This is a genomic window from Proteus faecis, assembly GCF_030286765.1.
Lineage (GTDB): Bacteria > Pseudomonadota > Gammaproteobacteria > Enterobacterales > Enterobacteriaceae > Proteus > Proteus faecis.
Map to the genome: position 1 here is coordinate 403,698 of NZ_JASVWV010000001.1, position 230,686 is coordinate 634,383.

Sequence of the window (230,686 nt, forward strand, 5' to 3'; positions counted from 1 at the left end):
AATTACAACCAATAGCGTCATTATTTTATTTTCAGCAAATAAATTACACGCTAACAATAAAGCAAATAATAACTATTATCAATGCGATTGATAATATAATTAGATTTTTTTGTGTCTTTTTTATAACTGACGGGTTAAAAAATAAAAAAACGCCCGTTTTATAGTGATAATCATCACAAAACAGGCGTTTTAATAACTTGATTTATAGATTATTTTTTATTCGAAATATGTGTTGGAAATTCCATTTCATTATAACGAATAAAGCGGGTTTTCTTCACGATCTTATAAGTAAACCAAATCAATAAAAATAATGGGATACCAATATAAGTTGCAATTACACCATACCAATCAATCGTGTCTTCTAAGAAAGCTTGGTAATTTTGGCCTAATGTAATAATTAAACACAATATAAAGGCAAAAATAGGACCAATTGGGAAGAAACCGGAACGATAAGGTAAGTCATTTAAATCACGACCTTGCGCAACATAACCTTTACGGAATCGATAGTGACTAATCGCAATACCTAACCATGCAATAAAACCAGTCATACCCGAAGTATTTAATAACCACAAATAGACAGTTTGGTTTCCGTACATTGAGCTTAAAAAGCATAGACCAGCCACAACGGTTGTCGCATAAAGTGCATTGCGTGGCACACCGTTTTTAGATAATTTACCAAAACATTTTGGTGCTTTGCCTTCTCTTGCTAATGTAAACAACATGCGCGTTGATGCATACATACCTGAGTTACCAGCAGAAAGTACCGCTGTTAAGATAACCGCATTCATGATGGCAGCCGCGGACAATAATCCCGCATTTTTAAAGACTAGCGTAAATGGACTAACACTAATATCACCAACCTCATTACGTAGTAAGCTAGGATCAGTGTAAGGGATAATTAAGCTAATAATTAAAATTGCAAAGATATAAAATAATAAGATACGCCAGAATACTTTACGCACAGCTTTTGGAATATTTTTAGCCGGATCTTTAGATTCACCCGCTGCAATACCAATTAATTCTGTACCTTGAAATGAGAAACCAACAATCATGGCAACACCAATCATTGCGGCAAATCCCCCCGCAAAAGGTGCGTCGCCAATTTCCCAATTATGCCAACCTGCGTTTTCGGCACCTTTCATAATGCCAGTGATCATCGCAATACCCACAATAATAAAAATAATTACTGTGGAAACTTTGATTAATGAGAACCAATATTCTGCCTCACCAAAGCCTTTTACCGAGATATAGTTGAGTAAGAAAATAACGCCTAGAAATAAAGCACTCCAGATCCAACCATCAACATCAGGGAACCAATAAAGCATCACTAATTGTGCAGCAACAAGGTCAACAGCAATAGTAACTGCCCAGTTATACCAATAGTTCCAGCCTAATGCGAAACCAAAGCCTTCTTCTACATACTTCGAACCGTATGTTGAGAATGAGCCGGAAACTGGCATAAAGGCGGCTAGTTCTCCAAGGCTTGTCATTAGAAAATAGACCATTAATCCAATTAAAGCATAAGAGAGTAATGCTCCACCCGGCCCAGCTTGAGCAACAGTTGCACCTGATGCAACAAAAAGCCCTGTACCAATCGAACCACCAATAGCGATCATCGCTAAATGTCGCGCTTTTAACTCTCTGCGCAAAGTGCGTACTGCGCCCGAACCAGCAGTACTATTTTGTTGTTCTGACATAACATTCCACTTTTATATTCACTTTTCTAACGAGGATTGTAGCAAATCTGTCGTTCGTGAATAGCAAGGATCTAGGATTATAAGATACCTTCATGATCGGGCGTCAATTATTAGCAATTTATGAAAAATTGCCGATTAAGTGTTCAGCATTACAGTACGTCAGCAGTTTTTTCAGTGCATCAGAGACATGTTTTTGACGATGATATACAAGATATAAAGTTCGTTGTAAGGTCAGCCCTTCTACTTTTATCTCTTTTAATGAGCCGTTATTAATCTGCTCTTCAATAACTCGACGAGATAAACAGCTGATCCCCATTTCATACATCACAGCGTGTTTAATTGCTTCTGAGTTACCTAATTCCATTTCAATGCGATAACCCGGTAAAGAAGCAAATAGAAGATGGTTAAGTACATCTCGAGTTCCCGAACCATTTTCTCGTAAAATCCAAGGCGCTGACTGTAAATCAGTTAAAGTCACATTTGGGATTTTAGCTAACGGATGTTCAGGCGAGCAAAAAATAACCATTTCATCTAAAAGCCATTTCTGGCTAATCAATTCAGAACTTTGGCAAGCGCCTTCAATTAATCCTAGATCAACACGGAATTCGCTCACTAATTTAACGACTTCCTCTGTATTTCCAATGCTCATTTCTAGTGGAATATCAGGATAATTATGATGATAATTCCCCAACATTTGAGGTAAAATATAATTACCTATCGTTGTACTTGCAGCGATGCGTAAAGCACCATTTCCCGCTTGGAATAACTGCTCCACTTCCGTTGCTCGTTCAAGCAAAGATAATGCTCTGGGGTAAAGTAATCTCCCATGTTCATTTGTAACGAGCCGTTTTCCCACTCTATCAAAAAGCTGTACACCTAGTTGGCTTTCGAGATCAGTTAAAGATGCACTGACAGCAGATTGAGATAAAGCAAGCTGTTGTGATGCTTGCGTTGTAGAACCACTCTTGAGAACTTCAGTAAAGACTTCCAGCTGCCGCAACGTAATTCGCATATCCATTCCACCCTTGAGCCGTCATTGTAATAACATACTATCCACAAACCAGTAACATACCAAGTACATTTAAGAAAATACACCTATATTAATATTACTGGTTATTATTATAAAAATAATGAGTTTAATAAATAAGATTGCTTGTTATATGCTTATGCAAAATTCATATAAACAAGGTTTTTCTATGTCAGAGCAAAGTCAAACTATTACATTGGCGAAAAAATGTGTTACTCCAGTTTATCGCTGGCTTCCTGGTTTATTACTAACTGGCGTATTAACTGCGCTTGCTATTTATATTGGTGATATCCCTTGGTTTTCTAGCATGGGTTTAGGCGCATTAACACTGGCAATCTTATTCGGTATTATTGTGGGTAATACTTTTTATCCTGTTGCAAAGCCTTATAGTGATGAAGGTGTAAAATTCGCTAAACACTATTTATTACGAGCAGGTATTATTCTATACGGTTTTAGGCTGACATTTCAGCAAATTGCAGATGTAGGCGCAACAGGTTTAATTATAGATGCGATTATGCTGGCATCGACTTTTCTTATTGCAATGTGGATTGGTCGAAAATATTTCGGCCTAGATGAACAAACGGTGATTTTAATTGGCGCAGGTAGCAGTATCTGTGGTGCTGCAGCTGTTATGGCAACAGAGCCTGTAGTTAAAGCACAAGCAAGCCAAGTCGCTGTTGCTGTTTCTACTGTTGTGATTTTCGGCACGATTGGTATTTTTCTTTATCCTTGGTTCTATCACTTAAATGCATTTGCAGGCTGGCTACCATTTACAGAAGAAACCTTTGGTATTTTCTCTGGTTCAACAATTCACGAAGTGGCTCAAGTTGTCGCAGTAGGACACTCTATTAGCCCTGATGCTGAAAATGCAGCGGTTATTAGTAAAATGATCCGTGTAATGATGCTAGCACCATTCTTAATTATTCTTTCAACTTATTTAAGTAAGAAGAAAAGTAAGGCAAACAATGGCGCACAAGCTACTGAGAAAAACCCAATTACTATTCCTTGGTTTGCCGTATTCTTTATTTTAATGGCGGGATTTAACTCTTTGAATTTAATTCCAGCGCCTATTGTTAGTTACATTGTGACTATCGATACTATTCTATTAGCAATGGCCATGGTGGCACTAGGTTTAACAACGCATATTAGTGCTATCCGACAAGCTGGCGTCAAACCGTTATTGTTAGCATTATTATTATTTTTCTGGTTAACCCTAGGTGGGGCGATGATTAATATCTTTATTCAAACTGTGCTGATGTCTTAGTCGGAATATCGATTAAAAATAATCCCCTTTTAAATTTCGCCTTGAGAAGTATTTTTAGATTGCGCAACTATTTTTAGTTGCGCTTTTTTGCTTTTATTATCTCAATATGATGTTATACGCGGTATATTTGTTATCATGGTGTAAAATAAATCTAAGGAGAGAAATAATGAAATTTGTTGGCGCACATGTCAGTGCTGCTGGTGGCGTCGATCAGGCGGTATTACGCGCACATGAAATAAAAGCTACTGCATTTGCCCTTTTTACTAAGAATCAGCGTCAGTGGAAAGCCGCGCCATTATCCACAGAAGTCATTGATAAATTTAAAAAGAACTGCGAGCTTTATAATTATACCCCTTCTCAAATTTTACCTCATGACAGTTATCTCATTAACTTAGGCCATCCTGAAGAAGATGCTCTCGAAAAATCGAGAGACGCATTTCTAGATGAAATGCAACGTTGTGAACAACTGGGTATCGAATTACTGAATTTTCATCCAGGAAGTCATTTAAATAAGATTGATGTTGATAAGTGTCTACAAAAAATTGCCCAATCAATTAACATCACTTTAGAAAAAACTAAAAATGTCACTGCTGTGATTGAAAATACTGCTGGGCAAGGAACAAATTTAGGCTATCGCTTTGAACATCTAGCCGCCATTATTGATGGCGTAGAAGATAAATCTCGTGTAGGCGTTTGTATTGATACTTGCCACACTTTCGCCGCTGGTTATGATCTAAGAACGATTGAAGATTGCGAAAAAACATTCGCTGAATTTGAAAAGGTTGTCGGCTTTCAATATCTAAAAGCGATGCACCTTAATGATGCAAAAAGTGAATTAGCCAGTCGTGTAGACCGCCACCATAGTTTAGGTGAAGGTAATATAGGTAAAGTGCCTTTTAGTTATATTATGCAAGATAAACGTTTTGATGGTATTCCGCTGATTTTAGAAACTATTAATCCTGATATTTGGCCTGAAGAAATTGCTTGGTTGAAATCACAACAACCCTAACCACAATACTAACAGTAATGAGATTTGCGGTTTATACGATTTTCGTTTTATAACAATAAACCGCAAATTAGTTTATTTTATAGGCGTTAACTCAATCTTAGTCATCATTTCAGCAAGTTGGCTTCTGTCTTTTATTCCTACATCAGGCTGACTGACTGATAACGCAGAAATAGCGGTTGCAAGGCGCAATGTATGCTCACTCGTTTGGCTCATTAATAAACCATATACTAATCCTGCCACCATTGAATCTCCCGCACCAACGGTACTGATCACATTACAATGTGGTGGTTTTGCAAGCCATGCACCAGATGCATTTACCCATAAAGCCCCTCGTTCACCTAATGAAATAACGACATGTGCAATACCTTTATCTCTCAGTTGATGAGCAACATTAATAATATCTGCCATTTCAGTTAATGAATGTCCAACCCACACTTCCAATTCACGATGATTAGGTTTTATCAACCAAGGTGCTGCTTTTAACCCTGCGACTAAAGCATCACGACTGCTGTCAAAAATAATACATGGACATAATCTTCTTAACTTAATCATCCATTGGGTAAAGGCGTCAGGATCAACACCATTAGGTAAACTCCCACTAACGACCACCATATCGAAATGAACAAGCCAACTAAGCGAATCTGTTGCAAAACGTTGCCAATCTTGTGGTGATACTATAAATCCTGAAAAATTAAAGTCGGTGACTTGCCCTTTTTCCTCGGTTAACTTCACATTAATGCGTGTTCGTCCTGATACTAAATAAAAACGGTTAGCCATACCATTTTCACTAAAGAAGTGCTGAAACTCTTCTTGATTTTCACGTCCCATAAACCCACTAACAGTAATATCAATACCTAAATCACGTAAAACTTTCGCGACATTATTACCTTTACCAGCAGGATTAAGTCCAGCAGTTCGGACTAAATTAACACTACCTACATCAATAGTTGGACAAGCACCAACAAGATCATAAGCAGGATTTAAGGTGATCGTAGCGACACGGCGCCTCATGCCCTCACTCCCCAATCATTTTTTATGATGAATATTTTGAATGATATATATAACATCAATTAACCTTTCATTCAGTGAAATTGAGCTCGTTTTCCTTGCACTCTATCCATCCTAAATGGAGAATATCACCGATAAAAAACGACTTATTTTTATACATTAACTATATAAAAAAGAAAAAAGGAGTCTCAAATGTCAGTCGTAGTCGGTGTTGGCGTAATTATCACTAATGAAAATGGTGAAGTATTATTAGGAAAACGTTGTGGAAAACATGCCCCTTATTGGTCAATTTTTGGTGGACATGTTGATGAAGGTGAAACTTTTGAGCAATGCGCTATTCGAGAGATAGAAGAAGAAATTGGTATTGCGATCGCTGATCCACAAGTGATTGGTATTAGCAATAATCTAGAAACTTACCAGTTAGAAGGTAAACACACGGTCTCTATTTGTATGATCGCACAACACCAAGGTGACGAGCCTAAATTGATGGAGCCAGATAAATGTTCTGAACTTCGCTGGTGTTCTCCAGATAATTTACCTGAGCCACACTTCGAAGCCAGTCGCAATTCCATTGCATTATGGAAAAATAAGCAGTTTTATCAAGGCTAAGTAAAAGCGCTCTATTACTTTCATTATTCTGGATCTTTTTTGTTCAGAATAATGTTCGAATGATTTATTTCTACTCAAATTTTCACTTATTTATAGCGATATTTCTTTATCGTTTCTAATTATCCTCACACTAATCTATTGATTTATATAACCACCTTTTCCTACTGTATTATTTTTACTCAGTTTTTTCTTTTATAAAGCACGATAACCTCTATTTACACTTTTATAGCAAACGTGTATTCTTTACACCATCAAGCTAGTACATTGAGTCAATTTTATAAGGACATCCTATGTCAGAAGTCACATCAATAACAAAGCGCCCATCCATACTTGGTGGTGCAATGATCATTGCTGGCACCGCAGTGGGCGCTGGTATGTTTTCCATTCCTATTGTGACTTCCGGTGTCTGGTTTACCGGCTCTATTTTTCTTCTAATCTACACTTGGTTTTGTTTATTTATGTCTGGGTTAATGATTTTAGAAGTAAACCTTCATTACCCTTTAGGCTCAAGCTTTCATACCATTACTAAAGACTTATTAGGAAAAGGCTGGAGTACTATTAATGGGCTATCTATTGCGTTTGTTCTTTATATTTTAACTTACGCTTATATTTCTGCTGGTAGTTCCATTATCGTGCAAAACTTTGCAGAAGTGATCAGCCTCCCCCAAGCCATAGCAGGTTTAGTCTTTGCATTAATTGTTGCGTTCTTTGTTTGGTTATCAACACGTGCAGTAGATAGATTAAGCACCATTTTAATTGGCGGCATGGTAATTGCCTTTATATTAGCCATTGGTGGCCTATTTACAGAAGTAAAAATGCCTGTGCTATTTAACACCAATGAAAGCAATGCAAGCTACTTGCCCTATGCTTTAGCCGCATTACCTTATTTGCTAACCTCATTTGGTTATCACGGCAATATTCCGGGCTTAGTGACGTATTATCGTAAAGATGGCAAAGCTGTTATGAAAAGCTTGCTTATAGGTACATTAATTTCGCTGGCAATTTATATTTTATGGCAGTTTGTTGTACAGGGTAATATTCCTCGCGAAGGTTTCAAGCAAGTGATTGCTGATGGTGGAAATATTGGTAACTTATTAGCACAAATGCGCTCAACAACCGCCAATGCCACGGTATCAATGTTATTAGACTTGTTCTCTTATATGGCATTAGCAAGTTCATTCTTAGGCGTGTCATTAGGATTATTCGATTACTTAGCAGACTTCTTTAAGTTTTCAAATACAGGAAGTGGTCGATTTAAGTCTGCTTTAGTCACCTTTATACCACCAACTATTTTGGCAATTATTTTTCCTGATGGTTTCTTATATGCCATTGGTTTTGCAGGACTAGCAGCAACCATTTGGGCTGCAATTATTCCAGCATTAATGGCAAAAGCGAGTCGTGAGCGTAATCAAAGTCAAAGCTTTAAAGCGCCTGGTGGTATGTTTATGATTGGTTTTGTCATTTTATTTGGTGTTATCAATGCTGGGGCACATATTTTAGCGAACTTTAATCTTCTACCCATCTATCGTTAGTTTCTTTTCTAAAAGCCGGCCCATATTTGAGCTGGCTTTTTTTATCAAATCTTACAAAAAAATGTGCGAATAACTTGCCAAGTTTCTGCACTGCGAGTAATTTTGTCGCCATTATCGTCAATGTTATTTAATGGAAGGTTTTATATGGCAAAAGCCAATGAAATTAAACGTGGTATGGCTGTTAGTTATAACAACAAGTTATTACTGGTAAAAGATATCGATATCCAAGCACCAAGTGCTCGAGGTGCAAGTACACTGTACAAAATGCGTTTTACTGATATCCGTACAGGCCAGAAGGTAGAAGAGCGTTTTAAAGGCGATGATATGATTGATACCATCAGTTTAACACATCGCCCTGTTAGCTTTTCTTACATTGATGGTGATGAATATATCTTTATGGACAATGAAGATTACACACCGTATACCTTCAAAAAAGATCAAATCGAAGATGAATTACTATTTATTCCTGAGGAAGGCTTGGCGGGAATGCAAGTATTAACAATGGATGGTCAAGTTTTAGCATTAGAACTGCCACAAACTGTTGATATGGAAATTGTTGAAACTGTTCCAGGTATTAAAGGTGCTTCTGCAAGTGCTCGTACTAAACCTGCAACCTTGCCAACAGGATTAGTTATTCAGGTTCCAGAATACCTTTCTACTGGCGATAAAGTTCGTATTCATATTGCTGAACGTCGCTATATGGGCCGAGCTGACTAATCAACAGTCAAAAAGCCTACTTATTAGCGTATAACAGCTAATATTGCTTTAAATAGGTCAGATAATCGAAATAACGTCAATGTGACAAACGATTATTTGACTTGTTTATCTTTTACTTGCTACCTCTGTCTACTCACAGACGCCTTAAAAATATTGAACGTCAATAACACCATTCTTTTGGGTATTATCCATCCAACGGATCTCAGCTTTGCCCATATCTTGAGGCAAAATAATAGTTTGTTGGGATTTTTCAAAAGACGCAGGAACAATAGATTGAGTAGATGTAAACACTTTGTTGTGTTTGTAACATTGGTATTCAGCTTTATCAAATGTGAAATTCATCTCACATGCAGGATCCACAATGACACCCCGTAGATAAATCTGCCCTGTTGTTTGCATGGGATCAGATGCCCAAGCTAATGATATCGAACTGGAAACGAGAAGACTGCATACTACGGTCAGATATTTTCTCATAACGACCTCACTTCTTGTTTGCGCTAGCAGGTATGAGGATCACACCTACTCGACATATTTTTATCATAGCAATAAAATATGACATTTATATAGACATAGAAAGAATATTTGATGTCTATCAAATATAAGTGTTCGATATTTATAAATAAGAAATCAACGTTGATTAAACTTAAGTCAAATATTGTTAACTTTAATAACAGTTCTATAAAAGTATTAAAATTTTATTTAATTAATAAAATTATTGTTATTATTAGAACTATGGAAGATTAATTATAAACAATGTTCATTACGGCTAAGTTATCATTAATCCATTTAATATCCATAGAACCTTTGTTGTTAATCAATTTAGAGTTAAAACTCTTATTCCTTTCTAACTGATATTGAGATTCTTGCATTTCACTTCCATTCCAACAGCTTGTTTTAAAAGTGTTTTTATCTGTATCAATTAGACAATTGCCCTCAACAATTGCACCAACAAAAGTTATCGTTCCAGAACCAATGACTTTATTCTCCTTAGCAAAAGTAGATGTACTTAATAATAAAGTCAGACACGTAGCTGCTATATAAATTTTATTCAAAATTAATCTCCTATGATTATTGGGGTGTGTGAATTCAACAAACCAATATGTTATTAAAGTCATAACTAATATCGGCTCGTTACTTTATTTATTTAACTTTTATCTTTAATTTAAGAATAGAAAAACATTATATAATACTCAAATTGCGAGTATCAAAAAAAAATATTCTAAATTTAAGTTAAGTGGGCATGAAAAAACCTAACAGAAATGAAACCAAAGTGTAACAATTGCATGAACAGCTAATTGCAAAGATCTATTTTTTTATTTTGGTTATAGTCCTATAATCAAAGTTAGACTAATTGTGATCTAGATCACTAAATATACGCGAATTTATTATTTTATTACTATGAAACTTTCTCATTTTCACCAAAAAGCACTGGCTATCTTTCTACTTAATCTTGCAGGCTTAATTATTTTTTTCTCTTGGTATCTTCCAGCACAACATGGAATTTGGCTATCAATTGATACCCATATTTTTTATTTTTTTAATCAGTACATTTTACCTGATACTTTTTTTGCTTCTTTTGTGGCTTATACCAATAATAGAAAGTTTGATTTGGTTATTTTGCTGGTGATGGGTGCACTTTATTACAATACGTTCCGTAAAAAAGATCATATGGGTAAACGCCATCTTATAATTGTGGGATTACTGATGGTAATAAGTGCTGTACTCATTAATCAAATCGGACAAAATCTTCCAATTGAAAGGCCAAGTCCAACACTTCATTTTCAAGATGTGAATAGAGTGAGCGTGGTGACAAACATTCCTACAAAAGATGCCTCAGGTGATAGCTTTCCTGGCGATCATGGTTTAATGCTACTTATCTTCTGTAGCTTTATCTTACGTTACCTCTCGTTTCGTTCTTTCGTATGTGCGTTACTTATTACTGTCATATTTTCATTACCAAGAGTTATGGCTGGCGCGCACTGGGCATCAGATATATTAGTCGGTTCTATTTCTTTAACTTTAATCACAACAAGTTGGTTATTAATTACACCATTATCAGATATTATTGTCAGACAATTAGAAAAATATCTTCCTTTTAAAAAATAAAAGAGAAAAGAGAAAACACATCTCATTTATTAAAAGAGAATAAATGTAATATTGCACTTATTCTCTTGGTCATTTTTTTGACAATTAAATGATATTATTATGACAAAATGATATCTATTTTAAGTATTAGCACTTTATTATCTAATGTTTTGTAAATTAAGCCTCTTTCCTCTCGCCATTTAGTCCCTCTTTCTGTACACTTTTCTAGTTTCCTCATTATTTATTGTTTAATGTGGATATTTACGTGCTTTAGAGCACGTTTTTCGCGAAATAAGGTTGCCAGAGTTAAATTACACTATATTCTCTGGTTATTTGGTGAATATTCATGTGCACTTCTGCACGTAAGGATGTAAGGGAAATCTGTCACAATGAGAACAAAACCGTATATGAGAATGCTTAAGCTCATACCGGCGTTCATTGTTGTAGCTACACTATCGGCATGTAGCTCACAGAACGCAAATTCACGCTTAGCGAATTCAAGCACTGCCCCACTAAATACATCATCAAGCACATCTATTTCCCAAGCATCACAAGATGAATTTGAATCATTGGTGAAGAATCTCGATATAAAATCCAAGATACTTGACCAATATGCAGACTGGAAAGGCGTCGCTTACCGTTTAGGCGGAGATACTAAAAGAGGCATCGATTGTTCTGCCTTTGTACAAAGAACTTTTCTTGACCAATTTGGTGTAGAACTCCCTCGCTCAACCTCAGACCAACAGTTCTCTGGTACTCAGGTTAATAAATCAAAATTACAAGCTGGCGATCTCGTTCTATTCAAAACAGGCCGTACTATGCGCCATGTTGGAATTTATATTGGTAATGATAAATTTGTACATGCATCCACCAGTAACGGTGTAACAGTGTCAGAAATGTCTAATACATACTGGAATAAACGTTTTTATGCAGCAAGACGTGTTATTGATAAAAATGATACGGCGCTTGCTGAAAACACCCTTTCGCAAAATGCATTAAGATAATTAATTCCCTTATATCTTATTACAATAAAAAAGCCTCATTTCATAGGAAATGAGGCTTTTTTATATTATTGATTATGCATAAACCGCAAATTAACTACATTAGTTTTATAACATTAATAGATGTTATAAATAAGAATATGCTGTTGGGAATGGCTCAGCAATAGCGACTCCTGCGTTTTTTAAGCAACATAATGCAGCACATTCATCGTCGCTATGAAGGAAAAGGCAAGGAGCACCATCCCACTCAATCACAACACTATCAATATGGAGATTACTCAGATACTGACGCAAATTCTGTATTGCTTCATCCAGTGTCATACCATCATGACTTAATAATTTTAAGCCAATTAGCGTATTTTGCTTTCCAGCATCATTTTCAGGCAGTATTTCTACTCTTGTACCTGCAAAACCTGCTAGCCACCGATAACTCAGCGGCAGCTTATGAACTACCGAAAGTTGTACATTATCCACAAATCAATCCTGTTTCATCAACACGTTAATTTAATACATCATCAATACGAGTTTGAACTGACTTGCTCACACGCATATTAGAACTTTGTTAATTATATAACATGAATATTACAGTTATTTTACAAAGAAGCAAAGAGACATATCAAACCATTCATTTAGCTTAGTGTGTTTGCAGATATTCATGTCTGCAATACTCAATCTCTTCAATTATTCTTTCATTTATTTAACATTTTATCAACTATATAAAATAATTGTATAAAATATTACGTATTCAAGTAAAACAATCCATCAATTTTTATCACGATGCTTCATATCAACAAAACAACAACAGATGATTATTAAAATAAATTTTACTTAATTTAACAAAAAAACAACATCGAATATTGATTCAAATCAAAAAACTGCACTAATTTGAAACGATTCATGAAATACAGTAGAGGGAAATGAGGTGTTTTTAGAAGAAATAGAAGAAAAAAAAGAGAAGCACGCTATAAATTTCTGTTATTTATAGCGTGATGTTCTTATTTATAACGACGAGCAAGCAAAATAAAGCCCATAGCAAACAGTACACAGAATGCCATAGAACTTACCATTGGCCATTCTGATTTAGCTGGTAGCATAGCAATAGCCGTTCCAACTAAAGCGCCCACACCAAAACGTACAGTTCCTGCAAGAGAAGAAACTGTCCCGGCCATATGGGGATAATCATCAAGGATCACAGCCATCGCATTCGATGTGATCATCGCAATACCTCCCACATACATTGCTACGCCCACAACAAGGAAATAAAAATGTAAATTAAGAGCAACCACCAGCAATAAAAAAAGCCCCATAAAACATTGAATCGTTAATCCTAGGCGTAACATATTCAATGCACCAAATCGACGAACATATCGTCCATTAATGCTTGTCATCAAAATTAAGAAGATGATATTAAAACCAAAATATAATCCAAATTGATCAAATGGAATACCATGTAATTCAATATAGACAAAAGGACCTGCACTAAGGAACGAAAACATGCCAGCAAAAGAGAAACCTGAAGCCAATATATAACAAAGGACACGGCGTGTTCTAAACAAGCTAATAAATTGGCTAAATGTCACTCTTAGGCTAAAGCGTTGGCGACGCTCTTTGGGTAATGTTTCTGGAATATAAAAAGCAATTAATACAGATGCGATCACAGCAGCTATTGCGATACTCCAGAAAATAGCATGCCATGAAAACCAATTCATCACCCAAGCGCCTAATAGTGGTGCTAATAACGGCGCGATGGTCATAACAAGCGCAACAAAAGACATACTTCGAGAGAAGTCATCCCTAGAGAACATATCTCTCATCAATGCATTAATCACAACACTTGCCGCAGCAGCTGCAAAGCCATGTAAAAAGCGCATGCCAATTAACATATCTATTGATTCAGATAATGCACATGCACTAGAGGCAAAAGCAAAAACAATTACGCCGCCCAAAATGACAGGCTTACGCCCCAAGCTATCAGCCATAGGACCATAGACTAATTGCCCAATAGCAAAGCCAAAAATATAGATACTTAATGTCATTTGCACTTTGCCACTAGGCACACCAAAATCTTGTGCAATAGTGGGTAAACTTGGCAAATACATATCTATAGCCAATGGCATAAGCATAGAAATCAGTCCCAGTATTAAAATGAGACTAAGGTACGACGAACGTTGCTGTTGCACGAAGATAAACTCCCAAAAACGACAGGATAAATAATAATTATTGAGGTAGATGAATACTGTTGATCTCTTCTTCTGTTAACGGACGATATTCACCCTCAGCTAAAGTCTCATCTAATGTGATATCTCCAATGCGCTCACGATGTAATGCACTTACATGATTCCCCACGGCTGCAAACATACGTTTTACTTGGTGGTATTTGCCTTCACTTATTGTGAGCTTAACTTCTGTTGGTGTAATAATTTCTAACGAGGCTGGTTTTGTTAAATCTTTTTCACCGTTGAGTTGAACACCTTTTTGAAATTGTTCAGCGACACCCTCTCCAATCGGTTCTTCTAACGTCACCAGATAGGTTTTCTCACAATGATGTTTTGGCGCCGTAATACGATGTGACCATTGACCATTATCCGTTAATAAAACAAGCCCTGTTGTATCAATATCTAAACGCCCAGCAGCATGTAATTTATGTGCCAACGGTTCATCAATAAAATAGAGAATTGTTGGATTAACAGGATCATCTGTTGAACATACATAGCCAATCGGCTTATTCAACATAAAGTAACGAGGCCCTAAAATTTGAGTTAAAACATTACCGTCGTAAGCTACTTCTTGCTCTGGTGCAATCTTAGTTGAACCGCTTTTCACCATTTCGCCATCAATTGTTACAAGCCCTGCTCTTAATTCACGAAGAACCAAACTACGGCTAATACCCAATTGCTGGGATAAAAATTTATCTAATCGCATGAATTTCTCTGAAAAATGGAAGAATACCATCTGATATGAGGTATCTATTAAAAATGAATATAAACAATAAAACAACTAATTAATTTGTAAATAAACTATCACGCTATATACCCTTTCCCTTTATTCGCGCTACCCATAAAAAAATGTTACGCTGACGCCCCGTTTGATTTCTTATATAGCGCTATGGCTTTTACTCTCAGACCTTATCAACTCGACGCTGTTAATGCGACAATCGCTTATTTTCGCCAATACAATACACCTGCGGTAATTGTCTTACCTACTGGTGCAGGAAAAAGTTTAGTCATTGCAGAACTCGCTAAAAGAGCGCGCGGACGTGTATTGGTGCTAGCACACGTAAAAGAATTAGTAGAACAGAACCATAGCAAATATGAGGCTTATGGTCTATCTGCAGATATTTTTGCTGCGGGCTTACAACAAAAAGAGAGTAGCGGAAAAGTTGTTTTTGGTAGTGTACAATCTGTTGCCCGTAATTTATCACAATTTAGTGATACTTTTTCCCTTCTTATTATTGATGAATGCCACCGTATTAGTTTGTCTGAAGATAGCCAATATCAGCAAGTCATTAAACAATTGCAATCCATTAATCCACAATTACGGATCTTAGGATTAACTGCAACACCTTATCGTTTACCTACAGGGTGGATTTATCAATATCATTATCACGGTATGATCAGAGGCAATGAAGAGTGCTTTTTCCGTGATTGTATCTATGAATTACCTTTGCGTTATATGATAAGCAATCATTTTTTAGTTCCACCAACTCGCCTAGATATGCCTATATTGCAATATGACTTTAGTCAAGTAAGAACAAGTCAAAATGGAATATTTAATGAAGAAGATCTAAACCGTGAAATAAAGAGACAAAAACGTATTACGCCTCATATTGTTACTCAAATTATTGAATATGCAAAAAGTTGCCGAGGTGTAATGATATTTGCAGCGACGGTTGAACATGCAAAAGAAATCCTTTCTCTTTTACCACAAGATGAAGCGGCATTAGTCAGTGCGGATACACCATCTTATGAACGTGATAATCTTATTTCCCGTTTTAAACAGCAGCAATTACGTTATATGGTTAATGTGGCCGTACTCACAACTGGCTTTGATGCACCACATGTTGATTTAATCGCAATCTTACGCCCCACTGAGTCTGTGAGTTTATACCAGCAAATTGTAGGACGAGGATTAAGATTATTTGCAGGTAAAACAGAATGCCTGATTTTAGATTATGCAGGTAATCCTCATGATCTCTATCTACCCGAAGTCGGTACTAAAAAACCCAATCCAAATAGTAAGCCTGTGCAAGTTTTTTGCCCTCTTTGCCAATTTGCTAATACCTTCTGGGGCATCATAGATGCTGATGGAGATATCATTGAACACTATGGTCGACGTTGCCAAGGTTGGGAGCTCAATGAGCAAGGGCAAAAGCAGCAATGTGAATTTCGTTTCCGATTTAAATTATGCCCTCACTGTAATGAAGAAAATGATATTGCAGCACGCCGCTGTGTTCATTGTGATGAGATCTTAGTTGATCCTGATGATATGCTCAAAGCAGCATTAAAACTCAAAGGGGCTTTAGTCCTGCGTTGTGGTGGGATGCAATTTAAATCAGGAAATGATGCTAAAGGTGAATGGTTAGAAATAAATTATTACGATGAAGAAGGCACTTCTGTCTCTGAACGTTTTCGACTAACCACACCAGCCCAAAGAAAAGTATTTGAATTAAAATTCTTACGTGAACATCAACGAGCACCAGGCGTTCCTTTCATTTGGCATAATGCCAACGACATTATTAAGCAATTTGATTTATTGCGTCATCCTGATTTTATTGTGGCTCATAAAGGTAAAAAAGAGAGCTTTTGGAAGATAAGAAATAAGATTTTTGACTATACAGGTCGCTACAGAAAAGCAGATACCTTGTATTAATCTGGATTTATATTTGCTGTTAGGGGACTTTTTCGTTAAAATGCGCCCCGCTTTATCTATTTTTAGATAAACCAAATCTCGAGCTTGTTGCTGGGTCGCCTGTAACAAGTATGTATTTTCTTTCTTTTTTATAAGAGAAAAAAGATGTTAACTATCAAAGCAACTGTACGTAAAGAGCAGGGTAAGGGTGCGAGCCGCCGCCTGCGTGTGGCTAACCGTTTTCCTGCTATCGTTTATGGCGGAAATGAAGAGCCAATCGCTATCGATTTAGATCACAACGAAGTTATCAACCAAGAACACAAATCAGAATTCTATTCAGATTTCGTAAACCTGGTTATCGATGGCAAAGAAACTAAAGTTAAAGTTAAAGCAGTGCAACGTCACGAGTATAAGCCAAAAATTACTCATATCGACTTCCTGCGCGCTTAATAAGCCACCCTTCGAGCTTTATTTTTCGGGACGCCGAGCATGTAACGCCACTTAATGTGGCGTTATTTGTTTCTACTACTTAATTATTTTTCTGATGCTCTACGTTGTAACTGATCACGTAAATTAGGTGGTGTACCTTTAATGGTGAGTGTATCTGTTGCTGGATCCCAGAATATTCTCTCCCCTAATAATTTCGCATCAAAATTCACGGTTAATCCACCACCACTTCCTGAATACTTCATCAATTGACGTAACGTACTGCGATCTGCTGGAAATGTTTCAGCTAACTCATAGCCTTTTTCTTCAGTAAATTGAGCAAAGTTTTGATCGCCCAAAGACGGTAATTCTTCAGCAAGCTCTGTTAAGGCAATTTCTTCGCCCGATTGCAATTGCTCGTTACAGTAGCTATATACTTGCTCACGACAAGTTTGACGCTCTTGCTTGCCCATTTCTGAAGCTTCACAAAAATCGTCAACCGCTTGTAATAATCCTTTATTTTGAACTTTAGCGTTTAAGCCTTCTTGAGCACCTAAAAAATCCATAAAGAAGTCAGATACTTTGCGTCCAACACGACCTTTTAAAAACGTTAAATAACGTAAAGAGTCGGGTGCCGTTTCCCACTCAGTTAAATCGATACGAGCGATAATGTCTGCATGAGGAATATCTAAATAGCGTGTTGATGACACATCAAGGCTGTCATTTACCCACATACTGTTACAACTACTAAGTACGGCAATTAAAAGGTAATCCACCGCTAAATAACGATAGTGACAAAATAGAACAGTGCCACCTTCTGCAAAAGGGTATTTTGCTAATTCATCTTTTAGTCTCACGGTTGCCGCTCGTGAAAAACCTAAAAAGTTCTCTTCGCCTTTACGTTGTAAGCGCAACGCTTCTGCTAATTCGCTTTCTTCATTAAACAGACCATAAGCTTTACTTTTTGCACTGTAGACACGATGCAACTCTTCAATCATCTCCTGAACAACGGGTTCAATTTCTAAGAGTGAATCACGTAGCACAACTTCTAATGTCTGCTCATCTCGCTTAATAAGTTGATGCAAAACTAATTGGTTAATATCTAGACTCATGGTCGTCCTCTTCTATTGCGGCTCTTTCTCGTGCGCGTATTCAAACACTCCCTACTTTCAGTATCAAGGGAAAATTAATTAATTTAATAGCGGAAAAAGGCCTAGTAATACGGTAATATATAGCGTTTTATTCATATAGTAGGAATTCAGATTTTATGCCACAAAAATCCCGTTATAGTGATGAACAAGTTGAGCAATTACTTGCAGAACTTGTCAGCGTTCTTGAAAAACATCATACTCCTACAGATCTTTCTTTGATGGTGTTGGGGAACATGGTGACAAACTTAATTAATACAAGTATTGCCCCTGCTCAACGAATGCTGATTGCTGATTCTTTTGTTCACGCATTGCGTGCTTCGATTGATGAAGGCAATATTCACTAATAAACATAGAAAAATTATTTATAGACATGGTAACGAAACCTCAGTCCTATCGTGAAAAAGTATCCCAAATGATCAGTTGGGGTCACTGGTTTGCGCTATTTAATATTATTCTAAGCTTACTGCTTGGGAGCCGTTACCTGTTTATTTCTGACTGGCCCGCAACTTTTGCTGGTCGTTTTTACGCTATTGTGAGTTGGATGGGACATTTTAGTTTTATTGTCTTTGCTATCTACATACTCATCCTTTTTCCACTCACTTTTGTCGCTGTTTCCCAACGGCTACTTAGAGTTATTTCCTGTGCCCTTGCCAGTGCAGGATTAACTATCCTTATTTTTGATATCGCCGTTTACCAGCAATTTCAACTCCATTTGACCCAACTTGTTTGGGATCTCGTGATTAATCCAGATGAAGGTGAAATGGCGCGTGAATGGCAACTTATCTTTATTGGCATTCCCATCATCTTTCTTATTGAAATGCTTTTTGCAACATGGAGTTGGCAAAAGTTACGTAGCTTAAATCGCCAACGTTGGGGTAAACCATTAGCGGGTGTCTTTATTACTTGCTTTATATTGTCTCACTCTATGTCAATTTGGGCTGATGCTAACTTCTATCGCCCTATCACCATGCAACGTGCCAATTTACCATTATCGTATCCAATGACGGCGCGAAAATTTCTTGAACGTCATGGTTTTATTAATCAATCAGAATATGAGCAACGTGTTATCAGTGAAGGTAATCCAGCAGCGCAAAGCATCACCTATCCTCTAGCTCCATTAATCTATGCCAAAGATACCTATTCTTATAACTTGTTAATAGTTGTCATTGATGGTTTAGGTAACGAAGAAGTGCCTGAGTTACCGAGCTTGCAACAATTTGCACAAAATAACCTTTATTTTTCAAAACATTACTCATCAGGTATAAATAATGACACTGCATTATTTGGCCTATTTTATGGTATTTCACCTTCTTATTTAGACAGTGTGTTAAGTAGCAGAAAAAACTCTGCACTTTTCGATGCGTTAAGTTATCGAAACTATCAATTAGCAATGTTTTCAACTAATGGTTTCCAAACACCATTGTTTAAACAAGCTGTGCTATCAGATTTCTCTCTCCCAACATCACGCAGTGGTGATAACAATGCCACAATTGATAGTTGGAGTAATTGGTTGGTCAAGAACAGCCAAACTACCCCTTGGTTCTCTTTCTTACAAATTAATGGTCACACCAATAATACGTATCAACGAGCCACATTAAATAATCAACTAGAAACAATATTTAAGACATTACAAGAAACCAAAGCGCTAGATAATACTGTAGTTGTTGTCACTTCTAGCTATCATCAAGATAACAACAAAAAACAAATTAATCAGTGGCTGTTAGATAAGACCACCTTTAATTTAGGCCAATCACAAGTGCCATTGATAATACATTGGCCAAATATGACACCACAGGTTATTGATCGAATGACAAGCCATCAAGATGTTATGACGACCTTGATGCAACATGTTTTGCATGTCATTAGTCCAGCAGATAACTATTCACAAGGAGAAGATTTATTTGCAAGTACTCGTAATCATCCATGGATTTTTACAGGTGATGACGAGGCATTTGTCGTCTTTTTACAAGACAATACCTTGTTAATAGATAAACATGGTCGGTATGCTTTATTTGATAAATCAGGGCAAGAGATCAGCGCTGCAAAACCTGATTTAAAATTACTACTGCAAGTTCTAGCTGAGCAGAAACGTTTTATAGAACGCTAGCACTACTGAATAACGTATAAAATTACATCACTTAATTAGCAAAGGGTTGCTTTAGCAGTCAAAAACAGTAATATACATGACACAAACGGCATGTAGCGCAGCCTGGTAGCGCACTGTCATGGGGTGTCAGGGGTCGTAGGTTCAAATCCTATCATGCCGACCAAAATTCCTTAGAAAAACCAACCACTTACGGTTGGTTTTTTTATGTCTGAAATTTGCTACTGGTAAAACTCTGGTAAAACTCTGGTAAAACGACGACAAATCATCTCTCAAAATCACCCTTTCTTTAGCTCATAAAACTGCCCTTTTCTTCTTGCTATTCTATTCATTACCTTATATAAATTACTGTATAAAAACACAGTAAAGTAGGTAATACCATGATTAAACTTGAAATCAATAATGCGGAATATATTGCTCAGTTAGAAGAGGCTCGTTTATCTGCAGATAACCCGTATGGCTATCTGTTTATGGATATTATCTTTTCTGATCCAAAGTTTGATGAAAATACGTTTGAAATGAAAAATGTAAGACGGGAACCGATGAGAACGTATATGACAGAGGATGTGGCGAGGGATTTGTTTGAGAAGTTGAAAGTGTATATCAACCATAAAAAACAATAATAATAAATATATATGCTATTATGATTACTCTTTATTTATTGATTAATACAAAATCATTTTTAGGGTTAAATCCACACTATGGATGACTATGGAACATTAGAACACTTAAAACATTATTTAATTAAAGAAGTTATTGGTTCAACAAATAAACCTTTTTCTTGGTTTCGAGTAATTCGCCGAGTCTGGCTATATCCAGAAAGACGGTTTAATTTTTGGTGGAGATTATCAAATTATTTTTATTATAACAATAAACATAATTTAGCTAATTTCATACATAGAAAAATTAGATTTAAATATGGGTGTGATATATCACCCAGTGCAAAAATAGAAAAAGGACTAACTATTGGACATTATGTTGGCGTTGTAATTACAGGTAGAGCTATCATTGGTGAAAATTTTAATATCCGTCAAAATACAACAATTGGTATTAAATCAGTAGGTAATGATGGATATATCTATATAGGTAATAATGTAACAATTGGTGCTAACTCATGTATCATTGGTAATGAGTTACATATTGGTGACAATGTTATGATTGGGGCAATGAGCTTTATTGATAAAGACATACCTTCTGATAGAGTCGTATTTACCCCAAAAGAAAAGAACACAATAATAGAGTCTCATATTAAAAATAATTTCATTATATAAATAATAGTCGCCTATCTAAATATAGGCGACATAGAAATTAATCAGCCAACCAAATCTCGGAAAAATTAGAGTAATTAGCACCACTTGCACTAATTTTCCTACCTCCACCTGTTGTCTGCATTTTTATAAATCCAGATCCTCCATGCGACACGTTGATCATAATATTATCGGCAGGAGGAAATGTGGCGATACACCATCCATCAGTGCTATTGTTATTTTTTAAATAAACTGTCTTTCCCCTCACGTCTTCTGTAACTGATACTGTTTTATTTCCATCAATCCCCCCCCCAACTTTTCGCCAACTTTTTCCTGTACCTTTCTTTTCATATCGAACATCACTTTCTGCTTTAGTATAACTACTCCCAGCAGTGACATAATTTCCTTTTGGCTGATATTTATTATCAGATTCTGATTTTGAATAACTGTAACCAGAAGCTTGATAACTGCCTTTTAGTTGGTATTTACCGTCAGACTCTGCCTTTGTATACGAAGCACCTACTAATGCATAATTACCCGCAGGTTGGTAACTACCTTTTGATTGATATCGTCCATCACTTTCCGCTTTTGTGTAGCTACTTCCCGCTGGCGCATAACTGCCTTTAGCTTGATATCGGCCATCCGACTCGGTCTTCGTATATGAAGCACCCGCTAACGCATAATTACCTTTAGGTTGATAATTCCCCTTAGGTTGAAAAGCATCAGTAGAAGCTTTCTGGCTCATCACATGAACCTTTGATGTTCCCGTACCTTGAGCTACATTACTCTTATCAAACTTATTATTAAGCCCACTATTTAACGCTGAATTTGTCGCGTAATCGCCTGACGGTTGGTAACTTCCTTTCGCTTGATATCGGCCATCCGTCTCTGCTTTTGTGTAACTATCCCCTTTATTAGCGTAGTTCCCTGCTGGCGCATAATTACCCTTTAGCTGATATTTGGTGTCAGCTTCTGCCTTTGAGTAGCTATAACCAGAGGCTTGATAGTTACCTAGTGGTTGAAAGCGTTGATCTGATTCTGTTTTAGAATAAGCGCCTACATCACTCGCAGTGGCATCGGCTTTCAACTCTGCCCATGCATTACCGGCAACCGGCTCAATATTGTTATTCTCAACTTTAGACTGCCAGACTTTATTTTTATGGTACACAATAGTGCGTATCGCATACGGCTTACCAACTTCATCCCATTTTGGAAAACCAAAAGATTGTATTTCGCCAATCGCTTCCGTGATATCGTGAAATATCCCGTTCATTTTTTCACGTTCAATATCTTTCGCAGCAGGATCGGTGACTTGGTCACGTTCATAGTCGTAACCATAGCCTTGTGTATAAGACACAGAACCGTCTGGTTGGATTTCTACGGGTATAGAAGCCTTATCCCCTTGTGTTGCAAAGGGGGTTTTAAAAATAGTTGTCATAGGAATTATGCTCCGAAGTTACTGCCTAAGAAGTTTTTACGATGCAGACCAACGCCAAAGGCTTTTTTAGTCACAATGCGATATTTGACGCCAACGCCAGAAGGACGTGGCATTAAGTCGAAATTTTCGAGAAGAACACGTAGGCGTTCGTCAGGGTTGAAGTTAAAGACGTAATACATGTAAGTCATGTCCAGCGGATCAAGGACAAAGACTTTGCTGTCATCACGCCAAAAGAAACGTTTTAAAAACTCGTTAATATTGGTGACCGTGGGGCTTTGTGTCAGATTAAAATAGCGCATTCGTACTAACATGCGTTTTTGATCAACGGTCAGTGACAAGGTGTAATCTGCATTACGTCGGAAGTTAGATTTAAAATTGGCTTTCCTTTTGCCAAAACCAAACCCAACTTTATTTTTGTCGCTTGGTGGAATATCAATACCTAACGGTACATCCAGAATACGTGACCAGATTGAAAGCCCAAAGTCATTTGCCGTATCGATATTAAACACATCTCGGTACCAATTTTGCCAAAATGACACCATCGACTTTTCAAAATGAGAGGCCTTAAAACTAGCGAGCTTTTTTAAATTCTCTGCATCTTCATACTGCCAGAGGATCGCTTTTAATAGGTCGGAATGAAACTCAAATTGTTGAACGTTCATACAATCACCACTTGCACAGCACCCCGTTGCAAGCGTGCGATTTGATTAATGGCAATCGGAATTAATGCGACATTCCACACTTTCCCATCTAGCGACAATTCAACTTTAGTCACGAACAGACGAGGCTCAACGGTATTCACTGCAGAGGCTATCTCAAAAGGTGATACTTCACGCCCAACAATCAAACCGTTATCGCCGTCCAGCTCTCCGCGCGTCCATTGTTCAATAGCACTGGGGATGATAGTTTGCGCATCAACGGCTGATTTTTTAACTGTCACTCGACAAAAAACGGTGATCTCTTTAGGGCGTGAAAATTTCACTTGGTACTCTTGCCCACTCACCGGCTCAACAACACCAATTTCTATCTCTCCATTAAAAGCCGATCCAATAGTTTTTGTTCTCAGCAATGATTTAGCAATTTCGTTACTGTCGCCCCCTTCAACACAAACGTAAATGCTGTGAGGCAACAGAGAAATTTCATCAATAGTGAGCACCGAATCGGTGTAGTTCTCGCGAAAAGAAAGCGAGTTAACGCCCTCTAATTCATACAGTGAAGAGGTGATCGCTTCTGCGACACTGACGGTATTTTTAGCCAGTGTTTGCTTACGTCGTCGTCTTGCTTTGATATCAGATTCAGCATAACGACCAACAACCGCATGAGTGGGGTTATTGACTTTCTCCCAACCTAATACTGAGCTAGCAACAGAATTCAGTTGGCCGGCACCGCATTCAACAGGGCCATATTCAACCGCCCTCATATCCCCTGTTGCTTTGCCGGTATTATCAATAATCAAGGGTGAAACTGTTTCAAACATAGCACCGGCAACACTGGATGCTAATGAGCCCTTGGGAATAATCGTGCTGGGCACGCCACTAAATTCAACGCTGGAAAGATAAGAGTGAGTGGCATTAATGCGTTGGCCCCCCATTAGCGCCCATATTGCATCAAGAAAAACACCACCAGCAATATCGGGATTGATTTGATTTGCTAACTCGGCATTATTCCTCACCATTGCATCACGGTTTTCAACTTCCATCGTCGCCAATGCCCCTTGTGGTGTTTCAGGGGCAAGGTTAATCGATTGACCAAACACCGCACGAAACTCGCTTTCGACTTCATCACGTATTGTGGCCGTGTCGGGAAGAATAACGCCTTTATTATTGATATAACGATAATCAGCCATTCAATGTAAACCCTCCGTATATCGTGCGAATTGTCGCTTGGTACTTCAATTCACCGTTCTCGACTGTGGCGCTAAAATGGGTCACTTCAACCACCTCTTCAATTTCGCTCATACGTTGTCTAAACGCCGTTTCAAACATCGGGATATCAGCTTGGCGACCAAAGGTTGTTGGCCAGAACGGAATACCTTTATCTTTTTTATGTAACATTTCACCACGCACGGCCTTGGCAAAATGCTGACAAAGGTTTTTAACCGCATCGTCTTTTTCGCTGAATTGGAGGTTTCCATCAGGGCCGATAAAGAGATCATTATTTTTATCGATTGAAAATGTTCTCACAGAGGCGCTCCTGTATTTCCATGACCGGTCTCAACACCGCTATGTTGATGCGTAGAGCCAATATCTTTTCCATTGTGTTTCATCGTGCCACCACTAGAGTCACTATTACCATTTACGGACTGATTGCCATTCACAGTGACATTGCCAGTAAATATGGTTTCAGGGGCTTTGACTTCATACTTAGGGGTTTCCAACACAACTTTATCGTTATGCAGAGAGAAACAAACTGAACCATCCATTGATTGAATAACCAAGGCATCAATGTTCTTTCCATCAATCGCCCATCCTTTGATGGTGTCAGGGAAAAACATTGCGTCACTAAATGAATGGAGGCGTGCGGTATTAGGTTGATCCTCCAATCCTCCACGCTGAAATATCAGGCTAATATCTCTGTCATTGGCTTTTATCCAACCAAAATCACCCGGTTTAATCGGTGCGCGAATAAAGAAACCACCTCCGCCAAATCTAAAAACGGGAATGTTGGCCAATGGTGCACGCCCGACCGTTCCCCCTTCCGTTGTTACCATCATCACCAGTGGTTTGATAACAGCACGATTGGTTTTATCGTCATAACTGACCACTGTTGCAGGGAGCATGTCCTCTGTATTCATCATCAAGTTACGAAATGCAGACGAGAGCGCACCAGCCAGCGAACCATCACTGGCAATATCAGTATTGGGTTTATTCATGGTTATGCTCGTTTACAGGTAGCCTGATAAAAGAAAGGATCATCATGTGACGCAACATCAAATTTCAGTTGTTCAATGATATAGTCGCCATTAAGTGCAGAATTAAATTTACTCTCGAGCCGTAGCATCCCTCCTAGTTCTGAGGCACCATCAATCAAATAAGTGACAGATAATCCTTTTTCGGTGGCTTTAGGTATACCCACCATGCCTGATTTCATGCTGAGAATGCGCAAGCGCCCTTTTAAGGCTTGGTTATCATCTTTGACAAACAACGTATCATCATCAATAAAGGCTTTAACGTTTCCCGCTTCCTGCAATCGTTGTACTTGCTGTAACGCTGAACCGCAAAAATACCAATTAGCAATATTTTTATCGGTAGCTTGAAAGTCCAATCTAACCTTGCAATCCTTTGCCACCGATGACGCGATCTCGCTCATTTTCTGCATGGCACCACCACTAGAAGAAACAATATCACCTGAGCTGGCGTTATTGGTTTTAGCCTTAATGGTTAGCGTGACATCAGGAGGCGAGGCAATTTCTGCACTGACAATATCACCGGTAAAGATACGAAATAATCCCGTATTGACACGCCCTACCTCTAGGTAAAGACGACGTGTTTGTTTGCTTTTATGATAAGGGCTGGTTTCAGTGAGAAGATAATCTCGAGTGTGGGCATTTAATCCATCAATGCTAACTGTACATTCATTTTGTAAGGGGTTTGCGTACTTGGTACCGTTAGCTTTAATCCGCAATCCTTCATACCACTGCAATCGTTCTGCAACTTCAATCCCCACCCGTATTCGTCGTAAGTCCATCATCACTCCAAATAATTAATGATTGGGTTCTATCAAATGATTCATACCAGGGCAGATCATCATTTTCTGTTATAAATGCTAAATTCGTGCCATCAGTCAGGTAGCGATAAGGAATGATAGGTGTGTTTGCCACCGCACGCATGCCTACGGCGATAACCTCACTTTCACGTTCAATATCAAGATACATCGCATGGCGACCAGCTTTTATTGTCAGCGTCCAATTAACACCTTCCAAATTGACGGATAAGCGTTGGTTTGGAATTGCTTTTAAGGGTATGACTTTCATTAGAAGCTCCAATCCCCATCTGCGATACGTGTTGCGACCGAACCTTTTTTCTTAGTCTCAGTATCGGCGTCTTTTGTTTGCACATTTCCCCTATTTACCGTTGATGACTGCGTTGGCTTTTGAGTGGCTCGAGGCGGTAAATCTCCGTATTCAGGCTCAACGGTGCGCCACTCAACAAACCGTAGCGACAGTTTTATCGCATCTATCATGTCGGGTATTTCATCATGATTAAGACCCGTTAATAACATTGGTTGATAGGTTTTTACTCGGGTTTGAATACCAACAAGTTTGTGTTCATCAAACGCTTGTTGCATCGATGAGAAGATGTTTTTCATCTCCCCTGTTAATAGCAAATCTATACCAATTTCAACGGGGTTAATAATCACATGATCACTGCGTGTTTCACCGTTTTCAACTTGAAATTGTGTCGCCTTATGTTCATCTCTTACATTGATTTGAATCGGACTCACGCTATCAAATAGAGTAGAAAACGATTCTAAATCAAAGATTTTGACTTCTGTAAGCAATTTAACCTCCCAATCCACTAGAATGTTGTTGATTGACATTAGCTATTTCATCTTGTAGTGCATTGCTAAGTCCACTTGCGACACCTTGTGCATCGGTTGCTTGAGTTTCAACCTTGATTTCTCCAATACTTACGTTACTTTCATTCTTCACATTGGATTGATTACTAATGGCTTGGCTGGTAATAGGGTTCATTGCATTGTTGGCTATCGCATCTAACTGTGCATTGGCTTGAGCAATAGAGTGTCTAACCGGTTGTTGTGTTGTTTGGCTTTCTTCTTGTTGAGGAATGGCATATTCAATCTCGCCATTATCATTGACGTTCCGCTCTACGTTTTGATTGATAGTAATTTCTTCATCGTCACCGAACCCAAAAAACTCTTTAGCAGATTTCCAACCATTTTTAACTGCATCAAGCCCTGTATTTACCCAACCAATGATTTTTTTAACTTGCTCCCACATCCATTCAAACGCGCCCACAACGGCATCCGTCACCGTAGTAAAAACACCCGCAAAGGACTTACCCCACCCTGCAATGACAGAGATACAATTGATGAGAAACTTAATATAAGCCTTTAAGCCTGAAGCCATTAGCTCCCAACCGGCAACAACAATATCCGCCACAACACCGACAATAACCTTTAGATATTCAAAGAGCTTTTTGAATGTTTCCCATAGTGCAAGAATGATGATTTTCAACTGAGGGTATTTTTCAAGAATACGCCCAATCATTGAATCATTTCCGTCAATGAAATTCATAATGTCGTCATAAACAATCGCAAATGCCATCGCTAAAAGCGCAATAATGGCAATAATAGCGATAATAGGCCATGTTGCAGCAAGTGTTGCTGATGCAGCAGCTAACATAGGGGGAACGTAATAAAGTGCTACGGCCAAACCAATAGCTGAGAAAAAACCTATCAATAAATTTTTGTTTTCTTGGCAAAATTTGACAAAGGTTTGCACCCAATAAAGGACTTTAGTTAACGCTGGTAACGCACTATTCATAATACTCATCATGACACTACTGAATACGGTTTTTAATCCGCCAGTCACTTCCTTATATTTTTGGGATTGTAATGCAAGTTCCTTTGTAACAACGCCATTCTCCTTTTGCTTTTTAGTCAACTCCTCGAGTTCTTTTCGTCCTTTAAGAATGGATTCAACAATTTTATTGTCTGTTATTCCCACTTCTTTAATTCGAAATACGGCTTCTTCTTTGCTCATCCCTTGCACAGCATCAGACAAGCGATATATGCCCTCCATTGCGCCAATAGATTCGCCTTTCATATCTTTTAATGAGATATTTAAACTTTTGAAAACATCTGCTTTCCCTGATGAAGTATCTTGTAATGCTTCACCAATACTTTCAGACATATCCATCAATGAGTCACGAGCGCCTTGAGCATCTCCTCCCATTGAGGTTATGACTTTGCCAAAAGCATCAACATCTTCAACAGGAAGTTCTAAGGCTTCCGCGGATTGAGAAAGCGTATTCACTTCTTCTGCTGTTGTTTGAATAAATGACGCAATTCCCCCTACCGTTAAACCAATCCCAACCATCCCTGCCATTCGACCGAGAAAACCAGCTAACGACGAGGTCGCCTTACCATAATTATCGGCAACCTCATCGGCTGACTCAGCTAATTCATTATTTCGCCTCGTCAGTCGTTCCGTTTCTCTAGATGCCGAATTATTCGTGGCAATTTGATCATTGATTGACTGTTCAGCTCTCTGAATATTACGTTCGAGTAATACAATGCCTTCCGATAATTTTTTATTACTTTCTGATGAGAGAGCATTAGACTGTAAAAGTAACTTCGCATACTCAAGATAATCTTTCATTTTCTCTATGTATGCGCTCAACTCAGCTTGAGCAGTATCACTATCAATATTTATCTCAGTCTGTTCGTTGGATACATGACCTAAACTATCAATAATATTTTGAACAATATTATCAATGTGTTCAGAATTACCCTCCGCTTCTTCAGTGATCCGTTTAATTTCTGAAATGATGGCATCAGAGGCATTTGATGCATCACCATTAACATGAATATCAACTGAATTTGACGATAATTCTGTCAATTGTGCGGATAGATTTTGAATAAATTGTGTAAACCCATCCGCACCGATAGTTGCCGATTGTTGCGCTTTTTTCATCTCAGCAATAATGTCATCGGTCGATTTGCTCACCCGATTAAGCGCATCATCGGCTTGGCGGGTATCAAATTCAAATACCTGAACAAATGTATCTAGCAAGGCCATATGATTTATCCTTTCGATGAAGCCAGCGCTTCGTTATAACGATTGGTAATGGCGATCTCCCACAAATCAAACGCCTCTTCTAAATCTATTGACGTTTTAAGTTCGGTGAGCGTGGCGAAACCGGCTGAGATGATGACGGCAAAGAAGCCATCAGCGTTTTTATAATCGACGGGAGTGAACCGGTTATTTTGTTGAGCAGGAATTGGAGGAAACCTTGACTCCCGTCTTTGCCGAAAAAACTGGTGTTATACTTCAACATTTCCAGTTCTAGACGAATAAGGGCTTCACCATCGGGCACATGGTTATCAATTAAAGTGCTGGTCTTTAGATAAATCTCTTGTCCCTCTTTTTCGACAGCAACATACGCCATCATCTTTAACATAGCTTCTTTGCTGACTTCATAGTCGCCAATTTTAGGTGCATTGGATAAAGGGTATTTCGCCAGAATTTCACGTCCAATCGTTGCCGGTAATCGGCTAATAATAAAAGTGTGCTCTTCACGATCAGCATCGGTGATCGTAATTTCTTTCGGTTTAATTAACATGATTAATATCCATAAAAAAAGGCGGAATAACCGCCTAGAATTAACGTGCGCGAGTGCGATCGAAGTCTTGAAATACGAAGGTATACGCTTTGGATTTGTGTCGTCCAGCACTGGCAACAGAGCTACCACGACTACCATTGGTTATTTTTCCGTTACGTGCTGTGGTCGTTGAACCATCACCATACGAAGCAACCATTGTGATAATGTCACCGGCATGTCGTTGTCCACGTCGTGCGGTGTTCGATTCCAGTAAGATAGCGAGATTTTCGTCTTCTTCACTGCCCGCTAAGACGTTAATGGTGACCGTTTGAGGTGTTGGCGTTGACCATGTAACCAAATTACCGTTGATATCCATTCCTGTTTGCGCAATGTCCACTGCAGGCAAATCTAATGGATCGGCATCATCAGCGAAGGTGGTAATTTGAATACCGGCAGGAAAGGTTTTGTGTGCTTGAATAACAATACTCAAGCCGGTTGCTGATACATCATGCATATTGTGTTCCTTACACTAAGTTGTGAGAGCCTTCGACTTTACGAACCCAGTCGCCCTTACCGTAAATCAATACGTATTTCATCACGTACTCGGGTAAATCAGAGGGTCCTGTGTTTTCGACAATCTGAGCGTTGTACCAATAACCTTTGTTTTGTACATCGTGCCATGCTAGGTCATCACCTGAAGCGTCAGTCACCGCGATTTTTTGCACATCAGTTAAGGTTTTACCCGCTAGAATAGTGCCGTTATTAATCGCTTTAGTCACCGCCCCCGCAATCACCATCATTGCTCGTGCTTCGCCGTCTTTATTAGCCGGGACTCCGCGTGTGGCCATAAGTAAACTAAACCACTGTTGCGCAATATAGGCTTTTAGCCATTGCTCGTTGGCATGGACACTCATATCTAATGGGTTGGCAACCCCACCACATAAGAAGCCACGTTGATAGAAACTGATATGTGAACCCGATACGGCCGTTTCTCCGTAATAATTCACCCGTAATTTATCTAAGCGATCGGCATCGATATCGGTCGTAATTTGAGACGGGAATGTGACACCAAATTGACGATACATATAGTTAGTTGTTGCATTGGTTCGGTCATAATCTGTGGCTGACATAATGGCCATAGGTAACGCTTGAACAAAGAAATTATCCGTTGTTTTCAGGTTTAAGCCCGTTGAAGCCGTACCCACCAGCGCTCCGCTAAAATCTTCTGCATTTTGATTGGTCACAGACAGGTGCAATTGATACTTCACGTTTTCGCCTGCCACGTACTGCGCCAACTCTACGGCATGCTCTAATGAGAGTTCCGTTAAAAACGTTGCACTACCAAAAGAGTCAGAAACAGCCTCAGAAGCAATAAAGGCTTGTAACGGAGTTTGTGCAGGATTACCGGCTGATGATGTGCCATGACTGATATTCATCGCATCAGCAAGCACCGATTGGCGTACACTAATATCCGCACGCTCTTGCACACCACCGCTAATGACAAAAGCGCTGTCTAATGAATTAAACGTGACATAGGCGCTAGCAAATTGAGGCTCACTTTCTGCGTTTAATTTCGCCTGCACTGCTGTCGCAACATCCGCGTATGACGTACTTTCAGTGAGATCAATTCCTGTGATTGTTTTGGACACTTTGCCAATAGTGATATTAAGTTCACCGTCATTAATTAATTTTAAATCAGCTAAATCGCCTGTCTTTTCGCCAAACAAGGTAGGCGCTCGACCAACAGGCTCATAAGAGGCAATTTGCAGTTCTTTCGGCTTACTTGCTGGTGCAGGACTGACATAGCTGAAATACTGACGCGCAAAATGTGCCTCGGGGGAGTCAGTACCCAATAAGTCATCCACTTGGCCACTGGCAAATTCAAGCACTTTACCGGCAGGGATTTTAGAGTTAGTTGAAAAAATACGAGCCGTGAGCTTACGCATCGGTACAGCAGACGCGCCAATCACCGCACTCGCGATATCGACATAGCGAGTTTGTTTGATAGACATAACGTTCCTTAAATACGATAGATATCGGGATACAACGCACTCACGGCGTCTGTATCAGGATGAAGTGTGCGATTAAATGTCACATTGAAATCAAATGAGGGGTTTTGTTCGTAGTTGCCCTGGTCATTCAGAAAATAAGGTGTTCGAATACCGCTTGCCCGCTGAACGCCAATGCCTTGTTTGCGGAGAGCTTCAACAAAGGGCAATGAATTGGCGATCATTCTGACAATAGCGGTAATATCCTTAGCTGTATAATTGCCTAATTGCGTCACGAACACTTGAACTTGGTACGTATTTTCGGATAACTGGTTTTCTTGGTGATTGGCTTTATTGCCTTGAATGTTATATTTTCGCCCTTGCCAGCCGAGACCGTTTTCATTGATGGGGAAAAACATCACCATGTTATCTTCACGGCCTTGCTTGGTAGATTGAAAACCGGCTTTAACGGGGATCTCAATGCCGACTGCTTTTAACTGCAATAAGAGCTGTTTTCGAATGACGACATCAACTTCATAATCCGTCATAAGTACCCGCCTCAATACAGATCACCGATTTCCATCCATCTTGTTCGTACCAGTCTGCATCACCCACTACGTCATATTTTCGACCATTGAACACCAGAAAATCAGGGGATGTACCACGTTGAACGGCTTTAATATCATGAGAGGTATATAGGCGTCGGTACACTTGGCTCGTATCTAATCCCATTGATTGAACATCTTGGGTATCGACCGCTTGCCAACTGCCACGAACTTCTACGGGATCATAATAATAATTTTGGTCATTCCCTCGCTCATCGGGTGCCCGTTCTTTAAATCGAAACCAAAGCACCTTTTGCTGTGGAATATAACGTGAAGCAATACGATTTAAGTTACCAAACATTATTTATCCTCCACTGCGAAACTAACCGCTTGAAGCATTTGGCCAGTATCGACTAACGGCTTATCGGTGGCTTTACCTTTGCTATGGCGCCGTGCTCTTGCCTTGACGGTTGACTCCTCCAGTGCCGGTGTTGTGACTGCTTTTATTGCCATTTTCACATCGCCCGCCACCGTCGCACCAATTTGTGCCAGCCCATTATCCAGCGTGATATTGCCCTTAACAGACGCTTTCACTGCTCGAAAAATTAACTGACTATAATCCTGCTTTTTGTCATTCATGGTCGGACGTAAAAATGGGCGAGGAGGAATGCCACCGGCGGGATAGCCCAACTCTTGAATAGAGGCAACATAAGCAATCGGTGTTCCATCGGGATATTTTGCGTGTTCAAAGAAACCAACACTTAATCGCTTTTTAGCCAATTCATCATAAACCGCTTTTAATTGCGCTAATTTAGTCATTAACGTAATCGCCCTCCTCTCGTAAATCGCCCTCCTACCCCCCGAAAAGCTGAACGTTCGCCACCACCACCAAAGTATTGAGGTACGCTACAACGCTTAATTAACGCTAGAAACTGCTGTCCAAAGGTGGTCATTTTAAACCAGTGCGACCAGTCCGAACCGGCAGGCGGTGCCGTAAATGACACGCTTACCTTATCGATAGTCACACTCGTCACCACACCGGTAGGCGACTCATCATCAGCAATCATTTTTCTGAGTGTTAGCATGTGTGCAACAACAAGCATCCACAGCTCGTTAGTGCAAACACCCTTACAGGCAGAGAAATAGTTCAACGCAGATTGAGCAATGATAAATATTTCATCATCACCCACACCGTTAAACTGCGGATAGAGCACACGGAATGACGTTAAAGGAAATGTGCTCGTCTCCATGATCACTTACCTTTTTTGTTGGTTTTAGGAACGTCTAGCTTTTCAGCCTCTAACGATTCAGGCGTGTCAGGGGCTGATTGGTCGCTAGCTTCCATGTCAGTGGCAACTTTTTCGGGATCTTCTTTGCGTTCTTCAACGGTAATATACCCATTGTCACGATGAAGATTGAAAACGTGATTTTCTTTGAGCTGTTTGTATTGCTCGTCAGTAATTTCTGTCACACGGCCACGCGGTGTGTACATGTGTTTAGTCATTACGTTCGCTTGACCGGCAATAAACACTTTCCCGTCTCTCACGGTATAGTTCTGGTCATTTGATAAGGTGCAATATGCGTAAAGAGGCATGGAGTGCTCTCCTATTGTTTAGATATAAAAAAGCCCTCAAATGAGGGCGCAAAAAGAGAAGTGGTAAGATTAAATGCCAGTTAAGCGTGTTACCGCCCACGGACGGGTCACAAATACACCTGCAGTCGCATTGGTCGCATCTTCCATATACCCTTTAATTTGGTTGAGTGAACCTAATAACTGGTATTTCACAGGCACGACTTGCAAGATCACCGCACTGGTTGCCGTTGAGCCATCATCAATACTATCTGCGAACATATAGGCCACATCAGCCCCACCATTTGCGCCCACAAATTCAGGAGAGAAAACCAGACGCATATTGGGATAGTTTTCATTTATCCATTGTTTGACTGTTTCACCACGTGCCACCGGATTAGCCACATTCAGTGCAGAACGAAAGCCCAACGGCAATGTTAAGGTGATTGGCGTGTCATCTTTAATAATACCGCCAGAGCTTGTTTCAATACGCGAGAACATATCGGTAATATCGGCAGTAATATCTGCAAATGTTCCACCTTTCCATTTACCCTTTGCTGTTTCATAGGCAGGTAAGTTAGGCTCATTCATCAAACCAAAGACGCGCGTTTCAGGGCTATTAAATCCGTAGTAACCCACGCGTTCACGCCCTTGCTCTAATGATTCAGTCACTGAATTGCGCTTTTCTTCCATCGCAACAAAGCCTGCTGACGATTGGCGCGCTTCTTCTAATTTACCGACTTGGAAACCTAATTCGAAACGAACAAGACCACGGCGCTCTTGGTCTTGCGCATAAGACGCTAATGGCACATTGGTATGATCACCATAAAGTTCGGCTTTACCGGTTGGTGTCGCCACATTCAGAATGATCTCTTCATCATGCCACTCGCCCGCATTGACGATACCCGTGATTTCATCTAACACACGCACACGCGTTGCGGTACGAATGACACCCGGTAAAACGTGTTGCAACATTTCGCGTTGAATTAAGCCCCCCTGTATTGCACCACCGCTAATCGCTGAGTCCATCGCAGAAAAACCACCAAAGCCGATTTGCGCTAATTCCCCGTATGTCCATTTCTGATCAGGGTTAATATTCAGTTGGCCATGTTTTTTGACATCACGACCAGACATGTGAAACTTAATTTTACTGACTGGCATTATTCACCTTCCTTTGGAGATGCTGGATATGGGATTTCTGTTAAACGAATAATGCCCAAATGAGCACTTTCTGTGGATTCAAGGTGTCGGCTGATGAAACCAATGACACGATCACCGGCACTAATGGTGGCTTTAGAAGATAGCGAGCCGTCAGCTTCATCGAACACAACCGGTGCGTTGATTTTTCCTGCCACTTCTTTTAGCTCAACGAAAACTTCACCCATTGTCAGGAATTCGCCCTGTGTGCCATTACGAGCAAATTGTTCTTCGATACGATAGGCTTTAGGGTTAATCATGATCCCCGCAAATGCACCTTTACCACCGACTTGAACGGATTCCACTGAATCATCTTTGTAGGTATAGGCGCGACCGAAAATATTCAGCTTTTCATCTGATGAACTAAGAATTGCTGAAACAGCGCGAATAGGGCCTGCATGACTAATTTCACCGACAACACCAGAAATTAAGCCATCTGCTACTGATTTAGGAATTGCCATTATTTAGCTCCCCATTTATCCATAATTGTTTTATTGCTCACTGCAGAGTCCATTGTTGAGCTGGGCTTTTGAGAATCAGGTACACGTCCTTGCATCCATGCATCAAGAGCAATCGCTTCGGTTCCCTTACTGCATTGAATACCCAGTTCTTTAACACCGTACTCCGCGACTTGTTGTTGAGTCATAGCAGAGTGGTCAAACACACCAATAAACGGCGTTAATTTATGCGCTAACGCATCACGCGCACCGATTTGTTTGAGTAATTCACCCGTATCCATTGCCGGTTTTGCTTTCTCTAATCGCTTAATTTTACGTTTCAGAGATGCCATTTCATCCATTGCAGTCATGCTACGATTTAGGCGCTTTAAACGACGATTAAGACCATCGGTAGTTGCTTGGTCAAGATGCTCTTTAGCTTCTTCAATCGCTTCGACTGCAGTTTCAATCGCGACCTCGGCTTTTTCTACTGCTTCAGGCTCGCCAGATTCAGCCTCTTCTGTGGCAATTTCAGCTTTTTCCACTGCTTCTTCTGCTTTCTGCTCTTCGTCAGGGTCTGAATCAGTTGAAGACTTATCTTTATCGTCAGGCTCATCATCTGTTGCAGGTTTAGCACTGGTGATTGCTTCTTTGATAATCGCTTTTAACGCTTCCAATTGCTCGGGCGTAAAGGCACCTTCATCAGTGGTTGGTTTGTCTTTATTTTCATCTTCAGGATTCATGCGAATAAGTTCCTTTGTGTCTATGGTAATAACGGAGTGGTCTTGCACAGCAACGTCAGCGCCAGTGCGCCCTTCATCGACTAACGCAAGATGGTTGGCTCTAATATGCCGTTGTATGGCGTCATAACGTTCACCGTTAAATTCGCCTGATGTAAAATCGTAAATACAGCGATAACCCGGAGATAATTCAATTTTTCCCCCCTCAATTTGGTTAAGCGCTGAATTAGACAGGATTTTGATATTGCCTCTGAGGTAGGGGTATTCAAAATAAACCCGCTCCCCAATGACCCCTTGTATCCCCTTTGTCTCTGCGGGTGTGCCGTCTTTCCCTAACATTTCATGCTCATCAACAAAGGGCATTAATTTGAAAGAGTTAATTGTCTCTGTGCTGGCCAGTTCTTCTTGTGGGCGATACACCTTGTAAATCTTTTCAGGTATTGGTGCGCCAATTTCAAACCCTAAATAATCAAAAACCCCAACTTTAGAGATGGGGTTATCTTTTACTTCCAGCCAGCCGTTTAAATCATATTGTCGCTTTGTCATGTCTCCTCACCAAAATCAATAACCGGTGTCCAGAAGCACTTACAATTTGGCAACTGTCCGGGCAGTCCTCGCTCTCCCGTTTTGGGATCAATAATCGGTGGGTTATCTAAATCAAATACTTCACCATCCAATTTAATATGCCATTCACGAGGCTCAGCACTCCCACCAGAATGATGCCAAACCGCCTTACGAATACCGGCAGATTTCATGCGCTCATAATTCACTGCTGTCGTGATTTTGCGTGTTTGATCAACAGCGATAAAATTCGCCCTTTTTTCAGTCACACTGCCTGTATGCCGAATTTCCTCTAATAGTGTCTTTGCGCCCTCACCACCTTGGCTAATAGAGCGTAAAGCAACACTTTCAATACGTTGATGAAATTGCAGTGGAATGGATTTAATTAACGATACGTTTTCAGCCGTAGAGGCAATGATTTTATCTTTCAGGGCTTCGGGCATGTCTGGGGTTTTGATGGTGATCCCCCCAGATAACTGTTTGAAAGAATCATCTAAATTACGCTTTGCACCTATATCGACTTGGGAAACAAATTTATCCGCAATCTCTGTGGATTTTTGTTTAAAAATCTTATCCCATTTATGTTTTAGCCGGTTAAGCCAGATGCGTGTTTGACTGGCAAAGCTGGCATCCATCGTAAAACCTTCAAAGTCGTCATTTAATTCGCTAAACACTTTTTCATAGTCTTTAATCATTGAATTAATGAGGCGTGACATGTCACCTTGATAACGACTAGAGGGCGCTACTGAATACTGCAGGGGCTTCCCTTTCATTACTGCTTGGCGAGAAGTTGCCCATTGCGCTCGCTTCGTTCGTACTCGTATTCGCCTCGACATAATCTGCCTCGTTCACTTCAATACCGTAATAGCTAGATGCTTTATCACTGGCTAATTTCTTGCGGATATCTAGCCCATCAATCGCCCCCGTTGTTGCATAAGCTGAATCGGCTTGTGCTTGCTTAAGTTCAATATCCGCACTCTCAACAGCCGTTGGGCTATCAAGTGGCGCCCATGTGATAGAGATTTCTGTCACAGGTAAACCATCGCTACGCATTAACATGTCGTAATGGCGCTGTAATAGCTCTTCAAGGTCGTTTGATTGGATACTTTCAAGCTCTTCGCGGTAATTAGCTTCTTCGTATTCACCTGTTGAGTTAAAGCCTTTCGGTGTAGTGCCTAGCAGTTTTGTCGCGGGTACATTGGAAGCCGATGCCACCAGCTGATATTGCGTCATAATCGTGGCGTCTAAATCCGCTAATGAGGTATCGAACTGTTGAACTACATCTTCTTTACCTACTGCCTGAACGCCGTAATTATCTCTCATCTCAATGAACTCAAGGATATTTTGACGAATAGTCAGTTCATCCATTCCCTCGACATCTGCCATACCAATAGTCAATAAACGCTTGGTCATTGCCAATTGTGGCGCTTCATTGGCGGTACGTTCTGAAGCATAGACACGCTCATAAATGCGCTCTGGCACTGATACGCCAAAGTAGTTGTAAAGTGGCTTCAAGACATTCGGCACTGGAAACGGCACAAACTTAATAAAGTGAGACTTGTGATACTTACGTCCACCAATCACATAATAGGTTGGCTCGTAGAAAGCCATGCTTGCAGGATCTTGAATATTGGCATCCGTTAAATCAGCCGTTACCCATTGGGGATCAATCTGTTTAATCCCTTTGTACATGCCTTTTGTCACACCATCGATATTAAACGGGTTTTCATACCACTCTTTCGGGTTTGATGTCTCCACAATAAATAACGCTAAACGACCGCCATATACTCGCCCAAAGTGAACCAACTCTTTAAGCTGATGTGTAATACGGTATTTTTTATCGCGTTTGCGGAGCTTTTTACTGATAGCGCGATCATCGTCGTTATCACAATCAATATCATATCCCTGACGTATCGCATCACGAGCTGGCATATTGCAAGCTTTATCCACCAGCCAATGTTTAGCGATAACCGCACACATATTGTTGCCGATAAACATTTGTGAGGCATACCAAGAAGCCTGAGCCTCGGGTACGCCGTAAACTTGCTCGCCTTTAAATGAAGGGACATAGCTATCAATGCTATCCATTGCGACGCCATTAATTATAGGCTGGGGTAAGTCCAATCCTTTAAAGTCATTATTAGGAACCAGTGAAGAATATAAATGCGTTGAGAACGCAGACCGTTTGGTTGCTTTTTTTATTTCAATTTTTTTCTTACTAAATGGCCACATACTAAGTCCTCTTACGAGAGAAGAAACCGCCTTTTTTCTTCTGATATAAATCACGTAATGCTTGCGTCATCGCATCCACTGTGTCGTCATTGCTAGAGAACGGGAATGTAGTGATCTCTTCTACGGTTTCTACAATCCACGGCGCAATGTCTTTGTGGGGGAGCCACACATTTCCAGCCTCCCACTCAGCAGTACACGCATGAGCACGAGCAACCTTGCTACCATCTGGCTCGACGGGAATTAACCCTGAGACGGTTGATTTGAGAGAGTCGATTACAGCAGGGCCATTGGCTTTGTCTTCCACCAGCTTACGTCGTCCTTCAGGGAATTTTTCAGCTAACCATTTCACCGATTTTAAGGTTTCAGTAAAGCTCATGCGTTTTCTAATTTGATACAGTAGATAAGCGTTTGCGTCTTTCTTGCCCCATACCTGCCCCACCACATAGTCAGTACCGTCACTGTCTTTAAAGGTCATATCCCAACTATGGATAACCTTATCGAATTTTTCAGGTAGGTCTTTCGGTAGATAGTACTGAGCAAATTCTTCGTGGAAGATTTGACCATCACCCGGCTTAGGTGATTGTTGGTACATTGCAGACCAGAAGTAATCACCAATGATTGCTTTTGTCTCAAGGAGTTTGTCAATTGGGTGTAACTCTGGTACCAGTGCTTCCCCTCGCTCATTGATTGCAGGGAATGCAAGCACCTTGGTTTCAGGCGCTTTTTCTTTTAATTGGCCAGACAAATCATCAGTTGCCCACCGAGTGGCCATGATAATTTCACCGCTATTTTTTGATAAACGGGTCTTAAAGGTCGAAACGTACCAGTTCCAAATTGATTTTTTAACAGTCTGGCTAAGCGCTTCTTTTGAGTTCTTTATCGGGTCATCAATAATACCGAGGTCAACTTTCTTACCCGTTAATGGGCCACCTACCCCCGCACAAACATAGCCTCCTTTGTGGTTGGCAAGGCCAAACTCATCAGAATTACGTTTAACTGCAATGCCGTTCTCAGGCTTATTACCTAACCAACTTTTAGGAAATAGCACGCGATATTCATCGGACATCATAATGCGCTGAACATCGGTATTCATATCACCGGCTAAATCTGAGGAATAAGACAGTGCACCCACACGCATGTTAGGGTATTTTCCAAAGAAATAAGCAGGAAGATAGCGAGAAACAATATCAGACTTACCGTGTTGTGGCGGTGCCCCTAATATTAATTTAGGGCGCTTACCAGCCATCATATCAATCAAGAACTGGTCGAGCGCATCACATACCGTCTGAGAAAAATGGCTTGTGATGTATTCAGGGTTTATATACTGAATAAATTCATGCAAACTACGGCGTGCTATCTCCCTTTCGATCTCTTCATCAAACAAACTGAAATCGATATCCATAGTCACACCTAAAATGTAATAAATAGCCCTTTCACCTCAAAATAACAGTGAAATGGAAAGTGAGTTTCTGATAACAAATTAGCAACAAATAAAAAGCCTAAATTCAGGAAGAAGATTTAGGCTTTTATCGGTTTGGCTTTCTTTTTTAATTGAGTTAAAAAGCGAAGGGACGCTTAAGCACGATTATGTTAAATAGAACGATAATTGGTACAATTTATACTATTTACAGACCAGGATATAATTGCCCTTCATCAACAAAATAAACCTGCGTTAAATACCATCGCCCATCCTGAAAAATTAAATAATATTCATAAATAGGTGAGTAACCATCAGGTACAATATATTGCGTTGTGACAACAGTGATATTGTTAGTGCTCTTTACTACCGACAATATTTTCTCTTTTTTGGGGTCATGACTTGATTCAGAACCAAATGCAATGGGTTCTCCTACAAAATCAGGTAATGTGTATTTAGTTAATAGCCTACGCCACGCCTTATCTGCTAACTCCGTATACTCATCAGGCTTCGAACCCATAAGGCTAAATGCGTAGTCATTCCATTCCATGTAATCTTGTTGAAATTGTCTAACCAAAATTTCAGGTGACTCATTAGACATGGCAACAGATTGATTCATAAATAATCCACCTAAAAAAAGAACAGTAAATAAATACAATGCATAAAATCGATATTTAGACATATTCCCTATCTGCTCGATGCAATATTTAAATATGTTGTTATATCACACTGACTAAAATCTTACTGCTTTGATTTTACTCTTAATTGCATAAGTTGCTCGAAACTTAGGTGGCTTAAATCAATTCCTGTTGTTTGAATAGGCCCACCATCGGCACCCGTTAATTCCGTCTTGTTCTTCAGCATACCTAAATGCTGTGCAACCATCTTAAGCGCTTCATCTTGATTACGAGTGATAACCTCAACACCAAACTTCCCTTCTTTCACGCCAGCAAATACTCGACGAGCTGGCCCTGTTAAATCACGCGTATCATGAAAGTACGCACGGCCAATACCGGCACCGTTACAACGAGGGCAATCAGGATTTGGATCTAATGTTTCATCGTAACCGTAGCCACCCACATCTTGTGGTGGGGGTTTCTTTGCTACAACTGCTTTTTTAATCGCATCTTCAAACTCTATTGAATCACGCCACTGGTAATTGAAACCAAAGCCCCAGCAATGACGGCAACATAATCGACGATATTCAGTCAGTTCGTTAACGTCTGCCGTTGCGATATCCCACCATATTTTTAATACAGCATCTTGGGTTATCTCTGTTCTGCGTTCCCGTTCGGCTAATGCGTCAGTGATTGCTCGTGAAACCTTAGCATTTCTTAGCATTCGAGTAGCATTGACATAAGCTGTATTTCCTTCGCCTTTATAACCGGCTCGCTTATATGCCCCTGTTCGATTTAAGTCGATGAGGTATTCACTAACAAATTTAATCTGTTGTTCTGTTAGCCCATAATTGCGCAGACTAAACGTGTTTTCATTATCGTGCGTATTACTGACTCCATTGCTCTGCGCATCGGGTATATCACTATTGCGCATTAGCTCTTTTGCGCTTTCTTTTTTCTGCGTAGTGCGCAATTTTTTGTGCGCAGTTTTTTGCGCATTCTGCGCACGGGATATTTTGATATATCGTCGGGCTGTTGCGTAGTTTAATTCCTTTAGTTCGCACCACTCTTTAGGGGATATTCCTGTTATAGCATGTTCGGCGAGGAACTGTTGTTGTAGCATCCCCCAATCCGGTTTTGCCATTGTGTTTATCTCCTTAGCCTATTAAAAAGCCCTCTCGAAAGTAGGCTTTGTGATTGACTCTTATGAATTGTACTCGTCTCTCCGGTTGTCACGCCCTTTCTTCTACCTACAGCTGACGTTGCTGATAATGACCGAAAAATATAACAAAATGGTGGTATTCATTGTTTTTGATTCTCACTATGCGCTCACTGTGAGGTAATGCAGGTCATAGCTAACATAGGAGACAGCGACAATACGACGCATTAAAAAACCGCTATTACAATAAGACTGTTGTTTTCTAAAAACTTACGTTGATTATTAACAGATTGGCTTGCTGGGTATTGGTAATCTATTGTTTTCACATATGCTAGTGAAAGCCCTGTGGGAGCCCAAACTCACAGGGTTATTTTTATCTTGTTTTTTTATTTAAGTAAGAGATAGGTTAATCAGAATTATCAATCTAGTATATATACCTACTTAAGCTATACTAAGTAATCATCACTATACTTTGATTAATATCCTGTTAGTTTGCCCATGCACCCATGCTGGGCTTTTTTAGTTCACACACTCCATTCTAATGTAATCCTGCAATCCTAATATTACTTGCTCTGACTGTGCAATTCGCTCTCTGAGTAACCAATAATTTCGGATAGCGGTGTCAGTAGGTCGGGCGGTGGTTGCATCATCCACGCCGGAGGTGGTAACGCCTTCGGATTTTGGACAGTTGGCTTTGATGTACACCCGCTCAGGATGACGCTCACTAAGATCACGTAACTGGCTAATTTCAGTTTTAGCATTATCGAGTTCCTGCGTATGTTTTACATCGAGATCATGAAGGGATTTTATGCGTGCTTGGTAAGCTTGATTGATACTGACTTGCTCATTGAACGAATTAGTAAGTAATTTGTGATTAGCTTTTAACGTTCCGTAGTCATCTATTACCCACCAGAGCCAAAATGCCAACACCACACAACTACCAGTGAGTAATTTGGTGATATTCATAGACGTTATGCCGGATATGATTTCCACGTTAATTGAAAATGAGGACCATCTTTAAATGAATCCCAATTACCGCCCCACTCAACATCAATGCCAAACTCTTTACCTGCTTGGATCATCGCTTCAGCCACTTTTTTAAAGTATGACCATTCTTGCCAAGGTATTGAGCCATTCACAATAGGGGCACAATCCACGGCATGGCCAGTAAGATGCCGACTATTCATCGTTCGACTTTTACCATTAATAACCAACTGACGTTGACGAGCTTCATTACGCTTTCCTTCAATAACCATAAAATCGACATCGGTTAATTCAAGTGCTCGTCGAGTTACTTTGACTAAATCAGGATGAACACCCTGCATATTCTTTTCACTACGTGTGCTAAATACAAATTTACTCACCGCTAACCTTCCTTAAAAACCGTTTTTCTAGTGTTTTAATTAACTCAGCTCCAGACCAACCGGCTAAACCAGCAATCCCACCAGCGAGTTCTGGAACCCACTCATAATAGCTAGACGCTAAGTACACCATTGCGCCAGCAAAAATAGAGACGATAACTTGAAGGAAAAATACTCCCCAACTTATATGCTCCCCATTCAACGCTTTATATGCACAACTAGCTGCAGTGCCTAACAAAGTCATAACGCTGATAAGTACGCCCACAAGCCAGTTATAGTTATTGGGGTCTTTATATGGCATTTTCTTCATACCTCCCCCTTAGCTTGGGGCTTATTAGTTAATAAAAGTCGGAATTAGTCATAATTACTTTCGTAATCTAAACTGTTCTATTTCCAGTGTGGTTTGTTCAAATCGCTCTTTCTCAAGTTCAACCCCAAGAACTCGACGATTTAACTTTAATGCGGACTTTAGTGTTGCACCTGATCCCATAAAGAAATCAGCAACCAGATCACCTTCGCGACTGCTTGAGCGAATAATGTGTTCCATCATTTCAGCTGGTTTTTCACAAGGATGTTTACCTGCGTAATATTGCACAGGTGGATACGTCCACACATCGGTGTAAGGAACATCAACGGTGACAGAAAAAGGACGACGTAATAATTGATATTGTTCAGCAAGTTCCTGATACTTCCGACTAAGAGATGCTTGAACCTCTATCAAATCAGCATGATCACGATTTAAAGGATTACTACTAAACTTTTCACTTGCTACACGCTGAAACAGCTCTTGTAGTTTTTTGTAATCAGACTCACTAGGTAGTTGCCATTGGCTATAACTAAACCAGTGTGAAGCCATCTGCTTACCTGTTGCCTGCTTTATTTCTTTTGCTGTTATTCCTAATGATTCACGTGCAGATTTAAAATACTCAATTAAAGGCTTAAATACGTTTTCTTTAAGCTCTTTGCATTGCTGAAGATAGACACTGCTTTTACCCTTATATGGGCTTTGATAATGTTCAGCAAATAAAATTCTTTCAGTGCTTGGAAAGAAACTGCGTAAATCGGCTTTACATGCCCTACGCCAAGGCCCTGATGGTTTAGCCCATACAATGTGACTTAGAATATTAAATCTTTCACGGACGAGTAATTCTGTATCCGACGCTAGTTTAGAACCACAAAAAATGTAAAGACTACCGTTAGGCTTTAATACCCGCCAAAATTCTGCGAGCATTTCATCAAGCCAAGATAAATATGATGTTACGTTTTCCCACTGATTATCCCAACTACAAGACTTCACCTGAAAGTAAGGCGGGTCAGTTGCGATTAAATCAATACAATTATCTGGAAGTGTTTTTATATAACTGAGTGAGTCATCATTGACTAAATTCACACTGTTTAAATTCACAGTATTTTTCATAGATCAGGAGAACCTTTTTTGATAAGCTCACCATGCTTTGTGCACATAAGCAGTGGGCTTTAGTTTGTCCGTGATCTACCAGAACGGGTGAATGACTGTAAAGGTGCTACCAACACTTTTACAGTCGCCCATTTTCACAGTATTAGATATTTTGAAATGTATTTCCTTTGATGTTTTCTTTGATTAGTCCCGCCATTGCCAACTGCGTTAATATCAATTGGCAACGTTCCTCAGTTAAATAGGTGCATTCTGCAACTTCATTTACCGTAACCTCCATCGTGTGCGGAACAACTTCAAAAACAAGTCTTGCCTCTTCTGTCATATCACTATGTTTTAACATGATATTTTAATACCTTTGGTCAGTTATTGGTCGTGAACACACATGTAACTCTGAACAAAGGAAACAGCAACTCTTATCTGTTTTAGATACAAAAAAACCCAGCGCTTAGGCTGGGTTAGTTGGTCACTGTATAAAAACGGCAACTTATACTTAAATAGTGGATCATTGGCTCAAAGAAGTCAACACGTTCTTACTATTATTTTTACTTTTCCACTCTTTTTCTCGTTTTTTAAATGCATCTTTTAAATGTGGGTAAATTAAATATTCTGCTGAACTAATTATGTCCTCAATTTCTCTTCTGCATGTAGACATAGAAGGTTTTCTATATTCTACCGTTCTATTGCGTCTAATCATTTGGCGCGGTTTCACGATATGGTGATAATAACGAGCAATAGCGCGATCTGAACTACCAAAGGCATAACGCAGTAATAAGAGCGTAAACGCTATTCTGTCTATGTGATAAATTTTATCGACCACTTTAGCGATCAACATCCCGTCATCGTCATTACACATTTCTCGCTCAGGATAATCACGCCTTTCTACTGTCGCCATAAATTCAGCAATAATACTGCTTTGCCTTTTTTCTATCCTCCCTGAATATACCCATGCTCCAAATTTTGATAACCAAGGCTGGATCCATGCAACCTGATCATCATCAAGTTTTAACCCATCTGATATACTCTTTATACTCGACATGCTCGTAGCTCCATTACTTCTTGCTTAGTCTGTTCTAATAACTCAATCTCGGTACCATGAATTTCTTGCCACGATTTAGGCGAAGCGTGAAAGCCGGTTTCGTAACACGCTCTATGATGTGGAAGACACAGTGGTAAAACATCTGTATGACTGGCTCGCTGTGCCATTCCCTGCCCTGTTCTAACATGATGTATTTCCGCTCTACTTGCCCCAAGCCCCATATTGCGACAACAAATACAACCCAGTTCTGCTACATCTGATAGCCACTGTCTTTCTTCTTTGGTCTTTGATTTGATCATTGGTCTTGCCTCTACGTGAAACTTAATAATTGAGATACTGCATTTTCTACAGCTTTTTGAGTGGGGAATTGCTTACGAAGGATAAAATTCCAAAGCACATCGAGTGTAGCTTTGTAGAGTTCGCTAAATGCTAAGTCGTCCATATTTGCAAAGCTGATTGATTTAGCGACACGACGTAAACTGCCGTCAGGCATTTCAAACGTGTCGTAATAACCGGCTTGCTCTACAACCCAATAGCGAAAAGCATCAAATGATTTTGTTGCTGAGATATTTTGTGCACGATTTTGTGCGACTTCTTCTAGATAGATATCGGATACAGATAAGAGCGCGTCAGCATTATCCGTGTAATATGAAAGGAATGTGATGTAACCACACACAAGCTCTTTTTCTTCAGGTGAAATGGTACCGCCAACTGGTTCCCAATATTCATACCCTAAGTTGAGTAATGCGAAGTATTTACGATGGAATCGAGGGTTACGAGCTTTCTTAAAATTCGCTGAAAGCACATCACCACACTTGATTTTTGAATGCAGAAAATCTCTCGTAACAGGGTTAGCCGGTACAAGAGTATCGTTAGACATTTTGATAAAGCTATGCTGTGCCATACTTGACTCTCAGTTGACACAGCAAATGTTTAGGATTGGGTGTTCAGACCAATGGAATTATTTTATCAGAAATACTTATTTCTTCAAAAGAAGATAATTTTAAATTTAAAAAATTAAATAAATAATTCTTTAAGTTTAGATACATAAGGTGTTATTGCAGATAGAACAGATGCAGAACCACCAGCAATAGTCATTATTTCGACTAGTTTTGTCATAACACCAGTTTGGTCTTTAACACTTTTCATCGACTCAACATGTGGGATTATATCATCAATAATTTGAGTGTCTTTTCCCTGCTTTTTTATCTCTAATAATTCAGAAAGTAGTTTATCTATTAAATCATGAGATTGAACTTGTAAATTTTGATTAAAATTTTCGCTGGCATTAGCAACATTAGCATTACCATAAATATTGGTATTAAATATATGTGCTATTTTTTCCTTTTGTTCATCATTCAAATTAGACAATTTGATATCCTCAATATTTGAAATTTTACTTTCTACTTCTAATGTGAATTGTAATATTCTGGTTTTAATTCCATCAAGAATAGCTGTATATAAATGAGCCGGCGACTCACTCCAAATTCTCATAACATCTTGATGTGTAAAACCTTTAGATATTAAGCTCACAATGTGTGTATCCCATGGCCTTTCCATCATAATAGAGTCATGTGAAGTTAACTCCTCAATAGATGAGACACTATTCGCAACACGCATTACACCATAATTTTTTTGAACGGGCTCTGGAAATTTAGTTATATCTATTGGGTAATTTTTCCACATATTATAACCATCCGTAAAATCCCCTTTAACTACACAATTAAGTATTCTGTATTCAGGGAGTTCGTCTGTATTTTTATATCCATTAAGTTCATCATTAACCCACCTTATAAAATTTTCATTTTTTATTTTATGAGCCAAATATAAACATTTTCTTAATAAATCAGATAGTTGAACTTTTGAATTAATACAATCATTTTGTATTTCAATGAGTATTGACATTTAGAAATCCCCATTTAATTAATTATACTATTTTATCTTCAATTGTAACTCACGTCCTCCATAAGTAACCCAGCATTGTGAATCACCAGACAAACAGCATTGTTGAACAGGTAATTGCTCACCACAACGTTTACACTTTTGCTTAGATAACTTCTCAGCTTGCCTTTTATACTCAGCATCATCTTTACGAATAAGCATTTGTAAGTATTCAACAACGTCATACGGTTCTCGACCAGGCATGCGTAATACACAATTACGCTTTAACATTTCCAATTCTTGATTATCTACAAGTAATTCAATTTTGGTTACACCTAATTCTTTCTGCCGTCTACGTTGTTCTGCTTTACGTTCTGCTACTGTTTTTGCCATTACTTATACCCTCATCACCTCACGCCAATAATTCAACCTATCTCTAAAAAACTCCCGATGTACCTCAGGCAACTTTTCAATTTCCACCAGCACTCGCGTTCTATGTATTTTTTGATTGTTAAGCTGTCTAATTAATCGACTAGCTAATAAATCAAGCTGTTCTAACTCGCGATATTCTTCTGGCCACAAAGCTCGGTTGTGAGGTAAATCATCAGGCAAATAAGAACGTCTAGACATAATTACATCGTCGTTTTTTGTGGTTTAACCTTAGGTTGATAAGGTGCTTTTGTTCTCGCTCTTGCTGATGCATGGAGGCGATCAATATGACACAGTGTATGGTCTAACCCATCGTCGGGTAATATGGGGTGATTATCACGAACAAGAGATTCGTGAGTAAGAGAGTCTTTAATTGTCATGGTCTTGCCTCTAATATTTAACTTAATAGCTTGGTCGAGCCCTAATTAACTTATCTAAAATGCTTCTGTAGCTTGTTGTCCTTTTCGTGCATAGCTTTTTCTATTATCATTTCCTTTAAATGACAACCTTTCTGCCTCCCCCTTACTAATATTTTTAATATAAGAATTCACCAACTGAGCATAAGCGGTACCAGTATTTCCATCACGATTTAATCTGAGAAGAATTTCCATTAGAGATTTATCAGCATTATCGTTATAAACAGCATCACGATATAAACCAATCCATACATCACAATCTTGCTCAATTTGCCCTGTATCACGGCTATCAGCGGGTGTTGGTCGTTTATCTGCCCTATCTTCCAATTTACGGTTAAGTTGGGTTAATAACAGGACAACGCAATCCATTTCTTTTGCTAGATTTTTTAACCCCGTAGTAATATCACCATATGCAATATCACGACGTTCAGCCTGCCCAGCTTTGATAAGAGTCAGGTAATCAATCGCTATTAAGCCTATTTGCCCTTTAGCTCGTTTAACCTTGCGACATTCAGCGATGATATGGTTAAGATCAATACCAGGAGTGCTATCGATATACATATTCGATTCTGCAATCTCTTTTGCTCTGGCTAATGCCCTAGCCATTTCCATATCATCATGTGTACCTGTATAAAAAATATCTGCAGATACATCGCCTTCTTGAGAGATCATTCGTTCAATGATCCCACGGTCTGTCATTTCAAGGCTGAAAAGCAATGTAGGTAACTTGTGGTTTAATGCAAAGTGAGTTGCAACACGATTATAGAATGCGGTTTTACCCATTTTAGGTCTTGCACCAACAACAATTAATGATCCTCTTAATGCCTGTTTGGGAGCCATTAACTCATCCAGTGACTCTATACCCAAAGTAAAACCCACCGCATTTTTAGGATCACTAAAGCGCCTATCAACATCATCAAGCCAATCTCCAACAACATCTAGAGCAGGTCTTAATCCTTTACTCTTTCCTGTTTTAGCGTGTTCGATAATGCTTGATACAACCTGCTGAACATTTGATAGTTTATTGTTGATATCAAGACCATCATTCGCCATTAGCATTTCAACGCAGGTATTCAGGTTGTTGATAGCATAACGCTGTATCGCCTTGTCTCGTACAATCCGAGCGTAGTTCACAATGTTAGCAACTGAGGGTAATCTACAAAGTTCCGCTATGTAGGCAAATCCCCCAACTTTTTCTAAATCACCACTACGAGTTAAAGAATCACTAACTGTAATAACATCTGTTGGGTAGTCAGATTTTATTAACTTCACAATCTCTGTAAAAATTCGACTGTGAGGTCTTGAATAAAATGATCCTGATTTAACTAGTGATATCACATGTTGACGCTTATCTTCGTCAGTGCTGATCATCAAGCCACCTAGTACAGCCTGCTCTGCTTCAAGATTGTATGGAGGGGTGAAATAATCATTTGTCATTAGCACGTTCCTCCTTGACCGCAACATAACAACGTTCCGTAATTAAATAATCTAAATTTTTACGTCGCCATGTACCCCCTCGCCCATTATCTCGATCCTCCATCATCCATCGACAATTACTGGCAATATACGATAAATAATTTTCCCAGCGCTCTTGATTGAATTTAAATTTTATCCAGAAATTTCTTAGCTTCCGTTTACGCTCATCAGTCATCACTTTGATGGCTGGCATATCAGACAAAATATCGTGATATGAATTAATAATATTTTCATAATTCAATTTAATTTTTGATGACGATTTTTTGTCGTCAGGTTCTCCTGACGTACCATCAGTAATATCTGTAGTAATATATGTAGTAATCTCTGTAGGATCGAACTGCGGATTTGTTTCATCGCCACCGTCAGTTTTGTCTTGTCGCGGTCGTTCGTTTTGTTGTTCCGCGAAATCACTATTGTGACTTTCCCCAGTTGCGCTTTGCGCATTTGGGGCATTTTCAATAGGTTGTGACATGACATAATCTAATTTTTCACAGTCAATTAGATAATAAATCTTATGCTCTAAGCGTTTATTAGTCTCAACCAAAATACCTCTGCTAACTAAATGCTTTCTAGCCGTAAGCTGTTCTCGGTAGCTTAAACCCGTCTCAGATTCAATTTCTTCTGATGTTTTATAAACACCTAATTTAGAGTCAGCTTTATCTTGCCAATAAAATATTTGGCTAAAAAATATTACAGCATTTACACTCCCCAAACGTTTTACTAGCCCGGGGAAATAAGCAACAGGACGTCCAAAGTCTAATAACAAATCGGAGGCTCTCACTTCACACCCCCAACGATTTAGCTATATCATGACAAGCATTTTTATACTGATCAGCAGTTAGTTTTTTTAAGCATAACTTTTGTTTCTGCTTCTCATACTGCTCCCAAACTAACAATGCGATAACACGTCTACCCTCAAAAATATCCCTAATTTCTGATATATGGGCAGGTTTATCATTCAGCATAAACCCATTACGGTATGTGATTTTTTCAGTTGATCTAATCATTGGTCTTGCCTCTTGAATTAATGCACGCTGGTCGGGCGTGATATCTCATTTAATGCACGTACTACATTGTTTATTTGGTGTGACATGTCACGACCTTCTAATAAGATTTCAGTCATAGCATCAGCAAAACGCTGAATGGCCACGGTTGCTAAATAGTTTTTTGTATCTCCACGTACTCGAGCTAACCTCGAAGCTGGTAGTGCCATTTCTATCGCTGGCATTAACTCCGCAATCTTTCTTTGAGATGCACGGGAATCACCTCTTAACCAGCGGAATATCTGTTGCCGGTTATTGTTGATTGCTTTCCAATCTGCCTTACCCGTTTGATCCTCAATGGCATATAATCGACCATGTTCTTGATTAATCACTAATCGTAAGTAAGCTCGACTAATCTCAATGGCAACATGTTCTTGCCCTTGTTCTACCGCCCAATCTTCAATTTCAGCTCTGATAATGTTGATATCAAAATTCATTTTTGCGTCTCCTGTCGCTAAAAAATTGATTACGCATAATCAGTTTTTTAATTTGATACCTGTAATACTGATGATGATTTAGGAAGCCCATCAAACTGATTTGGATAAATTTCTGGCGCAACCTCATGAGGTGTTACTTGCCAATTTAAGCATTCACACAGGCTTAAAACCTTTAGAGCAGGAACGCCATTTTTGAACCATAAATGCACTGTTTGAGGCTTCGTATTTAATCGTCGAGCAATCTCTGATTGGCTCGCTAGATTGATAATTTTGTTTTTTATACAAGGTGTCATTGTTTTCTCCTTTTTGAATTACAAGTTAATCTTACAATCAAACACACAATAATATCAAGTTTTTCTTGAAGTGATCCCTACAAGGAAAGCTTGTAATATAATTTTATGAAAAAGAATCCGAATGAAGTATCAGCTACACGTATTAGCCAAATACTAACCGAGCGAAACTGGTCTCAATCAGAATTAGCTCGTAGGCTCGGTGTTAGCCCTCAATCAGTGCAATTTTGGGTGAGCGGTAAAACAGCACCTAGGGGTAATAATTTAACAGCATTGTCTAGTCTCTCAGGATATCCAGAACATTGGTTTTTTATGAGTGATGTTTCAACTGAAGTAATGAATAAGCCAGTTGTCCGTAAGAGTGATTCTTATCTTGTTGAACTACTTGATATAGAAGCAAGCGCAGGCCCTGGCATTATTAATAAAAGTGAATTTATTGAAACAATTAGAGCTATTGAATATACATCTGATGAAGCACTCCGCTTATTTGGCAACAGACCTAGCGCCCATATAAAAATGATCACTGTAGTTGGTGATAGTATGCAAAATACTATTGAACCAGGAGATCAGGTTTTCATAGATGTTCACATAGATTATTTTGATGGTGATGGCATTTACGTTTTCATTTTTGGTCAAACATTGCACATTAAAAGACTTCAAATGATAAAGAATAAATTAACCGTTATCTCTGATAATCCCAATTACAGAGATTGGGATATTGATAAAGAAGATGAAGACCAATTCTTCATTTTTGGTAAAGTCCTCCTCAGTCAATCTAGAACATACAAGCGTTACGCTTAAAATCCTTTCATAAAATTCAAACTAAATTACAGGGGCTTAATAGCTCTTGTAATTTTTTACACACATAATTACAAGAATTATTTGTAAAATAGACTTGCAATGTTCAATTTTAACTTGTAGATTTACTAACAACAAAAACAACACAGCAAGTGTTTAGGTAAGTGTTCAGACCTTCTTATTCAGCACTAGGGAATATTTAAGACCAAAGCTACAAAGACATGACCATGACGGCTCGGAAAGACGAGCAATAAGTTACAGACGTAAAAAAACCCACCGAAGTGGGTTCCTTTACCTCGGGTCGCCGACCAAAGCTAACCGAGAGTTCTACTAGCGCGACCAAACGCTAGAAGAGGCAAGACCAATGATAAATCACTGATCACCGTTATTTTAAAGGAGTTGCTATGAAAGCACAACCTGAAAGCCTAACCGTCACACTCTATATTCACGCTCAAAAACAGTTCGATGGTTCTTATCAATATAACGCCTACGCATTTAAAGCCGATCCTAATGATGGACTAGGTTTCGTTATTGCAGAACACACTGTTGATGTTCCTTTTAAAGAGCCAACTCAAACTGATCTCGTTCACGCTGAAATTGATTTTCTACGCAATGAGCAAGAAAAAATTCTTTCTGATGCCCAAGTGAAATCAAGCCTGTTAGAAGATCAAATCCAAATGCTTCTCTGCTTGGAAGGCAAACCCATTTCGAAAACTGACGAAGAAATCCCTTACTAAGAGGCAAGACCAATGAAAACTTTTATCTGTGTATTTGAGCCTACGACCGAGGCTCGTACAAACAATGGTGCTGTACCGTTGGCCATAGCGTTAAGCACTGCTAATGCAAAACTGGCAACAGCGACTGCAGTAGTGAAATTATCTGAAGCATATCCAGAAGCTATGGATAACTTTAATACTGATGAGCCATTAATTAGCGAACATCTTGACGGTTCTGCATGCCCTACTTTAGATGCTTTCGATGAAAAATTTGCTGTTGAAAATGAGTATGACGGTACTCAATGGAAACCTATCGAATATAGAGAGTTCAAAAAGCTAGCCACAAAACCTCGTATCGCCAGCCTGCTGTTATTTGGAAAGACTCAAATAACAAACAAAGAGTTCTCTTTTACATTGAAATATCTTGCTGGCACAGAAGATCCCAAAATTCGTAATATCGCCACAGGCCTTGCAGAAATAACAAAGTTATCTTTGATGGATGCTGAACAAACGATGGAAATAGCACAGGCTATCTATGAGTTTGCTAATGAAGATGTCACCGTTGAAGAAGCTAAATCACTAGGTGAAAGCTGGCTGACAGAAGAATCAGAGCAACCACAAGAAGAAATATCTTCTATCAAGCGTAACTACACAACTATAGATACTGAAATCGCCTTAGCGCTGTTAGATGATTTTGATCCTAATAATGTTCTTCCCTCTCAAGTAAAGAAAGCCAAAGAGCTGATAGATGATGACGACAAAGCATGGAAACGCTGGTCAATGGATTTACGCACAACAGCTGGCATCTTAGATATACCTCGTGAAAAGATTTTTGCATTAATAGCTGAAAGTAAAAAACAACCTGAGTTATTAGATAATCCTAATGCACGAAAAGAGTTGATTGATCTGCATTTGGGCATTAGCAAATCTAACAACACTAAAAAAGAAGAAATGACTACTAAGTTAACTCAAACAGATAATGCCTCTTTAGTATCCAAAGAAAATGCAGTTGAGAAAGAAACTAAGCCTAAACGTTCGCGTAAAAAGCAAGAAGTAGCGCCTAAAGAAGAAACAGCTCAAGTGATTGAGCAAACTGAAAAACCTAAAGAGCCTGAAACACCATCAGTACCACACGATAATTTTGAGCAACGTGCCAGTGTTATTGATGAAGTTCTTAACGCGAGTGATGCTAATAACCTAAGTATTTGGAAAAGAGTACAACGTACAGACCCTCGCTTTACTAAACCATTAGAAGGTATGGGATTTGTAGGAACTAGCATAAACAGCACTTACATGTTTATGCGCGCGACTGAAATATTCGGCCCTATTGGTGAAGGTTGGGGTTATGAAGTCCTTGAAGAAAAATTTATTGATGGAAAGCCTCTTGTAGAACCTGTTCTCGATGAACGTAATAAACAAGTTGCAACCCGTTTTTTACGTGATGGTGATGGAGCGTTATTCTGCGAACAAAACCACTCAATTAAGATCCGTTTTTGGTACATCATCGAATGTGAAACCCGCGGTGAGTTTGAAAGTTATGGTGCAACACCATACCGCTATCAAACTAACTATGGCATTAAGGTTGACGGTGAAGCTATTAAAAAATCACTAACTGATGCAATCAAAAAAGCCCTATCAATGCTTGGCTTTAGCTCTGATGTCTTTATGGGTATGCATGATAACCCTGAATACTTAGCGAGTAATAAGCTTGAGTTTGAAATCAAAAACGCGAGTGAAAAAGCGGAAGATATCACACGTATTCGCAAAGAATTAGACGAGAAATTTACTAAACATACGGAAGTTATGCGTAGTGCTGTTACTGAGAATGAATTGCGAGGCATTGCATCCACATTAACGCGCGAAATTTCTGCACATATCAAATCAGCTCAAGAGCGTCGTGACAACGATTATGAGAAATATTTGTCCGGCCGTTTACGTCGATTAAACCAAATCGAAAAAGAGTGTTTAGACCAACTGAAACATAAAGAAGAGGCAATCTAATGACCAATACTACTGCTATCGCACTGGCGACCAATTACGAAAAATTACAACAACTCGTTGAAACAGGAGAATTCACTGCTGAAGATATCGCAGATACATTGGCAGGTATCGAGGGCGAGTTAGGTGATAAATTGGATGCAATTATGCACCACGTTCGCAATATCGAAGGTCAAGCTAAAACACTGGATGAAGAATCTAAACGTTTATCTGATCGTAAAAAATCATTCGAAAACCAAGCTAAAAACCTAAAGAAATATGCTCTTAACTGCTTATTGGCTTCAGGATTAGATAAATTAAAAACAACAAAAAATACATTCACTGCTAGAGCTGGTGTTGTTCGAGTCATTATCGACAATGAGGCTTTATTACCGGATGAGTTGGTTGATGTTCAAACCATCACCGCGCCTGATAAAAAAGGCATCAAAGAAGCGCTTGAAAACGGAATTGAAATACCTGGTGCTCACTTAGAAGTTGGTGACCGATCATTAATGGTTCGTTAATTCATAATAGCGCCCTTTATTGGGCGCATTATCAGGAGATAAACGTTATGGCCATGAAGTTAGAAGTTGTTATTACCCATGATGAAGCAACCAATAAATGCAGTATCGAATGGTCTACAGCATCAACAAAAAATGTCACAGAGCAAGAACAGCAAGCACTTTCATCAATGCAAAAAGCGTTATTGCTACAACTGGGGCACCCTATAAATACAGCTATTATTCATTAAGTGACATGTCACAAAGAGGCAAGACCAATGCTAAGACACTCCCAACAAAAAGACCAAGCCGTAAAGATCACATTACCTGATGGCACACATGGCTTTGTTTCAACAGATAGACGTTGCCATGTTTCATACGATTTTCCAGCGCACGTCAAAATTGAACTTCAACCCTCTCCCGCTGAGCAACAGAGGAGTGAACAATAATGTTTGGTTTATTCCTTTTGATATGTAGTTCGGTAAATTGTCAGTTCGAACCCTATGGCTACATTTATCCTGATGAACAAAATTGTTTAATTGATAAAGAGGTACTCGCGACCAAAGGAAAAATTGCAGAGTGCTATCCAGTAGAGGGAATTATTCGAGTAAAAAGTTGATTAAGCATAATCAGTTTTTACTTTTCGTTGTTATTAGCATGGTGGTTTATTCAAGACCAATGGGTAACCACCATGAAATTATTAACACCTTGGCAACCAGGGAACCAATTATTAACAAGTTTTGATATTAAATTAGGTCGGTTAGCGTTCAGTGTAAGAAATAGACCATGCACTGACGCTGAAATCAAACACTCCTGTGATACAGCAGACCGACTTATTTTATTGATGATGAGGCAAGACCAAAATGAACGGAAAACTGATGAAAGCTAGTGCGTGGGCTAAACGAGAATTTGAAGTAGGCTCTATTCCAGATAATAGAACCATAAAAAAATGGGTAGAAACAGGTTTATTAAAAGGCAAAATCGTTGATTGTTCTGTTTGGATATATTCATCCGAACGTTGGGGTATTGAGTCCGTTATTTCTTCATGTGTCGATGAGTTAATAAGGGCTTCGTAATATGGCCAGTAGACCGAGAAGAAAGGAATTTAGGCATCTACCTGACTTTCTTTATTTTGATAAATCAGTTAAACAATATCGCCTTACATTAACTAATGGTTTAAGAAAATGCATTGGTGCAGATAAAGCAAAAGCTATCGCAATAGCCAGAGAATACAACAATATTATGCGACCAGAAAAATGCGTTTCTGTTAACTCATTAATTATTGACTCGGGAGGGCAATATGGAGAGGCCCTCCCTCTCTCAGAACATTTAGATAAGTTATTTTTGCGGATCACTAATGATGAGAAACCATCAGACAGTACACTTAGTAACTGGGTTAATGACTTAGAAAGAATTAAGATCTTTTTTAAAGATATCCCCGCGAATGAAATCTCACTGGAACATGTAAATGGCTATATTAATGAATATCATGCCGATGCTTCTGCTAATGTACAAAATCGTAAGGTAAGCTTTCTAAAGAAAATTTTTAGTTACGCAATGGATGAATCTCTTATGTTTGATAATCCCGCTGAACGTAAGAAAATGAAAAGAGTCGATGGGAAAAAACGTAGAAGATTATCTTATGATGATTTTCTTAAAATTCGAGCATCTGCAGAACCTTGGTTAAGGACAGCAATGGATCTGGCGTTGCAAACGACACAAGCAAGGCTTGAAGTGTCACGCATAAAATACAATATCAAAGCCCCCAAAGAAGGCATCTGTGGGTGTTTATGGTATGAAGAACCCTTAAATGGAATATACGGGATGATTTATATTCACAGACAAAAAGTGCAACATAAAGAGGCATCTCATATTGCGATCCCCATAGGCAAAGCACTTAAGGATATTATCGATAATAGCCGTGACAATGTGGCAAGCCCTTATATTGTGCATAGACTACCTACTCGTATCCCAAATAAGGTGAGTAAAGAAGTTAATCATCCAACACAAGTCGCACCTGATTACCTTAGCCGTGCATTTTCAGCACTACGTGATCGAGTGGGCGTTGCCAGTCATTTACCTTTAGATGAAAGACCAACCTTTCATGAAATAAGAGCATTAGCAGCCTTTATGTTTAAACAACGTGGTTTTGATCCACAAGCTCGAATGGCTCATAGTGATGCAGAGTCAACCAAGATTTATACAGAAAACCATGTACAATGGGTTGAAGTGCCACATTGTGAGATTGCATAAGTCGGATTAGCTCAGATTTGAGCTAATACAGGTATGATATAGAGTTGATTCTAATTTGACAGACTGTTCTGTGCCAATAGCGGGCTTTACTACTACTCAACCTAAAACAATTGTACTCATAAAATAGTAGTAACTCCGAAAATCTTAGGGTCAGCACAAAAAATATGAGAATTGGCTTGATAGGTGGACAGCCCGTTAAAAAATTCTAGTAACCTCATATCATTGTGATGATGCTGTGCTGAGAATTTTATGTTGAACGACTCTACTTTCCCCCTTATTTGTGGCGGAATATTTACAAGGTTCTGCTTTGACAAGTCCACCACATTGAATGAAGCAAACGCACTACGACTCAAATTAAAAAGAAACATATTATGATAGGGATCATTAGTTCCTTGAAGGTAGCCTGTATCTGGCAATGCGACTCTACAGCCCGGAATATCGTCAAAGGTCGCTATTATCAAATAACCCATATTTCCCTTTGACTCAACAATCTTCTCAACAGTCGACTCTAGGATACTTTTTGTTGCTCCAGGTGGAATCATTAACGCCAGAAAAAGAATCTCCAACCACTGGAAATATAGCTCACTCGTCACCCTAAACTCGGTGCAAACCTCGGCCAAGTGAGGTTTTTTTCCTGTACGAATCTCGGAGAAGTGTGCTAGCAAAAGAGGATCAGTTGGATGCATCCCCACCAATCCCTTATACATATTAATTGTTTGAACAATCAAATAAGGGTTTCTAATCCACCCCATGAATTTTGCTTTGAGCACTCGTTCAGTGGCACCCTTCAAAACATCGCTTCCAGAATTTAACTTGGACTCGGAGATAAGGAGATCAGTTGCTGGTCCTAAGTCCATTTCAAATTTATGAAAGAAATCCTCTAAATTCTTTCTTAACTTTGAGCTTTTCACATCGAAACTAAAGAGATCATTAAAAGAAAGGTTCTTCTTTATCTTGACGCCTTCAGTATTTGTCAAGCGAACAACCGTATTTTCTCGATCTGCAATTTCAAATTTGTAGATTCGCTGCTTATCTTTTGGTTTGCTCTCATCAATGCAGTTACTGCGCTGCTCTGTCTGAGATATAAAATGCTGATTCCTCGTTAGATTATCCATAAATTCTCCTTGTTGCGACGATCCATAAGGTGTGTAATTGACATGCTCACAATTGATAATATGCTGTAATGTTAGTAATACCTCCATCAATTTTGAGAACAACTGTGAACTTCCACTTTTCGCTCGTTCAGGATTATAGCCATAATTAAATTTCTACATCGCAGGAGATTTAATTATGGCTAAGCTACAAAATGCAGAGTTACTTTTGTGCTGTATAAACCTTGATGCGTGTATCTACCCGCTTGAAAACGTTAACCCCTTCAGATGATAGTTGCTCATCTTGAGTGAAAACACCAAGAAATCGATATAGTATCCGATTCAGTTCATCACGAGAATGAGCCATTACGATACGATAACACCATGTTTCCCTATAGTTACGTGTTGAATTAAGGCTTTTTTCCGTTATCAGATCACCATCAATTGAAAGTGAGTTGTCCCACTCCCCCGCCTTATATAAACGCGGAAACCAAACCATAACATCTCCGCTCAAACCAATCGCCTTTACAATAGTCTCAGGTACCCGCCAGCTACCTGATTGATGGTGTCCTTTATCTCCATAACCAAAGCACTGCAAAGCATCCCTGTGATATCGGAATGCAGCGTAAGGACCTACTTCAAGAAATCCTGCGTTAATGTGTATTTGAGCGGTATAACGGCTGTTATAGTCCCAAGGACGGAATAAGCCTTGGGCTTCCTGTTGGGCTTTTCTGTCCCTAACAAAAAGGATGAACTCATCAACAAGATGATTAATCTTGTCCAGTGTCGTGTTATTGGCTGGAATTCGTTTTTCAATAAATCCTGTCGCTTCCATGATGTCCAAACAGCGGATTCTGTCAGCCATTTTAGCTTCATCACTATCATGGTGCGCCTCATCTATTTCAAGATACAGCTTCAGCTGCGGAAAAAGCAGGTCTGCAAGATAAATTTTTCCAGAGTGCCCTTCCTTTCGAATACACTGCTGGCAAACGAATTCAAGCTCAGGGTCATTCAATCTGTGAAAAATTCGGTTGATAATGTAGTGTTCCCAGCGCTTGTGAGAGATTTTTGATAGTGCCCGAAGAATATAGTCATCTTTACTCATGTTAATACCATTTAAAAGCAAATAAACAACCAGAAAAAAGACTTAACTTGGACGCCTGTATTCGCAAGTGTAGTATCAAAATAGTAAACATATCATCGCCATAATACTTAGCGCTGTAGTTACATCCGTCTAAATTCTGTCGACCACTTCACCATTGAAGAAGCCTTTACTGGTTAACGCATCACCATCGTGCCAACGTCCGCTCCTCGCTCAAAGCAGACGATCATATTTGGTTATATTCTACCTACGAAACCTGTTAACTCAAATCTGAGATAACATACATAAGTATAGTGGTAAAACTCCCCTTAACTCATTGATTCTTATAATGCATATTATGTATATCTAGCACTGTATGCAATCACATATAAACGCATTATTTATATTTATAATCAAAGTGTTAGATAACTTAAAGTCGGTTTCATGGGGTGTCAGGGGTCGTAGGTTCAAATCCTATCATGCCGACCAAAATTCCTTAGAAAAACCAACCGCTTATGGTTGGTTTTTTTATGTCTGAAATTTGCTACTGGTAAAACTCTGGTAAAACGACGACAAATCATCTCTCAAAATCACCCTTTCTTTAGCTCATAAAACTGCCCTTTTCTTCTTGCTATTCTGTCCTGATCACTCATAAAACGAGTCGAAATATACATCCATAAAGATATCTAAAATGACAAAAACAACTATTTCACTACCAAATGATAATGAAATGAGAAATGTGTTTTTAATAATAAATTAGTAATAAATAAAAAAGTCTAAATTCAATAAAAAGATTTAGACTTTTATCGGTTAAATTAAGTTAATGCTTAAATGAGATTATGTTGAATAAGGGAAACTAAAGTGACAAAAAACTTGCCTCAAACGAATCACCATTTGCTCAGTCAGTAATAAGCCACTTATAGGGAAAAAATAGTAATGATTTAAATTAATCCACATCTTTTCCTTTATATTTTTTATAGAAATCATCACCACAAACGACTTTTATAAAATCGCTACTACCAGTGAAGATAGATAACGGCCTATTTTTATCTATATAAATAAAATTCTTTTTATCTTTATCTTCTGATTTTACCTGACCATCAATGATTCTTTCTGAATCATAATTAACACAATAACCTATTGTGGTATTTTTACTTATATCTTTTACAGTAATAATTTTATTATATATAAACCTATAACCTTGATTTTCTTTAGCTAACTCTTCTTTCGACTCTTCTGTAATAGTAAATGCGGATCCAACATGGTTTATTGCATTGGCATATTCTGATTGCATTTTATTTTGTACAAATTTTTGGTCTGATGAATTGGCATCTTCATATTTAATACCATTTTTTTTCAAATTAGTACCATAATCATTCCATTCATCAACCTCAGCTGAATATGAACTTAGATTAGTGACTATTTTAGTTAATTTTTCAAAAGAATTTTCAGTTCCTGAACTACAGCCAGATAAAACTAAGCTAGCTATACTAATCAAGAATATATTATTTTTCATATTTATATCTCTTAATATTCATCCTGTTTATAAATATAGCCAATATATTGAAAAATTCCACTTATGTTTAAATAAATTCAAATATTATTTTAGTAAAAAATACAACTTTTCTTTGTATTTTTGAATATCATATACTCAAAACCACTTAATAATACAAAACCAAATGCCCCCTTAATAGTTTCAGACTTAGCTCAGTTTCCGAAAGGAAAAACAGAAAACCACGTACAATGGGTTGAAGTATCACATTGTGAAATTGCATAAATCTAATATCGCTTATAGTTATCTTTCATAAAATGATGATGATATGTATTTTCGATATTTGCTAGTGATACAAGAATAAATTGAGTCTCATAAATAAAGATATAATAAGTATATTTTTGAAGTACTTTTATACTATTTCCCAAAGAAGAAAATAGTAAACATTTTACATTTATAGTGCTAGATAAATTTGATAAAGGAGAATGTACAACTCGACGTGATTTATGATTTGGTAATAAGTAGCATGAACGGATATATCTTAGTCCTTTTTTCAATTGCTAGAATTAAATAGAAGTAAAACTCTCTATAGCTCACTAACTCATTAGTTATTATGATCAAAGAATTACAATAATTAGGCTCAGAGTCAGGGATCGTAGGTTCAAACTCTATCATGCTGACCAAAATTCTTTAGAAAAACCAACCTATTAGGGTTAGTTTTTTTATGTCTAAAATTTACAAAGGGTAAAACGGTGACAAATAATCCCTCAAAATCGACATTTCTTTAGTACATCGCATTACCCTTTTTCTATTCATTACCTGATACAAAAGCCATAAAGATAATGGTATAACTAAATTTTTAATAGTGTGGAGTTTGTTACTTTAATTGTTTATTTCACTTTTTCTAATTATTATTAATAATATCAAGTAATATTGGTAATTCAGTATATCCATCTCTATCAAGAAAGTGCCCTGCATTATCTTCAATAAAAATTTTAGTTTGTAGGCTATTAGCTAAATCCTTAGAAGCTTGTGGATCTACAGCTGGATCATTAGATGAAATTACTGATACCCTCTTGTCTGATATCTTAATTAATTTGTTATAATCTAAATCCTCACAAATATGAGAATTTAATTCAAGCAAATTATCCTGCTCACGGTTAAAACCAGCAACTAAAATATACCCACCGATTTTTGTATTTTCAGAGGCTTGCTCAGAAAGAAAGCGTAAAAGAGTAATACAACCTAGACTATGTCCAACAAGGATAGTATCTTCATCGAGTTTAATATTTGCATCAATAAGTCGTTGTTGCCACCTTTTAGGATCAGGTGAATTAGATTCCGGCATATCAGGAACATCAACATGATATCCTAAAGCTTCAAGTTTTTCTTTTAACCATGGAAACCAGTTGTCTTCTGGAGATGCAGTATATCCATGAATAATAAAAAGTCTTTTACCTTTCACGAGTCACCTCTAAATGAAAATAGGTTGTCAATATAAAAAGCACAAATATCCAAAACCATATTTAAAACAAGATATTGCATAAATTGAGCACACTAAGAGATAGAGCACTTACTGATTAAAAATAGTAAGCTTATCTTGAATAAAATGCAATTTTATACTGTTTATTTAAACAAAAAATTTATGATTTATGACTCATTTTTTATTCTAGGATAAATTCTTTCATGAGAAGATATTATTACTTTGAATAAGTTGATCTATATTTTAATTGTATTCAAAATATATGTTATACGGTTATACTAACGCCCCCAAGCACAAGGATTTTTTCTTTCTTTTATATCGCAGTAGCAGGTACTAAACGAGAATTTTATGTACAACTTATCGCATACGTCGATGATTACATTTATTAAATAAAATCGGTAATTTTTATATTCATTTAATACCAAATAACTAAGGTGAACCTATCAAATCTTTATAACAATGTTATCAATATATTGATATTGAAAAGACTCAATAATGATTCTTACTGTGATGTTATTTTTCAGTATCATGACTTTCATAATTTACATAATCATCAACGTATTTTTAAATATGTATCATTTTAAAGGATCACACGTCTCTATTAAAAATGACACCATATAATTTTCTTATTATTTTTATAATTAAAAATTCATTAATTTTTTAAAATAAAAACCTTTTTTAGTTTTGGGGAATTTATTTCCATAATATATTTTCCGCTCATACTCTCGTCCTGCATAATGGTTGTCACCATAAAATTGACCATATAATGCAGTTTTAGGACACACTTCTTCAGAAAAAAATCTATGATTATTATCCACTTCAATTTTCCTTATTTAAATTAAACTTTAGACCTCTTTAAATTAATTATAAATATTTTTTATTTATAATTTCCAGTAGTTATTTAATACCATACTACTTTTATAAAATAGATCCAGTTTCTAGTGGAATTATTATTTAAACTCAAGGAAAATATAATAAATACTAAATAAAAAAATAGTGATCTTACTGTTATTAATAATAAAATCTCGACTTTGATTTCTTTAAAGTAAAACACTTTACTGATTTTTAGTATGAATAAATAGTAACCGCAATCTTCGTAGGGTTGACAAGTCAAATGATAATGATTATCTTTTAACTTGTGAATAGTTAGGTCTTCCACTTAATTTTTTCACAACGACATTGCTCACATTGCTTCTAATCTTTATTGACCAACTCTCCTAGCGTTGGTCTTTTTTTATTTTATGGATCCACAGTCTATAAAAGTGAAAAGCTAAGCTTAGCTGTAACTCAGGTATTATCGAGCTCAAATTACATCAATAGTAGATTGATACCTTATTTACGACAAGCTGGAAAAATGTATCTAAAGAAAAATCTTTATATACATCACAATATCTCTTCTACATTGTGATGTATATAACACAATGAAATTGTTGTAAAAATTCTATTCAACAGATAATTATACTCTTTTTCTTCTATTCAAGCTGATGAGGTAATTTATTAGGATCCTTAATTAAATGTATGGAAAAATTATAGTCAAGCCAAGATAATTTGAGTTTGCATGATTTAATCTTAATATTTAGTAGAATTAAAAGAAAATAAAATCAAATAGTTAAATAAAAAAATTAAACAACGATTTATCTCTTTAGACAATTCACTCTAATTATTTACTTATTTTTATTATTTCTTTTTAAAGTTTGTTACAGATTGATATCTTTTTTTCCCTTACTATTAGTTTCAGTATTTCATCACTGATAGATATTTAAATTTCCCCCGCCTAGTGCGGGGATTTTTTTATCTAACTTATCCTTTTAAGATGCTCAATTAATAAACTCTCACTATTTTCAAACTATCAAAATTACTTTATTTTGGTGATGCTATTTTAACTTGAGTTAACTGTGAAAATATTGACAACATAGATACAAAGAATCTTAGCTAGAATTTCCTCCATTTAATATCAGGTTCTATCTTATCAATCTAAAAACTATCAAATAAAGATGAGTTTTTATTCTTGATAACCATTTCTTTGTCATACTTTGACAAATTTTTTTGAATTCTGAAATTACTCATTTTATAAGTTTTATGTTTTAACGACAAAATGTATCATTAAAAAATTAAGTAATTTAACTAATATCAAGAAAAGTTAACTTATTAACAAAAATAATCAAAAAAGTAATTTTAATTTAATTTTCATGCAATTAGTTAAAATCACATTAGTTTGCATTACTAATGAAGCACTATAAAAACAACAAGATCATTCACAAATCTTTATCTACAAGTCATTAACCATCAAGATTTTTTACAGATTGATATATTTTTTTTCTCTAATATTCCTTCCATCAACTGTTACGAAAAGATATTTATTCATCGTATAGAAAATAAAAAAATCGACCCAATAAGAATATTTAAGGAATATTGAATGAAAAAGAATTTTATTATCGGAATGTGTTTGACACTTTTATTATCACTTCCAGCTATGGCAAATAATAATAAAACAATAGGTTCGGGAACAATTACATTTATAGGTTCAATTGTAGATGGTAATTGTATAACAGACTCTGTAGGAAATACTTTTAAAGCAAATTGCTGGAATGGAACTGAAATGGAAGAAACTTTACATAAAATAGAAGCTAATAAAACATTTAATGCTCAATTGGGTGAGAATAAAGGTTCAATAAATATTAATTGGATCAAAGAAAATGTAGGAATAATGGATATCGTATACTATTAATATAGCAATCCCCCTACCTATATTAATAATAAAAATTAGTCTCTAACAAATAGATAAAATATTTATTGTTAATTAATGAGTATATATTTTCCAATAATTAGAATTTATTACTATATAAATGGTATTTTCTATGATGGTTATAATATATTAGGCAGATATAGTTTAATCTATATCTGCTAACTCTGTTTTAACCTAATTATAAAAACTGGCTTCACCTGCTGGTCGAGTTTTGAATCGACGGTGAGCCCATAAATATTGATCTGGAGCTCGCATAATTTCTGTTTCAATCAACTTATTCATTCTATCTGTATCATTTTGAATATCTTCAGAAGGATAATTAATCAGTTCTTTACCAATAATTAAACTGTATTTTTTGCCTTTCTGATCTTTATTTCTTACCAAAGTAACAGTTAAAGATGGTGCCCCTGATAATTTTGCTAATATAGCAACTCCTTTAGAGGTTGATGTTTTTTCGACAGAGAAAAATGGAGAAAATGTTGTACCTTTTAAACCAAAGTCTTGGTCAGGAGCAAACCAAATCGCTTTCCCTTTTTTTAACTCCATAACCATAAACTTTAAGTTACGTCTATCTATCATACCCTTATCTGACCTGCATCTTGCTTTAGTTTGGATAAACTCCATCGCTTTATTATTATGAGGTCTATACATCGCATTCACAGGGAAACAAAGCCCCATAATGCGCCCTCCCAGCTCTAATGACATAGAGTGTATACCAATTAGTAAAATTCCCGTTTTTTTATCTTTAGCATCAGTAAAATTGGAGAAACCTTGTACTTCAAAAAGATTTTTTAGTCGGCGATCACTCCAAAACCACGCCATACCCGTTTCAAATAATGCGACACCTAGTGACGATAAATTATCCATAACAAGTTTGTTAATTTCATTTTCATTTTTGTCAGGGAAACATAGTTCTAAATTTTTCTTTATTATTGAGACTCTTCTTTTGACAAAAAAACGAGATAACAGTCCGAGATGTTTACCTAAAAAAAGTAACCAAGAATAAGGAAGTTGTACTAATAAAAAAAGAATAAAAACACCAAACCAAGTTAAGAAATATTTTGGATGTAATAAATGCAATGAAAAAATATTTTTAGCGTACACAAGTTTGTCCTCTAGGAACTAAAAGCATTTAAGCCACTCTGAATTAGACAGCAATTGTTTAAAATAAGTCATAAAATATTTATTGAATTTTATCTTAAATTATTTTTATGATTTATCTGATATCTTTTTATTCTAATAAAATTCTTTTCTCTCTTTTGATTGAGAAGACAGCATCTTAATGCCTTTATTTTGCCATTATAAACATTTATTTATCCATTAATTTATTTATCTGTAAATATTATCGAGTATTAAAGTAAATATCCTTCTAAAATTTTAAAAAATTTACATTAAACACTTACATAAATTTAATAAATTTATTTTTTATAGGCTTTACTAAATATATTTAAAATTTAAATAACGCTAGAAATTGGTATAAAAAAACCCCACCGAAGTGAGGTTTTTAAATCTTACTTATATAAATATTACATTAAGCAATATATACAGTAATTACAGATCAACAGATTATAAAGCGATTACGTTCGCTGCTGCTGGGCCTTTAGCGCCATTTTCAATAGAAAATGAAACTTCTTGGCCTTCTTTCAGAGATTTAAAGCTATCGCTTTGAATTGCTGAAAAGTGTACAAATACGTCTTTGCTACCGTCTTTAGGAGTGATAAAGCCAAAACCTTTATCATCGTTAAACCATTTTACTGTACCTGTCATTGTATTAGACATAAGATTTCCTTTAATTAATTATTTTGCCATAAGGCATTGTTTGCGGTTTGATTTCGGATTTTTACTTATGGTCACTATTTGAAGGAATTCGCAACGAAGAGGTATCAGGGATAACGCTAAACGGTGAACTACTTAAAACTGCACTAACATAAATAGGTCTGTACTTCCAAACCAGTGGTGCTATTAAGTCATATAATTCGTTTTATAGCAAATCATTTTCATCTTTATTTAAAAAAAACTTTTTATACGCAAAATTAGAAAATAATTATAAGATAAAAATAGTCATCTATTTCACCTATCTCATTATTTTAATTTAATAATATGAGTAAAAAGTAGATACTGTTATTTTTAAGGTAACCAGTATCTACTCTATCATTAATGTACTACATCACCTTAATTAGCTAGCTCTAATAAAATTTCTTCTGTTTTCGTCCATAACAGTGAGCCCCCCTCTTCTGGCCATAAATGTCGCTCAGCATTAGGAATACGTTGAAATAATAAATCTCCAAAATCCGGAGAATGAACTGTACTCATATCTTTCATTCCATACCATAAGGTTGTTGGTGTCTTTATATCTTCAGGCGAAAAACCCCAAGGTTGCATAGTAATCAGCAAATCTTGAGTGTATCCATCATTGCCTTGTTTAAAGGCTTCTACCATACATTCTTGATAAACTGGAAGAAAATCAATTGATTGATAAATAGCTAAATCAACATCAGCACTGTGCTTTAGAATAAAATCCATTAACCACTTAGCTGTTATATTTTGCTTAATCCAACTAGCTAACACATCGGGTGATTCAACAGCTTGGCGTTGCATATTAACAACATCATCTGTTAGCCTATTTTGTGTATTCGGATAATCAAATTGATCTTGCCCTGCAACAATAAGTAATTTATCAACATGGCAATAAATACAAAGAGCCATAGCAAAAACAGCACCTTGTGAAAACCCCATTACATTAAAGTTTTTGATACGAAGATGATCTAATAAAAATATAATATCTTTAGAGCAAGATTTTAACGATTTTTGAGGATCAAAAGTGGAATCACCTAATCCTGGACGAGTAGGTGTAATCAACCGAATATTAAGCTTATTTAAAAGGTCAATCTCTACCCCTAATAAACCGCTCATACCTGCACCAGTACAAAATAACACTGGCTTACCTTGTTTTGGGCCTGACTCACACCACGTTAAAATTCTATTATCTGGCAACAATAAATTATTTTTTCTTAAGTTTTTAATTTTCATTAAATTTTATTCTTTATTAATTTATGGGTAACATATTATCCTAAATCACACCATCGAAATATGATAATTTTAATCATCATATTTATTTTAAAAAACAACTCAACATTTTTATCTATTTTAGATAAGTAAAAAATATATATTCAACAATCATAAAAAATATTCTGAACGAAGAATAAAGCTATTTTTATAACTAATTTATTTTTGTGACAACCTTATTTATATGACAAAAAATATATTATTATTTTTGTTACACTAATAGTTTTTACTTTCAATTATTGTTATATTTACTTAATCTTTTTCTTATAAAAAAGAGGACAATAAAGTTGCCCTCTTTTTTTATTTATAGCTGCTTTCTACGTTATTTTACTAATTTACAAGTACGCCCTTTATCTTCAGCAACTCGTCCATTAACAGCATCATCTTCTGAAATCGTTGCTAAATTAAATTCACCTTTTCCTTTACCCCAAATTTGGAAATTCTCACCAACATAACGAGCACCACTAGCCGCAATGGCTTCTTTTAAAACAATAATTTCATCACTGTAATACATAACTGCGAGCTGTTCAGTAGGAAAAGAAACTCTGATTTTTTGGCCTTCACAGTTATAAGTATCCGTTTTAGCAGCTAAAGCAGGAGCCGTTATTAATGAAGAAATTAAAGCAATAGCAGAAATAGAAAGTAACTTATTCATTTACATCTCCAAAAATAATCAAACAAGATTTACTAAATAAAAATAGGCTTTATATTTTAAATATAAAATAGGATAGCTCCGCATTTTATAAAAACTAAAAAAACCATGAGCATTTTAATTTAAAATTAATTTTAATAAAAAACCATCAATTATTGATGAGTGCATTAAAATAGAATTTTTTAATTACAATAAATCGCAATACATAACTTTACATTACCACCGACCTATTTTACTTTATTCAATGTAACTATCATTATACGATATGCTATTATTCTAACACCTATAAATATTATTGTAGTTCAATAAATTAAGTCGATCTTATTGAAAAATATCGATAGAAAAAATAATAGGAATATTCATGCTACAAGAGAATGTTGTTAAAGATATCATCGTTTGGATTGAGCAAAATCTCGATTCACGTTTATCGTTAGATATTGTTGCGGAAAAATCAGGCTATACAAAATGGCATTTTCAGCGCTTATTTAAAGCATATACAGGTATATCTTTAGGAAAATACATACTCGCTCGTCGTTTATCTTGTGGCGCCTACGCGTTAAGAGTAACACGTTGTAGTTTATTAGATATATCATTGAAGTATCGTTTTGATTCCCAACAAACATTTTGCCGAGCCTTTAAAAAACAGTTTAATATCACACCTTCGGAATATAGAAAAAAACCAGGATGGGATATTAGTGAACTGATTTTCCCAGCATTAGAAACCGTTGAACTGAGTGCTCAATATGAACTAGTTACATTCCCATCTCAAAAATTAGTTGGTATGTCACATCATTACAATAAACCTATTTCAACATGGGATTCAGACAAGAAAAAATTCAGAAAAGAGTTTTGGCGTAAATTTTTAAAAGATGTACATACAATACCTACAGAGCTATATGCAATGCATCGAGCATCTGCAAGTACATTAGAAGATACTATGTATATTTATAGCACTGCTGTTGATAAAGAAAAGTTAGCAAAAACATCAAATATTTCTGCTATGTCACAACTAGAATTACCAAGTGGCAACTATCTGGCCATTACATTTCATATGAATGAAATCTTAGATTCACTGACTGGTTATGATGACATTATTTATACCGTCTATACAAAAGTACTTCCAAAAATGAATTTATTGCGCAGACCGGGCCCAGACATTGAACGATATACATTAAAAGAGTCAGTAGATTACGATAAACTGCTTGGTCAAAGTGATCATTACGTACAAAAAATTAGCTACTATATTCCTGTTCTTTAATGAGTTTCATCTATAAAAAAGATCCCAATTTAATTGGGATCTTTCTATTAAAATAGATATCTAAAATACGACTCTTCTATCAATCCTTTTTTGATTTATTCGCAAAGAAAATATCGTCTTGAATATCTTTTGTTCTTATTGTGAATAATTCATTCATTAAGTTTTCAGTTAATTTTTCAGCATCAGCCATAACTCGTAGATTAAATTCATTAAGCATTTTATCTGCACCAGCTTTATCTGTTTTCACCATAGTAAGATATTTAGCTTCCATATTTTTTTGCTCTAATGCAGTTTTTGCTTCCCACTCTTGATACGCTTTCTTCACTATTGGTGCGAGTTTTGGATAATCTGTCATTACTAGTGTTTGTAACTTTCTATATTTCCAGTAAATAGAATCACTGTCTGCTTGATTACTTCCTATTCCATAATGTTGCGGATAAGCTTTTAATCCACTGTAATACGGAACAAATGCAGTTAAATCCGCCATTCCTAAACCAACATAGGTCACTTCACCTATTTCTTGAGGAAGCTCAGGGCGAACTTGCATAACATGCGCTTCATAAGTTCTAAATACACTAATTGGACGCCAAGATTCTTGACCATTTAACCCATTAGTATATGGGTCATGCTCTGTTCCTTCAAAATGATTACGCAACATCGCTTTTGCTTCTTCAACAGATACTTTTTTCTCTGGCGTTAATAAAGGTGCGAAATTACGGCCATCATCCACTGCTTGTTTTAATGATGGATTGAATTGTTGCTGGATAACCCATACTCGTGGATCGTTATAAGTACGATCTCGTTCGTCATCTCGTGTATAAGCTTTTGAAAAATTAAATTCCCCCTCTTTTTCAGGATGATAAAGGCCTTTCTCAACAGCAAATTCCACTAGATTTTTAGAGCCTAAAACATCATTGCTGTTAATATCATAGTGTTGTAATCGACCTTGGTTTCCTGTCGCAAAATATTTATCTTTAGGTAATTTTTGTGCAATCCAATGATGCCCTGTTCCAGTTTCTAAATACCAAAGCTCATTTTTATCAACAACAGCAACACCAAATCCTTCGCCAGCACCTTGTTTTTCAATAATGCTCCCTAATAATTCCACAGCTTCACGAGCCGTTTTTGCTCTTGAAAGTAGGACATCAGGAATATCATCTTCAGTTATCCCTGTATCTTCGACATAGGGATCAAAAGAGAGTGCTTTTGGTGAAGCAAAAATAGATTCAGTGCCACTGACCCCCACCCCAAGTTCATTAAATCCTGTTGCACCATGAAGTTGTGTTTTCCAATTCGGCACAGTGGTATAGCGTAATGAATTCTTAGGTAATGGATATGTAAAATTATTAGCACCATTATGTTCCTTGGTACTGTAAATACCCGTTTGATTTGTTTTAGCAGGGTGAATAACAAAATGTTGTGCTTTTAATGCATCGCTATCAGCGCTACGAGCAATAATCAACGAACCATCATTTGTTGCTTCACTTCCTGCTAACAACGTTGTACAGGCTAAAGCTGAAGAAACTAATGCAATATTAACGGATAAGGCAACAATGCCTTTTTTAAATAAAGACATAAAACTCCCCATTTGCTTGTTATTTATAGTTTGTAGATCAATTAAGTATCTTTTTAGAATCGAAATAAAAAACCAGATAGATAAACTGATGCAAAATATTAACAATGAAAAAGAGTGTGTTTCCGTGATTTATATCTCAATGATTATTATATTTTGAAATAAAAACATTAATTATACGCATCATATTAATATCAATGAGTTTTATAGAAAGATACATTTAATATGCAAATAAATACAAATGGAGTTTGTTATTAGCATTACTATTATGTAATTAACAGGGATATTATTTATATAAAACAGCTATCAATATTAAAAACAATAACAATAAATTAAATCCGACAATAAATTATGTTAATTTCTTATCTCAAACTAAAAAGTAGTGCCAATTTTATTTTATAGCCAAACTGATAACCAACTTCTTCAATCTCTCTTTTCATTTCTTTTTGTTAAATATTCTCCTAGAGAGGAAAAGAGTCTAAAAATAACTAGATCAGTAGCAAAATAATAAAAACATAAAAAATATAATTTAGGCATAAAAATAGCCACTAAAGTTGCTTTCTATTTTAGTGGCTATTTTATCAATCGTTATTCATTTATAAAACGCATTAACTGCTGGCGTAATTGCTTATTTTCTTGTTTTAATTGTTCATTTTCATCTAATAAAGTCAGTGCTATGGCGATACCATGCCAATCTAATGCAAGCTCTTTATGAAGTTTTAATGCGCGATGTGTTACCACAACAGCGTTATCATCGAAAAACCACTCCTGAGTTTCAATTTCTAGTGGTTCGATCACCCCAAGAGCTACAAACTCTTTGAGCACGTCGTTTGATATTCCCGTATGATGACAAAACTCAGTAACAGTAAATACTGTTGTTGTTAATTGACCCATTATTTATTCTCCCAGTCTTTACGTGGATTATAATCGGTCTGGCTATCTGCAATTTGTTGCCATAATTCGCGCATCTTTTCATCGGGTTTAGGTGGCATCACAATTTTTAGAATTGCATATAAATCACCGCTGACCTTTTTGCTAATTAACCCTTTCCCCTTAATACGTAACTTTTGTCCTGCTTGACTTCCCGCCGGAATAGTTAACAAGATTTTTTCTTTTATTGTTGGTATAGGAATTTTTGCACCTAATGCTGCTTCCCAAGGAGCGACCGGAACAACTATTTCTAAATCATGACCTTTAATATCAAATAGGGGATGAGGTGCAATACGAATTGTTAACCATAAATCACCATTTTCTCCTCCATTTTCACCAATTGTTCCCTGACCTTTTAAACGAATACGTTGTCCGTCAATCACACCTGCTGGAATTTTAACATTTAAAGTTTTAGGGATCTCTTTTTCCACAATTCCAAAAACATTATAAACAGGTAAGTGATAACTAATTGTACGCTTCTGCTCTTCCTGTGATTCTTCCAAAAAAACAGCTAATTCTATTTCTAAATCATGCCCACGTTGTTTAGAGGCTTGTTGAGTTCGGCGTCCTTCAAATGGAGAATGTTGACCAAAGAATGAAGCGTAAAAATCATCAAAATCTTCTTGGCTAAAGCTTTCTTGAGACTTATTTGAATGTTGTTGTGTAAATTGCCTAAATTTAGGATCGTTACGATGAGCCCAAAGTTCATCATATTCAGCTCTACGTTGTTCATCACCTAATACTTCCCATGCTTGAGCAATTTCTTTAAAACGAGCTTCAGCATTTGGCTCTTTACTTACATCTGGATGATATTTTTTCGCTAAACGGCGATAAGCTGTTTTAATCGTTTTAGTATCATCAGTGGGTTTGACACCCATTATGGCGTAGTAATCCTTTAATTCCATAGTGACATCTCAATTATGTTAAATAATGAATTAAATATTAATACCCTAGACTTAATTAATTATAGAACAAAGAAATTATATTGATGAGTAAAACCCTATAATAACAACAATCGAATGCCTAAATTGAATACGGAATATTGTTTTTCAATAAGTTATCTATCATCCAATATCTCACTTTTCCTGGTGGATTATTTTTTGACCACACCAAATCAATATCTATTTTTTCGGAAACTGATCGTAATTTAAACTAACTAATAACTCATGCCCAAATTGTTCGACAAGCCAAATGGGTGATATGTGAAAACACCTTTTGAACTATCATTAGGTGTTTTTCTGCATTTTTTCCTAAAGTGCCGCTACAACGCTTTCTTACCTTTTAGTCAGAACGTTTCTTGGTATTTTACTTATTATTTATGGTTATTAGCCTTATTTTAACTTTATTAAGCCAAATACTTTGATTGGTCAAAATGTAGATGAATATAAAAAGCCCTTAAAAACAAGGGCTATAATTAGCATTATTATTTATCTGCTTTTGCAGCCCAAAGAAATTTAGCGCTAGGCAAGGTTGTATATTTTTCTATTATCTCTTTATAAGTATTCTCTGGTTTTAATTCTGCAAATTGTTCAGGGTAAATGAAGGTTGCTAAATATTCTAAGCCAACGATATTATATGGATGATTATAGAAATTATGATATATACCATATAATCGCCCATTTTCAACCGCAGCGATTTGATTAAATCCAATTCGACTCTTCAATCGTTTAAAGCCTTCTTGAGTCTCTTTGCTAGATACCCCATAACCAAATGGCGCAGCAATATTATTTTTATTAACCCAGCGAGAGCCCGTTACAATATATACATCAGGTTTAGTGCTAATAACTTGCTCTAAAGAAATTACACCTGAAGCTCCTGGTAAGAAATGGCTACCAATATTGTCACCACCAACAGCTTGAATCAAACCACCCCAACCGGCATTATTATGTGTAAAGCAACACCCATCACCATTTGCTCCAGCCTTTGCCTCTACAAATACACGTGGTTTATTTTTAATTTCTTGAGTTTTATTTTTAATACTATCTAGGTGTTGTTGATAAAAATCTGTATATTCTTTAGCTTCACTTTCTTTATTTAAAATGATACCAAGAAGCTCTACACTTTCTTTCGTGTTTTTGACTGGCTCTAAGAAAGTATCAACATAAATAATAGGAATATTGGCTTCTTTTAAAATACTGACAACACCCGATCCTTCTAATGCGGATTTTGCTCTGAGTTGAGCAATCACAACATCTGGTTGTTGTGCAATAACTTGTTCTGCATTCACTTCACCTTTATCATTAAATCCCATATCAGGGATTGAATTTATATTGGATTTCCATTTCTGTTCTAGCAAAGAAACTGTCTGTGGATCCGATTTTTTTAGATTATTATTCCATGCTACAACTCTTTCAAACGGATTATTTCTATCAAGCAACGCTAGCGTTAAAATATCTCTACCATCTTGTAATACAATGCGTTTTGGTTCATGTTTTAACGTTATTTTTTGCCCATCAGTATCCGTAATTGTAACAGGATATGTTGTAGCCAATGCGCTAAAAGGAAGTAATGCAGAAAGAGATATTGCTAACAGGTGATATTTATTTTTCATAATGTACTCTCCATAATAGAGAGTTAATGCTAACAATTATCATTAACATCATCAATAAAAAATAATCTTTTTATGACCACTAAATAAATTCACTTTAGTAGCGCGATATCTAACAATAAAGAAATATTCGAGTCTGATATGTCAGCTTATTTCACTAGTGCAGTTAACTATCTAACTGAAAAAGCCTTTTATGATGATTCTGATAACAATACAACAATAATCCTAACCATAAACTATCATATGTTCTTGTCACAAGTTTATTTCAAGTTACGATAGCAGCGTTAAACAGATAAAGTAAATTCTTTGTTTAACGCTATATTTTGAAGAAACAACCATTCATTTTAGATAATTTTAATTACTAGAAAAATTACTTATCACTTCATACGTTAATGAATTATCAGAGCTATTTATAATTTTCAATTTAACATTTTCATATGAAATAATATTACTTTGTTTAAGATTAAATTGAATGTTGTTACCAAACCCTTGATTTTCTATGTTTGAGCCTATTTTTCTATAACTAACATCTACAACTTGATCATGTATCCCATTAAAAATTAAAGCCTGCTCAAATGAATTACCATCGGAATTATTCAACTTAAGATATTCAATTTTAGCCTTATCACTACAAACAGCGACATTTAAGTCAGTTACTATACAAATTTCATCAGCCTTAGCTCCTTTTTTTATTAAAATTGAACTCCATGGTTGACCAAGAACCTCAACAACGACAGAACCAGAGTCAATAGTTTGAGTTGGCATATAAAAATCGCCTTTGTCGCTTGAACCAACTTTTTTGAAGACTCCAGGAATAATTTTATAGGCCAGATCTATTTGTATTGGGTTTAGTACCTTAATTGCCTTCAGTTCACTTATATTACCTTCTCTTACTAAACTTTGACCTATGGTCACACTATTAACACTACCTACTTTCGGCTCACTTATTTTATACGAGTCTGGAGTGTAATTATATTCAGTCACAGCACATCCAGATAAAGAAAAAGCACAACCAATTGAAACTAATAATTTTTTCATTTTGATAGAAACTCGTTACAAATATAAATAGGCATTAAAGATTACATTTACATACAGATTCTAGCAAGTAACTATCTACGACTCTGTTAACTGATAACCATTAAACCACTCATAACGACCTGTGAAATTAATTAGTTTTTTTTCTGGCTCAAGCAAATTAATATCAAATACAACTAACTTTAATGGGTACCAGCTAAAGGAAGTTGGTTTCAATAAACGTAAGTAGGCACTGTGATAATGGAATTTAGTTGAACTGCTTGATTTACTTGGGATAAGGAAACTTTAGGAGACACTAGGAGATGTTGAAATGGCGGAGGAGGAGAGAATAAAACAAAGAGATTAACACGTTGATTTAAATACAAATAAATATAAAGATAAATTCTTATACCCCCATAAATACCCCTTTTGGATTTTTAGAGGCTATTTTTTGATAAGATATGAATGCAGGAAAAGAAAGGTGATACTTTTATACCACCTCCCCATTTTTAATTCCATACCCTGCTATACTCTCCAAAAACTAAATGGTTGTATGCATATCCACTACTGACCTAAATTTACATTAGTGATAAACTCACCCATCAATTTTTATTATAGATAATTTAATATGCTCCAGTTATTTGCACGATACTTTTCTGTTGGTGTTATTAACACGCTCTTGCATTGGGTAGTGTTCGGTATTTTGGTTTACTTAGTTACCACAACACAGGCTACTGCAAACCTGATCGCATTCATCATTGCTGTTACCTTCTCATTCTTTGCTAACGCGAAGTTTACATTTAAGAAGAAAGCAACTGGTGGTAGATACATAGCATTCACAGTATTTATGGGTGTGTTAAGTTATCTGACTGGATTTATAGCCGATAAACTCAATGCAATGCCAATAATTACCTTAGTTGCATTTTCAGCAATTAGCCTTGTTCTTGGCTTTTTCTACTCAAAATTATTTGTCTTTAAAGGAATAGAGTAATGAAAATTTCTTTAGTTGTTCCTGTTTTCAATGAAGAAGAAGCGATACCTATTTTTTATAAAACGGTTCGTGAAAATGAAGAACTAAAAAAATATGACGTTGAAATTATTTTTATCAATGACGGTAGTAAAGATTCAACTGAAAATATCATTAATGCTTTGTCGTTAGCTGATGAGCAAGTAGTAGCATTAAGTTTTACTAGAAACTTTGGTAAAGAACCTGCACTTTTTGCTGGATTAGATCATGCCACTGGTGAAGCAATAATCCCAATTGATGTTGACCTTCAAGACCCAATAGAAGTTATTCCACGATTAATAGAAAAATGGAAACAAGGTTCTGATGTTGTTTTAGCGAAAAGAACTGACCGATCTACTGATGGTTGGTTGAAACGTAAAACAGCAGAATGGTTCTATAAACTACACAACAAAATTAGTACGCCAAAGATTGAAGAAAACGTAGGTGACTTCCGCTTAATGTCTCGTGGAACAGTTGAAAATATCAAGCTTCTTCCTGAGCGTAACCTATTTATGAAAGGTGTTCTATCTTGGGTAGGCGGAAAAGTAGATATCGTTGAATATTCTCGTGCTGAGCGTTCCGCTGGTGAATCGAAGTTTAATGGCTGGAAACTTTGGAATCTTGCACTGGAGGGGATCACCAGTTTTTCAACCTTCCCTCTGCGCATGTGGACCTATATTGGCTTGTTTGTTGGCGCCATTTCATTTGTTTATGGTGGGTGGATGATTATAGATAAACTTATTTGGGGAAATCCAGTGCCAGGCTACCCATCTCTGCTGGTTTCTATTTTATTTCTTGGTGGTATTCAGCTTATTGGTATTGGTGTTCTTGGTGAATACATTGGACGTATTTATATGGAAAGTAAAGACAGACCTAGATATTTACTTAAGAAAGGTGAGAAATGAATATGTTAAATAATTATATTATAAAAGAGAAAAAAGCTGTATTTATTTGCCTAACGATTTGTTTATTACTTATAATACCAATTATTCTATCTGGTTCAATTTATATTGATGACAATACAAGAGTAATCCGTCACTTCAACTGGACTGGAGATGGTAGATTTTTAGCAAATTATTTTTTCGAGATACTAAGTCTTGGTAATGGCGTCTTAGACTATTACCCTTGGACAAATATACTATCATCATTAATAATTGGGTTTTCCTCTATAATTATAGCGTATTCTCTAAACATAAAAGGAACAACAAACATAATATTGATTTGTTCTGGAATGATGTCATCACCATTTATACTATCAAATCTATCATATAGATTTGATAGTATAATTATGGCCATTTCTTTTACAGTAGCAATAATACCATTTATATTTTATTCAAATATAAAAAAATTCTTTATTGTTTCATATTGCTGCTTATTGATTTCATCATATTTATATCAACCTTCAGTTTCAGCATTTGTTTGCATGGCTATTGTATATTCAACATATTTAATGAATAGTATTAAGTGCATATTAAAAACCCTTTCTTTATCTGCTATTGTATTTAGTTTGTCTATAATTACATTTTTTATAATAAATAATATAAATGGTGGTGTAGATAGGTCTGAATTATTTTTTCATTCTGATAATCCAATAGGTATACTTGAATATAATTTAAACAGATCAGCTCAATTGATTTTTTGGTCATCCAATGGGATAACCAAAATAATATATCTTATTGCATCGATTGCATTTATATCGTCATGTATAAAAACAGCAATAAAATCGTTATCATTTGTTTTTATATATATTTTTTCTTTATTTTCTATAATTATTTTATCTTTTATTTTAAATTCAGTTCTTTTGAGTCCATGGTTTACCTCAAGAACAATGATTTGTTTTCCATTTGTAGTTACGTATTGTTTTTTATTATTTATTAAAAATTTCAATCTATCAATAAAATTAAAAAACATTTTCTCTACCATAACTGTATTTTGTTCATTGATATTTTGCTCAATTTATGCAAATGCTCTTTCCTCCCAGGATAGCTTAAATAGAGTATATTTTTCGAAAATAATGAGCAAGGTTGATGGTGATATAAAAAAACTAGCAGTATACGGAGAGCAACCACGACCCAGAGAGTTCGTTAGAGCCAATAGTGTTTATCCTCTACTTGACAACATCGTTCCGAACTACATGAAACGTGGCAGCGGATGGGCTCAAGTGTACCTTCACAGAAATTCATCTAGATTTAGAATGATAACTATGCAAGAACAAGAGCAGATTTTTAAGGAGTCTTGTGGAAATGGGGTGTGGAACAATGGTGAACTTTTTGATTATAAAGTATTTAAAAATGTTTTAATTATTTCTTTTTCTGGACAGTTTTGCAAATAATATAACCCGCCCATTTGGGCGGGTATGTTACGCTAAATATCCCATGAATATTGAATTTACTGTTATGCCAGTATTTCCACCATTAGCCAATGTTACCCCTGGTCTAATTGTATTTCCTTGAGATGCAAGTATTCCTCCAAATTGTATCATCCCTGTATTCGAACTATGTCTATTAAACTGACTATTGAAAACCTTACAGTTAGATACCTGTGATTGAGATCCATCTACAAAGTAAAATCTACACCCAGTAAAAGTAATATCTGGTGATGATTCTTTTTCTACGCGAGTTCTAAAATCTCTAATCTCACTATTTTCAATGGTTACAATGCTACCATTGACACTATAGAACAAACTAATACCCTCTGAATCATTAATTTCTATTCTTGGTATAAGTCTATTTTCTTTTGTTTGTTCTGATGTGTCTGGTGATAACCCAATTGACATACGTTCTGTTATTCTAAATCTTGAGCAAATACTTTTTATATTTGAAATAATTATATTTGAGTTTCCATTAATCTTGTTATGTGAGCTACGGCAATATGTAATTTCATAAGGAGGGAATTTTATTGGAATAATTTGGTGTTTCGCTTCTGGAGATCGTAAAAATCTTATATTTTTTATCTTGATATAATCTGGAAATAAAGATCCACTTGATAATCCACCACCAAAATCCAAGACCATAAAATCAAAATAAAAAGAATAGCTTGGTTGTTCAACTGTAATGTCTGATACAGATATATTATAAGCCCATGGCTTTCTATCATAGAACCCAAAATCACCAGAACCAATAAATCTAATGGCAGATATCCTATATGGATGTGTTGAATTACCACCACTAAGATCGATACTTAAATCAAGCCTTATTGCAATATTACTTAACTGTAATACACCATAAAATACCCCACCATAATCACCACGAGCCGTGATTAAACTAAACTCATTCAGTGATACAAAATCCCCCCTACCTGGCACTTTTCCTTTAATAAAGGTTGAGTTTTTTACTGATAACGTACCACCGCCAACACCATACGTTACGCCATAGACGCCAAATGTAACATTATCAATAAATACGTTGTGTAAAAATGAATGAACGTCAAATCTATTGATATGGCTATTCTCCACATCAACACCATTAACAACATTCATACCGATAGCGGGCATTCCACCATCAATACCGAAATCGGTAATTGACATATTCGCGACAAAATCACCCCCTAATAAATAAGATGCAGAATTCCCTTCAAAACCAGAGCCAGACCATTTTGATAAATGTATATCACATACTTTATTTAAATAAACAATTGTCCGAGATTTATTTACTGATGTATTATTTTTAAAATCAAACCCTACCAAATTACATTTATTTCTTTCGATAGAGAATGCTTGCAACTGGGGTGCATTAGATGAATCTATATTTATATCTTTAATCGTAAGGTATTTATTCGGTTGTTTTCTAAATAAAACGCTTCCTAAATCACCTCCTGCGATGGAGATATCTATCGGGTAATTTAATATACCACCTTTAAAAACTTTAAACACCTCTCTTAATTTATAATAAACAGAATCTGTTGGATATCGCTTACCAAAATTTATATTGGTATCAAAACAAATAACACCTTCACTAAATTCATAACTGTTATTTTTTATCGTTGTCCTATCTGCATACAGGGTCCCTGGCTCCCAATCATTGGGAATGGTTTCCAGTGGCGTTAATGGGTCTAAGACACGGAATGCTGGAATAAACTCCCACTCAGGACGTAATTCAGATTGAATAAATAAAACATCAGCACCATTGAAATTCACATCTGTTGAGATGATTATTTCAGCAGTTGAGTCAACACTAAACGATTTAACTCCGTAATAGACTGCTTCCTCACCAGAATAATTACAATATGCATGTAATTTTCTGACGTTATCTGTCATATCTCCATTTTCAGAAATTGAGAAATTTAACGCATAATTTGCAGGGAAATATTCTAGTAGCCCAACGCACAGCCAGCCACTATTAGGTGATGAGTTTGGATCAACCGTAACAGGGTAGCTACCAGTGATATTGATATAGTAAAAGCCATCTGAATAACTCAATGCCTCGTTAGCATTGTTGACTGTTCCGCCATTCTGAAAACTGCCTTTCTTTTTATATCGGGTTAAAATCCCTCCCGCAATAAAGTCTGCGCCTGAAGATCTCTCCAAGTCATTCCGCAAACTGGCGTCACCGACACTCAGCCATTTACCAACACCAACACCATCGGAATTATCAGGGGTTGAATTAACAGGAACAGACTTTGGCAAATCGCCATCCCAGCGGTAATACTCCCCTGTTACTTCATCACGCAAAACTTGATTTGGCAGTGTTATTTCCGCGCCTTTTTGGAATGAGTCTAATGTGATATAGCCGAATTGAGATATTGCTTGTTGAGCAACCCAGCGCAACCCTTCGATTGTAAAATGCTCTTGCCCAAATCTATCGATATATTTGTTTTTCATTGACGTAACGAATTCGTCAATTTTACCTGAGTTAAATTTCAGGTCTTTCGCTGTTTCACTTGGAACTGGATTTTGTGTTGGAATTGTAGACATAATTTTTCCCAATAAAAAAAGCCAGCGCTTATGCTGGCTATGATTGAAATGAATTTAATTAAACGTTGTAATCTTTCTTTGCAGAAAAATACTCACTTGCTGTAATGCTATAAGTTCCATCTGCATTAGGCTTTTTGTCGCTTACAATCCATCTCATTGAGTCCATTTCAACGATATTGGATATAACGTAACGTGACGGAGATTGAACATTCATACCGTCATAGATATTTAGCTGGATATCTGGTATATCAGCGATAAATCCGTAAGCTGTATCGCTTCTTGGTATAGCTTTAAATCTTTCTGTCGTATTACCTAAATGATCAGTAATACAAACAAACATCTCACCATCAAAGGCAACTTTTTCATTTGTTGAAAATTGATTGCCGATCCTCTCAACTATATAACCCGCCTGTTGATTCTTATCGTATGTGTCAGCAACAATAATTAAGTCGCCTGGATAAACATAATCACCATCTGCGAGAGTTTGCACACTGATACTCATGCGCTGATGTATTAACCTATCCATTTCTAATAGTGCCCTATCTGTCGCCTGATACTCATTACGACAACCGTGAATGGTTATTTTGTTAGGATTCTTAGCTGGCTTGTTAACTATTTTGTTATCTTCAATACGATATTTAAGGTAGGTTTTTTTGTTTGTTTTAGGGTTTACGTATTCGATTTCAACACCATCATTACCGCTCGGCATTGTCATATCATAAGAAAGTGAGAACCCGTTTCCTGTCGTGTTTGCTCTATTAAAAGTGCCGGATGGATATTTCTTTTCCTCCTCACGAGTAAAGGTTAGAACTCCGTTATCCCAAAATGAAATAACACGAGCAACGTTGCATATTGTTTCTATACGCTGACCCAGCGATACATCTTCATCATCAAACGTGTAATCAAAATATCCTAAGCGCTTATCTGGAAGTGATTCATAGATTGAATACAAACCATATAAATCTATGGTGCTTTCTGGCTGTCCTGCGGTAACTAACCAAGTGTGAGCGACCGCATCAGCAAATGATCGTGATGGTCTTAATGTATAATCAACGCTACGGCTATTCATGTCGTAACTAATAACATGACGTGTAGCCAGTGCGTTGTATTTACGCTCTCTTGCTCCTGTTGGCGCTTCTGTTGCCCTCACTGTTACCTTAACAAGCGTATCTTCTTCATGTACTTCGTTAATTCTCTCCCTAACAATAAAGACTTCCTCTAGCTTAAGAATGCTATGATCATTACTGTTTTCTAATCGAGTTAATTGAAGTGCATATCTTCCATATCCAGCCAACGGCTTGAACTTTTCCGTCAGATAGTATGTTTTTGTTTTTGGTGCAGATGGGAACCCTCTATTGAATGACTCTCTTGTTCCAGCTACTTCATTGTTATTCTCATCAACCTTCCAAAATTCAATTCTTGCATTAGCACGATCACCATCACCAAGTTGGGCATTTAAATGTACCCATAACTCACCACCATCAAGTGGAGAAAAGAAAGGGCCTACTGTCAGGAATTGGTTGTCATAAAGAACAAACTTTGATGTGTTGACTATTGCATTAGGCGGTAGAGTGGCTAGGTCGCCACCAGTTAAGTTAGTAAAAAAGAATTCGTAGTAATATTTTGGTGAGATAATAGCGCCATCATCACTTTCTTTCGCACCAGATAAATAAGCGTCAACCTTAATATCCTTTGTAACCGAACCCTGCGGAGTATCATAAGTCACATTAACAACAAGGCTTACTGATCGAGGCTTTACGATATCCATAAAATATCGAAAATCATCTTGTTTCTCTATCTTTATGGCAGCTTCACCACCTTTAATTTCACCAGAAATAACATTGTTAGCAGTAGCCTCATATTGTGGAATTTCGTCACTTTCATTCGGCCCCGGTATTTCTTGTCCGTCAACATCAGGGAACTCAAAGCCCTCGAATATCTGCGGGATAATTTCACCTGGTTGGAATATCTGATAACTAGCACCATCAAGAGCGATTAATTCAGACTCTGAATATTTCACATTCTCAATAGTGTAGTAACCGATGCCAAAGTTCATCCACTCGGTAACCATCTTTTTATTGTCGATGTATTCAAACATTGATTGCTGAATGAGATCTGGAAAGGCTCTAACTTGTCCGTGAATTTCAGGTCTAGCCTGATATGTTCTCGCTATATTAGTTTGTCCTGTTAATCGGTTGTTAGGGCTTTCCTTCGCATTTACATCCGCCGCGCTAAATGATGGTGCCTTAGGCGCTAAGAATGAAAATATCTTGGAAACAAACTTAAATACTGGATTAAGAATGTCGCCAATAATTCCTTTCGGTTGGTCGAATATTTGAATGTGATGAAATTCACTAATAATAAAGTCAAGGCGATCATCGTCGTTAAGCTTTACGCCGTTAACATAGATATCAACGTCATGATGAAAGTTTCGCTCTTTTAACCAATCAAAAAAAAGAGAGCCGGCTTTTATCTCGACTCTCTCTTTCGGCACTCCAGCGACACGCTGAATTTCAATTATTGGCATATTTCATAAACTCCAACTTAGTGAACTTTCTCTCAAGAACAATCAACCTATCCATTCTCACAGAACCGTTTTCACCTCGACTATGTAATGCATTACCATCGATAATCAAGCCAATGTGAGCGGGTTTTGAGCCTATATAGCCTATAAATATTCCGTTATTTTCTGGTTGATTTACTTTCTCCCAAAATTCAACTTCATTTTTATAGCAAGTAACAAAATCCGTTTCAGACTCATAGCCTGCGTCATGGTGGATCTCAATACCTAGAACGTGTCGATAATAGAGAACGACGAGCCCCCAACAATCCATAGCGTCAAATGTGCAAGACCGGTTTTTCCATGGTTTACCGATAGTTTTATCGATGAAATCCTGAGTTGTCATACAGCCTCCAAGCCCGGCCATTCTTGCGGTTCATAAATACGTCCGATGTTTTTATTCAATGGATTACTCATAGATAGCGTGATAGTGACACTTTCATGATCCAACGACACATCTTTCACAAATAATTTCCATCGAGTAATTGCTGTGCCTTTGTCTTTCTCATCAAATAAGCGATAAGTAGCCTCTATGGGTTTCATTCTATTGAATGATTTCCATAGTTTAAGTTTCTGTTTAAAGTCTTGTGCGACACGGCTAAATTTAACACTAGCGTCGATGATGGGCGTTCTGCTTTGCTGGCTGTCAGATAGTTCGAAATTACACGGCTGGTATTCAATCCCACCTAGAACCTTTGGGAAAACCTGATAAGACACGAGATAGATATCGCCAAATGACGGATGACTAAATTGCAGTGTCTCATAAAGTATTCTGTTTGGCCTTTGTGCCCGATACTCTCTTAGTGTAGGCATTACAACTCCTTATACTTAGGTAGAGTCTCAGTAACGATAATATCAAGCCAACTTCCAAATGATGGCGGAAACTCAACAATAATATCGTCGAATTCATCATCTGAATTATAAAGTTTCTTGCTAATAACCTGACCAGTCCATGTTACAGAAGATCCATTAATACTAGTTTGCACTGGATAGGAAACAAAATGCAATTCCTGTTCCTGTAACCCACTACCACCAAGATTAATTTTCATCCTGAACCAGCGATTGCAATTATCAAGATAGTTAGGACTTCGCAACCATTGCGCAAACGCACGCTCCTGTTGAAGTGTAAATATCCAATTCACATTCCATACAGTTTTTAAGTCATCAGTTAACTTCTGAAATATACGTGAGCCTACCTGTGGCTGATCTGTCAAGAAACCAGTATCTAACGTCATGCTTTTATCAGCTTTCTGTGCCAGAGGAAGCCAGTCTGGATAATCTATTATCATTTACTTTTACCTTATAGCTGATCTTTTATCAGGTATTAACTTCCTTACATTCATATATTCTTATTATCCTAATAATTTAATTTAAGGATAATTTATGCAAAAGTTTAATCGTGAATTACAGAATCACATTCTTACCGTCTGCATTGCTTCATACCCACATCACACATCATGGAATCAGTATGACCCAGAATCATTTCCAGGATTAATGGATGACCATATACTTGCTGCCAATGTTTATTACCTTTGTGAACGAGGTTTAATTTCCGTCTCTTCGCAGCGCACAGATGATCCATACTCTCTTTTTGAAAATATTAGGGCTACTGCTGACGGTATAGATTTTATGATGGGTGATGAAGGGTTAAAGTCTGTGCTGGACATCAGAACAATTAAAATTCACTCTGATACAATGACTCAACTTATTGACATTATTTCTTCTTCAAATATTCCTGAAGAAGAGAAGCATGGTATTTTATCAAAACTCCAAGAGCTTCCTGCAAGTGCCATAACACATTTGACGAATGAATTAACGGTGAAGGCTGCTCTTGCTCTGCCGGGCGCACTTCAACTAATTCAAAAGTATTTGCAGAATTTTTAGCTGAGGCGGCTTTACTAAATCTCCCCCACCCGACGTGGCGACCAAGATATACCCAAAAATCTTGCTCAGTCTCCACGTCCATGAAAAAACCGTTTTGGTGGAACACCGCGTTTTTTATTTTCATGATATCAACCTCTCGCTCTCGCTGTTGCCGATGTGTTTCTTGTGATGGATTGAAGCATAGGGCCTTTGTTATCCATGTCCATAATGAATGCCTGAATGGTCATAGTGTTTCCATCTTGCGATGTCTGCGCATCAAACTTGTGGCCACCAGATGAATAGTCATTAAAGACAACATTCACATTCATACCACCACTCTGCATATCTTTATTGGAAATAACCTTTCCATTGTCACCGGGGATCATGTATTGACGACCGTTGTTAGCCTTGAATATCTCAGGTTTACCACCTTCACCAACTCGATACATTGAACCAGCGTCAACAGGGCCACCATTTTTACGAGCTCCTGCAATTGCACCAACACCAAGCACAGCGATTGCGGCTAAACCTATTTTCGCAGCTGTCCCCATTGACGCGATTGATGCCATAATTGCCGCAGGTGTCCAAGCGGCCGTTGTTGTGGCAGCTGCTGCCGTACTCACTGCCGTTTGCGTTCCGATAGCCGCCGTTTGCACCGCCGTTGTTGCTGCGATAGCTCCTTGTTGCGCAGCTGCGCCAAACCAAGCGGCTTTAGCTTGTTCAATTCCAGCCTGAACAAAGGTGTTAATTAGGCTATTCAAAACTGTATTACCAATTGATCTTAATGCGTCAGAAGCCTCCATTGAGCCGGTTATTATTCCCGTAAGTGCATTTGATGCGCTACCAGAGAATGCATCTAGTGCAGCTGCGGCAGCTTCGTTTCCTAATGATTGATTTCTCCAAAGCTCATACATAGCATCAGTTCTAGCTTGCTCATATTGAGTGTTGGCGGCATTCATTAACTCCAAACTTTGCTGCTCAGTTAAAACCTTTTGGTTTTCATACTCCTTTATAAGCGCAAGTTTCTGAGCGTGCTCGTTAGCCAATGCTTGAATAGGGTCTGCTTTCCCTTTGAGATCATCTTGAGGATATACAGTTTTGTTCGCATTAGCCTCGGCTATTTTTTTAGAATACTCACCAGCTAATTCAAGTCTTCTTCTATGATAATTCTCTTCGGTAACCAAATTACCTTGAAGTTGCCTTTCAAGCTGCTCAAGAGATAACTTATATTCTTGGTTTGCCTTTGCTTCTGGATTTTGAGAGAAAGCATCTTTCCTATCTTGGATTTTCTGCTTTAAATCAAATTCCTTTCCAGCTAATTCTGTTATTTCTGCAATCTGCGCTTCCGTTGCTTTACTGCCAAGTTTTTGAACGGACTCAAGAATAGCAGCCTCGCGAGCAAGTCCTTTTGTTTCTAATTCAGCAACTTTTGTCGCATTGGCTACATCGGTGATCTTCTGTTTCAGCTTTTCAGCTTCAGTGGATTCTTTTAATGCTGCACTAGCTGCCTCTTTTGCTGTTTTAATTCCTTCTTTTTTGGCTTGTTCGTTTTCATATATCTGAGCTGCCATATCTTGTAATTTCTTTATGGCACCATAATCTGCCGTCCCTGCATCCTCCGCGTCATATAAAGCTTGTAATTTGGCTTTTTCAACACCTTCTTTCTTGGAGAGCTCAAGCCTTCTTTCCATCTGCTTTCTTAGTTTTTCACCATCCTCACCGCCGAAATCAACAACTAATTGTTTGGCATTGAATTCACCTTTTGCGCCAGTGGACTCTCTTATTTGCTGAGTAAATCTACCAAGAGCTGATTTCTCAATATCAAGAGTTGTTGCACTTTTAACACTTAAATCAATGGCTTCTTTTACTTTCTGGTTATATTCATCTTGAGCATCTATGAGGTATTTTGTGGTTAATTCAAGACGCTTTCTATTCGTAGATAAATCGCCCTCAAGCTTTGTAATTTCACGCAAGATCCTTGTGGTGTTTTTATCAATAAGTTCTGGCTGGTCTTTTAATGCAGTTTTTTGTAATTCAAGTTGAGCTCTTAATGCTGATAGCTGTTTTTCCTGCTCTTTCATTTCAAGCGTTAATAACTCTTGCTTGTCTGCAGCATCCTGTGCGTCACGAGCAATTTCTTGATATGACAAACCTTTTAACTTAGCTGTTAACTGATCAATGCTATCTGCAAAATCTCGAGCTTCTTGCTTGGCTTGCTCTGTCTTTTGGTAGAAATAATACATCGCAGCGCCAGCAAGCATCAGCGCCCCCATAGGCCCACCAACCAACCCAAGAGCCTTATTTGCAAGCCCTAGTGATATGGATGCCGCTCTTGCTGCCGCTGCCGCCCTTGTCATCGCGGCGGTTTGTACTTGCGTCGCCTGAGTTAGTGTTATTGTAGCTTTTGAGTATAGTGATTTTGTCGCAATCACTTTCTCTAATGCGTAACCCTCTGCCGCTGTTCCTTTCGCCGCTTGATAACTCATTTTTGCAGAATTTAATGCCGATAATGCCGCCTCTTTATCTGCCCACGCCTTTCGCACTGCCATTGTTGCCGCATATTCACTTGCTCTTGCTGATTGCAGCTCAGCGATCGAAGACTCTCTAGATGCAATTGCCATCTGTATTTTTGATTTAGCAGCCATAGCTAATGCGGCAACATATCTCGAACCAACGACTGCAGCGATTACCGTCAAGACAGAACTAAGCTCATCTAAATTCTTACTAACAGTAATAACCGCATCACTAAACGCACTAATGGTTGATTTTATTGTCGTATTTTCACCAAGAAACTTTGTTAGGTTGTTGCCTGCCTCTTGAAATGCCTGTGACATTGTTCGAGTGGTTTTAGCAAACTCTTTACCGATAGCGTCACCTTGAGAGAGCAACCCTTTCACAACAACATCAGTAGTTAACTTACCTTCTGCTGCCATCTTACGAAGTTGACCTATACCGACACCCATCGAATCAGCAAGAGCTACCATTAAACGGCTGCCTTGCTCTGCTACTGAGTTAAATTCTTCACCACGTAGAACGCCAGAAGCAATACCTTGTGATAGCTGAATAATGGCGTTTTCTGCTTCCTGTGCAGTAGCACCAGAGACGATAAACCCTTGATTAATGATGGATGTTAATTTTGCTAAGTCTTCTGCTGATGTATTGTACTCTCTCGTTCCTCGCTCTAATCGTGCGTAGAGTGTTGCTGTGGCATCGAGGCTAGATCGCGTTGCTTGAGAGATATCAAATACTCGCTGAGTAACATCAACAAGTGATTCGCTAGCACGAACTGAGTTAGATAATTTGTTGTTTAATTCAGTCCATGCTTCGGAGTAACTAGCAACCATTGAAGCTGATAGATAGCCGGCAAGTGATGCAGCAACTTTGGATAAAGATAACATTGAACGTTCAGTGTTATTTACCGATTGAGAGGTTCTGTTAAAGCTACTATCCATACGATTAAGACGTTGCTCTAACTGACGTTGAGATGTTAGCAATTGCTCAACATCCATCTGTACTTGATAAACAATTTCGCCTACTTGTGCCATTTATCGGCTCCTTAAAATAAAAAACCCCGCCTATTGGCAGGGTTAGTGTGCTTGGTATGAGCGATTATCTAAAAATTATCATAAACTGTGTCTAAGACTTCTTTAACCACGCTTATATATGAAATATCTATATCTTCATTGACTTTTCTTCTTTCAGGCCAACTAATATATTGAGTTATTGCTTTATTCCTTAAGCTATGGCTCTCCATTTCTTTCATTATTTTTTTAGTTTCTAAATTATCAAAATAATTAACTTGATTAACTATAATTGATGAGTGTGGCTTTTCACCGTCAATTCTAATATAGCTTTTTTCCCCTGGATATATATCACCAACAATTACTGATGTGTATTTCCCCCCAATTTTCATAATCATGAAATTACCATTAGAAGCTACACAGCTTACATTATCTGTCATAGCATCTTTGCTACAATGACCTACCCATGTTTTATGATCTCCATACCCAATCCCGCCTCCTACTATAAAAGTTCCATCGTCCGAGCTATGTCTAATCGTAACCTTTACTCCATTAACTAAAGCTCTCTCAGACATCTCTATTTTGAAAAAATCTTTATTTCTATAATCTTGTCTAAGTGAGCACTCTGTATAACTATTATCAAACAATAATCCTTTTTTAAATGAAGATGGCGTTACTTTTACATTATCAATTGGTATATCAATGATGCCTGTGGAATTCATATAATAAGAGCAGTTTGCATTTTTAATCTCCTCAACAGTTTCTAATATATGCGCTTGCTTTTTAGGAACAAAATATTTTTTATCTTGCTCGTTAATATTAAATTTATCATCAATGTCATATATGAATTTATCAACCTGCTTATTAGTAGTTGTCGCAGGTTGTGTAGTACATCCTGATAATAAAGTTACCAATAATATCCCACCAATATGATTTAAGTTCACAACACCATCCTCGTTAGTTAATTTGTTATTAGTTTAGCTATTTGTGGTGCACAATGGGAGCAAATTAACTAATGCGCCACCCTTCATTTATCATTTTTTTCTTAATTCTATCGAGTTCATCTAAATCTTTTTTCTTTTTCAGAATAACGGAATACTGCTTATACCCATAATGGGATGGAGCGAAGAACTCACCGTCATTATACATAGCTTGATTACGCTTTAATGCTGATATGGCTAACGGAGACAATGCTATTTGTTGCTTACAATACTCAATGGCCTTATTTAAATTATTCGCTTTATCTCTCATTTTATAATGCTTCTTTATCTTTTCTTGAAGACTAAAATGAAGTTTTAGTATCGCTTCGTCAGGCAATCCTCTTAATCCGTCCAACCATTCATTCTCGGTCATATTATCACCATCAATAAGTTAATTTAATCTTATGTTATATAGATGGTAATGCAAAGAAAAGCAAACTAACTCATTTACGCTTCCTGCTCACCAATCGACGCTTACCACTGATCAACTCATCATTACGCTTATCATCTTGCTTCATGATGTTGTCATATTCTTCTTTTGTGAAGCCTTTCTCGTCAGGATATTTAGCTTTGAGCATCATCTGAAATTCAGTCATTGTTAACTGTTCAGCTTCATCACGATTCATACCAAAATGAGCACGAGCAGAGCTGATGTAGTCAATTGCCATAAACTCATCTGAGAATTCGTTTTTTCCTTCGTTGCGTTGAAGTTTGCGGATCTTCGCTTTACCGATAATTCCGTGAGTAAATAATTCTCGAGCAATAACGATAATGTCAGCGATTGGCATCTTACCGTTTTTATAGACGATGCCGCGTTTACCCGATCTCCATTCACCAATAATTTCTGAACAATCATCATCACAGCACGCCTGCATAACCATCATTGCAATTTGTAGGATATTGCGTCCGTATGTCGGCTTGCTAATCGCTTTTATTAACCACTCGGGAATAACCCTGTAGCTCATTACGGCGCGTGCAATTAAATCCTGAACCTCGGCACCATTTAATTGACCGTATGCACTCACAATCTGTTTAGGCTCACCAATTCTTGTCATATTGATGAACGATGGTCTAAATAAGTAATCCTTTTTATCAGTAGAGATAACCATCTCACCGATTTCTAAAATAGGCGTCATAATCCCTCCTGAATATTATCAAGGGCACTCGAAAGCACCCTTTGTAATATTAATCCGCGGTAACAGTGACCACGCATTTTGCAGTTTTACTACCATCTTCGGATGTGACAGTAACATTCGCAGTACCTTCAGCAACACCGCGCACAGTGACTACATTCACAAGCTGAGTAACTGTTGCAAAGTTAGGCTTATCGCTTACAGCGGTATAGTTTTTGTTAGTCGCATCGGTTGGTGTAAATTTGACAGTAAATGTCTTGGTTTCGCCTACTTTTACAGACAGAGCGGATGGTTCGACTGCGACACTTTCAACAACGATTTCTTCTTGTAACCACTCAACCGTTTCTGCATCAGCAACCTTCAACTCACCAGAGTAAGTGGAGATTTCTTTTGTTGGAAATTCCATTGACCAAGATGTGAAGTTCATGTAACCCTGAACAACATCAGAACCATCTCCCTTCATATCAAGTTGAACCCAATATGAAGGCTGACGCCCAGCTATGATTTCATCAAGAATTTCTTTGCCGACTTCAAATGCTGAGATGGAACCAGTCGCTCCTGATTTTTTCAGTTCACCATCAAAACTAATGGTGAAGTCTGCTCCAGTAACTATTGCCTCCGTTAGATTCTTAGTGTCATCAGCATTAGATGATGCAGTTTCCATGCCGAAATCGAATGACTTGCTTGTTAGTGCGCCCAAGCGTAAGAATTTATCTTGCGCTGGCACTCGGTCAGGACAGCCTTTTGCAATGCGCAGAATACCTGCGTTACCCATTACTGGGCCTTTATCATCAGGGCATTGTGCCATGTTATAACCTCTTTATTTGCAAATAAAAAAGGCCGCATAAGCGACCTGTTGAGATGTGTTTAATTTAAGATGTACAGCGGAAAGAAAGCTTAAGGATAAACCGACCTTCTTCTGTTGGTATGGGCCTTGGTAGGCCACCTAAGTTGTATATTGAATTGAGTTCGCAATCATCGGGGAATTCAGCAATAAAGTTTAGAATTTCATTAGCCCTTATCAAGGCAGGCTCAGGATCATACTGCGCAGATACTAGAACAAGCGTCACGAAATCATCAGCACCCAAATCAGCAAATCGACCACTACCATCATCAGGCTGAATAACAGCATATTGCTGCGTCTTTTCGTCTGGTTGCTCATTCCACGTTAAATATTGAACAATGAAACCATCGAGCAAATTACCTCTGTTTAAGTAGCGTTCAAACTTCTCGTGTATCATATTTGAAGCTCCCGTCTTACCGCGTCATCGATAGCCTTTCGCTCATCCTCAAAGCCACGAGATAAGAACTCTTTACGAGCACTTGAGCGCCTAAAGTTTTGCTTGATTCTTGGATCGTGAACATAAACTGCATAGTTTGCCGTATATCCGACGCGACCGGTTACTCTAGTGCCATTAACAGTGACTTCTCTGAATTGAGAGTTGATAAGTGTTGATGTATCAATAGGTGTGTATATAGCCGCCTGAGCACTACCAATCAATAAAGCTGACTGAATAGCTCTCATCACTTTCTTACCTTGTATGTCACCAACAAGTGCTCTAAGGTTTGCGTTAGCCTGAGAAATACCCCTTACTTTTGCACCCATATCACACCGCCGTTATCAGAGTGTAGTCATCTGCAATATGCTCAAATAAATCCTCATCTCGCCCAATGAATTTGATTTCGTCAGCACCGACAGATAACGGATCGCCTGAGTGCTTACCGATAGCGATAAAGTCACCTTTCTTTGCATCGGCATACTCAGTCCAGAAAACTAACTTGATGGTGATTTCAGAGCCAATATCCAACTTTCCAGATTTAAGCTCACTACCATAACCACAAAGAAAATGAACTGGCTCAGAGAATGTAACTTTGCCGTATTTATCTTTTCCGTTTGGTCGCCATAAAGTAGCCCATGAGGTGTAAGCCCAATTTGCAACTGAACTCATTACGACCCCCTACACATACAACCACCTTTCGCTATCCACAAACCAGCATGAGCAGTTTGAGTTGGATCGGTTGGTATTAAATCATTAGCACAACCGTACTTATCCAAACCACGCAAGAGTGATGCAGCCGATTTCCATCTATCACCAAACGATTGATATCGAAATGAGCGTGATGCGCCGTTAGGTGCTGTTTGTGAGCTGATATACTTATCACCTTGACCAAGCGCCATGAGTGACAGTAGATACATCTGGATTAATAGTGCGGTTGCTGATAGATAGTGTTTATCAAGACACTCTTGGATACTGCCTGCCTGTTCAATAAGTGCGTCGAGAATAAAATCAGGCAATTCTATTCCCTGCCCTATCAGATACTCTTTGGCTTGCTCTTTTGTGATCATGATTACCTCACAAAGCAAAGCCCCCTTTCGAGGGCATAAAAAAACCGCTTTCGCGGCTATTCGTCTTTGTCTTTTTTAGACTTGGCTTTTGGTGTGGCTGGAACCAATTCAGCGGCATCATTAGATAATGCTCTAACATTAGCCTTAAATGCTGGATGAAGATTTTCTAACTCAACCACCTGACCTTTTTCGACACCATGCCAAGGGATAATAGCCTCGTACTTTGTCATTACAGATCCTTAGCTTAGTTTAGCACCGTAAACTACACCAGACTTTCCGTCACCGTCACGAGTAATTTGCAGGCCTGCTGCGCTCATGATTTGGAAGTTATAGTTTTCCTGTGGCATAAAGCGAGGCTTAGGAACAACACCTGTTGCCATACCAACTAACGGCGTCACTACATCTTTACGGCGTTGATAAGCGATAAACTCAGAGCCTTTAAGCGCATAAGTAGGACGAATTTCTTTCACACCAGCATATGGTAGTAACGTATCGATAATACGACCATTTACCACGCTATTACCTGCACCAGCACCAACAGAAACAACCACAGGCTTAATTAAGTTACCCCATGCTTCGTAACTCACCCACATAACATCGTAAGCGTCCACTTTGTTGTTGAATGCAGTCTGACCGAACGCACCACCAAAACCAAAGAACGCTAACAATGCAGGTAAATCAGCAGTAGTTAAATCGATATTAGCACCAGAAGCACCTAAGTCGATTTTCGCTGTGTTGCGGTGATTTTTCAGGCCTTGACCTTTATAACCTTCCACGCTAATTGATGCATCACCATTTAAGAAGTAGTTAACTACTTTCTTATTGAATTGACTCATTTTTGCAGTTTGAGAATCAAGAACAAGGTCAATACCAACTGTACTTAAACCAGCAGCATGACGCCAGTTAACACCAAAACCAGCAGTAAATACTGGGATTGGGTCGCCGTCAGAACCATAGTCAGTGTGATCATGAGAGTATGGCGCTTGACCGTCAATGCTGATTGATACGTCATCAGCAATATCGCCAACCACGTTATACAGTTTCGCTGTTTTGCCAATTGGTAACACTGTTTGCAGGCCCATTAAATCATTGACGATTTCCATGCCTGTTTCTTGGTCACGCAACTGAATAATGTTGTTATCAACTTCTTTCCAAAAGTCCTTAGAGAAACCACCTGACTGGTTTGCTGCTAGAGTCTCACCATCCATAACGCTTTGATATTGGTTAATCATCAAGTTATGTTGTGTGTTATAGATATTACGTGTAGCCCATAAGCTATCCCACTGGCGTTGCAGTCGGCTATTTGTTGCTAAAGTTTCAGCAGTATAAAACATAGTTTTTTCCTTTTAATTACGCAGTAGCCACAGTGCCAACACGAAAGCGAACACGAATGAAATCATCAGCTTTTAGCGTCACTTCATCCTGAGAGTAGCCAATTACTGATTCCGTATCAGCGGATGCAAGAGCGCCTTTACCGCTGGCACCAAGTTTGATCGGAGAGTCTTTTTTATAAGTTCCAGCAGGAACCAATACAGCCAACTCTCGACCTTCTTCTACATATTCACCAACTAGAGAATCACCAACCGGAACACCATCACGAATAGATAGCCCTTGGTGATATGCTGGATTGGCTACATAAATGCGACCGGATAATGCGGTGGCTTGAGCGAACTCATTGTCTGCGTTAATAACAACAAAAGTGCCCGGCAACGTAACTGCCTTTGCTGAGCGAGTTTCTGTGATTGATTTGCCGTCAAGGTTTACACGGCGGTAGCGACTAGTAGCCATTATTTAGCACCTCCAAAGTATGCCACTGGATCTGGTGCGCCAGTTTGCTCTTGTTGAGCGCCTGAGTTGCCAGCCAAACTTGCTGCGTCACCAATTTGTTTATGCATGTCGATCAGCGCCTGACCTTGCAGTGAGTTTGCAACCACTTCACCGTATTTTTCGGCAATTACTTTGCGCATTTCGGTTTCTTCTGCGCGTTGATTTGCGGTTAAAGTTTCTTTTAACTGATCTTGATTGGCTTGTAACGTATCAATTTTTGACGTGATACCTTCCAATGCTTTTGTTACATTCGCAGCAATTTGATTGCCGATTTCTGAATAAAGCTCTGTTTTTTCTTCTTGAGTTAAAGGCATGTCGCCCTCCGTGCTGTTATTGATTGCAGGGCTTGCCTGCGGTTTACTGAAAGCTGATTTAAGTTTGTTTGTTACAACCTTCACCCACGACTCTTGACGCTCAACTTCTTCGCCTTGCGCATCAAAGGTGATGTTGCCATTTTCATTTGTGTAGGAATGTAGTTTTGCATTACCTCCATCGATAACGATTACTGCATGAGTGTCTGTGAAGTCCGATACCCACACGTAACCATCACCAGCAACGAACTGTTTTTTTGCGGCCATTTCAAGGCGATGTGATTTTTCACGATAAGTTTCACCAACTAGAGCGCCACTGTTAGTTTTAACCTCTGTGGCTTGGTCAGCATTAACCATCATTCCGACACCTTGAGCTGGTGTTGCTGCGCCTGACTCATAAAGCAGAATTGCGTCATGATCCATGCTGTGTATCTTTGCAATCCAGTTATAACCCTGCGCTTTCTGTTCTTCGTTTGCTTCGATCTGCTCAAGAAAAACAGCAACGCTCGTATGAATTGGCTCTGAACTTTCACCACTTTCAATCGCTTCGACACGCTGAAGAACTTCTTTACCGCCTTCTGACTCTTTAGCCTTATCTACATCTATCCACTTTTCTAAATAGATGCGATTACCGACCTTGGAAACATTTCTGTTTGCTGCGCCGATATACCCAACATTAAGACCTTCGAAAGAAAGCGCTGATACAAACTGACCATCAAGCGTAGGATGCCCTAATGGCGCAGGAGTGCCTTCTAACTCTCGATAATGAGCGTCAATCTCACTGCCTGGATATAACCCACCATTCATAATGACGTTTGCTGGGAGCGTGTAACTTGGGATAATAATGTGTTCACGACCGTTGTATGTTTCACGCCGAATAGAGGCGCTATTAACTTTTGTCGTGACGTTTACTTGAATTGGCATCAGTTATTCCTCCGCCCATTGATAACCACGTTCTTTCATGGCTTCTTTTTCCTCTAACAGTTTATTGATGAGAGTCTTGTTGTAAGGTTTGCCGTCTTTATCAACAAGAACGGTTACAGTTGAGCATTTACAGTTAATTGAGTTAGCGTCACGAGCCCACCAATCACGTTGTTCATCAGACGTAAACATCTTCCCGTGTCTAGCTGCATGATTAGCCCTTGTTGTTGGGCTTAGTGCGGAGACATGAATTTCACGAGTTTCTAGACCAAGTATTTCCTTAGCTTCGTCAGCTTCATCTAATCGCGCTCTACGCAATGCGCTTGGTATCTCTGTTCTTGCTATCCGATTGGCTCGACGCGTTTCAATACCAGCTTGATTGGTTAGGTTTCTCGCTACTTCACGAGGATTTAAACCCCTCGCGATACCATCTGTAAGAATGCGAGCCATGTCAGCCTTAACCTGACCGGATAGCCCTTTCATCTCCTCGAATACACGAGTACGAACTAGAGCCATTCTTAACTGATATGGTTCACTCATCAGTATCGTTGCAAGACTTTGTTGAGTTACTGCGTAGACAGTTGATTGCTGTGCTAGGTTTGCGTACTGCTGCGCTGTTCCCCTTTCGTATGCTGTACTAACGTACTCAAGGAAAAGGAAGTTACCGAACTCTCCACCACTCAAAAGCACCTCATCAACCATTAACTCACCATCTCTCAACAGTATTGATAGATAGTTAGGGTCTAAATCGAATTGGTATTTTCTATTGACGACTGGCTCAGAGGGGATTCTATTAAGAAGTTGAATGTAGCCTTTTGATATTCTTCTAATGCGTTTCGCAAACTCTCTCATTGCGCCACGTTCTAGTTTATCGACTGATGTTGGATCAGCTTTCGTTCCGGGTCTTATCGCCGTCCTTATCTTCTGTATCTTCATCAGTTTCACCTAATGGCTCTTCGCTGTTATTTTTATGTCCAGCCGCTTCCCTAATTTCTTCGACACTAAATACTGGCTCACCAGTAGCAAGAGAGGCTTGATTAATTCGACTCATCTTCTCAGCGCTATCAAGCTTCTCAATAGCTGATTGCTCGTTTAAATCATCCCAGACAACCGCTTTCTCACCGATAGGCTCTAGTACCTTGATGTTAATTAGGTGGTCGATAAAGTCCTCTATCTCAAATGACAGTTCGCTTTCTCTACGTGATTGACATCGTGCATTGAAATACTTCTGATCTTCGGTGCTAGCTCTTTCGCCCGTTTGCATGCCAACAAGTATTTTTGATGGAATATCCATTGCGGCTGATGCGGTTTGCAAGTTAACCATATAAGTTGGTGTCGGATCAGATACAGCACTAACCAGAGGTGAAACGTTAGCCCCTTGAGTAACAAGAACCGAATCGTTACCGATGTTAATTTCTCTGGCAACTTCGTTATATATTTCCTGCAAGCCAGAGACATCAACGCCGTACATCCGTGCTATTTCATCTAACCTAGACTCTTTGTCGTAGTTGATATTTAGCTGTCTTGCTGCGTTTTTAAGGAATGACTCACCAGAACCACCCTCAACCTTTTCAAGGCTTACAAAGGCGTTATAGGCAGGCTCAAGAAAGCCGATGGCGTCAACTGAATAATCACCTAGAATGAAAACCCTATCCGGATGAATATTGATATTTCTAGTCCCACCATTCGGTAGCGTCTCCGTGTACTGCCACATGCTAGGTTGACCGTAATTAGGAGAATTAATGTCAGTCACCCAATCAGTAGGCTTAATTGCATTCGCCCATGCTGGCGTTGCTTTTTTAAGTAACTTCGACTTCGTTACAGGCTCATGCCACTTTCCACTATCATTGATATGAAGAATTAAACCCGCATAACGGCCAACAAGGCGCTTCTGATCTGCTTCTTTGAATGCTTTCCAAATACGCTTATTCACGTACTTTTTAAATGAAGCTTCCCAAGCGGTTTCTTTCTTGTATTTATCTGCTTTATCACCCTCAATCACTTGAGGTGATGTTTTCCAGCAATTACCTACGAGTTTCGTTACCCCACCAAAAGCAATACCACCACGGCGAAATAGCTTATATAAATCCTCAAAGGTTAAATCTTGTTTAAATCCGTACTCACACCAAGCAGATGAGCGTTTCGCATCAAGCCCCATGGTTGGATTAACCAAAGCCATACGGGCACGAGCTATCGCATTACTCACCATGTGATTGACGGCTAGTTTCATGTTTTCTTGCATTATCGCCTCAGTAATCGTTTTGGAACCAATAGGCCTGCGTTTGATTTTTGTGTGATATAGCCATCCAGACCATATCTAACCGCATCCCAGCAGTGGTTGTTCTTATCCTCAATAACGGGAAGAACCTCACCTGTGATCCGGTCTGTTTTATACGAGTAAAGACGGGCTTCTTTTGCTGTTTCTTTACAGCGAGGATGAATGATTATTTGCTTGAATCCGCGTAGATGTGTAATGCCATCTTCTACGCTACCTTGCCACTTCTTGGCGGCAGATATATTGAAACCTTGACGCTTTAAATAGCTGATTGTTTCGGGTCGTGCGGAGTCTGCTTTAATTGGCCACTTACGAGACTCAGGTATCTTGTCGTAAAACGCTGGCATGTGGTCAAGTTCTACGCCGATGCCGTATGCTTCGTATTCGATGTGCAGACAGTCATCAAGGATAAACTGACGTAGTAATGTATTTGGGTCTTTAGCAAAACCGAAGTCCGCACCGAATAGTAATCTGTCTGCTTTCTGCCATAAATCATCAGGGAACGATTTAACAACATATTTATTTGCTAATACCTGCTTATCGGAGTTTTCAAGATAAGCACCTTCCCAAATCCACGCGTAGGTATTCGGATCTAGACGCGTCTGGTCGTTCAGCCGCTCTTCTTCAAGCACAGACGGGAACCAAGGATTGTCTCCGTGGTTCATCTCAACAATAATTGCGTTGCTCGGAGGGTTCTTTCTAAAACGCTTATCCGTTGCGCTTCCATCTATCTCCGGGTTCCATGTCACCCATACTTCAGATCCCTCTTCGCGAACAGTAGGAATTAACTTTGACCACGCTATTTCAGATACTGATTCAGCTTCATCAATCCAAGCTATCAATATTCTTGCTTTTGATTTAATACTGTCTAAGTTGTGGCGCAATCCGGAGAATACATACCAAACTTTCCGATTCTTAGCTCGAATGAAGTTATCACCAATTTCGTAATAATTATCTAACCACGGCTCTGAACGGATAGCCTGCTTAACTTCTTCCATCGAAGAGTCGGAAAGTGAGTTCATATATTCACGACCACAGAGAATTACACCTTCAACACCAGATTCTGCAAACATTACCCCGCGAACAGCTGTCATCTTAGCGAACGTTCTTGTCTTACCAGAACCTCGACCACCCCACGATCCTCGATATCGGTAATTACTACTGAACACTGGAATTAATTTAGGCGGTATTTCAATCCTTGCTACCGTCATTACCACCTCCGGCAACTAAAACTATTTTAGTTGGTGTCATCGAACCGTCAGATGATTTTAAATCAATATCCTGAGTTACTTTGTCTCCATACTTTTTAGGGCTCATTCTTGCTAAAGCCCACTTTCTGGTATCTATCCTTAACCTTGCCTTAGCAACTGCCGCTGGCTCTTCTTTTACATCATCAGCAATATCAAACAACTCTTCAAACACGGCGTCAGCTCTTGATTCCATTGCTTTCGCGTACTGTTCACGAAAGTCAGGATATTCTCGTAACCAACGCATGACTTTAGTTGTGTTTGGCATTCCTGGTCGCTTGCATACAGTACGCAAACTTTCACCATCGGCAATTAGAGCGCATACATCGTCCGCCACCTCTGGTAAGTAATCAGAAGGGCGACCCATTTTCTTTTCAGTCGCCATTAATCAGCCTCTTTTAGAATAATTAACTGGTTTCGTTTATATATCTCCGGCAATCAATGACACCTTTGAGGATATAAACCCATATAAAACTCTATCAATGCCACTCAAAGAATGACATTTGTAGAATTTTCTAAAATGAATAATCATTTACTGTTCAACCACTGGCACATATTTAATATCACTAATCTCATCAGGTGATATGTATACCCATGATCCATCGAGTGATGCGATACCGATTAACCCATTAGTTACACGAGGCTCTTTAGTAGTCATCATGCCTTCGTAGGTTGTACCGTCTTTCTTCGTTGCTATTACGTGATACTTTTCTGACATAGTTATTCCTTGATGATGAAACTAAACTTCACGTAGCTTATTTCATCTTTGTTCACATAGATCACATCTAATCCGCATTTATCAGTACTTAGTTCAATGAATTTACCTTCATCTTTAATGTCGCATGGCAATGTTGTATATCCATAAATTAACTCACCATTTTTCATTGTTACTATCACTTTAATTCGATCGATAAAAACAGGTTGCTTTTGCATACATATCCCACCCAATAAAAAAGGCCACTAGGGCCTATTCATCGTTAAATGTTAATCAAATCAATTGGCTCAGTTTTGAGCTGTGCAATATTTATTACTTTTCATGATTTAATAACTTGCCACCGCCAACTAAACCTAATGCCATTTGGCTAATGTCACCTATTAACTTTTCAGCACGGTTTAAGATAGCTAAATCATCTTGACGTTTGCGTAATCGGCGACCCGCATCACTTGAATCTTCATCAGAAGCTTTTCTTGCCACAGCTAACATGTGTTGTAATTGCTGGATGGTAAATCCAAATCCTGATTCAGCTTCTAGCTCAGTCATATGATCGAACACTTGTGCTTGAAGCTCGTAGCTGTAACTCATGGCCATCAAACAAGCTTCACGCTTAGGGAATTTACAACACGGGTATGAGCGACCTTTATTGTCGATGTAATCGGCGTAAAATTTCGCTGATTGATTTTCACCCAATACTTTAGGAACTTTCCTTAAAAAGTCCTTATGTTGTAATTTTCTATGCTTCTTGCATGGGAAACTTAACCCTTCTGTCTCAGCCTTTGCCTTTCTATCTGCATTGATGTAATCAACCATTTCTAAGCTAGTCATAGTTGGTTGTTCAGATATAGCATTATTGATGACTGATAATTTTGTCATGATACTGTCCTTACTTAGTAATGAACCCTTGCCACATAGGAAATCAGCCCATCGAAGCAGTATCAGCTATAACTGATCTCCCCAAAGGCTCATTCCTAAATAACGGTTCGATGTTTTTAGATGTGTGTGCATGTGGTGCACAGGGTGAAATGCGATTTATGCAGATACGGGATTATCCCGTATGTAAAACTCGCAACCATCATCACGTATCACTACGTTACTTTGGTCACTTACAGCTCCCCCGTCAGACAGATGAAATCACCCCCTTATATGGCGGAATTGCATCCATTAAAAAGCCCCCTAATTGGAGGCTCGTTGTTTTCGTTTGGTAATCCAGCCAATGCGGAATATCACAAAAGGAATTGTTAAGTTGAACACTGATAACCTTAATCCAACTGTCGGGCTAAAATCAGGGCAGTACGCAAGGTGAAATAATGCATACAACCTAGAATCATTTTTCCTGGTCGTGTACCAAAGCTCTTTATCTATCCCAATGCTCAAATAAAGTCGCTTGATGAAAATACATTTATCCATTCCCAACCTGTCGTTGTTGTTCAATTTCCCGTATTGCTTTCTTGTCTGAATTACATTGCTCAATAACCGATAAAAGGGAGATGTTTAACATTAATGATTCTCCCCATGTCATTTGTTCTGGTATATAGGGTAATAGGCAATCAGCGGTTAGGTGTGCCGGTATCGCTATATGTTCCACTGGCACGTATTCTTTCTGAATAGTCGTGCATCCTGATAAGAGCGTCATTAGGAATAGCAGTATTGGCACAATCATTATTGACAAGAACAGTTTTGATAACCGTTTTAACTTTTTCAGAATCCACGGCTGACCTATTCCGCTCTTCGCTATTAAGTGATGAGACATTATTGATAATCCTGAATGTTCGGTTGGCGTTTTCTGTGATTGAGTTTTGGCGTGAGAGTTGCTCGGTGAGCGATTGGTTTTCTTTGCTCAGTTCACCAACTTTTACAACTAAGTATTGGAGTGAAAAAACACAAATCACAGAGCCAATTAAAAGAACCCATTTACCAATACTCATAACAACAACCAAGCATCTTCAAACACTTTCTGACTGTATGGCTGATATCCAAGCTCAACACCAACAATCGCTGTGGCCAATGCAATAGCAACCGGTTTAGATGAAACATTAATAGGCTCATTTACGCTAACACCAATATCTTTAGCTGCTCGATTGATGTAGCCAACTGTGTTGTTTTCATTTGGTGGCGCATACCGATCGATAATCGACTCGACAGTGTTGAGTTCGTATTTCTTTTGGTATGTCTGCAGTAATTTATAAATTGCACGAATACCGTATTCAGGTGATACAAATTGGCAAAAGTCTTTATCTGTTTGCTGTGCGGATAGTCCTTGCCATTTCGAACCGTGTCTAATGTTGCCCGGATTGTTATTGCGCTCACCGCGTGCTGGTCTAGTCATTTCTTACCCCCTGTAAACTTATCCCAGAAGAAATCCAATGCTAAAGAGCCAGCGGAACCACATAAGCCAGCCGTAAATAACGTGTAATAGAATGAGGCGTTAAGCTCTATTGATATAAGACCGCCCATCATCCCAGCAAAGCCAGATACGAACATTTGCATAATTGCCCCTACCCAGCTCCACCGATAACCGTTACGTTTATTGTCAATAATGTATCTAGCCAATCCGCCGTATAGGGATATAGCGAATATGACACCCCATGCGGTGGCACTGAATTTGTCTTTCTCGTCCATTCGTGTCATACCGCCTCCTTTTTGGAGGAATTAGTTAATAGAACGCCGACTCACAGCTCTTGTGTGAATGTGAGGTGTTGTGATTGATTCTGTGGTCGGCATGTTTAGGAAAGGATAATTCTGGCGAAATTAACTCCGCCCATATGATTTAGTTTTTCATGCATAAGGAGTTTATTGCAGAACATGTGTTGGTATATTTTATTGCCACAATTTTTAAACAACCCGCTATCCTTAGTTAGGTTGAGAAAAACATTAATGTTGCAACCTGTTAGAATTACATCAATATAACCATCACTACGTTTCACATAATCGCTATCTTCCGCAAGTTGAAATAATCTTTTAGCGGACTCATAAACATTCGCTTTTACTTCAGCTCTTTCAATAATCGCTTTTCTACGTTCATCAGCTATATACCGATCATTGGTTGCCTTTAAATCATTAATCGTCATATCAGCCTCCAAACAAGAAATAACACTATGCGTTAAGTTGACTTAACGTATATACGAAAAAAGACCGCCTAAGCGATCTTCTGAATATGAACTATCCGGTAATTCCGGATGGATGAGCTTATAATGATAACTTACAGGTTGCTATTCCCTCGAATTCGGGGGAATTAAATAAAGTGGATGTGGGTGCCAATCTCCACAGTCTCGGTATTCGATGCGCTCTACCGCATTCCCAAGCTTCCTATTTCCGAGCATCAGGCTATTACTGGTGCTAACTGGCTTTAGCATTATCCACTAATCAGATAACAAAAAACCCCGCCGAAGCGAGGTCTTGAATTCTTTTAACGTTAACGAAATGACAATAACCCATCGTTAGAACGATATTTACACAGAAAAGTGCAAAAGTCAATTCATTCGTTAGAAGTATTCGTTTTTAATTTGTTACCTTTTTTAGTATGTAATCTGCGTTACTTTCTCCTTTTTCACACTCAACCGCCAATGACTCATAAAATTTACTAACTGAACGCTTCCATTGATCAATCGTAACCCCTAAATGAGACACAGCCTGAAAAGCCTTTGATGCAGGTATTCGTTCGTAGCCACGACCAGAACAACGCTTACAAGGCATACTGACAGCTTCACCGGTTAACATTAACGTTTCCTTGTCTATTGCCATGCCACGCCCTTTGCAGTCATTACACGCACAAGAAACATAACCTTTACCATTACACTTATCACAAGTGCATAACTCGGTGTCATTAATAATGCGAACTTCTTTACCAAAGACTTTTTTAACCTTAATCGCCTTTACCTTAAAACCTGATCCATTGCACTTTACGCACTCAGTAACACTTGATGCAGATCTGCAATAATCTGCATAAGCGAATTTTGCGAGTATTTGCATTACCTTTCGCTTAACATTCATATCGAGCTTGCGTAAGGCTGGAACCTTGTCGCAATGATTCAATGCATGCCGAGTTAAAAGTTGTATCGCTTTGTCTCTGTCATTTCGGCTTATTCCCATCTTCCCCAAGAATGCTGAATAGCCGAATGACTCTTTACTCTGACACATGCCAAAAGCACCCATAACATCAGTACCGGTTAATCTATCTGGTGATGTTGAGCTAGGCGCATCTGATATTGATGTGGTTTTAGCGAAGTGATATTTAACAGCGCTTTCTAGGTTCATCTCGCCTCCGGTAATACTGTGTGATATCTATCGCAACCGACTGAGTACATAATCCGGTTACCACATCTCTTTGCCTGTACAGTTTCGACAACCTTCATGAATCCGTTATTTAATTGAATAACTGATAAATAGCGCTTTGTTTTATCACCAGTGCGCTCTGTTAATGCCCTAAACCTGCATTCTTCAATAGCTGCGATTAAGTCAGTAAACATTAAGCCACCTCCGAATATTGATCCTTTCGCCTTTTCTCATACCAACGGGCCCTACGAGTGAATATTGATTTCATTCGCTTGAGATATTCGATGTCGAATTTACGGACCGTGTTATCGTGCTCTAAACGAGTTACTCGCTCTTCGCCGATTTTATTGATGAGATTAATGCGATATGGAATGAGATTTCCTGACAGGTCCCTATCGCAGTGAACACAGCCAGCATGAATATTGAGTAAATTAAATCTTAAATGACTTGCTGAACCCCTTGACCTGTAATGACTAGCATCTACGGACCCACCTCTTACCCCATAATTTAAGGCTCTACCACAAGCAATGCAGGGTTGCCCGTAGTCTCGCCAAAAGATGTATTTATTTACTGCCGCTTGGGCCTCTTTGTTCCAGTCTGATTTTGTCTTTAACTTTTCCTTTCTGGCCCGCAATATTTTTCTTTCCTCAGATAAACGTTTTTTACGGTCCTTTTCTTCGGTCCGTTTAATTTCATTTGAGGCGAATTTTATTGCGCAGGATGTGGAACAAACTTTTTGGGTAGATAGGTAGGGAGTGAATTCTTTGTTGCAGACTTTACAGGTTTTGAGCTTCGGCGTTTTTACCTTCGCCACTCTTTTCCTCCTTGATTTTTTCCATCACCTCAAGATGTGGATATTCATTTACGCATTCATCGCAAACATAAATTTCATCATCTGTTAGCTGTCTATTGCATGATTGGCAGTTCATTGAGCACCCCTCTTTACTGATCGCTTAGCTTCTCGTCTAATAGCGACACCTAATCGCTCTAGCCAGTCTCCGTATTTGAGCAAGGCGTCTATTTCATCATCAATGCGAGGGAATCCATCCATTTCAACGTTTAAATCAAAGTTGCCGAAATCATCCATGGATAAATGAATTTTCTGCTCTAAGCATGTATTCCCGTTATTATGAATAACGCTATACGTTTTTGTGAATACAGAGCTGCTCTTTTCAAACTTAACCAGCTCCATATTTGTTGACTTAGTTTTCACACTCTCACCCCACTCAATAATGAATCAAATTTCATCAACATCGGATTACCCATCCCTGAGACGTTGGCCTTATCGACAAACTTTAATCTGCACTTAAAGTCATCATCTTGTTGCTTTGGCTGTTTTGGCTCTTTATCCTCAGATTTTTTAGCCTTAGGAAAAAGCGGCAAATTGGCTCGACGCTCTCTTTCAAATTGCATTCTCAGTCGAGTAATTGCGTCATCTCTAACAGCGTAGTTGCGGATCATTTTGGTACCAGACCCTCTTTCGCTACTAACCTCCCTGATACATTTAAATTCAAGTAGTTTTCTGATAACTGTTCCTGAACGGTGAGGAGTTAAGCCAACTACTGATGAGATAGCTTTATGGTTGAATGATATAAATTCGCGAACTGCTACTATTACATTTGCATAGTTTTTGTATTGTTCGTCAGTCATAATTACTTCCTGTTTAAGTTATGGCGGTTAATATGCTCACGGCGACTTTCTTCGATAAATCGAACCAACTTCTGAGCCTCTTCTAACTTCTCGTCATACTGCTTTAACTTTTCTTCTGGCGTCATTCGTCTTGTTTCCTTTTCAATTTCATGTACTCACTGTTGTCAGGTATCGTCACGAAACAATTTATACCTACCGCCCAGCGTTCAACCTGCTCCATAAAGTGGAACATTTCACCTGTATCAAGTTTTGATGTTTTCCGAAGTGTCCTTACGCGCTCTGTAAGCTGTGTAGTAACGTCAATCATATCGACCACCTCATAACCTAGAAATGTATGCTTAAGCATCTCCTTAACGGTTTCTGGTGTGTAATTGGCGTTGTTCTTGCATAGGTATTTACTTATCTCTGCGCACCATAAATGAAAAGTTGCATTCTGAGATAATGAACGCTTGTTTTTCCAAGGCTTAATAATGATTCGGTGTGGTTGGTTTGTTGCTAGAACTTCTTTGAGGTGTTGCCATGCGGTATTTTTGGTTGATTCGTGGAAGAGAAAATCTGCTTCCAAGTTAACCTCCTGCCTTAATTTCTATTCCACTTCCTTGTATACATACACTGGCTCAGTAGCGTCGCAATCATTTTTATCATCCCAGATGCCAACATTGGAATGACAGCAGGAAGATACATCTGCCTTGGTGTACTCAATAACCTCGCCATTAATCACAACGTTATTTTCATTGACCTCTACTGTTTTGCATTCCCCGCAGCCATTATGGCAATAAAAACACTCGCCATCTTTTAACGGTCTAACTTTGTATGTTGCTATTAATTTACTCACTGTTAGCTCTCCTGTTCCAACCTAATGGCTTCCACTTCTGCAAGCGTCAGACTATCGACTGAATATGGATTGTTGAAATAAACCGTCGCCTCTTTGAATGCCGTAGGAAAACCAGCTACTAGCGTCCCAATAACAACAATCGGGATAAATAAAATAACTAATAACCACTTGTCCATGTAGCACTCTAGCGAGTTCCATTCATCCACTTTTGAATGTTGATAAAATGACAATTTACGAGTTGGAAATAGCTTATTGTGAACTTTGCGTTTTATCTTCATCATTCACCCTCTGGCATTGGTGGGAGTGGCATCCAGTGAGTTACGTTTCCTTGCATATTCCCACGGTAGAAGCCTGTTAATTTAGCCCTATAACCGAACCTAAATTCCCTAATGTAATCAGCAATGAATACCTCGCCATATAGTGAATCAATATCACAACACAAAACCGGTGTTTTATATGGTGGCAATCTCTCGCTCACCTTAACCCAATTAGTTCCCTGCATTAGATGCCTCCCGTTGATATTTTGCATTGTATTCATCAATTTTCTTTTGAAGATACTCTTCACTTCTTCGATACTTAATGAATGCGCATTGGATTTTCATTAACCTGATCATCACATTGCCCCTCGGCATTAACTTTTTCCTGTATTTCAAGTGAGCTCTAAAGAACGGCATTGAATACTCACTATCAATAGGATGTTGTCTATCAGCCAATGCCATTGCTTGTAAGTCATATCGATTGATTAGCTCTCTTAACGTTGTTCCTTTCATCTAAAAATCCTCTTGCGTGTTATCTGAAGCCATGCTTTTGCTTCAAATTGGCGATTATTGATAGTGATTTATTGCGGCTTGTTGGTGTGATCTTGTGTTCGACTTGAAGTGCCGGCGCTGGAATAGTTTCACCTGACTTGATTCTTGCAGTCATGCTCCGTAACTCTTTGGCACAAAGCTTCTTAACATCACTATCAGTTAGGCTTTTACTTCGCATCTCAGAGTAAATTTTGGTAACCATCCAGTAGCAAGCGTTTGAGGGCCATTTCATTTCACGCCAACCACGCATTTTGCAGTATTCTCGATAGAGTTCGTAAAGCTGATCCTCGTCAGGCAAACCAAGAGCCACATAATCCTCTTCCTTGCACCACTTGATAAATTGACCAACAGCAGGCCAGAAAGGGTTATCACTTGCTCTGGCGTGTCGCATGCCATTTTGAAGTTGCTCTCTGGTAGTAATTCCATTTTCTGCAAAGGCGGCGATCCATTGTCGCTTTGCAGTAAGTTCCTCTGACTCGTTTTTGAAAATGGTGTTTACTGAGGCTGGAAATATTTGTTTCAGATTTCGGAATAATACATCGACTAGTTGCTCAGCATGATTATTTACAACTTTTTGCGGGGTGCTACTCTGAGCCATTCTAGCCAATGCACCTGCATCACGATTAGCGATTGCAGTAGCCAGATTAGTCTTCATATAAAATCATTCTCCCATGCTTCACGAGTATTCCAGTTCTGTGCTGGTTCAGGATCAACCTGTCGCTTACCTCGATTGGGTTGTTGGCTCTGTATGGTCAATGTGTCCCATTTCTCACGTAGTTTTGCGGGAGATAACACGTTGCTACACCAGAACGAGTCACGATTAGCCCATTTAAACATTCTGCAAATATCTTGGTGTGTATGTCCGTCTAGTTGTCTCATCAGGCGAACATCGTTAGCCCATGTTGACCAATTAGGTTCTTTAGTCGTAGGACTTACAATCAACACTTTCTCGTAAATCCATTGAGCAGCTTTTAGGTCTTCAGCATTACCCCATTTGTCCCCTTTCTCTGAACTCACAGCTGCATCAGGTTTTACCTTACGAGGCACAGAAGATTTTTTTCTCGGACGATCATTTAATAATTTATTATTAAATATATATTGTTCATGATGTGCGGATTCATGTGCGTTGTTATGTGCGGGTATGCCGTCTAAAGGTGCATGAATTATGGCTTCATCATGTGCGTTATTATGTGCGTACTTATGTGCGGGTACATTGACTAAATTTTGAGTATAATCACTGTAATTTGTGATGGTTATCACCGTGCCTTTATGCTTCTCTCCTTCGATTGAAATCATCCCCTCACGAACAAAAACAGCCAGCATTCGATTAACCGTATCTCTACTGGTTGGCTTGCCGTTCCTGTCGCACAGGTTTAGCCCTAGATTGGCTGGAGTGGTAACCAGTTGACCAGCCTTTAAATGCCATATATGACCTTTGTAGTTGGCTGTGTATGGCTCGCTCTGAGCTTCTAACAATAAGTTTTCCCACAGTGCTCTAAGATAAACATCTTTAGCCCATGACTTATTTTTTATGCTCCTGTACAACGGGATGAAACCTAGTTTCTGGTTTTCCACCCTGTTGCTCCTTTGTTGTCTTGCAACACCAAGATCGTAGAATTTAGCTGTATTCACCACGACCTCCATATCTGTTTGTTAAGTAAACAGAATCCATATATAATTACTCCATTAATTAGCTGTATCAGACAAGAGAAGCCTAAATTTCTCTTGTCGTAATTACTGGTTATTGATACAGTGTATTTGTTAGTCTAAATGGTTAAGTCCATTTGTTAATGCGCCTCGGTTGCTCCAACAATCGGGGCGTTTTCTTTTGTTCTCATCTGTGACAGTTCACCTATTTGTTTCCATAAAAAGCGGTATTCTTCCTCTGATATTTTCCTCTCACCTTCCATCACAAAATCGACTATCCCTGATGCGACTAATGTCTCGCATATCTCAGGATATTTTTCAGTTCTGCGTAGGATAGTTGAGTCATGAACACCTAATGTTTTAGCGACCACTGACTGAGTTTTATTTCTCAATGCCTGTAATGCCGAAGCCATCAAGTGATTTGAAATGAATTTATTAAATTGTTTGCGTGTATTTGTGTATTCCATGGTTTAATTTCCTTATTAAATTACTTCTCGTTAGAGAACAGCAGTAATGATCCGTGGCTCATTCCATATGAGCGGATTGTTTGCTCTGAGAATTTACTCTGAGCGGTCTAGCGATGTTAAAGAGCTGGTGATACTTATTTACCTGATGGGAACGGTTTAACTTCTTCAGCTTCAACTGTTCCATCTTGTTTTCTGATAACGAAAATATTTCGTTTTTTTAAAATTGCTTTACTTATCGCACTTTGCCTAACACCTAACAATTCAGCCGTTTTGTGTTGTCCTAGCTCAGTAGCAAATTTAGTTAATGGGACTCTTTCCATAGTTTCTCCTTTTTTAATTATTATCACCGCAAGTGATAAAATAGTCAACACCTGCGGTGATTGGTAAATATTCCATTTGGTAATAAAATTGCAGTATGAAAAAGAAACCGATCACAGAAGAACAAAAAGCTGATGCTCTTCGCCTGAAAAATATCTTTGAGGCAAAAAAGAAAGAGCTTGGCTTATCACAAGAAACCCTAGGCGATTCAATCGGCATGGGGCAGAGCGCTGTTGCTCAGTTATTGAATGGAGTAAACGCTCTAAACATAGAAAACGCGGCAAAGTTAGCTGAGGCGTTACAAGTTACCGTTGATGAATTTAGCCCATCCCTAGCTAAAGAAATTAGAGGCATGTTTAAGGCTGTCAGCCCATTAAAAACACCAAGCATGGATGAGAAATATCAATACCCTCTATTCACTAAGGTACAAGCTGGCGCTTTCTCAACAGAATTTAACTCATATACTCAGAAAGATGCTGTGTCGTGGATACCTACAGCTAAGAAAGCCAGTGAGCGCGCTTTTTGGTTAGAGGTTGAAGGCCAATCAATGACAGCGCCACCAGGAGGAAAGCCAAGTTTTCCTGAAGGAATGCTTATCTTGGTTGATCCTGATGAAGAGGTTGAGTTCGGAGATTTCTGTGTCGCTCGCTTGCTGAATGATGAGTTCACATTCAAACGATTGATTAGAGAAGGTGGAATATCATATTTAGAGCCGTTAAACCCACGCTATGACCTGATCCCTATTAACGGTAACTGTACAATCATAGGTAAGGTAATCAAGTCACAATGGCCTGACGACACGTTTTAGATTGCTTAAGTAAATAATTAAATTAATAGCCCATACGCTTCAGTCGAAAATGGATGTATACATTAAATCCCAAACAAGATAATGATGAAACCAAGGTAATTGTTGGTAGCAGATATTCGTTAAACATAAGGATCTCCAGATGTCATATAGTGATGTCATGTCAACTATTGCAACAATAATATCATTTATTGCAATTCCTGCAACGTACTATAACGGCATACGTGTTGGGCGTATAAATGATAAAAGAAAAGAATTTAATGCAGTTGCAGACCCTATCTACATAAGGCTCATTAAAGCCAAGAAAGATCTAGATTTAGGGCTATGTGTTCACCGTTCTTTAGTTAATGAAAAAGAAATATTAAATCTTTCTATTCATATGAAAGAAAAGGAAAGAGAAAAGCTGATAGTGGCTTATAAGGAGTTTTGTGATGCTGTATCAATGATTAAGTGGGATAAGTATCACAAACCAACTTTAGAAGACGATGTAAGGCAGAAGATAGTAGAAAGCCTTAAGCCTCTTATAGACTTAACAAAACATAGATAACCCCAGCCCTCCCTGCGAGGGCTTTTTTGTGCCCTCTCCCCTCCAAATAAGTGACCTACATTCCAATCTGAGATTTTTTTGAAAATAAATTATCTGAAAATACAACAAATTAACACCGCCAGTTATATTATTATCACCTGCGGTGTTGACTTATAAATCACCGCTGGTTATATTTATCACATCGAAGGCAAGGAGCCATAGATAAACAGGATGTTCGCTCTTTTACAATTAGGAACGCTCAGAATAAATTTTCAGAGCAACCACTGAGTGGTTTTTGGGGTGCGGTAGCTCGCTGTGAATCGGAAGTGAACTATTCGCGATAGTCATTACGGTTGCAATACGCCGTCAAGTGCCTGTTGAGTGCGCACGATGCAAGCAGACTGACAGCCAAAGCTTAGGGCGCCATGTGTGAAGCATGGAGATAGCAAATAGATTGCCCGCACCACCAAAGATCACTTAGGAGGCAAATATGGCAACAATAACTTTTAAAGAGAATTCAAGAACTCGCAGACGCAGAAAGCAAGGTGAGTTTTTGGCTCGAAAGATAGCTATGAGAAGTCGCTCAGTGGAAGAAATTTGGGATTCAATATTTGGCGTTGAGAAACCAGAACGCCCTGTTCTCTCTCTCAAACCAACAAAGCATTATCCAAGTGGAGATAACTGTTGCTTGCCAAATTCTAGTATTTACTCAGCTAAATATAGAAAATCTGGTACGCTGTTAGAATCTGGTGAAGTAACTGCGAGGGTTTAACATGGCGAAGATAAAGTATCTTCCTCAAACAGGAAAGCTTAACTCTAAAATGCGTAGGTATTTGGCTAGAGGAAAGCTAATTGAGTTAAAAAGAGCTGAGGCGCTTATAGCTAAAGAAACAGATCCCAGCGTTGTTGTTGACCCATATAAACCAATTGAAGTACCTAATGGAACATTAACAGCAACCGATAGAGCCTTAATGAGTGGGGCTTTACCAAGAGACTGCGAGCCAAAAGATAACGCACCTAAAGATGACATTATGAATAGAGTTGTAAATCACGCTCATCAAAGAAACCCAAATAAAAAATGGTGATTTACGCCAATCAATCTAAAGCCTCGCAACCGCGGGGTTTTTTATTACCTAAATTCTAATAGTTAACTAATCCCAGCCCATTCTGTGGGCTGTAGTGAGTTGATTAATAGGAGGTAAATGTGACCGAATATCAAATTGAACGCATGAAACATGAAATAGCCGAGAGAATGGAAGCTCTTGAATTTCTCAGGGATAACATTGGTTGCTTTCCTGAATATATGGATAAAGTGGTAACTGGACGGTTATTTAGGGGTTGGCGATTTGTTAAGGATCTAGATAACAACGAGATTCTTTTTGCTAATTGTCTTCAACCTGCAATTACTAAACGTGAGTTCGATTTGGTAGTCGGTGACGTTTACTAGTTGATTAATAGACAGGAGATAGAGATGGATTACAGTAAATGTAATTTTGTTTCAGCTTTGCAGATTTCGCATAGTTCAAGATACAAGCCACAAATAAGGGTTAATGTGAAAACAGGGAATGTCTCGATAAGCCGACATGTCAACGAAGGGCTTCCGTTTGTTTTGATATGGGTAGATGAGAATAAAAAAGCAATACGCTTAAAAATGTCAGAAACCGAGGGTGTTAGGGTTCATTACGATGTAAAGACCTGCCTTTTCCATCTTACCAATAGAGTTCACGAGTTGATTCTAGATGGATTCGATTCCGCTAAGTCGAAAGTAATAGTCTTAGAAAAAGGTGATGACGGTGCGTGGTATGGCAGGTTCTAGCATCGTGTTTAGTTAATAACGGAGGGAGTATGACAGATAAAACAATGGAATTTAAAGGAACGCCTGCGCCTTGGAAATATACAGTAAGAAACGCCAATGAGATAATGACAACTTTTCACGGCGTGACAATTGGTGATGTTTATTTAGATATCACAACAGCCAATCAGAAGGCAGACGCCCATCTAATCGCAACAGCACCAGAGTTATTAGAACAGTTAATCAGACTTCGAAATAAAATTGCAAGCTATAAACCAGATGATGACGATGATTTAGACATCGTTGACGCTGTAATCGCAAAAGCCCTCGGTCAGCAGTAACCCACCACTTAATCATTCATATCGCTATTAATAGTGAGGAATACACACATAAGGAATATAGAAAATGGCAAATGAATTAGTCGTAATTGAACAAGCTACGGCGCTAGATTTGTTTACGGCACCAGAAAAAGTAAATCAGATGCTGGAGCACATTAAATCTCTTGCAGAAGAAGAGCGTAAAGAACTCGACAGTGATTTCTCAGTAGCTAAAAACCGAAAGGCTTTTGCATCTCTGGCGTACAAAGTTGCTCAAACAAAAACGTATATCGACAAGGAAGGTAAAGCGGTTGTCGATAAGTTAAAAGAGCTACCTAAAAAAGTTGATGCTAGCCGTAAGATATTTCGTGACGAGCTAGATGCATTAAGCACAGATATTCGCAAGCCACTAACAGAGTGGGAAGCACAAGAAAAAGCTCGCGAAGAAGCCGAAGCGATTAAGAAGCAAATCGAAGTTGATCATGAAGAGGCTCTGCAAATGAACGATCTGTTTGATTTACGCAAAGCTGAAGAAGAGCGCAAACGCATTGCTCGTGAAGAAGAAATGAAGCGACAAGCTGCGGAACAGGCAAGACTTGAAGCTGAGCGCAAAGCACAGCAAGAAATTGAAGCAGCAGCTAAACGTGAGCGTGAAGCAAAAGAAGCCGCTGAACGTGCAGAGCGTGAAAAGCAGGAAGCAATTCAACGTGCAGAGCAAGCAGCAAAAGAAGCCAAGGAAAAGGCAGAGCGTGATGCTAAAGAAGCTCAGGAGCGAGCCGAACGCGAGAAACAATTAGCTATCGAAGCTGAGCGCAAGAAAGCACAAGAAGCAGAACAAGCGCGATTAGCAGAAGAAGAACGTAAGCGTCAGGAAGAAGCTAAACGTCAGGCTGATAAGGAGCATCGTCGCAAGTATAACCAAGAAACATTACAAGCCTTAGTAAGTAACGGATTTGATGAAAAATTAGCGACTGAATTTATTAAGTTAGTTGCTAGTAATAAAATCCCCCACATGACAATGAACTACTAATACCCACCGCACCAACACCAGATAACCACCCTATCGCTCACCTAGCGAGGTAACAATGAAAACTAACTATTACAGCGCTATGCGTGATTGCATGGCGGTGCGTATCACTACGCCTTTTTTACAACTCGCACATCAAGCGGCAAGGATAGCCGTCTCAACCAATAACAAGGATGTCTGGCGGCTGGCGAGTCAACTACAGATGAGAGCTTATGGGAGGAAAGTATGTCACTGACTATACGTTACACCTATGCAGATATGACCAGTAGAAACCGAAATAATGGCACGGAAATAGCCTTTCAGAATCTTAACGATGTCCGCATTGAAACAGAATCATTCAGGGAACTTACTCAATATTACCAACCAGAGCCGTCAGAAGTCGTTGATTACATCATTAATCAGTATGACGCAAAGTCACTCGCAGCAGCTATTCATCTCTCAGGACGAGGAGAAGTAGTCGCAAAGATACTCAATGAGTTGTATTTCAGGAGGGTTGCGTGATTACCAACACCTACGGACTCAGAAACGACTGGTACGAACGCCAAATGGAACGAGAAGCGTTTGTTAATTCTCAGGAAGAGAAAATATCAGTTGATGAGGTTATGGATAGCCTGCCAGAAGAACTGTTATGTATGGATTTAGCAAGGAAGTTAAATCCGGTATTTGAAATTAGCCCCCAAGCGCTGGATGCGGTTTTAGACGGAATTAGAACAGCGATACAGATTGGGATAGATAAAGAGGTTTTAGGATGAAACCCGGTATCTATTATGACATTTCAAATGAGGACTATCACCATGGATTAGGGATCAGTAAATCTCAGTTGGACGATATAGCAAGAAGCCCTGCGTTTTATAAATGGAAGAAAAATGCACCATTAGACACGGAAAAGTTGAAGGCTTTAGATATGGGTACCGCCCTTCACTGCTTACTTTTAGAGCCAGATGAATTTTTAAATAGGTTCATCGAGGCTCCTGAATTTAACAGAAGGACGAAGGATGGTAAGCAGGAAGAAAAGGACTTTCTAAAAGAATGTGATGATTCAGGGAAGACCGTAATGGATTACGAACAGCATCGGAAGCTGAAAATAATGCGTGATAGTGTCCTCGCCCACCACGCGGCAAGGTATTTTCTTGAGGCTGACGGTTATAGCGAGGCGTCAATTTACTGGGAAGATGCAGACACGGAAGAATTATGCAGGATTAGACCAGACAAGTTTTTATCAAATCAGCCAGTAATTATCGATGTAAAAAAAGTAGCCGATATGAGTCGATTTGATCGTCACATCGAAGAGTTTCGCTATCACGTTCAGCATGCAATGTATCAGGAAGGTTATTTGCAACATTTTGGGGAGTCACCAATTTTCCTCTTTCTTGCTGTAAGCGAAACAATTGATTGTGGAAGATATCCAGTTCACGTCTTTGAGTTAGATTCAGAGGACGTTGATGTTGGGTTTAGTTTATTCAAACAAAATTTACATACTTTTCATGAGTGCCGTATCAATGATGACTGGGGCGGCATAGAACCTATATCACGCCCTGCGTGGGCTAAACGGAGGGATTAATATGTCTCAAGAAATAACAACTATCAATACAGAACATGAGGCTGACACATCAACCGCAATATTCAGCCCATCAGGATTACAAAAGCTTCAGGCATTTGCAGAGATTATGTCTCAAGGTGTTGCTACTGTTCCGAGACATTTAGCAGGCAAGCCAGCGGATTGTTTAGCTGTGGCGTTGCAGGCGGCTCAATGGCGAATGAATCCATATGCGGTAGCTCAAAAGACCCACTTAGTTAATGGCGTGCTCGGCTACGAGGCTCAGTTAGTCAACGCTGTTGTTACAAGTTCAAAAGCTGTTAATGGTCGATTTCATTACCGATATGGCGGTGATTGGGAGCGAATAACGGGAACAAAAGACAAGTCTGACGAAGCCGGGTTATTTGTTCAGGTTGGGGCCATTCTTCATGGTGAGGATGAAATCACATGGGGTGAGCCGCTTTATATGATTGATATCACCACCAGAAATTCACCGTTATGGAAAACAGCACCAAAGCAGCAGATTGCCTATCTAGCAGTTAAGTATTGGGCTCGCCTTTATTGCCCCGAAGTTATCCTCGGAGTTTACACTCCTGACGAATTTGATTCAGAGCCTAGAACGGCAAGAGATATAACGCCAAAAACAACAAAGCAGTCACTTAATAATTTGATTAACAACAAGCCACAAAATAATGATGAAGCAGAAAAGCCAGTCGATAAACGCACGCCCGATGAGTTGTTATCTGATTTCACTAACGCGGCAAGCAGTGCAAAAACAACTGATGAACTCGATAAGCTTTACAGATATGCAGGTAAATGGCTAGCCAATGAGTCTGATCTGCTCTCAAAGGCGACTGATGTTTATCAAATTCGCAAAGATGAATTAATGGTTGTTATTTAATGGATTTTTAATTTCAAGGATGAAATACACCCTACCCGTTTAACTAAAGGATATAACCATGAAAGCTACGGACAGCTTAATTTAACTCGCAGGGATGCAATGAAGAGGAATGAATGCCAATCCTTGGCAGATGCAAATTTAGATAAAGCTAGCTATAAACATGCCGAAAGGAGCTCTACTTACATAAGCCTGATTGTAAAAACCATTAGGCATTTTTATTTTAAGAGGAAGCTTGTTCTTTGCATGTACATTATAAATTGGCGGGAATTCGGAGTTATCATCCATTTTAAACGTTAAATTAGTATCACTAGATTCTCTAGCTATCAACTGATAATTCCTACCAAACACTTCTATTTCATAATATCGATTACTCATTTTTCTTCTTCCTCGTTAATGGTTAAAAATCGATCATACCACCAACAATTAAATAAATAAACCTTTTAAAACATGGCTTTACAGATTACATGTTTTGCTCACAAACATATCAATAGAGGTAATTATGAAAGACAGTATTAAATTCAACGATGCCATGTTATCGGCTGTCATGGATGGCAGAAAAACACAGACGCGCCGACCAATTGAGCCACAGCCTAAAGTAACCAAAGAAGAGTTACGAAACCTTAGTGCATGGCAAGAAGGTTACACACTATCAGAGCAAGTATGTGCAGCATGGCGACATGGATTTGTTGATGTTGATTGTCCGTATGGTGAAACTGGCGACATCATTAACATTACAGACAAGGACTGTAATATCAAAGGGAGAATTGAAATTACTGATGTTTGGGTTCAGCAGATTCAGGAGATATCACAAGATGATGCACACGCTGAAGGATTTGAGCTTACTGGGTGGCGACCTACTTATAGTGACCCAGACAGTGGCGGCGAGACATTCACACCATACGATAAATTCGCTGATGCATGGATAGATATTTACGGAGAAGATAGTTGGAATAATAACCAATGGGTGTGGGTAATTAAATTTAAAAAGGTGGAGTGAAAATAAAAAAATGAATGATAAATATAAAGCCGAACTAATTAACGGTAAACCAGTTATTTTATTAAATGGAAATATGATTGAGAAAGGATTTACTTCAATTGCAGATGCACAAGCAAATGCTGATAAATTAAATCAAGCATCAATAAAAAATAACCAAGTCGAATAAAATCAAACAACCATGCAAATAATCGGATATGTATTACTCATGCTAATACAGGGTTCTGCTGTGCCTGTAACGGAAGATATATACACGCAATCGGAATGCAATAAACGTGCTGAATATTTAATGTCAGTGAGGAATGTTGAAGTTGTTTGTGGAGAAATATACAGATGAGACAAATTAAAATAAGTTCTGGTTCGTGGCAAAAAAATTTAGAAATGGTTGTCACTGTTATCGATGAAGATAAATTTAAAAAATCATGTGAGCAAATTAATAAATTCTATTCTGGTGATGAATATAGAGCTGATATACACGGTAGCCATGAGAAAGCAGGTTTTGCAATGTTCTGTGCTGAGTGCTTCCAGCAAATAGCATTCAATAACTTTAAGGATGAAGAATGGCTTACCGAGCAATTCGACTGGTCTAAAGATAAAGGAATTGATGGTTATCCTTCGCTGGATGATATGGGGATTCGGATTGATGAAATAGAACCTTGGTTTATTGACTCTGACGATATAGAAATTACAGGATGGTAATCAATGAGTAAATACACCGAACTATCTGACTTCGAGATTAATAAAAAGGTTGCTTACTTAATTGGCGCCACTCCATTTCCATTCGGATCAACAGATTATCGTCGCTCCGCTGTTTCTGGTTGTGAAAGTGCAATAATTATTAGATCACCTCGTAAGGTTGGCTCATTCGACCCCTGCAATAACCCTACTGACGCAATGCCGATTATTATTGAGAATAAGATAGCAATGAACCCTAAAGATAACGTCTGGCAGTGTGGCTCGGGTTGGAATGTAGCTGAAAACAAAAATCCATATCGCGCAGCAATGGAATTATTTCTATTAATCAAGGATGCGGAGAGTAATCGATGAAACAAGTTCAAGCAATGACGACGCTAGTGTTAATTGATGGCGTTACATATCAAATAGCTCTACCTAAGCAATATGTCTCTCTTCAGGCAAAGCAGGCGTTAATGTTTGCTCAGGGTTTCGGTGGTGTAATTATCCCCTGTACGTTTACTCACATAAAGCCAATGGAAGCAGATGGATTGCCTTTTAATATAGGTGATAACAAGGATGAAAGCTGACTACGGAGGTAGCCACACACCAAAGGAATTGCGTGATAGATGGCAAACTCCACTACCTTTATTTACAGCATTGGACGCTGAATTTGGTTTCTATTTAGATGCCGCCGCCGATAAAAATAATGCACTCTGTTCTCATTACCTTACCGAAAAAGACAACTCGTTAAATTGCGACTGGGAAAGTTACGGTGCTATTTGGATTAATCCTCCCTATTCAGATATTCAGCCTTGGATTAACAAGGCCGCCGAACAATGTAAAAATCAATTACAATCCGTCGTAATGTTAATTCCTGCCGATACTTCTGTTGGCTGGTTTAATTCTGCATTAGAAACAGTTGATGAAGTGAGACTAATTACAGGAGGAAGAATATCTTTTATTAATGCAGGAACAAACAAACCCGTCAATGGAAACAATAAAAGGCTCAATGCTTTTAATATGGCGACCATATATCAAACCACGAAAGATAATTAATACTGTCGATAGAGACGAGTTAATTAATATCGGCAATAAAATATTAAATGAATGGAAAATAGCATAGGTGAATTATGGAAATCAGAATTCATGGTGAAGTCACGCCCATAGAAAGGATTGCTATTAATGAGGCATTGGAAGCCCATAAAAAGAAATATAATAGAACTGGAATAATCGTTAGTCACAAAATAAAGATAGGAAAGAATATCTACCCTGTGGAAATAGAGAACTGTCGTAAATCATATATGGTCACCTTGCGAAATAAAAGGCAAAGACTATGAATGCACAGGCAATGGAAAACGCACGAAGGCAAATAGCAAAGGAATGCTTAATCGAACTAAGAAGCCACGGAATACCCAACGACAAACTAACAACTCAGATCCTCGATAAATACACACCGAAGTTTAAGCCTCTAAATCACATGAACTATCAGGACAAGATGGTCCTATCGTATTACCTGCGGAAATTACAAAAGGAAGAGAAAGATGGAATATAAATTATTACGCTTGGATGAAGTTTTAGATAGAACGGGATATAGCAAGTCATGGACTTACAAATTAATAGATAAAGGAGAGTTTCCAAAGCAAGTTAAAATAGGCTCTCGTTCGGTTGCTTTTATTGAAAGTGAAATTAACGAATGGATAGAGCAACGAATTAATAACACTCGTTGCCCTGAAAAAACTATCAATTGAATTTTATTTCTTTTTACTTCTCAGCTCATCTATATAATCAGCATACCACTGCATCATCTCCCTTCGCCCCTCCAAATACAGCGCATGGTTATAAGTACCACGGATAGAGTTTTTATCAACATGAGCAAGTTGTAACTCTATCCACGCTGTATTAAATCCTTTCTCATGCAATATTGTGCTCATGGTGTGTCTAAAGCCGTGACCAGTAGCTCTGCCTCTATAGCCCATTCTACCAATCATTGTATTTATCGCCATTTCTGACAGGTGTTTCTTATGGTTAGTTCGGCTAGGAAAAATATACTGGTAATCGCCACTTATTGGCTGTATTTGACGCAGTAAAGAAATCACCTGATCTGACATTGGTACAACATGAACCCTCCCCGTCTTCATTATTTTTTCTGGTAGTTTCCATGTTCTACTTTCAAAGTCGATAAATGACCATTCTGATTTTCGTAACTCTCCTGGTCTTAAACCGGTAAGCATTAAAATATTTAAAGCAGTTCTAACGATCTGACTTCCTTGATACTTGTCTACCGAAGATAAAAACTCTGGTAATTCATCAGCCAATAAGTACGGATAGTTTTCTCGCTGATGCGGAATAAAAGCACTAGCTAGATCTGGGGCAGGATTATATTCAGCTCGTCCAGTTATGATGGCATATTTCCAAACCTCACCACAACGTTGCCTCACCTTCTTTAATTTCTCGGTAACACCACGTTTCTCCATTATCGAAAGCACTTCAAGCAATTCGAGAGGTTTAATCTCTGCTATTGGGCGATCTCCAATATATGGGAAAACATCATTTTCAAATGCTTCCATCATGTCATCGCGATAACCTTCAGACCATCGGTCTTTTCTTCCCTCATACCACTCTAGAGCAATGCTTTTAAACGTATTGCTTCCCTCGAATTTTGAATCCCTTTTCTTATCCTTCTTTATCTTGTTGGGATCAACACCATCAGATAACTGCCGTTTTGCGTCATCCCTTTTCTTTCTGGCCTCCGCGAGAGTTATAGCTGGGTAGACACCGATAGCTAAAACTTTCTCTTTGCCATCTATGCGGTATTTTAATCTCCAATATTTACTGCCTGATTTTGTAACTAATAGATATAAACCGCCTCCATCAAATAGTTTGTAGTCCTTTTCTTTTGGCTTACTGCTATCAACTTGCTTAACTGTTAGTTTCATATTGGGGGTATTAAATATTAAGGGGGTATAATGTTCCCCCATTTGTACCCCAAAAAAATGGAGCTTTCAAGAGACGTTAAGAGACTTCAGGAGACAGTGATTTAGTACGAAGGTTTGATTTTACTGGAATTGGGAGACTTCAGGAGACGCTAGAAGATGATGAGATGGCGGAGGAGGAGAGATTCGAACTCTCGGATGGTTTCCCATCGGCGGTTTTCAAGACCGCTGCCTTCAGCCGCTCGGCCACCCCTCCGCAATGGGGAGCAATATAAACACCTAAGCTTATGTTGTAAAGCCCTTATTGTACTGTTTGCCGTAAAATTAAACGCATTACAAGTCAATGGCTTAATTTATCAACGATTTATGGGTTCTACTTGGGTATTTTCCTTATTTTTGATAAATTAGCAGTATTATTTTTGATTGGTTGCTACGCACATGTTTGTATTTAACGGAAAAGAAATCGAGACAGATAGTCATGGTTATTTAAAAAATAGCAATGAGTGGAATGAAGATATGGTTCCAATATTAGCTGAATTAGAAGAAATTGAGCTAACAGAACAACATTGGGAAATCATTCGTTTTGTTCGACAGTTTTATTTAGAATTTAATACCTCCCCCGCTATTCGTATGTTAGTAAAAGCGCTTGCACAAAAATATGGCGATGAAAAAGGAAATAGCCGTTATCTTTATCGTTTGTTTCCAAAAGGCCCTGCAAAACAAGCTACAAAACTTGCTGGTTTACCAAAACCCGTTAAATGTATTTAATATTATCTTTAGATAAAAGATAATTAAAACAATATTACTCATAATGGTGGATTGAAAAATCTGCCATTTGTTCATATTCACAAGATGTCGCTGACCAGAATGTAATGTTAGCACTTCTTGGACCACCCGCTTCTAGCCAATCTTCAAATTCTTTTAATGCATTCTCTTCCGCGAAAGCCTTTACTCCCACACTACCGTCATCACGATTCCAAACATATCCCGTAATTGGTTGTTTTTTCATCCACTGATAAGTAAAAAAACGAAAACCAACACCTTGAACACGCCCTTGAATAATATATTCTCTACCTATTTTCATATACCCTTCTAACCACATTCTTCAAATAAAAATTCTGTCTAACTTATTGTCTTTTCTTTATACAATAGATAATCTGATTTTGTGAGGTTTTTATTCATAATGAAAGTTAAGGATTATATTTTTTTAACTCCTTGAAATTTCACTTTGTGCCCTCATATATATAACCAACAAGCAAGGCTATATGGAGGTGATACTATGATGACCGCCAGCAAATTTGGAATAGGACAGCAAGTTAGACATAAATTACTCGGCTACTTAGGCGTTGTTGTCGATGTGGATGCTGAATATTCCCTTGATCAACCTAATGAGGATGATATTGCATCTAATGTGACCTTGCGAGCAGCACCTTGGTACCATGTTGTGATGGAAGATGATGAGGGGCAACCCGTTCATACTTATCTTGCTGAAGCGCAGATAACCTATGAAGTTTCAGATGAACACTTAGATAATGACTCATTGGATGAGTTATCACAGTCAATTCGTAGCCAATTACAGGCTCCACGACTAAGAAATTAACCCAATTAATCTATATAACCAGTAATCTGAATGAAATGATAATCGCCGAATTTGTTTTCGGCGATTTTATTTTAGTGCATTACCAGGGAAGTCCATGCGCTTCAATTTCTTTTTTAGGACAACGATCCATTACCACTCGTAACCCTGAATTTTCAGCTAAATCTTTCGCTTCTTCATTGATAACACCAATCTGCAACCATAATACTTTGGCATTAATTGCAATTGCTTCTTGCGCAATTTCTAGTGCGACGTCAGATTGACGAAAAACATCCACCATATCAACCGTAACAGGAATATCTTTTAATGAGGCATAACATTGCTGCCCCAATAAGGTTTGTCCTAACATGCCTGGATTGACAGGAATAACATCATAGCCTTGTTCTAATAGGAATTTCATGACTTTATAGCTTGGGCGATCTTCTTTATTACTCGCACCAATAAGCGCAATGGTTTTAACGCTTCTTAAAATGTCATAAATGTCTGAATCCACCATTTATCTACTCCGTTCATCATGAAGATTGAAAATATTATGATACATCATAGTATCTTGATCTGTTCATAGCTTATGAGATAAAAAAAAGGTATTTTGAAAACTGAAACAATTACTATATTTATTTTTAAAGGTATCAAATGGAACAAATTGACCGCACGCTCTTAAAAGAAAAAAATATCGCGCTTGTTGCCCATGATCACTGTAAAACCTCATTACTGGAATGGGTTGAAAATAATCGTGAACAACTCTCTCTACACAAGTTATTTGCAACAGGAACAACTGGTAACTTAATTAATCACCATACTGGTCTTAATGTTACCCAAATGCTAAGTGGTCCAATGGGGGGCGACCAACAAATAGGCGCCATGATCGCTGAAAAGAAAATTGATATTATGATTTTCTTTTGGGATCCATTAAATGCAGTTCCACACGACCCTGATGTTAAAGCTCTTCTACGCTTAGCTACGGTCTGGAACATCCCAGTTGCAACGAATCGCGCTACTGCAAACTTTTTGATTTCATCACCTCTCTTTTCACAAGAATCTACAATTAAAATTCCAGATTACGAAGGTTATTTAAAAGAGAGATTAAAATAATCCTAAGGTTTTCGCTGTAGAGGAACACCTTGAGATTTTAGTTCTGAAACAAAACAAGATGGCTGTTGTTTATTAAATAATAGCCATACTTGTTTTTTGGCTCTTGTTAAAGCGACATACATTAAACGTCGTTCTTCTGCATTAGGATAATCTTCAACACTTGGCAGTAATGCCAATTCAATAATCGATTCTCTTGCGGGTGCGGGAAAAGCATCTTTACCTTCTTGTAAACCTAAAATAATAACGTAATCTGCCTGTTGCCCTTTTGAAGCATGAAAAGTCATAAACTGTAGATTTAATTTAGGCCAGCGTGTTTTCGCTTTTTTTAATAATTCTGGTTTTAAATAGTGATAACGAGCGAGTAAAAGAATAGTTTCATTCTCTTCTACATAACCACTCATTTTATTTAGTAAATTTTCAAGTTGATCGTCAGATAACAGTACAACAGACTTTTTATTACCTTTCACTAAACTATTTAAAGGTTTAGATAATTGAGCTGGATTTTGCTGAATAAACGTATTGGCAACATTTCCTATCGTGTCATTAAAACGATAAGTCGTATCTAATGCGCATTCAGCCCCTTCACCAAAAGCGTGATGGAAAGAAGTCGTTAATAATAATTCTGCACCACTAAAACGATAAATGGCTTGCCAATCATCTCCTACTGCAAATAGAGATGTTTGTTTATTTTGCTGTTTTAATGCGGTTAATAATGAAGCTCTTAATGGTGAAATATCTTGAAACTCATCAACAAGAATATGTTTCCATGGGCTAATAAAACGCCCTTTTTCAATAAGGTTAATAGCTTGATGTAATAAGCCTGAAAAATCGATCGCATCTTCTTCTTTTAATGCTGTTTTCCAAGCTTTTAATAATGGCGATAATAATTTTAAATGATTTTTAAAGGATTCGGTATATTCGGGATCTACACTTTCAATCAGAGATTTTTGGCTACCACCTTGCATCCTTAATAGACCAACCCAACGCTCTAATCTTACAGCAACTTGGTTTTCTAATTTTTTATCATGCCAAAACTCACCATCAGGGATATCCCATTCAAACTCTTGGGATAACCACTCTCGCCACCCTTTTGCTTGTGCTTTTTTCTGTTGACACTGATCTCGCCACTCACCTAATAATAAAGCTCTTCTTTTTTCACTATTTATTTCAAGCTCACTAATTTTAGGTTGTTTTTTTGTCGCTTGTTGAATAATGGATAATGCCAGTGCATGAAACGTCTTTGCCATAATATCGTTATTTAAACGACTAGAAAGCCTTTCATTCATTTCTTGTGCAGCTTTACGCCCAAAAGCAAGTAATAAAATTTGCTCGGGTTGCGCTAATTGACGACGTAATAACCATCCCGCTCTGGCAACTAATACCGATGTTTTACCACTTCCTGCACCAGCGAGAACAAGAATGTTTTCTTCTCCATTAATTACGGCACGACACTGTGATTCATTTAATGGCGATGATTCAATCGTATTAAAAAATTCCGCATGCTCATTTAATATTTGAGTTACCCAGACAGAATTTTCTTTATTAATAAGCGCTTCACCTTGCTTTAGCCACTCTAAACATTGCTGATAAAGAGTCTGACAATTGTCAAATTGAATAAGGCGTTCAAGAGGTAGGGGAATAGCAGAAAAACTTTCTTTTATAGATTGTTGAATTTCATTAAGTTTAGACTTTTTTATCCATCTATTTGATTGCGTGATTTCATTAATATTATGGAGTTGCTTCTCAAGCACTTGAGCACTTATTTCGCTCATTTCTTTGCTCCAATTTTGCCATGATTGATAAAGATAACGATAAAACTGTTGAGTTTCTTCCCAGTCTGTTCCATGTAGTCGAACAACTTTATCTTCAGGCAATAAAAATTCTAACTCCCCCCACACAATCCCTTTTTTACAGAAAATATTAATCAATTCGTTAAAAGGAATTAAATACTGATGTTTTTCACCACTGACTTCAATGCCTGCATTTAACAATTTGACTCTATTATAAGGATGTTGTGCTAAACGTTGTCCCATCGGGGTGGATTTCAATTCCATACGTAATTCCTGCAATAAATAACAAATAGTCTGTCGTTAAGCTCTTTTTAATCGGTGATAAACCCTATATTCTAAGAGGTAATTATCTTCATCTTGTTTATTTAAGGGCTTTTTGTGTTCACTTTGCTAAATGGCGCCCGCCGATTTATCTATAATAGCCACTTTTTATATTATATTCGCATAATAATCGCGCTTACAGGAACGACTTTGTTTCCTTGGATTTTAGGGCAAGAGCCTAAATACACAATTCCTCTAACTTTAGGCGTGGTTGCGGCTGCATTAACTGACTTAGATGATAGGCTTGTTGGTCGTTTAAAAAACCTTGTTATCACTTTATGCTGTTTTCTTCTTGCTTCAGCATCTATAGGATTGCTTTATCCCTATCCTATTTTATTCTTTTGTGGTTTAGCTATTTCTACTTGGGGGTTTATTTTATTGGGTGCTCTAGGGCAACGGTACGCAACTATTGCTTTTGGTGCTTTATTAATCGCGATTTATACCATGCTCGGTATGCCTATTTTCCCAGAATGGTATGAACAACCCGTTTTATTGTTATTAGGCGCTATTTGGTATAACTCTTTAACGTTAATTGGTCACTTATTATTCCCAATTCGCCCAGTTCAGGACAATTTAACTCGCTGCTACCAACAACTCGCAACTTATCTTGAAGCTAAAGCGACATTATTTGATCCCGATATCGAAGATGACTATCAACATTCGCTTTATAATTTAGCAATGGCAAATAGCCAATTAATTGACACGATGAACCAAACTAAAGTTACATTATTAAGTCGGTTAAAAGGTGATAGAGGCCAACGTAGTAGTCGTTTCACACTTCATTACTATTTCGTTGCTCAAGATATTCATGAGCGAGCAAGTTCGTCACATGCTCAATACCAGCTATTAAGTAATGAATTACGGCATAGCGATGTGTTATTTCGTTTTCAACGTTTACTTTCGATGCAGGCACGAGCTTGTGAACAAGTTGCACAATCTATTCTTTGGCATAAAAAATATCAGCATAATCCTTCATTAGAACGCGCTATAAATTATCTAGAGAATGCATTAAATCATTTAAAAAATACGACCTCAGAACCACAATTAATAACACCTTTAAATAATTTACTACAAAACCTTCAAGGCATTGATGCACTTTTACGAAGTATCAGTACAGAGCAATACCAAATATCCCATGACCAAAAAGAAGAAACGCAACTTTCTGATGATGGTTTAACTGGATGGCGCGATATTGCACTAAGAATAAAAGAGCACCTCACGCCTAAATCAGCGCTTTTTAGACATGCTGTTAGGATGTCACTGGTGTTATGTATTGGCTATGCCATTATTCAATTTTTCCAATTGGATAGAGGCTATTGGATATTATTGACCAGCCTATTTGTTTGCCAACCCAACTATAATGCTACTCGCCGGCGTCTTACCTTACGTGTGAGTGGTACTATTATTGGTATTTTAATTGGCTTCCCTATTTTATATTTTGTGCCTTCGATTGAAGGACAACTCGTTTTAATTGTAATAACTGGTACGCTCTTTTTCGCATTTAGAACCATACAATACGCACATGCCACACTATTTATTACTTTATTGGTTTTATTAAGTTTCAATTTGCTTGGTGAAGGTTATGATGTTGCCCTTCCTCGTATTATCGATACCTTAATTGGTTGCGCCATAGCATGGTTTGCTGTCAGCTTTATTTGGCCTGACTGGAAATTCCGTCAACTACCTATTGTCATTCAAAAAACAATGACAAATAACTGCTACTATCTTGATGCCATACTTATTCAGTATTACCAAGGAAAAGATAATAGCTTGAGTTATCGAATTGCTCGTCGAAATGCTCATAGTAGTGATGGTGAATTAGCATCCCTGATCTCAAATATGTCATCAGAACCCAAAAGTTATCAATCATCCCAAGAAGTGGCTTTTCAGTTATTGTGTTTAAATCATACCTTACTCAGTTATATTTCTGCACTTGGCGTTCATCGTTCAAAAATAGAAGATGAGAATGTACTCACGTTACTTAATGATACCGTGTGTTATATCGATTCGGCTTTACGTCGTAAAACGCCACAAATCAAAGAATTTAAGCAATCTCATGTAGAATTAATTGAAAGGATCAATCTATTACCTAATGCAGATAATCCTCGCATTCAATTAGTACTCACTCAAATCCGATTACTATTGGATTTACTACCACAAATTATTAGCTGTATCCAAATTATTGAGCAAAGCGAATCAAAAAAACTGCCTCAATCTTAACCTCTTATTGACGTTATTTTCTCTAATTCCCATAAGCATATTAGAGAAAATAACCGTCATATTTTTATCTTATTGGAAAGATAATTCGTTATACCAATCTAATAACTCCATTTTAAGTTGGCTTGGTAATACAGAACGATGGCATCCGATGATAGCTCCGGCCAATGAAAGCAAAAGTTCACTATTTTTCAAATTGTGACTATGCATTAATTTTAAATAACACGCTTTAGCACCGATTAAACGCAACTCTTCAACTTGATTAATGCCAATTTGATTCAATCTTTTTTCTAATATCACACCTAGATTAGGTAAATCTTTTATTCTGCAAGGCTTTTTTCGTTGTCCTAAATATTCTTGAATACTGTAGTGATATGACATATCAATATATTGATCTAGTTTTTGCTGATTCGTCCATAATGAATCCGTTATATGGTAATAACGCAATATAATAGGAATTCCTTTTTTCATATAAGTATAGGAACTCATTTTTGTTGCCTTATAGAGCGTTTCTAAAAAGCCACTCCCCTTTAAATAAAACTCATTATTAGATGTGATAGCAAACATAACATCATCAATCATTAAGCTAACACCACCAAATTGAGACTTTGTTGTTAACTCTCCATATTGTGCAATACGCGATAACAAATGAGCCTTCCTTTGCTCAGGTAAAAATAACATTGAAACTCCAAAACAAACTTTAAGATTTAATTTTATCTTTGAATTCAAAAACATGCATAAGACATTACAAGAAAGACAATAAATAAATTCCTTTTTATTGCCAATAGTTAACAACTTAAAAATAGAAATTTACATGAAATTTGAGAGGAACTTTCAAAAAATGAGCTTGATTTAAGCAAAATATAGATATACTGTATATTCATACAGTACATATGGAACGAGGTATATATGAAACTCTCAACATCATCTCCGACAAGACAGAACGCCATTCTCCAAGAGATCTCAAATGAGGTATTACCTCTATCTATCCCCTCCACAATGGCGACTGACGATAGCAATAATAAACAAGGCATGGTGAGTGAACTTCTCTACCAAAATCCACTCGTCATTAATCACATCCTTTTACCGTTACTGAAACAGTATAGTCATGAATCACGTTGGTTATTGTGGTTAAACCCACAACAAAAGCTAAACCGTACTTGGTTAAAAAATGCAGGCTTACCACTTAACAAAATAATCCAGTTAAATCATGTGAATATGATAACTACGGTTGATTTAATGGAAAAAGCACTGGTGAGTGGTAATTACAGTGTAGTACTCGGCTGGTTACCAGAAATATCGTCAGAAGAGATGAAACGATTAGAATCTGCTGCCAGTAAAGGAAAAACCCTCGGGTTTATTATGCGACAGCAAATTAACACGAATATCCATTTAGAAAGTAGCAATACCTCTAAACGACATTTGAATTCTGTAAAAATTCATTCAATTCACTACCATTAGTGAAATTTAAGAGTTTTCCTAATACTCAAAACACCCTTGTATCATTTAAGATAAGTCAAATGTATTTATAACCTAAATCATATAGTTACAATAAATTTAACAAAAATACAGAATCTTTCCCATTGTGGAATAATGCAGATCTTTTTAAAATTTTAAGTCGAATTTTAAAGGATTACTTGTAACTTTTTAAGTTCATTGTAGACTTTATGTCGTTAAGGTTATGCTTTAAATCCCATTTTTTGGGATCATCATTTGATGAAAGTATTGGATTCCTAACAATAATTTAACCAAGGGCAAATAATAAGGCTTAAAGCCAAATGCCTAACTTGGATGATAACGAGGCGTAAAATGAAAAAGACAGCTATCGCATTAGCAGTGGCAGTGGCAGCTTTCGCAACTGCAGCGCAAGCAGCTCCAAAAGACAATACCTGGTATACTGGTGGTAAATTAGGTTGGTCTCAATACCAAGGTACTAGCAACCAATGGGGTGATGTATCTATCGGTAACGGTAATACTCATAAAGACCAATTAGGTGCTGGTGCATTTGCTGGTTATCAATACAACCAATACTTAGGTTTTGAGCTGGGTTATGACTGGTTAGGTCGTATGACTTACAAAGGTTCATACAACAACGGTGCTTTCAAAGCTCAAGGTATCCAGTTAACTACTAAATTAAGCTATCCAGTAATGGAAGACTTAGACGTTTATACTCGTTTAGGTGGTATGGTATGGCGTGCAGATTCTTCTGCAACTGTTAATGCAACTTCAGCGGATACTCAAAGACGTTTCTCTGAAAATGATACTGGCGTTTCTCCAGTATTCGCATTAGGTACTGAATACGCGATCACTCCAAACATCGCTACTCGTGTTGAATATCAGTGGATCAACAACATCGGTGATAAAGGTACTCTGAATGCTCGTCCAGACAACGGCATGCTGAGTGTTGGTGTTGCTTACCGCTTCAACCAAGAAACTCCAGCTCCAGTTGTAGCTCCAGCGCCAGTTGTAGCTCCAGCGCCAGTTGTTGAGAACAAAACCTTTACTCTGCGTTCAGACGTTCTGTTCAACTTCAACAAATCTACTCTGAAAGCTGAAGGTCAAGAAGCTCTGAATGGTCTGTACGCTGAACTGGCTAACATCGACCCAACTCAAGGCCGTGTAGTCGTTATCGGTTACACTGACCGTATTGGTTCACAAAACTACAACCTGCCTCTGTCAGAAAAACGTGCTCAATCTGTAGTTGATTACCTAGTTTCTAAAGGTATCCCTGCAAACAGCATCTCTGCAGAAGGTCGTGGTAAAGAAAACCCAGTTACTGGCAACACATGTGACAACGTTAAAGCTCGTTCAGCTCTGATCGATTGCTTAGCACCAGACCGTCGTGTTGAGATCGAAATCCAAGGTACAACTGAAGTTGTTGTTCCTGCTAAATAATTCAAATAGTAGAATAATCTACTGTTGATGAATTCAAAACCCTGCCACTGGCAGGGTTTTTCTTTTATGGAGATAAAATTAGGTAAAAATCTAAAGGTAAGAACGTTTTCGAAAAGGTACAAGGTATGAAATATGACAATAAAAACAGAGAACAAAAACCGCTATAACAATAAACGGTCGAAACCAGTAAGAGAAAATTAATTTAACTTATTTTTCTTTATCACGTACTAGTAACTCAATAAGCCCATCTTTTAAACTATGCACTTTTAATGCATATTGCTCTTTTCTCTCAGCGTCTTCAATTAATTGCACTATTGTTTCTGATAATGTTATTCCTCTGCGTTGTGATAATGCAGATAAACGTTGCCAAACTTTAAACGTTAAATCGATTGATTTTTTGCGTGTGTGTTGATGCTCAGCATTAAAATAACGTTTTCTACGAGCTCGAATAGTTTGCTTCATCCGATTAGATAAGTCAGGATTCATATGCAAATCTATCCACTCTAAAACTTTTAATGGTTGCGATTCAAGAAGCAACAATTGCTCAACAACTTCATCCGCAGCACTTTTTTCTATATAACGGGTAATTAATTCACCTTCACGGTGTTTTTTTACTAGATAGGCCCATTTCCAACCACATTCTAGGTTCTCTAATTGTTGATATTTCATACAACCCCCGTGACAACGTAACTATATACTAGCATATCAACAATTTTACAAAAATACTTCCACAGAACCGAAATTTTTTGACTATTTTATAAACGAAGTTATTTTAGATAATCTTTCTTATCAATTAATAACAAGCCTTGATAAGGGATAGTTTTCTGGGCACGTTATGATAGAATCGAGCGTCGCTATCATAAAACCTTAATGGCCAATTTTATTAACTCGTCATTATAAGGTCATAGCGATACATATTCCCTGCCTATGCAGTTGATGACAGTTAAAGAACCGTCTTATTGCAGGATAGATATCAATTTATACGATATCTAATTATCTCTTTTCACTAACCAATAATAAAAACGGTAACCTTGAAAAACAACGAATTAGAATGGCAGGCGTTACGTCCTGATTACGCCTCCTACCAAACTTTCTTTCAAACAGCATCTCAATTACCTGCATCTCTACTTCGTGAGGTTCAACCTCGCCTGTATGAAAGCCTGCAATGGTTAAACAATGCAGATTCAGGACAGTTTATGCTGTTAAAAGCGGATGATTCAACTGCTTACTTTGATATGCTGACAGACACACTAATGCAATCAGGGATCAAAACTGATCCTGTTGTTGGTAGTTATCAAGCAGAAACCAATAAAATCGATTGGCAAGAAAATGTACAAGGTGCATTTTCATCATCAGAATCTATTACTTGCTGCCAATGGATAGAGCCAGAACAACTCTTTGGCTCATTCTATTGCCATAAAGATGAAGTGACCCTCAGCCCCGGCTTATTGCATAAAGTAAATGGTGGCATCTTAGTCCTCTCTATAAAGTCTTTACTTACACAACCACTCATGTGGTTCCGCCTTAAAAAAATGGTTGAAGAACAGCGTTTTGAGTGGCTAGTTTGGAATGACAATCAATCTCTGCCTTTACCTATTGAGAGTATGCCACTCAATCTTCGCGTTATTTTAGTAGGTGATAGACTTAGTCTTGAAGAGCTTGAATTTATGGAGCCGGAGCTAAGTAGTACTGCTTTATATGGTGAATATGAATACGACATGTATTTAGAGAACGAAAAAACTCTTTCTCAATGGTGTGGTTTTGTAAACTCACTGTGCCAAAAATATCACCTACCTTCTTTATCTGCGGATGCTTGGGAAGTTTTGCTAACACAAGCAGCAAGACAACATGAAGATCAACTAATACTGAGCCTAGATTTAGAATGGATCTTACGCCAGCTTCGTTATGCAATGCGTTTTAATCATGATGCTTCTTTAAATGCTGATGCATTAAAAAAAGCAGAAGAAAATCGCCTATGGCGACACAGTTATTTGTTAGAACGCAGTCGTGATGAGATTTTACAAGATCAAGTTATGATACAAACAGAAGGTGAAGCTATTGGTCAAATCAATGGGCTTTCTGTTTTAGATTACCCTGGATATCCTGATTTAATCGGAGAACCGACTCGCATTACCTGCGTTGCACATATAGGTGATGGTGAGTTTACGGATGTTGAGCGAAAAGCCGAGCTTGGTGGCAATCTTCACGCGAAAGGCATGATGATTATGCAAGCTTACTTAAACTCAGAATTGCGTTTAGACCAACCTCAGCCATTTAGCACTTCGATTGTTTTTGAGCAATCATATGGTGAGGTTGATGGTGATAGCGCCTCTTTGGCTGAATTATGTGCTTTTATTAGCACACTGGCACAACAGCCTATTGATCAGCAAATTGCTGTTACAGGCGCCGTCGATCAATTTGGCCAAGTTCAACCGATTGGTGGCGTAAACCAGAAAATTGAAGGCTTCTTTGATATCTGCCAACAAAGAGGATTAACAGGTGCGCAAGGCGTAATTATTCCTCTCGCCAATATTCGTCACCTTGTACTTAACGAGAATGTGCAACAAGCAGTAAAAGAGGAAAAATTTCATATTTGGCCTGTCACACATGTAGCGGAAGCCATAACGTTACTAACTCGTCAGCCATATTATGAAGAGCAATGTGAACCAGAACAATCAGACTCACACTTGTTAGCTGTTATTCATGATCGTATAACACTTGCAAATAATCAAGATAGACCTAAATTACCTTGGTTCTTACGTCTATTCAGATAATTCTGTTTCAAGTGATCGGAGTTGTTCAGCGTACAAGTGTAAGCTATTCTGTTGTCTTACACTTGATAAAGGCTATATAGACAATGGTTGATAAACGCGAATCTTATTCTAAAGAAGACCTCATTGCTTCAGGCCGTGGTGAATTATTTGGCCAAGATGGCCCACCACTGCCATCTGGTAATATGCTAATGATGGATCGCATCATTAAAATGACAGAAGATGGCGGCACCCATAATAAAGGCTTTATCGAAGCAGAATTCGATATCAAGCCAGATTTATGGTTCTTTGATTGCCATTTCGTCAATGATCCTGTTATGCCTGGTTGCTTAGGCCTAGATGCCATGTGGCAACTTGTTGGCTTCTATCTTGGCTGGCTTGGTGGCGAAGGTAAAGGTCGAGCACTTGGTGTTGGTGAAGTAAAATTCACAGGACAAATATTACCGACAGCAAAAAAAGTTACCTATAAAATTGATTTCAAACGTGTTATCAATCGTAAACTGATTATGGGTATTGCTGATGGCGAAGTGTATGTTGATGGTAAGCTGATTTATGAAGCAAAAGACTTAAAAGTTGGCTTATTTAAAGATACAACTGCATTCTAAATCGACAGTAACTCATAAACAAAAGCCTACTCTATACTCTTTTTAAGATTAGGCTTTTTTATTTCTGTTATAAAAATAAAATCTCTTCTCATCTATTTTTCATCCTATCTATCATATTGAAAACTTGCCTTTCCAAAAAAGCATAGTGATAACATTTTGATTACGTGAGTAATTTAATCTTATTCATATCATAACTCCGAATTTCATCTATTCTTTGTTTTTATATCAAAGATAAATTTAACATTTAAAAGTTAAACAAAGACTATAAATTTAGCTTATTGTTATATTTTTAAATAATTTTTGTGCAATAATGAATAATATTACTTATTTTAATAAGCCATTTTTATGCGTCATTATTAGAAAATAGGATGTTATGAATAATATAAAAAAATTAGTAGCAACTGTATTAATGATATTATTCCTTACAGGATGCTCACCTGCCCCTTCCATTGTATTATTTGGTGCATCATTTCCTGATTGGTTATTATGTTCTGCTATTGGCGTTTTAGGAATGATTATCATTCATATCATACTATCCAAAACTAAAGGACACTTCTTTTTGTACCCTGTTATTATTGTATATCCTTGCGTTACAGCATTAATTTCAATGTTAACTTGGTTATTATTTTTTCCTAAGTAAAAAGGACTAGAAATGATATTAGTACGTAAAATATATAGCCTATTACTTCTATTAATCACATTAATTGTATTAGGGATAGTGCTTTGGAATGTTAATAATGCGCCAAGAACAGATGATGCTTATATTTACGCAGATACAATTAATGTAGTACCTGAAATTAACGGTAAAATTATTGAGCTTCCTATCGAAAATAATCAATTAGTCAAAAAAGGAGACTTACTTTATCGAATAGATCCTCAGCTTTATCAAGCTGATTTAAATTATAATTTAGCTAAACAAAAAACGCTTGAAGAACAAATAAAATTAATGCAACGCTCAATCAGTTCTCAAGAAAAAAATGCTGAAGCTATTCATGCACAAGTTGAAAGTGCAAAAGTTCAATTTTTACAATCTCTCGATTCATATAATCGAAAACTCCCTTTGGTTAAAAAAGGCTATGTTTCTAAAGAAGAGATAAATCAAGCATTAACAAAGAAAAATAGTGATGAGGCTATCTATAAAGCTTTACAGTTACAAGCCAAACAAGCGATTCTAGCTATTGATGGTATTGATGCTTTAGAAGCTCAACGCAATGAAGTCATTGCTCAAATTGAAAAAGCGAAGTTTAATTTACAATATACAGAAGTCAGAGCCCCTTTTGATGGCATAGTAACATCACTAAAAACCACTGTAGGACAATATACCTCCCCCTCTCAAGCCATTATGACCTTGATTGATACAAAACAATGGTTTGTCATCGCAAATTTCCGTGAAACAGATTTAAAAGGACTTCATAAAGGCTCTCCAGCACAAGTGTTTGTTATGAGCGATACAAATAAATCTTTTTCTGGTGTTGTTGACTCAATTAGTTATGGTGTCGCACCCACAGATGAAGGAATAATTATTGGCGGTTTACCGTCAGTAAGTCGTTCTATTAATTGGGTTCATGTCTCACAACGGTTTCCTGTAAAAATACGTATTGCTGATCCTGATCCTGATTTATTCCGTATTGGTGCTTCTTCCGTTGTCATTATTCATCGCGATAAATGATAAGTCATTAAGGAAGAACAAAATAATGAAAGAGAACTCAATTTTAGAAAATATTCATAATGCTTTATTACCTTACCCGGGAAGAATGAATCAAACAGTACGCACAGTGATATCATGCGTTTTTGTTGTAATTATTTCACTGTCCCTGCAAATACCATATATTCCTCTTTCTATTATTGTTGTCTTCTTTCTAACTCAAACAAATATTGTTATTACAAAAATAATCGGATTTTTATTTATTATTGCAGGTACATTAGCAATATTGGTATCTCTTTTAATCATTATTATAACCTGGAACTCTCCTTTTCTCAGAATATTACTTTCCTCTCTTGTTTTTCTAATTAGCTTTTTTTTAATGAGAACAACAAAAGTCGGAATTCTCTTTTATATTATCTCAATCGTTGTTATTTATTCACAATCACTTGTTGATATAGCACCTAATGCAGAACTACTTGTTAGATCAATTTTATGGGTTTGGGTTTCTGTTATTTACACTATAGTAGTTACACTGATAGTTAATACACTTTTATTACCAATTGAACCCGAAAAACAACTTACTAACTTTCTAATTTATCAAATTAAAATTATTAATAAGTGTATTAATCCTACAATTTCATCTACTGAAAAAGATCATAATATTGTTCAAGTCGGTATGGATCTACAGGCCATGTATAAATATCTACGCTTTAGTATTATGCGAGATAAAAATAACACACTAGATAAACAATACTATATTGAAAAAATAACTCTTATTTCTGAAATTCGAAATTTATCAGCAAAACTACCTCAAGAATTAGCTAATGAGGAAGATAAAATATTTGCTACACAACTAGCCAATACGCTAGAAAATATAATGTTATCACTAGAAAAAAAATCATTATCTGAACAAGATATAATTGATTATAAAACTACAAATAATGTAATTTTAAATAGGATCTACTCAGCACTAAAAAGGTATTTAGATAGTGAAAAAAATTACCTTAGTAAAGAGGAAGTTGAATCAATTTTAAATAAAGTTGATCAACCTAAAGAACGTTTTTGGATCGAAGATGCCTTTACTAATAGTCGATACATCATTTTTGCATTAAAAACATTACTTTCTGTATTAGTTAGTTATTTTATTTATACATTAACTGATTGGACCGGGATTAGCACCTTTATGTTAAGTTGCTTGATTATTGCTCAACCTGGATTAGGCAATGTTCAACGCAAAGTTATTTTACGTTTATCAGGAGCGGTTATTGGTGCTGCTTTTGCGCTATTTTCAATAATGTTTATCACCAACCAAATAAATTCTATTTTTGGTTTATTATTATTGATAATTCCCGTTTTTTTTCTTGCTGGATGGGTGGCAACGGGCCAAGAAAATATTAGCTATGCAGGTATTCAAATAGCATTTACATTTTCATTAGCTTTATTAGAAACAACAGGCCCTGTTTATGAACTTACAGCTGTTCGTGATCGTATTATTGGTATAATTTTAGGTATTATATTAGGTAGTATAATTCATATATTTATCTCTCCAGAGAGAGAAGGATCGATAATTTTAGGGAAACTTGCCTCTATTATAGAATTAGTCAGAAATGAATGGAACCCAAAAAACAAGCAAGAGATGAAGTTAACACGCGAAGATATTGCAATAAAACTCTTTGAATGTAATGAATTTATTTCACGAGTAAGTATTGAGCCAACATGGGTAAATAATGAAGGATCACACGATAGTTTTAATCAGTATACACAAGAGATTTTCTATTTATTAAAAAATATTATTTATAACTATGAAAAATTACTTTTACAATTTGATGATAGTAAAAAAACAATGGATCATAAAACGATAGAAAGTAACACTGAAATTATTAATCAATATAAAAATAATTTATTCCTCATAACACTTAGATTACAAGGTGCCCGTACTAATCGCCCACACTACCCTGATCTTAATAAAGTTAAAAATAATAACTTAAAAGAATTAATGCAAAACTTTGAGCTAAGCATGAACAGTTTCTTTAATTTAGGTCGTTAATCTGTTTAATTGTAAAATTATAAATGTAAAAGGCTTACAACCTGTGTAAGCCTTTTCCTTTTATATTCAAATTATGCTGTGTTCAATGTGAGCACAGAAATATATAAATAACCCTCATTTTGATTGTCAGCAAAATATTAGTGATAATATTCAATGTAATTATTGTTTATTTCACTACGGCGAATTATTTATTTTACCAGACTTGGGCGATCTTCCATGGCCTGTCGCCAACCTCCAAGCCAATGTGAACGCGCATCAATGGCGAAATAAGGGCAAAGTTCTTTTGAACGGCCTTGCATACCAGCTTGATAACCTTTCGATAATGCTCTTGCTAAACGATCTCGTTTCTGTCTTTTCATATCTAGACAACCCTCACGTTCTAAGTTTAAGCGGAAAGATAATGATTGTTTTTTCAACAACCACTATAAATTGATACGCTTTATTGAGCATTTAAGCAAGTAAAGAAGTTAATACAAATGTCATATTTGTGATGTTGAGCTAACTATAAATTTAATAACCAACATTATTATTTATTTTATTTAATACTTTATTAAAGAGGTTATCTCATTCGTTTATAAGTCGTAGTTGGATGAGGTTTAACTTATTGATATTTATAAACATAAATAAATTAAAATGAATTTGGTTACTTTTATCTTATATAATCAATAAATTAAATAAGATAAATTGATATTTATTTTTAAGTTTATGTCAATATAAGACTTGGTTTATAAGTATTAATTTTTGCTCTATTTCTATTTTTTTCATAGAAAACTCTTTTTAATTACCTTGTTTTATTAAGGAATTAGCCATCATTGAAGGCAAAATAAGCTATTAATACCTCTTACATACTTCTATTAATTCAAACTCTTCAAATACCAACTCCATATCTTCTGAAAAATAACCTTCTCGATTAAAAAACGCTTTATGTCCTTCTTGCCAATATGCCAAGCTTAAATCCCCTTCACCTTCTCTCTTAGCCAGCTCTGCTGTGACTTCATTAAATCGAATTAACTGCAAAGAACGTGTACGAATAACACAAACAGGCTCATTTTTACTGTTGAGAATAATGTTAAAACCACCAATAACTGGAATAACACTGTCACTAAAAAAACCACTTAATGAACTACATGTTGCCGTTTTTTTTCCTTCTACCACCAGCATAGCAAGTTCATCCGCCAACTCAGGGTTATCACCAAATGACCAACTGATTGCAGTGGGATATTTCTTTTTCAGGGTTTCTAACATATTGTTTTCTCTGTTATTATTTCAAATAAACAAAATCCAATATTCAACTTAAATACAATTTAAGAGAATATTGGGTGTGAATAAATATAATACTAAGTCGCTAGTATTGAGCTTGAATTGCTTTCGCTATATCAGATATAACTTGCTCCCATCCCTGCCCTAATGTGCGCACTAAAGCAGGGTAACCATCTTCAGTTTGTGGTAGAACTAAAGAGAATGGCTGATTAATCACTTTATTATTTTCAGTATAAATCCAATCACCTGAAATAATTACCTGTCCATCATAACGGCCTTGAAAATAATTCACTGTGACCGTTAATTTCGCTAAGTTATCTTCAACAGGCTGATTTGCAACAACAGTACCTGGCAGTGCTTTTGTTAAACCAGAAATAAGATTCTGCTGTAATTGCTGATCAAGTGGATTAATCCATAGATGCTGATTAGCCACGGTATAATTAATATCCGTCGTTTGATAAACAATTCCTGCATTTACTAACATATTAGACAAACGGATCGGCTGAACCCAAATTTGAGGCTTCTTGGCTAACTGTGTTACCGAGCTTTGTTCTGACGTGCCCCCTTGATAAACATCAGGTAACTGATAATACGTTTTATCAATCTGACTTGAACATGCTGTTAACATCAATACAAATACCCCAATGATGTATTTCATTATTTTTCAGCCCTCTTTGGTTCTGGATCTTTACCTTCTTTCGCTTCAAAAATCAATGCGTTGCTTTTATTGTTCAATGTTTTCAATAAAGGCTGCATCTCTCTTAGCACTTGATCAAGCTGTTGCATATTATCAATCATTTTTCCATAAGCAGGAGAACCCGGTTGGAAGCCTTGCATACTACGATTGATCTCTTTCAATGATTGCTGAATATCGCTAGGAAGATTTCTAAATTCGTCACTGCCAATCATCGCATTTAACGACTTCAGCGTTTCTTTCGCTTCACTGACCGCTTTTTGGCTTTCAGATAATGTTGCAGTCATTTCTTTAAGCATTGGTTCAACAGGAAGATTGTTGATCTTATCCAGTGAGGTCATCACTTTTTGCTGAATTTGCGCTAAACCAGAGCTAACCGTTGGAATTTGTTGGATACCAGCAACTTCTTGAGGCCCATCCCATTTAGCTTCATCAGGGTAGAAATCAAGATCAATATAAAGTGCCCCTGTTAAAAGGTTACCTGATTTCAATGATGCTCTTAATCCATTCTTAGACGCAAAAGTAATTTCTTTAACGAAGTCGAAACTCTCACCGACATCATTAGCAAAACGTTCTGGTTCAACATGAATAAGAACGGGAATACGAAAATCTTTATCCAATGATTGTTGCATACCCTTAGTGTAATAAGGCACTTGTACAACCGTTCCCATTCGAATTCCGCGGAATTCCACAGGCGCTCCTGCTTGCAATCCTCTTACAGAATCAGAAAAGAACATGATGTAGCTACGATAGTCGGTATATAACGAGTTTTGAATACTCTTTTCATTATCGTAGAGTTTAAATTCTGTTTTAGGTTCAATAGGATCACCTGGAACCCATCCCGCAGGAACATCAAAACTAACCCCCCCACTAAAGAGTGTAGAAAGTGATGCCATTTCAACCCGTACACCCGATGAAGACATATCAAAAGCGATACCTGAATCTTTCCAGAACCGAACATTTGATGTCACCATTTTGTCATAAGGCGCTTTAATAAAGAGTTGATAATGCATATCTCGACTCTCAATGTTGAATTCACTGGTTTCAACAGAGCCGACTTGGTAACCTCTAAATAAAACAGGATCACCCGCATTTAATTGGCCTGCGCCTTCACTTACTAAATTGATACGAATACCTTTTGCATCTGGTGAAGCTAACGGTGGTGAATCAAGAAGATTAAACTCATCTTCTTCTTTACCTTTTAATCCTGGTTGCAGTTCTATGTAAGCCCCAGAAAGCAAGGTGCCTAGTCCCGTTACACCCTCTTTACCAACTTGAGGTCTTACAACCCAAAATGCAGTATCTGCGCGTAATAACTCTTTCATCTCTTTATCAAGGCGAGCCTTAATAATAACGCGACTAAAATTACTATCGAGTGAGACACTTTCAACTAAACCGATATCTACACTGCGGCTTTTAATTTTGGTTTTACCAGCTTCAATGCCATCTGCATTATAGGTAATTAATGTAACTTCTGGACCCTGATGGCTGAAATGATAATAAAGTATCCACGCACCAATCAGTAAGGTGACAAGTGGTATGATCCAAACTGGAGACCAGCTTTTTAGTTTGTTAATTTTTGCTTCAGTTAAAGCAGTTTCATTCTTTTCAGTCACCCTTAGGCTCCTTAATCGTGGGTTTATCATCTTCGGTTGTACACTTATCCCACGTCAACCGAGGATCAAACATCATTGCAGAGAACATAGTTAATACTACAACCAATGCAAATAGCACCACACCAAAATCAGGATAGATGCTCATCAGACGTCCCATTCTGACTAATGAAGCTAAAACAGCAATTACGAATACGTCAATCATCGACCAACGCCCTACATATTCAACAACTTCGTAGAGAAAATGCATTCTAGCAGGATCTCTTTTTCCATTAGATTTATGTGCATCCCAACACAACCAAGCAATTGCTACCATTTTTAAACTTGGTACCATAATACTGGCAATAAATATCACCATCGCAACAGGATAAGAGCCGTCTTCCCAAAGCAAAATGACCCCAGCCATAATTGTGGAGTAGATATCATTACCTAATGATTCAGTCACCATGATAGGCAATAAATTAGCGGGAATATAAAGAATAAGTGACGTAATCAACAAAGAGACCGTCCATTGTAAACTTTTCGGCCTTCTTGCATGTCCTTTTACTTCACAACGACTACATTCATATTGATCTACTGGTAAGATTGCCGTACATGAGCGACATAACCTAACCCCTTGCTTTAATCCTGATTGACCTGATTCAATATTAGGGTAATTTGGGCGAGGTTCTAATTTTTCCCATAAAGTATGTCTATCAAGACACTGGAATGCTCGAATTTGAAATAAGCAATAAAGCACATAAGGTAGAAAACTAAGCCCTAGACCAATATCACCATAGGCCATTAATTTTACAAAACTAACTAAAATTCCCGCCAGAAAAATTTCCGCCATACACCACGATTTTAATTGAAATAAAATACGTGATAACCAAATTTGTAGCTTTCTAGGTAATTGAATTGGCGTACAAAGAAATAAGATTGCCACCATACAAAAAGCTGGCACAATTTGGACAAACAGTAAGAAAAATGCGCCTAATTCGACGTAATTTTCACTAAACATAACCGTTGGGATCTGCATCAATGTGACGTTGTTGGCGATACCAGCCACTTCCATACTGACGAAAGTGAACTGGCTTGCCATTAGCAACATAAATAATGAGCTGATTGCTAATGCAACAGGTTGATAAAAAGGCTGGCGCCAACGTGCAATTAATACAGTATGGCAACGAGGGCATGTTGCTTTTGTTCCTTGTGCTAATTGAGGAACACTGACCACCAGATCGCACTGAGGACATAATATTTGCTCATGTTTATGTTCATGACGATGTTGTTGACCAGAGCACACAGCGACACCTCTTATCAATAAAAAAATATTTAATCCAGAAAGTAAAACGGGGCACGATGCCCCGTTTTCGGTTGGCTATTCGCCATTTTGCATCAATTCTAGCTCTTGCCATCGGTCAAAAGCCGCTTCAAGCTCTTGTTCTTTATCTGCAAGTGCTTTTAAGACTTTTTCTGTCTCTTCATGAGGACGAGTAAAGAAATCCGCCCCACTCACTTCCTCTTGTAATGCACTTAATTGCGTTTCTAAGCTTTCTAATTTAGCAGGCAGTTGTTCAAGCTCTCGCGTCAAATGATAACTTAACTTATTAGAACGCGTGTTCTTTTTAGAGCTATCTTTCACTTTTGCTTCTTTTTCAGCTTTTTCTGGTACGTTGCGTGATTTGCTGGTTTCACTCTTTAATGAAACCGACTGTGCTCGTTGTTGTTGCGCATCGTAATATCCACCAACGTAGCTGTTAATAACACCATCACCTTCAAAAATCCAACACTCAGTAACACTATTATCAACAAACTCACGATCATGGCTAACCAGTAAAACGGTGCCTTGGTAAGCATCAACCAACTCTTCTAGTAATTCCAATGTTTCAACATCGAGATCATTGGTTGGTTCATCGAGAATAAGCAAGTTACTTGGTTTTAAGAATAAACGAGCCAGTAATAGACGGTTTCTTTCTCCGCCTGATAGGGCACGAACTGGCGTCATCGCACGTTTAGGAGGAAATAAAAAGTCTTGCAAATAGCCAAGTACATGGCGAGGACGACCATTTACCATTACCTCTTGCTTACCTTCAGCAAGGTTATCCATCACTGTTTTATCAGGATCAAGTGTTGCACGGTGCTGATCAAAGTAAGCGACTTCAAGCTTAGTCCCACAATGAACTCGTCCACTATCTGCTTTTAAATCGCCTAGCATGAGTTTCAATAAAGTGGTTTTACCGCAACCATTCGGCCCCACCAGCGCAATTTTATCACCTCGCTGTACTTTGGCTGAAAAGTCACGAACTAATTTACGCATTCCAATGCTGTAATTAACATCTTCAAGTTCAAAAACAATTTTACCAGAGCGAGTTGCTTCTTCGACCTGCATACGTGCACTGCCTAATACTTCACGGCGCTCACTACGCTCAACACGTAGTGCTTTTAATGCTCTTACACGACCTTCATTACGAGTACGTCGTGCTTTAATACCTTGGCGTATCCACGCTTCTTCTTGTGCTAATTTGCGATCAAACTCTGCGTTTTGTTGCTCTTCAACACGTAATGCTTCTTCTTTACTTTCAAGATATTTATCGTAATTTCCCGGCCATGAAGACAATTTTCCACGATCAAGATCGATTATACGTGTTGCCATATTACGGATAAATGAACGGTCATGAGAAATAAATACAATACTTCCTTGAAAGTCTTTTAAGAATTTCTCAAGCCAAAGGATCGTTTCAATATCAAGGTGGTTTGTTGGTTCATCTAAAAACAGCACTCTTGGTGCACTAACTAATGCTCGTCCCAATGCTGCTTTTCTTAACCAACCACCAGATAAAGAAGAAAGCTCAGCTTCACCATCTAAACCGAGTTTTTCTAGCACTTCTGCAATTCGGCTATCAAGTAACCATAAGTTACGACTATCAAGTACTTCTTGCAGTTCTGCCATTTTATTGAGATTTTTATCAGAAGGATCTGTCTCAATCAATTTAGAAATATGGTGATAAGCCGTTAGGTATTTAGCATCTTCTTCAACACCTTCTGCAACAAAGTCAAAGATAGTACCTTCAATATCTCTTGGTGGATCTTGCTGTAAGCGAGCAGTCACAAGATCTTGCTCATAAACAACTTGGCCATCATCTAAAGGTTGCTCTTTAGATAACACTCTTAATAGCGTTGATTTACCCGCACCATTGCGCCCAACTAAACAAACGCGTTCATTTTCTTCAATAAATAAATCGGTGCTATCTAATAGAGGAGCATCACTGAAAGATAAATAAGCCCCTGTCAAACTAATTAACGGCATTGTAAATTATTCCTCACCAACATGCGTTAGCAGCCAGCAATTGTGAATTTGGCGGTTACGAGCAAAATCTTGTGATAATGTTTTCTGTGTTATCTCTTTTGCACGCAATCCAATTTTTGCTAACTCTTCATGTTCCATTTTGAATCCACGTTTATTATTTGAGAACATAATAGTTCCACCTTTTCTCAACAAACGTTTCAGATGTTTCATTAGTTCAATGTGATCACGCTGTACATCAAAGGTGTTTTCCATTCGTTTTGAGTTAGAAAACGTAGGTGGATCGATAAAGATCACATCAAATTGTTCGTTACTCTGCATTAACCACTGAATACAATCCGCTTGCATTAAACGATGTTGTCTACCTGATAGGCCATTTGCTTGGAAGTTTTTCTCAGCCCATTCAAGATAAGTGCGTGACATATCCACTGTTGTTGTGCTTTTTGCACCACCAATTCCTGCATGAACAGAAGCCGTACCGGTATAAGCAAAAAGATTTAAGAAGTCTTTTCCATTGCTCATTTCACCCAACATTTTTCGTGCAATACGGTGATCTAAGAACAACCCTGTATCAAGATAATCAGTTAAATTTACCCAGAATTTTGCACCAAACTCGTCAACTAAGAAAAAATCACCTTTTTCAGCCATTTTTTCATACTGCTGTTTGCCTTTTTGACGTTGGCGTGTTTTTAAAATCAGTTGATCAGAACGTAATGCCAGTACTTCCATTGTTGCGCTAATTACATCGAATAAACGCTGACGGGCTTTGTGTTCATTAACAGTTTTCGGTGGCGCATACTCTTGAATAACCACTTTATCGCCATAGCGATCCACAGCAACATTATATTCAGGTAAATCAGCATCGTATAAGCGATAACATTCAATTTGCTGTTGTTTTGCCCATTTCGCGAGTTTTTTCTCATTTTTACGTAAACGGTTTGCAAAATCTTCCGCAAGCCCAGTGTTAATCGTTGATGGTGTATCAGAAAGTAAATAATTCTTTTGTACACAGTCAAGAGGACCATTTTTTGCTTTGAACTCTCTTTCAGCACGCAATTGGATGCAACTTAACAATTCAGGTGATGCACTAAACAGTGACAATCTCCAACCTGGGAAATGTGCTTTTACCGCTCTTCCTAATTGGCTATGTAATGCAATTAATGCTGGCTCACTTTCTAAACGCTCACCATAAGGTGGATTACTGATAATTGTCCCTTTTATTTCTGTTGAGACTGGATTTGTCAGTTTAGCGGCATCGCCATGAGCAAACGTGATCAGTTCGGCAACATCTGCTCTGCGGGCATTAGCTCTCGCCATATCCAATACACGTTTATCAACATCAAAACCATAGAAACGCGCAGTGGTATTCTTTTTACCTTCACGGAAACGAGCAAAAGCTTCATGAGTCACTTCTTTCCATAGCGCTTCATCATGACCTAACCAATGACGGAATCCCCAATGCACACGATTTAATGCGGGAGCACAATCCGTCGCCATCATGGCGGCTTCAATTAATAATGTACCGGAGCCACACATTGGATCGATTAATGGTGTATCGAGTTTCCAGCCTGAACGCATAATAATTGCAGCAGCTAAATTTTCTTTTAAAGGCGCTTGACCCGTTAAGTCACGGTAACCACGTTGATGTAAACCATCACCACTTAAGTCTAAAGATAGAGAGGCTTTTTCTTTATGAAGGTGGATAGTTAAGCGGATATCAGGAGATTGTTTAGCGACATCTGGACGTTGCCCTATTTTACGTTGAAATGAGTCAACAATGGCATCTTTCGCTTTTAATGCACCATATTGGCTGTTACGAATAATGTCATTCGTGCCGTTAAAGTGGATAGCAAAAGTCTGATCAACAGTAAAAATTTCACTCCAATCAATTGCCTGCACACCAAGATATAAGTCTAGATCACTATAAACATTGAATTCATTTAACGGCAACATAATGCGTGACGCTAAACGACTCCAAAGTAAAGACTGATACATGGTTTTATCATCAGCACGAAAATAAACACCGCCTTGAGTTATCTGGCAAGCCTGAGCACCAAGGTGTTCAAGTTCAGATTTTAATAGTTCTTCCAGACCTCGGCCTGTGCTGGCAAACAGAGAACGCATAATATTGTTACCACCTAAAATAAAATTGTTGGGCATTATAGCTAATTGTATTACGTTGTCATAAAGTTACTGGCTATAAAAAAATAATAATGTCTTTTTGGGAGCACTAATGATCAACGTTTCACGCCTTTATATACACCCAGTTAAATCAATGAAGGGAATTCGACTTTCTCATGCATTTGCTCGCGAGAGCGGATTCACGTTTGATCGCGATTTTATGATAACCACCCCTGAAGGGACTTTTATCACGGCACGAAAATTTCCCGCTTTGCTGTGTTTTATTCCCACTGTTATGGCAAATGGTATCTATATTCAAGCACCTGATGGTGAAGGTATTGCTATCACCTATCAAGATTTTGAGACCACATTGCAACCGACAGAAGTTTGGGGCAACCATTTTACCGCGTATGTGGCTCCAGATGAAATAAATCAGTGGTTCAGTCGTTATTTAAAAATGGCCGTTCAACTTCGTTGGACTGGCGAAAAATCGACACGCCGAGTGAAAAAAAGTCCAGAAACCGCTGTTTCTTTCGCTGATGGTTACCCTTACTTATTAATTAATGAAGCCTCATTTCAATACTTACAGCAACGTTGCCCCGCTTCAATTAATATTGAACAATTTCGAGGTAATATCCTCATAACAGGTGCAAAGCCTTTTGAAGAAGATACTTGGCAGACTATTCGGATTGGCTCTGTAGTGATGGATCTGATGAAACCTTGTAGCCGTTGCATCATGACCACAATTAGTATTGATAAAGGTGTTAAACATCCTAACACAGAACCACTCGCAACACTGCAAACATTCCGTAGCGATGAAAAAGGTGATGTCGATTTTGGTCAAAATGTCATCATCCGTCAAACGGGTATTATTCGTGTGGGAGATACTGTTGAAGTATTAGCTTATAAAAAAGCAAAACAATATCTTGTAACAACACCTGTTGAAACACAATCAACACCTATGGTTAAAAATACCCAAGAACAAGCTGTTAGTATCGAGTTTAATGGTGAAGTTTTTGAAGGCAATAATCAAGAAGTGCTATTAGAACAGCTTGAAAATAATGGCTATGCTATCCCTTATAGTTGCCGAGCTGGCCTTTGTGGCTCTTGTGTTATCCAATTAGATGAAGGTGATGTTAATGCATTAAAAGCTGGCGCAATTAAACGCTCAGGTAAAATCTTAGCCTGTAGCTGTGTTCCTAGTGGTAATGTGAAACTTTCGCTTAATAGAAAATAAAAATCAAATTGATATGAACAAATAAATTAAATAAAAAACTCAATATAAACACAGTTATGTATGATATATATCGTTATCGGTAAACATTAAATTGATTAATTGTACCTCACTCATATATAACTGAGTTTATTGAATTCTTAGGCCAAGTAAGCTTCCCCAATATTCATTGCATTGTCAGTCGTTACGATTTGCCAGAAAAGCATTACCTTATTAAGTATAAAGATAATGGAAAGGATTTTATTGGGGATGAGTGAGTTAAACTCATTTCTTGCTAGGACGGGTCAGGCACAATAAAAAAGCCTCTGTTAAGAGACATTTAAAATGAAATAAACAAATATTATATATGCTTACCCATTACCACTCATCATCCCCGCATACGGTAGTTAGCGCTATGTATAAATTTTTATTGCTTTACCTGTGTTACCTTCTCTGAAAGCTCCATCATCTCTTTGCAATGCTTATCTCTTGTTAAAAAGATACAATCTATTTTTGCACATACAGGGCAAATATTACGCTTCATTACCTCGATCGGTTTGACACGTTCACTCATATAAATTCCTTTTTATATTCAATCATACAATGACGATAGTGATCTAATATGACCAACACACCATTATTTGACTATTCTGTTTTTTGATACGAGTGTTATAAACCTCCAGATCCATAGCTCACATTTGACATAAAGAAGATAATTTACCCTTACCTTCTTTTTTATTTTAAATAAAACAGTTTATTTAATAAGAATTGTCTTATTAAGAACCCAAAATAAACTATCAATAAACCCATTTTATTTTTTAGAAGAAGGTTACAGAAAGAGAGTGATGAAGATTTGATTTGAAGTAGTATTGTTTAGAGTAGATTTATTTTTAGGATATTAAAAATAATGAGTGACGATAAAAAGAGTAAATCCTTTTAACTCTTTTTGTTAAATAACTTTCTCGTACAAAAATGATCCTGATTCTGGCTCTTTATGGTAATTGCTTAACCTATCATTCATAATTTTTATTGGGTCACAAAAATTAAGTGTTCTATCAAATAATGTTAACTGAGGTTGAGCTAATAAACATAAACAAGCTTGAGCCCCCACTTCAGTCACTAAAAAAAGAGCGGTTTCGTCTTCTTCTTTTAATGAAACTTCTACCACTTGAGATAAATAAGGGTTGATTTGATTATTGTTAACTTCAAAATACCAACTCTTAGGCATCAGTGGCTTTAAAAAGCGATGGGCTATTAATGCATTTAACGCTAATTCAGCTCTTGACTCTGATGGCATGTCTATTTGTCGAATTTGCTCATCATATCCGTAATAAAGAGCTGCATCATCGACGGTAAAAGATGCTGATTGTCGAGCACTTTCACTCAACATTTTGCTTGGAAAGCGAGAACGAAAAACCATACCATTTGCTAAATCAAGCATTAATTTTTGTTGCTCAACATCAAAATACCAACGCCAGCGATCATCGGGTTTTATTATCACTAATTAATCCCCCTTCGATTCATTTCCTGTTTTATACTCGGATAAACAATCAAAATTAAATGACATAAATAAAATATTTAATATCACCTAACAAAAACAGGATTCATTTTACTATTAATTAAGCACAATCAGTGCAATTTAATAAAAAATAACCAACTAGGGGCAATATAAACGAGTTAGGGACAGAAGAAAAGCCCCTAACTCATTATAAAATGTATTTAGATGTGATTAATTATAGATTTGATAAGAGCAGGACCTTGATAAATGAATCCTGAATAGATTTGGATAAGAGAAGCACCTGCATCCATTTTTTCTCTGGCTGCTGTTAATGAATCAATTCCACCAACACCAATAATAGGCAATGCACCTTTTAATTCTTCATTTAATTGGCGAATTATTTGTGTACTTTTTGATTGTACTGGGCGACCACTTAATCCCCCTGCTTCATTACAATGATTTAATCCACTGACTAATGATTTATCTAATGTAGTATTTGTCGCAATAACACCATCAATATGATGACGGACTAAGCTATCTGCAACTTGGATTAATTCTTCATGGGTTAAATCAGGTGCAATTTTAACAGCAACGGGAACATATTTTTGATATTTACCCTGCAACTCTAATTGTTTATTTTTAATTGCTGATAGCAGATCGTCTAATGCTTCACCATATTGTAGTGTACGCAAACCCGGGGTATTTGGTGATGAGATATTGATTGCGATATAACCCGCATGAGCATAGACTTTTTCCATACAAATCAGATAATCATCTTTACCTTGCTCTACTGGGGTATCTTTATTTTTACCAATATTAATACCCAGTACACCACCATAACGAGATTGTTTTACATTTTCAATTAAGTTATCAACACCAAGATTATTAAAACCCATTCGGTTAATCAAACCTTCGGCTTCCACTAAGCGAAATAAACGAGGTTTATCATTTCCCACTTGAGGACGTGGTGTCACTGTACCAACTTCGATAAAACCAAATCCCATTGCACCCAATGCATCGATACAATCACCGTTTTTATCAAGGCCGGCAGCAAGGCCAAGTGGATTTTTAAACGAGAGCCCCATACAAGAAACGGGTTTGGAAGGAAGTGACTGCTGAATAAGAAATTGAAATGGGGAATGAGATAAACGTTTTAACTGACGGAAGGTAAAATCATGGGCACGTTCAGGATCTAGCCGAAACAATGCCTTCCTTACTAAGGAATAATACATACGATCTCCATTGAGAATATCGGGTATTAGGAATGATATGTCTACGACAATTTAAGCGTCGTGCATCATATAGATAAAAACACGAAAAGTAAACGCTTCAAATTCATAATTTGTCATAAAAAATCCCCAGACTATGCTGGGGATCTAGTTATCTTGCTAATTTTATATTATTTACTCACTCATAAAGTGATATGAAACGTAATATTAATCAGCTAATGCCTTGGTGATTTTCTCATATAAATCACCTGATAAATTCTCAAGTTCTTTCAGCTTTAATAACTCTGCACGCATTTTTTCTTGGCGCGTTGCATCATAACGTTTTAAACGAATAAACGGTTCAATAAGGCGTGATGCAACTTGTGGGTTACGGCTATTTAGATCAGTCAGAATTTCTGTCAATAATAGGTAACCAGAACCATCTTCAGCGTGGAAAGCGACTGGATTATTATTTACAAATGCACCAATTAACGCACGAGTACGATTAGGGTTTGCAAGCGTAAACGAGCGATGAGATAACAGGCTACGTACTTTCTGTAACACCTCTTTTGCTGGGCTCATAGCTTGTAAACTAAACCATTTGTCCATCACTAAACCATCTTGATGCCATTTGTCATCAAACTCTTGTAATAACGTATCTTTACAAGGTAACTGAGCCATTACAGCAACATTAAGTGCAGCGAGCGCATCGGTCATGTTATCACTATTGTGATATTGCACATCAACAAGCTGATTACCTGTTTGCTCATTTTCAACCGCTAAATAAGCTAAACAAACATTCCGTAAATCACGTTTTGCAATATCATTATGATTAACACGATAAGCACCGATATGCATTGAATGATAAACAGCAGAGAATTCATCAGCCATTTCAGTTGCTAGTGTCTTACGAATAAAACCAAGTGCTTTATTGATAGCAATCGGATCAATAATACTAAATAATTCACCCGCTTCGACATCTGTTGGCAATGTCAGAATAAGTGCAGCTAATGCTGGATCGATATCTTTATCAAGTAATACTGCACGGAAAGCATCAACTACCATCTCAGGCAAAATGCATGTTTCACCCTTTTGAACTCGAGCAACATTTTCTTTTATATAGCGACCTAATAATGCTTGAGCTGCATCCCAACGTGAAAATGCATTACGAGCGTATTTCATTAAGAATGAGAGTTGCTCATCCGTAAATGGATAGTCAAGTTTTACAGGCGCAGAGAACTCACGTAATAAAGATGGGATCGGTTGTTCTGGCACATCATCAAAAACAAACTGCTGCTCTTCACGTACCACATTCAATATATTAGAAATAGTTTGGCCCTGTGAACGCAGAGGGATCACATTACCCTTGGTATCGTATAATTCAATATCTAATGGAATATGTAATGGCAGCTTTTCAGTTTGATCGGCTGTCGGTGGCGTCATTTGACTAACAGTTAAAGTGTATTGCTTTTTATTAGCATCATAACTATCACGAACAGTCAGTTGTGGAGTACCTGATTGACTATACCAACGACGGAATAAAGTAAGATCAACATTAGAAGCATCTTCCATTGCTTGAATAAAATCGTCGCAAGTTGCAGCACTACCGTCGTGACGATGAATATACATTTGAATGCCAGCTTGGAATTGCTCTTCACCTAACAAGGTGTGGATCATTCGGATCACTTCAGAACCTTTTTCATATACTGTTAAAGTATAGAAGTTGTTCATTTCGATCACACTATCAGGACGAATTGGATGTGCCATTGGGCTTGCATCTTCTGCAAACTGAGCAGTACGCATCACTCGTACATTATTAATACGATTAACAGAGCGAGAGCCTAAGTCAGAGCTAAATTCTTGATCACGGAAAACCGTTAAACCTTCTTTTAGACTTAACTGGAACCAATCACGGCAAGTAATGCGATTACCTGTCCAGTTATGGAAATATTCATGACCAATAACAGACTCAATACCTAAGTAATCTTTGTCAGTTGCCGTTTCACTTTTCGCTAGCACATATTTAGAGTTAAAGATATTCAGCCCTTTATTCTCCATTGCCCCCATATTAAAGAAATCAACAGCAACTATCATATAGATATCGAGATCGTATTCTAAATTAAAGCGAGATTGATCCCATGCCATCGCATTTTTCAATGATGTCATTGCCCAATCTGCACGATCTAAATTACCTTTATCAACAAAAAGCTCTAAAGCAACTTCACGACCGCTTTTGGTGATAAAAGTATCTCGTAATACATCAAAATCACCTGCGACTAGAGCAAATAAATAGCTTGGTTTTGGATGAGGATCTTCCCATGTTACCCAATGACGACCATCTTCCAATTCACCTTGTGCAATACGGTTACCATTGGACAGTAAATAAGGATACTGTTTTTTGTCTGCCGTGATTGTAGTGGTGTAACGAGCTAATACATCAGGTCTATCTAAATAGTAGGTAATATAGCGGAAACCTTCAGCTTCACACTGTGTACATAATGCATCACCAGAAACATACAACCCTTCTAATGCGGTGTTAGCCGATGGATTAATGTTGTTAACAATTTTTAATGTAAATTGTGCTGGTAGTTGTTCAATGATGAGTTTGCCGTTTTCTTCTTTATAGTGTGTCCAAGCAACATCATTCACTGCAATTGATTTTAATGTTAATTCTTCACCATCTAACACTAATGCGGTTGCATCTGAGTTTAGGCGTTTACATTGGCTTATCGCTGTAACCTGGGTATTTTCTTTATCTAAAATAAAATCAAGATGTAAATCGGTGATTGTGTAGTCAGGGGCACGATAATCTTTGCGAAATTTCGCGATTCTTTGTTGTGTCATAGAAAAAACCTTTTAGTTAACACGACTATTTAACGGTTATATTACCAAAGCTTACCCGTCAAAAATCTGTTTAGCCAGTCGAATATTCAATTGAAAACATTAAAAGTCAACAGAATGTTAATTATTTATTAATTCATGTAATCAATTTATTTGGTAAATGATGCTAATATACTCCCAAATTATGTTTAACGTGGTAAACTCATCTAAGTTTTACAGCTTGTTTTTATGTTGCAGAGAAATATTATTGAATAGTGACGCTTTGTCATCATATTCGGGTATACTCTCCAACCTTAACGATTTAGCAGACATAAAAACGCTCCGTGAGGATGCTTGACGCGCTATGATTTTAGACGCTACACCGATTATTACATCACTGTTGGATACCGATGCATATAAGCTTCACATGCAACAAGCGGTTTACCACCATTATAGTGATATTCCTGTCGTTGCTGAGTTCCGCTGTCGGAGTGATGAACGTCTAGGTGAATATGCAACAACCTTACGCCATCAAGTTAATATGATGGCAGACTTGTCATTAACGAATGAAGAGTTTGACTATCTTCAGAGTCTCCCCTTTTTCAAAAATGACTATCTGCAATGGTTTAAGCGTTTTCGCTTTAAACCAGAACAAGTCCAAATTTCAACAACACCTGAAAACCAGCTGTCAATCAGAATAACAGGCCCTTGGCGCGAAGTTATTCTATGGGAAGTTCCTTTGTTGGCTTTAGTGAGTGAAATTGTACATCGTGCTCGTTCTCCTCAAATCACACCTGATGATGCAGTTAATCAGCTACGTAAATTAATTGATATCTTCTACCGTGATGCGGCTGAGCAACAGATTGACTTAGCTGATTTTAAACTGATGGATTTTGGTACTCGTCGTCGTTTTTCTTATGATGTGCAGTGTGCCATTGTGGATGAGCTGAAAAATCATTTCCCTTATCTTATTGGTACAAGTAACTATCATTTAGCTGAACGTATGCATTTAGCTCCAGTAGGAACACAGGCTCACGAATGGTTTCAGGCTCATCAGCAGATTAGCCCAGAACTGGCAAACAGCCAGCGTGCTGCTTTGCAATCTTGGTTGGACGAATATCCAGATCAACTAGGCATTGCATTAACAGATTGCATTACAATGGACGCGTTTTTGCGTGATTTTGATAAAACCTTTGCAGAGAGTTATCAAGGTTTACGTCACGACTCTGGCGATCCCATTGAATGGGGTGAAAAAGCGATCGCGCATTATGAAAAATTGGGTATTGATCCAATGAGTAAAGTATTAGTCTTTTCTGATAGCCTCGATTTTCAAAAAGCACTTGTACTTTATAAGCATTTCCATAAGCGTATTCGTCTAATCTTTGGTATTGGTACTCGACTCACTTGTAACATTCCTGAAATAACGCCTCTTAATATTGTGATTAAGCTGGTGGAGTGTAATGGTAAGCCAGTAGCTAAATTATCAGATAGCCCAGGTAAAACAATTTGTGACGATAATGACTTTGTTGACAAGCTACGCAAAGCCTTTGATGTTCCTCTTGTTAAACAAGCCTGTTAATTAGCTAAAAATCTTCATTAATAAAAGAAAGGGTAATAATTGCCCTTTCTTTTGCCATAACTTGCCATACCCCCTGCTTTTATCAATATTTCACCTGTTTTTATCAATTTATTTTATACAAAAGCTTTTTTCTTCTTTATTGACTCTTTAAACTAAAATTTCCTACTTGTTTCCTGCGCTATTGCAAGTAACATAGAAAAACTGTCCGACAGGGGCAGAATGAATTAACCTAACAATTATTTTAATTAAACGAAGAGAGATTTATTTATGATCGTTGCGCCTGTAGTCGACGTACTGCAAGGCCGTATCGCGGTTGGCGAAGACGTCACCGTTCGCGGTTGGGTACGTACAAGAAGAGATTCAAAAGCTGGTATCTCATTTCTTACCGTCTATGACGGTTCCTGCTTTAATCCAGTACAGGCCATCATTAATAATAATTTACCGAATTATCAAGATGAAGTGCTGCACTTAACCACAGGCTGTTCTGTGGAAGTCACCGGTAAAATTGTTGAATCTCCGGGCCAGGGACAGAACTTTGAAATTCACGCCACTCAGGTTGTTGTGGTAGGAATGGTCGATGATCCGGAAACTTATCCGATGGCCGCCAAACGTCATAGTATTGAGTACCTACGTGAAGTTGCTCACCTTCGTCCTCGTACTAACTTAATTGGTGCAGTTGCGCGTGTTCGTCACACATTAGCACAAGCACTACATCGTTTCTTCGATGAACAAGGCTTCTTCTGGGTTTCTACGCCACTAATTACCGCGGCTGATACAGAAGGTGCAGGTGAGATGTTCCGTGTCTCTACATTAGATATGAACAATCTACCACGCACAGATAAAGGCGAAGTCGATTTCAGTGAAGACTTTTTTGGCCGTGAAGCGTTTTTAACTGTTTCTGGTCAGCTAAATGGTGAAACTTACGCCTCTGCATTAAGCAAAGTGTATACTTTCGGCCCAACATTCCGAGCTGAAAACTCAAATACCAGTCGTCATCTTGCTGAATTTTGGATGGTAGAGCCTGAAGTGGCATTTGCTGATCTTAACGATATCGCAGCCCTTGCTGAAAAAATGCTGAAATACACCTTTGCAGCCGTATTAGCAGAGCGTAAAGATGATATGGAATTCTTTGCACAACGTGTCGATAAAGACGCTATCACACGCTTAGAGAACTTTATCACCTCTGACTTTGCTCAAATCGATTATACCGATGCGGTCACTGTGCTTGAAAACTGTGGTGAGAAATTTGAAAACCCAGTTTACTGGGGTGTTGACCTCTCTTCTGAGCATGAGCGTTATCTTGCAGAGAAACACTTTAAAGCACCTGTTGTGGTAAAAAACTATCCGAAAGACATCAAAGCATTCTATATGCGCATGAATGAAGATGGCAAAACAGTTGCAGCAATGGACGTGTTAGCACCAGGCATTGGTGAAATTATCGGTGGTTCTCAACGTGAAGAGCGTTTAGATATGTTTGATAAACGTTTAGATGAAATGGGAATGAGCAAAGAAGACTACTGGTGGTATCGCGACCTACGTCGCTATGGCACCGTACCTCACTCAGGATTTGGTTTAGGCTTTGAACGTTTAGTTGCTTATGTGACGGGTGTCTCAAACGTTCGTGAAGTTATTCCATTCCCTCGTACACCACGAAATGCAGATTTCTAATTTAGTGATCAATTAGTATTCAACTAAAAATTTGCATTGCTGTTTTATTGTACTCGTTTTACTTAAATCAAGAAGCCAACCTCAAGGTTGGCTTTTTTTATGCATGGCTATTATTTGATTCAAAAGTTCCCCAAAATACACACTTTGAAATACATAGTTACAATTTGTTACACTTTTTTCGTTTTTGTAGCAAATTGGGGGTAGATAAAATTTTTTACCAATGGAACACTGTCACCCGACACAGACGACACTTAACTCTCATAAATAGTTCCATAAAAATTAAGAAACTATTTCTGGCAGTGGCAAAGGTGTCTGAATAACACCAATGAGGGTAATAATAATGATGAAGCGCAATCTTCTTGCAGTGGTAATCCCAGCTTTAATGTTTGCTGGTGCAGCAAACGCAGCTGAAATGTACAACAAAGACGGCAACAAAGTAGACATCTACGGTAAAGTTGACGTTCGTCATTACTTCGCTGATAAAGATTCAGGCGAAAGCGGTGACGCTTCTCGTGCTCGTATCGGTTTCAAAGGCGAAACTCAAATCAATAAAGATTTAGTTGGTTTTGGTCGTTTTGAATACGAAGTTAAAACTAACAATACTGAAGGCAGCGAAGGTAATGCGAAAACTCGTTTCGCTTACGCTGGTTTTAAATTTGCTGACTACGGTTCAATGGACTACGGTCGTAACTACGGTGTAATTTACGACACCAACGCATGGACAGACGTTCTGCCTTTATGGGGCGGCGACTCAATGTCACAAACTGACGTTTACATGACTGGCCGTACCAGCAACGTTCTAACTTACCGTAACACTGATATGTTCGGTTATGTTGATGGTTTAGGTTTTGCTCTGCAATATCAAGGCAAAAACAACGAAAACACCAATAATGCACGTCAAGGCTCAAAAGCTAATGGCGACGGTTTCGGTTTCTCTACAGCTTATAACTTAGGCTGGGGCGTAACACTGGGTGGTGGTTATTCTAACTCTGCTCGTACTTCTGCTCAACAAGATGGTATTAACGCGACAGCTCGCGGTAGCCGTGCAGAAGCATGGAACTTCGGTGGTAAATTCGAAGCTAACAACGTTTATTTAGCAGCTATGTACGGTGAAACCCGTAACATGACTACTTATACAGACGGTATCGCTAACAAAACTCAAAACATCGAGTTAACAGCACAGTATGACTTTAAAGATTTAGGTCTGAAACCATCTTTAGGTTATGTTCAATCTAAAGGTAAAGATTTAGATGCTAACGGTGCTTCAAGCGTTTCTGATGCTGATTTAGTTAAATATATTTCTGTAGGTTCTTTCTACAAATTTAACAAAAACATGACTGCAGTTGTTGATTACAAAATCAACCTGCTGAAATCTGATAATGCTTTAGGTCTGAACGACGACAACGTAGTTGGTTTAGGTCTGACTTATCAGTTCTAATTACCGCTTAGGTAATTAAACAGTCAAGTTAATTGATTTTAAAAGCAACACTTCGGTGTTGCTTTTTTATTTATACTGCTACTACCAATCTTTTCTCTTGTTATTTATCTCTCTTTTTTCTTCTTATTCTCAATGTTTTCTTTCTCTTTATTTTTACATTTGCAGTAGATTTGTTTATTTATTCACTGAAAAATATCGCATTTTCTTTATTTTTAGCAACTTCAAAAAGTTTATCGCACTAAACAATTATCTCTTTTTAGTGATTATTTTTACATGTTAATGTAATCACAGGATATTCACTTATTTACATCTTGTTTTGCTATTTATTCTCACTTAGTTCACAACTTCTTGTTAATTTCTCTACAAACAGTTGGCAAAAAGGCCTCATGGCGTTACTCTTGATACTCATATTTCGGCTTCGTTTTGAGCTTAGGGAACAATTACACTATGTTTGAGAAAATCATTGCTGCACCAGCCGATCCTATTCTAGGTTTAGCTGATAGTTTCCGTTCTGATCCTCGTGAAAACAAAATTAATTTAGGAATTGGTGTTTACAAGGATGAGACAGGTAAAACACCTGTTTTAACCACAGTTAAGAAAGCAGAAAAATACTTATTAGAAAACGAAACCACCAAAAACTACCTTCCTATTAGCGGTATCCCTGAATTTGGCAATGTGACCCAAGCACTTCTGTTTGGTGAACAACATCCTATTATCGCTGAAAAACGTGCACGCACAGCACAAGCCCCTGGTGGTACAGGTGCTTTGCGTATTGCTGCTGATTTTATTGCTCAGCAAACCACTGCAAAACGCGTCTGGATAAGTAATCCAACTTGGCCTAACCATAATAATATTTTCCAAACTGCAGGTCTTGAGATCTGTAATTATGATTATTATGATGCGGAAAATCACGGGTTAGATTTTGATGGCATGTTAGCAAGTCTTTCAAATGCACAAGCTGGAGATGTGGTGCTATTCCACGGTTGCTGTCATAACCCAAGTGGTATTGATCCAACAGAAGAGCAATGGCGCCAACTAGCCACATTATCAGCAGAAAAAGGCTGGTTGCCTGTTTTTGACTTTGCATACCAAGGTTTTGCTCATGGTCTAGAAGAAGATGCACAAGGCTTACGTCTCTTTGCAGAAAAGAATCCTGAGCTTATTGTTGCGAGTTCATATTCTAAAAACTTCGGTCTTTACAATGAACGTGTAGGTGCATGTACTATCGTCACCAAAGACAGCGATACCGCTGAAAAAGCCTTTAGCCAAGCAAAAGCTATAATCCGTGCAAACTACTCAAACCCACCAGCACATGGCGCTTCAGTAGTAACGACTATTCTTTCTAACCCAGAGTTAAAAGAAGAGTGGATTGAAGAGCTAACAACCATGCGCGAACGTATTCAGCGTATGCGTCAGCTGTTAGTAACTACGCTACAAGAAAAAGGCGCTAAACAAGACTTTAGCTTTATTATCGATCAAAATGGTATGTTCTCATTTAGTGGTTTAAATAAAGAGCAAGTCGAGCGTTTACGTGCTGAATACGGTATTTATATCGTGGGTTCCGGCCGTATTAACGTTGCAGGTTTAACCCTTGAGAATATGGTTCCATTGTGCGAAGCCATTGTTGCAGTACTCTAATTACCTTTTAGAAGGTAATTAAGATAAATGCCACGTTACGAATAACGTGGCATTTTTATAGGTTTAAAAGAAATATAAACCACACTTTTTTATTCATAAAAAAAAGCTCTTTATAATAAAGAGCTTTCATTTATTTATATCAGTGTGTGATCACCAGATTGGCATCTCATCTTGTAAAAAAGGATTATATTGGCGTTCATGCCCTAAATTAGACATCGGCCCGTGTCCCGGAATAAACAGATAATCATCGCCTAAAGGTAAAACTTTATTTTTGATTGAAGCAATAAGATCGCCATAATTTCCACGCGGAAAATCGGTACGACCAATACTTTCTTTGAATAACACATCTCCCATGGAGATAATTTTATTCTGATGGTTCACAAAAATAATATGTCCCGGTGTGTGGCCAGGGCAATGTAATACAGATAACGAAATTGTTTTACCTATCGTGACGATATCACCTTCATTTAACCAACTATCTGGTGTAAATGACTTTCCACAAGGAAAATTAAACATACGGCACTGTTGTTCTAATTCTTCTAATAAGAAATTATCATCTTTATGAGGACCATAAACAGGAACATTGAAGTGCTCAACAATTTGTGAGGTGCCTGCAATATGATCAAAGTGCCCATGTGTTAATAATACTTTGGTCAATGTTAATTGGCGTTCTTCTATTTCTGCAATTAACGTTTCAACATCACCGCCGGGATCAACAATTGCGGCTTCCTTCGTTTCATCACACCAAATAAGGGTGCAATTTTGCATATAGTTTGTCACAGGTACAATGTGATACATCATGAATCACTCCACTCTCTATTTATCTAATTCTCAATAGATTACCATGAGCGAACCGGTCCTGTATCAATATGCACAAAATTACTTCTAGGATAATAACCTACACCACCTGCTTTCATTCTTAATGCAACCTGGCGCACTTTAGAAAGCTCAGTGCCGACTAAACGAAAATCCATTGCTTGCCCACGCGTGTGATAGCTCTTCTTTGCCACTCCACTACTACTATGACGTAGATTATTATTGGTCGCTAAAGAGCGATAACCTGAAATAAGTTCAACAGGCTTATTATTATTAAGCATCACTTGCAATAAGTAGATTTGGTCAAATAGTGCGGGATCAATCGTTTTAATTTTATTTTGACGATAATCTCTAAAAAGATGATTTAATTTGGCAAGCTCATGTTTATTATAGCGTTTTCCATCAAAAAACTCGGCTTTAATAGTTTCACCAGTATTTAAATTATTAAAGCGAAGGATTTTTGGACGAGGTGTTGCTAATGAAGCAAATGCATGAGAAGGCAATAACCCTAACCCCACTGCGGCCATACCAAGCCCCAGCCACTTACGGCGATGTGAATCAATAATATCCATAGTATATGCACTCAACAAATTATTTCAGGAGGAAGAACCTTTATTATGACAATATTTTTCCTGAATTGTTTCTTATGGTTTGTATAGTATTGTAAATAACACTTCGTTTCAATTTATCAACATTTCAAATCTTATTAATTTAGTTATTTATACTAAATACTCTTTTTATCATTATAATTTTATTGGAATTTTTAAAAGTATTTTATAAATTATAATTTTTTCATACTTTTATTATAGAACATAATTTTTACATTTATCTTATTGATTGATATATAAAAAAGGATGGGCAATATATCCATCCTTTATTCAACGTCTATTTATTTATATTACAAATATTTCTTAATACTCTCTAAATACGGCTCTGCATTTGAAATGCTTTTATCATAACCATAAATATCTGCACGATATTGAGGTGCATTTTCCTGAGCGACCCATGCTGTTTGATAATATAAATAAACCGGAATACGTTCAGGAATTGGCGCATATTGTGTTGAACCACGTTTTAATGCTGCATCAATTCTATCCTGTTTCCATCCAGCATCGCCCAATAAAATTGAAGCAAGTTCGGAGGCTTTATTAACACGAATACAGCCAGAACTGATTGCCCTCATATTTTTTGCAAATAGTGAATGATTTGGTGTGTCATGCAGATATATCGCATCTGAATTTGGCATATTAAATTTATAACGACCTAATGAGTTTGTTGGCCCAGGAGCCTGCCAAATTCGGTAAGGAAAGTTATTTGCACTCACATTTTGCCAATCAATATCGTAAGGGTTAATAGGATAAGCATCATTCCCCCACCCTGAATAAATAGTATAGCCCTTACGACTAAAGTAACTAGGGTCTGCTTTACCTCTAGGCACAATGTCTTTACGTGTCATACTTGTTGGTACATTCCAAGGGGGATTAACCACGACATTATTAAGTGCACTACTCATAATCGGTGTTTTTCTATCAGGGCGACCAACAATGACTTTTGAGTCAAGAATAAGCTCGTTATTAGCATAAAAATAGAGCGAGAAATCAGGAATATTAACCCAAATTCCAGTATCACCAATAGCAGGCGTCAGGCGAAGGCGCTGAATATTTAATGCCATAATGCTAGCACGTTGTGCTGGTGTCATATTTAACCATACTCGTGTTTGTCGCCCAATAACACCATCGGGCTCTAACCCATGAGCAGTTTGAAATAATTTAACAGCTGCAACTAAAGACGCATCATAAACGGTTGTCGCAATTTCTTGCTCGTTCGTTGCCAACTCAGGAATTAATTTTAAATTACGTAAAATCTGTCTCAGCGGTACAACTTCTTGTGATGATTGATTTGGCTTTAATGATGTCGTTCCTTTCATTTCTGGCCAAACAACAGAACTATGTAATTGCTTTCGCACTTCCTCTTTCATTAAAGCGTAATAAGGGTGAGATGGTGCATAAGAAATAACAAAGCTACCTAACGTGTTATTTTGAATATTTTGTTGTAGCTCAATTACTGAATTATCGGAGGGAGCGGATAATCCTTGTGTTGCACTGCGATACAGTAAAGATGCGCCGGATTTATTTACTTGCTCAACAAAACTGATATAACCTAAAAAAGCATCTGATAAAATAATATCACGCCCTTCTTTAGTTAATTCAGGTGTTTCTAATTGTGTTAACCATTGTCCAAACTGAGGCTGAATGCCTGAAATAGCCACTTCTGCTATTTGTTGCTGTAATTGCTGTACTATTTTTTCATCTTGCCAAATTAATGCCAGATTATTCGCTTGGTACATTTTCACAAGCTGAGTTAAATATGAAGGTTTGTAACCTATAGGAAGCCATGATTGCAGTTTTGTTCTTACTGCTAACTCAGTCAATTGTGGGGCATTCATAACCACAATTGCAGGTGCTGGCATAGCTTCGTTATTCACAGGAACTAACGCCGTGTTTTCTGTTTCGGGCGCTGATAAAGTCACCGACTCTGTTTCTGTCGCTATTGCATAATGCCCAGAAAGGAGTGTTCCTATAACAACTGAATATGCGATTGCTCTTTTAATTGGTTGATGCGCCATAATTCCTCTACCCTCATTCCTTATTATTATTTTGGTATCCTAGAATATTAGATGAGCTAGGCAAAGAGTTTTATAGGAATAAACTAATATTTTTAACGTTTTGTAAGCCCTTGATAGAAATTTAGTTTTTTTCAATCAAAAAAAGACTATTTAGCTATTTTTATATTCAAATATATTATTTAAATAAAGGTGCAATAAAAGAACAAAAAACAGACAAATTAAAAATAAGCTTTCAAAAAATAATAAAGAGTTGTGAAGAGATAAATAAAATTATTTTAATAAAAGATATTTTAAAATAGAAAAAGGCGCAGTTTCCTACGCCTTACAAATAGAGGTAAACAAAGGGGAAAGATTAAAACTCTGAATTGATAACGACTTCTTCACCAAACTGACCTGCTTTTGGCAGTGGTTGATAAGAAGAGTTAGCAGCACGCAGAATACGGATACCACGGATGTTCAGTTCATCTGCTGCTGCGATATCAGCATCAGCATCACCATAGTAAATTTTCAGTTTGTGATCACGCATCCAGCTTACTTTGTTATTTGCGCCAGGCTGGTCACCCGCAAAAATAACAGGCTGCATTTTATCAGCAGGAATATTTAAGCCTTCTTGTACATATTTGGTCACTGTCTCAGTTTTAGTTTGAGTACGACCAGTAATGAAATAAACAGTATCTCCACGTTTTAAGTGCATCTGAACAAGATCGATACCGACTTGTTTAGGCATACTGAATTTATCCCACTCGTTATTCATTTTTTCCCAGAATTCTGGATTTTTCAGGTAGCTAAAATCGTTTGGAGAGTATTCCAATTTACCACGATAGAAACCTGGGCTTGAGAACAGAACGGTGTCATCAATATCAAAACCAACGGCCATCGGTGCTTGACCTGCAAGGCTTTTTTCAATATCTGCAACAGAAACCCAATGAATTGGTTGTTGTTGAGCGAGTTGTGCGACGGTAACGCCTGGGCTAACAACTTCTGGCATATGAACTTTTGCCATTGCCGCGCCATTTAAACTTAACGCTAAAGCAATTGCACTAAAAGCTAACGTGACTTTACGCATTCTCTTTCCTTTAAATTTTTATAGTAATCACATACGGATGCGATCATAAACATCATGATTACATTTAAATGAGATATGGCGCACGTTATACCATTTAAGATTTCATTTTTTTGTTAATTTACTTTCATTTTTTGATCTGTGTAACACTTTAAAAGAATAAGGCACTATGAGCATAAACCCGTAGTGCCTTATTCTTGCCCTCTTAAGGCTAATAATCGAATAAAATTATTCTGTTATTTCAGCAACATTTGATGATGCAATTTTATCTTTTTCAGCCTGTTGACCAAAACCTTTTAATCCAACCACATGTACATGCTCGGTACCATTGAACACTTTACGCACTAGTTTATAAGTTGTCCCTTTTTCTGGGCTGATATTTTCTGGTGCCGCAATAATTAACTGCATATCAAGACGCTCGCAAAGCTCAAATAACGTCGCAATAGATTTCGCATCCAAACGTGCGGCTTCATCAAGGAAGAGTAAACGACAAGGAGAAATATCTTTTCCTCTTAAGCGTCGTGATTCTTCTTCCCAGCTTTGTACAACCATCACCAGAATTGACATCCCCGTACCAATCGCTTCACCTGTTGATAAAGCACCACTTTCCGCTTTTAACCAACCTTCTGGCCCACGATTAACTTCAACATCCATTTCAAGGTAATTACGGTAATCTAACAGCTCTTCACCCACGGTTTGTGGCATACGTTGACCAATATCCACTTGAGGATTCAAACGCTGATAAAGTTTCGCCATTGCTTCGGAGAAAGTCAGATTTTGGTTTTTAAATAGATCTTGATACTGGCTATCTTCTTCAGATAACACATCCAATAATACTTGATGACTTTCACGAATATTAACGTTGAGTCGGACACCTCGCACCTGTCCAAATGAAACCGCTTGCAAACCTTGGTTTAACATACGAATACGGTTTTGTTCTCGCTGAATAGTTTTACGAATAATATTCGCAACACTTCGTGAACTAATCGCTAATTTTTGCTCACGGCTAGTTAACTCTTCTGTTAAGCGAGCAAGTTCGATTTCCATTTGTTCAATTGCATCAACTGGATCATCGGTTTTAATGATGTCTTGACGAATACGCTCTCTTAAATGCTGGTATACCGCAATAAAGAACTGAACTTTACGATCAGGATATTTCGCATCTTCTGAACGACGTAACGCATCACGTAAATATTCATTATCTGCAACCGCTTGGCGTAAAGCACCTAACGCTTTATCCGACATTGAACGTAGTTCATCAGCAGAAAGGTAAGCAAAATCTCGTCGATGTAAACGACGTTCCATACCATTTTCTTTCACCAATCGCATAACAGCGCACCAACCCGCTTTTGCACTTACAACATGATCACGAATTTGAATGTAGTCACGTTCAAGTTTACGAATTTTCTTGGTTAGGTTATCTCGCTCAGCTTCACTCAGTGCGATATCTCGCTCAAGTTGACTAATACGCGAGCGGTTTTCACTTACCGCTGAATAGCGTTGATCGCGAAGCTCTTTAGCTCTTGCTTCTGCGCCAATATCGATATGGATCCCTGTATCACGCATCTCTTGCTCAAGTTCTCTGAGCAATTCCGATTTCGTGTCGAAGGAACTTTTTAATGAGGCAAGCACTTGATTAAATTGAGCGCATTGTGCTTGTTGCTGACGATAAAGTTCTCTTGCCGTAGCGCGCTCTGTTTCTGCCATCTCTAAGCGGTGACGTAGCTTCTCATTAAGATCACTATTTTCACTGACAATCTCAACGGCATCACTATAACTAAAGTGTGGGCGACGCTGTACCACTTCCACCAGCAAGAAAGCCTGCTGCTGATAACGTTGCTGCTCTGCTTTTGCCTGCTCGTAATCTTGCGCTAATTGTTCATGTGCTTGTGGATCACTTTGCAAGATAGAAGCAATCGGCTCTAATGTTGCTAATGCTTTTTCGTGACGCTGTAAATGACGCATTGATTCTTCAGCGGCATACAGCTCTTCGCGTAACTCTTCAACGCGATCAATCAGAGTTTCATCCATCAAGATATTAACTTGAGGAATAAGTTTATTAAGAAGATTTAGCGATTCTTTAGCTCGTGAATAATGTTGACGCTGTTGCTGAGTACTCTCTTCGTATTGTGCTAATGCTCTTTCTAGCTCGTTACGTCGTTGATTAAGCTGGCGAATATCTTCTTCAGGATCAGCCTCAAAAGCGACAGAAATGTGTTGTCCGACAAACTGACTAAAAGCATGGTGAGCACGTTGGATCTTCTGTACATCAAAAGCTTGTGTTGCATAAAGCTCAGAAAGCTCATCTCGCTGACGCGACAAAATTTCTAATTGATTTTCACGCGCAGCTCGACCAAACAGTGGAATTTCAGGGTAGCGAGAATAACGCCATTGTCTATCTGAACTCTTAATAAGAACAGCTTTATCCATCTCTTGTGCATTAAATACACTGTCATCGAAAGATTGTGGGTCGCCTTCGATAAAATAGAGATCTTCAGGGCAATCTTCTAATGTTTCTAACTGCTCCTGAATTTGAGATAGATCTTGTACAACAATCGCATGACGTGCAGGGCCATATAATGCAGAGAAATAAGGCGCATCGTCTAAGGTAATATCATCATAAATTTCTGATAATAAAACACCATTAAAACGTTCAGCTAACGTAATTAATCGCCCATCTTCAGCACCACTTGGCTGACTTAAACGTTCAATTTGCGCTTCAATCTGTTGTTTACGAGTTGCAGTTTCATCACGTAATACCGTTGCTTCGCGCTCTTTTTCAAGTAACTGTTGCATATATTCTGTTACTTGATGACCCGTATCAAAAGATTGACGAGTCTGCTCACATAATTGTGTTAACGCATCTTGAGCTGCAAGCCATGCTGGCGCTTGTTTTTTCAGCTTTTCAATTTGTTGTTTAAGTTGGTCTAACTCTTGGCGCATCTGCATACGCTGTTCGCCAGATTCATTAACGTAATCGCTAAGTTCTTCAATTTTTGCTTCTAATTCATCTTGAAGAATTAACAAATCATCAGGCTCCATCGACTTACCATGATGTTTATTAAACTCTTCAAGTTGACGTTCAGCAGTATTTCGTTGATGTAAACGCTGTTCTAACTCAGCTAACTGCATACGAATAGGATGAACCCTATCCGCTTGATGTCGATGCGAAGACCATTCACGTAATGCCGTTTTTGCTGCTTCCCATGCATTTTGGCGTTCAACCTCACCGACAATCGAACTTACCAATTTATAAGCTTGATCAAATTGCGTTTTAGCTGCTTCAGAAACATTGAGTTTCTGCTCCATAGAGAGCAAAGAATGAGTAATGGTTTGAATTTTTGCTTGAATACGTTCAGCCCATTGTTCTGCATTAGTTTCATCTAAATCAGCAATACCACATTGTGCTTTTGCTCGCTCTAAAGCCTGCACTGCTTGACGATATTGAATTGCACGTGTTTGTTGTACATCTAAAGCCTGCTGATAATCTGCTAGCTGATTCTTCAGCTCATCAACTTCTTCTTCGGCTGACTCTACGCGAGCTTCAAGCTCTTCTTTCTTAGATGCAGCTTCTTCAACGACTTCACTTTGTTCTTCTAAACGGAAAGTGATCTCTTCGACATCAGCGACATAACGGTCAATTTTTTCTTGTTGACGAACGGCATTTTGTACTAGGTTTAATCGATCACTTGCTGCTTGATAGTCAGCTTCAAGATCAGAAGAAAGCGCTTGTTGTTCTTCTAATTCTTTACCCATTTCAATAAAACGATATGCTTCGTTATTAATGGATTTACGCTGACTCCATAATTCACGACGTACAGTTAAAGCTTCATCAAGATGAACGCGTCTTTCATTAGCATGACGCATATAATCCGCAGCAACATAAGACGTAGCTTCTGTGATCAGGTGTTTAAATAAATCACGATCGGATTGTGTGACGCGAATCGCTTCAAGTGTCATGCGATTTTCACGTAATGCGCCTTCCATATCTTGGAACGCTTTTCTTACACCACTATTTTCAGGTAATAAATAATCACGTAAAGAGCGAGTAATCGCACTTGAGATACCGCCATATAATGAGGCTTCAATTAAACGATAGAATTTTGCGCGATCACTGGCTGAACGTAAACGTTTAGGAATAACACCCAAGTCAAACATTACAGCATGGAAATCAGTGATAGAATTAAATTGTCTAAAAACAACGCCATCAATCGCTTCAACTTTCTCTTTTAACTCATTTAAAGGGAGTACTCGAGCTTGGCGATCTGCAACAGCTTGCGTCAAAATTTCCGTTGGATTTTCCGCCATTGGCAACCCTTGGATCATAAAGGGTTTGATATCAACTTTCTTATCACGCCCTGCAATCTGCTGTAAACGAACACCGACCACAGCACGTAAGTGACGCGAGTTGATCACATCTAATACGGCATAACACACACCAGGACGCAATTTCCCGTACAACCCTTTATCACGAGATCCGCTTGTCGATCCTGCTTCTGTGGTATTACGAAAATGAAGTAAAGTAAGATCAGGGATCATAGCTGTGATAAATGCAGCCATAGTGGTTGATTTACCCGCACCATTACCACCTGATAACGTAGTCACCAACTCATCTAAATCAAAAGTACGAGCAAAGAACCCATTCCAGTTGATAAGTGTTAATGAGCGAAATTTTCCCCGTTCAATCATTTATTTTCTTCCTCCGCATCATCTTCACTGGATTGTAACTGCTCATCTTCATTTTCTTCATCGTTTAGTGCTTCTGAACCGCTTTCAAGCGCCATTGCTTCACCATCACGGATCATTCTCATTTGAGCTTCGATAGGATCATCACCACTGCGTACATCAGCCCCAAAACGGAAAACAGATTCAGTAATTGAAAAACGTTGCATATCATTTAATAAAAATGAAATCATCCCTAAACGACGTAAACGATTTAAAGAAGTCCTCATTTTTTCTTGTAATTTTTGCAAATCAAGATCAGAACCTGTTGAACGTTGATTCACTAAACGTAAAAGTTTGCTTTCATCTGCTAATGTTCTTAATTCATCGAACAGCTCTTGAACGGTGAATATTCCCTGATTCGCTAATCGTTCAGGGCTAAGATAGAGATAACAAAGTATTTTCCCCACCAACATATCCATCTCAGAGAGAACTGAGCGTGGAATAAGCGTGGTTGAACGAGGTCGCAAATAGAAGAAACCTTCCGGCGCTCGAATTAATTCAACGTTATAACGTGCATAAAAGTCTGATAACTCATCTTGAAAGTCCATCAAAAAAGCATGATTATCCAGAGAGTCTATACCGATATGTCGACCTGCACGTAACTGGCTATCCAGTTCAGGAAAAAGTGAGTTCGCTAATGCCTGCGCCAGTTTTGCTGGCATAAATTGTTCAGTATGTATCGATGACATGCGCTTGTACCTTAGCTCCATATTCGTTAATTTCTGACCATTTTGCAGGCAATCCTGCGAGCTCAGCTTTCGCTACACCTAATCGTACGGCTTGATCAATAACAATACGTGCAACATCAAAATGTTTCTGTTGCGGATAACGATTAAGGTATTCTACTAATACTGAGCTGAGATCTAATGCTCGTTGTTCTAATTTGTAAGAAACAAGTTCTTGTTCTACCCATTGTGCTATCTGTTCATTCACTTCACTGAACATTTGATATTCAAGCTCTTCGGGCAACTCACCCGTGACTTCTTCATCACGTAGAACCAGTTCTTCATCACGCATATCAAACAGCCGATCAGCATTAGCGTAAGTTAATGCCCATGGGCTGTCGAAATAGTTTTGTACGGATTGACGTAAGCGGCGAGAAAAAATACGGTTTTTATCCATATCAATCGCGGTACGAATAAATTTATGGACATGTCTATCGTATCCAATCCATAAATCAATAGATTGCTGACCCCAACTAATAATGCGGTCTAACTTACTTTGAAGTTCAAATACTAATGTATCTATTTGCTCAACATGGCCTGTATTCATGTTTGCTTCTTGAATACGTAAAAGATTAGCTTGAAGTTTGTCGCCGGCTGCTTCAAGCGTATCTTGTAACTCTCTTAATGTACCTGATGTTTCAGATAGCAACTGTTCACAACTTGAAATAGCCGCTTGCCAATCTTGGTTTAATAGCGCTGCAATATCTTCTTTTACTGTATTTTGCTGCTCATCCATAATTCGCTGAGATAAATCAATGCTATCGAAAATTTCCGCCACAGAATATTTTAGGGGCGCAAAAACATTACGATGCCAATGATATTCATCACCACCGTCTTCAGCAGAGCTAGCAGCAGAATCAAGCTCACCCGCCACAATAGAAAGTTGCATAGATAAGCGCAATGATGAAAATTCACGTTGGCGAATATAGTAATCACTAATTCCAATGCCCAACGGGGTTAAGCGGTATATTGCATTACCTTCTACCAACTCACTGGTAAAACGGTTAAAAAGTCGCTGCTTTACCATGTCATTAATGGCATTATTCGCGCGAACTTGTATTGATTCTGCGGGTTGTTCGAAACCTTTGCACACTTCTCTAAAGGCATCAATTAACTCCCCTTCACTAATTTCGCCATCAAGGCGCTCGCTGTTTAATACAGCGACGGCCATCAAAAAAGCTAATCTTTCTGGTGGCAGTGAGATTGAAAAATCATTTTTTCTCGCCCAAGACACTAACTCAGGAACGGTCTGGGTAAAATCACTCATAGTACATCCTTAATTTACACGCTTTTGTGCCATGACATGAATGTAACGCCCCAGACTGATATAGGGCTCTTGCCGACAATATCGTTGCTCTAATGCAAGCAACGATGGAAAATCTTTATTTTGTAACTGACGACTTTGCAAATAATCATGGAAAACACGGACACCTGTTTTTCCTAATATTATCATTGAAAATTCATCTAACCATTGATAAACATCTTCAGGTTGCAACGGATTTTGAGGTGATAGCGATTTTTTTCTTCTACGTGGTATTTCAGGATTTGCCAGATGAAAATTTCCTAAAATCGCATTTCTCATGACAATACCATTCGCATTGTAAAACATCAGCGATAAGATACCATTAGGTAGCAACATATCAGTAAGAACATTTACGGCGTCTTTCTGATCCGTGATCCATTCCAATACTGCATGAAATAGAACTAAGTCAACCTTTTCATCTATATGCTCTTTAATCTCTTGAGCTGCACAACAAATAAACCTCATGTTTTCGGCAACACCCTCTTCAATCGCTGCCTCTTGAGCACGATTGAGCATCTCTTGCGATAAATCACATAAGATAATTTGGTGTCCTAATTTAGCAAGCTGACGAGAGAAATATCCTTCACCTCCACCTGCATCTAAAATACGTAAGCTTCGATTAGGTAAGAGAGTCAATAATTGTTGTAAATCTTCCCAAATCACCGCCTGACGTATTTTACCCTTTGTTGTGCCATAGATATTGCGGGAGAATTTATCTGCAATATCGTCAAAATTACGATCTGACATTAAAACGCCTCATGATAACAACTTACTACTTGCGCTCTTTGCGTTCTGATAAATTCAAAAATATGAGACACTGTACATAAATAAAGACGACAATTTTACCAGTGTTCTATGATACTGACTGTTTTCTCTAAAGAAATAAGTCATGAATCAGACTATTCGCAAAGCGAAGTATAAATATAACGCTTATTAATGAAAAAATTAACGTTCAAACGTTTATCGTTTTATAAATAATTAAATGGCTCTTTATTTCTATTGATGAAAACTTAGTGAAACGTTGTTGTGTTAGCTATTTTGACACAACGTCTTGGAATTCCCCTAGTTTTCACTAAGCTTTCGCTATCAATTGCATGTATTTCACTCAATCTAGGATGATTTATGCTGTTTTTGCTCAAAAAATACGTTGCAGGCTTTCTGATGCCCTTGCCTTTGCTCTTATTAATCGCCTTTTTTGCATTAGCACTACTTTGGTTTACTCGTTGGCAAAAAACAGGAAAAAGCCTACTCACTGTAGTGCTTATTCTGTTAACTATTTTAGGCATACAACCTGTTGCCGATACACTATTAATGCCAAGTGAAAAAGAGTATCAAGCTCGCTATGAATTACGAGAAAATTCGCAACAAGATGTGAACTACATTGTTGTTTTAGGTGGTGGATTTACTTATAACCCAGAATGGGCACCTAGCGCTAACCTTCTCAATAATAGCTTATTTCGTGTTACAGAAGGTGTTAGACTTTATTATCGCAATCCTAATGCAACACTAATTTTTACAGGTGGCGCAGGTGTTAATCAGATAAGTAATGCAGAAGTTGCCGCACAAGTGGCTCAATCTTTAGGCGTGCCGGCAAATAAAACTATTGCACTATCAACACCGAAAGATACTGAAGAAGAAGCCTATGAAGTTGATAAGCTAATTGGTAAACAACCTTTTCTCCTTGTGACTTCTGCCAACCATTTAGCGCGTGCAGAACGTTTCTTTTTAGCACGAAATATGAATCCCATCGTTGCACCTGCTAACCAATTGGCTATTACTTCACCATTACATCCTTGGGAAAAATATTTCCCTTCTGCCACTTATTTTCAACACAGTGAACGTGCATGGTATGAATTTTTAGGATCAATTTGGCAATCAGTAAAACCCGCAGGGCGGCCTACAGAAATACCAGAAAATGCTCATTATCCATCAAATAAAATAAATTCAGATAAGTGATCTAATCTCTATACTGAACCTCAATATAGAGGTTCAGTTTTCCCTCAATAACCAATTCATTGAATACTCAATATATTTCTATTATTAACATGCATTATATTCTATAACAAAGTTATAGTTATGTTACGCTTAGGTATATAGGTAGTTTATTAGAAACGATGTTATATATCATAAAATATACTCTCCTAAGTATTACTTGCTAAACAAAGTGTTATTTTGAGTACAGTAAAATAACATCGCCATTTATTTCTTGAATATTCTCAAATATCTTCGATAATTAAAAACACTTGATTTTAATTACTAGGTAATAATACAGATTTTCTTTATTTATATAAAAATAACTCTTTTTTAATTAGTTATAAATATTTGAATAAAGTAAAAATACCTATATTAAGCAATCAGAGGTAATATGTTACTACAAACCATTTTATCAGCACTGGGGCCAATTATATTAGGACTTTTAGTTGGATGGCTCTCAGGTAAATATGGATTTATAAAAAGAGAATATTCACAAGCCTTTGCTGATTTTGTCGTTAAAATAGCACTACCATTCGCACTATTTCTAGCGGCAACACAAGCTTCTCCATCTATTTTCTATAACATAGATTATCTATTAGCCCTCGCATTAGGACTACTTATTTCTTATCTTATAGGTTTTTTAGGAGGCAAACTCTTTTTTAAACATGATAAAAAGAATTCAGCCATGCAAGCATTGTCAGTCTCATTCCCAGATATGGCATATTGTGGACCACCTGTATTACTGGCTACGGTCGGTTCATCAGGTTTAATTGCAATGGTGATCGGTAATTTGATTTACACTATCATTATCCTACCTTTTACCATGATGATTATCAGTGGCACCAAGCAAGGAAAAGGCATCTTTCAATCATTGCTTAATGCCATTTCCCAGCCATTAGTTTTTCTGCCTATTTTTGGCGCTATATTAGCTATTCTCGGCATTAAACTCCCAGAAATTTTGCAAAATTCAGTCAATGAAATAGGGAAAACTTCGGGTGGAGTTGCTTTATTTTTCTTAGGTTTGTTAATTTCAGGTATTAAGCTTAAAGTTAATACTGAAATTATCTTTAATGTGATAATAAAAAATATTGTACAAGGTGCATTAATTTTAGGTATTGGATTTGCCCTTGGGTTGGAAACTGAATTATTAAAAGCGGTATTTTTAATTGGCGTATTACCTACTGCAACAGCGGTGCCAGCTTTAGCCATTTCATATAAAACTTATACGGATATGGCAACAGGAACTGTATTATTAAGTACATTATGTTCATTATTTTCTATTATTGGCGGTATTGCTATTGTAGAAATGATGTGATTTTCTAAGTTCATTTACTTGGAAAAATATTATTTATACTAACAATACGGATAAAAAATAAAACAGCCCCATATTACAGGGCTGTTTTATTTTTATAAGTACTATGACTAAAGTGTATCTAATTTTAATGTTTTGGCTGTTGATTCACGAATATTGCGACACGCATCCGCATCCACTTTGAGATCAATACCATAAGTTGGAATAATCGTTTTAAGACGTTCTTCCCAACCATCATTTTCAAGCTGATCTTTAAAACAAGACTTAATAATATTAATAGCAATAAATGCCGCGGTAGAAGCACCCGGCGATGCTCCTAATAATACCGAAAATGATTTATCTGCGCTGCTAATTAACTCAGTACCAAATTCTAATACACCATGATGCTTAGCTTCAGGTTTAATAATCTGAACACGCTGTCCAGCCACAGCCTCTTGCCAATCTTCATGCTGTGCCTGAGGATAGAACTGTTTGAGCATTTCAAATTGATGTGCCGAAGTTTGTAATACTTGCCCAATTAAATATTCAGTCAATGACCAGTTATCTTTTGCTACATCAAGCATCGGTTCTATATTACTGGGGCGAATTGATTCAAATAAATCTAAATAAGAACCCTGTTTTAAAAACTTACTCGAAAATCCAGCATAAGGGCCAAAGAGCAGAGAGCGTTTACCCGCAATAATACGAGTATCAAGATGTGGCACAGACATCGGTGGTGAACCTACATCTGCTTTCCCATAAACTTTAGCATGATGACGATTACAGATTTTATCTTCATCACAGCGCAACCAAATGCCACTAACCGGGAATCCACCATAACCTTTACCTTCTGGAATACCTGATTTTTGTAACAAATCGATAGCGCGTCCCCCCGCACCAACAAAAACATATCTAGCGGAAATAATGTATTTATCATGAGTGGTTAGATCTCTGACTTCTATATTCCAACCACCCGAATTATTCCTTTTTATATCAATAACATCATGTTTATAGTGCAACTCAAAATTATTTTGTAAGGAAAGTTGCTTAACTAAGAGATGTGTTAATGCGCCATAATCGACATCAGTACCTGTAGTAACGCGAGTCACCGCAAGTTGTTGATTAGGATCACGCCCTTCCATTATTAATGGCGCCCAATTTTCAATTTGTTTTTTATCTTCACTGTATTCCATATTTTCATAACAGTGATTAGCAGACATTTGGCGATAACGTTGATGAAGAAATTTAACATTATCAGCCCCCCACACAAAACTCATATGTGGGCAAGCATGAATAAAATCTCGAGGATCAGTAATTTTGCCTTTTGTGACTAAATAAGACCATAATTGACGAGATAGATCGAATTCTGTATTAACTTCTAATGCTTTACTGATATTCACAGTTCCATCAGAATTTGGAGGCGTATAATTTAATTCACAGTTAGCTGCATGTCCGGTCCCTGCATTGTTCCATGAATTAGAGCTCTCTTGACCACAATCATTTAATCTTTCGAACATAGCGATTTTTAAACTCGGTTCAAGCTCTTTAAGTAATGTACCGAGCGTCGCACTCATGATACCAGCGCCAATTAATGCGATATCAACCTGCTCACTAATAGGTTTATTCATAACAACTCCCAATTAGTTGGTTGTTTTATTAGGTTTAAAACATAATCCTGCGTCTTCTTTATAGACAACATAAGCACGACGCCAAGGCTCATTATCTAAAAGACGCCATTTATGGCCAGTGCCACTATTATCTTGTGCTAATAACACATCACCCGGCCTAATAATGAAAGTTGAACCATCTTTTACTTCAAATTCTAATGTACCAGATAGTGTAATAACATAGCGAGGAACGGGATCCTGATGCCAATCATAAGAACCTCCAGAAGTTGTTTCCCTAAACGATAATTCTGAAACATTGATAGGTAAACTTTCCCGATCGCCTTGTGAGCTATCTTTAAATTCAATGACACCTTCTTCAAATAACGAATTGCCATCTTCTCCAGTCCATAAACGAACACAACGGATCATATTTTCAAACTCCTTTAATAATTTTATACTTAAAATTACTTAAAATTTGATAATTATTTAGTATAGATAATATTCTTACTACTTTCCCCAATTAGCATCAAAATTAAATATTTTTATTATTAAAAAAGTATAGCAGTAATTGAATTATATAATTGATTATTAGATCGAATATTCAATAGGTTGTTCAAAAAAAAATAGTATTATTTACAAAGAATATTCCGATAATTTGTTATATTTCTCAGTCGTTCTTGAATATTTTATTTTTTTATTTAATCTTTTTAACCCGTTACATAAATTGAGATTTTGCTACTCTGATGAAAAATTATTTTTACTGAGGCTCAAATCATCAATATCTTGAAACTGCGAATTAAGGAGTAAAAGAATTAGATATTTGTCGCTAAATGGTGGGATAACATCAATTATTACAATCATAAATCTAATTTAGCAATAATTAACTCAATAATATTAAGTAGTTAATTTAACTTAAAGAAAAAATATAAAAACGGCACTTAATAAAATAAGTGCCGCTAGATATTTTAGATTTTAATATAATAATTAAAATTCTTGGTTCAGTGCACGATAGGCAGCTCTTGCTGCAATTAGATCATCTTGTGTATCTACACCTACTCCGGGGACTTCTAATGCTTTTGCAACATGGATTTTTTCGCCATACCACAGTACACGTAGTTGCTCTAACATTTCAATAGATTCTAATGGGCTTGGTTCCCAAGTAATATATCGACGTATAAAGCCTGCACGATAAGCATAAATACCAATATGGCGTAGATAATGCTCACCAATTTCATCATGTGATAAATTAAAACGGTCTCTTTCCCAAGGAATGGTTGCACGAGAAAAATAAAGTGCGAAACCTTTTGCATCCATCACGACTTTCACCGCATTAGGGTTAAAAGCTTCTTTTGAATCAACAATAGGCACCGCCAATGTTGCCATTCCTGCACCACAACTTGCTAAATTTTCAGCAACTTGGGTAATAATAGCGGGTGGAATAAGAGGCTCATCACCTTGTACGTTAACGATTATCTCATCATCGGAAAATTGATACTTTTCAATGACTTCGGCTAAACGTTCTGTACCTGAATGGTGATCTTCGCGAGTCATACACGCTTCCCCGCCCGCTTTTTCAACTGCTGCAACGACATCTAAATTATCAGTTGCAACAATGACACGGTTTGCACCAGAGCGCATAGCTTGTTCCATTACACGAACAATCATAGGTTTGCCATGAATATCCGCGAGGGGTTTACCCGGTAAACGGGTCGATGCATATCGACCCGGGATAATGACCGTGAACATGAAATTACTTTTCCTCTTCTAGTGACAATTCTCTTGCTTCATTCTCCAGAAGAACGGGGATATTGTCACGAACAGGATAAGCTAAATGATCAATTTTGCAGATAAGCTCTGAATTTTCTTTATCAAAGATAAGTTTGCCGTGGCAAACTGGACAAGCAATAATTTCGAGTAAGCGGTGATCCATTTTGTCCCTCTCAAGGGTTAATCATTTTATAGGGCAAAAGGATATCATAAGGAATGATCAGCGTTAATACTCAAAACCACTCGTTTAGTGATAATTCGAAAATAATTTTAGCTATTAATAAATTTATTATTTTCTCTTTTACTATAAGCAACAAAAAAGCCACATTAATGTGGCTTTTTATCGTTGAGTCTGCAACATCATTAATAAAGAATTACATTCAGCTTTTATTGATAATAATTTAACCTTTTTATTATCTTTATTGCATTCTAATTAACGAAAGCACTCTTTTATATTACTTACTTCAGCACGGTGGTAAACTATTTCCGCTTACCTACCTAAAATAGGCATAAACGATAATTTAATCTCAATGCTAAACTATCGTTTTATCTACATCTTTGACAAGGCTAAGCCTTATTTAAAACCCGATAACATCAGCGGCTTCTAAACCTGCTGCTGTTCTGATAACAGAAAATTCAACGTCTTGGCCTTCTGTTAATGCTTTATTTTTTGTATTGGCAATCGCTTTTTTATTGACATAAACTTCTTGTTCAATATCTCTTGCAACAATAAGACCATAACCTTTGTTATTGTCAAACCATTTTACGCGACCCATTCTTAATTGTAATGTCATGATAGATAAACTCCTTTTGTTCTTTGTATAGTTTTATTTTCCTATACATATGCATCCTACTTTTTATTAAGTCTTCGTATATAAAACCCCAATTAAATTCTGAACACATTAATTTAAGTAGTGCATTTTATTATTCAATATAAATGTTCAAAATCGTGATAGCTAAGCTTAATAAATATCATAAAGCTCAATAAATATTTACAGTATCAATATGACAAAAAAATGACATGTTGATATTTATTGCACACTGATAAAAAGATAACCGAATATAGCGATAATGAATCACCAGCAAAAATGGTTTTCATCGTTCGTTGTGTACAAAAGTCGACATCAAACTATTAACTCTACATCTAAGATCCACAAACTCTCCACACAAGGCTTTTGAGTAGATAGGGTAATGACGAGTTAAATTGAACTACGACAAAAGCGATATGCAACTATAGGTAGGTAATCTTTTATGTAACGCTATCCTGATTTCCACTATAAATATCATTGTTTCAGATCAGATACAAGTTTTTTTCGAGCCGTAAATTAAATTGCTGACTTGTTTTAGCACAGATTGACTATTTAATTCAGCGCTAACCGGTAAATACCACCAATTATCTTGCGCAAAATGCTGACATTTAACAGCATCCTTTTCTGTCATAATAAGGGGTTCTAAATCAGGTGTTAAATCTTGTAATTCTTGGGCACTATAATCACTATGATCACTAAATGATTTTGTTGTGATTAACTCTACTCCTTTTTCATTTAAAGAGTTAAAAAATCGAGGTGGATGACCAATTCCAGCGATAGCAACAGCTTTTTTAATTTGCTGAACGGGTTTCTTTTCTCCCGTTTTAAGATTCACTGCAATATCACCTTCCAGCGTCATGCCTATCTCGTTACCTTGACTTACCCCACCATTAACAATAATTGCATCTACTGACTTTAAGCGTCCTACACGCTCTCGCATAGGGCCTGCTGGTAACCACCAACCATTGCCAAACCGACGCAGACCATCAATGACAACAATTTCATAATCTCGTTGTAATGCATAATGCTGTAAACCATCATCCGTAATGATAACATCAAGCTTATATTGAGCTAATAACGCTTTTACTGCATCTCGTCGATTAGGAGCAACCGCCACGGGAACACCAGTTCGATGATGAATCAATACAGGCTCATCACCTGCCATGGCAGGTGATGTATCCGAGGCCAAAAGTAATGGATAATGGTCTGATTTCCCGCCGTAACCACGAGAGACAACACCTGGTTTAAATCCCCGCTGTATTAATTGCTCAACAAGCCATATCACAACGGGTGTTTTACCATTCCCACCTGCGGTTAAATTACCAACAATCACAACAGGAACGGGAGCTTTCCATGATGCTAACCACCCTTTCTGATATGCAAAACGCCTTAACAGTGTGATCACACCATACAACCATGAGAATGGAAGCAATAGGATATAAAACCAAGATTTACCAGACCAAATCCGTTCAATCATTTGCCAAATTGCATCCTGTGAAGTTGTGCATAAATACCTTTTTTCTCAATCAAATCAAGGTGTGCGCCACGTTCAATAATTTCACCATCTTCAATAACCAATATTTCATCTGCTTTTTCAATCGTCGATAAACGGTGAGCAATGACTAAAGAGGTTCTGTTTCGTTGTAGTTCATCAAGTGCTGACTGGATAGCTCGTTCTGATTCTGTATCTAGCGCCGATGTTGCTTCATCAAGAATAAGAATTGGTGAATCTCGTAATAACGCTCTTGCTATTGCAATACGCTGACGTTGTCCACCTGAAAGTAACACGCCATTTTCACCAATTTCAGTATCTAAGCCTTTATCCATTTTTTGGATAAAATCCATCGCATGTGCCATTTTCGCTGCTTTTTCAATATCTTCACGGGTATACTGATCTTCACAAGCGTAGACGATATTGTTTGCTACAGTTTCATTAAAAAGATGTACATTTTGAGAAACTAGTGCAACTTGGTTACGCAAAGATTTCAATGTGTATTCACGAATATCATGACCATTAATCAATATCTCACCTTCATTAATGTCATAAAAACGAGTGAGCAAATTTGCAATCGTAGACTTACCTGACCCAGAACGCCCAACTAATGCAACAGTTTTCCCGGCGGGAATAGTAAATGATATGTTTTTCAGTGCCGGCGTATCTTTTGTGACATATTGGAAAGTTACATTACGAAACTCAATATCACCTGTTGGTTTTTTCAGTTCAAGTTTACCCGTGTCTTTTTCTTGCTCCATATCGAGAATAGCAAATAGCGTTTGACAAGCAGCCATACCACGCTGAAATTGAGCATTGACATTAGTCAGTGATTTCAACGGGCGCATTAATGCAACCATTGAGGAAAAGACAACCGTAATTGTACCCGCTGTTAATGTTTCCATAATTTCAGGGAAACTTGCTGCATACAGGACAAAGGCTAATGCGAAAGAAGCAATCAATTGAATAATAGGATCTGAAATTGACGACGCGACAACCATACGCATACCTTGGCGACGAATATGATTACTCACATGGTTAAAGCGTTTATTTTCAACTTCTTGACCATTAAAAATCAGGACTTCTTTATGTCCTTTTAGCATTTGTTCTGCGCTAGTTGTCACTTGCCCCATGCTATTTTGGATTCGTTTACTGATGGTTCTAAAACGAGTTGATACCAAACGGATAACAACTGCTACAATAGGCGCGATCACAATAAGGATCAGGGATAATTGCCAGCTATAGTAAAACATCAAACAAAATAGCCCGATGATATAAGCACCTTCACGCACTACAGTAATTAATGCACCTGATGATGAAGAGGCAACTTGCTCTGAATCATATGTGATACGGGAAAGTAAAGTCCCTGTTGATTGCTGATCAAAAAAGCTCACCGGCATTCCCATAATATGAGAAAACAGTCGGCGACGCATATTCATTACTACTTTTCCAGATACCCAAGAAAGGCAGTAACTTGAAATAAAGTTAGATATACCACGCAGAACTATCAGTCCAATAACGGCAAAAGGCATCCATTTTAATACGTCATTGCTGGCTTTACCAAACCCTTCATCAAGAAGCGGTTTTAATAAAGAAATCATAAATGCATCCACACCCGCATTAACGACTAATGCAATTGCAGCAACGATTAAACCCGCTTTGAAAAGTCGGATCATTGGCCATAAGCGGCGGAATGTTTGCCACGTTGATAGATCTATATCATTCATATATATTACCAAACTTTTAATAATTAGCCGGTCATTCTACTCGGGAAACGTCAAAATACCAAACCACTGATGATACCAACGAGGTAAAATATCTCGTCTATAGGTAAATACATCAATATTATCTTGATTGAACTCGACAGAAACTTGACCACTAACAGAGGTTGTTAGCCAATTAATAGCTTCTTTTTTATAACGAAGATGTACTTTATCAGAAGGTAAACGCCAAGGGCTATAACGAGCAGCAGAAACGAGCGCAATTTTTGGCGATACTGCTTGAATAAACATCAATGTGGAGGATGTTTGACTACCATGATGAGGAACTTGTAAAACATCCGCTTTCAGTTGATCTTTTTTTACTCTTACCAATTGAGCTTCAGCTTCTTTCTCTATATCTCCAGTCAAAAGAATAGTATGTTTACCATCGCTAATATTAATCACACAGGATTGATTGTTCTTCGGGGAGAGTAATTTATTTGGTGGCCATAATGCATCAAATTGAAGCCCTTTCCACTGCCATGATTTATTGCTTAAGCAAGCTAAATGAGAAGGATCGTCAAAACTACTGCGAATGCTTAAGTGAGGATAAGCTTTTATTAAATCTTTAATTCCTCCCGTATGATCAAGATGGTCATGACTAATTATCAATGCAACTGGTTTAAGTCGATGACTTTTTAAATAAGGAATAATGACACTTTTGGCAATTGAACCACCACTTTTCCAACGCATTCCCGTGTCATAAATAATCGCCTCCCCTTCTTTTTCAATAATAACCGCCAAACCATGTCCAACATCTAGCATAGATATTCGCCATTGATAGTGTGATGAAGCTACGAATTCACAATATAAAATAGCGCCAAGAGCCACAATACAAATAAAGTGGTGATACCACCATGACATTTTAATGATTAAAATAATACCTATGCCCAAAAAACCTAATAATAAAGGGATAGCGCCGATATCTTGCCAAAATGGTAAAAATAATGGAGAACACCAAAAAGCAAGGTTAATAGAAAGATCAACCCAATGCCAAATTATTGGTTGTAAAAATGAGAGAAAAAATGTCAATAATCCAAACATTATTAATGGCACAGTAATAAAAGAAATAACAGGAACCGCCCATAAATTAACGATAAAACTAAAAAAATTAGCACCATTAAATAAATATAATTGAAATGGTAATAAAATTATTAATAAACCAAATTGTAAATGTATCAATCTTAAAATAAACCACCGCTTTTGATAATTATATTGAATTTTTAATGGATACATCCAATACCAAAAAATAATGGCAAATACAGCAGAAAATGAAAGCCAAAAACTGGCAGAAAGAATAGAAAGAGGCTCAACAATCAGAATGAGTGCAGCACTCCAAAGTGCCCATTGCCAAGGTAAAAATAATCGGCTCCCCGAATGTAAAATAACCCAAACGGTTAATCCTATCACAGCTCTTGTTGCCGGTATTCCCCAACCTGATAACGTGGCATAGAAAACACCACATAGCCAAGCTATAACTAATGGAAACTGTGGATTAATCCATCTGATAGGAAAAAGAAATTGAATACCTCTTGCAATACCCCAACCAACAAAGGCAGCTAAACCTATATGTAAACCCGATATCACAATTAAATGAGCAACCCCTGTTTTCATATAGAGATCTTTTTTCTCGGGTTCGATATGTCGTTTATCGCCTAAAACTAGAGCAATAATTTCACCTTTATTTTGTGTGGTTTGCCAATAAGCTGAGATTGTCTGAATAAGTTGAGTACGCAGTGATATATCATCTCGAATAAACTTAGCTGACATCACTTTACCCGTTAATGTTTCTTTCATAGAAACAGCATATTTTTGGTTATCAAATCCACCTTGATTTAAATAGCTATGGACAGCTCTGAATTGAATTTTAAACTTCCAATGCTGGCCTGCCATTATATTTTTAGGCGGATTTCGCCAATACACATTGGCATAAACAGATGATGAAAAGAGTGTTTTTTTCGTAATAGGTATTTTGATAATAATATTACCATCTGTTAATTGGCGATACTCTATTACCTTGGTTTCAATGGTTGCTACATTATCAGCAAATTGTTCCGTTCTCGTCATTAAGGATGACGCTACCATATTTGAATAAACCCAGAAAAATAGAAATATTGCTAAAAATCGGAATAAGCAAAAAGGGATCAGTAATAGAAAGAGTGCAACAAGAATAATAATGTAATAAATAGTCTGGCTAAAAAGTGAATGTTGAATTAATAATGGTAAACAACCTAATATCATCGCCAAAGCAATATTATCTAAAGTTAACCTTGTGAAATAGAGTTTTTGAAAATAGGTTGAATGAAAACACCTCCGTTTTATTGATATCACCTCTAACCCAAAAAAACTCATCATTCGATTCAATAAAATCATTTCCAGCATCCTTACTTTCAATCATTCTTTAAATATCATGATGTTATCATTTGATTAAAGAAAGGATTTTAGACCGTTTTTTAGCAGTACTTTATAAAAAGAAAAAGCGCCCTTGCTACATACAATAAATTTTGAGAAGAAACTCGTAAAAAGCGAAACAACTAAGTGATATTGGTAATTAAGTAGAGAAATTAAAACTGAAACAGAATACAGTAATAAAAAAGAAAGATGCTAATGAGATAAAGCCAATAGAGCGAATCAATAATTCAGGATTAGAAATAGAAGAAGATTAGAGAGGAGAAAAACAGACTAAAAGCCATAATAATTAGTAATAAAAAACGGCACCTAAGCGCCGTTTTGAGAAAGTTAACTAACATTGTGCCATTTCGACAGGAGTTATTATTCCGTATAAATATTTACACGGTCACGTAACTCTTTACCAGGCTTAAAGTGTGGAACGTATTTACCTTCCAGATCTACTTTATCACCAGTCTTCGGGTTACGACCCGTACGCGGCGCACGGTAGTGTAGAGAAAAACTGCCGAATCCGCGGACTTCGATACGCTCACCATCAGCTAAAGTATCAGCCATATGATCAAGCATTTCTTTTACAGCTTCTTCAACCGTCTTAGCCGAAAGATGAGATTGTAGGCCTGCAAGTCTCTCGATTAACTCAGACTTGGTCATATTACCTCCCTAAACTACCGATAAATAGGCAACGATTAACGTTGCCTCGTTAATAACTTAAATTATTCGCCTTTAGCTGCTTTGAAAGCTTCAGCCATAGCGTTGTTTGAAAAACCAACTTCTTCTTTATTGTTTACAGAAGCGATAGCGTCTTTCTCGTCTGCTTCGTCTTTAGCACGAACAGATAAGTTGATAACGCGGTTTTTACGGTCAACGCCAGTGTATTTAGCTTCTACAGCTTCGCCAACATTCAGAACCAGAGTTGCATCTTCAACGCGGTCACGTGAAGCTTCTGAAGCACGCAGGTAACCTTCAACACCGTCAGCTAATTCTACAGTTGCGCCTTTAGCATCAACAGCAGTTACTTTACCAGAAACAATAGCACCTTTTTTGTGAGCAGACAGGTAATTATTGAATGGATCTTCTGATAATTGTTTAACGCCCAGTGAGATACGCTCACGTTCAGCATCAACTTGCAGAACTACAGCAGCGATTTCGTCGCCTTTTTTGTATTCACGAACAGCTTCTTCACCTGCAACATTCCAAGAAATGTCAGATAAATGAACCAGACCGTCGATACCGCCGTCTAAACCGATGAAGATACCGAAGTCAGTGATAGACTTGATTTTACCTTCAACACGGTCGTTCTTGTTGTGAGTTTCTGCGAACTGCTGCCATGGGTTAGATTTACACTGTTTCAGACCCAGTGAAATACGACGACGTTCTTCATCGATGTCCAGAACCATAACTTCAACAACATCACCAACGTTAACAACTTTAGATGGGTGAATGTTTTTGTTAGTCCAATCCATTTCAGAAACGTGCACCAGACCTTCAACGCCTTCTTCGATTTCTACGAAGCAACCGTAATCAGTCAGGTTAGTTACACGACCAGTCAGTTTAGTACCTTCTGGATAACGTTTAGCGATAGCTACCCATGGATCTTCGCCCAGTTGTTTCAGACCTAATGATACGCGAGTACGTTCACGGTCGAATTTCAGGACTTTAACAGTGATTTCGTCGCCAACATTGACAATTTCGCTTGGGTGTTTAACACGTTTCCAAGCCATGTCAGTGATGTGCAGTAAACCGTCAACACCGCCCAGATCAACGAATGCACCGTAGTCAGTAAGGTTCTTAACGATACCTTTAACTTCCATGCCTTCTTGCAGGTTTTCTAATAACTGATCGCGTTCTGCGCTGTTTTCAGATTCGATAACCGCACGACGAGACACAACAACGTTGTTACGTTTTTGGTCTAATTTGATGACTTTGAACTCAAGCTCTTTGTTTTCCAGATGAGTTGTATCGCGAACTGGGCGAACGTCTACCAGTGAACCTGGTAAGAACGCACGAATGCCGTTCAGTTCAACAGTGAAACCACCTTTAACTTTACCGTTGATGATACCAACAACAGTTTCGTTTTCTTCGTAAGCTTTTTCCAGCATCAGCCACGCTTCGTGACGTTTAGCTTTTTCACGAGACAGAACGGTTTCACCGAAGCCATCTTCAACCGCGTCCAGAGCAACATCAATTTCGTCGCCTACTTGGATTTCTAATTCGCCTTGAGCGTTTTTAAATTGTTCTACAGGAATAGCAGATTCTGATTTCAGACCTGCATCAACCAGAACAACGTCTTTATCGATAGCAACTACAACGCCACGAACGATAGCGCCAGGACGAGTTTCGATTGTTTTTAGGGATTCTTCAAAGAGTTGAGCAAAAGATTCTGTCATGTTAATGATCTTCAAGTAAATTTAATTAACGTCCATTTAGCATCCGGCCGAATGGGGTTGTTTCACATACCTCGTTACATCCTTTGTGACAAGGTCATCGGGCATTGTTGTGTTTTCATTAACACGTCAACCCGATTTAGATAATTACCTAGTATAAACGAAATAAAAATTAATTACGCTGATAATTGCAGATTTTTTTTAGCATAAGTCAACGATTTTTCAATGACTTCGTCAATAGACAAGCTTGTAGAATCGAGAATTAATGCATCTTTCGCCGCAACAAGTGGCGCAACCGCGCGATTTCGGTCACGATAATCGCGTTCTTTTATCTCGGATAAAAGGCGTTCAAAGTTAACATTAAAGCCTTTTTCCTGCAACTGTAACATGCGTCGACGTGCACGCTCTTCAGCACTTGCCTCTAGAAATATTTTCACTTGGGCATCAGGAAAAACTATTGTACCCATATCTCGGCCGTCTGCAATTAAGCCTGGCTCTGTACGAAATGAGCGCTGACGACGCAGTAATGCTTCTCTTACACGAGGAAAAGTCGCAGCTTGTGAGGCCGTATTCCCAACCGTTTCTGTTCGAATTTCAGATGAAACATCTTCACCTTCAAGAATGACACTTAAACCATTCTCATTAGGGATAAAACGCACATCCAAATTTGCAGCCAAAGGTACTAAAGCATCTTCTGAAGTGATATCAACACGGTGATGTAAAGCCGCTAATGCCAAGACACGATAAATAGCGCCAGAATCGAGTAAGTGCCAGCCAAACGCTTTTGCTAATGCTTGGCATAATGTTCCTTTACCTGCTCCGCTGGGCCCATCAACAGTTATAACAGGGACGATAACCGCCATGAGTTTCTCCTTTTCGTGGACACTGCATTTCTGTGTTTGTTGCGCTTATTACATTGATATAATAGGCATAGTGTTCAAGCAGAGAAAAACAGTCTTTAATATATGCGCGACATTATACGCATACAACGTATAGGAAGAAACCAGCAGATAAGCACTAAAGAGTCTTATTTAATATTATTTTTTCGAGATGGCGCGTTTTTTAGTTTAATTACAATAAAAATCGGCCATATTGTTCTCCAAAAAGTCCAATATGACCGATTTAACTGATTTAATTTTGACTTGTTTTATTAATAATTTTTACATTAATTATTACGTTTAGAAAGTGTTTCTAATTTCTCAAAATAATCAGGAAAAGTTTTTGCGGTACATCCTGGATCAAGAATAGTGATTGGCGTATCAGAAAGTGCCACCAGCGAAAAACACATCGCAATTCGGTGATCATTATAAGTTTTGATATCCGCAGTGATTAACTGCTTTGGTGGCGTTACTTTTAAATAGTCATGCCCTTCTTCAACAATCGCACCTACTTTTTGTAACTCAGTTGCCATTGCTGCTAATCGATCAGTTTCTTTTACGCGCCAGTTATAAATATTGCGGATAACCGTTTCACCTTCAGCAAAAAGTGCCGTGGTAGCAATGGTCATTGCTGCATCAGGGATAGTATTCATATCCATATCAATGCCTTTTAATGTTCCACGCTCACACTCAATATAATCATCCCCCCAACGCACTTTTGCCCCCATTTTTTCAAGTACAGAAGCAAAATGAATATCCCCTTGTAAACTATTTTTACCTATACCTGTAACACGTACAGTACCCCCTTTAATGGCGGCGGCAGCTAAAAAATAAGAAGCAGAGGAAGCATCACCTTCTACAAGGTATTTTTCTGGTGATTGATATTGTTGGCCACCTTTTATAACAAAACATTGGTAGTCTTGGTTTTCAATTTCTCCACCAAAAGTATTGATTAACGCCAAGGTAATATCAATGTAAGGTTTTGAGACTAATTCGCCTTTAATGGTGATAGTCGTATCTTGCTCAGCTAAAGGAGCGGTCATTAATAATGCCGTTAAAAATTGACTAGAAACACTACCATCAACCTCAACATTACCACCTAAAAAACCACCACGTAAGCGAATGGGTGGATAATCCTTTTGTTCAAGGTAGTCAATTTTTGCACCACCTTGGCGTAAAGCGTCAACTAAATGTCCAATTGGACGCTCTTTCATACGAGGTTCACCAGTAAGAATAATATCATGCTGACCGAGATTTAGTGCGGCAGCTAATGGACGCATTGCTGTTCCGGCATTACCTAAAAAGAGCTCTAATGGTGAATGTGTTTTAAATTCCCCTCCTAGCCCTTCAATATCACATACCGTATTGTTATTTGATAATTGATATTTTACACCTAACGCTTTTAATGCATTAAGCATATGGCGAATATCATCACTATCTAATAAATTGGTTAGACGAGTTTTACCTTTAGCCAATGCAGCTAATAACAATGCACGGTTAGAGACACTTTTTGATCCTGGTAAATTAATAACACCTTCGATATGAGCGATAGGTTGTAATGTTAACGATTCCATAAACAGGTAGAAACTCCAATAAACAAGTTATTTAAGCAGAAATGTCATTTAATTAAATATCAATTTATTTAGGTACTTACATTTTATTTATTAATTCTGTACTTAGTAATTCAATTTTAATTATTAACATCTTAAATATTGAATAAATAAGAAAACCTGTATTTTAAGCAGGCTTTCTTATTCTAGATTTTATTTATTACGCATGACGACGTTCAAAGTCAGCCATAAAATCAACTAATGCTTGAACACCTTCCAATGGCATTGCGTTATAAATTGAAGCACGCATTCCACCTGATACACGATGACCTTTTAATGCGACTAATCCTTGTGCTTCTGCCTCTTTTAAGAATACAGCATCTAACTCTGGAGAAGACATTTGGAAAGGTACATTCATTAGTGAACGATTTTCTGTAGCAATACGATTGATATAGAAATCACTATTATCAATTGCACTATAAAGAAGCGTTGCTTTTTCATAGTTACGTTTCGCCATCTCTTGTAAACCACCTTGCTCTTTCAACCATTTAAAAACCATACCTGATAGATACCAAGCAAAGGTAGGCGGTGTATTAAACATGGAATCATTTTCAGCAAGCACAGTGTAATCAAATACAGAAGGTGTTTCTTTACGCGCTTTACCTAATAAATCTTCACGAATAATGACAAGAGTTAACCCCGCTGGGCCAATATTCTTTTGTGCACCTGCATAGATAACACCAAAACGGCTAACATCTATTGGTTGAGATAAAATAGAAGATGAATAGTCAGCAATAACAATTTTACTGTCATCAAAATCTGGCTCTTCATGAATAGCAATACCATCAATGGTTTCATTTGGGCAATAATGTACATAAGCAGCATCAGCACTTAATTGCCACTCTTTCATTGGTTTAACACCAATTTTGCCATCAACTTCTGTTTTAATTTTAATGATATTTGGCGAACAATATTTTTCAGCTTCTTCGGCTGCACTTTTAGCCCAATAACCACCATCAATATAATCAGCACTTGCTTTATCGCCCAATAAATTGAGAGGTAAAGCAGCAAAATGGCCTCGAGCACCACCGTGACAAAAAAGAATTTTGTAGTTTTCTGGCACATTGAGAAGATCGCGAAGATCTTGTTCTGCCTGATGAGCAACTTCAAGAAACTCTTTACTGCGGTGACTAATCTCCATAACCGAACGCCCAAGTTCATGCCAGTTGCATAATTCTAACTCTGCACGACGAAGAACTTCTGCCGGTAACATAGCCGGACCTGCACTAAAGTTATATACCTGACTCATTCAAATTCACCCTATCTGAATATGTTTTTACAAAATGACCTTTATCGGTTGTATCATTCCCGTTAAATTGGCGCAATGATTATTGTGAACTAACGCATAATATACAGAACATAAAAGTGATGGTTAGGAGTGTTTTATGTCGGGGAGTGTAAATAAAAAAGAAGAAGCAAGCTGGGGAATGCTTCTTCATGGAAAAAATAGTCTAAAATCTCTTGCTTTAGCAGGAGGCGTCGCATTACACGCAATAAATGTCTATATCACGATCACAACGCTACCTTCGATTGTGCGTGATATTGGCGGACTTAATTTATATGCATGGAATACCACTGTTTTTATTCTAGCTTCAATTCTCTCTTCTGCATTAACCTCACGATTACTGAGTGTATTTGCACCTCGTAATAGTTATCTCTTTGCCACTATCTGCTTTTTAGCAGGTTCTGTTATTTGTGCGACAGCACCCTCAATGCAGGTATTACTTTTAGGACGATTTATCCAAGGCGCTGGCGGAGGAATGTTGCTAGCACTTGCTTACTCTTTAGTCCGAGTCATGTTTCCTCAACCACTTTGGTCTAGAGCTATGGCATTAATGTCTAGCATGTGGGGGATATCGACACTATTAGGCCCAGCACTAGGTGGAATATTTGCTGAATATGATGTTTGGCGTGGGGCATTTTGGTCTATTTTATTTGTTGGCATTCCTTACGCTATTTTATTATTTGTGATTCTTCCTACCGAAAACAATGCCGATAATATTATCGCGAAAACGCCATTACCTTATCAACAACTTATTTTATTAATGTTTGCTGTATTATCTATTTCTATTGGTAGTCTTTATAACGTTATTTTATATAACACTTTATCCTTTGTATTTGCTTTTATCTTTATTCTACTGTTAGTCAATATTGATAAAAAATCAAATGATGGTTTATTTCCTAAAGGAACATTTTCTTTTTCTGCACCGTTAGCACCAATATATCTCACCATGGCTTTATTAGGGATCAGTGTACAAACAGAAGTCTTTGTGCCTTATTTCTTGCAAATTATCCATAATATTCCCCCTCTGCTTTCAGGTTATTTAGCGGCATTGGTTGGTGCAGGTTGGTCTTTTTCTGCCATCATCTCTTCATCAAGTAAACAATCTACAGCTCAAAGATTAATGCGCTTTGGCCCAATGATTAATTTTATAGCTATTGTGATCCTTGGTTTATTTATTTCTAATGTACTAACCATAGTTTATGGGCAAATTATCATTATTTGTATCGCTCTCTTTTTTACAGGTGCCGGAATTGGCATGGCATGGCCCCACTATTTAACCCATGTTTTACACGTTTCTCAGGGGCAAGAAGCTCAAAAAGCGGCAACTTCAATTACTACAATACAACTTTTTTCAACAGCTGTAGGTGCAGCCATTTCAGGTACTATTGTGAATATGGCTGGATTAACCGAACCCGGTGGGATTGCGGGGGCACAAAATGCCGCTCATTGGTTATTTATTGTATTTTCCATTACCCCAGTTATTGCATTTATTACTGTAAAAAAAGTAATAAACAATAAAAACAAACAATAGATAAAAGCCTATAATCATTATCTTTAATATAATTCTTATGGATAATTTTTCAAATAAAAACCTTTTACATAAACATACATTTATTTTAACAAATAATAATTATAAAGTTAACTTAAAAATTAGGTGTAAAAGGAAAAACCATGAAATTAAAGTTACTAATAATCGCTTCAATCTTTACTTCAACATGTTATTCTAACGATAAACTCTATGCTATCTATGATGATAGCACCCATATTTCCATTCAAGAAAATTCATCTGCAAATAATAGTGATGATATAGCAGAGATATTAATTGCAGATAGTGATAAAAACAAAATATCACATAATAAATATAATCACTTTAGTGTAGATGAAAGTGGCATTATATTAAATAATGAAAAAGCAAAAGCAAAATATATTATTAATGAAGTCGTCAGAGGTCCTTCTTCTTATTTAGCAGGTAATATTAGTGTAAAAGGGAATGCTGCCCATGTTATTATCGCCAATCCAAATGGTATCACCTGTAATGGATGTAGTTTTTCGAATACATTATCTGAAACTTTAGCAACAGCATATATTAATACTTCTAAAGATAATTTAATTTCATACAACACAGTTAATTTTTTATCTCGTTTTAATTCTTATAGTAGAAAAGGAATAGATACTAAATATTTTGGGAAAATTATTTTTAGCGAAAATAAAAACATACCAACTAAATACTTAACCACAAATTTTAATAAGCTTAATATTATCAGTAACAATGTCAGTATTGATATGAGAGTTCATGCCAGTCAGAACATCAATATTTATAGCGGAATGAATATCGTAGAACAAAGGCTAGGAACCAATAAATTTCATTTAATTAATAATGAAAAAGGCAGTCGTTTACTCGGAAAATACATCAGTAAAAATCTTACTATTGGTAATGAAGGCAATATGGATGAGATTTTATTTACGAATAAAATAAACATACACACAAGTAATTCAACTATAAATAATTATGCTATTATAAGTTCAAATAAATTAAATCTTAATCTAGATAATGCATCAACTTTTAAAAACCATGGTGTTATAGCTGGAAATTCTTCTTTAATAAAATTAAAAAATAATTCTCATTTTAAAAATACTTCAACGGGAGTAATAGCGAATATACGCACTGATGACTATAAATGGTATAATAGTCCTGATCCCTTTTTTATGTATTCAAAATTACATCGTATAGCTATCAACGCAGATAATAGTAGTCGTTTTACTAATCAAGGCGTATTAAAAACACATCGATATCTTACTCTAAACAAATCAACACATAATATTTTTAATGAAGATACTCTAATTAATCTATATGATGAATTTCGTAAAATAAAATAAAATAAAAATAATACTTGTGCTTAATCTAAAGGCTATTAAAAATAGCCTTTTTCAATATTTATAAATAAACGCCTTTTAAACATTATTCTCTTTATTTGTTTTATCAATATCGATAGATTATTCCTAAACAACAGATAGGGGTAAAAATATGAAATTAAAAGATGCAATAATAATTGGAATAATATACACACCATCAATATGCCTGGCAGCAATACAACCGACCTCTGAGCATAATAAACATTATGCAGGCCAGATTGTTATTAATAAAGATTCTTCAACAACAGTTAAACCAAATCAAACTAATCTTAATCAAGCAGAAATATTAATTGCACCGAAAAACTCCAAAGGTGTTTCTTATAATAAATATGATGCATTCCATGTCACTAAAGATGGAATTATCTTAAATAATAACGGGGTTGCCGCTGACTTTATTATTAATGAAGTGATTAATGGAACAACATCATTATTAGATGGAAATATCGGTATAACAGGAAAGGCTGCGCATGTTGTTATTGCTAATCCCAATGGGATTGAGTGTAATAATTGTAGTTTTTCGAATGCATTATCTGAAACTCTGGCAACCGGAAAACCCATTATCCATGATGATGAATTAGTTGGTTACCACCTAGAAAGGTCAATATCATCCCTAGATTTTAGAGTTTTTGGCGGTAAATCAATTAAGCATATAGGTAAAATAGTATTCAGAAACGATAATAGTCGTCACCCTGATAATTCCTTTAATAATATTAACATCATCTCTAATAATATTAATTTAGAAAAAGGATTTATATCTTCTAAAGGAGATTTAAATATTTACTCTGGAGAAAGAAGAGTAATGATAAAAGAAGGTGTTAAAATTTTCGAAAACGCTATGCGTACACTAGAACTTAGGTATAATTTGCCAAATAAAATCATATTAGGTGATAAGAATGGTGATTATAAAAAACAAGGTTTGGTCTCTTCTAAAAATATCATTATCAATGCCTCTGATACAACTATAGATAACTATGGTTCTTTAGAAAGCATTAATAGTAGTAGAAAAGCAATTCAACTGAATCTAAACAAAACAACATTTAATAATCATGGATATATTCTAACCAAGGGCGGATATTTAAATCTTCGACATAATTCTTTCTTTAACAATATGGATAATGGGATTATTGGAAAGCACTATTCGCTTGGTGCAAGCACTACTGACAATCAATACAACAGTCAAGATATAAACATTGTACCTAAAAATACTGTTTATCCAATAAACAACCTAACATTAAATATCAGTGAAGATAGCCAACTAATAAATAATGGTACCATCAAGGCTTATCGATTATACACTCACAATAAAAAAATGAATAATATTCAAAACAATAAGCAAGACATTAATCTTTATACTAAATTACTTAAAATAAAATAATATTAATAAATAAAGAAAATCATCCGTTATTAATTGACGGATGATTTTCTGTTTTAACTTAAGAAGCTGAAAAATTGACTAATATTAATATCTTTCAAAGTTTTCTTGGATTTTCGCTGGATCTTGTGTTTCTGTCAAAGATAACTGCAATAACACTCTCGCTTTTTGTGGATTTAAGCGCTCTGATGCAACAAAACCATATTTTGCATCATCCACTTCACCATTTTGTGTAGTAAAACCAACTGGTACACGGCTTGCACGCACAACAACGACACCTTTTTTAGCGCCATCGGCTAAGGTATCAAAAATATCAGCATATAAATTACCGTTCCCCACACCGGCACTGACAATACCTTTGTAACCGTTATCAATAAAGGCTTTTGCTGGTAAATTAGAGGCATTTGAATAGTTATAAACAATACCCACTTTTGGTAATTCAGTCAGTTTGCTGACATTAAATATGGGTTTATCCGCACGAGGTAATGCCGCAGTATAATAATGAACCTGACCGTTATGCACATAACCTTGAGCACCTGCGTTAACAGGCTGGAATGCTTGTACTTCAGTCGTGTTCATTTTTACAACATCTTTACCACTGATAACCGCATTATTCATGGTCACTAACACACCACGATTTTCAGAGGCTTTATCACTTGCAATCACAACTGCATTAAAAAGATTTAAAGGGCCTTCAGCACCTAATGCCGTTGCAGGACGCATTGCCCCCACCATAACAACTGGTTTTTTACATGCTGTGGTTAAATCAAGGAAATAGGCTGTTTCTTCCATGGTGTCTGTACCATGAGTGATAACAAAACCGTCTGTTTTATCGCAATCTGCATTAATTTTATTAGCCAACTTGAGCCATACTTGGTCATTCATATCTTGAGAACCGATATTCACGACTTGCTCGCCTTTTAAGTTAGCGATTTTTTTAGCCTCAGGTACTGCATTAATCAATGTATCAATACCCAATTTTCCTGCTGTATAGCTTGATGCCGTTGCTGAATCGCCACCACCAGCAATTGTGCCACCTGTCGCTAAAATGGTGACATTAGGTAAGGCAAAAGCAGAACCACTGATTACAGCTAACAGGCTAGCGAGCAATGTTTTTTTCATCATCGAACTGATCCCTTATGAATTTATAAATAAATCCAATTATGATGATTTAAAATTATTAATTCCGTGATAAATCGAACGAATTTATTAAAAAAACTCATATATCAAATAAATTATGAATGGTGAATATAATCAGACTTGGGTAAATGAGAGAAATTATTAGTGCATTACAAGGGATTTCAGTATGATGTGCCCCTAACTATCACCAGCAAAATATTGATGAAACCTGCCATGTCACAAACATTTATTCCTGGCAAAGATGCCGCTCTGGAAGATTCTATCGCTCGCTTCCAACAAAAATTAACCGACTTAGGATTTAACATTGAAGAAGCTTCATGGTTAAATCCTGTTCCTAACGTTTGGTCTGTTCATATTCGCGATAAAGATTGCCCTTTATGTTTTACTAACGGTAAAGGTGCTAGCAAAAAAGCGGCATTGGCCTCTGCACTAGGTGAATATTTCGAACGTCTCTCCACCAATTATTTTTTCTCTGATTTCTGGCTAGGTACTGATATTGCAGAAGGTGAATTTGTTCACTATCCAAGTGAAAAATGGTTCCCACTGACAGAAGATGACTCTGTTCCTGCTGGCTTATTAGATGAGCGTTTACGCAAATTTTATGATCCTGAAGGTGAATTATGTGGTAGTGAGTTAGTTGATTTACAATCAAGTAATCATGATCGCGGAATTTGCGCCCTTCCATTCATACGCCAATCCGATGAAAAGCCTGTTTATATTCCCGTAAACATTATTGCTAACTTATATGCCTCTAATGGTATGTCAGCGGGAAATACAAAGAATGAAGCTCGAGTTCAAGGGCTTTCTGAAGTTTTTGAACGTTATGTAAAAAATCGCATTATCACTGAAAGAATTAGCTTACCTGAAATTCCGAAAGAAGTTTTAACTCGCTATCCTGCTGTTATTGAAGCGATTGAAACATTAGAGCAAGAAGGCTTTCCAATCTTTAGCTTTGATGCATCGTTAGGAGGTCAATTTCCTGTTATTTGTGTCGTGTTATTCAACCCACAAAATGGCACTTGTTTTGCTTCTTTTGGTGCTCATCCTGATTTTGGTGTGGCTTTAGAACGTACAGTTACTGAATTATTGCAAGGGCGTAGCCTTAAAGATCTCGATGTCTTTAATCCACCAAGCTTTGATGATGAAGAAGTCGGTGATCATACTAACCTTGAAACACACTTTATTGATTCAAGTGGTCTAATTAGTTGGGATCTATTTAAGAAAGATGCCGATTATGCATTTGTTGATTGGAACTTCAGTGGTACAACAGAAGAAGAGTTCCACACATTAATGTCACTTTGCCAGCAGTGCGATGCAGAAGTCTATATTATGGACTACTCACATCTAGGTGTTTACGCTTGTCGTATTTTAGTACCGGGTTTATCAGATATTTATCCCGCTGAAGATTTACAATTAGCCAATAATATTATGGGTGTACATTGGCGTGACACTATTCTTTCTCTACCAACAAGCCAAGGCTCTCAAGAAGAGTATCTTTCTCTTATTGGTCAATTTGATGAAGATGGTTTAGATGACTTTACACGTATCAGAGAGATGATTGGTATTCCACCGGGTAAAGATAATGGTTGGAGCCATTTACGTGTAGGTGAATTAAAATCAATGTTAGCTCTTGCAGGTGGCGATCTTGATCAAGCGCTGGTTTGGGTTGAATGGACTCAAGATTTTAATGCTTCTTTATTTACGCCAGAGCGTCAAAACTATTATCGCTGTTTGCACAATCTCTTATTATTACAACAAGAGACTGAACGTGAACCAGAACAATATATGCACGCGTTTTCTCGTATGTATGGCGAAAAAACATTACAGGCAGCCTTAAACGCAATACAAGGTAAACAAGCATTTTACGGATTACAAACGATTGATGCTGATTTAGCTAATTTACCTATTCATCAGTCATTACTTGTGGCCTATGAGAAATTACAGAAAGCAAAACGTCAATCGATTAAATAAACCTATTTTGCTTAAGGTTATTTATCAAATAATAACTAATTTTAACTGAATAATAAGCGCGTATTTAAATTGAAACACTCTATTGAAAAGTAGAGTGTTTTATTTTGCTAAAAATAAAATATTGACAGATTTGTCAATATGACAAATTTGCCACCTGACAAAATTGTCAAAATATGGCAAAAGTGACGATTTAAGGCATTTAATATGACACCATAAACACATATTGAACTTTTACACTAACAATATCACATAAATCTAGTTTAAATTGCTATTTGTTTAACCAGATCTCAAAAATTAAAAAACCTTATTTTTATAATGGGTATATGTCTGGAGTAATCATTAAAGATTAACCACAAATAAAGTAATGTTTATATTTATTATAAAAGTAAATAAGGCGTTAAATTTGATTTTTAATTCTTAACATACGGGGTTTAAATAATACTTTATATTTACTTTTTACTTTATTTATCCAGCTGGTCTAAAATTTTTTGATAATTTTTAAAAAATTTTTTCATTTTATTAATCAAATAGTTATAGCCGAAATAGCGGGTTTTTACGCACTAAAACCAAGGTTCTAATGAGTGACCATGATCCATATCAATTTTAGAAGTAAGCCCCTTTGCTACTATTATTGCGTGCTATAATTATTCCAACATATAAGAGAGTGTTAGTATGAAAGCTGACAGCCCTTTTAATTTATTATCACCTGCTGATATGGCAAAAGTTGCCGATGATGCATGTTGTTATAAAGCAAATAAACATATTCCAACGACTTACTTATCTGCATTTACTGCGGGAATGTTTATATCAATTGCTTTTGTTTTTTATATTACTGCTACTACAGGTACCGCATCTGTTCCTTTTGGGCTGGCTAAATTAGTCGGTGGGATCTGCTTCTCTCTGGGGTTAATGCTCGTTGTCGTTTGTGGCGCGGACTTATTTACCTCAACTGTTCTTACTATTATTCCTAAAGCAACTGGACGTATATCTTGGGGCAAAATGTTTGCTAACTGGATAAATGTCTATCTTGGTAACTTTATTGGCGCACTCTTTTTTGTCGCCTTAATGTGGTTTGCTGGTCAGCATATGGCAGCAAATGGGCTTTGGGGGCTGAATGTGTTACAAACTGTACAACATAAACTTGAGCACACGTTTATTGAAGCTGTTTGTTTAGGTATTCTAGCTAACTTAATGGTTTGTCTTGCAGTATGGATGAGCTATGCAGGCCGTACGCTGATTGACAAGCTTTTCGCACTGATTTTACCTATCGGTATGTTCGTTGCTAGTGGTTTTGAGCACAGTATCGCTAACATGTTCCTTATTCCTTTAGGTATTGTTATTAAGAATTTTGCACCAGCAGAATTCTGGACTAAAGTAGGTGCATCACCCGAACAATTTTCAAATTTAACTGTATCAAATTTTCTCTCTGATAATTTATTACCTGTCACCATCGGTAACATTATTGGCGGGGCAGTCCTAGTCGGTCTGGTATACTGGTTAATGCATCTGCGCGGTGACAAACATTAATCCGTGCAGATATGACTGATTTCTTAAGTTCCATTGTAAAAAGGTAGAAGTATCATGTCTGATTTAAATGAAAAATTTGCTGAAGCATGGAAAGGTTTTTCTGAAGGTGAATGGCAGAACGCCGTTAACGTTCGTGACTTTATTCAAAAAAACTATACTCCATATGAAGGCGACGAATCTTTCCTAGCAGGTTCCACTAAAGCAACTGATACACTTTGGGAACAAGTTATGGAAGGCATCAAAATCGAAAACCGCACACATGCGCCAGTTGATTTTGATACTTCTGTTGCTTCAACTATCACATCTCACGATGCAGGTTACATCGCTAAAGATTTAGAACAAATCGTAGGTTTACAGACTGATGCACCTCTGAAACGTGCAATCATCCCATTCGGTGGTATCCGTATGGTTGAAAGTTCTTGCCACGCGTACAACCGTGAGCTAGATCCAGAACTGAAAAAAATCTTTACTGATTATCGTAAAACTCACAACCAAGGCGTTTTCGATGTTTATACTCCAGACATCCTGAAATGCCGTAAATCTGGTATCTTAACAGGTTTACCAGATGCCTATGGTCGTGGTCGTATCATTGGTGACTACCGTCGTGTTGCTCTATACGGTATTGAGTTCTTACGTAAAGACAAATTTGCCCAATTCACCTCTTTACAAGAAAGAATGGAAAAAGGCGAAGATCTGGAAATGACTATCCAACTGCGTGAAGAAATCGCAGAGCAGCACGCTGCTTTAGGTCAAATCCAAGAAATGGCTGCGAAATACGGTTACGATATTTCTCGCCCAGCTCAAAATGCGAAAGAAGCAGTACAATGGACTTACTTCGGTTACTTAGCCGCTGTTAAATCTCAAAACGGTGCTGCAATGTCATTTGGTCGTGTATCTACTTTCTTAGATATCTACATCCAACGTGATATTGAAGCAGGTTTACTGACAGAAGAACAAGCTCAGGAATTAATTGACCATTTAGTCATGAAATTACGTATGGTTCGTTTCTTACGTACTCCTGAATATGATGAGTTGTTCTCTGGTGACCCAATTTGGGCAACAGAATCTTTAGCTGGTATGGGCTTAGATGGTCGTACTCTGGTAACTAAGAATACATTCCGTTTCTTAAATACTCTATATACCATGGGTCCATCACCAGAACCAAACATGACCATTCTGTGGTCTGAACAATTACCTATCAACTTCAAAAAATACGCTGCGAAAGTCTCTATCGATACTTCATCAATCCAGTATGAAAATGATGACTTAATGCGTCCTGACTTCGACAGTGATGACTATGCTATCGCTTGTTGTGTTAGCCCAATGGTTGTGGGTAAACAAATGCAGTTCTTCGGTGCTCGTGCAAACTTAGCGAAAACCTTACTGTATACCATCAACGGTGGTGTTGATGAAAAACTGAAAATCCAAGTAGGTCCAAAACATGCACCAATCATGGATGAAGTCTTAGACTTCGATACTGTGATGAATCAAATGGATCACTTTATGGATTGGTTAGCAACTCAGTACGTAACTGCACTGAACGTTATCCACTACATGCACGATAAATACAGCTATGAAGCCGCTCTGATGGCACTTCATGATCGTGATGTTTATCGTACAATGGCATGTGGTATCGCAGGTCTATCTGTTGCTGCTGACTCACTGTCTGCAATCAAATATGCGAAAGTTTCTCCAGTTCGTGATGAAAACGGCTTGGCAGTTGACTTCAAAATTGATGGCGAATATCCACAATTCGGTAACAACGATTCTCGTGTAGATGACATCGCTTGTGACTTAGTTGAACGTTTCATGAAGAAAATTCAGAAACTGCGTACTTACCGTAATGCGGTACCTACACAGTCCATCCTGACAATTACTTCAAACGTTGTTTATGGTAAGAAAACAGGTAATACTCCAGATGGTCGTCGCGCTGGTGCACCATTCGGACCAGGTGCTAACCCAATGCACGGTCGTGACCAAAAAGGTGCGGTAGCTTCTCTGACTTCTGTTGCGAAACTACCATTTGCTTATGCAAAAGATGGTATTTCTTACACCTTCTCTATCGTACCTAATGCATTAGGTAAAGATGATGATGTTCGTAAGGCAAACCTTGCTGGTCTGATGGATGGTTACTTCCACCACGAAGCAGGCATTGAAGGTGGTCAACACCTGAACGTTAACGTGATGAATCGTGAAATGCTGTTAGAAGCAATGGAAGATCCTGAGAAATATCCTCAGTTAACTATCCGTGTTTCTGGTTACGCAGTTCGCTTTAACTCACTGACTAAAGAACAACAGCAAGACGTTATCACTCGTACATTTACACAAACAATGTAATTAAGATAACTATATGCATTTATTTACTGAGAAAGTAGATAAAATCGCTTAGAATAAAGGCCCCTACTTTGGGGCCTTTTTATTAGACAGTTTTGGAGTAACCCTGTTATGTCCGTACTTGGTCGTATCCACTCATTTGAATCCTGCGGTACTGTTGATGGTCCCGGAATACGTTTCATTGTTTTCTTTCAAGGATGCCTAATGAGATGCCTCTATTGTCACAACCGTGACACATGGGATACTCATGGTGGGCAAATCGTCACAGTTGATGAATTAATGAAAGAGGCTGTTACCTATCGTCATTTTATGAATGCTTCTGGCGGTGGTGTTACTGCTTCAGGTGGCGAAGCAATTTTGCAAGCAGAATTTGTGCGTGATTGGTTTCGTGCTTGCCAAAAAGAAAATATCCACACCTGCCTGGATACTAATGGCTTTGTTCGTCGTTATGATCCCGTTATCGATGAATTAATGGATGCCACAGACTTAGTGATGCTCGACCTAAAACAAGTCAATGATGAGATCCACCAAAAACTGGTTGGTGTATCAAACCAGCGTACACTTGAATTCGCACGTTATTTAGCAAAACGAGGCCAAAAAACATGGGTTCGTTATGTTGTTGTGCCGGGTTGGTCTGATGATGATGATTCTGCTCATCGTTTAGGCGAATTTATTAAAGATATGAAAAATATCGAAAAAGTAGAACTTCTTCCTTACCACGAGCTCGGTAAACATAAATGGGTAGCTTTAGGAGAAGAGTACAAACTAGATGGTATTCATCCACCGTCAAAAGAGACGATGGAAAATGTAAAATCCATCCTCGAGTCTTACGGCCATAAAGTTATCTATTAAGTTAATCTACTTAATCTTAATTTAAGAGGCAGCGGTTTTAAACGCTGCTTTTTGTTTTTATAGGATTAAAAAAAATCCAAAATAAATAAAGTTATTTTTTATTAGATGAAGTTAACTTAAATTATTTAAATCATTTTATATTAATTAAAGAATGACGGTTCCCTCAGTAAAAATACACATAATAAGATTATCCTTAACCTATATTAGCTTTAATGCAGTTGATTAGTAACAAAACAAAAAGATATTATAGAAAGCTTATATTTATAAACAAAGATATTGGGATTAAGGTACAGGAAATGGAACAAGACAACAATTCATCGCAAACAGAGCCACAAGAGGTATTTACGCCTATTCCTCAAGCACGAGGTGCCTCAGGCGGTGTTCGCTGGTTAGGGCTGGGATGGGATTTAATAAAAGAACGTTTTTGGATGTGGATAGGCGTTATTATTATCTACTTTATCGTTAGTCTTATTATATCGACCATTCTTGGGTTTATTCCGCTAATTGGTCCAATCATTTCACCTTTTATTACTACTGTATTAGCAGCAGGTGTCGTAGCAATTGCCCATCAACAATATGAGACTCAACGTATTGATGTTGATACTCTATTCTTTGGTTTTTATAACAAACGTTACCTTAGCTTAATGGGTGCCTATGGTATTAGTTTCCTAATTTTACTTGCTGGTATTATTATTGCTATTCTCGTCAGTAGCGCCGCTATGATGGATATTATTTATGCTATTAATAGCGATTATCCTGATGAAATTATTGCAGACATGATGGTAGATAACGCATCTGGATTTACATTATTTTTTGTTATTATCGCTATTTTTGGTGCGTTGAGTACTGCAGCCTATTGGTTTGTTCCTGCGCTTGTATTAGTCATGGTTATAAAGCATTTCCTGCAGTTAAAGCGAGCCTTGCAGCAGTAAAAATAAACTTATCTGGTGGTTTCTTCTTCTTTATTTTACTGTTCTTTATTCTTGCTATTAGCCTTATTCCATTTGGTTTAGGGTTACTTATTACCATCCCTCTTTCCTATACGGCAATGTATGGTTCTTATCGTGATATTTTTTATCACCATAATATAGGAAGCCAAGGAAATAACGGTGGTATCGGTGGAAATGGTACAATTTCTCTAAATAAAACTGCTGAATCCAATATTGGAAAATTAGTAAGCTAATCTTAGCGTTAACTAGGCAAAATCCAAAAGCAGTAGACTGGAGTAATTTCATCTACTGCTTTTTATTATCTAATAATAAATATTATTAATCTGCAAACGGATTTTTATTATCATAAGATTTATTGTAAAGTGCATCAGATATTAAAAAGTGATAAATTTCATCAACAATTTCAATACCTTCCTTTTCACTTCTTTGTTCTTCCATTTGACTATTTTCACCAGGATAGAGAACTTTATCTACATTCGGTGCAGGCTTAATGGCATTTAATTCACTCATAACCTGTGAGATATGTTCTCTAAATAATGTAGCATCAGTAAAGAAAGCTGGATTAATAACAATATGTAATTGGCCTAGCTCTCGTCCCTGTGTTAAATCGTGATACATTGAACTGACATGTTTACCAAAAGGAAGTCCAAGCAAGATCCCAGACAACACATCAACCATCATCATTAAACCATATCCTTTAGGCCCCGCAATAGGTAATAAGCCTTTTACTGCAAAAGGATCCGTCGTAGGCTTACCATTTTCATCGACTGCCCAAGTATCGGGAATATCGACATGCCGTGAACGCGCATCTAGTACTTTGCCCCATGCCTGTACAGTTGTTGCCATATCAAATGTAATATGTTTATCGCCTACTCCTGGCACTGAAAAAGCGATAGGATTAGTGCCGTAATAGACTTCTGAGCCACCAAAAGGAACCACCATAGGATCAGATTGGCATAACGAAATACCAATCATACTTGCTTGTGATGCTTGCTCAACAAAGTAAGACAGTGCGCCACTATGACCAATTCGTCTTACACCAACAACTGCAACTCCCTTCTCTTGTGCCATTTTAATTGCGTGTTCCATTGCCTCTTTCGCTGCAACATGCCCTGCACCATTATCACCATCAAATACAGCGCTACATGGCCCTGTTTCAGTATAAGTAAAATTAGGAGACACATTTGTACCGCCTTTACTGATCCTCTCTGCATAATATTCCACACGCACAGCACCATGAGAGTGAATGCCTTTGGCATCTGCATGGACTAAGACATCAGCCACCGTATCAGCATGAGACTCACTCAATCCTGCATGATGTAATTTATTTTTGATTAATAGATGTAACTGCTGTTTAGAAACTATCATAGAATATGCTCTTTTGTAGGGTTCTAATTACATAGAAATGTCTAAATTAATGGAGGTAAATTCGAGCGATAGGTCTAATTTAACAGCATAAATAGGATCTGCCGTGATCAGTTTAACCAATGGTGGATTGCGTTATATTTTTATTTAATCTCACTTTATTTAGTAAGATTTTTTTTATAATCAATTTATTAATTCTACGCGTTATAACGATATTGAGATAATATTAACAATATTTTTTATTAATCATAGATATGGGCGACAATCTATTATTTTTTATTTTTGCAAAATATTATGCTTTATTAACTCATGTTAATAGAACTAAGTTTTTATACATTTATTTTGAACATTTAGATTTATTTCAGTAGTCTATAGCCATAATTATAATTTATGGAATAAACCAAATGATAAATAAAGAAATATTAAAGAATTTAAAGTATTTTGAAAAAGCACCATTAATTCATCATATTAATTATTCTCTAACTGAAGATGCAGAAAGAAACATATTAAATGGTTGGCAACCTGAATGTATGGAAGATAAATGGCTTTCTTATAGTATAGAAAACTGTGTCTACGTTCACCGCAGTTGGAGTGGACATTTAATGTATAAATTTGCTATTCACAATAAAACTATTGATTATATAGAAATAGCAATGGATGACTTTGTAAATATGAATAATGAAAGAAAAATAGAGATCTTTTTTGACCTATTACCGTTTTTATCAGAACCTCATTAAAAGAACACTCAAAATATATAGAACATTAATAATTAAGCAATCTGTTCTCTTATCATCTTTAGGCCATTTAGACAAAAAACCCCCTGCCTAAGCAGAGGGTTAAATTATTAATACTCAGTTAATTAAATAATAATTAACCGATATATTCTAAACCGTTCATGTATGGGCGTAACACTTCTGGAATTTCAATACGGCCATCAGCCATTTGATAATTTTCCATAATTGCCACTAAAGTACGACCGACTGCTAAGCCAGAACCATTTAAGGTATGAACTAGTTGAGTTTTCTTATCACCTTTAGCGCGGAAACGTGCTTGCATACGACGTGCTTGGAAATCCCACATATTTGAACATGAAGAGATCTCACGGTAAGTATTTTGAGCTGGAACCCAAACTTCTAAGTCGTAAGTCTTACGTGAACCAAAGCCCATATCGCCAGTGCAAAGAACTACTTTACGGTAAGGTAGATTCAGTAATTGCAACACTTTTTCAGCGTGACCAGTTAGCTCTTCTAATGCTTCCATTGATTTTTCAGGATGAGCTATCTGAACTAGCTCAACTTTATCAAATTGGTGCATACGAATAAGACCACGAGTATCACGACCATAAGAGCCCGCTTCTGAACGGAAACATGGTGTATGAGCAGTCATTTTCAGAGGTAGAGCATCTTCTTCAAGAATTTCATCTCTAACCATATTGGTTACAGGCACTTCCGCTGTAGGGATCAATGCATACTGACTTTCAGCCTCTTCTTCTAAAGGCTTAGTATGGAACAGATCACCACTGAATTTTGGTAATTGGCCTGTGCCATACAGTGTTGCATGGTTAACTAAATAAGGAACGTACATTTCCTGATAACCATGTTCTTCAGTATGCAGATTCAGCATAAATTGAGTGATCGCACGATGTAAACGTGCAACTTGCCCTTTCATGACCACAAAGCGAGAGCCCGTGATTTTCACCGCAGATGCGAAATCTAAACCATCAGTCAACTCACCTAAAGTCACATGATCTTTTAATTCAAAATCATAAGTCTTTGGTGTGCCCCAACGGAAAACTTCTACGTTTTCGCTGTCATCTTTACCATTTGGCACAGAGTCATCAGGCATATTCGGGATAGTTAAAGCATAATCACGAATTTCAGCTTGCAGCACTTCAAGTTCGGCTTTTGCTGCTTCAAGTTTTTCACCTAACAGGTTAACTTCCTGACGAAGTGGCTCAATATCTTCACCACGCGCTTTTGCCGCACCAATGGACTTCGATCGAGAATTACGTTCTGCTTGCAGGGATTCAGTTTCAACCTGTAACACCTTACGGCGTTCTTCTTGTTGACGAATTTTTTCCACATCGAGGGTGAACCCCCTGCGAGCCAGTTTTTCGGCGACCGCGTCTAGCTCATTACGCAGTAGATTTGGATCGAGCATGCTTATCCTGTGCTTATTGATAGATTAATAAAAACCTTCTCTCCTATCTTATAAAAAAGATATCTGAGACAAGGCATAGTTAAGAAATTAATGATAATTTAATAACCTTACCGCATCTTTACATTTTGCGATAGCGTTTTGTAACACTATTTTGATCTTGCTGAGAAAGCCAGTCTAATTTCTCTGCAACCTTGATCTCTAACCCTCTTTTTACAGGGTAATAATATTGTGTATTTGCCATTTCTTTAGGAAAATAGACCTCTCCAGCAGCATAAGCATTAGGCTCATCATGAGCATAACGATATTCAGCCCCCAGGCCCATTTCTTTCATTAATTTTGTTGGTGCATTACGCAAATGCTCTGGCACATCATAATCAGGTTTACTTTTAGCATCGGCAATGGCGGCTTTAAATGCGGTATAAACAGCATTACTTTTTGGTGCACAAGCCAGATATACAATTGCTTGAGCAATAGCGCGCTCTCCTTCTGTGGGACCAACACGAGTAAAACAATCCCATGCAGCAATTGCCACTTGCATAGCACGAGGATCGGCGTTTCCCACATCTTCTGATGCAATCGCCAATAAACGACGAGCAACATAAAGCGGATCGCCACCAGCTGTTATGATCCTTGCATACCAATAAAGGGCTGCATCAGGAGCTGATCCTCTGACTGATTTATGTAATGCCGAAATAAGATCGTAAAAACGATCACCTTTATTATCAAACCGAGCACTTCGTTCACCACTGATTTCTGTCAGTAATGCCGGAGTTAATACTCGTTTTCCTTGATTATCAACGTCAGCAATATCTGCCATCATTTCAAGCAAATTTAATGAACGACGCGCATCACCATTAACCAATTGCGCAATCATTTTGCGTGTATTATCTGGCAGAATAATATTACGTCCGCCTAATCCTCGTTCGGGATCGTCCAGCGCTTGTTGTAACACTTGCTCAATATCGGCTTCAGTTAATGAACGCAATAGATAAACTCTCGCTCTGGATAGCAAGGCTGAATTTAATTCAAAAGAGGGATTTTCTGTCGTTGCACCAATAAAAGTGATTGTGCCATCTTCAATATGAGGCAAAAAAGCATCTTGTTGACTCTTATTAAAACGATGGACTTCATCAACAAACAGGATCGTTCTACGTCCTGCATTGCGGTTTTGGCGCGCAATTTCAATAGACTCTCTAATTTCTTTAATACCCGATGTCACCGCAGATAATCGTTCTATATCAGCTTGCGCATAGCGACCTATGATCTCCGCAAGCGTGGTTTTACCCGTACCAGGAGGTCCCCATAAAATCATGGAATGCAATTGACCCGCTTTAATCGCTCGAGGTAATGGTTTGCCTTCTGCAAGTAAATGGGTTTGTCCGATATATTGTTCCAACGTTTCAGGCCGCATTCTTGCGGCTAAAGGTTGGAACTCATTGCGTGAAAAATCGAGTGATAAATTACTCAAAATATCCTCACTGACGTTGGTCATCCACAGTCACACCCGCGGGAGGTGTAAAGCGAAACGCGGATGCATCGATTGGTGCGGCAGTCTGTGCAGTCAATTGGTAATTGCTTACTTGACCATCTTGCTCTGTGGCTGCAAATTGCTGAATTTGTCCGTTAGGTAATACAGTTATCGTAAAGTGTTTTAAGTTATTTTCTACTTTAGGTGTTAACTCAAAACGATCACCAGACTGTTTTACATCATAGTTTTGCCACTCTTTACTGTCATTACGAGCAATCAACATAAAAGGCGTATTGGTTGTGGCACTTTTAAGCCAAGTTGCAGTAACTTGCTCGACAAAAGGATTGTAAAACCACAAAGTTTTGCCATCAGAGATCAATGTGCTCTCATCCGGCGCAGTCATTTGCCAATTAAACAAATCAGGGCGTTGTACTTTTAGGCTACCTTCGCCTTTTTGAATAAGTGAGCCTTCATTGCTAGTCACGGTTTGACTAAAGTTTGCTTGAAAACTATTTACTTTATTTAATCGTTGTTGCAAATCCTGACGTGCATCAGCCCAAGCGGCTTGGCTACTTATTAATGTCATCGCACACACTGCAAATAATACTTTTTTCATTTTACAAGCCTCGGCATGAGATAACGCCGACATAATGTCGGCGTATAAATTATTGATGATATTATGCAGATTATCATGCTATCTCATTAGCTGATAACTGTGTTTTCAAGATATTACATATCTGAAGGTGGTGGTGAAAGTACATCACGCGTATTGTTGTGGTTTGGTGCACTCACGATACCTTGCATTTCCATCTGTTCAACAATTCTTGCAGCACGATTATAACCAATTCTAAATTGGCGTTGCACGCCAGAAATGGAAACGCGTTGTTTTTCAACCACAAATTCTACAGCTTGGTCAAATAACGGATCAAGCTCTTCACCATCATCATATCCACCACCACTATTACCTTCACCGTCTTCACTGCATTTGGTGATGGCTTCAATATATTGAGGACGACCTCTTGCTTTCCAGTCAGTTGCCACAGCATGTACTTCATCATCACTAACAAAAGCACCGTGAACACGTTCAGGAACAAAACCATTTGGTGCATAAAGCATATCACCCATTCCTAGTAATGATTCTGCACCACCTTGGTCTAAGATAGTTCGAGAGTCAATTTTACTCGATACAGTAAATGCAATACGGCTAGGAATATTGGCTTTAATTAAACCTGTAATAATATCAACAGAAGGCCTTTGTGTAGCAAGTACAAGGTGAATACCCGCAGCACGCGCTTTTTGTGCTAAGCGAGCGATCAACTCTTCAACTTTCTTACCTGCTGTCATCATTAAATCAGCAAATTCATCGACGACAACAACAATATAAGGCTCTTTTTCCAACGTCGGAATTTCTGTTGCCATGCTATCACTTGGTTTCCAGAATGGATCAGGAATAGGACGCGCCATTGCTTCGGCTTCTTTAATTTTTTCGTTATAACCTGCGAGATTACGCACACCTAATGCTGACATGAGTTTATAACGACGTTCCATTTCAGCCACACTCCAACGCAGAGCACTTGCGGCATCTTTCATGTCGGTAACGACTTCTGTGAGAAGATGCGGAATACCTTCATAAACCGAAAGCTCAAGCATTTTAGGGTCAATCATAATAAAGCGAACATCTTCTGGTTTCGCTTTATAGAGAATGCTGATAATCATCGCATTCACACCAACAGATTTACCTGAACCGGTTGTACCGGCAACAAGTAAGTGAGGCATTTTAGCCAGATTGGCAACAACTGGCTGACCACCGATATCTTTACCTAAAACAACAGTCAATGGCGAACGGCTATCACGGAATGCATCACTATCTAACAATTCACGCATATATACGGTTTGACGTTTTTTATTAGGTAACTCCAATCCTACATAAGGTTTTCCCGGAATAACTTCAACAATACGTACCGCAATAGCAGACAATGAACGCGCTAAGTCACGTGATAAATTTGATATGCGTGCAGCTTTTACACCTGGCGCCAGTTCAAGTTCAAAACGAGTGATAACTGGCCCTGGTGAAATACCAACCACCTTGGCTTTAACACGATAATCATTAAGACGCGCTTCAATCAGTTTACCAATACGCTCAAGCTCAAACATATCAACAGGTTCATCTTCTACTGGTGGCGTTGTTAGTAGATCCAGAGAAGGCATAGGTGTTGTTGGTTTTTGCAACGGCCTTTCATTACGCATTAATAATGGATGAATTAAGGATTGTTGCTGTTGCTGTTGCTGTTGCTGTTGCTGTTGCTGTTGCTGTTGCTGTGCAAAATGCTGAGCCATATTAGGCTGTGGCTCAATACGTGATTGTGATACAGCTTGAGGGGCAACTTGTGGCGTAACCGGTTCTGAAACAATCGGTGTAAATACTGGCTCTATCGGCTCTTCATCCAATAGATCATCAATTGGCGAGAATGCCTCTAATGCTGTGAGCTCTCTTTCTAGCTCAATTTTAGGACTGTACTCTTCCTCTTCTTCATCACGAGGCGAAATTTGTAGAAATGCACTGCTAGTTGGGTATTCAACTTTTTTCTCAATAGTTTGCGTCGGTTGCGCTGATTGTGAAGCAAATGAATGTTGAATATGAGGTTGATAACCCGTTGTTGCTTGCAATGAAGGTGCTGGTGTTGATATTTGAGGTAAAACTTCATCTTCGTCATCATCTAACGAAACATCATCACCATAGCGATCCTGCAATTGTTGTTTAAATTGTGCTGCTAATTGTTGCTGATATTGTTCATCTTCATCAATATCGCTGTTATTCTCTTCTGTCGAAGAGAATGTATTCGCAGTAACTGTTGGTTCATCATTATAATCATCTTGTTGATGACTCAATGAAGATATTGGTGTTGTCATAATTGGCTGATGAGAGCCAATAATATCTTCAGGTTCAGCGCTATTGTTCTCACCATAGCGTTCACGTTGCTGTTCAAGGAATTGCTGACGCAACGCTTGTTCAAAATTCGCTTGTTCTTGAATATCCGCTAACTCATCTTCAGGTTCAGATTGAACTGCTTCCTCACGACGACGCAATTCAGCTTCACGTTGTGAAGGTATATGGATACCATAAAGCTCACGACGTGTTGGCAGTCGTACTGGATTTGGGCGTGGTAATTCAGGACCTAATCCTTGTTTAACTTGAGGACCATGACTCACAAGAGCACTTGCCGCCACACCAGAAGCCACAGTAGTTGCTTGCGTCAACGCGTCTGTATCAGGTGCTAGCGAGAATGTTGGTTCAATACTACCCGTCGGCATAAAATTCTCTGTTAATGCAGACGATGGCTGTACCATAGGTTCGTTTTCAACCGGCATCACAGAAGGTGTGTTTTCTTCCGATGTTGGTTCAACAGAATGTTGAGGGGCATTGACTTCTGATTGAGCTTCTTTTTTCAAGAATGCTTCTGGAATATCAAAACGGTAATGTTCTGGTTCTTCCTCTGTATGAGTGGGTTGTGAAACCGTTGTAGATACAACCGGATCAGTTTGCGCCAATGTTTGCGCATGTTCCTCTGCTATGTCATTTGTTGCAGAGAAAGATGGCAAATCATCGTCTTGTTTTGCTTTAGATTGTAATGTGTCTATCTCTTGCTGACGAGCGAGTTCAAGTGCTGAAGGCGCAGAAAATAAAACATCATCATTCTCTTCTGTTGATAATTCAGATTGCTGATTTTCTTTTTGATTTGAATTTTCAGTTATTTCTGTAACAACATTCTGAGTATCATCTTCCTCTTCTTCATCTTCGTAATCAGCTTCATTTTGGCCTCTATTGGTAATAAAACCAATACTTCCCAAAATAACAGCACCTATTTTTTCTGTGATGGTTAACCAAGACCAGCCAGTAAATAGTGTGAAACCAATCGCCCAAACAGATAACAGAGCAAGAGTCGCACCTAAAACATTAAACCATGGTAATAGGGCTTTGCTAAACAAACTTCCAATAACACCACCAGAGCTGAAATTATAGATATCATCAAAATTAAGATCAGCCAATGCACACGATGTAGAGATCAGAGCTAAAGCACCAATCGTGCGAAGTGCAAGAGAAAAGAAGTCGGTATATTCACGGTTTTTTTGGTAGCGCAGAGAATTCCAGCACCCAAAAACCACGACGACAGGAATTGCATAGGCCAGTAAACCAAATGCAGAAAACAGAATATCAGCTAACCATGCTCCGATACTACCGCCTAAATTTTGAATAGGCTCATTCCAAGTGGTTTGTGACCAGCTAGGATCAGAGGGATGGAAGCTAAGTAATGAAACCATTAAAAAGACAGCGCCAATGCCGATAAGAATGAGAATAGCCTCCCAAATACGGCGACGGTTGCTTATCTTTGTTAAACGAATATTTTTATCTTCTGTATATTCCTGGCTCAAAGAGGGCTCTCCAGGTTTAACTTAGGGTGAATTAAAACGGAACAACGCTGAGATATCCCAGCGTTGAAACTGTATGCATAAACAGGAGTGTACCTAACTTTTTCCTGCTTTGCACCAACCTATTAAGTTGGCTTAGCGAGTTTTAATTACAAGGCGGTTACTTTGTTTCACTTCTTCCATAACCACGTATGTACGTGTGTCATTAACACCAGGAAGACGTAACAGTGTTTCACCGAGTAATTTACGATAAGCGGACATATCAGGTACACGAGTTTTCAACAGATAGTCAAAATCACCAGAAACTAAATGGCATTCTTGGATTTCTTCAAGTTTTTGAACAGCCATATTGAATTGTTCGAAAACATCTGGTGCACCACGGTTTAATGTGATTTCCACGAATACCAGTAATGATGCATCTAAGTAATGTGGGTTTAACAGTGCTGTATAACCAGAAATAAATCCTTGGCGCTCTAAACGACGTACACGCTCTAAACAAGGTGTTGGTGATAAACCTACACGTTTAGATAACTCAACGTTTGAAATACGTCCATCTTTTTGAAGCTCATTTAGAATATTCCGGTCTATTCTATCAAGATCTTTACCCGGACGTTTTTTATTATCAATCATCTCTATACTCTCTTTCTCTTTTTCTCTTACTTTATTTTCCTATACCCATACCTGTACACCTTCAGCATCAATGTCGAAACTTCGGTATCAAACGGTCAGAGCAAACTACCAATCTATTTTCTTTTAATGCCAGATAAAAATTCTATTTTATCCAAATACTCATTAGCAAATATCACAAAGTAACTATCCCACACCCTGTCTGTCTAAAAAATAATACGTATAACATCCGAGGATAATTGTCTTTAACAATCATGTTTTCGCAAATGTACAGCGGATTGTCAAAGTAAATGAGTAAAAATCAGAACAAGGCGCTATGTTTATTCTCTATATACGCAAGATAAACATCAATTGTAAAGCAAAATGTTTCATATTAATTCGATGATGTTAGCGTAATATAACTCTATAATTATTAAACTATATTAGTATTAACTATTGCTAAAATAGCTAAAATATTATGTCTATTTCTCGTCATTGGCTTTTTTTAACGTCTTATTTCTCCTACAATCCCTCAATTCGCATCACGCCTAATCAGAGATGAGGTATACATGAGCACCATCAAACATAGCAAACTTATTATTTTAGGTTCTGGCCCTGCGGGTTATACCGCCGCCGTTTATGCTGCAAGAGCAAACTTAGAACCAGTACTGATTACGGGTGTTGAAAAAGGCGGTCAACTGACAACGACAACAGAAGTCGAAAACTGGCCCGGAGACCCAGAAGGGCTAACAGGTCCTGGATTAATGGACCGCATGTTTCAGCACGCCGAAAAATTTAATACAGAGATTATCTCTGACCATATTAATAAAGTCGATCTGAAAAACCGTCCATTTCGCCTATTTGGTGATGAACAAGAGTACACTTGTGATGCATTAATTATCGCAACAGGTGCTTCTGCTCGCTATATCGGTTTACCTTCAGAAGAATCTTTTAAAGGCAGAGGTGTTTCTGCTTGTGCAACATGTGACGGATTTTTCTATCGTAACCAGAAAGTCGCTGTTGTCGGTGGCGGAAATACCGCTGTGGAAGAGGCTCTTTATTTAGCGAATATCGCATCTGAAGTTCATCTGATCCACCGCCGTGACTCTTTCCGTTCTGAAAAGATCTTAATTAACCGTCTAATGGACAAAGTAAACAATGGCAATATTATTTTGCATACTGATCGTACCTTAGACGAAGTTCTTGGCGATGAAATGGGTGTAACGAAAGTTCGCTTAAAAGATACTAAGAGTGATAAAACCGAAGAATTAGATGTTATGGGTGTCTTTATCGCTATTGGACATAGCCCTAATACCACTATTTTTGATGGCCAATTAGAATTAGACAATGGTTACATCAAAGTGCAATCAGGTACTCAAGGTAATGCAACACAAACTTCTATTGAAGGGGTGTTCGCGGCAGGTGACGTAATGGATCACATTTATCGTCAAGCAATTACCTCTGCAGGAACAGGTTGTATGGCTGCTTTAGATGCAGAACGTTACTTAGACGCACTAAAATCCAACTAAAATCATCACTTCCTTTCAAGGCGCTATTTCAGTAGCGCCTTTTACCATGTAACATACTAGGCTGGTTGCCAACGCGTATAACTACTTACCTTGGCCTTTCTGATACTTTGTATCTCACCTGCAGATTTGAATCTTTTCTTATGGATAAAACTAAACAAAATGAATTGGTTCGATGGCTGAAACAGCAAAGTGCTCCAGCCCGTCGATGGCTACGGCTATCAATGATCCTAGGTGTTGTAAGCGGTTTATTAATTATTGCCCAAGCATGGTTATTAGCTGTTTTACTTCAAGCGTTTATCATGGACAGTCTGAGCCGTGATACGCATATACCTACCTTTCTCACTCTTATTGGCATTTTTATATTACGTGCCATCATCATGGCGATACGAGAACGTGTTGGTTATCGCTGCGGTATGGCTGTCAGGCAACAAATTCGTAAGATCGTTCTTGATCGACTTGAAGAACTTGGTCCCGTTTGGGTTAAAGGCAAACCTGCGGGGAGCTGGGCTACAATTATTTTAGAACAAATAGAAGATATGCAAGATTACTATGCTCGTTATCTTCCACAGATGTATCTTGCCACTATTGTGCCTATTCTTATCCTTATCACCCTTTTCCCAGTTAACTGGGTTGCTGGATTAATTCTTTTTTTTACCGCACCACTGATCCCGCTATTTATGGCATTAGTTGGATTAGGCGCAGCAGATGCTAACCGTAGAAACTTTCTCGCATTAGGCCGTTTAAGTGGTAACTTCCTCGATAGATTAAGAGGGTTAGATACCTTGCGGTTATTTAACCGTGGTAATGCAGAAGTTAAACAGATTACCGAAGCAACTGAAGATTTCCGCAAACGTACAATGGAAGTGCTAAGAATGGCATTCCTTTCATCAGGCGTATTGGAATTCTTTACCGCAATTTCTATTGCTGTTGTAGCTGTTTACTTTGGTTTTTCTTACTTAGGTGAACTTAATTTCGGTAGTTATGGTTTAGGTGTTACACTTTTCTCTGGCTTTTTAGCGCTGATCTTAGCCCCTGAGTTTTTTCAACCTTTGCGAGACTTAGGAACTTACTATCATGCCAAAGCACAAGCCGTTGGCGCTGCTGAGTCTCTAGTTGAATTTTTAGAAACCAAAGGTGAAAAACCACAATTCACAGGCAATGAGCGTATCAATACAACAGAAAGTATTGAAATAATAGCTCATGAACTAGAAATTCTATCTCATCAAGGAGTCAAACTTGCGGGGCCATTAAACTTCACCATAACTCCCCATCAGCGAATTGCGATTGTGGGTCTAAGTGGTGCAGGCAAAAGCTCGCTATTAAATGCGCTACTCGGTTTTTTACCTTATCGTGGCTCATTAAAAGTAAATGGGGTTGAATTGACACAACTCTCGCCAGAAGCATGGCGTCAATGTTTAAGTTGGGTTGGTCAAAATCCTAATTTACCAGAACAAACCTTGCTAGATAATATTCGCTTAAGCAATCCTAATGCCAGCGATGAACAAATTAACCTTGCCATTGAAAAAGCGTATGTTAGCGATTTTATTAATGAGTTACCTGACGGCTTAAATACGATTATTGGCGATAGTGCTGCTCGCCTTTCTGTTGGCCAAGCTCAGCGTATTGCTGTTGCTCGTGCTTTGTTGTCACCTTGTCAATTTTTGTTATTAGATGAACCAGCAGCAAGCCTTGATTCTCATAGTGAACAACGCGTGATGTATGCGCTTAATAACGCCTCATTAAATCAAACAACCTTGCTTATTACTCATCTACTCGAAGAGACTTTGGATTACGACCAAATTTGGGTGATGGAAAAAGGTCAAATTATTGAAACTGGCACTTATGCATCGTTAAGCCAACAGAATGGCACTTTTGCTCGCCTTCTTGCTCATCGTAAAGAGGAACTTTAATCATGAGAGTATTGCTTCCTTTTCTCGCACTCTATCGTCGTCACTGGTTTATGTTATTGCTAGGTATAGCCCTTGCTATTTTTACTTTGCTAGCAAGTATTGGTCTTTTGACACTATCAGGTTGGTTTTTAGCAGGAACATCTCTTGCAGGCTTTGCAGGAATTTATAGTTTTAACTACATGCTACCAGCCGCAGGTGTACGAGGTGCTGCAATTTTTCGTACAGCGGGTCGTTATTTTGAAAGGCTTGTTAGCCATGATGCAACGTTTCGCGTATTGTCGCACCTACGTGTATTCACCTTTAAAAAAATCCTCCCTCTTTCACCAGGCGGAATTGCACGTTTTCGCCAAGGTGAGTTACTGAACCGCTTAGTTGCTGATGTTGAAACGCTAGATCATCTTTATATTCGCGTTATTTCCCCTATCATTGCCGCTTTTGTTGTCATTATGACAATAATGTTTGGCCTTGGGTTAATCGATGCACGTTTAGCCAATACGCTAGGTGGTATTATGCTTACCTTGCTGATTGTTTTGCCTTTCATATTCTACTATGCAGGTAAACCAATTGGACGTGATCTCACCGACTTACGAGGCCAATATCGCACAGTATTAACCAGCATGTTGCAAGGACAAGCTGAATTAACTGTTTTTGGTGCACTGCCTCGTTTTAGACAAAATTTGGCACAACTTGAAGCTAAATGGCTACATAGACAAGCACAACAGGCAAACTTAACTGGCTTATCGCAAGCACTCATGATCCTTGCATCAGGCCTAACTGCAACATTAATTTTATGGTTGGCGGCTGGTGGTATCGACAACAATTTTATGCCAGAAGCGTTAATTGCCTTATTTACATTCTGCGCATTGGCAGCATTTGAGTCTTTAGCCCCTGTTACTGTCGCTTTCCAGCATTTAGGACAAGTAATGACATCAGCAACACGTATTTCTCATTTAATTGAGCAAAAACCTGATGTCACCTTTCCTGAAAAAGGGGGAGAAACAGACAATCGTGCCACACTGACAATGCACAATATTTGTTTTACTTATCCAACCCAACCAATGCAAGTTATCAATCACGTTGATTTAACGATTGAAGCGGGACAACACATTGCCTTATTAGGGAAAACAGGATGTGGTAAATCGACATTATTGCAGTTGATCAATCGGGCTTTTGATCCGACTCACGGCACTATCAACTTAAATAACTTGCCTATTGCTGAGTACGATGAAACGACATTACGTTCAATGATGTCAGTTGTCCCTCAACGCGTTCATGTCTTTAGTCACACATTAAGAGAAAATCTATTGATGGCAAAAGAACAAGCAACAGATGAAGAGCTTAAAGATGTTCTTCAACAAGTTGGCCTTGGGCAACTACTTGAAAATGATGAAGGCTTAAACGCATGGATGGGTGATGGTGGTAGACAGCTCTCTGGCGGCGAACAGCGACGTTTAGGACTTGCAAGAGCGCTACTCCACAATGCACCGCTTGTATTGCTTGATGAGCCAACAGAAGGCCTTGATGCCGATACAGAACAGCAGATCCTAGCGCTCTTACATCAGCATTGCCAAGGTAAGACCGTATTAATGATCACCCACAGACTTCACGGTTTAGATAAAATGGATAAAATCTGCGTTATGGATGGCGGACAAATCGTTGAAACAGGCACTCATGCTTCGTTGTTACAGCAACAAGGGCATTATGCTAAATTTCATCAAAGACAGGCTCTATTAACACCAACTCACGAGGCATAATATGCCATTGTTTCAATTAGATGATAGTGATTTGGATTTTCCAGAGCCTCATTTAGCTTTAAAAGAGCCTAATGGTTTATTAGCAATAGGGGGAGAAGTCTCCCTTTCAAGATTACGTGTTGCATATCAATCGGGTATTTTTCCTTGGTATTTTCCTAATGAAGAACCATTATGGTGGTCACCCGATCCAAGAGCGGTTTTACCCGCGGGTGATTTGCATATTGGGCGCAGTTTACGTAAATTTATTCGGCGACAACCTTACAAAATTACGTTAAATCATGCCTTTGCTTCAGTTATTGAGGCTTGTTCTGTACGTGAAGAAGGAACGTGGATAGGTCCTGATATAAAAGCAGGATATGAAGCGCTTCATCAACAAGGCGAGGCACACTCTGTTGAGGTTTGGGAGGGTGATAAACTCGTTGGAGGATTATATGGTGTAAATATAGGTGCCGTTTTTTGTGGAGAATCTATGTTTAGTCGTAGAGATAACGCTTCTAAATGTGCCTTTATTGCTTTTTATAACCATTTTCTTCGTTATGGGGGTCAACTATTTGATTGTCAGGTGCTAAACTCTCATACTGCTTCGTTAGGTGCCTCTGAGATTTCACGTGAACATTATTTAGTTGCGTTATCTCGTTGGAAAAAAGTGATTATTGATAAAAAGTGTTGGTATCAGCAATCGTTGGAATTATAATCACTGCTTGTTTTTGTAAAGCCCTTCTTAATTTAAGACAGAATCGAGAAGATCATTCTGTTATTTATACAAAAAGGTTTATACAAAAATTTTATCTTGCACACCCATTATGTGGTTGGGGTGTTGCTATTTTATTGCTACAAATACCACAAAACAAAGAATTACGACTTCTGTTATTACTTTTTATTTCACAAAGTAAAACGCAAGTTGCGGTAAGGATGTTAAGTACAATAGCAAGGTGAACACCATTGCTATCCAATAACATTCCTTTACATAGGACAATATTTTCGGCATTATCTTGCCGTTTAAAAAATATGGTTATTAAAACTTAGAGGATTAGATGGCCAAAGAAGACAACATTGAAATGCAAGGCACTGTACTGGATACTCTGCCAAACACGATGTTCCGCGTAGAATTAGAAAACGGACACGTCGTTACCGCTCATATCTCAGGAAAAATGCGTAAAAACTATATTCGTATCCTGACAGGCGACAAGGTTACCGTTGAGCTGACCCCATATGACCTGAGCAAAGGCCGTATCATCTTCCGTAGCCGTTGATCCCAATCTGTTCTCTCCCGCTATTGTCATATAACGGGTGAAAAAAAACACCACAGGCAAGGCATTTATCGATGCTCACCTGTGGTGTATGCTTTTATAGCTTAGTAAGATTAACCGCTATCTTTAGATAACGGTGTCTTCATTCTTAGCCAGTTTTTCTTGGCTAATAAACTCATAATTCAATTTGCCAGCCAGCTTATCAAGTGTCACAGAAACTGAACCACCATTGACAAGAGAACCAAATAAAATCTCATTAGCTAATGGTTTTTTCAAGTTGTCTTGAATAACACGCGCCATTGGCCTTGCTCCCATCGCGCTGTCATAACCTTTATCACACAACCATTGGCGTGCTTCTTGGCTAACTTCTAGCGATACACCTTTATCATCTAACTGCACTTGTAGTTCAACAATAAATTTATCCACAACCATAGAGATAATTTCTGGTGATAATGCATTAAACCAAATAATACTATCCAAACGGTTACGAAACTCTGGTGAGAACGCTTTTTTGATTTCGACCATCGCATCAGTGCTGTTATCTTGCTCTGTAAACCCAATCGATTTACGTTGCGTTTCCCGCACACCAGCATTGGTTGTCATCACTAAAATGACATTACGAAAATCGGCTTTACGACCATTGTTATCCGTTAATGTACCGTTATCCATAACCTGTAACAGGATATTGAATACATCAGGATGCGCTTTCTCAATTTCATCAAGTAACACAACGGAATATGGGTTTTTAATGACAGCGTCTGTTAATAATCCACCTTGATCAAAACCAACATAACCAGGAGGAGCACCAATTAAACGACTGACCGTATGTCTTTCCATATACTCGGACATATCAAAGCGAAGCAGTTTAACATTCAATGCTTTTGCTAACTGAACGGTGACTTCCGTTTTACCTACCCCAGTAGGGCCAGCAAATAAGAACGACCCTACAGGTTTATTATCTTGACTTAATCCTGCGCGACTCATCTTAATCGATTCAGATAAGGCATGGATTGCTTGATCCTGACCGAACACCAACATTTTTAATTGGTTATCGAGATTTTTCAGCATCGATTTATCGCTACTAGAAACTGTTTTTTCAGGAATACGTGCAATTTTAGCCACGACCGACTCAATATCTGAGACATTAATGGTTTTTTTACGTTTGCTTGGTGCAATTAAACGTGTTTTTGCACCAGCTTCATCGATAACATCGATAGCTTTGTCAGGTAGATGTCTATCGGTGATGTATTTAACCGATAAGTCCACCGCAGCCTGAATAGCTTTATTAGTATAACGGACGTCATGGTGCGCTTCGTATTTCTGGCGTAATCCTTTGATGATCAAAACTGTCTCATCTGGAGATGGTTCAGTCACATCAATTTTTTGGAAACGACGTGCCAGCGCTCTGTCTTTTTCAAAGATATTGCTAAATTCTTGATAGGTCGTAGAGCCTATAACTCGAATTCGGCCACCAGATAGCAATGGCTTAATTAAATTTGCCGCATCAACTTGCCCACCCGATGCAGCGCCTGCACCAATAATGGTGTGGATCTCATCAATAAATAAGATACTTTTTTCATCTTTTTCGAGTGTTTTCAGTAATGCTTTAAACCGTTTTTCGAAATCACCACGATATTTTGTGCCCGCTAATAGAGAACCAATATCGAGTGAGTAAATGGTGTAACCTTTCATCACATCAGGCACATCACCTTGCTCAATACGCCATGCAAGCCCTTCGGCGATAGCCGTTTTACCGACACCAGACTCACCCACTAATAATGGATTATTCTTGCGACGGCGGCATAACACTTGGATTGTTCTTTCTAATTCAGCTTGACGCCCAATTAGAGGATCTATTTTACCTTGGCGCGCTAACTGATTAAGGTTAGTGGTAAAATTATCCATATGATCGTCGCCTTGAGGCATCTCTTGCTGAGATTGAGCGTTCATATCAGAAAGATCTTCGTTTGGTTGATCTTCTTTTGAAATGCCATGAGAAATAAAGTTAACGACATCGAGGCGACTAACATCGTGTTTACGTAATAAGTAAGCTGCGTGAGACTCTTGTTCACTAAAAATAGCCACCAGCACATTAGCGCCAGAGACTTCATTTTTACCTGATGATTGAACATGAAAAACAGCGCGCTGTAATACACGCTGAAAACTCAGCGTTGGCTGTGTTTCTCTGTCCACATTTTCAGGCAGAATTGGGGTTGTTTTACGAATAAAGACTTCAAGTTCTTCGCGTAAGACTGCCAGATCGACTTTACAAGCTTCCAATGCTTCGCGTGCCGATTTATTACTTAATAGCGCCAACAACAGGTGCTCTACAGTCATAAATTCGTGTCTGTTATCACGGGCTTTCGCGAATGCAACATTAAGACTCAGCTCTAATTCGTGATTAAGCATAAGCACCTCCTCCTTAAAAAACTAACCGGATCATGCCTGTTCAAGAGTGCACAAAAGTGGATATTCGTTTTCTCTCGCGTACAGATTAACTTGAGCCACTTTTGTTTCGGCAACATCCGCACTATAAACCCCACAAACTCCTTTCCCTTTATGATGAACGTCCAACATAATTTGTGTTGCTTTTTCCTCGCTAAGGAAAAAATACATCGTAAGCACTTCTACAACAAAATCCATGGGGGTGTAATCATCATTATTCAAGATCACCTTATACATTGATGGTGGCTCATTTTTCTGATGAACATCTTCCCCTAACGTGGTTTCTGTTAAAAAATCAAACTGACCCATTGTTTTGCATTACTCATAGTTTTGTTAAACGTCACTTTCAATTATGACATTTAGTTTACCATCTCACAGGAAAGTCTGCCTATCAACGCTTTTTTATTCCTTCTTTTTGCATTCAAAAAATTACAAAGCGTTAGCTACATCAAAATTTCATCTACTCGAAACACTTTCTATCCCCTTCCCCCCTTGACGATTGAAACAATAAAATAGAGTATGTTTTATGAACAGCTCAGTAAATATACTGAAAGTGATGTTAAACAAATAAATACAAGTATATGAGAGAAGCTAAGTATGGAGACAGGTACAGTAAAGTGGTTCAATAATGCTAAGGGGTTTGGTTTTATTACCCCAGCAAAAGGTGGCGATGATATTTTTGCCCACTATTCAACAATCAGAATGGAAGGTTACCGCACTCTTAAAGCGGGGCAGAAAGTCAATTATAGCACAATAAAAGGGCCTAAAGGTGACCATGCTGATCTTATCATTCCTATTATCGAATAGAAGGTAATTTACAGTATAGATAACCCCAATAAAAATACCTTTTAATCACAATAACTGGTTATTTTTAGTTAAACAGAAAGCCTAATTCATTCAAATAAAAGCCCTTTATATCTTAAGGGCTTTTATCTTATAGTTTGATTTACTCTCTCGCAAGAGCGTCTATTGGATTCATTTTTGCAGCATTTCTTGCTGGTAAAAAGCCAAAAATAACGCCAATAACAGTCGAGCAAATAAAAGCACTCACTAATGCAATGGGCTGAAAGACGAAATGCCAATCAGGCAACATAACACTTGCCACCATGGCAATACCAAATGAAAGGCCTATTCCCAGTAATCCACCTACTAGACAAACCAATACAGATTCTATAAGGAATTGTTGCATCACATCACTAGCTCTGGCACCAACCGCCATTCTAATACCAATTTCTCGCGTTCTTTCAGTCACTGAAACCAGCATAATATTCATTACACCAATTCCCCCCACGATTAATGAAATAACAGCCACAAAAGTGAGAAACAGTTGCATTGTTTGGGTGGTACTTTCAGCTGCCTTAATAAAGCTATCAAGGTTATAAGTGAAAATATCTTTTTTACCATGCCTAATCGTTAATAAGCGGAGAATTTGTTGTTCTGCAATGCTAGCGTCATAACCGTCAATTGCTCTTACTGTAATACTATCAAGATAACTTCGATTTAAGATGCGGCTATTTAGTGTGCTGTAAGGTACCCATACTTTGAGCGATTGACCATTGCCAAAAGCTGATTTTTTCTCAGCAATGACACCAACAATCGTAGAGGGAATATTACGAATAATGATTTGCTCACCAATAACCTCTTTTTTATTAGGAAAGAATCGCTGACGGGTATTTTCATCAATAACAACAACTTGAGCTTGTCGTTGGATCATATCAGGTGTAAATGAGCGACCTTGTGAAAATGTCATCGCATATACAGTGAAATAATCATCACTAACCCCCGCAACAGATGCAGGCGAATCTTGGTTTCCACGGCGTAATCGTGTACTAAATTGAACTTGTGGTGTAACAGCTTGTACATAAGATTGTTGTTTTAAAGCAAAAACATCTTGTAGCGTTAATGATTGTCTATCTTCTGGTGAGTCGCTCCCGAAATCTTTCCCGGGATAGATATCAATCGTATTAGAGCCAATCGCTTTTATATCAGCCAGCACCATGCTTTTAGCTGCATCACCAATCACAATAATCGAGACGACAGAGGCTATACCAATAATAATACCGAGCATCGTTAGCAAAGTGCGTACTTTATTCACAACCATTGCACGCCAGGCCATATCTAATGCTTGTGTAAAACGCCCGAGTATTTGCCCTAAATAAGAAGAAGCTAAAACAGTTGTTGTCTCTTTTTTAACTTTATTTACAGTTATTTGATGACAGTTATCATTAATGATTTCACCATCTTTTATTTCTATAATTCGCTCAGCTTGTGCCGCAATTAAAGGATCATGAGTTACGATAATAACCGTATGCCCTTGTTCATTTAATTGCTTAAGAATAGACATCACCTCTTTACCCGAATGGCTATCCAACGCGCCTGTGGGCTCATCAGCAAGAATGACTTCACCGCCATTCATTAATGCTCTTGCGATACTTACACGCTGTTGTTGACCGCCAGAAAGTTGATTAGGGCGATAATCAATACGATCACCTAATCCTAAACGTGTTAATAATTCGCGAGCCCTTTCTTTTCGTTGAGTAGCATTTTTATCTGCATAAATTGCAGGAATTTCAACATTCTGTTCTGCACTTAAATGAGACATTAAATGATAGCGCTGGAAGATAAAACCAAAATGCTCACGCCGTAATGCCGCAAGTTGATCGCCATCCATTTTCGCAACACTTTGACCACCAACTTTATATTCACCGCTACTTGGTTTATCTAAACAGCCTAAGATATTCATTAAAGTTGATTTACCGGAGCCAGAAGCCCCAATAATCGCTACCATTTCACCAGCATTAATTGTTAATGAGATTTTATTAAGAACAACGGTTTCTTCCTCGCCATTAGTATATAGACGACTCACCTCATTGAGCTCTAATAATGCAGGCATCATGCTTCTCCTGATGTTTCACCTAGAATAACCTGATCGTTTTCTTTCAATCCGCTAAGAACTTCGGCATAAACATCAGTGCGCATACCTATTTTGACTGTACGTTTTTCTGGCTGACCATTAACCAATACATCTACATAATATTCATTAATACCTGCATTATCACCTAATACAGAAAGCGGAACGAGAAGCACATTTTTCTTATTTTCGATAAGAATTTTAACCTGAGCGGTCATTTGCAAACGTAATAAATGCTGTTCATTAGGGACTTCAAAACGAGCATAGTAGAAAATAGCATCATTAATTTTTTCAGGGGTCGGCAAAATATCTTTTAATTTACCGCTAAAGGCTTTATCTGGTGCACCTAACACTGTAAAAGAAGCACTAAGATCAGGTTTTAAATAGATAACATCGGCTTCAGAGACTTCCGCTTTTACCAACATCGTATCTAAATCGGCTAAAGTTAAAATAGTCGGTGCCTCTTGTGCTGCAATTACGGTTTGACCTTCAAGCGTTTTAATAAACGTCACGACTCCATCCATAGGAGCTGTTATTCGTGTATATTGCAGATTCGTTTTTGCTGTATCTAACGTAGCTTGGTTCTTTTTAATTTGAGCTTGATAAGTGATGATCCGTGCTTTTTTTACTTCAACATCGGTTTTAGTGCGATCAAGTTCATCTTGCGCAATAGCATGAGTACCAATAAGCTTTAATTGTCGCTGATAAGTTAATTGTGCTAAACGCAATTCAGCCTGTGCTTGCTGAAGATTGGCTTTAAGCTCATTATCTGTTTCTTGAGATTCAGTGACGTCATTTTGCGCTTTTTTAGGATCGATAATCGCGAGCAAATCCCCTTTTTTAACCACATCCCCCTCTTTTACTAGAAGCGACTGTAACTGACCACTGACTTGTGCCCCCACATCAACTTTACGTACAGCATCAAGCTTACCTGTTGCGGTCACTTCTTTTGACAAATCACCTCGTGTGATCTGTTGCGTTTGATATATCGGTGCCTTCTCTTTTGGCCAAAAAAAGTATGTCGCAATTGCTACAAAAATTAAAATAAGGGTGAGTATTCTCCCTCGCTTTTTTAAAGATAAAAAAGCCATGCTTTTTCCTTTTTAAACATAAAGATATAATAAACCATACAACGCTTTAGCTATGAGAGTTATTCTCATAGCTAAATAAAATAAGTGTAAATCTCGTTAATTTATCTTACTGACACAAGTGTAACGAATTCAAACTAATTCGCCTTGCCTCTAGCAAGCCATGCAACA

Annotated in this window: 242 protein-coding genes, 2 tRNA genes and 1 pseudogene (1 of these 245 running past the window's edge); 83 read left to right on the top strand and 162 right to left on the bottom strand. The window is 37.7% G+C overall.

What is annotated here, in order from left to right:
* Positions 1-209: 209 nt before the first annotated feature.
* Together QSH13_RS01835 and yieE are read right to left on the bottom strand one after the other, a co-directional pair.
* The gene (locus tag QSH13_RS01835; protein WP_109397925.1) at positions 210-1,697 is read right to left on the bottom strand and encodes an amino acid permease; all 1,488 of its coding nucleotides are present in this window, start codon (positions 1,695-1,697) and stop codon (positions 210-212) included.
* A gap of 118 nt (positions 1,698-1,815) precedes the next feature.
* Positions 1,816-2,709: a DNA-binding transcriptional regulator YeiE gene (yieE, locus tag QSH13_RS01840; protein ID WP_196544845.1), complete on the bottom strand. Its 894-nt coding sequence runs from the start codon at positions 2,707-2,709 to the stop codon at positions 1,816-1,818.
* A 184-nt stretch (positions 2,710-2,893) separates the two neighbouring features.
* On the opposite strand from yieE, the gene QSH13_RS01845 reads away from it, so the two are divergent.
* Together QSH13_RS01845 and nfo are read left to right on the top strand one after the other, a co-directional pair.
* On the top strand, positions 2,894-3,988 hold the full coding sequence (locus QSH13_RS01845) for a YeiH family protein (RefSeq protein WP_162556405.1): 1,095 nt from the start codon (positions 2,894-2,896) through the stop codon (positions 3,986-3,988).
* A 166-nt stretch (positions 3,989-4,154) separates the two neighbouring features.
* Positions 4,155-4,997, top strand: coding sequence for a deoxyribonuclease IV (gene nfo / locus QSH13_RS01850; protein ID WP_109397927.1), 843 nt, complete (start codon positions 4,155-4,157; stop codon positions 4,995-4,997).
* 72 nt (positions 4,998-5,069) lie between these two features.
* Here the strand turns inward: nfo and fruK are convergent, their stop codons facing one another.
* On the bottom strand, positions 5,070-6,008 hold the full coding sequence (fruK, locus tag QSH13_RS01855; protein WP_109397928.1) for a 1-phosphofructokinase: 939 nt from the start codon (positions 6,006-6,008) through the stop codon (positions 5,070-5,072).
* 189 nt (positions 6,009-6,197) lie between these two features.
* Here fruK and QSH13_RS01860 point away from each other — a divergent pair, with 189 nt between their 5' ends.
* From QSH13_RS01860 to yeiP, 3 genes are all read left to right on the top strand, one after another.
* Entirely contained in the window at positions 6,198-6,614 is a 417-nt protein-coding gene (locus QSH13_RS01860) for an NUDIX domain-containing protein (protein WP_286038730.1), read from the top strand.
* Between the two features lie 290 nt (positions 6,615-6,904).
* Positions 6,905-8,146: a tryptophan permease gene (gene mtr, locus QSH13_RS01865; RefSeq protein ID WP_109397930.1), complete on the top strand. Its 1,242-nt coding sequence runs from the start codon at positions 6,905-6,907 to the stop codon at positions 8,144-8,146.
* A 144-nt stretch (positions 8,147-8,290) separates the two neighbouring features.
* Positions 8,291-8,863, top strand: a complete 573-nt coding sequence (gene yeiP, locus QSH13_RS01870) for an elongation factor P-like protein YeiP (RefSeq protein WP_286038731.1) — start codon at positions 8,291-8,293, stop codon at positions 8,861-8,863.
* Between the two features lie 144 nt (positions 8,864-9,007).
* Here the strand turns inward: yeiP and QSH13_RS01875 are convergent, their stop codons facing one another.
* Both QSH13_RS01875 and QSH13_RS01880 read right to left on the bottom strand, forming a co-directional pair.
* Positions 9,008-9,337, bottom strand: a complete 330-nt coding sequence (locus QSH13_RS01875; RefSeq protein WP_109397931.1) for a YmdA family protein — start codon at positions 9,335-9,337, stop codon at positions 9,008-9,010.
* Positions 9,338-9,603: 266 nt separating this feature from the next.
* On the bottom strand, positions 9,604-9,915 hold the full coding sequence (locus QSH13_RS01880; protein WP_109397932.1) for a YmdA family protein: 312 nt from the start codon (positions 9,913-9,915) through the stop codon (positions 9,604-9,606).
* Between the two features lie 346 nt (positions 9,916-10,261).
* Between QSH13_RS01880 and QSH13_RS01885 the strand changes: the two genes are divergently transcribed.
* Complete coding sequence (locus QSH13_RS01885) at positions 10,262-10,969, top strand: phosphatase PAP2 family protein (RefSeq protein ID WP_109397933.1); 708 nt, start codon at positions 10,262-10,264, stop codon at positions 10,967-10,969.
* A 368-nt stretch (positions 10,970-11,337) separates the two neighbouring features.
* Complete coding sequence (mepS, locus tag QSH13_RS01890; RefSeq protein WP_109397934.1) at positions 11,338-11,952, top strand: bifunctional murein DD-endopeptidase/murein LD-carboxypeptidase; 615 nt, start codon at positions 11,338-11,340, stop codon at positions 11,950-11,952.
* Between the two features lie 123 nt (positions 11,953-12,075).
* Here mepS and QSH13_RS01895 read toward each other — a convergent pair whose 3' ends face one another.
* From QSH13_RS01895 to rsuA, 3 genes are all read right to left on the bottom strand, one after another.
* Entirely contained in the window at positions 12,076-12,423 is a 348-nt protein-coding gene (locus QSH13_RS01895) for a YejG family protein (protein WP_072062745.1), read from the bottom strand.
* A gap of 521 nt (positions 12,424-12,944) precedes the next feature.
* Positions 12,945-14,129 (bottom strand): Bcr/CflA family multidrug efflux MFS transporter, encoded by a 1,185-nt coding sequence (locus tag QSH13_RS01900; RefSeq protein ID WP_109397935.1) that lies wholly within the window; start codon positions 14,127-14,129, stop codon positions 12,945-12,947.
* 37 nt (positions 14,130-14,166) lie between these two features.
* Entirely contained in the window at positions 14,167-14,871 is a 705-nt protein-coding gene (gene rsuA, locus QSH13_RS01905; protein ID WP_109397936.1) for a 16S rRNA pseudouridine(516) synthase RsuA, read from the bottom strand.
* Positions 14,872-15,054: 183 nt separating this feature from the next.
* Between rsuA and radD the strand changes: the two genes are divergently transcribed.
* Together radD and rplY are read left to right on the top strand one after the other, a co-directional pair.
* The gene (gene radD / locus QSH13_RS01910) at positions 15,055-16,818 is read left to right on the top strand and encodes a DNA repair helicase RadD (protein WP_196544769.1); all 1,764 of its coding nucleotides are present in this window, start codon (positions 15,055-15,057) and stop codon (positions 16,816-16,818) included.
* Between the two features lie 144 nt (positions 16,819-16,962).
* Positions 16,963-17,247 (top strand): 50S ribosomal protein L25, encoded by a 285-nt coding sequence (gene rplY / locus QSH13_RS01915; RefSeq protein ID WP_023581385.1) that lies wholly within the window; start codon positions 16,963-16,965, stop codon positions 17,245-17,247.
* Positions 17,248-17,330: 83 nt separating this feature from the next.
* Here rplY and yejK read toward each other — a convergent pair whose 3' ends face one another.
* Entirely contained in the window at positions 17,331-18,335 is a 1,005-nt protein-coding gene (gene yejK / locus QSH13_RS01920; RefSeq protein WP_099074944.1) for a nucleoid-associated protein YejK, read from the bottom strand.
* A 155-nt stretch (positions 18,336-18,490) separates the two neighbouring features.
* Here yejK and QSH13_RS01925 point away from each other — a divergent pair, with 155 nt between their 5' ends.
* The 5 genes from QSH13_RS01925 to QSH13_RS01945 all read left to right on the top strand — a co-directional run bounded on the left by QSH13_RS01925 (position 18,491) and on the right by QSH13_RS01945 (position 21,749).
* Complete coding sequence (locus QSH13_RS01925; RefSeq protein WP_004247042.1) at positions 18,491-18,718, top strand: YejL family protein; 228 nt, start codon at positions 18,491-18,493, stop codon at positions 18,716-18,718.
* Positions 18,719-18,744: 26 nt separating this feature from the next.
* Positions 18,745-20,481, top strand: a complete 1,737-nt coding sequence (yejM, locus tag QSH13_RS01930; protein WP_286038732.1) for an LPS biosynthesis-modulating metalloenzyme YejM — start codon at positions 18,745-18,747, stop codon at positions 20,479-20,481.
* Positions 20,482-20,567: 86 nt separating this feature from the next.
* A tRNA-Pro gene (locus QSH13_RS01935) sits at positions 20,568-20,644 on the top strand.
* A gap of 214 nt (positions 20,645-20,858) precedes the next feature.
* Complete coding sequence (locus tag QSH13_RS01940; RefSeq protein ID WP_109406418.1) at positions 20,859-21,101, top strand: hypothetical protein; 243 nt, start codon at positions 20,859-20,861, stop codon at positions 21,099-21,101.
* Positions 21,102-21,179: 78 nt separating this feature from the next.
* Entirely contained in the window at positions 21,180-21,749 is a 570-nt protein-coding gene (locus QSH13_RS01945; protein WP_109406419.1) for a serine O-acetyltransferase, read from the top strand.
* A gap of 37 nt (positions 21,750-21,786) precedes the next feature.
* Here the strand turns inward: QSH13_RS01945 and QSH13_RS01950 are convergent, their stop codons facing one another.
* The 42 genes from QSH13_RS01950 to QSH13_RS02155 all read right to left on the bottom strand — a co-directional run bounded on the left by QSH13_RS01950 (position 21,787) and on the right by QSH13_RS02155 (position 52,701).
* Positions 21,787-23,163 (bottom strand): hypothetical protein, encoded by a 1,377-nt coding sequence (locus tag QSH13_RS01950; protein ID WP_286038733.1) that lies wholly within the window; start codon positions 23,161-23,163, stop codon positions 21,787-21,789.
* 5 nt (positions 23,164-23,168) lie between these two features.
* Positions 23,169-23,825 (bottom strand): DUF2612 domain-containing protein, encoded by a 657-nt coding sequence (locus QSH13_RS01955; RefSeq protein ID WP_109397941.1) that lies wholly within the window; start codon positions 23,823-23,825, stop codon positions 23,169-23,171.
* On the bottom strand, positions 23,822-25,009 hold the full coding sequence (locus QSH13_RS01960; RefSeq protein ID WP_109397942.1) for a baseplate J/gp47 family protein: 1,188 nt from the start codon (positions 25,007-25,009) through the stop codon (positions 23,822-23,824). The genes QSH13_RS01955 and QSH13_RS01960 overlap by 4 nt, the downstream gene beginning before the upstream one ends.
* Positions 25,002-25,346 carry a contractile injection system sheath initiator gene (locus QSH13_RS01965; RefSeq protein ID WP_004250600.1) on the bottom strand — a complete coding sequence of 115 codons (345 nt, stop codon included), beginning with the start codon at positions 25,344-25,346 and terminating at the stop codon, positions 25,002-25,004. Before QSH13_RS01965 ends, QSH13_RS01960 begins: the two co-directional genes overlap by 8 nt.
* Positions 25,343-26,035 carry a Gp138 family membrane-puncturing spike protein gene (locus QSH13_RS01970; RefSeq protein ID WP_286038734.1) on the bottom strand — a complete coding sequence of 231 codons (693 nt, stop codon included), beginning with the start codon at positions 26,033-26,035 and terminating at the stop codon, positions 25,343-25,345. Before QSH13_RS01970 ends, QSH13_RS01965 begins: the two co-directional genes overlap by 4 nt.
* A 2-nt stretch (positions 26,036-26,037) precedes the next feature.
* Positions 26,038-26,853, bottom strand: a complete 816-nt coding sequence (locus QSH13_RS01975) for a baseplate hub protein (protein ID WP_036937853.1) — start codon at positions 26,851-26,853, stop codon at positions 26,038-26,040.
* Positions 26,819-27,136 (bottom strand): phage baseplate plug family protein, encoded by a 318-nt coding sequence (locus tag QSH13_RS01980; protein ID WP_020945489.1) that lies wholly within the window; start codon positions 27,134-27,136, stop codon positions 26,819-26,821. The genes QSH13_RS01975 and QSH13_RS01980 overlap by 35 nt, the downstream gene beginning before the upstream one ends.
* Positions 27,136-27,663 (bottom strand): phage baseplate protein, encoded by a 528-nt coding sequence (locus QSH13_RS01985; protein WP_286038736.1) that lies wholly within the window; start codon positions 27,661-27,663, stop codon positions 27,136-27,138. The genes QSH13_RS01980 and QSH13_RS01985 overlap by 1 nt, the downstream gene beginning before the upstream one ends.
* A gap of 1 nt (position 27,664) precedes the next feature.
* Positions 27,665-29,926, bottom strand: a complete 2,262-nt coding sequence (locus QSH13_RS01990; RefSeq protein WP_286038737.1) for a coiled-coil domain-containing protein — start codon at positions 29,924-29,926, stop codon at positions 27,665-27,667.
* Between the two features lie 85 nt (positions 29,927-30,011).
* On the bottom strand, positions 30,012-30,470 hold the full coding sequence (locus tag QSH13_RS01995) for a hypothetical protein (protein ID WP_098943490.1): 459 nt from the start codon (positions 30,468-30,470) through the stop codon (positions 30,012-30,014).
* A gap of 40 nt (positions 30,471-30,510) precedes the next feature.
* A complete protein-coding gene (locus QSH13_RS02000; protein ID WP_196549933.1) occupies positions 30,511-30,963 on the bottom strand; it encodes a phage tail fiber protein in 453 nt (150 codons plus the stop codon).
* Positions 30,964-30,973: 10 nt separating this feature from the next.
* Complete coding sequence (locus tag QSH13_RS02005; RefSeq protein ID WP_286038738.1) at positions 30,974-32,461, bottom strand: DUF3383 domain-containing protein; 1,488 nt, start codon at positions 32,459-32,461, stop codon at positions 30,974-30,976.
* A gap of 8 nt (positions 32,462-32,469) precedes the next feature.
* Positions 32,470-32,985, bottom strand: a complete 516-nt coding sequence (locus QSH13_RS02010) for a phage gateway protein (protein ID WP_286038739.1) — start codon at positions 32,983-32,985, stop codon at positions 32,470-32,472.
* A complete protein-coding gene (locus QSH13_RS02015; RefSeq protein ID WP_004250582.1) occupies positions 32,972-33,343 on the bottom strand; it encodes a phage collar protein in 372 nt (123 codons plus the stop codon). The genes QSH13_RS02010 and QSH13_RS02015 overlap by 14 nt, the downstream gene beginning before the upstream one ends.
* Entirely contained in the window at positions 33,343-33,801 is a 459-nt protein-coding gene (locus QSH13_RS02020) for a hypothetical protein (RefSeq protein WP_088206686.1), read from the bottom strand. Before QSH13_RS02020 ends, QSH13_RS02015 begins: the two co-directional genes overlap by 1 nt.
* Entirely contained in the window at positions 33,801-34,232 is a 432-nt protein-coding gene (locus QSH13_RS02025; protein WP_082151820.1) for a DUF4054 domain-containing protein, read from the bottom strand. Before QSH13_RS02025 ends, QSH13_RS02020 begins: the two co-directional genes overlap by 1 nt.
* Before the next feature lie 2 nt (positions 34,233-34,234).
* The gene (locus QSH13_RS02030; RefSeq protein WP_109397953.1) at positions 34,235-34,576 is read right to left on the bottom strand and encodes a hypothetical protein; all 342 of its coding nucleotides are present in this window, start codon (positions 34,574-34,576) and stop codon (positions 34,235-34,237) included.
* A gap of 69 nt (positions 34,577-34,645) precedes the next feature.
* Positions 34,646-35,713, bottom strand: coding sequence for a major capsid family protein (locus QSH13_RS02035; protein ID WP_286038740.1), 1,068 nt, complete (start codon positions 35,711-35,713; stop codon positions 34,646-34,648).
* Positions 35,713-36,210, bottom strand: a complete 498-nt coding sequence (locus QSH13_RS02040; RefSeq protein WP_196570181.1) for a structural cement protein Gp24 — start codon at positions 36,208-36,210, stop codon at positions 35,713-35,715. The genes QSH13_RS02035 and QSH13_RS02040 overlap by 1 nt, the downstream gene beginning before the upstream one ends.
* The gene (locus QSH13_RS02045; RefSeq protein ID WP_286038741.1) at positions 36,210-37,472 is read right to left on the bottom strand and encodes a DUF2213 domain-containing protein; all 1,263 of its coding nucleotides are present in this window, start codon (positions 37,470-37,472) and stop codon (positions 36,210-36,212) included. Before QSH13_RS02045 ends, QSH13_RS02040 begins: the two co-directional genes overlap by 1 nt.
* On the bottom strand, positions 37,469-38,182 hold the full coding sequence (locus QSH13_RS02050) for a phage head morphogenesis protein (RefSeq protein WP_336621755.1): 714 nt from the start codon (positions 38,180-38,182) through the stop codon (positions 37,469-37,471). Before QSH13_RS02050 ends, QSH13_RS02045 begins: the two co-directional genes overlap by 4 nt.
* A gap of 37 nt (positions 38,183-38,219) precedes the next feature.
* On the bottom strand, positions 38,220-39,719 hold the full coding sequence (locus tag QSH13_RS02055; protein ID WP_286038743.1) for a phage portal protein: 1,500 nt from the start codon (positions 39,717-39,719) through the stop codon (positions 38,220-38,222).
* Between the two features lies 1 nt (position 39,720).
* Entirely contained in the window at positions 39,721-41,121 is a 1,401-nt protein-coding gene (gene terL, locus QSH13_RS02060) for a phage terminase large subunit (protein ID WP_286038744.1), read from the bottom strand.
* 223 nt (positions 41,122-41,344) lie between these two features.
* Positions 41,345-41,755 (bottom strand): hypothetical protein, encoded by a 411-nt coding sequence (locus QSH13_RS02065; protein ID WP_161670942.1) that lies wholly within the window; start codon positions 41,753-41,755, stop codon positions 41,345-41,347.
* A gap of 122 nt (positions 41,756-41,877) precedes the next feature.
* Positions 41,878-42,897, bottom strand: a complete 1,020-nt coding sequence (locus tag QSH13_RS02070; protein ID WP_109406425.1) for a terminase small subunit — start codon at positions 42,895-42,897, stop codon at positions 41,878-41,880.
* 534 nt (positions 42,898-43,431) lie between these two features.
* The gene (locus QSH13_RS02075) at positions 43,432-43,878 is read right to left on the bottom strand and encodes a lysis protein (protein ID WP_109406426.1); all 447 of its coding nucleotides are present in this window, start codon (positions 43,876-43,878) and stop codon (positions 43,432-43,434) included.
* Between the two features lie 5 nt (positions 43,879-43,883).
* Positions 43,884-44,276: a M15 family metallopeptidase gene (locus QSH13_RS02080; protein WP_490166400.1), complete on the bottom strand. Its 393-nt coding sequence runs from the start codon at positions 44,274-44,276 to the stop codon at positions 43,884-43,886.
* Positions 44,269-44,583 carry a phage holin family protein gene (locus QSH13_RS02085; RefSeq protein ID WP_336621752.1) on the bottom strand — a complete coding sequence of 105 codons (315 nt, stop codon included), beginning with the start codon at positions 44,581-44,583 and terminating at the stop codon, positions 44,269-44,271. The genes QSH13_RS02080 and QSH13_RS02085 overlap by 8 nt, the downstream gene beginning before the upstream one ends.
* Before the next feature lie 54 nt (positions 44,584-44,637).
* Positions 44,638-45,690 carry a DNA-methyltransferase gene (locus tag QSH13_RS02090; RefSeq protein ID WP_192876270.1) on the bottom strand — a complete coding sequence of 351 codons (1,053 nt, stop codon included), beginning with the start codon at positions 45,688-45,690 and terminating at the stop codon, positions 44,638-44,640.
* A 142-nt stretch (positions 45,691-45,832) separates the two neighbouring features.
* Positions 45,833-46,030, bottom strand: a complete 198-nt coding sequence (locus tag QSH13_RS02095) for a TrmB family transcriptional regulator (RefSeq protein ID WP_100159643.1) — start codon at positions 46,028-46,030, stop codon at positions 45,833-45,835.
* Between the two features lie 162 nt (positions 46,031-46,192).
* Positions 46,193-46,726, bottom strand: coding sequence for an antiterminator Q family protein (locus tag QSH13_RS02100; RefSeq protein ID WP_036908154.1), 534 nt, complete (start codon positions 46,724-46,726; stop codon positions 46,193-46,195).
* Entirely contained in the window at positions 46,714-47,025 is a 312-nt protein-coding gene (locus tag QSH13_RS02105; protein WP_286038745.1) for a Ref family recombination enhancement nuclease, read from the bottom strand. The genes QSH13_RS02100 and QSH13_RS02105 overlap by 13 nt, the downstream gene beginning before the upstream one ends.
* Positions 47,026-47,036: 11 nt before the next feature.
* The gene (locus tag QSH13_RS02110; RefSeq protein WP_286038746.1) at positions 47,037-47,630 is read right to left on the bottom strand and encodes a DUF1367 family protein; all 594 of its coding nucleotides are present in this window, start codon (positions 47,628-47,630) and stop codon (positions 47,037-47,039) included.
* Positions 47,631-47,743: 113 nt separating this feature from the next.
* Positions 47,744-48,631, bottom strand: coding sequence for an AbiTii domain-containing protein (locus QSH13_RS02115; RefSeq protein ID WP_161729995.1), 888 nt, complete (start codon positions 48,629-48,631; stop codon positions 47,744-47,746).
* 27 nt (positions 48,632-48,658) lie between these two features.
* On the bottom strand, positions 48,659-49,000 hold the full coding sequence (locus QSH13_RS02120) for a hypothetical protein (protein ID WP_286038747.1): 342 nt from the start codon (positions 48,998-49,000) through the stop codon (positions 48,659-48,661).
* Between the two features lie 3 nt (positions 49,001-49,003).
* Positions 49,004-49,237 carry a hypothetical protein gene (locus QSH13_RS02125; protein ID WP_286038748.1) on the bottom strand — a complete coding sequence of 78 codons (234 nt, stop codon included), beginning with the start codon at positions 49,235-49,237 and terminating at the stop codon, positions 49,004-49,006.
* A gap of 2 nt (positions 49,238-49,239) precedes the next feature.
* Positions 49,240-49,416: a palmdelphin gene (locus QSH13_RS02130; RefSeq protein ID WP_286038749.1), complete on the bottom strand. Its 177-nt coding sequence runs from the start codon at positions 49,414-49,416 to the stop codon at positions 49,240-49,242.
* A 54-nt stretch (positions 49,417-49,470) separates the two neighbouring features.
* Positions 49,471-50,889 carry a replicative DNA helicase gene (locus QSH13_RS02135; RefSeq protein WP_286038750.1) on the bottom strand — a complete coding sequence of 473 codons (1,419 nt, stop codon included), beginning with the start codon at positions 50,887-50,889 and terminating at the stop codon, positions 49,471-49,473.
* On the bottom strand, positions 50,879-51,709 hold the full coding sequence (locus tag QSH13_RS02140; RefSeq protein WP_053087953.1) for a hypothetical protein: 831 nt from the start codon (positions 51,707-51,709) through the stop codon (positions 50,879-50,881). The genes QSH13_RS02135 and QSH13_RS02140 overlap by 11 nt, the downstream gene beginning before the upstream one ends.
* 1 nt (position 51,710) lies before the next feature.
* Positions 51,711-51,935, bottom strand: a complete 225-nt coding sequence (locus QSH13_RS02145) for a hypothetical protein (RefSeq protein WP_109406432.1) — start codon at positions 51,933-51,935, stop codon at positions 51,711-51,713.
* Between the two features lie 17 nt (positions 51,936-51,952).
* Positions 51,953-52,408: a toxin YdaT family protein gene (locus tag QSH13_RS02150; RefSeq protein WP_196544813.1), complete on the bottom strand. Its 456-nt coding sequence runs from the start codon at positions 52,406-52,408 to the stop codon at positions 51,953-51,955.
* A 47-nt stretch (positions 52,409-52,455) separates the two neighbouring features.
* On the bottom strand, positions 52,456-52,701 hold the full coding sequence (locus QSH13_RS02155) for a transcriptional regulator (protein WP_100159634.1): 246 nt from the start codon (positions 52,699-52,701) through the stop codon (positions 52,456-52,458).
* A gap of 105 nt (positions 52,702-52,806) precedes the next feature.
* Here QSH13_RS02155 and QSH13_RS02160 point away from each other — a divergent pair, with 105 nt between their 5' ends.
* The 9 genes from QSH13_RS02160 to QSH13_RS02200 all read left to right on the top strand — a co-directional run bounded on the left by QSH13_RS02160 (position 52,807) and on the right by QSH13_RS02200 (position 58,942).
* Entirely contained in the window at positions 52,807-53,499 is a 693-nt protein-coding gene (locus QSH13_RS02160; RefSeq protein ID WP_109397968.1) for a S24 family peptidase, read from the top strand.
* Positions 53,500-53,900: 401 nt separating this feature from the next.
* A complete protein-coding gene (locus tag QSH13_RS02165) occupies positions 53,901-54,233 on the top strand; it encodes a hypothetical protein (RefSeq protein WP_072069979.1) in 333 nt (110 codons plus the stop codon).
* 12 nt (positions 54,234-54,245) lie between these two features.
* Positions 54,246-56,213, top strand: a complete 1,968-nt coding sequence (locus QSH13_RS02170; protein ID WP_286038751.1) for a phage-associated endonuclease — start codon at positions 54,246-54,248, stop codon at positions 56,211-56,213.
* Positions 56,213-56,713 carry a siphovirus Gp157 family protein gene (locus QSH13_RS02175; RefSeq protein WP_020945462.1) on the top strand — a complete coding sequence of 167 codons (501 nt, stop codon included), beginning with the start codon at positions 56,213-56,215 and terminating at the stop codon, positions 56,711-56,713. The genes QSH13_RS02170 and QSH13_RS02175 overlap by 1 nt, the downstream gene beginning before the upstream one ends.
* A gap of 47 nt (positions 56,714-56,760) precedes the next feature.
* Positions 56,761-56,940 (top strand): hypothetical protein, encoded by a 180-nt coding sequence (locus QSH13_RS02180; RefSeq protein WP_004250516.1) that lies wholly within the window; start codon positions 56,761-56,763, stop codon positions 56,938-56,940.
* A 27-nt stretch (positions 56,941-56,967) separates the two neighbouring features.
* Entirely contained in the window at positions 56,968-57,138 is a 171-nt protein-coding gene (locus tag QSH13_RS02185) for a hypothetical protein (protein ID WP_004250514.1), read from the top strand.
* A gap of 242 nt (positions 57,139-57,380) precedes the next feature.
* Complete coding sequence (locus QSH13_RS02190; RefSeq protein WP_286038752.1) at positions 57,381-57,578, top strand: hypothetical protein; 198 nt, start codon at positions 57,381-57,383, stop codon at positions 57,576-57,578.
* Positions 57,568-57,765, top strand: coding sequence for a hypothetical protein (locus QSH13_RS02195; protein ID WP_223310084.1), 198 nt, complete (start codon positions 57,568-57,570; stop codon positions 57,763-57,765). Before QSH13_RS02190 ends, QSH13_RS02195 begins: the two co-directional genes overlap by 11 nt.
* Position 57,766: 1 nt before the next feature.
* Entirely contained in the window at positions 57,767-58,942 is a 1,176-nt protein-coding gene (locus QSH13_RS02200) for a tyrosine-type recombinase/integrase (RefSeq protein ID WP_060557151.1), read from the top strand.
* A gap of 116 nt (positions 58,943-59,058) precedes the next feature.
* On the opposite strand, the gene QSH13_RS02205 is transcribed toward QSH13_RS02200, so the two are convergent.
* From QSH13_RS02205 to QSH13_RS02225, 5 genes are all read right to left on the bottom strand, one after another.
* Positions 59,059-60,057, bottom strand: coding sequence for a hypothetical protein (locus QSH13_RS02205; RefSeq protein WP_201972818.1), 999 nt, complete (start codon positions 60,055-60,057; stop codon positions 59,059-59,061).
* Between the two features lie 199 nt (positions 60,058-60,256).
* Positions 60,257-61,138, bottom strand: a complete 882-nt coding sequence (locus QSH13_RS02210; RefSeq protein WP_152964544.1) for an AbaSI family restriction endonuclease — start codon at positions 61,136-61,138, stop codon at positions 60,257-60,259.
* Positions 61,139-62,060: 922 nt separating this feature from the next.
* Positions 62,061-62,630 (bottom strand): hypothetical protein, encoded by a 570-nt coding sequence (locus QSH13_RS02215; protein ID WP_286038754.1) that lies wholly within the window; start codon positions 62,628-62,630, stop codon positions 62,061-62,063.
* Between the two features lie 880 nt (positions 62,631-63,510).
* Positions 63,511-64,071 carry an RBBP9/YdeN family alpha/beta hydrolase gene (locus tag QSH13_RS02220; protein ID WP_286038755.1) on the bottom strand — a complete coding sequence of 187 codons (561 nt, stop codon included), beginning with the start codon at positions 64,069-64,071 and terminating at the stop codon, positions 63,511-63,513.
* Between the two features lie 659 nt (positions 64,072-64,730).
* Entirely contained in the window at positions 64,731-64,907 is a 177-nt protein-coding gene (locus QSH13_RS02225) for a hypothetical protein (RefSeq protein ID WP_185901974.1), read from the bottom strand.
* Positions 64,908-66,505: 1,598 nt separating this feature from the next.
* On the opposite strand from QSH13_RS02225, the gene QSH13_RS02230 reads away from it, so the two are divergent.
* Entirely contained in the window at positions 66,506-66,817 is a 312-nt protein-coding gene (locus tag QSH13_RS02230) for a YmdA family protein (protein ID WP_109397976.1), read from the top strand.
* A gap of 192 nt (positions 66,818-67,009) precedes the next feature.
* Here QSH13_RS02230 and lpxL read toward each other — a convergent pair whose 3' ends face one another.
* From lpxL to QSH13_RS02250, 4 genes are all read right to left on the bottom strand, one after another.
* Positions 67,010-67,939, bottom strand: coding sequence for an LpxL/LpxP family Kdo(2)-lipid IV(A) lauroyl/palmitoleoyl acyltransferase (lpxL, locus tag QSH13_RS02235; protein ID WP_109397977.1), 930 nt, complete (start codon positions 67,937-67,939; stop codon positions 67,010-67,012).
* 462 nt (positions 67,940-68,401) lie between these two features.
* The gene (gene cspE, locus QSH13_RS02240) at positions 68,402-68,614 is read right to left on the bottom strand and encodes a transcription antiterminator/RNA stability regulator CspE (RefSeq protein ID WP_006537332.1); all 213 of its coding nucleotides are present in this window, start codon (positions 68,612-68,614) and stop codon (positions 68,402-68,404) included.
* A gap of 393 nt (positions 68,615-69,007) precedes the next feature.
* On the bottom strand, positions 69,008-69,865 hold the full coding sequence (locus QSH13_RS02245; RefSeq protein WP_109397978.1) for an alpha/beta fold hydrolase: 858 nt from the start codon (positions 69,863-69,865) through the stop codon (positions 69,008-69,010).
* 358 nt (positions 69,866-70,223) lie between these two features.
* Positions 70,224-70,556 (bottom strand): MliC family protein, encoded by a 333-nt coding sequence (locus tag QSH13_RS02250; protein ID WP_109397979.1) that lies wholly within the window; start codon positions 70,554-70,556, stop codon positions 70,224-70,226.
* Positions 70,557-70,914: 358 nt separating this feature from the next.
* Here QSH13_RS02250 and QSH13_RS02255 point away from each other — a divergent pair, with 358 nt between their 5' ends.
* Positions 70,915-71,811, top strand: coding sequence for an AraC family transcriptional regulator (locus QSH13_RS02255; RefSeq protein WP_109397980.1), 897 nt, complete (start codon positions 70,915-70,917; stop codon positions 71,809-71,811).
* A gap of 79 nt (positions 71,812-71,890) precedes the next feature.
* Here QSH13_RS02255 and QSH13_RS02260 read toward each other — a convergent pair whose 3' ends face one another.
* The 5 genes from QSH13_RS02260 to QSH13_RS02280 all read right to left on the bottom strand — a co-directional run bounded on the left by QSH13_RS02260 (position 71,891) and on the right by QSH13_RS02280 (position 77,900).
* Positions 71,891-73,387 (bottom strand): C69 family dipeptidase, encoded by a 1,497-nt coding sequence (locus tag QSH13_RS02260; RefSeq protein WP_109397981.1) that lies wholly within the window; start codon positions 73,385-73,387, stop codon positions 71,891-71,893.
* A gap of 585 nt (positions 73,388-73,972) precedes the next feature.
* Positions 73,973-74,278 (bottom strand): chaperone modulator CbpM, encoded by a 306-nt coding sequence (gene cbpM, locus QSH13_RS02265; protein WP_109397982.1) that lies wholly within the window; start codon positions 74,276-74,278, stop codon positions 73,973-73,975.
* Entirely contained in the window at positions 74,278-75,219 is a 942-nt protein-coding gene (cbpA, locus tag QSH13_RS02270; RefSeq protein ID WP_109397983.1) for a curved DNA-binding protein, read from the bottom strand. Before cbpA ends, cbpM begins: the two co-directional genes overlap by 1 nt.
* A 518-nt stretch (positions 75,220-75,737) precedes the next feature.
* Positions 75,738-76,865 (bottom strand): ABC transporter substrate-binding protein, encoded by a 1,128-nt coding sequence (locus QSH13_RS02275; protein ID WP_286038756.1) that lies wholly within the window; start codon positions 76,863-76,865, stop codon positions 75,738-75,740.
* Between the two features lie 351 nt (positions 76,866-77,216).
* Positions 77,217-77,900, bottom strand: a complete 684-nt coding sequence (locus QSH13_RS02280) for a hypothetical protein (protein ID WP_109397985.1) — start codon at positions 77,898-77,900, stop codon at positions 77,217-77,219.
* Between the two features lie 604 nt (positions 77,901-78,504).
* On the opposite strand from QSH13_RS02280, the gene QSH13_RS02285 reads away from it, so the two are divergent.
* Genes QSH13_RS02285 through QSH13_RS02295 form a run of 3 tightly spaced genes read left to right on the top strand, consistent with a single transcriptional unit; the run spans position 78,505 to position 81,214 of the window.
* Positions 78,505-78,867, top strand: coding sequence for a GtrA family protein (locus QSH13_RS02285; RefSeq protein WP_286038757.1), 363 nt, complete (start codon positions 78,505-78,507; stop codon positions 78,865-78,867).
* Positions 78,867-79,787 (top strand): glycosyltransferase family 2 protein, encoded by a 921-nt coding sequence (locus tag QSH13_RS02290; RefSeq protein ID WP_286038758.1) that lies wholly within the window; start codon positions 78,867-78,869, stop codon positions 79,785-79,787. Before QSH13_RS02285 ends, QSH13_RS02290 begins: the two co-directional genes overlap by 1 nt.
* Before the next feature lie 2 nt (positions 79,788-79,789).
* On the top strand, positions 79,790-81,214 hold the full coding sequence (locus QSH13_RS02295) for a glucosyltransferase domain-containing protein (RefSeq protein ID WP_286038759.1): 1,425 nt from the start codon (positions 79,790-79,792) through the stop codon (positions 81,212-81,214).
* 27 nt (positions 81,215-81,241) lie between these two features.
* Here the strand turns inward: QSH13_RS02295 and QSH13_RS02300 are convergent, their stop codons facing one another.
* From QSH13_RS02300 to QSH13_RS02320, 5 genes are read right to left on the bottom strand one after another with little or no spacing between them, the layout of a single operon-like run.
* Positions 81,242-83,794: a tail fiber/spike domain-containing protein gene (locus QSH13_RS02300; RefSeq protein ID WP_286038760.1), complete on the bottom strand. Its 2,553-nt coding sequence runs from the start codon at positions 83,792-83,794 to the stop codon at positions 81,242-81,244.
* Positions 83,795-83,852: 58 nt separating this feature from the next.
* The gene (locus QSH13_RS02305) at positions 83,853-86,321 is read right to left on the bottom strand and encodes a host specificity factor TipJ family phage tail protein (protein ID WP_286038761.1); all 2,469 of its coding nucleotides are present in this window, start codon (positions 86,319-86,321) and stop codon (positions 83,853-83,855) included.
* On the bottom strand, positions 86,308-86,700 hold the full coding sequence (locus tag QSH13_RS02310) for an NlpC/P60 family protein (RefSeq protein ID WP_109847227.1): 393 nt from the start codon (positions 86,698-86,700) through the stop codon (positions 86,308-86,310). The genes QSH13_RS02305 and QSH13_RS02310 overlap by 14 nt, the downstream gene beginning before the upstream one ends.
* Positions 86,697-87,167 carry a DUF1833 family protein gene (locus tag QSH13_RS02315; protein WP_286038762.1) on the bottom strand — a complete coding sequence of 157 codons (471 nt, stop codon included), beginning with the start codon at positions 87,165-87,167 and terminating at the stop codon, positions 86,697-86,699. The genes QSH13_RS02310 and QSH13_RS02315 overlap by 4 nt, the downstream gene beginning before the upstream one ends.
* Positions 87,167-87,643, bottom strand: a complete 477-nt coding sequence (locus QSH13_RS02320; protein WP_286038763.1) for a hypothetical protein — start codon at positions 87,641-87,643, stop codon at positions 87,167-87,169. The genes QSH13_RS02315 and QSH13_RS02320 overlap by 1 nt, the downstream gene beginning before the upstream one ends.
* A gap of 94 nt (positions 87,644-87,737) precedes the next feature.
* Between QSH13_RS02320 and QSH13_RS02325 the strand changes: the two genes are divergently transcribed.
* Entirely contained in the window at positions 87,738-88,238 is a 501-nt protein-coding gene (locus QSH13_RS02325) for a hypothetical protein (RefSeq protein ID WP_286038764.1), read from the top strand.
* A gap of 128 nt (positions 88,239-88,366) precedes the next feature.
* Here QSH13_RS02325 and QSH13_RS02330 read toward each other — a convergent pair whose 3' ends face one another.
* The 40 genes from QSH13_RS02330 to QSH13_RS02515 form a co-directional block, all read right to left on the bottom strand.
* Positions 88,367-91,762, bottom strand: coding sequence for a tape measure protein (locus QSH13_RS02330; RefSeq protein ID WP_286038765.1), 3,396 nt, complete (start codon positions 91,760-91,762; stop codon positions 88,367-88,369).
* Positions 91,763-91,830: 68 nt separating this feature from the next.
* The gene (locus QSH13_RS02335; protein ID WP_286038766.1) at positions 91,831-92,682 is read right to left on the bottom strand and encodes a hypothetical protein; all 852 of its coding nucleotides are present in this window, start codon (positions 92,680-92,682) and stop codon (positions 91,831-91,833) included.
* Between the two features lie 64 nt (positions 92,683-92,746).
* Positions 92,747-93,091: a hypothetical protein gene (locus QSH13_RS02340; protein ID WP_004247771.1), complete on the bottom strand. Its 345-nt coding sequence runs from the start codon at positions 93,089-93,091 to the stop codon at positions 92,747-92,749.
* 70 nt (positions 93,092-93,161) lie between these two features.
* Positions 93,162-93,854, bottom strand: a complete 693-nt coding sequence (locus QSH13_RS02345; RefSeq protein ID WP_286038767.1) for a DUF6246 family protein — start codon at positions 93,852-93,854, stop codon at positions 93,162-93,164.
* Positions 93,855-93,903: 49 nt separating this feature from the next.
* Positions 93,904-94,659: an Ig-like domain-containing protein gene (locus QSH13_RS02350; protein ID WP_286038768.1), complete on the bottom strand. Its 756-nt coding sequence runs from the start codon at positions 94,657-94,659 to the stop codon at positions 93,904-93,906.
* Positions 94,660-94,723: 64 nt separating this feature from the next.
* On the bottom strand, positions 94,724-95,092 hold the full coding sequence (locus QSH13_RS02355; protein WP_049257617.1) for a phage tail termination protein: 369 nt from the start codon (positions 95,090-95,092) through the stop codon (positions 94,724-94,726).
* Positions 95,089-95,457, bottom strand: coding sequence for a hypothetical protein (locus QSH13_RS02360; RefSeq protein ID WP_049257616.1), 369 nt, complete (start codon positions 95,455-95,457; stop codon positions 95,089-95,091). The genes QSH13_RS02355 and QSH13_RS02360 overlap by 4 nt, the downstream gene beginning before the upstream one ends.
* A 1-nt stretch (position 95,458) precedes the next feature.
* The gene (locus QSH13_RS02365) at positions 95,459-95,800 is read right to left on the bottom strand and encodes a hypothetical protein (RefSeq protein ID WP_185900915.1); all 342 of its coding nucleotides are present in this window, start codon (positions 95,798-95,800) and stop codon (positions 95,459-95,461) included.
* A complete protein-coding gene (locus QSH13_RS02370; protein ID WP_286038769.1) occupies positions 95,800-96,198 on the bottom strand; it encodes a DUF7370 family protein in 399 nt (132 codons plus the stop codon). The genes QSH13_RS02365 and QSH13_RS02370 overlap by 1 nt, the downstream gene beginning before the upstream one ends.
* A 56-nt stretch (positions 96,199-96,254) precedes the next feature.
* Entirely contained in the window at positions 96,255-96,428 is a 174-nt protein-coding gene (locus QSH13_RS02375) for a glycoprotein (RefSeq protein ID WP_286038770.1), read from the bottom strand.
* A 9-nt stretch (positions 96,429-96,437) separates the two neighbouring features.
* The gene (locus QSH13_RS02380; protein WP_286038771.1) at positions 96,438-97,532 is read right to left on the bottom strand and encodes a major capsid protein; all 1,095 of its coding nucleotides are present in this window, start codon (positions 97,530-97,532) and stop codon (positions 96,438-96,440) included.
* A 16-nt stretch (positions 97,533-97,548) separates the two neighbouring features.
* Positions 97,549-97,986 carry a gp53 minor capsid family protein gene (locus QSH13_RS02385; RefSeq protein WP_286038772.1) on the bottom strand — a complete coding sequence of 146 codons (438 nt, stop codon included), beginning with the start codon at positions 97,984-97,986 and terminating at the stop codon, positions 97,549-97,551.
* Positions 97,986-99,260, bottom strand: coding sequence for a hypothetical protein (locus tag QSH13_RS02390; RefSeq protein ID WP_286038773.1), 1,275 nt, complete (start codon positions 99,258-99,260; stop codon positions 97,986-97,988). Before QSH13_RS02390 ends, QSH13_RS02385 begins: the two co-directional genes overlap by 1 nt.
* Before the next feature lie 3 nt (positions 99,261-99,263).
* Positions 99,264-100,193, bottom strand: a complete 930-nt coding sequence (locus tag QSH13_RS02395) for a phage minor head protein (protein WP_286038774.1) — start codon at positions 100,191-100,193, stop codon at positions 99,264-99,266.
* Entirely contained in the window at positions 100,144-101,499 is a 1,356-nt protein-coding gene (locus QSH13_RS02400; RefSeq protein ID WP_286047513.1) for an anti-CBASS protein Acb1 family protein, read from the bottom strand. Before QSH13_RS02400 ends, QSH13_RS02395 begins: the two co-directional genes overlap by 50 nt.
* Positions 101,499-102,743 carry a PBSX family phage terminase large subunit gene (locus tag QSH13_RS02405; protein WP_286038776.1) on the bottom strand — a complete coding sequence of 415 codons (1,245 nt, stop codon included), beginning with the start codon at positions 102,741-102,743 and terminating at the stop codon, positions 101,499-101,501. The genes QSH13_RS02400 and QSH13_RS02405 overlap by 1 nt, the downstream gene beginning before the upstream one ends.
* Positions 102,724-103,164, bottom strand: a complete 441-nt coding sequence (locus QSH13_RS02410) for a terminase small subunit-like protein (RefSeq protein ID WP_286038777.1) — start codon at positions 103,162-103,164, stop codon at positions 102,724-102,726. Before QSH13_RS02410 ends, QSH13_RS02405 begins: the two co-directional genes overlap by 20 nt.
* A 147-nt stretch (positions 103,165-103,311) precedes the next feature.
* Positions 103,312-103,497 (bottom strand): hypothetical protein, encoded by a 186-nt coding sequence (locus QSH13_RS02415; RefSeq protein ID WP_063073743.1) that lies wholly within the window; start codon positions 103,495-103,497, stop codon positions 103,312-103,314.
* Positions 103,498-103,499: 2 nt separating this feature from the next.
* Positions 103,500-103,712: a hypothetical protein gene (locus QSH13_RS02420; protein ID WP_185900918.1), complete on the bottom strand. Its 213-nt coding sequence runs from the start codon at positions 103,710-103,712 to the stop codon at positions 103,500-103,502.
* Between the two features lie 94 nt (positions 103,713-103,806).
* Positions 103,807-104,370 carry a Rha family transcriptional regulator gene (locus tag QSH13_RS02425; RefSeq protein WP_286038778.1) on the bottom strand — a complete coding sequence of 188 codons (564 nt, stop codon included), beginning with the start codon at positions 104,368-104,370 and terminating at the stop codon, positions 103,807-103,809.
* A gap of 526 nt (positions 104,371-104,896) precedes the next feature.
* A complete protein-coding gene (gene lysC / locus QSH13_RS18580) occupies positions 104,897-105,157 on the bottom strand; it encodes an Rz1-like lysis system protein LysC (RefSeq protein ID WP_419776194.1) in 261 nt (86 codons plus the stop codon).
* Positions 105,045-105,422: a DUF2570 family protein gene (locus tag QSH13_RS02430; RefSeq protein WP_286038779.1), complete on the bottom strand. Its 378-nt coding sequence runs from the start codon at positions 105,420-105,422 to the stop codon at positions 105,045-105,047. Before QSH13_RS02430 ends, lysC begins: the two co-directional genes overlap by 113 nt.
* Positions 105,419-105,823 carry a structural protein gene (locus QSH13_RS02435; protein WP_286038780.1) on the bottom strand — a complete coding sequence of 135 codons (405 nt, stop codon included), beginning with the start codon at positions 105,821-105,823 and terminating at the stop codon, positions 105,419-105,421. The genes QSH13_RS02430 and QSH13_RS02435 overlap by 4 nt, the downstream gene beginning before the upstream one ends.
* A complete protein-coding gene (locus tag QSH13_RS02440) occupies positions 105,820-106,125 on the bottom strand; it encodes a phage holin family protein (RefSeq protein ID WP_049199107.1) in 306 nt (101 codons plus the stop codon). Before QSH13_RS02440 ends, QSH13_RS02435 begins: the two co-directional genes overlap by 4 nt.
* A gap of 95 nt (positions 106,126-106,220) precedes the next feature.
* Positions 106,221-106,565, bottom strand: coding sequence for a hypothetical protein (locus QSH13_RS02445; protein ID WP_286038781.1), 345 nt, complete (start codon positions 106,563-106,565; stop codon positions 106,221-106,223).
* 430 nt (positions 106,566-106,995) lie between these two features.
* Positions 106,996-107,751, bottom strand: a complete 756-nt coding sequence (locus QSH13_RS02450; RefSeq protein WP_286038782.1) for an antitermination protein Q — start codon at positions 107,749-107,751, stop codon at positions 106,996-106,998.
* Positions 107,752-107,962: 211 nt separating this feature from the next.
* Complete coding sequence (locus tag QSH13_RS02455) at positions 107,963-108,583, bottom strand: recombination protein NinG (RefSeq protein ID WP_286038783.1); 621 nt, start codon at positions 108,581-108,583, stop codon at positions 107,963-107,965.
* Entirely contained in the window at positions 108,546-108,698 is a 153-nt protein-coding gene (locus QSH13_RS02460) for a protein NinF (RefSeq protein ID WP_286038784.1), read from the bottom strand. Before QSH13_RS02460 ends, QSH13_RS02455 begins: the two co-directional genes overlap by 38 nt.
* Positions 108,695-108,982, bottom strand: coding sequence for a hypothetical protein (locus QSH13_RS02465; RefSeq protein ID WP_286038785.1), 288 nt, complete (start codon positions 108,980-108,982; stop codon positions 108,695-108,697). The genes QSH13_RS02460 and QSH13_RS02465 overlap by 4 nt, the downstream gene beginning before the upstream one ends.
* Positions 108,979-109,419 carry a hypothetical protein gene (locus QSH13_RS02470; protein ID WP_286038786.1) on the bottom strand — a complete coding sequence of 147 codons (441 nt, stop codon included), beginning with the start codon at positions 109,417-109,419 and terminating at the stop codon, positions 108,979-108,981. Before QSH13_RS02470 ends, QSH13_RS02465 begins: the two co-directional genes overlap by 4 nt.
* Positions 109,420-109,421: 2 nt before the next feature.
* Positions 109,422-109,544 carry a hypothetical protein gene (locus QSH13_RS02475; RefSeq protein ID WP_259694431.1) on the bottom strand — a complete coding sequence of 41 codons (123 nt, stop codon included), beginning with the start codon at positions 109,542-109,544 and terminating at the stop codon, positions 109,422-109,424.
* Positions 109,541-109,984, bottom strand: a complete 444-nt coding sequence (locus tag QSH13_RS02480; protein WP_286038787.1) for a YbcN family protein — start codon at positions 109,982-109,984, stop codon at positions 109,541-109,543. The genes QSH13_RS02475 and QSH13_RS02480 overlap by 4 nt, the downstream gene beginning before the upstream one ends.
* A 21-nt stretch (positions 109,985-110,005) precedes the next feature.
* Positions 110,006-110,254 (bottom strand): hypothetical protein, encoded by a 249-nt coding sequence (locus QSH13_RS02485; RefSeq protein ID WP_286038788.1) that lies wholly within the window; start codon positions 110,252-110,254, stop codon positions 110,006-110,008.
* A 2-nt stretch (positions 110,255-110,256) separates the two neighbouring features.
* Entirely contained in the window at positions 110,257-110,535 is a 279-nt protein-coding gene (locus QSH13_RS02490; protein WP_185901942.1) for a hypothetical protein, read from the bottom strand.
* The gene (locus QSH13_RS18525; RefSeq protein ID WP_349816255.1) at positions 110,532-110,792 is read right to left on the bottom strand and encodes a DUF551 domain-containing protein; all 261 of its coding nucleotides are present in this window, start codon (positions 110,790-110,792) and stop codon (positions 110,532-110,534) included. Before QSH13_RS18525 ends, QSH13_RS02490 begins: the two co-directional genes overlap by 4 nt.
* Positions 110,743-111,024 (bottom strand): hypothetical protein, encoded by a 282-nt coding sequence (locus QSH13_RS02495; protein WP_286038789.1) that lies wholly within the window; start codon positions 111,022-111,024, stop codon positions 110,743-110,745. Before QSH13_RS02495 ends, QSH13_RS18525 begins: the two co-directional genes overlap by 50 nt.
* Before the next feature lie 19 nt (positions 111,025-111,043).
* Positions 111,044-111,718: a replication protein P gene (locus tag QSH13_RS02500; RefSeq protein WP_286038790.1), complete on the bottom strand. Its 675-nt coding sequence runs from the start codon at positions 111,716-111,718 to the stop codon at positions 111,044-111,046.
* Positions 111,715-112,638 carry a phage replication protein O gene (locus QSH13_RS02505; protein ID WP_286038854.1) on the bottom strand — a complete coding sequence of 308 codons (924 nt, stop codon included), beginning with the start codon at positions 112,636-112,638 and terminating at the stop codon, positions 111,715-111,717. Before QSH13_RS02505 ends, QSH13_RS02500 begins: the two co-directional genes overlap by 4 nt.
* A gap of 212 nt (positions 112,639-112,850) precedes the next feature.
* Positions 112,851-113,177 carry a CII family transcriptional regulator gene (locus QSH13_RS02510; protein ID WP_049220837.1) on the bottom strand — a complete coding sequence of 109 codons (327 nt, stop codon included), beginning with the start codon at positions 113,175-113,177 and terminating at the stop codon, positions 112,851-112,853.
* A gap of 134 nt (positions 113,178-113,311) precedes the next feature.
* The gene (locus QSH13_RS02515) at positions 113,312-113,497 is read right to left on the bottom strand and encodes a Cro/CI family transcriptional regulator (RefSeq protein ID WP_036895075.1); all 186 of its coding nucleotides are present in this window, start codon (positions 113,495-113,497) and stop codon (positions 113,312-113,314) included.
* A 95-nt stretch (positions 113,498-113,592) separates the two neighbouring features.
* Here QSH13_RS02515 and QSH13_RS02520 point away from each other — a divergent pair, with 95 nt between their 5' ends.
* From QSH13_RS02520 to QSH13_RS02575, 12 genes are all read left to right on the top strand, one after another.
* Positions 113,593-114,303 (top strand): LexA family protein, encoded by a 711-nt coding sequence (locus QSH13_RS02520; RefSeq protein WP_060556824.1) that lies wholly within the window; start codon positions 113,593-113,595, stop codon positions 114,301-114,303.
* Positions 114,304-114,442: 139 nt separating this feature from the next.
* Positions 114,443-114,847, top strand: coding sequence for a hypothetical protein (locus QSH13_RS02525; RefSeq protein WP_135024777.1), 405 nt, complete (start codon positions 114,443-114,445; stop codon positions 114,845-114,847).
* A 469-nt stretch (positions 114,848-115,316) separates the two neighbouring features.
* The gene (locus QSH13_RS02530) at positions 115,317-115,598 is read left to right on the top strand and encodes a hypothetical protein (protein ID WP_286038792.1); all 282 of its coding nucleotides are present in this window, start codon (positions 115,317-115,319) and stop codon (positions 115,596-115,598) included.
* Between the two features lies 1 nt (position 115,599).
* Positions 115,600-115,911, top strand: a complete 312-nt coding sequence (locus QSH13_RS02535) for a hypothetical protein (protein ID WP_239510903.1) — start codon at positions 115,600-115,602, stop codon at positions 115,909-115,911.
* A 119-nt stretch (positions 115,912-116,030) separates the two neighbouring features.
* Positions 116,031-116,273: a hypothetical protein gene (locus QSH13_RS02540; protein ID WP_286038793.1), complete on the top strand. Its 243-nt coding sequence runs from the start codon at positions 116,031-116,033 to the stop codon at positions 116,271-116,273.
* 24 nt (positions 116,274-116,297) lie between these two features.
* Positions 116,298-116,642: a hypothetical protein gene (locus QSH13_RS02545; RefSeq protein ID WP_137019243.1), complete on the top strand. Its 345-nt coding sequence runs from the start codon at positions 116,298-116,300 to the stop codon at positions 116,640-116,642.
* Between the two features lie 29 nt (positions 116,643-116,671).
* Complete coding sequence (locus tag QSH13_RS02550; protein WP_239505098.1) at positions 116,672-116,959, top strand: XkdD/Y8K6 family phage-associated protein; 288 nt, start codon at positions 116,672-116,674, stop codon at positions 116,957-116,959.
* Between the two features lie 64 nt (positions 116,960-117,023).
* The gene (locus tag QSH13_RS02555) at positions 117,024-117,965 is read left to right on the top strand and encodes a coiled-coil domain-containing protein (protein WP_286038794.1); all 942 of its coding nucleotides are present in this window, start codon (positions 117,024-117,026) and stop codon (positions 117,963-117,965) included.
* A gap of 222 nt (positions 117,966-118,187) precedes the next feature.
* A complete protein-coding gene (locus QSH13_RS02560; protein WP_063693270.1) occupies positions 118,188-118,463 on the top strand; it encodes a hypothetical protein in 276 nt (91 codons plus the stop codon).
* Entirely contained in the window at positions 118,460-118,714 is a 255-nt protein-coding gene (locus QSH13_RS02565) for a hypothetical protein (RefSeq protein ID WP_063693267.1), read from the top strand. Before QSH13_RS02560 ends, QSH13_RS02565 begins: the two co-directional genes overlap by 4 nt.
* The gene (locus QSH13_RS02570) at positions 118,711-119,523 is read left to right on the top strand and encodes a PD-(D/E)XK nuclease-like domain-containing protein (RefSeq protein WP_161706502.1); all 813 of its coding nucleotides are present in this window, start codon (positions 118,711-118,713) and stop codon (positions 119,521-119,523) included. Before QSH13_RS02565 ends, QSH13_RS02570 begins: the two co-directional genes overlap by 4 nt.
* A 1-nt stretch (position 119,524) precedes the next feature.
* Complete coding sequence (locus QSH13_RS02575) at positions 119,525-120,400, top strand: RecT family recombinase (RefSeq protein ID WP_161706503.1); 876 nt, start codon at positions 119,525-119,527, stop codon at positions 120,398-120,400.
* 138 nt (positions 120,401-120,538) lie between these two features.
* On the opposite strand, the gene QSH13_RS02580 is transcribed toward QSH13_RS02575, so the two are convergent.
* On the bottom strand, positions 120,539-120,775 hold the full coding sequence (locus QSH13_RS02580) for a hypothetical protein (RefSeq protein ID WP_286038795.1): 237 nt from the start codon (positions 120,773-120,775) through the stop codon (positions 120,539-120,541).
* Between the two features lie 124 nt (positions 120,776-120,899).
* Here QSH13_RS02580 and QSH13_RS02585 point away from each other — a divergent pair, with 124 nt between their 5' ends.
* The 8 genes and pseudogenes from QSH13_RS02585 to QSH13_RS02620 all read left to right on the top strand — a co-directional run bounded on the left by QSH13_RS02585 (position 120,900) and on the right by QSH13_RS02620 (position 123,817).
* A complete protein-coding gene (locus QSH13_RS02585; RefSeq protein WP_286038796.1) occupies positions 120,900-121,397 on the top strand; it encodes an ASCH domain-containing protein in 498 nt (165 codons plus the stop codon).
* A 10-nt stretch (positions 121,398-121,407) separates the two neighbouring features.
* The gene (locus QSH13_RS02590) at positions 121,408-121,563 is read left to right on the top strand and encodes a hypothetical protein (protein WP_286038797.1); all 156 of its coding nucleotides are present in this window, start codon (positions 121,408-121,410) and stop codon (positions 121,561-121,563) included.
* A 164-nt stretch (positions 121,564-121,727) separates the two neighbouring features.
* Positions 121,728-122,093: a DUF2528 family protein gene (locus tag QSH13_RS02595; protein ID WP_198794165.1), complete on the top strand. Its 366-nt coding sequence runs from the start codon at positions 121,728-121,730 to the stop codon at positions 122,091-122,093.
* A 3-nt stretch (positions 122,094-122,096) separates the two neighbouring features.
* A complete protein-coding gene (locus QSH13_RS02600) occupies positions 122,097-122,441 on the top strand; it encodes a phage protein NinX family protein (RefSeq protein WP_286038798.1) in 345 nt (114 codons plus the stop codon).
* Positions 122,438-122,656, top strand: a complete 219-nt coding sequence (locus QSH13_RS02605) for a hypothetical protein (protein ID WP_286038799.1) — start codon at positions 122,438-122,440, stop codon at positions 122,654-122,656. The genes QSH13_RS02600 and QSH13_RS02605 overlap by 4 nt, the downstream gene beginning before the upstream one ends.
* A pseudogene (locus tag QSH13_RS02610) lies at positions 122,646-123,192 on the top strand (phage N-6-adenine-methyltransferase). The gene QSH13_RS02605 and the pseudogene QSH13_RS02610 overlap by 11 nt, the downstream one beginning before the upstream one ends.
* 7 nt (positions 123,193-123,199) lie before the next feature.
* The gene (locus tag QSH13_RS02615) at positions 123,200-123,406 is read left to right on the top strand and encodes a DUF4060 family protein (RefSeq protein WP_286038801.1); all 207 of its coding nucleotides are present in this window, start codon (positions 123,200-123,202) and stop codon (positions 123,404-123,406) included.
* 204 nt (positions 123,407-123,610) lie between these two features.
* Entirely contained in the window at positions 123,611-123,817 is a 207-nt protein-coding gene (locus tag QSH13_RS02620; RefSeq protein WP_161669813.1) for a helix-turn-helix transcriptional regulator, read from the top strand.
* 3 nt (positions 123,818-123,820) lie between these two features.
* Here the strand turns inward: QSH13_RS02620 and QSH13_RS02625 are convergent, their stop codons facing one another.
* Together QSH13_RS02625 and QSH13_RS02630 are read right to left on the bottom strand one after the other, a co-directional pair.
* The gene (locus tag QSH13_RS02625; protein ID WP_286038855.1) at positions 123,821-125,005 is read right to left on the bottom strand and encodes a tyrosine-type recombinase/integrase; all 1,185 of its coding nucleotides are present in this window, start codon (positions 125,003-125,005) and stop codon (positions 123,821-123,823) included.
* 165 nt (positions 125,006-125,170) lie between these two features.
* Positions 125,171-125,258: transfer RNA gene (locus QSH13_RS02630), tRNA-Ser, on the bottom strand.
* Between the two features lie 182 nt (positions 125,259-125,440).
* Between QSH13_RS02630 and tusE the strand changes: the two genes are divergently transcribed.
* Positions 125,441-125,770, top strand: coding sequence for a sulfurtransferase TusE (tusE, locus tag QSH13_RS02635; RefSeq protein WP_006537349.1), 330 nt, complete (start codon positions 125,441-125,443; stop codon positions 125,768-125,770).
* A gap of 34 nt (positions 125,771-125,804) precedes the next feature.
* Here tusE and QSH13_RS02640 read toward each other — a convergent pair whose 3' ends face one another.
* Positions 125,805-126,086 carry an acylphosphatase gene (locus tag QSH13_RS02640; protein ID WP_109398211.1) on the bottom strand — a complete coding sequence of 94 codons (282 nt, stop codon included), beginning with the start codon at positions 126,084-126,086 and terminating at the stop codon, positions 125,805-125,807.
* 195 nt (positions 126,087-126,281) lie between these two features.
* Between QSH13_RS02640 and hspQ the strand changes: the two genes are divergently transcribed.
* Entirely contained in the window at positions 126,282-126,602 is a 321-nt protein-coding gene (gene hspQ, locus QSH13_RS02645; RefSeq protein ID WP_006537351.1) for a heat shock protein HspQ, read from the top strand.
* Between the two features lie 79 nt (positions 126,603-126,681).
* On the opposite strand, the gene QSH13_RS02650 is transcribed toward hspQ, so the two are convergent.
* The gene (locus QSH13_RS02650; RefSeq protein WP_109397986.1) at positions 126,682-127,095 is read right to left on the bottom strand and encodes a CoA-binding protein; all 414 of its coding nucleotides are present in this window, start codon (positions 127,093-127,095) and stop codon (positions 126,682-126,684) included.
* A 137-nt stretch (positions 127,096-127,232) separates the two neighbouring features.
* Between QSH13_RS02650 and QSH13_RS02655 the strand changes: the two genes are divergently transcribed.
* Positions 127,233-127,691: a methylglyoxal synthase gene (locus tag QSH13_RS02655; protein ID WP_109397987.1), complete on the top strand. Its 459-nt coding sequence runs from the start codon at positions 127,233-127,235 to the stop codon at positions 127,689-127,691.
* Positions 127,692-127,693: 2 nt separating this feature from the next.
* Here QSH13_RS02655 and helD read toward each other — a convergent pair whose 3' ends face one another.
* Complete coding sequence (helD, locus tag QSH13_RS02660) at positions 127,694-129,745, bottom strand: DNA helicase IV (RefSeq protein WP_109397988.1); 2,052 nt, start codon at positions 129,743-129,745, stop codon at positions 127,694-127,696.
* 114 nt (positions 129,746-129,859) lie between these two features.
* Here helD and yccS point away from each other — a divergent pair, with 114 nt between their 5' ends.
* Entirely contained in the window at positions 129,860-132,022 is a 2,163-nt protein-coding gene (gene yccS, locus QSH13_RS02665) for a YccS family putative transporter (RefSeq protein WP_235376051.1), read from the top strand.
* Between the two features lie 69 nt (positions 132,023-132,091).
* On the opposite strand, the gene QSH13_RS02670 is transcribed toward yccS, so the two are convergent.
* The gene (locus QSH13_RS02670; RefSeq protein WP_109397990.1) at positions 132,092-132,700 is read right to left on the bottom strand and encodes a TfoX/Sxy family DNA transformation protein; all 609 of its coding nucleotides are present in this window, start codon (positions 132,698-132,700) and stop codon (positions 132,092-132,094) included.
* A 228-nt stretch (positions 132,701-132,928) separates the two neighbouring features.
* Here QSH13_RS02670 and sulA point away from each other — a divergent pair, with 228 nt between their 5' ends.
* A complete protein-coding gene (gene sulA / locus QSH13_RS02675) occupies positions 132,929-133,480 on the top strand; it encodes an SOS-induced cell division inhibitor SulA (RefSeq protein WP_109397991.1) in 552 nt (183 codons plus the stop codon).
* Positions 133,481-133,828: 348 nt separating this feature from the next.
* On the top strand, positions 133,829-134,914 hold the full coding sequence (gene ompA, locus QSH13_RS02680) for a porin OmpA (RefSeq protein ID WP_109397992.1): 1,086 nt from the start codon (positions 133,829-133,831) through the stop codon (positions 134,912-134,914).
* Between the two features lie 207 nt (positions 134,915-135,121).
* Here the strand turns inward: ompA and matP are convergent, their stop codons facing one another.
* Positions 135,122-135,583 carry a macrodomain Ter protein MatP gene (gene matP, locus QSH13_RS02685; RefSeq protein ID WP_109397993.1) on the bottom strand — a complete coding sequence of 154 codons (462 nt, stop codon included), beginning with the start codon at positions 135,581-135,583 and terminating at the stop codon, positions 135,122-135,124.
* Positions 135,584-135,945: 362 nt separating this feature from the next.
* Between matP and QSH13_RS02690 the strand changes: the two genes are divergently transcribed.
* The 5 genes from QSH13_RS02690 to QSH13_RS02710 all read left to right on the top strand — a co-directional run bounded on the left by QSH13_RS02690 (position 135,946) and on the right by QSH13_RS02710 (position 141,982).
* Positions 135,946-137,688: an AAA family ATPase gene (locus QSH13_RS02690; RefSeq protein WP_286038802.1), complete on the top strand. Its 1,743-nt coding sequence runs from the start codon at positions 135,946-135,948 to the stop codon at positions 137,686-137,688.
* Positions 137,689-137,771: 83 nt separating this feature from the next.
* On the top strand, positions 137,772-138,290 hold the full coding sequence (gene fabA, locus QSH13_RS02695; RefSeq protein ID WP_023581351.1) for a bifunctional 3-hydroxydecanoyl-ACP dehydratase/trans-2-decenoyl-ACP isomerase: 519 nt from the start codon (positions 137,772-137,774) through the stop codon (positions 138,288-138,290).
* A 373-nt stretch (positions 138,291-138,663) separates the two neighbouring features.
* Positions 138,664-138,930: a YtcA family lipoprotein gene (locus tag QSH13_RS02700; RefSeq protein ID WP_109397995.1), complete on the top strand. Its 267-nt coding sequence runs from the start codon at positions 138,664-138,666 to the stop codon at positions 138,928-138,930.
* Between the two features lie 12 nt (positions 138,931-138,942).
* Positions 138,943-139,959, top strand: coding sequence for a multidrug transporter subunit MdtN (mdtN, locus tag QSH13_RS02705; RefSeq protein WP_109406438.1), 1,017 nt, complete (start codon positions 138,943-138,945; stop codon positions 139,957-139,959).
* Between the two features lie 25 nt (positions 139,960-139,984).
* Positions 139,985-141,982: an FUSC family protein gene (locus tag QSH13_RS02710; protein WP_196544765.1), complete on the top strand. Its 1,998-nt coding sequence runs from the start codon at positions 139,985-139,987 to the stop codon at positions 141,980-141,982.
* A 188-nt stretch (positions 141,983-142,170) separates the two neighbouring features.
* Here QSH13_RS02710 and rmf read toward each other — a convergent pair whose 3' ends face one another.
* From rmf to rlmKL, 7 genes are all read right to left on the bottom strand, one after another.
* A complete protein-coding gene (gene rmf / locus QSH13_RS02715; RefSeq protein WP_023581348.1) occupies positions 142,171-142,341 on the bottom strand; it encodes a ribosome modulation factor in 171 nt (56 codons plus the stop codon).
* A gap of 472 nt (positions 142,342-142,813) precedes the next feature.
* Positions 142,814-143,227 (bottom strand): ASCH domain-containing protein, encoded by a 414-nt coding sequence (locus QSH13_RS02720; protein WP_109397998.1) that lies wholly within the window; start codon positions 143,225-143,227, stop codon positions 142,814-142,816.
* A 100-nt stretch (positions 143,228-143,327) separates the two neighbouring features.
* Entirely contained in the window at positions 143,328-143,900 is a 573-nt protein-coding gene (gene pqiC, locus QSH13_RS02725) for a membrane integrity-associated transporter subunit PqiC (protein ID WP_109397999.1), read from the bottom strand.
* Positions 143,900-145,552 (bottom strand): intermembrane transport protein PqiB, encoded by a 1,653-nt coding sequence (pqiB, locus tag QSH13_RS02730; protein ID WP_109398000.1) that lies wholly within the window; start codon positions 145,550-145,552, stop codon positions 143,900-143,902. The genes pqiC and pqiB overlap by 1 nt, the downstream gene beginning before the upstream one ends.
* The gene (gene pqiA, locus QSH13_RS02735) at positions 145,545-146,834 is read right to left on the bottom strand and encodes a membrane integrity-associated transporter subunit PqiA (protein WP_286038803.1); all 1,290 of its coding nucleotides are present in this window, start codon (positions 146,832-146,834) and stop codon (positions 145,545-145,547) included. The genes pqiB and pqiA overlap by 8 nt, the downstream gene beginning before the upstream one ends.
* A gap of 75 nt (positions 146,835-146,909) precedes the next feature.
* Positions 146,910-148,838 carry an ABC transporter ATP-binding protein gene (locus QSH13_RS02740; protein ID WP_185901915.1) on the bottom strand — a complete coding sequence of 643 codons (1,929 nt, stop codon included), beginning with the start codon at positions 148,836-148,838 and terminating at the stop codon, positions 146,910-146,912.
* Between the two features lie 6 nt (positions 148,839-148,844).
* Positions 148,845-150,959, bottom strand: coding sequence for a bifunctional 23S rRNA (guanine(2069)-N(7))-methyltransferase RlmK/23S rRNA (guanine(2445)-N(2))-methyltransferase RlmL (gene rlmKL / locus QSH13_RS02745; RefSeq protein ID WP_109398003.1), 2,115 nt, complete (start codon positions 150,957-150,959; stop codon positions 148,845-148,847).
* A gap of 109 nt (positions 150,960-151,068) precedes the next feature.
* Between rlmKL and QSH13_RS02750 the strand changes: the two genes are divergently transcribed.
* Entirely contained in the window at positions 151,069-152,193 is a 1,125-nt protein-coding gene (locus QSH13_RS02750) for a YcbX family protein (RefSeq protein ID WP_196544625.1), read from the top strand.
* Positions 152,194-152,596: 403 nt separating this feature from the next.
* Here QSH13_RS02750 and QSH13_RS02755 read toward each other — a convergent pair whose 3' ends face one another.
* The 4 genes from QSH13_RS02755 to pepN all read right to left on the bottom strand — a co-directional run bounded on the left by QSH13_RS02755 (position 152,597) and on the right by pepN (position 157,719).
* Positions 152,597-152,743: a hypothetical protein gene (locus tag QSH13_RS02755; protein WP_286038804.1), complete on the bottom strand. Its 147-nt coding sequence runs from the start codon at positions 152,741-152,743 to the stop codon at positions 152,597-152,599.
* A 375-nt stretch (positions 152,744-153,118) separates the two neighbouring features.
* The gene (locus QSH13_RS02760; protein WP_109398005.1) at positions 153,119-153,670 is read right to left on the bottom strand and encodes a cell division protein ZapC; all 552 of its coding nucleotides are present in this window, start codon (positions 153,668-153,670) and stop codon (positions 153,119-153,121) included.
* Between the two features lie 218 nt (positions 153,671-153,888).
* The gene (pyrD, locus tag QSH13_RS02765) at positions 153,889-154,899 is read right to left on the bottom strand and encodes a quinone-dependent dihydroorotate dehydrogenase (RefSeq protein WP_109398006.1); all 1,011 of its coding nucleotides are present in this window, start codon (positions 154,897-154,899) and stop codon (positions 153,889-153,891) included.
* A 204-nt stretch (positions 154,900-155,103) separates the two neighbouring features.
* A complete protein-coding gene (gene pepN / locus QSH13_RS02770) occupies positions 155,104-157,719 on the bottom strand; it encodes an aminopeptidase N (RefSeq protein WP_286038805.1) in 2,616 nt (871 codons plus the stop codon).
* Positions 157,720-158,059: 340 nt separating this feature from the next.
* Here pepN and pncB point away from each other — a divergent pair, with 340 nt between their 5' ends.
* From pncB to QSH13_RS02790, 4 genes are all read left to right on the top strand, one after another.
* Positions 158,060-159,274, top strand: a complete 1,215-nt coding sequence (gene pncB, locus QSH13_RS02775; RefSeq protein WP_109398008.1) for a nicotinate phosphoribosyltransferase — start codon at positions 158,060-158,062, stop codon at positions 159,272-159,274.
* 267 nt (positions 159,275-159,541) lie between these two features.
* Complete coding sequence (gene asnS / locus QSH13_RS02780) at positions 159,542-160,942, top strand: asparagine--tRNA ligase (protein ID WP_109398009.1); 1,401 nt, start codon at positions 159,542-159,544, stop codon at positions 160,940-160,942.
* Positions 160,943-161,282: 340 nt separating this feature from the next.
* Positions 161,283-162,380 carry a porin gene (locus QSH13_RS02785; RefSeq protein WP_109398010.1) on the top strand — a complete coding sequence of 366 codons (1,098 nt, stop codon included), beginning with the start codon at positions 161,283-161,285 and terminating at the stop codon, positions 162,378-162,380.
* Between the two features lie 447 nt (positions 162,381-162,827).
* Complete coding sequence (locus tag QSH13_RS02790) at positions 162,828-164,018, top strand: amino acid aminotransferase (RefSeq protein ID WP_109398011.1); 1,191 nt, start codon at positions 162,828-162,830, stop codon at positions 164,016-164,018.
* A gap of 150 nt (positions 164,019-164,168) precedes the next feature.
* On the opposite strand, the gene QSH13_RS02795 is transcribed toward QSH13_RS02790, so the two are convergent.
* The 8 genes from QSH13_RS02795 to cmoM all read right to left on the bottom strand — a co-directional run bounded on the left by QSH13_RS02795 (position 164,169) and on the right by cmoM (position 176,023).
* The gene (locus QSH13_RS02795) at positions 164,169-164,819 is read right to left on the bottom strand and encodes an MBL fold metallo-hydrolase (protein ID WP_286038806.1); all 651 of its coding nucleotides are present in this window, start codon (positions 164,817-164,819) and stop codon (positions 164,169-164,171) included.
* A gap of 38 nt (positions 164,820-164,857) precedes the next feature.
* Positions 164,858-165,406, bottom strand: coding sequence for a peptidoglycan L,D-endopeptidase MepK (mepK, locus tag QSH13_RS02800; protein WP_109398013.1), 549 nt, complete (start codon positions 165,404-165,406; stop codon positions 164,858-164,860).
* Positions 165,407-165,732: 326 nt separating this feature from the next.
* Positions 165,733-167,460: a L,D-transpeptidase gene (ldtD, locus tag QSH13_RS02805; RefSeq protein ID WP_286038807.1), complete on the bottom strand. Its 1,728-nt coding sequence runs from the start codon at positions 167,458-167,460 to the stop codon at positions 165,733-165,735.
* Positions 167,461-167,812: 352 nt separating this feature from the next.
* Entirely contained in the window at positions 167,813-168,526 is a 714-nt protein-coding gene (gene aphA / locus QSH13_RS02810; RefSeq protein WP_286038808.1) for an acid phosphatase AphA, read from the bottom strand.
* Between the two features lie 225 nt (positions 168,527-168,751).
* Positions 168,752-173,212 (bottom strand): chromosome partition protein MukB, encoded by a 4,461-nt coding sequence (mukB, locus tag QSH13_RS02815; RefSeq protein WP_109406443.1) that lies wholly within the window; start codon positions 173,210-173,212, stop codon positions 168,752-168,754.
* Positions 173,209-173,937 carry a chromosome partition protein MukE gene (mukE, locus tag QSH13_RS02820; protein WP_006537402.1) on the bottom strand — a complete coding sequence of 243 codons (729 nt, stop codon included), beginning with the start codon at positions 173,935-173,937 and terminating at the stop codon, positions 173,209-173,211. The genes mukB and mukE overlap by 4 nt, the downstream gene beginning before the upstream one ends.
* Positions 173,918-175,240 (bottom strand): chromosome partition protein MukF, encoded by a 1,323-nt coding sequence (gene mukF, locus QSH13_RS02825; protein WP_109398017.1) that lies wholly within the window; start codon positions 175,238-175,240, stop codon positions 173,918-173,920. Before mukF ends, mukE begins: the two co-directional genes overlap by 20 nt.
* Positions 175,241-175,249: 9 nt before the next feature.
* The gene (gene cmoM / locus QSH13_RS02830; RefSeq protein ID WP_109398018.1) at positions 175,250-176,023 is read right to left on the bottom strand and encodes a tRNA uridine 5-oxyacetic acid(34) methyltransferase CmoM; all 774 of its coding nucleotides are present in this window, start codon (positions 176,021-176,023) and stop codon (positions 175,250-175,252) included.
* Between the two features lie 375 nt (positions 176,024-176,398).
* Here cmoM and elyC point away from each other — a divergent pair, with 375 nt between their 5' ends.
* Both elyC and QSH13_RS02840 read left to right on the top strand, forming a co-directional pair.
* Positions 176,399-177,232 (top strand): envelope biogenesis factor ElyC, encoded by an 834-nt coding sequence (gene elyC / locus QSH13_RS02835; RefSeq protein ID WP_286038809.1) that lies wholly within the window; start codon positions 176,399-176,401, stop codon positions 177,230-177,232.
* Between the two features lie 409 nt (positions 177,233-177,641).
* The gene (locus QSH13_RS02840; protein WP_109398020.1) at positions 177,642-178,565 is read left to right on the top strand and encodes an AEC family transporter; all 924 of its coding nucleotides are present in this window, start codon (positions 177,642-177,644) and stop codon (positions 178,563-178,565) included.
* 107 nt (positions 178,566-178,672) lie between these two features.
* On the opposite strand, the gene mqo is transcribed toward QSH13_RS02840, so the two are convergent.
* The 13 genes from mqo to serC all read right to left on the bottom strand — a co-directional run bounded on the left by mqo (position 178,673) and on the right by serC (position 194,506).
* A complete protein-coding gene (gene mqo / locus QSH13_RS02845) occupies positions 178,673-180,169 on the bottom strand; it encodes a malate dehydrogenase (quinone) (protein WP_286038810.1) in 1,497 nt (498 codons plus the stop codon).
* Positions 180,170-180,181: 12 nt separating this feature from the next.
* Complete coding sequence (locus QSH13_RS02850) at positions 180,182-180,577, bottom strand: cupin domain-containing protein (RefSeq protein ID WP_006537410.1); 396 nt, start codon at positions 180,575-180,577, stop codon at positions 180,182-180,184.
* A 555-nt stretch (positions 180,578-181,132) separates the two neighbouring features.
* Positions 181,133-181,894, bottom strand: a complete 762-nt coding sequence (gene kdsB, locus QSH13_RS02855) for a 3-deoxy-manno-octulosonate cytidylyltransferase (RefSeq protein ID WP_185901910.1) — start codon at positions 181,892-181,894, stop codon at positions 181,133-181,135.
* A 4-nt stretch (positions 181,895-181,898) separates the two neighbouring features.
* Positions 181,899-182,078, bottom strand: a complete 180-nt coding sequence (locus QSH13_RS02860; protein ID WP_004244593.1) for a Trm112 family protein — start codon at positions 182,076-182,078, stop codon at positions 181,899-181,901.
* Positions 182,079-182,493: 415 nt separating this feature from the next.
* A complete protein-coding gene (locus tag QSH13_RS02865; protein ID WP_023581324.1) occupies positions 182,494-182,709 on the bottom strand; it encodes a cold-shock protein in 216 nt (71 codons plus the stop codon).
* Positions 182,710-183,211: 502 nt separating this feature from the next.
* The gene (gene lpxK, locus QSH13_RS02870; protein WP_196544893.1) at positions 183,212-184,201 is read right to left on the bottom strand and encodes a tetraacyldisaccharide 4'-kinase; all 990 of its coding nucleotides are present in this window, start codon (positions 184,199-184,201) and stop codon (positions 183,212-183,214) included.
* On the bottom strand, positions 184,198-185,943 hold the full coding sequence (gene msbA / locus QSH13_RS02875; protein ID WP_109406445.1) for a lipid A ABC transporter ATP-binding protein/permease MsbA: 1,746 nt from the start codon (positions 185,941-185,943) through the stop codon (positions 184,198-184,200). Before msbA ends, lpxK begins: the two co-directional genes overlap by 4 nt.
* Positions 185,944-185,979: 36 nt before the next feature.
* Positions 185,980-188,358, bottom strand: a complete 2,379-nt coding sequence (locus tag QSH13_RS02880; RefSeq protein ID WP_336621754.1) for a DNA internalization-related competence protein ComEC/Rec2 — start codon at positions 188,356-188,358, stop codon at positions 185,980-185,982.
* A gap of 390 nt (positions 188,359-188,748) precedes the next feature.
* Complete coding sequence (gene ihfB, locus QSH13_RS02885) at positions 188,749-189,036, bottom strand: integration host factor subunit beta (protein ID WP_006537420.1); 288 nt, start codon at positions 189,034-189,036, stop codon at positions 188,749-188,751.
* Between the two features lie 62 nt (positions 189,037-189,098).
* Positions 189,099-190,772, bottom strand: coding sequence for a 30S ribosomal protein S1 (gene rpsA, locus QSH13_RS02890; RefSeq protein ID WP_006537421.1), 1,674 nt, complete (start codon positions 190,770-190,772; stop codon positions 189,099-189,101).
* 173 nt (positions 190,773-190,945) lie between these two features.
* Positions 190,946-191,632 carry a (d)CMP kinase gene (cmk, locus tag QSH13_RS02895; protein WP_109398025.1) on the bottom strand — a complete coding sequence of 229 codons (687 nt, stop codon included), beginning with the start codon at positions 191,630-191,632 and terminating at the stop codon, positions 190,946-190,948.
* Between the two features lie 302 nt (positions 191,633-191,934).
* The gene (gene aroA / locus QSH13_RS02900; protein WP_185901907.1) at positions 191,935-193,221 is read right to left on the bottom strand and encodes a 3-phosphoshikimate 1-carboxyvinyltransferase; all 1,287 of its coding nucleotides are present in this window, start codon (positions 193,219-193,221) and stop codon (positions 191,935-191,937) included.
* Positions 193,222-193,417: 196 nt separating this feature from the next.
* Positions 193,418-194,506 (bottom strand): 3-phosphoserine/phosphohydroxythreonine transaminase, encoded by a 1,089-nt coding sequence (gene serC, locus QSH13_RS02905; RefSeq protein ID WP_109398027.1) that lies wholly within the window; start codon positions 194,504-194,506, stop codon positions 193,418-193,420.
* Between the two features lie 136 nt (positions 194,507-194,642).
* Here serC and QSH13_RS02910 point away from each other — a divergent pair, with 136 nt between their 5' ends.
* The 3 genes from QSH13_RS02910 to QSH13_RS02920 all read left to right on the top strand — a co-directional run bounded on the left by QSH13_RS02910 (position 194,643) and on the right by QSH13_RS02920 (position 198,830).
* Complete coding sequence (locus QSH13_RS02910) at positions 194,643-196,073, top strand: MFS transporter (protein WP_196544438.1); 1,431 nt, start codon at positions 194,643-194,645, stop codon at positions 196,071-196,073.
* 140 nt (positions 196,074-196,213) lie between these two features.
* Positions 196,214-197,419 carry a two-partner secretion domain-containing protein gene (locus QSH13_RS02915; RefSeq protein WP_196544437.1) on the top strand — a complete coding sequence of 402 codons (1,206 nt, stop codon included), beginning with the start codon at positions 196,214-196,216 and terminating at the stop codon, positions 197,417-197,419.
* Between the two features lie 148 nt (positions 197,420-197,567).
* Positions 197,568-198,830, top strand: a complete 1,263-nt coding sequence (locus QSH13_RS02920; RefSeq protein ID WP_286038811.1) for a two-partner secretion domain-containing protein — start codon at positions 197,568-197,570, stop codon at positions 198,828-198,830.
* An 84-nt stretch (positions 198,831-198,914) separates the two neighbouring features.
* Here QSH13_RS02920 and ansB read toward each other — a convergent pair whose 3' ends face one another.
* Positions 198,915-199,952: an L-asparaginase 2 gene (ansB, locus tag QSH13_RS02925; protein ID WP_196544435.1), complete on the bottom strand. Its 1,038-nt coding sequence runs from the start codon at positions 199,950-199,952 to the stop codon at positions 198,915-198,917.
* Positions 199,953-200,180: 228 nt separating this feature from the next.
* Here ansB and ycaO point away from each other — a divergent pair, with 228 nt between their 5' ends.
* The 6 genes from ycaO (at position 200,181) to QSH13_RS02955 (ending at position 207,834) form a co-directional block, all read left to right on the top strand.
* Positions 200,181-201,938, top strand: a complete 1,758-nt coding sequence (gene ycaO / locus QSH13_RS02930; RefSeq protein WP_286038812.1) for a 30S ribosomal protein S12 methylthiotransferase accessory factor YcaO — start codon at positions 200,181-200,183, stop codon at positions 201,936-201,938.
* A gap of 672 nt (positions 201,939-202,610) precedes the next feature.
* Entirely contained in the window at positions 202,611-203,465 is an 855-nt protein-coding gene (gene focA / locus QSH13_RS02935) for a formate transporter FocA (protein ID WP_109398031.1), read from the top strand.
* Between the two features lie 54 nt (positions 203,466-203,519).
* Entirely contained in the window at positions 203,520-205,802 is a 2,283-nt protein-coding gene (gene pflB, locus QSH13_RS02940; RefSeq protein ID WP_072062808.1) for a formate C-acetyltransferase, read from the top strand.
* Positions 205,803-205,910: 108 nt separating this feature from the next.
* Entirely contained in the window at positions 205,911-206,651 is a 741-nt protein-coding gene (pflA, locus tag QSH13_RS02945) for a pyruvate formate lyase 1-activating protein (RefSeq protein WP_023581312.1), read from the top strand.
* A gap of 296 nt (positions 206,652-206,947) precedes the next feature.
* Positions 206,948-207,583 (top strand): hypothetical protein, encoded by a 636-nt coding sequence (locus QSH13_RS02950; RefSeq protein ID WP_286047514.1) that lies wholly within the window; start codon positions 206,948-206,950, stop codon positions 207,581-207,583.
* Positions 207,508-207,834 carry a hypothetical protein gene (locus QSH13_RS02955; protein WP_286047515.1) on the top strand — a complete coding sequence of 109 codons (327 nt, stop codon included), beginning with the start codon at positions 207,508-207,510 and terminating at the stop codon, positions 207,832-207,834. Before QSH13_RS02950 ends, QSH13_RS02955 begins: the two co-directional genes overlap by 76 nt.
* A gap of 85 nt (positions 207,835-207,919) precedes the next feature.
* Here QSH13_RS02955 and allD read toward each other — a convergent pair whose 3' ends face one another.
* Positions 207,920-208,969: an ureidoglycolate dehydrogenase gene (gene allD / locus QSH13_RS02960; RefSeq protein WP_196544432.1), complete on the bottom strand. Its 1,050-nt coding sequence runs from the start codon at positions 208,967-208,969 to the stop codon at positions 207,920-207,922.
* A 401-nt stretch (positions 208,970-209,370) separates the two neighbouring features.
* Here allD and QSH13_RS02965 point away from each other — a divergent pair, with 401 nt between their 5' ends.
* Positions 209,371-209,703 (top strand): hypothetical protein, encoded by a 333-nt coding sequence (locus QSH13_RS02965; protein WP_109398034.1) that lies wholly within the window; start codon positions 209,371-209,373, stop codon positions 209,701-209,703.
* 133 nt (positions 209,704-209,836) lie between these two features.
* On the opposite strand, the gene serS is transcribed toward QSH13_RS02965, so the two are convergent.
* From serS to lrp, 5 genes are all read right to left on the bottom strand, one after another.
* Positions 209,837-211,126 (bottom strand): serine--tRNA ligase, encoded by a 1,290-nt coding sequence (gene serS / locus QSH13_RS02970; RefSeq protein WP_109398035.1) that lies wholly within the window; start codon positions 211,124-211,126, stop codon positions 209,837-209,839.
* 118 nt (positions 211,127-211,244) lie between these two features.
* On the bottom strand, positions 211,245-212,594 hold the full coding sequence (locus QSH13_RS02975; RefSeq protein WP_286038856.1) for a replication-associated recombination protein A: 1,350 nt from the start codon (positions 212,592-212,594) through the stop codon (positions 211,245-211,247).
* A gap of 7 nt (positions 212,595-212,601) precedes the next feature.
* Positions 212,602-213,210, bottom strand: coding sequence for an outer membrane lipoprotein periplasmic chaperone LolA (lolA, locus tag QSH13_RS02980; RefSeq protein ID WP_109398036.1), 609 nt, complete (start codon positions 213,208-213,210; stop codon positions 212,602-212,604).
* 113 nt (positions 213,211-213,323) lie between these two features.
* Entirely contained in the window at positions 213,324-217,025 is a 3,702-nt protein-coding gene (locus QSH13_RS02985) for a DNA translocase FtsK 4TM domain-containing protein (protein ID WP_286038813.1), read from the bottom strand.
* Between the two features lie 132 nt (positions 217,026-217,157).
* Positions 217,158-217,652 carry a leucine-responsive transcriptional regulator Lrp gene (gene lrp / locus QSH13_RS02990; RefSeq protein ID WP_004244566.1) on the bottom strand — a complete coding sequence of 165 codons (495 nt, stop codon included), beginning with the start codon at positions 217,650-217,652 and terminating at the stop codon, positions 217,158-217,160.
* 545 nt (positions 217,653-218,197) lie between these two features.
* Here lrp and trxB point away from each other — a divergent pair.
* The 5 genes from trxB to infA all read left to right on the top strand — a co-directional run bounded on the left by trxB (position 218,198) and on the right by infA (position 224,074).
* Complete coding sequence (gene trxB / locus QSH13_RS02995) at positions 218,198-219,157, top strand: thioredoxin-disulfide reductase (RefSeq protein WP_286038814.1); 960 nt, start codon at positions 218,198-218,200, stop codon at positions 219,155-219,157.
* 140 nt (positions 219,158-219,297) lie between these two features.
* Positions 219,298-221,067, top strand: a complete 1,770-nt coding sequence (cydD, locus tag QSH13_RS03000; protein ID WP_196544429.1) for a heme ABC transporter permease/ATP-binding protein CydD — start codon at positions 219,298-219,300, stop codon at positions 221,065-221,067.
* Between the two features lie 2 nt (positions 221,068-221,069).
* Positions 221,070-222,821, top strand: a complete 1,752-nt coding sequence (gene cydC / locus QSH13_RS03005) for a heme ABC transporter ATP-binding protein/permease CydC (protein ID WP_109398040.1) — start codon at positions 221,070-221,072, stop codon at positions 222,819-222,821.
* 1 nt (position 222,822) lies between these two features.
* Positions 222,823-223,515, top strand: a complete 693-nt coding sequence (gene aat, locus QSH13_RS03010; RefSeq protein WP_109398041.1) for a leucyl/phenylalanyl-tRNA--protein transferase — start codon at positions 222,823-222,825, stop codon at positions 223,513-223,515.
* Between the two features lie 340 nt (positions 223,516-223,855).
* Entirely contained in the window at positions 223,856-224,074 is a 219-nt protein-coding gene (infA, locus tag QSH13_RS03015; RefSeq protein ID WP_004244560.1) for a translation initiation factor IF-1, read from the top strand.
* A gap of 123 nt (positions 224,075-224,197) precedes the next feature.
* On the opposite strand, the gene clpA is transcribed toward infA, so the two are convergent.
* Positions 224,198-226,480: an ATP-dependent Clp protease ATP-binding subunit ClpA gene (clpA, locus tag QSH13_RS03020; RefSeq protein WP_196544427.1), complete on the bottom strand. Its 2,283-nt coding sequence runs from the start codon at positions 226,478-226,480 to the stop codon at positions 224,198-224,200.
* A 30-nt stretch (positions 226,481-226,510) separates the two neighbouring features.
* Complete coding sequence (gene clpS, locus QSH13_RS03025) at positions 226,511-226,825, bottom strand: ATP-dependent Clp protease adapter ClpS (protein ID WP_109398043.1); 315 nt, start codon at positions 226,823-226,825, stop codon at positions 226,511-226,513.
* A 288-nt stretch (positions 226,826-227,113) separates the two neighbouring features.
* Between clpS and cspD the strand changes: the two genes are divergently transcribed.
* Entirely contained in the window at positions 227,114-227,323 is a 210-nt protein-coding gene (gene cspD / locus QSH13_RS03030) for a cold shock domain-containing protein CspD (protein ID WP_023581298.1), read from the top strand.
* Positions 227,324-227,462: 139 nt separating this feature from the next.
* Here the strand turns inward: cspD and macB are convergent, their stop codons facing one another.
* From macB to QSH13_RS03045, 3 genes are all read right to left on the bottom strand, one after another.
* Positions 227,463-229,409, bottom strand: a complete 1,947-nt coding sequence (gene macB / locus QSH13_RS03035; RefSeq protein ID WP_196544426.1) for a macrolide ABC transporter ATP-binding protein/permease MacB — start codon at positions 229,407-229,409, stop codon at positions 227,463-227,465.
* A complete protein-coding gene (gene macA / locus QSH13_RS03040; RefSeq protein WP_185901895.1) occupies positions 229,409-230,518 on the bottom strand; it encodes a macrolide transporter subunit MacA in 1,110 nt (369 codons plus the stop codon). Before macA ends, macB begins: the two co-directional genes overlap by 1 nt.
* A 134-nt stretch (positions 230,519-230,652) precedes the next feature.
* Positions 230,653-230,686 carry the 3' portion of an ATP-dependent nuclease gene (locus QSH13_RS03045; RefSeq protein ID WP_109398046.1) on the bottom strand. Its footprint extends 1,643 nt past the window's final position, so 34 of the gene's 1,677 nt are visible here — the last part of the coding sequence; its start codon lies off the right edge, out of view; the stop codon is at positions 230,653-230,655.

What these genes read in the sequence shown, in the direction of transcription:
- QSH13_RS02145 (WP_109406432.1), bottom strand. Translation starts at nt 51,935, where the DNA reads ATGATTAGATCAACTGAAAAAATCACATACCGTAATGGGTTTATGCTG.
- lolA (WP_109398036.1), bottom strand. Translation starts at nt 213,210, where the DNA reads ATGAAAAAAGTATTATTTGCAGTGTGTGCGATGACATTAATAAGTAGC.
- yejK (WP_099074944.1), bottom strand. Translation starts at nt 18,335, where the DNA reads ATGAGTCTAGATATTAACCAATTAGTTTTGCATCAACTTATTAAGCGA.
- QSH13_RS02585 (WP_286038796.1), top strand. Translation starts at nt 120,900, where the DNA reads ATGAAAGACAGTATTAAATTCAACGATGCCATGTTATCGGCTGTCATG.
- QSH13_RS02165 (WP_072069979.1), top strand. Translation starts at nt 53,901, where the DNA reads ATGAAAGCACAACCTGAAAGCCTAACCGTCACACTCTATATTCACGCT.
- pepN (WP_286038805.1), bottom strand. Translation starts at nt 157,719, where the DNA reads ATGACACAACAAAGAATCGCGAAATTTCGCAAAGATTATCGTGCCCCT.
- clpS (WP_109398043.1), bottom strand. Translation starts at nt 226,825, where the DNA reads ATGGGTCAGTTTGATTTTTTAACAGAAACCACGTTAGGGGAAGATGTT.
- QSH13_RS01860 (WP_286038730.1), top strand. Translation starts at nt 6,198, where the DNA reads ATGTCAGTCGTAGTCGGTGTTGGCGTAATTATCACTAATGAAAATGGT.
- QSH13_RS02950 (WP_286047514.1), top strand. Translation starts at nt 206,948, where the DNA reads ATGGAACAAGACAACAATTCATCGCAAACAGAGCCACAAGAGGTATTT.
- QSH13_RS02305 (WP_286038761.1), bottom strand. Translation starts at nt 86,321, where the DNA reads ATGCCAATAATTGAAATTCAGCGTGTCGCTGGAGTGCCGAAAGAGAGA.
- QSH13_RS02700 (WP_109397995.1), top strand. Translation starts at nt 138,664, where the DNA reads ATGAATAATATAAAAAAATTAGTAGCAACTGTATTAATGATATTATTC.
- QSH13_RS02575 (WP_161706503.1), top strand. Translation starts at nt 119,525, where the DNA reads ATGTCTCAAGAAATAACAACTATCAATACAGAACATGAGGCTGACACA.
- QSH13_RS02000 (WP_196549933.1), bottom strand. Translation starts at nt 30,963, where the DNA reads ATGCATGATGTATCAGCAACCGGCTTGAGTATTGTTATTCAAGCACAC.
- QSH13_RS02100 (WP_036908154.1), bottom strand. Translation starts at nt 46,726, where the DNA reads ATGTCGAGTATAAAGAGTATATCAGATGGGTTAAAACTTGATGATGAT.
- QSH13_RS01990 (WP_286038737.1), bottom strand. Translation starts at nt 29,926, where the DNA reads ATGGCCTTGCTAGATACATTTGTTCAGGTATTTGAATTTGATACCCGC.
- QSH13_RS02170 (WP_286038751.1), top strand. Translation starts at nt 54,246, where the DNA reads ATGAAAACTTTTATCTGTGTATTTGAGCCTACGACCGAGGCTCGTACA.
- QSH13_RS02880 (WP_336621754.1), bottom strand. Translation starts at nt 188,358, where the DNA reads ATGCTGGAAATGATTTTATTGAATCGAATGATGAGTTTTTTTGGGTTA.
- rpsA (WP_006537421.1), bottom strand. Translation starts at nt 190,772, where the DNA reads ATGACAGAATCTTTTGCTCAACTCTTTGAAGAATCCCTAAAAACAATC.
- terL (WP_286038744.1), bottom strand. Translation starts at nt 41,121, where the DNA reads ATGGATATCGATTTCAGTTTGTTTGATGAAGAGATCGAAAGGGAGATA.
- QSH13_RS02615 (WP_286038801.1), top strand. Translation starts at nt 123,200, where the DNA reads ATGGAAATCAGAATTCATGGTGAAGTCACGCCCATAGAAAGGATTGCT.
- fruK (WP_109397928.1), bottom strand. Translation starts at nt 6,008, where the DNA reads ATGAGGCGCCGTGTCGCTACGATCACCTTAAATCCTGCTTATGATCTT.
- macB (WP_196544426.1), bottom strand. Translation starts at nt 229,409, where the DNA reads ATGCCTGCATTATTAGAGCTCAATGAGGTGAGTCGTCTATATACTAAT.
- QSH13_RS02550 (WP_239505098.1), top strand. Translation starts at nt 116,672, where the DNA reads ATGACAGATAAAACAATGGAATTTAAAGGAACGCCTGCGCCTTGGAAA.
- mqo (WP_286038810.1), bottom strand. Translation starts at nt 180,169, where the DNA reads ATGAATAAACCTATTAGTGAGCAGGTTGATATCGCATTAATTGGCGCT.
- QSH13_RS02350 (WP_286038768.1), bottom strand. Translation starts at nt 94,659, where the DNA reads ATGGCACAATGCCCTGATGATAAAGGCCCAGTAATGGGTAACGCAGGT.
- QSH13_RS02115 (WP_161729995.1), bottom strand. Translation starts at nt 48,631, where the DNA reads ATGTCAATACTCATTGAAATACAAAATGATTGTATTAATTCAAAAGTT.
- cbpM (WP_109397982.1), bottom strand. Translation starts at nt 74,278, where the DNA reads ATGGGTCAATTAACAACAACAGTATTTACTGTTACTGAGTTTTGTCAT.
- QSH13_RS02535 (WP_239510903.1), top strand. Translation starts at nt 115,600, where the DNA reads ATGGCGAAGATAAAGTATCTTCCTCAAACAGGAAAGCTTAACTCTAAA.
- rmf (WP_023581348.1), bottom strand. Translation starts at nt 142,341, where the DNA reads ATGAAAAGACAGAAACGAGATCGTTTAGCAAGAGCATTATCGAAAGGT.
- QSH13_RS01970 (WP_286038734.1), bottom strand. Translation starts at nt 26,035, where the DNA reads ATGAATAAACCCAATACTGATATTGCCAGTGATGGTTCGCTGGCTGGT.
- ldtD (WP_286038807.1), bottom strand. Translation starts at nt 167,460, where the DNA reads ATGGCGCATCAACCAATTAAAAGAGCAATCGCATATTCAGTTGTTATA.
- cspE (WP_006537332.1), bottom strand. Translation starts at nt 68,614, where the DNA reads ATGTCTAATACAATGACAGGTACAGTAAAATGGTTTAACGATGATAAA.
- QSH13_RS02050 (WP_336621755.1), bottom strand. Translation starts at nt 38,182, where the DNA reads ATGATTAAAGACTATGAAAAAGTGTTTAGCGAATTAAATGACGACTTT.
- QSH13_RS02110 (WP_286038746.1), bottom strand. Translation starts at nt 47,630, where the DNA reads ATGGCACAGCATAGCTTTATCAAAATGTCTAACGATACTCTTGTACCG.
- QSH13_RS02105 (WP_286038745.1), bottom strand. Translation starts at nt 47,025, where the DNA reads ATGATCAAATCAAAGACCAAAGAAGAAAGACAGTGGCTATCAGATGTA.
- QSH13_RS02625 (WP_286038855.1), bottom strand. Translation starts at nt 125,005, where the DNA reads ATGAAACTAACAGTTAAGCAAGTTGATAGCAGTAAGCCAAAAGAAAAG.
- cydD (WP_196544429.1), top strand. Translation starts at nt 219,298, where the DNA reads ATGGATAAAACTAAACAAAATGAATTGGTTCGATGGCTGAAACAGCAA.
- QSH13_RS02640 (WP_109398211.1), bottom strand. Translation starts at nt 126,086, where the DNA reads ATGAAAATAGGTAGAGAATATATTATTCAAGGGCGTGTTCAAGGTGTT.
- QSH13_RS02445 (WP_286038781.1), bottom strand. Translation starts at nt 106,565, where the DNA reads ATGACGATTAATGATTTAAAGGCAACCAATGATCGGTATATAGCTGAT.
- QSH13_RS02840 (WP_109398020.1), top strand. Translation starts at nt 177,642, where the DNA reads ATGTTACTACAAACCATTTTATCAGCACTGGGGCCAATTATATTAGGA.
- QSH13_RS02860 (WP_004244593.1), bottom strand. Translation starts at nt 182,078, where the DNA reads ATGGATCACCGCTTACTCGAAATTATTGCTTGTCCAGTTTGCCACGGC.
- mdtN (WP_109406438.1), top strand. Translation starts at nt 138,943, where the DNA reads ATGATATTAGTACGTAAAATATATAGCCTATTACTTCTATTAATCACA.
- tusE (WP_006537349.1), top strand. Translation starts at nt 125,441, where the DNA reads ATGTTTGTATTTAACGGAAAAGAAATCGAGACAGATAGTCATGGTTAT.
- QSH13_RS02385 (WP_286038772.1), bottom strand. Translation starts at nt 97,986, where the DNA reads ATGGCTACTAGTCGCTACCGCCGTGTAAACCTTGACGGCAAATCAATC.
- mukB (WP_109406443.1), bottom strand. Translation starts at nt 173,212, where the DNA reads ATGATTGAACGGGGAAAATTTCGCTCATTAACACTTATCAACTGGAAT.
- pncB (WP_109398008.1), top strand. Translation starts at nt 158,060, where the DNA reads ATGATTTTAGACGCTACACCGATTATTACATCACTGTTGGATACCGAT.
- ansB (WP_196544435.1), bottom strand. Translation starts at nt 199,952, where the DNA reads ATGATGAAAAAAACATTGCTCGCTAGCCTGTTAGCTGTAATCAGTGGT.
- pflB (WP_072062808.1), top strand. Translation starts at nt 203,520, where the DNA reads ATGTCTGATTTAAATGAAAAATTTGCTGAAGCATGGAAAGGTTTTTCT.
- QSH13_RS02275 (WP_286038756.1), bottom strand. Translation starts at nt 76,865, where the DNA reads ATGAAAAATAAATATCACCTGTTAGCAATATCTCTTTCTGCATTACTT.
- QSH13_RS02910 (WP_196544438.1), top strand. Translation starts at nt 194,643, where the DNA reads ATGTCGGGGAGTGTAAATAAAAAAGAAGAAGCAAGCTGGGGAATGCTT.
- QSH13_RS02290 (WP_286038758.1), top strand. Translation starts at nt 78,867, where the DNA reads ATGAAAATTTCTTTAGTTGTTCCTGTTTTCAATGAAGAAGAAGCGATA.
- QSH13_RS02360 (WP_049257616.1), bottom strand. Translation starts at nt 95,457, where the DNA reads ATGGGTGCAAAAGTAAGGGGTATTTCTCAGGCTAACGCAAACCTTAGA.
- QSH13_RS02195 (WP_223310084.1), top strand. Translation starts at nt 57,568, where the DNA reads ATGAAAGCTAGTGCGTGGGCTAAACGAGAATTTGAAGTAGGCTCTATT.
- matP (WP_109397993.1), bottom strand. Translation starts at nt 135,583, where the DNA reads ATGAAATATCAACAATTAGAGAACCTAGAATGTGGTTGGAAATGGGCC.
- QSH13_RS02250 (WP_109397979.1), bottom strand. Translation starts at nt 70,556, where the DNA reads ATGAATAAGTTACTTTCTATTTCTGCTATTGCTTTAATTTCTTCATTA.
- QSH13_RS02605 (WP_286038799.1), top strand. Translation starts at nt 122,438, where the DNA reads ATGAAACAAGTTCAAGCAATGACGACGCTAGTGTTAATTGATGGCGTT.
- QSH13_RS02330 (WP_286038765.1), bottom strand. Translation starts at nt 91,762, where the DNA reads ATGGCACAAGTAGGCGAAATTGTTTATCAAGTACAGATGGATGTTGAG.
- serC (WP_109398027.1), bottom strand. Translation starts at nt 194,506, where the DNA reads ATGAGTCAGGTATATAACTTTAGTGCAGGTCCGGCTATGTTACCGGCA.
- QSH13_RS01975 (WP_036937853.1), bottom strand. Translation starts at nt 26,853, where the DNA reads ATGATGGACTTACGACGAATACGGGTGGGGATTGAAGTTGCAGAACGA.
- QSH13_RS02255 (WP_109397980.1), top strand. Translation starts at nt 70,915, where the DNA reads ATGCTACAAGAGAATGTTGTTAAAGATATCATCGTTTGGATTGAGCAA.
- QSH13_RS01925 (WP_004247042.1), top strand. Translation starts at nt 18,491, where the DNA reads ATGCCACAAAAATCCCGTTATAGTGATGAACAAGTTGAGCAATTACTT.
- QSH13_RS02555 (WP_286038794.1), top strand. Translation starts at nt 117,024, where the DNA reads ATGGCAAATGAATTAGTCGTAATTGAACAAGCTACGGCGCTAGATTTG.
- mukF (WP_109398017.1), bottom strand. Translation starts at nt 175,240, where the DNA reads ATGAGTGATTTTACCCAGACCGTTCCTGAGTTAGTGTCTTGGGCGAGA.
- infA (WP_004244560.1), top strand. Translation starts at nt 223,856, where the DNA reads ATGGCCAAAGAAGACAACATTGAAATGCAAGGCACTGTACTGGATACT.
- QSH13_RS02300 (WP_286038760.1), bottom strand. Translation starts at nt 83,794, where the DNA reads ATGTCTACAATTCCAACACAAAATCCAGTTCCAAGTGAAACAGCGAAA.
- radD (WP_196544769.1), top strand. Translation starts at nt 15,055, where the DNA reads ATGGCTTTTACTCTCAGACCTTATCAACTCGACGCTGTTAATGCGACA.
- QSH13_RS01995 (WP_098943490.1), bottom strand. Translation starts at nt 30,470, where the DNA reads ATGTTAATTAAACCGAAAGAAATTACGATCACCGATGCTGATCGTGAA.
- pyrD (WP_109398006.1), bottom strand. Translation starts at nt 154,899, where the DNA reads ATGTATTATTCCTTAGTAAGGAAGGCATTGTTTCGGCTAGATCCTGAA.
- QSH13_RS02510 (WP_049220837.1), bottom strand. Translation starts at nt 113,177, where the DNA reads ATGGAATACACAAATACACGCAAACAATTTAATAAATTCATTTCAAAT.
- pflA (WP_023581312.1), top strand. Translation starts at nt 205,911, where the DNA reads ATGTCCGTACTTGGTCGTATCCACTCATTTGAATCCTGCGGTACTGTT.
- QSH13_RS02500 (WP_286038790.1), bottom strand. Translation starts at nt 111,718, where the DNA reads ATGAAGACTAATCTGGCTACTGCAATCGCTAATCGTGATGCAGGTGCA.
- QSH13_RS02495 (WP_286038789.1), bottom strand. Translation starts at nt 111,024, where the DNA reads ATGAAAGGAACAACGTTAAGAGAGCTAATCAATCGATATGACTTACAA.
- QSH13_RS02750 (WP_196544625.1), top strand. Translation starts at nt 151,069, where the DNA reads ATGATCAACGTTTCACGCCTTTATATACACCCAGTTAAATCAATGAAG.
- QSH13_RS01950 (WP_286038733.1), bottom strand. Translation starts at nt 23,163, where the DNA reads ATGACAACTATTTTTAAAACCCCCTTTGCAACACAAGGGGATAAGGCT.
- QSH13_RS02720 (WP_109397998.1), bottom strand. Translation starts at nt 143,227, where the DNA reads ATGTTAGAAACCCTGAAAAAGAAATATCCCACTGCAATCAGTTGGTCA.
- QSH13_RS02755 (WP_286038804.1), bottom strand. Translation starts at nt 152,743, where the DNA reads ATGAGTGAACGTGTCAAACCGATCGAGGTAATGAAGCGTAATATTTGC.
- QSH13_RS02180 (WP_004250516.1), top strand. Translation starts at nt 56,761, where the DNA reads ATGGCCATGAAGTTAGAAGTTGTTATTACCCATGATGAAGCAACCAAT.
- QSH13_RS02650 (WP_109397986.1), bottom strand. Translation starts at nt 127,095, where the DNA reads ATGGTGGATTCAGACATTTATGACATTTTAAGAAGCGTTAAAACCATT.
- QSH13_RS02040 (WP_196570181.1), bottom strand. Translation starts at nt 36,210, where the DNA reads ATGGCAATTCCTAAATCAGTAGCAGATGGCTTAATTTCTGGTGTTGTC.
- QSH13_RS02310 (WP_109847227.1), bottom strand. Translation starts at nt 86,700, where the DNA reads ATGACAACTCAGGATTTCATCGATAAAACTATCGGTAAACCATGGAAA.
- sulA (WP_109397991.1), top strand. Translation starts at nt 132,929, where the DNA reads ATGAAACTCTCAACATCATCTCCGACAAGACAGAACGCCATTCTCCAA.
- focA (WP_109398031.1), top strand. Translation starts at nt 202,611, where the DNA reads ATGAAAGCTGACAGCCCTTTTAATTTATTATCACCTGCTGATATGGCA.
- QSH13_RS02120 (WP_286038747.1), bottom strand. Translation starts at nt 49,000, where the DNA reads ATGGCAAAAACAGTAGCAGAACGTAAAGCAGAACAACGTAGACGGCAG.
- QSH13_RS02560 (WP_063693270.1), top strand. Translation starts at nt 118,188, where the DNA reads ATGTCACTGACTATACGTTACACCTATGCAGATATGACCAGTAGAAAC.
- QSH13_RS02355 (WP_049257617.1), bottom strand. Translation starts at nt 95,092, where the DNA reads ATGATACACGAGAAGTTTGAACGCTACTTAAACAGAGGTAATTTGCTC.
- QSH13_RS02245 (WP_109397978.1), bottom strand. Translation starts at nt 69,865, where the DNA reads ATGAAAATTAAAAACTTAAGAAAAAATAATTTATTGTTGCCAGATAAT.
- QSH13_RS02095 (WP_100159643.1), bottom strand. Translation starts at nt 46,030, where the DNA reads ATGTTAAAACATAGTGATATGACAGAAGAGGCAAGACTTGTTTTTGAA.
- pqiC (WP_109397999.1), bottom strand. Translation starts at nt 143,900, where the DNA reads ATGAAATACATCATTGGGGTATTTGTATTGATGTTAACAGCATGTTCA.
- QSH13_RS02515 (WP_036895075.1), bottom strand. Translation starts at nt 113,497, where the DNA reads ATGGAAAGAGTCCCATTAACTAAATTTGCTACTGAGCTAGGACAACAC.
- QSH13_RS02125 (WP_286038748.1), bottom strand. Translation starts at nt 49,237, where the DNA reads ATGTCTAGACGTTCTTATTTGCCTGATGATTTACCTCACAACCGAGCT.
- asnS (WP_109398009.1), top strand. Translation starts at nt 159,542, where the DNA reads ATGATCGTTGCGCCTGTAGTCGACGTACTGCAAGGCCGTATCGCGGTT.
- QSH13_RS02280 (WP_109397985.1), bottom strand. Translation starts at nt 77,900, where the DNA reads ATGAAAAAATTATTAGTTTCAATTGGTTGTGCTTTTTCTTTATCTGGA.
- QSH13_RS02670 (WP_109397990.1), bottom strand. Translation starts at nt 132,700, where the DNA reads ATGTTATTTTTACCTGAGCAAAGGAAGGCTCATTTGTTATCGCGTATT.
- QSH13_RS18525 (WP_349816255.1), bottom strand. Translation starts at nt 110,792, where the DNA reads ATGAATACAATGCAAAATATCAACGGGAGGCATCTAATGCAGGGAACT.
- QSH13_RS02320 (WP_286038763.1), bottom strand. Translation starts at nt 87,643, where the DNA reads ATGATAATAGATTATCCAGACTGGCTTCCTCTGGCACAGAAAGCTGAT.
- QSH13_RS02340 (WP_004247771.1), bottom strand. Translation starts at nt 93,091, where the DNA reads ATGACCGAGAATGAATGGTTGGACGGATTAAGAGGATTGCCTGACGAA.
- QSH13_RS02090 (WP_192876270.1), bottom strand. Translation starts at nt 45,690, where the DNA reads ATGAAAAATACTGTGAATTTAAACAGTGTGAATTTAGTCAATGATGAC.
- QSH13_RS01875 (WP_109397931.1), bottom strand. Translation starts at nt 9,337, where the DNA reads ATGAGAAAATATCTGACCGTAGTATGCAGTCTTCTCGTTTCCAGTTCG.
- QSH13_RS02295 (WP_286038759.1), top strand. Translation starts at nt 79,790, where the DNA reads ATGTTAAATAATTATATTATAAAAGAGAAAAAAGCTGTATTTATTTGC.
- elyC (WP_286038809.1), top strand. Translation starts at nt 176,399, where the DNA reads ATGCTGTTTTTGCTCAAAAAATACGTTGCAGGCTTTCTGATGCCCTTG.
- QSH13_RS02380 (WP_286038771.1), bottom strand. Translation starts at nt 97,532, where the DNA reads ATGTTTTATACTGCTGAAACTTTAGCAACAAATAGCCGACTGCAACGC.
- kdsB (WP_185901910.1), bottom strand. Translation starts at nt 181,894, where the DNA reads ATGTTCACGGTCATTATCCCGGGTCGATATGCATCGACCCGTTTACCG.
- QSH13_RS02405 (WP_286038776.1), bottom strand. Translation starts at nt 102,743, where the DNA reads ATGACGGTAGCAAGGATTGAAATACCGCCTAAATTAATTCCAGTGTTC.
- ycaO (WP_286038812.1), top strand. Translation starts at nt 200,181, where the DNA reads ATGTCACAAACATTTATTCCTGGCAAAGATGCCGCTCTGGAAGATTCT.
- QSH13_RS02520 (WP_060556824.1), top strand. Translation starts at nt 113,593, where the DNA reads ATGAAAAAGAAACCGATCACAGAAGAACAAAAAGCTGATGCTCTTCGC.
- rsuA (WP_109397936.1), bottom strand. Translation starts at nt 14,871, where the DNA reads ATGCGATTAGATAAATTTTTATCCCAGCAATTGGGTATTAGCCGTAGT.
- QSH13_RS02205 (WP_201972818.1), bottom strand. Translation starts at nt 60,057, where the DNA reads ATGGATAATCTAACGAGGAATCAGCATTTTATATCTCAGACAGAGCAG.
- QSH13_RS02025 (WP_082151820.1), bottom strand. Translation starts at nt 34,232, where the DNA reads ATGGAGACGAGCACATTTCCTTTAACGTCATTCCGTGTGCTCTATCCG.
- QSH13_RS02425 (WP_286038778.1), bottom strand. Translation starts at nt 104,370, where the DNA reads ATGACAAAATTATCAGTCATCAATAATGCTATATCTGAACAACCAACT.
- QSH13_RS02850 (WP_006537410.1), bottom strand. Translation starts at nt 180,577, where the DNA reads ATGATCCGTTGTGTTCGTTTATGGACTGGAGAAGATGGCAATTCGTTA.
- QSH13_RS02490 (WP_185901942.1), bottom strand. Translation starts at nt 110,535, where the DNA reads ATGATGAAGATAAAACGCAAAGTTCACAATAAGCTATTTCCAACTCGT.
- QSH13_RS02620 (WP_161669813.1), top strand. Translation starts at nt 123,611, where the DNA reads ATGGAATATAAATTATTACGCTTGGATGAAGTTTTAGATAGAACGGGA.
- mukE (WP_006537402.1), bottom strand. Translation starts at nt 173,937, where the DNA reads ATGTCATCGATACATACTGAACAATTTATGCCAGCAAAACTGGCGCAG.
- QSH13_RS02160 (WP_109397968.1), top strand. Translation starts at nt 52,807, where the DNA reads ATGAAAAAGAATCCGAATGAAGTATCAGCTACACGTATTAGCCAAATA.
- cydC (WP_109398040.1), top strand. Translation starts at nt 221,070, where the DNA reads ATGAGAGTATTGCTTCCTTTTCTCGCACTCTATCGTCGTCACTGGTTT.
- yeiP (WP_286038731.1), top strand. Translation starts at nt 8,291, where the DNA reads ATGGCAAAAGCCAATGAAATTAAACGTGGTATGGCTGTTAGTTATAAC.
- QSH13_RS02260 (WP_109397981.1), bottom strand. Translation starts at nt 73,387, where the DNA reads ATGTCTTTATTTAAAAAAGGCATTGTTGCCTTATCCGTTAATATTGCA.
- QSH13_RS02450 (WP_286038782.1), bottom strand. Translation starts at nt 107,751, where the DNA reads ATGAACCTAGAAAGCGCTGTTAAATATCACTTCGCTAAAACCACATCA.
- QSH13_RS01960 (WP_109397942.1), bottom strand. Translation starts at nt 25,009, where the DNA reads ATGGCTGATTATCGTTATATCAATAATAAAGGCGTTATTCTTCCCGAC.
- QSH13_RS02375 (WP_286038770.1), bottom strand. Translation starts at nt 96,428, where the DNA reads ATGACAAAGTACGAGGCTATTATCCCTTGGCATGGTGTCGAAAAAGGT.
- cmk (WP_109398025.1), bottom strand. Translation starts at nt 191,632, where the DNA reads ATGGCGGTTATCGTCCCTGTTATAACTGTTGATGGGCCCAGCGGAGCA.
- QSH13_RS01835 (WP_109397925.1), bottom strand. Translation starts at nt 1,697, where the DNA reads ATGTCAGAACAACAAAATAGTACTGCTGGTTCGGGCGCAGTACGCACT.
- QSH13_RS02020 (WP_088206686.1), bottom strand. Translation starts at nt 33,801, where the DNA reads ATGACTAAATTAGCGCAATTAAAAGCGGTTTATGATGAATTGGCTAAA.
- QSH13_RS02590 (WP_286038797.1), top strand. Translation starts at nt 121,408, where the DNA reads ATGAATGATAAATATAAAGCCGAACTAATTAACGGTAAACCAGTTATT.
- yieE (WP_196544845.1), bottom strand. Translation starts at nt 2,709, where the DNA reads ATGCGAATTACGTTGCGGCAGCTGGAAGTCTTTACTGAAGTTCTCAAG.
- QSH13_RS01945 (WP_109406419.1), top strand. Translation starts at nt 21,180, where the DNA reads ATGGATGACTATGGAACATTAGAACACTTAAAACATTATTTAATTAAA.
- QSH13_RS01955 (WP_109397941.1), bottom strand. Translation starts at nt 23,825, where the DNA reads ATGAACGTTCAACAATTTGAGTTTCATTCCGACCTATTAAAAGCGATC.
- QSH13_RS02740 (WP_185901915.1), bottom strand. Translation starts at nt 148,838, where the DNA reads ATGCCGTTAATTAGTTTGACAGGGGCTTATTTATCTTTCAGTGATGCT.
- fabA (WP_023581351.1), top strand. Translation starts at nt 137,772, where the DNA reads ATGGTTGATAAACGCGAATCTTATTCTAAAGAAGACCTCATTGCTTCA.
- nfo (WP_109397927.1), top strand. Translation starts at nt 4,155, where the DNA reads ATGAAATTTGTTGGCGCACATGTCAGTGCTGCTGGTGGCGTCGATCAG.
- QSH13_RS02325 (WP_286038764.1), top strand. Translation starts at nt 87,738, where the DNA reads ATGCAAAAGTTTAATCGTGAATTACAGAATCACATTCTTACCGTCTGC.
- mepK (WP_109398013.1), bottom strand. Translation starts at nt 165,406, where the DNA reads ATGGATATTATTGATTCACATCGCCGTAAGTGGCTGGGGCTTGGTATG.
- QSH13_RS02475 (WP_259694431.1), bottom strand. Translation starts at nt 109,544, where the DNA reads ATGACGCCAGAAGAAAAGTTAAAGCAGTATGACGAGAAGTTAGAAGAG.
- QSH13_RS02390 (WP_286038773.1), bottom strand. Translation starts at nt 99,260, where the DNA reads ATGCCAATTCAAGTAAACGTCACGACAAAAGTTAATAGCGCCTCTATT.
- lrp (WP_004244566.1), bottom strand. Translation starts at nt 217,652, where the DNA reads ATGATTGATAATAAAAAACGTCCGGGTAAAGATCTTGATAGAATAGAC.
- mtr (WP_109397930.1), top strand. Translation starts at nt 6,905, where the DNA reads ATGTCAGAAGTCACATCAATAACAAAGCGCCCATCCATACTTGGTGGT.
- QSH13_RS02215 (WP_286038754.1), bottom strand. Translation starts at nt 62,630, where the DNA reads ATGAAAAATAATATATTCTTGATTAGTATAGCTAGCTTAGTTTTATCT.
- QSH13_RS02655 (WP_109397987.1), top strand. Translation starts at nt 127,233, where the DNA reads ATGGAACAAATTGACCGCACGCTCTTAAAAGAAAAAAATATCGCGCTT.
- QSH13_RS02420 (WP_185900918.1), bottom strand. Translation starts at nt 103,712, where the DNA reads ATGCAAAAGCAACCTGTTTTTATCGATCGAATTAAAGTGATAGTAACA.
- QSH13_RS02965 (WP_109398034.1), top strand. Translation starts at nt 209,371, where the DNA reads ATGATAAATAAAGAAATATTAAAGAATTTAAAGTATTTTGAAAAAGCA.
- QSH13_RS02065 (WP_161670942.1), bottom strand. Translation starts at nt 41,755, where the DNA reads ATGAATCAATCTGTTGCCATGTCTAATGAGTCACCTGAAATTTTGGTT.
- QSH13_RS02035 (WP_286038740.1), bottom strand. Translation starts at nt 35,713, where the DNA reads ATGCCAGTCAGTAAAATTAAGTTTCACATGTCTGGTCGTGATGTCAAA.
- mepS (WP_109397934.1), top strand. Translation starts at nt 11,338, where the DNA reads ATGAGAACAAAACCGTATATGAGAATGCTTAAGCTCATACCGGCGTTC.
- QSH13_RS02545 (WP_137019243.1), top strand. Translation starts at nt 116,298, where the DNA reads ATGGATTACAGTAAATGTAATTTTGTTTCAGCTTTGCAGATTTCGCAT.
- QSH13_RS02190 (WP_286038752.1), top strand. Translation starts at nt 57,381, where the DNA reads ATGAAATTATTAACACCTTGGCAACCAGGGAACCAATTATTAACAAGT.
- QSH13_RS02230 (WP_109397976.1), top strand. Translation starts at nt 66,506, where the DNA reads ATGAAAAAGAATTTTATTATCGGAATGTGTTTGACACTTTTATTATCA.
- QSH13_RS02570 (WP_161706502.1), top strand. Translation starts at nt 118,711, where the DNA reads ATGAAACCCGGTATCTATTATGACATTTCAAATGAGGACTATCACCAT.
- QSH13_RS02915 (WP_196544437.1), top strand. Translation starts at nt 196,214, where the DNA reads ATGAAATTAAAGTTACTAATAATCGCTTCAATCTTTACTTCAACATGT.
- QSH13_RS02580 (WP_286038795.1), bottom strand. Translation starts at nt 120,775, where the DNA reads ATGAGTAATCGATATTATGAAATAGAAGTGTTTGGTAGGAATTATCAG.
- QSH13_RS02525 (WP_135024777.1), top strand. Translation starts at nt 114,443, where the DNA reads ATGTCATATAGTGATGTCATGTCAACTATTGCAACAATAATATCATTT.
- QSH13_RS02135 (WP_286038750.1), bottom strand. Translation starts at nt 50,889, where the DNA reads ATGACAAATGATTATTTCACCCCTCCATACAATCTTGAAGCAGAGCAG.
- QSH13_RS02440 (WP_049199107.1), bottom strand. Translation starts at nt 106,125, where the DNA reads ATGACACGAATGGACGAGAAAGACAAATTCAGTGCCACCGCATGGGGT.
- QSH13_RS02175 (WP_020945462.1), top strand. Translation starts at nt 56,213, where the DNA reads ATGACCAATACTACTGCTATCGCACTGGCGACCAATTACGAAAAATTA.
- QSH13_RS02400 (WP_286047513.1), bottom strand. Translation starts at nt 101,499, where the DNA reads ATGCAAGAAAACATGAAACTAGCCGTCAATCACATGGTGAGTAATGCG.
- QSH13_RS02030 (WP_109397953.1), bottom strand. Translation starts at nt 34,576, where the DNA reads ATGCCTCTTTACGCATATTGCACCTTATCAAATGACCAGAACTATACC.
- QSH13_RS02185 (WP_004250514.1), top strand. Translation starts at nt 56,968, where the DNA reads ATGCTAAGACACTCCCAACAAAAAGACCAAGCCGTAAAGATCACATTA.
- msbA (WP_109406445.1), bottom strand. Translation starts at nt 185,943, where the DNA reads ATGAATGATATAGATCTATCAACGTGGCAAACATTCCGCCGCTTATGG.
- QSH13_RS02370 (WP_286038769.1), bottom strand. Translation starts at nt 96,198, where the DNA reads ATGATCACAAAAGAGCAAGCCAAAGAGTATCTGATAGGGCAGGGAATA.
- QSH13_RS02470 (WP_286038786.1), bottom strand. Translation starts at nt 109,419, where the DNA reads ATGACTGACGAACAATACAAAAACTATGCAAATGTAATAGTAGCAGTT.
- macA (WP_185901895.1), bottom strand. Translation starts at nt 230,518, where the DNA reads ATGGCTTTTTTATCTTTAAAAAAGCGAGGGAGAATACTCACCCTTATT.
- QSH13_RS02710 (WP_196544765.1), top strand. Translation starts at nt 139,985, where the DNA reads ATGAAAGAGAACTCAATTTTAGAAAATATTCATAATGCTTTATTACCT.
- QSH13_RS02070 (WP_109406425.1), bottom strand. Translation starts at nt 42,897, where the DNA reads ATGGCAAAACCGGATTGGGGGATGCTACAACAACAGTTCCTCGCCGAA.
- QSH13_RS02155 (WP_100159634.1), bottom strand. Translation starts at nt 52,701, where the DNA reads ATGACACCTTGTATAAAAAACAAAATTATCAATCTAGCGAGCCAATCA.
- rplY (WP_023581385.1), top strand. Translation starts at nt 16,963, where the DNA reads ATGTTAACTATCAAAGCAACTGTACGTAAAGAGCAGGGTAAGGGTGCG.
- QSH13_RS02365 (WP_185900915.1), bottom strand. Translation starts at nt 95,800, where the DNA reads ATGAGTTCAGTTGCAAATTGGGCTTACACCTCATGGGCTACTTTATGG.
- QSH13_RS02595 (WP_198794165.1), top strand. Translation starts at nt 121,728, where the DNA reads ATGAGACAAATTAAAATAAGTTCTGGTTCGTGGCAAAAAAATTTAGAA.
- QSH13_RS02460 (WP_286038784.1), bottom strand. Translation starts at nt 108,698, where the DNA reads ATGAACTGCCAATCATGCAATAGACAGCTAACAGATGATGAAATTTAT.
- QSH13_RS02790 (WP_109398011.1), top strand. Translation starts at nt 162,828, where the DNA reads ATGTTTGAGAAAATCATTGCTGCACCAGCCGATCCTATTCTAGGTTTA.
- QSH13_RS02210 (WP_152964544.1), bottom strand. Translation starts at nt 61,138, where the DNA reads ATGAGTAAAGATGACTATATTCTTCGGGCACTATCAAAAATCTCTCAC.
- QSH13_RS02865 (WP_023581324.1), bottom strand. Translation starts at nt 182,709, where the DNA reads ATGACATTACAATTAAGAATGGGTCGCGTAAAATGGTTTGACAATAAC.
- lysC (WP_419776194.1), bottom strand. Translation starts at nt 105,157, where the DNA reads ATGATTGTGCCAATACTGCTATTCCTAATGACGCTCTTATCAGGATGC.
- QSH13_RS02045 (WP_286038741.1), bottom strand. Translation starts at nt 37,472, where the DNA reads ATGACAAAGCGACAATATGATTTAAACGGCTGGCTGGAAGTAAAAGAT.
- QSH13_RS02530 (WP_286038792.1), top strand. Translation starts at nt 115,317, where the DNA reads ATGGCAACAATAACTTTTAAAGAGAATTCAAGAACTCGCAGACGCAGA.
- rlmKL (WP_109398003.1), bottom strand. Translation starts at nt 150,959, where the DNA reads ATGCGTTCTCTGTTTGCCAGCACAGGCCGAGGTCTGGAAGAACTATTA.
- allD (WP_196544432.1), bottom strand. Translation starts at nt 208,969, where the DNA reads ATGATAGTTTCTAAACAGCAGTTACATCTATTAATCAAAAATAAATTA.
- QSH13_RS02285 (WP_286038757.1), top strand. Translation starts at nt 78,505, where the DNA reads ATGCTCCAGTTATTTGCACGATACTTTTCTGTTGGTGTTATTAACACG.
- aroA (WP_185901907.1), bottom strand. Translation starts at nt 193,221, where the DNA reads ATGGAATCGTTAACATTACAACCTATCGCTCATATCGAAGGTGTTATT.
- QSH13_RS02010 (WP_286038739.1), bottom strand. Translation starts at nt 32,985, where the DNA reads ATGACGGATTATGAAGTTGATGTCGTCATTCGAAAACAGCTCTTATTG.
- QSH13_RS02345 (WP_286038767.1), bottom strand. Translation starts at nt 93,854, where the DNA reads ATGACGCCTATTTTAGAAATCGGTGAGATGGTTATCTCTACTGATAAA.
- helD (WP_109397988.1), bottom strand. Translation starts at nt 129,745, where the DNA reads ATGGAATTGAAATCCACCCCGATGGGACAACGTTTAGCACAACATCCT.
- QSH13_RS02005 (WP_286038738.1), bottom strand. Translation starts at nt 32,461, where the DNA reads ATGTCTATCAAACAAACTCGCTATGTCGATATCGCGAGTGCGGTGATT.
- QSH13_RS02415 (WP_063073743.1), bottom strand. Translation starts at nt 103,497, where the DNA reads ATGTCAGAAAAGTATCACGTAATAGCAACGAAGAAAGACGGTACAACC.
- QSH13_RS01940 (WP_109406418.1), top strand. Translation starts at nt 20,859, where the DNA reads ATGATTAAACTTGAAATCAATAATGCGGAATATATTGCTCAGTTAGAA.
- QSH13_RS01885 (WP_109397933.1), top strand. Translation starts at nt 10,262, where the DNA reads ATGAAACTTTCTCATTTTCACCAAAAAGCACTGGCTATCTTTCTACTT.
- ompA (WP_109397992.1), top strand. Translation starts at nt 133,829, where the DNA reads ATGAAAAAGACAGCTATCGCATTAGCAGTGGCAGTGGCAGCTTTCGCA.
- cspD (WP_023581298.1), top strand. Translation starts at nt 227,114, where the DNA reads ATGGAGACAGGTACAGTAAAGTGGTTCAATAATGCTAAGGGGTTTGGT.
- QSH13_RS01845 (WP_162556405.1), top strand. Translation starts at nt 2,894, where the DNA reads ATGTCAGAGCAAAGTCAAACTATTACATTGGCGAAAAAATGTGTTACT.
- QSH13_RS02150 (WP_196544813.1), bottom strand. Translation starts at nt 52,408, where the DNA reads ATGAATTTTGATATCAACATTATCAGAGCTGAAATTGAAGATTGGGCG.
- aat (WP_109398041.1), top strand. Translation starts at nt 222,823, where the DNA reads ATGCCATTGTTTCAATTAGATGATAGTGATTTGGATTTTCCAGAGCCT.
- QSH13_RS02435 (WP_286038780.1), bottom strand. Translation starts at nt 105,823, where the DNA reads ATGACTAGACCAGCACGCGGTGAGCGCAATAACAATCCGGGCAACATT.
- QSH13_RS02795 (WP_286038806.1), bottom strand. Translation starts at nt 164,819, where the DNA reads ATGATGTATCACATTGTACCTGTGACAAACTATATGCAAAATTGCACC.
- aphA (WP_286038808.1), bottom strand. Translation starts at nt 168,526, where the DNA reads ATGCGTAAAGTCACGTTAGCTTTTAGTGCAATTGCTTTAGCGTTAAGT.
- QSH13_RS02410 (WP_286038777.1), bottom strand. Translation starts at nt 103,164, where the DNA reads ATGGCGACTGAAAAGAAAATGGGTCGCCCTTCTGATTACTTACCAGAG.
- hspQ (WP_006537351.1), top strand. Translation starts at nt 126,282, where the DNA reads ATGATGACCGCCAGCAAATTTGGAATAGGACAGCAAGTTAGACATAAA.
- yejM (WP_286038732.1), top strand. Translation starts at nt 18,745, where the DNA reads ATGGTAACGAAACCTCAGTCCTATCGTGAAAAAGTATCCCAAATGATC.
- trxB (WP_286038814.1), top strand. Translation starts at nt 218,198, where the DNA reads ATGAGCACCATCAAACATAGCAAACTTATTATTTTAGGTTCTGGCCCT.
- QSH13_RS02015 (WP_004250582.1), bottom strand. Translation starts at nt 33,343, where the DNA reads ATGTTTGGTAACTTAAATCGTATTGCTTCACGTTATATTCCACAGCAA.
- serS (WP_109398035.1), bottom strand. Translation starts at nt 211,126, where the DNA reads ATGCTCGATCCAAATCTACTGCGTAATGAGCTAGACGCGGTCGCCGAA.
- cbpA (WP_109397983.1), bottom strand. Translation starts at nt 75,219, where the DNA reads ATGGAATTAAAGGATTACTACGCCATAATGGGTGTCAAACCCACTGAT.
- QSH13_RS02920 (WP_286038811.1), top strand. Translation starts at nt 197,568, where the DNA reads ATGAAATTAAAAGATGCAATAATAATTGGAATAATATACACACCATCA.
- cmoM (WP_109398018.1), bottom strand. Translation starts at nt 176,023, where the DNA reads ATGTCAGATCGTAATTTTGACGATATTGCAGATAAATTCTCCCGCAAT.
- QSH13_RS02075 (WP_109406426.1), bottom strand. Translation starts at nt 43,878, where the DNA reads ATGAATATCACCAAATTACTCACTGGTAGTTGTGTGGTGTTGGCATTT.
- QSH13_RS02055 (WP_286038743.1), bottom strand. Translation starts at nt 39,719, where the DNA reads ATGTGGCCATTTAGTAAGAAAAAAATTGAAATAAAAAAAGCAACCAAA.
- QSH13_RS01980 (WP_020945489.1), bottom strand. Translation starts at nt 27,136, where the DNA reads ATGAAAGTCATACCCTTAAAAGCAATTCCAAACCAACGCTTATCCGTC.
- QSH13_RS02600 (WP_286038798.1), top strand. Translation starts at nt 122,097, where the DNA reads ATGAGTAAATACACCGAACTATCTGACTTCGAGATTAATAAAAAGGTT.
- QSH13_RS02200 (WP_060557151.1), top strand. Translation starts at nt 57,767, where the DNA reads ATGGCCAGTAGACCGAGAAGAAAGGAATTTAGGCATCTACCTGACTTT.
- ihfB (WP_006537420.1), bottom strand. Translation starts at nt 189,036, where the DNA reads ATGACCAAGTCTGAGTTAATCGAGAGACTTGCAGGCCTACAATCTCAT.
- clpA (WP_196544427.1), bottom strand. Translation starts at nt 226,480, where the DNA reads ATGCTTAATCACGAATTAGAGCTGAGTCTTAATGTTGCATTCGCGAAA.
- QSH13_RS02785 (WP_109398010.1), top strand. Translation starts at nt 161,283, where the DNA reads ATGATGAAGCGCAATCTTCTTGCAGTGGTAATCCCAGCTTTAATGTTT.
- QSH13_RS02085 (WP_336621752.1), bottom strand. Translation starts at nt 44,583, where the DNA reads ATGAAGAAAATGCCATATAAAGACCCCAATAACTATAACTGGCTTGTG.
- lpxK (WP_196544893.1), bottom strand. Translation starts at nt 184,201, where the DNA reads ATGATTGAACGGATTTGGTCTGGTAAATCTTGGTTTTATATCCTATTG.
- QSH13_RS02430 (WP_286038779.1), bottom strand. Translation starts at nt 105,422, where the DNA reads ATGAGTATTGGTAAATGGGTTCTTTTAATTGGCTCTGTGATTTGTGTT.
- QSH13_RS02315 (WP_286038762.1), bottom strand. Translation starts at nt 87,167, where the DNA reads ATGCCTACACTAAGAGAGTATCGGGCACAAAGGCCAAACAGAATACTT.
- QSH13_RS02130 (WP_286038749.1), bottom strand. Translation starts at nt 49,416, where the DNA reads ATGACAATTAAAGACTCTCTTACTCACGAATCTCTTGTTCGTGATAAT.
- QSH13_RS02395 (WP_286038774.1), bottom strand. Translation starts at nt 100,193, where the DNA reads ATGAAGATACAGAAGATAAGGACGGCGATAAGACCCGGAACGAAAGCT.